General features: G+C 59.1%; 206 protein-coding genes, 2 pseudogenes and 1 riboswitch. Of the genes and pseudogenes, 86 read left to right on the top strand and 122 right to left on the bottom strand.

Annotated features, from left to right (window positions below):
* Nucleotides 1–47: 47 nt before the first annotated feature.
* Entirely contained in the window at nt 48–488 is a 441-nt protein-coding gene (locus CLM71_RS17090; RefSeq protein WP_105232046.1) for a FlxA-like family protein, read from the top strand.
* A gap of 1 nt (nt 489) precedes the next feature.
* On the opposite strand, the gene CLM71_RS17095 is transcribed toward CLM71_RS17090, so the two are convergent.
* A complete protein-coding gene (locus CLM71_RS17095; RefSeq protein WP_105232047.1) occupies nt 490–1,410 on the bottom strand; it encodes a LysR family transcriptional regulator in 921 nt (306 codons plus the stop codon).
* A 96-nt stretch (nt 1,411–1,506) separates the two neighbouring features.
* Between CLM71_RS17095 and CLM71_RS17100 the strand changes: the two genes are divergently transcribed.
* Nucleotides 1,507–2,493 carry a bile acid:sodium symporter family protein gene (locus CLM71_RS17100; RefSeq protein ID WP_105232048.1) on the top strand — a complete coding sequence of 329 codons (987 nt, stop codon included), beginning with the start codon at nt 1,507–1,509 and terminating at the stop codon, nt 2,491–2,493.
* A 37-nt stretch (nt 2,494–2,530) separates the two neighbouring features.
* Here the strand turns inward: CLM71_RS17100 and CLM71_RS17105 are convergent, their stop codons facing one another.
* The 3 genes from CLM71_RS17105 to zipA form a co-directional block, all read right to left on the bottom strand.
* The gene (locus CLM71_RS17105) at nt 2,531–2,746 is read right to left on the bottom strand and encodes a DUF3820 family protein (RefSeq protein ID WP_015673278.1); all 216 of its coding nucleotides are present in this window, start codon (nt 2,744–2,746) and stop codon (nt 2,531–2,533) included.
* Nucleotides 2,746–4,767 carry an NAD-dependent DNA ligase LigA gene (gene ligA, locus CLM71_RS17110; protein ID WP_105232049.1) on the bottom strand — a complete coding sequence of 674 codons (2,022 nt, stop codon included), beginning with the start codon at nt 4,765–4,767 and terminating at the stop codon, nt 2,746–2,748. The genes CLM71_RS17105 and ligA overlap by 1 nt, the downstream gene beginning before the upstream one ends.
* A 77-nt stretch (nt 4,768–4,844) precedes the next feature.
* Nucleotides 4,845–5,846 carry a cell division protein ZipA gene (zipA, locus tag CLM71_RS17115; protein WP_105232050.1) on the bottom strand — a complete coding sequence of 334 codons (1,002 nt, stop codon included), beginning with the start codon at nt 5,844–5,846 and terminating at the stop codon, nt 4,845–4,847.
* A 223-nt stretch (nt 5,847–6,069) separates the two neighbouring features.
* Here zipA and cysZ point away from each other — a divergent pair, with 223 nt between their 5' ends.
* The 5 genes from cysZ (at nt 6,070) to crr (ending at nt 11,085) form a co-directional block, all read left to right on the top strand.
* Nucleotides 6,070–6,831, top strand: coding sequence for a sulfate transporter CysZ (cysZ, locus tag CLM71_RS17120; protein WP_105232051.1), 762 nt, complete (start codon nt 6,070–6,072; stop codon nt 6,829–6,831).
* Nucleotides 6,832–7,123: 292 nt separating this feature from the next.
* Nucleotides 7,124–8,092 carry a cysteine synthase A gene (gene cysK / locus CLM71_RS17125; RefSeq protein ID WP_105232052.1) on the top strand — a complete coding sequence of 323 codons (969 nt, stop codon included), beginning with the start codon at nt 7,124–7,126 and terminating at the stop codon, nt 8,090–8,092.
* Between the two features lie 402 nt (nt 8,093–8,494).
* Entirely contained in the window at nt 8,495–8,752 is a 258-nt protein-coding gene (gene ptsH / locus CLM71_RS17130) for a phosphocarrier protein Hpr (protein WP_000487600.1), read from the top strand.
* 46 nt (nt 8,753–8,798) lie between these two features.
* Nucleotides 8,799–10,526 carry a phosphoenolpyruvate-protein phosphotransferase PtsI gene (gene ptsI / locus CLM71_RS17135; RefSeq protein ID WP_105232053.1) on the top strand — a complete coding sequence of 576 codons (1,728 nt, stop codon included), beginning with the start codon at nt 8,799–8,801 and terminating at the stop codon, nt 10,524–10,526.
* Nucleotides 10,527–10,575: 49 nt separating this feature from the next.
* On the top strand, nt 10,576–11,085 hold the full coding sequence (crr, locus tag CLM71_RS17140) for a PTS glucose transporter subunit IIA (protein ID WP_004936467.1): 510 nt from the start codon (nt 10,576–10,578) through the stop codon (nt 11,083–11,085).
* Nucleotides 11,086–11,126: 41 nt separating this feature from the next.
* Here crr and CLM71_RS17145 read toward each other — a convergent pair whose 3' ends face one another.
* From CLM71_RS17145 to CLM71_RS17190, 10 genes are all read right to left on the bottom strand, one after another.
* The gene (locus CLM71_RS17145) at nt 11,127–12,446 is read right to left on the bottom strand and encodes an ATP-binding protein (RefSeq protein ID WP_105233465.1); all 1,320 of its coding nucleotides are present in this window, start codon (nt 12,444–12,446) and stop codon (nt 11,127–11,129) included.
* Between the two features lie 5 nt (nt 12,447–12,451).
* Nucleotides 12,452–13,132, bottom strand: a complete 681-nt coding sequence (locus CLM71_RS17150; RefSeq protein ID WP_105232054.1) for a response regulator transcription factor — start codon at nt 13,130–13,132, stop codon at nt 12,452–12,454.
* Nucleotides 13,133–13,339: 207 nt separating this feature from the next.
* Entirely contained in the window at nt 13,340–14,221 is an 882-nt protein-coding gene (gene cysM, locus CLM71_RS17155; RefSeq protein ID WP_105232055.1) for a cysteine synthase CysM, read from the bottom strand.
* 77 nt (nt 14,222–14,298) lie between these two features.
* Entirely contained in the window at nt 14,299–15,387 is a 1,089-nt protein-coding gene (cysA, locus tag CLM71_RS17160) for a sulfate/thiosulfate ABC transporter ATP-binding protein CysA (RefSeq protein WP_105232056.1), read from the bottom strand.
* On the bottom strand, nt 15,384–16,253 hold the full coding sequence (gene cysW / locus CLM71_RS17165; RefSeq protein WP_105232057.1) for a sulfate/thiosulfate ABC transporter permease CysW: 870 nt from the start codon (nt 16,251–16,253) through the stop codon (nt 15,384–15,386). The genes cysA and cysW overlap by 4 nt, the downstream gene beginning before the upstream one ends.
* Entirely contained in the window at nt 16,253–17,092 is an 840-nt protein-coding gene (cysT, locus tag CLM71_RS17170) for a sulfate/thiosulfate ABC transporter permease CysT (RefSeq protein ID WP_105232058.1), read from the bottom strand. The genes cysW and cysT overlap by 1 nt, the downstream gene beginning before the upstream one ends.
* Nucleotides 17,092–18,114 (bottom strand): sulfate ABC transporter substrate-binding protein, encoded by a 1,023-nt coding sequence (locus tag CLM71_RS17175; RefSeq protein WP_105232059.1) that lies wholly within the window; start codon nt 18,112–18,114, stop codon nt 17,092–17,094. The genes cysT and CLM71_RS17175 overlap by 1 nt, the downstream gene beginning before the upstream one ends.
* Before the next feature lie 204 nt (nt 18,115–18,318).
* Nucleotides 18,319–19,221: a Dyp-type peroxidase gene (locus tag CLM71_RS17180; RefSeq protein ID WP_105232060.1), complete on the bottom strand. Its 903-nt coding sequence runs from the start codon at nt 19,219–19,221 to the stop codon at nt 18,319–18,321.
* A gap of 136 nt (nt 19,222–19,357) precedes the next feature.
* Nucleotides 19,358–19,942: an RpoE-regulated lipoprotein gene (locus CLM71_RS17185; protein WP_105232061.1), complete on the bottom strand. Its 585-nt coding sequence runs from the start codon at nt 19,940–19,942 to the stop codon at nt 19,358–19,360.
* Between the two features lie 152 nt (nt 19,943–20,094).
* A complete protein-coding gene (locus CLM71_RS17190) occupies nt 20,095–20,553 on the bottom strand; it encodes a DUF2919 domain-containing protein (RefSeq protein WP_105232062.1) in 459 nt (152 codons plus the stop codon).
* Nucleotides 20,554–20,749: 196 nt separating this feature from the next.
* On the opposite strand from CLM71_RS17190, the gene CLM71_RS17195 reads away from it, so the two are divergent.
* Entirely contained in the window at nt 20,750–21,142 is a 393-nt protein-coding gene (locus CLM71_RS17195) for a YgiW/YdeI family stress tolerance OB fold protein (protein ID WP_105232063.1), read from the top strand.
* 37 nt (nt 21,143–21,179) lie between these two features.
* Here CLM71_RS17195 and CLM71_RS17200 read toward each other — a convergent pair whose 3' ends face one another.
* Entirely contained in the window at nt 21,180–21,605 is a 426-nt protein-coding gene (locus CLM71_RS17200; protein ID WP_105232064.1) for a GNAT family acetyltransferase, read from the bottom strand.
* Between the two features lie 203 nt (nt 21,606–21,808).
* Here CLM71_RS17200 and amiA point away from each other — a divergent pair, with 203 nt between their 5' ends.
* The 3 genes from amiA (at nt 21,809) to CLM71_RS17215 (ending at nt 24,132) form a co-directional block, all read left to right on the top strand.
* Nucleotides 21,809–22,696: an N-acetylmuramoyl-L-alanine amidase AmiA gene (gene amiA, locus CLM71_RS17205; RefSeq protein WP_105232065.1), complete on the top strand. Its 888-nt coding sequence runs from the start codon at nt 21,809–21,811 to the stop codon at nt 22,694–22,696.
* Nucleotides 22,697–22,762: 66 nt separating this feature from the next.
* Nucleotides 22,763–23,683: an oxygen-dependent coproporphyrinogen oxidase gene (gene hemF / locus CLM71_RS17210; protein ID WP_105232066.1), complete on the top strand. Its 921-nt coding sequence runs from the start codon at nt 22,763–22,765 to the stop codon at nt 23,681–23,683.
* Nucleotides 23,683–24,132: a YaiI/YqxD family protein gene (locus CLM71_RS17215; protein ID WP_105232067.1), complete on the top strand. Its 450-nt coding sequence runs from the start codon at nt 23,683–23,685 to the stop codon at nt 24,130–24,132. Before hemF ends, CLM71_RS17215 begins: the two co-directional genes overlap by 1 nt.
* Here the strand turns inward: CLM71_RS17215 and CLM71_RS17220 are convergent.
* On the bottom strand, nt 24,129–24,971 hold the full coding sequence (locus tag CLM71_RS17220; RefSeq protein ID WP_105232068.1) for a ChaN family lipoprotein: 843 nt from the start codon (nt 24,969–24,971) through the stop codon (nt 24,129–24,131). The two genes, CLM71_RS17215 and CLM71_RS17220, sit on opposite strands and share 4 nt — an antisense overlap.
* A 157-nt stretch (nt 24,972–25,128) precedes the next feature.
* Between CLM71_RS17220 and mmuP the strand changes: the two genes are divergently transcribed.
* Together mmuP and mmuM are read left to right on the top strand one after the other, a co-directional pair.
* Nucleotides 25,129–26,550, top strand: coding sequence for an S-methylmethionine permease (gene mmuP / locus CLM71_RS17225; protein ID WP_105232069.1), 1,422 nt, complete (start codon nt 25,129–25,131; stop codon nt 26,548–26,550).
* Nucleotides 26,540–27,481 carry a homocysteine S-methyltransferase gene (mmuM, locus tag CLM71_RS17230; RefSeq protein ID WP_105232070.1) on the top strand — a complete coding sequence of 314 codons (942 nt, stop codon included), beginning with the start codon at nt 26,540–26,542 and terminating at the stop codon, nt 27,479–27,481. The genes mmuP and mmuM overlap by 11 nt, the downstream gene beginning before the upstream one ends.
* Before the next feature lie 57 nt (nt 27,482–27,538).
* Here mmuM and maeB read toward each other — a convergent pair whose 3' ends face one another.
* The 7 genes from maeB to CLM71_RS17265 form a co-directional block, all read right to left on the bottom strand.
* Nucleotides 27,539–29,818: an NADP-dependent oxaloacetate-decarboxylating malate dehydrogenase gene (gene maeB, locus CLM71_RS17235; protein ID WP_105232071.1), complete on the bottom strand. Its 2,280-nt coding sequence runs from the start codon at nt 29,816–29,818 to the stop codon at nt 27,539–27,541.
* Nucleotides 29,819–30,222: 404 nt separating this feature from the next.
* Complete coding sequence (locus CLM71_RS17240) at nt 30,223–31,185, bottom strand: sugar-binding transcriptional regulator (protein ID WP_015673306.1); 963 nt, start codon at nt 31,183–31,185, stop codon at nt 30,223–30,225.
* A gap of 163 nt (nt 31,186–31,348) precedes the next feature.
* Complete coding sequence (gene dhaL, locus CLM71_RS17245) at nt 31,349–31,969, bottom strand: dihydroxyacetone kinase subunit DhaL (protein WP_370447009.1); 621 nt, start codon at nt 31,967–31,969, stop codon at nt 31,349–31,351.
* Nucleotides 31,970–32,009: 40 nt separating this feature from the next.
* A complete protein-coding gene (locus CLM71_RS17250) occupies nt 32,010–33,011 on the bottom strand; it encodes a dihydroxyacetone kinase subunit DhaK (protein ID WP_105232073.1) in 1,002 nt (333 codons plus the stop codon).
* A gap of 26 nt (nt 33,012–33,037) precedes the next feature.
* Nucleotides 33,038–33,808, bottom strand: a complete 771-nt coding sequence (locus tag CLM71_RS17255; protein ID WP_105232074.1) for a GolD/DthD family dehydrogenase — start codon at nt 33,806–33,808, stop codon at nt 33,038–33,040.
* Between the two features lie 34 nt (nt 33,809–33,842).
* Nucleotides 33,843–35,111 (bottom strand): MFS transporter, encoded by a 1,269-nt coding sequence (locus CLM71_RS17260; RefSeq protein WP_105232075.1) that lies wholly within the window; start codon nt 35,109–35,111, stop codon nt 33,843–33,845.
* 65 nt (nt 35,112–35,176) lie between these two features.
* A complete protein-coding gene (locus CLM71_RS17265) occupies nt 35,177–36,289 on the bottom strand; it encodes an alcohol dehydrogenase catalytic domain-containing protein (RefSeq protein WP_105232076.1) in 1,113 nt (370 codons plus the stop codon).
* Nucleotides 36,290–36,606: 317 nt separating this feature from the next.
* On the opposite strand from CLM71_RS17265, the gene rpiB reads away from it, so the two are divergent.
* The 3 genes from rpiB (at nt 36,607) to tkt (ending at nt 40,256) form a co-directional block, all read left to right on the top strand.
* Nucleotides 36,607–37,065, top strand: coding sequence for a ribose 5-phosphate isomerase B (rpiB, locus tag CLM71_RS17270; protein ID WP_105232077.1), 459 nt, complete (start codon nt 36,607–36,609; stop codon nt 37,063–37,065).
* Between the two features lie 228 nt (nt 37,066–37,293).
* Nucleotides 37,294–38,244, top strand: coding sequence for a transaldolase (tal, locus tag CLM71_RS17275; protein WP_105232078.1), 951 nt, complete (start codon nt 37,294–37,296; stop codon nt 38,242–38,244).
* Between the two features lie 17 nt (nt 38,245–38,261).
* Nucleotides 38,262–40,256 (top strand): transketolase, encoded by a 1,995-nt coding sequence (tkt, locus tag CLM71_RS17280; RefSeq protein ID WP_105232079.1) that lies wholly within the window; start codon nt 38,262–38,264, stop codon nt 40,254–40,256.
* 66 nt (nt 40,257–40,322) lie between these two features.
* Here the strand turns inward: tkt and nudK are convergent, their stop codons facing one another.
* From nudK to napF, 8 genes are all read right to left on the bottom strand, one after another.
* The gene (nudK, locus tag CLM71_RS17285) at nt 40,323–40,895 is read right to left on the bottom strand and encodes a GDP-mannose pyrophosphatase NudK (RefSeq protein WP_105232080.1); all 573 of its coding nucleotides are present in this window, start codon (nt 40,893–40,895) and stop codon (nt 40,323–40,325) included.
* A 99-nt stretch (nt 40,896–40,994) separates the two neighbouring features.
* Nucleotides 40,995–41,603, bottom strand: coding sequence for a cytochrome c-type protein NapC (gene napC, locus CLM71_RS17290; protein WP_105232081.1), 609 nt, complete (start codon nt 41,601–41,603; stop codon nt 40,995–40,997).
* 11 nt (nt 41,604–41,614) lie between these two features.
* Nucleotides 41,615–42,064, bottom strand: coding sequence for a nitrate reductase cytochrome c-type subunit (gene napB / locus CLM71_RS17295; RefSeq protein ID WP_105232082.1), 450 nt, complete (start codon nt 42,062–42,064; stop codon nt 41,615–41,617).
* Entirely contained in the window at nt 42,061–42,969 is a 909-nt protein-coding gene (gene napH, locus CLM71_RS17300) for a quinol dehydrogenase ferredoxin subunit NapH (RefSeq protein ID WP_105232083.1), read from the bottom strand. The genes napB and napH overlap by 4 nt, the downstream gene beginning before the upstream one ends.
* Complete coding sequence (napG, locus tag CLM71_RS17305) at nt 42,969–43,721, bottom strand: ferredoxin-type protein NapG (RefSeq protein ID WP_015673319.1); 753 nt, start codon at nt 43,719–43,721, stop codon at nt 42,969–42,971. The genes napH and napG overlap by 1 nt, the downstream gene beginning before the upstream one ends.
* A gap of 9 nt (nt 43,722–43,730) precedes the next feature.
* Entirely contained in the window at nt 43,731–46,217 is a 2,487-nt protein-coding gene (gene napA, locus CLM71_RS17310; RefSeq protein ID WP_105232084.1) for a nitrate reductase catalytic subunit NapA, read from the bottom strand.
* Nucleotides 46,214–46,477 (bottom strand): chaperone NapD, encoded by a 264-nt coding sequence (napD, locus tag CLM71_RS17315; RefSeq protein ID WP_105232085.1) that lies wholly within the window; start codon nt 46,475–46,477, stop codon nt 46,214–46,216. The genes napA and napD overlap by 4 nt, the downstream gene beginning before the upstream one ends.
* A complete protein-coding gene (napF, locus tag CLM71_RS17320; RefSeq protein ID WP_105232086.1) occupies nt 46,470–46,964 on the bottom strand; it encodes a ferredoxin-type protein NapF in 495 nt (164 codons plus the stop codon). The genes napD and napF overlap by 8 nt, the downstream gene beginning before the upstream one ends.
* 356 nt (nt 46,965–47,320) lie before the next feature.
* On the opposite strand from napF, the gene narQ reads away from it, so the two are divergent.
* A complete protein-coding gene (gene narQ / locus CLM71_RS17325; RefSeq protein ID WP_105232087.1) occupies nt 47,321–49,003 on the top strand; it encodes a nitrate/nitrite two-component system sensor histidine kinase NarQ in 1,683 nt (560 codons plus the stop codon).
* 120 nt (nt 49,004–49,123) lie between these two features.
* Nucleotides 49,124–49,756, top strand: a complete 633-nt coding sequence (gene narL, locus CLM71_RS17330) for a two-component system response regulator NarL (RefSeq protein WP_105232088.1) — start codon at nt 49,124–49,126, stop codon at nt 49,754–49,756.
* A 19-nt stretch (nt 49,757–49,775) separates the two neighbouring features.
* Here the strand turns inward: narL and CLM71_RS17335 are convergent, their stop codons facing one another.
* Nucleotides 49,776–50,054 (bottom strand): helix-turn-helix domain-containing protein, encoded by a 279-nt coding sequence (locus tag CLM71_RS17335; RefSeq protein ID WP_105232089.1) that lies wholly within the window; start codon nt 50,052–50,054, stop codon nt 49,776–49,778.
* 228 nt (nt 50,055–50,282) lie between these two features.
* On the opposite strand from CLM71_RS17335, the gene acrD reads away from it, so the two are divergent.
* The 6 genes from acrD to CLM71_RS17365 all read left to right on the top strand — a co-directional run bounded on the left by acrD (nt 50,283) and on the right by CLM71_RS17365 (nt 56,540).
* Nucleotides 50,283–53,417 (top strand): multidrug efflux RND transporter permease AcrD, encoded by a 3,135-nt coding sequence (gene acrD, locus CLM71_RS17340; RefSeq protein ID WP_105232090.1) that lies wholly within the window; start codon nt 50,283–50,285, stop codon nt 53,415–53,417.
* A gap of 118 nt (nt 53,418–53,535) precedes the next feature.
* Nucleotides 53,536–53,967: a GNAT family N-acetyltransferase gene (locus tag CLM71_RS17345; RefSeq protein ID WP_105232091.1), complete on the top strand. Its 432-nt coding sequence runs from the start codon at nt 53,536–53,538 to the stop codon at nt 53,965–53,967.
* 224 nt (nt 53,968–54,191) lie between these two features.
* A complete protein-coding gene (locus CLM71_RS17350) occupies nt 54,192–54,557 on the top strand; it encodes an ArsC family reductase (RefSeq protein ID WP_105232092.1) in 366 nt (121 codons plus the stop codon).
* Nucleotides 54,554–55,681, top strand: coding sequence for a succinyl-diaminopimelate desuccinylase (gene dapE, locus CLM71_RS17355; RefSeq protein ID WP_105232093.1), 1,128 nt, complete (start codon nt 54,554–54,556; stop codon nt 55,679–55,681). The genes CLM71_RS17350 and dapE overlap by 4 nt, the downstream gene beginning before the upstream one ends.
* Nucleotides 55,678–56,352 carry a M15 family metallopeptidase gene (locus tag CLM71_RS17360; RefSeq protein ID WP_105232094.1) on the top strand — a complete coding sequence of 225 codons (675 nt, stop codon included), beginning with the start codon at nt 55,678–55,680 and terminating at the stop codon, nt 56,350–56,352. Before dapE ends, CLM71_RS17360 begins: the two co-directional genes overlap by 4 nt.
* A gap of 2 nt (nt 56,353–56,354) precedes the next feature.
* On the top strand, nt 56,355–56,540 hold the full coding sequence (locus CLM71_RS17365; protein ID WP_105232095.1) for a YpfN family protein: 186 nt from the start codon (nt 56,355–56,357) through the stop codon (nt 56,538–56,540).
* A gap of 31 nt (nt 56,541–56,571) precedes the next feature.
* Here CLM71_RS17365 and CLM71_RS17370 read toward each other — a convergent pair whose 3' ends face one another.
* From CLM71_RS17370 to dapA, 5 genes are all read right to left on the bottom strand, one after another.
* A complete protein-coding gene (locus CLM71_RS17370; RefSeq protein ID WP_105232096.1) occupies nt 56,572–58,587 on the bottom strand; it encodes a tRNA(Met) cytidine acetyltransferase TmcA in 2,016 nt (671 codons plus the stop codon).
* Nucleotides 58,588–58,661: 74 nt separating this feature from the next.
* Entirely contained in the window at nt 58,662–59,525 is an 864-nt protein-coding gene (locus CLM71_RS17375) for a neutral zinc metallopeptidase (RefSeq protein WP_105232097.1), read from the bottom strand.
* A gap of 190 nt (nt 59,526–59,715) precedes the next feature.
* Nucleotides 59,716–60,429 (bottom strand): phosphoribosylaminoimidazolesuccinocarboxamide synthase, encoded by a 714-nt coding sequence (gene purC, locus CLM71_RS17380; RefSeq protein WP_105232098.1) that lies wholly within the window; start codon nt 60,427–60,429, stop codon nt 59,716–59,718.
* A gap of 126 nt (nt 60,430–60,555) precedes the next feature.
* Nucleotides 60,556–61,608 carry an outer membrane protein assembly factor BamC gene (bamC, locus tag CLM71_RS17385; protein WP_105232099.1) on the bottom strand — a complete coding sequence of 351 codons (1,053 nt, stop codon included), beginning with the start codon at nt 61,606–61,608 and terminating at the stop codon, nt 60,556–60,558.
* Between the two features lie 67 nt (nt 61,609–61,675).
* Nucleotides 61,676–62,563 (bottom strand): 4-hydroxy-tetrahydrodipicolinate synthase, encoded by an 888-nt coding sequence (gene dapA, locus CLM71_RS17390; RefSeq protein ID WP_105232100.1) that lies wholly within the window; start codon nt 62,561–62,563, stop codon nt 61,676–61,678.
* Nucleotides 62,564–62,744: 181 nt separating this feature from the next.
* Here dapA and CLM71_RS17395 point away from each other — a divergent pair, with 181 nt between their 5' ends.
* On the top strand, nt 62,745–63,317 hold the full coding sequence (locus tag CLM71_RS17395) for a glycine cleavage system transcriptional repressor (RefSeq protein WP_105232101.1): 573 nt from the start codon (nt 62,745–62,747) through the stop codon (nt 63,315–63,317).
* Nucleotides 63,318–63,319: 2 nt separating this feature from the next.
* On the top strand, nt 63,320–63,787 hold the full coding sequence (gene bcp / locus CLM71_RS17400) for a thioredoxin-dependent thiol peroxidase (protein ID WP_105232102.1): 468 nt from the start codon (nt 63,320–63,322) through the stop codon (nt 63,785–63,787).
* Nucleotides 63,788–63,898: 111 nt separating this feature from the next.
* On the opposite strand, the gene CLM71_RS17405 is transcribed toward bcp, so the two are convergent.
* Nucleotides 63,899–64,969, bottom strand: a complete 1,071-nt coding sequence (locus CLM71_RS17405; protein WP_105232103.1) for an AI-2E family transporter — start codon at nt 64,967–64,969, stop codon at nt 63,899–63,901.
* A 354-nt stretch (nt 64,970–65,323) separates the two neighbouring features.
* Here CLM71_RS17405 and CLM71_RS17410 point away from each other — a divergent pair, with 354 nt between their 5' ends.
* Together CLM71_RS17410 and arsC are read left to right on the top strand one after the other, a co-directional pair.
* Complete coding sequence (locus tag CLM71_RS17410; RefSeq protein WP_232251691.1) at nt 65,324–66,760, top strand: M48 family metallopeptidase; 1,437 nt, start codon at nt 65,324–65,326, stop codon at nt 66,758–66,760.
* Between the two features lie 18 nt (nt 66,761–66,778).
* On the top strand, nt 66,779–67,132 hold the full coding sequence (gene arsC / locus CLM71_RS17415) for an arsenate reductase (glutaredoxin) (protein ID WP_105232105.1): 354 nt from the start codon (nt 66,779–66,781) through the stop codon (nt 67,130–67,132).
* Nucleotides 67,133–67,159: 27 nt separating this feature from the next.
* Here the strand turns inward: arsC and hda are convergent, their stop codons facing one another.
* Entirely contained in the window at nt 67,160–67,867 is a 708-nt protein-coding gene (gene hda / locus CLM71_RS17420; RefSeq protein ID WP_105233467.1) for a DnaA inactivator Hda, read from the bottom strand.
* A 209-nt stretch (nt 67,868–68,076) separates the two neighbouring features.
* On the opposite strand from hda, the gene CLM71_RS17425 reads away from it, so the two are divergent.
* A complete protein-coding gene (locus CLM71_RS17425; RefSeq protein WP_105232106.1) occupies nt 68,077–68,595 on the top strand; it encodes an E3 ubiquitin--protein ligase in 519 nt (172 codons plus the stop codon).
* An 85-nt stretch (nt 68,596–68,680) separates the two neighbouring features.
* Here the strand turns inward: CLM71_RS17425 and uraA are convergent, their stop codons facing one another.
* Entirely contained in the window at nt 68,681–69,967 is a 1,287-nt protein-coding gene (gene uraA, locus CLM71_RS17430) for a uracil permease (RefSeq protein ID WP_105232107.1), read from the bottom strand.
* A gap of 78 nt (nt 69,968–70,045) precedes the next feature.
* On the bottom strand, nt 70,046–70,672 hold the full coding sequence (gene upp, locus CLM71_RS17435) for a uracil phosphoribosyltransferase (RefSeq protein WP_105232108.1): 627 nt from the start codon (nt 70,670–70,672) through the stop codon (nt 70,046–70,048).
* A gap of 257 nt (nt 70,673–70,929) precedes the next feature.
* On the opposite strand from upp, the gene purM reads away from it, so the two are divergent.
* The 4 genes from purM (at nt 70,930) to CLM71_RS17455 (ending at nt 74,241) form a co-directional block, all read left to right on the top strand.
* Entirely contained in the window at nt 70,930–71,967 is a 1,038-nt protein-coding gene (gene purM / locus CLM71_RS17440; RefSeq protein ID WP_105232109.1) for a phosphoribosylformylglycinamidine cyclo-ligase, read from the top strand.
* A complete protein-coding gene (purN, locus tag CLM71_RS17445; RefSeq protein ID WP_105232110.1) occupies nt 71,967–72,605 on the top strand; it encodes a phosphoribosylglycinamide formyltransferase in 639 nt (212 codons plus the stop codon). The genes purM and purN overlap by 1 nt, the downstream gene beginning before the upstream one ends.
* A 112-nt stretch (nt 72,606–72,717) precedes the next feature.
* Nucleotides 72,718–73,272 carry a spermidine N1-acetyltransferase gene (speG, locus tag CLM71_RS17450; RefSeq protein WP_105232111.1) on the top strand — a complete coding sequence of 185 codons (555 nt, stop codon included), beginning with the start codon at nt 72,718–72,720 and terminating at the stop codon, nt 73,270–73,272.
* 396 nt (nt 73,273–73,668) lie between these two features.
* Nucleotides 73,669–74,241 carry a polymer-forming cytoskeletal protein gene (locus CLM71_RS17455; RefSeq protein ID WP_158684830.1) on the top strand — a complete coding sequence of 191 codons (573 nt, stop codon included), beginning with the start codon at nt 73,669–73,671 and terminating at the stop codon, nt 74,239–74,241.
* A gap of 2 nt (nt 74,242–74,243) precedes the next feature.
* Here the strand turns inward: CLM71_RS17455 and pstB are convergent, their stop codons facing one another.
* Genes pstB through CLM71_RS17470 form a run of 3 tightly spaced genes read right to left on the bottom strand, consistent with a single transcriptional unit; the run spans nt 74,244 to nt 78,908 of the window.
* Nucleotides 74,244–75,056, bottom strand: a complete 813-nt coding sequence (gene pstB, locus CLM71_RS17460; RefSeq protein ID WP_105232113.1) for a phosphate ABC transporter ATP-binding protein PstB — start codon at nt 75,054–75,056, stop codon at nt 74,244–74,246.
* Nucleotides 75,057–75,084: 28 nt separating this feature from the next.
* Nucleotides 75,085–76,734: a phosphate ABC transporter permease PstA gene (gene pstA / locus CLM71_RS17465; RefSeq protein ID WP_105232114.1), complete on the bottom strand. Its 1,650-nt coding sequence runs from the start codon at nt 76,732–76,734 to the stop codon at nt 75,085–75,087.
* Nucleotides 76,731–78,908 (bottom strand): ABC transporter permease subunit, encoded by a 2,178-nt coding sequence (locus CLM71_RS17470; protein ID WP_105232115.1) that lies wholly within the window; start codon nt 78,906–78,908, stop codon nt 76,731–76,733. The genes pstA and CLM71_RS17470 overlap by 4 nt, the downstream gene beginning before the upstream one ends.
* Before the next feature lie 280 nt (nt 78,909–79,188).
* Between CLM71_RS17470 and ppk1 the strand changes: the two genes are divergently transcribed.
* Both ppk1 and ppx read left to right on the top strand, forming a co-directional pair.
* Entirely contained in the window at nt 79,189–81,252 is a 2,064-nt protein-coding gene (gene ppk1, locus CLM71_RS17475) for a polyphosphate kinase 1 (RefSeq protein ID WP_105232116.1), read from the top strand.
* A gap of 10 nt (nt 81,253–81,262) precedes the next feature.
* Nucleotides 81,263–82,816: an exopolyphosphatase gene (ppx, locus tag CLM71_RS17480; protein ID WP_105232117.1), complete on the top strand. Its 1,554-nt coding sequence runs from the start codon at nt 81,263–81,265 to the stop codon at nt 82,814–82,816.
* 45 nt (nt 82,817–82,861) lie between these two features.
* Here ppx and CLM71_RS17485 read toward each other — a convergent pair whose 3' ends face one another.
* Nucleotides 82,862–85,093: an EAL domain-containing protein gene (locus CLM71_RS17485; RefSeq protein ID WP_105232118.1), complete on the bottom strand. Its 2,232-nt coding sequence runs from the start codon at nt 85,091–85,093 to the stop codon at nt 82,862–82,864.
* 270 nt (nt 85,094–85,363) lie between these two features.
* The gene (locus tag CLM71_RS24475; RefSeq protein WP_187044291.1) at nt 85,364–85,657 is read right to left on the bottom strand and encodes a hypothetical protein; all 294 of its coding nucleotides are present in this window, start codon (nt 85,655–85,657) and stop codon (nt 85,364–85,366) included.
* A gap of 216 nt (nt 85,658–85,873) precedes the next feature.
* Between CLM71_RS24475 and mgtE the strand changes: the two genes are divergently transcribed.
* Complete coding sequence (gene mgtE, locus CLM71_RS17495) at nt 85,874–87,307, top strand: magnesium transporter (RefSeq protein WP_105232119.1); 1,434 nt, start codon at nt 85,874–85,876, stop codon at nt 87,305–87,307.
* Nucleotides 87,308–87,339: 32 nt separating this feature from the next.
* Here mgtE and alkA read toward each other — a convergent pair whose 3' ends face one another.
* Nucleotides 87,340–88,818, bottom strand: coding sequence for a DNA-3-methyladenine glycosylase 2 (gene alkA, locus CLM71_RS17500; RefSeq protein ID WP_105233471.1), 1,479 nt, complete (start codon nt 88,816–88,818; stop codon nt 87,340–87,342).
* 170 nt (nt 88,819–88,988) lie between these two features.
* On the opposite strand from alkA, the gene yegD reads away from it, so the two are divergent.
* Both yegD and CLM71_RS17510 read left to right on the top strand, forming a co-directional pair.
* Nucleotides 88,989–90,341: a molecular chaperone gene (gene yegD, locus CLM71_RS17505; protein WP_105232120.1), complete on the top strand. Its 1,353-nt coding sequence runs from the start codon at nt 88,989–88,991 to the stop codon at nt 90,339–90,341.
* Between the two features lie 64 nt (nt 90,342–90,405).
* Nucleotides 90,406–90,966 carry a GNAT family N-acetyltransferase gene (locus tag CLM71_RS17510; RefSeq protein WP_105232121.1) on the top strand — a complete coding sequence of 187 codons (561 nt, stop codon included), beginning with the start codon at nt 90,406–90,408 and terminating at the stop codon, nt 90,964–90,966.
* A gap of 10 nt (nt 90,967–90,976) precedes the next feature.
* Here the strand turns inward: CLM71_RS17510 and CLM71_RS17515 are convergent, their stop codons facing one another.
* Nucleotides 90,977–91,933 (bottom strand): aldo/keto reductase, encoded by a 957-nt coding sequence (locus CLM71_RS17515; RefSeq protein ID WP_105232122.1) that lies wholly within the window; start codon nt 91,931–91,933, stop codon nt 90,977–90,979.
* Between the two features lie 224 nt (nt 91,934–92,157).
* Between CLM71_RS17515 and CLM71_RS17520 the strand changes: the two genes are divergently transcribed.
* The 15 genes from CLM71_RS17520 to gutQ all read left to right on the top strand — a co-directional run bounded on the left by CLM71_RS17520 (nt 92,158) and on the right by gutQ (nt 113,559).
* Nucleotides 92,158–93,399 (top strand): MdtA/MuxA family multidrug efflux RND transporter periplasmic adaptor subunit, encoded by a 1,242-nt coding sequence (locus CLM71_RS17520; protein WP_105232123.1) that lies wholly within the window; start codon nt 92,158–92,160, stop codon nt 93,397–93,399.
* Nucleotides 93,399–96,518 carry an MdtB/MuxB family multidrug efflux RND transporter permease subunit gene (locus tag CLM71_RS17525; RefSeq protein WP_105232124.1) on the top strand — a complete coding sequence of 1,040 codons (3,120 nt, stop codon included), beginning with the start codon at nt 93,399–93,401 and terminating at the stop codon, nt 96,516–96,518. The genes CLM71_RS17520 and CLM71_RS17525 overlap by 1 nt, the downstream gene beginning before the upstream one ends.
* Nucleotides 96,515–99,595 carry a multidrug efflux RND transporter permease subunit MdtC gene (mdtC, locus tag CLM71_RS17530; protein ID WP_105232125.1) on the top strand — a complete coding sequence of 1,027 codons (3,081 nt, stop codon included), beginning with the start codon at nt 96,515–96,517 and terminating at the stop codon, nt 99,593–99,595. Before CLM71_RS17525 ends, mdtC begins: the two co-directional genes overlap by 4 nt.
* A gap of 54 nt (nt 99,596–99,649) precedes the next feature.
* The gene (baeS, locus tag CLM71_RS17535) at nt 99,650–101,041 is read left to right on the top strand and encodes a two-component system sensor histidine kinase BaeS (RefSeq protein WP_105232126.1); all 1,392 of its coding nucleotides are present in this window, start codon (nt 99,650–99,652) and stop codon (nt 101,039–101,041) included.
* Nucleotides 101,041–101,760, top strand: a complete 720-nt coding sequence (gene baeR / locus CLM71_RS17540) for a two-component system response regulator BaeR (RefSeq protein ID WP_105232127.1) — start codon at nt 101,041–101,043, stop codon at nt 101,758–101,760. Before baeS ends, baeR begins: the two co-directional genes overlap by 1 nt.
* A gap of 168 nt (nt 101,761–101,928) precedes the next feature.
* Entirely contained in the window at nt 101,929–102,273 is a 345-nt protein-coding gene (locus CLM71_RS17545) for a YegP family protein (RefSeq protein WP_105232128.1), read from the top strand.
* Between the two features lie 169 nt (nt 102,274–102,442).
* Complete coding sequence (yegQ, locus tag CLM71_RS17550; RefSeq protein WP_105232129.1) at nt 102,443–103,798, top strand: tRNA 5-hydroxyuridine modification protein YegQ; 1,356 nt, start codon at nt 102,443–102,445, stop codon at nt 103,796–103,798.
* 520 nt (nt 103,799–104,318) lie between these two features.
* Nucleotides 104,319–105,218, top strand: coding sequence for a lipid kinase YegS (gene yegS, locus CLM71_RS17555; protein WP_105232130.1), 900 nt, complete (start codon nt 104,319–104,321; stop codon nt 105,216–105,218).
* A gap of 180 nt (nt 105,219–105,398) precedes the next feature.
* The gene (manD, locus tag CLM71_RS17560; RefSeq protein WP_105232131.1) at nt 105,399–106,613 is read left to right on the top strand and encodes a D-mannonate dehydratase ManD; all 1,215 of its coding nucleotides are present in this window, start codon (nt 105,399–105,401) and stop codon (nt 106,611–106,613) included.
* Between the two features lie 14 nt (nt 106,614–106,627).
* On the top strand, nt 106,628–107,644 hold the full coding sequence (locus CLM71_RS17565) for a Zn-dependent oxidoreductase (RefSeq protein WP_105233473.1): 1,017 nt from the start codon (nt 106,628–106,630) through the stop codon (nt 107,642–107,644).
* Between the two features lie 68 nt (nt 107,645–107,712).
* Complete coding sequence (locus tag CLM71_RS17570) at nt 107,713–109,002, top strand: MFS transporter (RefSeq protein WP_105232132.1); 1,290 nt, start codon at nt 107,713–107,715, stop codon at nt 109,000–109,002.
* 69 nt (nt 109,003–109,071) lie between these two features.
* Nucleotides 109,072–110,403, top strand: coding sequence for an MFS transporter (locus CLM71_RS17575; protein WP_105232133.1), 1,332 nt, complete (start codon nt 109,072–109,074; stop codon nt 110,401–110,403).
* Between the two features lie 96 nt (nt 110,404–110,499).
* The gene (locus CLM71_RS17580) at nt 110,500–111,186 is read left to right on the top strand and encodes a GntR family transcriptional regulator (RefSeq protein WP_105232134.1); all 687 of its coding nucleotides are present in this window, start codon (nt 110,500–110,502) and stop codon (nt 111,184–111,186) included.
* A gap of 190 nt (nt 111,187–111,376) precedes the next feature.
* Complete coding sequence (gene fbaB, locus CLM71_RS17585) at nt 111,377–112,426, top strand: class I fructose-bisphosphate aldolase (protein ID WP_105232135.1); 1,050 nt, start codon at nt 111,377–111,379, stop codon at nt 112,424–112,426.
* Between the two features lie 161 nt (nt 112,427–112,587).
* Entirely contained in the window at nt 112,588–113,559 is a 972-nt protein-coding gene (gene gutQ, locus CLM71_RS17590) for an arabinose-5-phosphate isomerase GutQ (protein ID WP_105232136.1), read from the top strand.
* A gap of 39 nt (nt 113,560–113,598) precedes the next feature.
* Here the strand turns inward: gutQ and CLM71_RS17595 are convergent, their stop codons facing one another.
* The 3 genes from CLM71_RS17595 to thiM all read right to left on the bottom strand — a co-directional run bounded on the left by CLM71_RS17595 (nt 113,599) and on the right by thiM (nt 115,720).
* A complete protein-coding gene (locus CLM71_RS17595) occupies nt 113,599–114,057 on the bottom strand; it encodes an inhibitor of vertebrate lysozyme family protein (protein ID WP_105232137.1) in 459 nt (152 codons plus the stop codon).
* Nucleotides 114,058–114,128: 71 nt separating this feature from the next.
* Nucleotides 114,129–114,929: a bifunctional hydroxymethylpyrimidine kinase/phosphomethylpyrimidine kinase gene (gene thiD / locus CLM71_RS17600; RefSeq protein WP_105232138.1), complete on the bottom strand. Its 801-nt coding sequence runs from the start codon at nt 114,927–114,929 to the stop codon at nt 114,129–114,131.
* 2 nt (nt 114,930–114,931) lie between these two features.
* Nucleotides 114,932–115,720 carry a hydroxyethylthiazole kinase gene (gene thiM / locus CLM71_RS17605; protein WP_105232139.1) on the bottom strand — a complete coding sequence of 263 codons (789 nt, stop codon included), beginning with the start codon at nt 115,718–115,720 and terminating at the stop codon, nt 114,932–114,934.
* A 36-nt stretch (nt 115,721–115,756) separates the two neighbouring features.
* Nucleotides 115,757–115,856: riboswitch (TPP riboswitch) on the bottom strand.
* A gap of 363 nt (nt 115,857–116,219) precedes the next feature.
* On the opposite strand from thiM, the gene CLM71_RS17610 reads away from it, so the two are divergent.
* The 4 genes from CLM71_RS17610 (at nt 116,220) to CLM71_RS17620 (ending at nt 117,597) form a co-directional block, all read left to right on the top strand.
* Nucleotides 116,220–116,474, top strand: coding sequence for a hypothetical protein (locus CLM71_RS17610; RefSeq protein ID WP_105232140.1), 255 nt, complete (start codon nt 116,220–116,222; stop codon nt 116,472–116,474).
* Nucleotides 116,475–116,539: 65 nt separating this feature from the next.
* Complete coding sequence (locus CLM71_RS24035; protein WP_145961107.1) at nt 116,540–116,740, top strand: DUF4762 family protein; 201 nt, start codon at nt 116,540–116,542, stop codon at nt 116,738–116,740.
* A 47-nt stretch (nt 116,741–116,787) separates the two neighbouring features.
* Nucleotides 116,788–116,994 carry a hypothetical protein gene (locus tag CLM71_RS17615; protein WP_105232141.1) on the top strand — a complete coding sequence of 69 codons (207 nt, stop codon included), beginning with the start codon at nt 116,788–116,790 and terminating at the stop codon, nt 116,992–116,994.
* Between the two features lie 177 nt (nt 116,995–117,171).
* The gene (locus CLM71_RS17620) at nt 117,172–117,597 is read left to right on the top strand and encodes a GNAT family N-acetyltransferase (protein WP_105232142.1); all 426 of its coding nucleotides are present in this window, start codon (nt 117,172–117,174) and stop codon (nt 117,595–117,597) included.
* Between the two features lie 9 nt (nt 117,598–117,606).
* Here the strand turns inward: CLM71_RS17620 and CLM71_RS17625 are convergent, their stop codons facing one another.
* Entirely contained in the window at nt 117,607–118,032 is a 426-nt protein-coding gene (locus tag CLM71_RS17625; protein ID WP_199776387.1) for a VOC family protein, read from the bottom strand.
* Between the two features lie 80 nt (nt 118,033–118,112).
* Here CLM71_RS17625 and CLM71_RS17630 point away from each other — a divergent pair, with 80 nt between their 5' ends.
* Nucleotides 118,113–120,245 carry a PipA/GogA/GtgA family type III secretion system effector gene (locus CLM71_RS17630; protein WP_158684831.1) on the top strand — a complete coding sequence of 711 codons (2,133 nt, stop codon included), beginning with the start codon at nt 118,113–118,115 and terminating at the stop codon, nt 120,243–120,245.
* 9 nt (nt 120,246–120,254) lie between these two features.
* Here the strand turns inward: CLM71_RS17630 and CLM71_RS17635 are convergent, their stop codons facing one another.
* The 3 genes from CLM71_RS17635 to CLM71_RS17645 all read right to left on the bottom strand — a co-directional run bounded on the left by CLM71_RS17635 (nt 120,255) and on the right by CLM71_RS17645 (nt 122,739).
* Nucleotides 120,255–121,001: a sulfite exporter TauE/SafE family protein gene (locus tag CLM71_RS17635; RefSeq protein ID WP_105232144.1), complete on the bottom strand. Its 747-nt coding sequence runs from the start codon at nt 120,999–121,001 to the stop codon at nt 120,255–120,257.
* A 475-nt stretch (nt 121,002–121,476) separates the two neighbouring features.
* Nucleotides 121,477–122,181, bottom strand: a complete 705-nt coding sequence (locus tag CLM71_RS17640) for a DUF943 family protein (RefSeq protein ID WP_105232145.1) — start codon at nt 122,179–122,181, stop codon at nt 121,477–121,479.
* Between the two features lie 207 nt (nt 122,182–122,388).
* Nucleotides 122,389–122,739 (bottom strand): helix-turn-helix domain-containing protein, encoded by a 351-nt coding sequence (locus tag CLM71_RS17645; RefSeq protein WP_105232146.1) that lies wholly within the window; start codon nt 122,737–122,739, stop codon nt 122,389–122,391.
* 108 nt (nt 122,740–122,847) lie between these two features.
* Here CLM71_RS17645 and CLM71_RS17650 point away from each other — a divergent pair, with 108 nt between their 5' ends.
* Together CLM71_RS17650 and CLM71_RS17655 are read left to right on the top strand one after the other, a co-directional pair.
* Entirely contained in the window at nt 122,848–123,555 is a 708-nt protein-coding gene (locus CLM71_RS17650) for a glutathione S-transferase family protein (RefSeq protein WP_105232147.1), read from the top strand.
* A gap of 205 nt (nt 123,556–123,760) precedes the next feature.
* Nucleotides 123,761–124,513, top strand: a complete 753-nt coding sequence (locus CLM71_RS17655; RefSeq protein WP_105232148.1) for an SDR family oxidoreductase — start codon at nt 123,761–123,763, stop codon at nt 124,511–124,513.
* An 86-nt stretch (nt 124,514–124,599) separates the two neighbouring features.
* Here CLM71_RS17655 and CLM71_RS17660 read toward each other — a convergent pair whose 3' ends face one another.
* Both CLM71_RS17660 and CLM71_RS17665 read right to left on the bottom strand, forming a co-directional pair.
* Nucleotides 124,600–125,865 carry an MFS transporter gene (locus CLM71_RS17660; RefSeq protein WP_234008594.1) on the bottom strand — a complete coding sequence of 422 codons (1,266 nt, stop codon included), beginning with the start codon at nt 125,863–125,865 and terminating at the stop codon, nt 124,600–124,602.
* Nucleotides 125,866–126,212: 347 nt separating this feature from the next.
* Complete coding sequence (locus CLM71_RS17665) at nt 126,213–127,376, bottom strand: mandelate racemase/muconate lactonizing enzyme family protein (protein WP_105232150.1); 1,164 nt, start codon at nt 127,374–127,376, stop codon at nt 126,213–126,215.
* Between the two features lie 182 nt (nt 127,377–127,558).
* Between CLM71_RS17665 and CLM71_RS17670 the strand changes: the two genes are divergently transcribed.
* From CLM71_RS17670 to CLM71_RS17690, 5 genes are all read left to right on the top strand, one after another.
* Nucleotides 127,559–128,485 (top strand): LysR family transcriptional regulator, encoded by a 927-nt coding sequence (locus CLM71_RS17670; RefSeq protein ID WP_105232151.1) that lies wholly within the window; start codon nt 127,559–127,561, stop codon nt 128,483–128,485.
* A 136-nt stretch (nt 128,486–128,621) separates the two neighbouring features.
* Complete coding sequence (locus CLM71_RS17675) at nt 128,622–129,494, top strand: alpha/beta fold hydrolase (RefSeq protein ID WP_105232152.1); 873 nt, start codon at nt 128,622–128,624, stop codon at nt 129,492–129,494.
* Nucleotides 129,487–129,924, top strand: a complete 438-nt coding sequence (locus CLM71_RS17680) for a MarR family winged helix-turn-helix transcriptional regulator (protein WP_105232153.1) — start codon at nt 129,487–129,489, stop codon at nt 129,922–129,924. Before CLM71_RS17675 ends, CLM71_RS17680 begins: the two co-directional genes overlap by 8 nt.
* A 191-nt stretch (nt 129,925–130,115) precedes the next feature.
* Nucleotides 130,116–130,895, top strand: coding sequence for an MBL fold metallo-hydrolase (locus tag CLM71_RS17685; protein WP_105232154.1), 780 nt, complete (start codon nt 130,116–130,118; stop codon nt 130,893–130,895).
* A 103-nt stretch (nt 130,896–130,998) separates the two neighbouring features.
* Nucleotides 130,999–131,967, top strand: a complete 969-nt coding sequence (locus tag CLM71_RS17690; RefSeq protein WP_105232155.1) for a GlxA family transcriptional regulator — start codon at nt 130,999–131,001, stop codon at nt 131,965–131,967.
* A gap of 18 nt (nt 131,968–131,985) precedes the next feature.
* Here the strand turns inward: CLM71_RS17690 and CLM71_RS17695 are convergent, their stop codons facing one another.
* On the bottom strand, nt 131,986–132,432 hold the full coding sequence (locus tag CLM71_RS17695) for a helix-turn-helix domain-containing protein (RefSeq protein WP_105232156.1): 447 nt from the start codon (nt 132,430–132,432) through the stop codon (nt 131,986–131,988).
* Between the two features lie 104 nt (nt 132,433–132,536).
* Between CLM71_RS17695 and CLM71_RS17700 the strand changes: the two genes are divergently transcribed.
* Entirely contained in the window at nt 132,537–133,775 is a 1,239-nt protein-coding gene (locus CLM71_RS17700; protein WP_105232157.1) for an MFS transporter, read from the top strand.
* A 75-nt stretch (nt 133,776–133,850) separates the two neighbouring features.
* Here the strand turns inward: CLM71_RS17700 and CLM71_RS17705 are convergent, their stop codons facing one another.
* On the bottom strand, nt 133,851–134,741 hold the full coding sequence (locus CLM71_RS17705) for a LysR family transcriptional regulator (protein WP_105232158.1): 891 nt from the start codon (nt 134,739–134,741) through the stop codon (nt 133,851–133,853).
* 175 nt (nt 134,742–134,916) lie between these two features.
* On the opposite strand from CLM71_RS17705, the gene CLM71_RS17710 reads away from it, so the two are divergent.
* The gene (locus CLM71_RS17710) at nt 134,917–136,116 is read left to right on the top strand and encodes an MFS transporter (protein WP_105232159.1); all 1,200 of its coding nucleotides are present in this window, start codon (nt 134,917–134,919) and stop codon (nt 136,114–136,116) included.
* Nucleotides 136,117–136,283: 167 nt separating this feature from the next.
* Here CLM71_RS17710 and CLM71_RS17715 read toward each other — a convergent pair whose 3' ends face one another.
* Together CLM71_RS17715 and CLM71_RS17720 are read right to left on the bottom strand one after the other, a co-directional pair.
* The gene (locus CLM71_RS17715; RefSeq protein ID WP_105232160.1) at nt 136,284–137,255 is read right to left on the bottom strand and encodes an alpha/beta hydrolase; all 972 of its coding nucleotides are present in this window, start codon (nt 137,253–137,255) and stop codon (nt 136,284–136,286) included.
* 13 nt (nt 137,256–137,268) lie between these two features.
* The gene (locus CLM71_RS17720) at nt 137,269–138,153 is read right to left on the bottom strand and encodes an MBL fold metallo-hydrolase (protein ID WP_105233477.1); all 885 of its coding nucleotides are present in this window, start codon (nt 138,151–138,153) and stop codon (nt 137,269–137,271) included.
* Nucleotides 138,154–138,295: 142 nt separating this feature from the next.
* On the opposite strand from CLM71_RS17720, the gene CLM71_RS17725 reads away from it, so the two are divergent.
* Complete coding sequence (locus CLM71_RS17725; protein ID WP_105232161.1) at nt 138,296–139,180, top strand: LysR family transcriptional regulator; 885 nt, start codon at nt 138,296–138,298, stop codon at nt 139,178–139,180.
* A gap of 277 nt (nt 139,181–139,457) precedes the next feature.
* On the opposite strand, the gene CLM71_RS17735 is transcribed toward CLM71_RS17725, so the two are convergent.
* Nucleotides 139,458–140,372, bottom strand: a complete 915-nt coding sequence (locus CLM71_RS17735) for a LysR family transcriptional regulator (RefSeq protein ID WP_105232162.1) — start codon at nt 140,370–140,372, stop codon at nt 139,458–139,460.
* Between the two features lie 149 nt (nt 140,373–140,521).
* On the opposite strand from CLM71_RS17735, the gene CLM71_RS17740 reads away from it, so the two are divergent.
* The 3 genes from CLM71_RS17740 (at nt 140,522) to CLM71_RS17750 (ending at nt 143,391) form a co-directional block, all read left to right on the top strand.
* On the top strand, nt 140,522–141,919 hold the full coding sequence (locus CLM71_RS17740) for an amidohydrolase family protein (protein ID WP_105233479.1): 1,398 nt from the start codon (nt 140,522–140,524) through the stop codon (nt 141,917–141,919).
* Between the two features lie 10 nt (nt 141,920–141,929).
* Nucleotides 141,930–142,403 (top strand): DMT family transporter, encoded by a 474-nt coding sequence (locus CLM71_RS17745; RefSeq protein WP_105232163.1) that lies wholly within the window; start codon nt 141,930–141,932, stop codon nt 142,401–142,403.
* A gap of 124 nt (nt 142,404–142,527) precedes the next feature.
* Nucleotides 142,528–143,391: an SMP-30/gluconolactonase/LRE family protein gene (locus CLM71_RS17750; RefSeq protein WP_105232164.1), complete on the top strand. Its 864-nt coding sequence runs from the start codon at nt 142,528–142,530 to the stop codon at nt 143,389–143,391.
* A gap of 160 nt (nt 143,392–143,551) precedes the next feature.
* Here the strand turns inward: CLM71_RS17750 and CLM71_RS17755 are convergent, their stop codons facing one another.
* The 10 genes and pseudogenes from CLM71_RS17755 to guaB all read right to left on the bottom strand — a co-directional run bounded on the left by CLM71_RS17755 (nt 143,552) and on the right by guaB (nt 159,061).
* The gene (locus CLM71_RS17755; protein WP_105232165.1) at nt 143,552–144,931 is read right to left on the bottom strand and encodes a carbohydrate porin; all 1,380 of its coding nucleotides are present in this window, start codon (nt 144,929–144,931) and stop codon (nt 143,552–143,554) included.
* A 337-nt stretch (nt 144,932–145,268) separates the two neighbouring features.
* A complete protein-coding gene (locus CLM71_RS17760) occupies nt 145,269–146,948 on the bottom strand; it encodes a glycoside hydrolase family 43 protein (protein ID WP_105232166.1) in 1,680 nt (559 codons plus the stop codon).
* Nucleotides 146,949–147,002: 54 nt separating this feature from the next.
* On the bottom strand, nt 147,003–148,442 hold the full coding sequence (locus CLM71_RS17765; protein ID WP_172606266.1) for an MFS transporter: 1,440 nt from the start codon (nt 148,440–148,442) through the stop codon (nt 147,003–147,005).
* An 877-nt stretch (nt 148,443–149,319) separates the two neighbouring features.
* On the bottom strand, nt 149,320–149,622 hold the full coding sequence (locus CLM71_RS17770; protein WP_105232168.1) for a hypothetical protein: 303 nt from the start codon (nt 149,620–149,622) through the stop codon (nt 149,320–149,322).
* 12 nt (nt 149,623–149,634) lie between these two features.
* Nucleotides 149,635–150,552: pseudogene (locus CLM71_RS17775) on the bottom strand (RHS repeat-associated core domain-containing protein); the annotation flags it as partial.
* Nucleotides 150,525–150,794: pseudogene (locus tag CLM71_RS17780) on the bottom strand (DUF1525 domain-containing protein); the annotation flags it as partial. The pseudogenes CLM71_RS17775 and CLM71_RS17780, both read right to left, overlap by 28 nt.
* Before the next feature lie 92 nt (nt 150,795–150,886).
* Complete coding sequence (locus CLM71_RS17785) at nt 150,887–151,243, bottom strand: hypothetical protein (RefSeq protein WP_105232169.1); 357 nt, start codon at nt 151,241–151,243, stop codon at nt 150,887–150,889.
* Nucleotides 151,243–155,544: an RHS repeat-associated core domain-containing protein gene (locus CLM71_RS17790; protein WP_105232170.1), complete on the bottom strand. Its 4,302-nt coding sequence runs from the start codon at nt 155,542–155,544 to the stop codon at nt 151,243–151,245. Before CLM71_RS17790 ends, CLM71_RS17785 begins: the two co-directional genes overlap by 1 nt.
* A 351-nt stretch (nt 155,545–155,895) precedes the next feature.
* Nucleotides 155,896–157,473 carry a glutamine-hydrolyzing GMP synthase gene (gene guaA / locus CLM71_RS17795; RefSeq protein ID WP_105232171.1) on the bottom strand — a complete coding sequence of 526 codons (1,578 nt, stop codon included), beginning with the start codon at nt 157,471–157,473 and terminating at the stop codon, nt 155,896–155,898.
* Nucleotides 157,474–157,597: 124 nt separating this feature from the next.
* Nucleotides 157,598–159,061 carry an IMP dehydrogenase gene (gene guaB, locus CLM71_RS17800; protein WP_145961106.1) on the bottom strand — a complete coding sequence of 488 codons (1,464 nt, stop codon included), beginning with the start codon at nt 159,059–159,061 and terminating at the stop codon, nt 157,598–157,600.
* Nucleotides 159,062–159,230: 169 nt separating this feature from the next.
* On the opposite strand from guaB, the gene xseA reads away from it, so the two are divergent.
* Complete coding sequence (gene xseA / locus CLM71_RS17805; RefSeq protein ID WP_105233483.1) at nt 159,231–160,607, top strand: exodeoxyribonuclease VII large subunit; 1,377 nt, start codon at nt 159,231–159,233, stop codon at nt 160,605–160,607.
* A gap of 33 nt (nt 160,608–160,640) precedes the next feature.
* On the opposite strand, the gene CLM71_RS17810 is transcribed toward xseA, so the two are convergent.
* Both CLM71_RS17810 and CLM71_RS17815 read right to left on the bottom strand, forming a co-directional pair.
* Nucleotides 160,641–163,004: a glycoside hydrolase family 31 protein gene (locus CLM71_RS17810; RefSeq protein ID WP_105232173.1), complete on the bottom strand. Its 2,364-nt coding sequence runs from the start codon at nt 163,002–163,004 to the stop codon at nt 160,641–160,643.
* Between the two features lie 12 nt (nt 163,005–163,016).
* Nucleotides 163,017–164,324: an MFS transporter gene (locus CLM71_RS17815; protein WP_105232174.1), complete on the bottom strand. Its 1,308-nt coding sequence runs from the start codon at nt 164,322–164,324 to the stop codon at nt 163,017–163,019.
* 320 nt (nt 164,325–164,644) lie between these two features.
* On the opposite strand from CLM71_RS17815, the gene CLM71_RS17820 reads away from it, so the two are divergent.
* The 3 genes from CLM71_RS17820 (at nt 164,645) to CLM71_RS17830 (ending at nt 167,156) form a co-directional block, all read left to right on the top strand.
* The gene (locus CLM71_RS17820; RefSeq protein ID WP_105232175.1) at nt 164,645–165,727 is read left to right on the top strand and encodes a LacI family DNA-binding transcriptional regulator; all 1,083 of its coding nucleotides are present in this window, start codon (nt 164,645–164,647) and stop codon (nt 165,725–165,727) included.
* A 62-nt stretch (nt 165,728–165,789) separates the two neighbouring features.
* Nucleotides 165,790–166,815, top strand: coding sequence for a M4 family metallopeptidase (locus CLM71_RS17825; protein WP_105232176.1), 1,026 nt, complete (start codon nt 165,790–165,792; stop codon nt 166,813–166,815).
* Nucleotides 166,815–167,156, top strand: coding sequence for a protealysin inhibitor emfourin (locus tag CLM71_RS17830; RefSeq protein WP_105232177.1), 342 nt, complete (start codon nt 166,815–166,817; stop codon nt 167,154–167,156). Before CLM71_RS17825 ends, CLM71_RS17830 begins: the two co-directional genes overlap by 1 nt.
* A gap of 28 nt (nt 167,157–167,184) precedes the next feature.
* On the opposite strand, the gene CLM71_RS17835 is transcribed toward CLM71_RS17830, so the two are convergent.
* From CLM71_RS17835 to trmJ, 22 genes are all read right to left on the bottom strand, one after another.
* Nucleotides 167,185–167,409, bottom strand: coding sequence for a zinc ribbon domain-containing protein (locus CLM71_RS17835; protein ID WP_105232178.1), 225 nt, complete (start codon nt 167,407–167,409; stop codon nt 167,185–167,187).
* Nucleotides 167,410–167,422: 13 nt separating this feature from the next.
* Complete coding sequence (locus tag CLM71_RS17840) at nt 167,423–168,379, bottom strand: AEC family transporter (protein WP_105232179.1); 957 nt, start codon at nt 168,377–168,379, stop codon at nt 167,423–167,425.
* A gap of 209 nt (nt 168,380–168,588) precedes the next feature.
* Nucleotides 168,589–170,079, bottom strand: a complete 1,491-nt coding sequence (der, locus tag CLM71_RS17845) for a ribosome biogenesis GTPase Der (protein WP_105232180.1) — start codon at nt 170,077–170,079, stop codon at nt 168,589–168,591.
* Between the two features lie 175 nt (nt 170,080–170,254).
* Nucleotides 170,255–171,436 (bottom strand): outer membrane protein assembly factor BamB, encoded by a 1,182-nt coding sequence (gene bamB / locus CLM71_RS17850; protein WP_105232181.1) that lies wholly within the window; start codon nt 171,434–171,436, stop codon nt 170,255–170,257.
* Nucleotides 171,437–171,448: 12 nt separating this feature from the next.
* The gene (locus CLM71_RS17855) at nt 171,449–172,069 is read right to left on the bottom strand and encodes a YfgM family protein (RefSeq protein ID WP_105232182.1); all 621 of its coding nucleotides are present in this window, start codon (nt 172,067–172,069) and stop codon (nt 171,449–171,451) included.
* Between the two features lie 13 nt (nt 172,070–172,082).
* Entirely contained in the window at nt 172,083–173,357 is a 1,275-nt protein-coding gene (gene hisS, locus CLM71_RS17860) for a histidine--tRNA ligase (RefSeq protein ID WP_105232183.1), read from the bottom strand.
* 127 nt (nt 173,358–173,484) lie between these two features.
* Nucleotides 173,485–174,606 carry a flavodoxin-dependent (E)-4-hydroxy-3-methylbut-2-enyl-diphosphate synthase gene (ispG, locus tag CLM71_RS17865; RefSeq protein ID WP_105232184.1) on the bottom strand — a complete coding sequence of 374 codons (1,122 nt, stop codon included), beginning with the start codon at nt 174,604–174,606 and terminating at the stop codon, nt 173,485–173,487.
* A 50-nt stretch (nt 174,607–174,656) separates the two neighbouring features.
* Nucleotides 174,657–175,637 (bottom strand): cytoskeleton protein RodZ, encoded by a 981-nt coding sequence (rodZ, locus tag CLM71_RS17870; protein WP_105232185.1) that lies wholly within the window; start codon nt 175,635–175,637, stop codon nt 174,657–174,659.
* Entirely contained in the window at nt 175,627–176,364 is a 738-nt protein-coding gene (gene pilW, locus CLM71_RS17875; protein ID WP_105232186.1) for a type IV pilus biogenesis/stability protein PilW, read from the bottom strand. Before pilW ends, rodZ begins: the two co-directional genes overlap by 11 nt.
* Before the next feature lie 94 nt (nt 176,365–176,458).
* Complete coding sequence (locus CLM71_RS17880; RefSeq protein WP_105232187.1) at nt 176,459–177,655, bottom strand: bifunctional tRNA (adenosine(37)-C2)-methyltransferase TrmG/ribosomal RNA large subunit methyltransferase RlmN; 1,197 nt, start codon at nt 177,653–177,655, stop codon at nt 176,459–176,461.
* 260 nt (nt 177,656–177,915) lie between these two features.
* Nucleotides 177,916–178,341 carry a nucleoside-diphosphate kinase gene (ndk, locus tag CLM71_RS17890; protein WP_015673416.1) on the bottom strand — a complete coding sequence of 142 codons (426 nt, stop codon included), beginning with the start codon at nt 178,339–178,341 and terminating at the stop codon, nt 177,916–177,918.
* Between the two features lie 188 nt (nt 178,342–178,529).
* The gene (sseB, locus tag CLM71_RS17895; protein ID WP_105232189.1) at nt 178,530–179,363 is read right to left on the bottom strand and encodes an enhanced serine sensitivity protein SseB; all 834 of its coding nucleotides are present in this window, start codon (nt 179,361–179,363) and stop codon (nt 178,530–178,532) included.
* A gap of 67 nt (nt 179,364–179,430) precedes the next feature.
* A complete protein-coding gene (pepB, locus tag CLM71_RS17900) occupies nt 179,431–180,726 on the bottom strand; it encodes an aminopeptidase PepB (protein ID WP_105232190.1) in 1,296 nt (431 codons plus the stop codon).
* A gap of 213 nt (nt 180,727–180,939) precedes the next feature.
* Nucleotides 180,940–181,140, bottom strand: coding sequence for a Fe-S cluster assembly protein IscX (gene iscX / locus CLM71_RS17905; protein ID WP_015673419.1), 201 nt, complete (start codon nt 181,138–181,140; stop codon nt 180,940–180,942).
* A 32-nt stretch (nt 181,141–181,172) separates the two neighbouring features.
* The gene (fdx, locus tag CLM71_RS17910) at nt 181,173–181,508 is read right to left on the bottom strand and encodes an ISC system 2Fe-2S type ferredoxin (RefSeq protein WP_105232191.1); all 336 of its coding nucleotides are present in this window, start codon (nt 181,506–181,508) and stop codon (nt 181,173–181,175) included.
* 2 nt (nt 181,509–181,510) lie between these two features.
* On the bottom strand, nt 181,511–183,361 hold the full coding sequence (gene hscA, locus CLM71_RS17915; protein ID WP_105232192.1) for a Fe-S protein assembly chaperone HscA: 1,851 nt from the start codon (nt 183,359–183,361) through the stop codon (nt 181,511–181,513).
* 24 nt (nt 183,362–183,385) lie between these two features.
* Nucleotides 183,386–183,904 carry a co-chaperone HscB gene (gene hscB, locus CLM71_RS17920; protein WP_105232193.1) on the bottom strand — a complete coding sequence of 173 codons (519 nt, stop codon included), beginning with the start codon at nt 183,902–183,904 and terminating at the stop codon, nt 183,386–183,388.
* A gap of 101 nt (nt 183,905–184,005) precedes the next feature.
* Nucleotides 184,006–184,329, bottom strand: coding sequence for an iron-sulfur cluster assembly protein IscA (gene iscA / locus CLM71_RS17925; RefSeq protein WP_105232194.1), 324 nt, complete (start codon nt 184,327–184,329; stop codon nt 184,006–184,008).
* Between the two features lie 129 nt (nt 184,330–184,458).
* Nucleotides 184,459–184,845, bottom strand: a complete 387-nt coding sequence (gene iscU, locus CLM71_RS17930) for a Fe-S cluster assembly scaffold IscU (RefSeq protein WP_105232195.1) — start codon at nt 184,843–184,845, stop codon at nt 184,459–184,461.
* Between the two features lie 24 nt (nt 184,846–184,869).
* Nucleotides 184,870–186,084, bottom strand: coding sequence for a cysteine desulfurase (gene iscS, locus CLM71_RS17935; protein WP_105232196.1), 1,215 nt, complete (start codon nt 186,082–186,084; stop codon nt 184,870–184,872).
* A gap of 59 nt (nt 186,085–186,143) precedes the next feature.
* Nucleotides 186,144–186,638, bottom strand: coding sequence for a Fe-S cluster assembly transcriptional regulator IscR (gene iscR / locus CLM71_RS17940; protein ID WP_105232197.1), 495 nt, complete (start codon nt 186,636–186,638; stop codon nt 186,144–186,146).
* Nucleotides 186,639–186,774: 136 nt separating this feature from the next.
* The gene (gene trmJ, locus CLM71_RS17945; protein ID WP_105232198.1) at nt 186,775–187,500 is read right to left on the bottom strand and encodes a tRNA (cytosine(32)/uridine(32)-2'-O)-methyltransferase TrmJ; all 726 of its coding nucleotides are present in this window, start codon (nt 187,498–187,500) and stop codon (nt 186,775–186,777) included.
* 171 nt (nt 187,501–187,671) lie between these two features.
* On the opposite strand from trmJ, the gene suhB reads away from it, so the two are divergent.
* Nucleotides 187,672–188,475, top strand: a complete 804-nt coding sequence (suhB, locus tag CLM71_RS17950) for an inositol-1-monophosphatase (RefSeq protein ID WP_105232199.1) — start codon at nt 187,672–187,674, stop codon at nt 188,473–188,475.
* Nucleotides 188,476–188,536: 61 nt separating this feature from the next.
* Here suhB and CLM71_RS17955 read toward each other — a convergent pair whose 3' ends face one another.
* Nucleotides 188,537–189,559 (bottom strand): nickel/cobalt transporter, encoded by a 1,023-nt coding sequence (locus tag CLM71_RS17955; protein ID WP_105232200.1) that lies wholly within the window; start codon nt 189,557–189,559, stop codon nt 188,537–188,539.
* Nucleotides 189,550–190,185: a DUF1007 family protein gene (locus CLM71_RS17960; protein ID WP_105232201.1), complete on the bottom strand. Its 636-nt coding sequence runs from the start codon at nt 190,183–190,185 to the stop codon at nt 189,550–189,552. Before CLM71_RS17960 ends, CLM71_RS17955 begins: the two co-directional genes overlap by 10 nt.
* A gap of 176 nt (nt 190,186–190,361) precedes the next feature.
* Here CLM71_RS17960 and csiE point away from each other — a divergent pair, with 176 nt between their 5' ends.
* The gene (gene csiE / locus CLM71_RS17965; RefSeq protein WP_105232202.1) at nt 190,362–191,627 is read left to right on the top strand and encodes a stationary phase inducible protein CsiE; all 1,266 of its coding nucleotides are present in this window, start codon (nt 190,362–190,364) and stop codon (nt 191,625–191,627) included.
* Here the strand turns inward: csiE and CLM71_RS17970 are convergent.
* Nucleotides 191,624–192,769, bottom strand: a complete 1,146-nt coding sequence (locus CLM71_RS17970; protein WP_105232203.1) for a 3-phenylpropionate MFS transporter — start codon at nt 192,767–192,769, stop codon at nt 191,624–191,626. The genes csiE and CLM71_RS17970 overlap by 4 nt on opposite strands.
* Before the next feature lie 161 nt (nt 192,770–192,930).
* Nucleotides 192,931–194,184, bottom strand: a complete 1,254-nt coding sequence (glyA, locus tag CLM71_RS17975; protein WP_105232204.1) for a serine hydroxymethyltransferase — start codon at nt 194,182–194,184, stop codon at nt 192,931–192,933.
* Between the two features lie 421 nt (nt 194,185–194,605).
* Here glyA and hmpA point away from each other — a divergent pair, with 421 nt between their 5' ends.
* On the top strand, nt 194,606–195,796 hold the full coding sequence (gene hmpA, locus CLM71_RS17980; RefSeq protein WP_105232205.1) for an NO-inducible flavohemoprotein: 1,191 nt from the start codon (nt 194,606–194,608) through the stop codon (nt 195,794–195,796).
* Between the two features lie 40 nt (nt 195,797–195,836).
* Here the strand turns inward: hmpA and glnB are convergent, their stop codons facing one another.
* From glnB to purL, 6 genes are all read right to left on the bottom strand, one after another.
* On the bottom strand, nt 195,837–196,175 hold the full coding sequence (gene glnB, locus CLM71_RS17985; protein ID WP_004847623.1) for a nitrogen regulatory protein P-II: 339 nt from the start codon (nt 196,173–196,175) through the stop codon (nt 195,837–195,839).
* 13 nt (nt 196,176–196,188) lie between these two features.
* The gene (locus tag CLM71_RS17990) at nt 196,189–197,811 is read right to left on the bottom strand and encodes an NAD+ synthase (protein WP_105233484.1); all 1,623 of its coding nucleotides are present in this window, start codon (nt 197,809–197,811) and stop codon (nt 196,189–196,191) included.
* A gap of 106 nt (nt 197,812–197,917) precedes the next feature.
* Complete coding sequence (gene glrR / locus CLM71_RS17995) at nt 197,918–199,255, bottom strand: two-component system response regulator GlrR (protein ID WP_105232206.1); 1,338 nt, start codon at nt 199,253–199,255, stop codon at nt 197,918–197,920.
* Nucleotides 199,252–200,115, bottom strand: a complete 864-nt coding sequence (gene qseG, locus CLM71_RS18000) for a two-component system QseEF-associated lipoprotein QseG (protein ID WP_105232207.1) — start codon at nt 200,113–200,115, stop codon at nt 199,252–199,254. Before qseG ends, glrR begins: the two co-directional genes overlap by 4 nt.
* 3 nt (nt 200,116–200,118) lie before the next feature.
* A complete protein-coding gene (locus CLM71_RS18005; protein ID WP_105232208.1) occupies nt 200,119–201,555 on the bottom strand; it encodes a HAMP domain-containing sensor histidine kinase in 1,437 nt (478 codons plus the stop codon).
* Between the two features lie 824 nt (nt 201,556–202,379).
* Complete coding sequence (purL, locus tag CLM71_RS18015) at nt 202,380–206,270, bottom strand: phosphoribosylformylglycinamidine synthase (protein ID WP_105232210.1); 3,891 nt, start codon at nt 206,268–206,270, stop codon at nt 202,380–202,382.
* 279 nt (nt 206,271–206,549) lie between these two features.
* Between purL and mltF the strand changes: the two genes are divergently transcribed.
* Nucleotides 206,550–208,013, top strand: a complete 1,464-nt coding sequence (gene mltF / locus CLM71_RS18020; protein WP_105232211.1) for a membrane-bound lytic murein transglycosylase MltF — start codon at nt 206,550–206,552, stop codon at nt 208,011–208,013.
* On the opposite strand, the gene tadA is transcribed toward mltF, so the two are convergent.
* Nucleotides 208,010–208,516 carry a tRNA adenosine(34) deaminase TadA gene (gene tadA / locus CLM71_RS18025; protein ID WP_105232212.1) on the bottom strand — a complete coding sequence of 169 codons (507 nt, stop codon included), beginning with the start codon at nt 208,514–208,516 and terminating at the stop codon, nt 208,010–208,012. The two genes, mltF and tadA, sit on opposite strands and share 4 nt — an antisense overlap.
* Nucleotides 208,517–208,756: 240 nt before the next feature.
* On the opposite strand from tadA, the gene yiaY reads away from it, so the two are divergent.
* Complete coding sequence (gene yiaY / locus CLM71_RS18030) at nt 208,757–209,908, top strand: L-threonine dehydrogenase (RefSeq protein WP_105232213.1); 1,152 nt, start codon at nt 208,757–208,759, stop codon at nt 209,906–209,908.
* 56 nt (nt 209,909–209,964) lie between these two features.
* Here the strand turns inward: yiaY and yfhb are convergent, their stop codons facing one another.
* The 3 genes from yfhb to murQ are packed head-to-tail and all read right to left on the bottom strand — an operon-like array spanning nt 209,965 to nt 212,905.
* Nucleotides 209,965–210,621 (bottom strand): phosphatidylglycerophosphatase C, encoded by a 657-nt coding sequence (gene yfhb / locus CLM71_RS18035; protein WP_105232214.1) that lies wholly within the window; start codon nt 210,619–210,621, stop codon nt 209,965–209,967.
* A 3-nt stretch (nt 210,622–210,624) separates the two neighbouring features.
* Nucleotides 210,625–211,992, bottom strand: coding sequence for a PTS transporter subunit EIIC (locus CLM71_RS18040; RefSeq protein ID WP_105232215.1), 1,368 nt, complete (start codon nt 211,990–211,992; stop codon nt 210,625–210,627).
* Nucleotides 211,993–212,011: 19 nt separating this feature from the next.
* Nucleotides 212,012–212,905, bottom strand: coding sequence for an N-acetylmuramic acid 6-phosphate etherase (gene murQ, locus CLM71_RS18045; protein WP_105232216.1), 894 nt, complete (start codon nt 212,903–212,905; stop codon nt 212,012–212,014).
* Between the two features lie 173 nt (nt 212,906–213,078).
* Between murQ and CLM71_RS18050 the strand changes: the two genes are divergently transcribed.
* From CLM71_RS18050 to CLM71_RS18060, 3 genes are all read left to right on the top strand, one after another.
* Complete coding sequence (locus tag CLM71_RS18050; protein ID WP_105232217.1) at nt 213,079–213,927, top strand: MurR/RpiR family transcriptional regulator; 849 nt, start codon at nt 213,079–213,081, stop codon at nt 213,925–213,927.
* A gap of 135 nt (nt 213,928–214,062) precedes the next feature.
* A complete protein-coding gene (locus CLM71_RS18055; RefSeq protein WP_234008596.1) occupies nt 214,063–215,613 on the top strand; it encodes a phosphoethanolamine transferase in 1,551 nt (516 codons plus the stop codon).
* A 97-nt stretch (nt 215,614–215,710) separates the two neighbouring features.
* A complete protein-coding gene (locus CLM71_RS18060) occupies nt 215,711–215,971 on the top strand; it encodes a YfhL family 4Fe-4S dicluster ferredoxin (protein WP_054306838.1) in 261 nt (86 codons plus the stop codon).
* A 37-nt stretch (nt 215,972–216,008) separates the two neighbouring features.
* On the opposite strand, the gene acpS is transcribed toward CLM71_RS18060, so the two are convergent.
* The 7 genes from acpS to lepA form a co-directional block, all read right to left on the bottom strand.
* Nucleotides 216,009–216,389 carry a holo-ACP synthase gene (gene acpS / locus CLM71_RS18065; protein ID WP_015673449.1) on the bottom strand — a complete coding sequence of 127 codons (381 nt, stop codon included), beginning with the start codon at nt 216,387–216,389 and terminating at the stop codon, nt 216,009–216,011.
* Nucleotides 216,389–217,120: a pyridoxine 5'-phosphate synthase gene (pdxJ, locus tag CLM71_RS18070; protein ID WP_105232219.1), complete on the bottom strand. Its 732-nt coding sequence runs from the start codon at nt 217,118–217,120 to the stop codon at nt 216,389–216,391. Before pdxJ ends, acpS begins: the two co-directional genes overlap by 1 nt.
* Before the next feature lie 74 nt (nt 217,121–217,194).
* Complete coding sequence (recO, locus tag CLM71_RS18075) at nt 217,195–217,926, bottom strand: DNA repair protein RecO (RefSeq protein WP_105232220.1); 732 nt, start codon at nt 217,924–217,926, stop codon at nt 217,195–217,197.
* 6 nt (nt 217,927–217,932) lie between these two features.
* Nucleotides 217,933–218,841 carry a GTPase Era gene (gene era / locus CLM71_RS18080; RefSeq protein WP_015673452.1) on the bottom strand — a complete coding sequence of 303 codons (909 nt, stop codon included), beginning with the start codon at nt 218,839–218,841 and terminating at the stop codon, nt 217,933–217,935.
* Nucleotides 218,838–219,518 carry a ribonuclease III gene (gene rnc / locus CLM71_RS18085; RefSeq protein WP_004929158.1) on the bottom strand — a complete coding sequence of 227 codons (681 nt, stop codon included), beginning with the start codon at nt 219,516–219,518 and terminating at the stop codon, nt 218,838–218,840. Before rnc ends, era begins: the two co-directional genes overlap by 4 nt.
* Before the next feature lie 219 nt (nt 219,519–219,737).
* Nucleotides 219,738–220,715: a signal peptidase I gene (lepB, locus tag CLM71_RS18095; RefSeq protein ID WP_105232222.1), complete on the bottom strand. Its 978-nt coding sequence runs from the start codon at nt 220,713–220,715 to the stop codon at nt 219,738–219,740.
* A gap of 30 nt (nt 220,716–220,745) precedes the next feature.
* The gene (lepA, locus tag CLM71_RS18100) at nt 220,746–222,545 is read right to left on the bottom strand and encodes a translation elongation factor 4 (protein WP_105232223.1); all 1,800 of its coding nucleotides are present in this window, start codon (nt 222,543–222,545) and stop codon (nt 220,746–220,748) included.
* 510 nt (nt 222,546–223,055) lie between these two features.
* On the opposite strand from lepA, the gene CLM71_RS18105 reads away from it, so the two are divergent.
* The gene (locus CLM71_RS18105; protein ID WP_105232224.1) at nt 223,056–223,907 is read left to right on the top strand and encodes a hypothetical protein; all 852 of its coding nucleotides are present in this window, start codon (nt 223,056–223,058) and stop codon (nt 223,905–223,907) included.
* Here CLM71_RS18105 and rseC read toward each other — a convergent pair.
* The 4 genes from rseC to rpoE are packed head-to-tail and all read right to left on the bottom strand — an operon-like array spanning nt 223,904 to nt 226,595.
* A complete protein-coding gene (gene rseC, locus CLM71_RS18110; protein ID WP_105232225.1) occupies nt 223,904–224,380 on the bottom strand; it encodes a SoxR-reducing system protein RseC in 477 nt (158 codons plus the stop codon). The two genes, CLM71_RS18105 and rseC, sit on opposite strands and share 4 nt — an antisense overlap.
* Nucleotides 224,377–225,333 carry a sigma-E factor regulatory protein RseB gene (rseB, locus tag CLM71_RS18115; protein ID WP_105232226.1) on the bottom strand — a complete coding sequence of 319 codons (957 nt, stop codon included), beginning with the start codon at nt 225,331–225,333 and terminating at the stop codon, nt 224,377–224,379. The genes rseC and rseB overlap by 4 nt, the downstream gene beginning before the upstream one ends.
* Nucleotides 225,333–225,989, bottom strand: coding sequence for an anti-sigma-E factor RseA (rseA, locus tag CLM71_RS18120; RefSeq protein ID WP_054306833.1), 657 nt, complete (start codon nt 225,987–225,989; stop codon nt 225,333–225,335). The genes rseB and rseA overlap by 1 nt, the downstream gene beginning before the upstream one ends.
* A gap of 30 nt (nt 225,990–226,019) precedes the next feature.
* Entirely contained in the window at nt 226,020–226,595 is a 576-nt protein-coding gene (gene rpoE / locus CLM71_RS18125) for an RNA polymerase sigma factor RpoE (RefSeq protein ID WP_105232227.1), read from the bottom strand.
* 212 nt (nt 226,596–226,807) lie between these two features.
* On the opposite strand from rpoE, the gene nadB reads away from it, so the two are divergent.
* The gene (nadB, locus tag CLM71_RS18130) at nt 226,808–228,409 is read left to right on the top strand and encodes an L-aspartate oxidase (RefSeq protein WP_172606263.1); all 1,602 of its coding nucleotides are present in this window, start codon (nt 226,808–226,810) and stop codon (nt 228,407–228,409) included.
* 27 nt (nt 228,410–228,436) lie between these two features.
* On the opposite strand, the gene CLM71_RS18135 is transcribed toward nadB, so the two are convergent.
* Entirely contained in the window at nt 228,437–229,183 is a 747-nt protein-coding gene (locus tag CLM71_RS18135; RefSeq protein WP_370446956.1) for a tRNA1(Val) (adenine(37)-N6)-methyltransferase, read from the bottom strand.
* A gap of 130 nt (nt 229,184–229,313) precedes the next feature.
* Between CLM71_RS18135 and srmB the strand changes: the two genes are divergently transcribed.
* The gene (srmB, locus tag CLM71_RS18140; RefSeq protein WP_105232230.1) at nt 229,314–230,642 is read left to right on the top strand and encodes an ATP-dependent RNA helicase SrmB; all 1,329 of its coding nucleotides are present in this window, start codon (nt 229,314–229,316) and stop codon (nt 230,640–230,642) included.
* The last annotated feature ends 44 nt before the right edge of the window (nt 230,643–230,686 follow it).

The raw sequence follows: 230,686 nt of genomic DNA on the forward strand, positions 1-230,686 counted from the left end.
CACCCTGCCGATAAGAGTGAGAGATCACCCGACTCAGGAACCGCGATATGATAAACAGCATCATCACGTCCGCAGTACTCAAACCGGCCCTGCCGGCGGTCGGCCGCCTCGCCAGCGCACCGGGCAACGCCGGCCAGCTGCTGATGGCCACGCCGCTGGACACCCATCCCAACGCCGGCAAAGCGAAGAAGAACGATGGCAACCAGCCCGCAGCGCCCGTTGAGCACGGCGCGCCGGCGCGTATCAAGGCGTTGCAGCAGCAAATTCAGGATTTACAGCAACAGCTGCTGGAGCTGAAAGACTCAGACGGCGATGCTAAACAGATCGAACAGCAAAAACAGCTGCTCCAGGCGCGTATCACCATGCTGCAGGCCGAGATCGCGCGCATCCGCAAAGAAGAGATGGAAAAACAGCAGTTAGAACACGCGAAAACGGCCGACGGCGTCAACCGCCCTACGCCGTACAACGCGTTGGACGTCTATATCTGAGTCAGCCGGCCGGCCGTTGTTGACGCTGCTGTTGCAACAGCGCCGCCTGTTCCCGCACGACCTGCCAGACCGCCTCCGCCGCCGGCGACAGCGAACGGTTCTTGCGCCGCACCAGCATCAGGGCGCGGTGGATCTCCGGCTGCAGCCGCTTCACCCGCAGCTGACCGCCCTCCGGCAGCGGCAACGCCAGCGCCGGGAAGATGCTGATGCCGATGCCCGCGGCCACCATCGGAAACAGCGTGGCCGGATGGCCGATCTCCTGCACCACCTCCGCTTCCACGCCCTGCTGACGCAGCGCGCTGTCGATCAACTGCCGGCTGCCGGAGGCATAATCCTGCAACACCAGCCGGCTGCCGCTCAGCGCCGACCAATGCACCTGCGGCAGATCGGCAAACGGATGATCGTCCCGGCACAGCAGTAAAAACGGCTCATGCAGGATCGGCTCGCAATCCAGATCGATCGCCTGCACCGGATCGACCACGATGCCGAAGTCCACCTCGGCGTTGCGGATGCTGTTCAGCACCCACTGCTGCGCCTGATCGCGCAGCAGGATACGGATGTCCGGATACTGCCGCTCGCCGGCGGCGATGCACTGCGGCATCAGGTGTGCCGAAATGGTCTGGCTGGAAGCCACCCGCACGGTGCCGCTGCGCTGCACGCCAAAGCTGCGCGCGTCCAACAGCGACGCCTGCAGCTCATCCAGCAAACGTTCGACGCGGTTAGCCAGCCGGCGCCCCGCGTCGGTCAACAACACTTCGCGGGTGGTGCGGTCCAGCAGGCGCACGCCGATTTCCGCCTCCAGCTCTTTAACGCTGTGGCTGACCGCCGACTGCGTCAGCCCTATCGCTTCGCCGGCGCGGCTAAAACTGCCGTGGCGCGCAATGGCAACAAATACGCGCAGTTGCTTCAGGGAGTAGTTCATGATTTTTATTCATATATAAATTAAATAAATCAATTTTATTATTATATTCCGGCGCGCCACACTATTCCTATTATTTTCCCGTACGAGTTTAGCCATATGAAATTTCTCCCCGACCGTTTTACCCTGACGCTGCTCGCCACCGTGCTGTTAGCTTCGTTTTTGCCGGCGCGCGGCGTGGCGGTCGGCTGGCTGAATACCCTGACCGTCGCCGCCATCGCCCTGCTGTTTTTTATGCACGGCGCCAAACTGTCGCGCGAGGCGATTCTCGCCGGCAGCAATAACTGGCGGCTGCATCTGTGGGTGATGTTCAGCACCTTTATCATTTTCCCGCTGCTCGGCGTGCTGTTTAAGTGGTGGTCGCCAGTGGCCGTCAGTCCGGAACTGTATAACGGCTTTATCTACCTGTGCATTTTGCCCGCGACGGTGCAGTCCGCCATCGCCTTTACCTCGCTGGCCGGCGGCAATGTGGCGGCGGCGGTATGCAGCGCCTCAGCCTCCAGCCTGCTGGGCATCTTCGTTTCGCCGCTGCTGGTCGGCCTGCTGTTGAACGTGCATGGCGAAACCGGCGGCCTGCAGCAGGTCGGCAGTATCGTGCTGCAACTGCTGGTGCCGTTTATCGCCGGCCACCTGGCGCGGCCGCTGATCGGCAAATGGATTGACCGCCACCGGAAATGGATTGGCAAAACCGACCAGACATCAATTCTGCTGGTGGTATACGCCGCCTTCAGCGAAGCGGTGACCCACGGCATCTGGCATCAGGTGGGATGGAAGGCGCTGCTGTTTATTCTGCTCGTCAGCCTGGCGCTGCTGGCCGTTGTGCTGTTGATCAATATTCAGATGGCGCGCTGGCTGGGGTTCAATAAAGCGGATGAGATCACTATCGTGTTCTGCGGCTCGAAAAAGAGCCTGGCGAACGGCATCCCGATGGCCAATATTCTGTTTCCGGCCGCCAGCGTCGGGGTGATGGTGCTGCCGTTAATGGTGTTCCATCAGGTGCAGCTGATGACCTGCGCGATGCTGGCGCGGCGCTATCAGCAAAAACAGCTGCGGCAGCAGCAGGCATCGCAGGTGAAAGCCCTCTGAAAAAGCAACGGGGACGCATCTGCGTCCCCGTCGTCAGTCAACCGCGTTTCAGCGGCTTCACCAGCGCGTCCAATCCTTCAATTTTCAGCGCCAGCGTCATCTCCATCAGCATGCCCAGTTTGCCTTTGGGAAATTCGCCCTTACGGGCAAACCACAGCAGATACTCTTCCGGCAAATCAATCAGCACCCGCCCCTGGTATTTGCCAAAAGGCATCACCGTATTGGCGATTTCAATCAGGTTTTCCTTTTCCATCAGTCACCCAGCAGGCGGATCATTTCCGCTTCGTCGATCACTTCGATGCCCAGCTCCTGTGCTTTAACCAGCTTGGAGCCGGCGGCTTCGCCGGCGATCACCAGATCGGTTTTCTTCGATACGCTGCCGCTTACTTTAGCCCCCAGCGCCGTCAGGCGATCTTTGGCTTCATCACGCGACAGCTGACTCAGCGAACCGGTCAGCACCACGGTTTTACCGGCAAACGGGCTGTCTATCTCTTCTGCCGCCACCACCACCGGCGCCGGCCAGTTAATGCCGATTTCCGGGCTGACCAGTTCATCAATCACCCGCTGATTCAGCGCTTCGGCAAAGAAGTTGACCACGTGCTTCGCCACCACTTCGCCCACGTCCGGCACCAGTTTTAACGCTTCGACGTCCGCCGCTCGTAGCGCGTCCAGCGAGCCGAAATGCGCCGCCAGGTTGGCCGCCGTGGCTTCGCCGACCTCACGGATGCCCAGCGCATACAGGAAACGGGCAAAGGTGGTCTGTTTGGATTTCTCCAGCGCATTGACCAGATTCTGCGCCGACTTCGGCCCCATGCGATCCAGCCCGGTCAGCAGACCGGCAGACAGGCGGAACAGATCGGCGGGATCCTTGACGTACTCTTTTTCCACCAGCTGTTCGATGATCTTGTCGCCCATGCCGTCAACGTCCAGCGCACGGCGGGAGACAAAGTGCTTCAGCGCCTCTTTCCGCTGCGCCGCGCAAATTAAGCCGCCGGTGCAGCGCGCGACCGCTTCGCCTTCCACCCGTTCAACGTCGGAGCCGCATACCGGACAGTGCTGCGGGAACACCACCTCGCGCGCATCGAGGGGACGGCGCTCTTCCACCACGCCCACCACCTGCGGTATTACATCGCCGGCGCGGCGAACGATCACCGTATCGCCGATGCGCAGCCCGAGCCGTTCAATTTCATCGGCGTTGTGCAGCGTAGCGTTGCTGACGGTGACGCCGGCCACCAGCACCGGCTCCAGACGCGCCACCGGCGTAATCGCCCCGGTGCGACCGACCTGAAACTCAACCTCGCGCACCTGGGTAATCTGCTCCTGCGCCGGGAATTTAAAGGCGGTAGCCCAGCGCGGCGCGCGGGCGACAAACCCCAACTGTTCCTGCAGATCGATATCGTCAATCTTCACCACCACGCCGTCGATATCAAACCCGAGCCCGCCGCGGTCCTGTTCAACCTGGCGGTAAAAGGCCAGCACCTCGTCGCTGCCGCTGCACACTCTGGCGCGATCGCTGACTGGCAGCCCCCAGGCTTTAAACTGCATCAGGCGCTGCCAGTGGCTGCGCGGCAGTTCGCCGCCTTCCAGCAGGCCGACGCCGTAGCAGAAGAAGGTCAGCGGACGTTTGGCGGTAATGCGCGGGTCCAGCTGACGCAGCGAGCCGGCGGCGGCGTTACGCGGGTTGGCGAACACCTTGCCGTCCTTACGGCGCGCCTCTTCATTCATTTTTTCAAAGCCGGCCTGCGGCATAAACACTTCGCCACGCACTTCCAGCCGGCGCGGAATATTGTCGCCGGTCAGACGCAGCGGAATGGCGCGGATGGTGCGCACGTTGGCGGTGATGTTCTCGCCGGTGGTGCCGTCGCCGCGCGTGGCGGCGCGCACCAGCTCGCCGTCTTCATACAGCAGGCTGACCGCCAGCCCGTCCAGCTTCAGCTCGCAGCAGAAGCTCAGCGCCTCGCTGCTTTTCAGCCGATCCTGCACCCGCTTATAAAACGCCAGGAAACTCTCATCGTCGAATACGTTGTCCAGCGACAGCATCGGTACTTCATGGCGCACCTGCTCAAACGCCGACAGCGGCGCGGCGCCAACGCGCTGGGTCGGCGAGTCGGCGGTGACCAGCTCAGGGTGCGCCTCTTCCAGCTCGCGCAGCTCGCGCATCAGGCGGTCATATTCCGCATCGGGAATTTCCGGCGCATCCAGCACGTGGTACTGGTATTCATGATGGCGCAGTTGGGTTCGCAGTTGATTGATTGTTTCGATTGTTGTGGCCATAGCTCACCATCAGAGATAAAAAACCCCCAGCGAGTGGGGGTTTCAGGAGACGTAATGTTCAGTGCGCATTGCAACCGTCAGGCGTTGTTTTCCAACACTTCACGGATGCGCGCTTTATAGCTTTCCAGCTTTTGCGGCGTCATCATGCGACGCTCGTCATCCAGCACCACGCCGCCAACGTCGTCAGCGATGCGCTGCGCCGACTGCAGCATCAGCTTGAAGTTCTGATTGGCGTCGCCGTAGGACGGCACCATCATAAACATGGACACGCCCGGCGTAGAGAAGTCGGACATTGAATCCGGATCGAAAGAACCCGGTTTCACCATATTCGCCAGGCTGAACAGCACCGGGCCGCTGCCGGCCGGACTGATATGGCGATGGAAAATGCCCATCTCGCCGAACTGGAAGCCGGACTGCAGCACGCTCTGCAGCAAGACTTCGCCGCCGATAATGCCGCCTTGGTGCGCCGCAACGTGCAGCACCAGTACGGTTTCCTTGCGCTTGGCCGGCTCCGGGGCCGGCTGTGCCGGCGCAGGTTCCGCTACAGGCTCAGGCTCGGCCGGTTTGCTTTCAGGCTGCGGCGCAGGCGCTGCTTCCTGTTCAAACGCAGGCTCTGCTTCTGCCGGCGGCAGGTCGTCGACGCGCGGCTCACGCCGCGGCGCTGGCTGCTGTTCTTCGGCAGGTTTCGCTTCCGGTTCGTAGTCGTCCAGCAGCACATCATCGTAGTCCGGCCGCTGAGACAGCGGCGCAGGCTGATGGGCAGCCGGCTGCACCTCGCGCGGCGCCGGCTCGGCCGCCGGAGCGGGCTTCGGCGCAGCTACCGGTTCTTCGCGAGCGGCATCGAAATCACCGAACGACGGCTCCTCTTGCGGATGGGCGGAGCGCACACGCACTTCTCCCACGCCGTCATCGAAGTCGTCGTCAGAAGTTGGTTCACGTTCTTTTTTAGAACGCTTGGCTGGGCGATCGCGGAAAAGGGACGAGCGTTCCTTACGGCTGGTCCACAGACCATGTAATAACAACGCTATTATGGCGATCGCGCCAACAACGATTAATATCAGACGCAAATCCTGCATCATTGCTATCTCTGTTGTTCCAATACATTGCCACCGCGGCAAACATTCACTCTTTAACTCTATTTGCCTGTGCAGACAAGTGCAAGTCCGTGCTGAACTTTATGCTAATAAAGATGATAATTCTGCCTTTTTTGCTTTTTTTTCAGCCAACAACACGCTAGTCAGCAGAAAATCATCCCTATATGATAGCCAGCTTGCCCGTTCTGTTAACGAGATGACTTAAGATATGTCTTATTCGCAGCAAACTTCTTCCTCCGCCAGCGGCGTGCATTACTTTGCCGAAGGCTGGCGCCTGATTACACGCCCCGGCATTAAACGCTACGTGGTGCTGCCGTTACTGGTCAACGTGCTGCTGATGGGTTCTGCCTTCTGGTGGCTCTTCAGCAAACTCGGCGGCTGGATCCCGCAGATGATGGCGCACGTGCCAGACTGGCTGCAATGGCTCAGCTACCTGCTGTGGCCGATCACCGTCATCTCCGTGGTGCTGGTGGCCGGCTATCTGTTCAGCACCATCACCAATCTGATCGCCGCACCGTTCTGCGGCCTGCTGGCCGAGCAACTGGAAGGCCAGCTGACCGGTAAACCGCTGCCGGACAGCGGCATGGTCGGCCTGGTCAAAGACGTGCCGCGCATTATGGCGCGTGAGTGGCGCAAGCTGGCGTACTACCTGCCGCGCGCGCTGGTGCTGTTTCTGTTGTACTTTGTGCCGGTCGTCGGCCAAACGGTAGCGCCGGTGCTGTGGTTCCTGTTCAGCGCCTGGATGCTGGCGATTCAGTACTGCGACTACCCGTTCGACAACCATAAGGTCAGCTTTGCCGATATGCGCCGCGCCCTGCGGCAGAATAAGGTGCATAACCTGCAGTTCGGCGCGCTGGTCAGCCTGTTTACCCTGATCCCGATCCTTAACCTGGTGATCCTGCCGGTGGCGGTATGCGGCGCCACGGCGATGTGGGTTGACCGCTATCGCCGTCAGTTCGTCGCACATTAATCCCCCCTCCCCTGACCAACGGCCCTGCTTGCAGAGCTGTTGGTCATCGTTTCCCGCCGCCGCAATCGCGCCTTATAACCACATAGCGGCATCGGTACTGACAAATGCCCCGCCGGATAAACGCGTCAAACACCAATAATTACTTGAATTTACATATAATTTGAAAAAATAACCCTTCTAGCACATATTCTCTAATAACATATCAATATACCAATTCCTTACTTCCCTGCCGGGAGCGTTAGCGTATGCTTTCGACGTTCCCTACATTATTCATAGAGTTAAAGGACGGGCTATGAGCAAGATATATGAAGACAACTCATTAACAATCGGCCATACGCCGCTGGTTCGTCTGAACCGCATCGGTAACGGGCGCATCCTCGCCAAGGTCGAATCCCGCAACCCAAGCTTTAGCGTTAAGTGCCGCATCGGCGCCAATATGATTTGGGACGCGGAAAAACGCGGCATCCTGACGCCGGGCAAAGAGCTTGTTGAACCGACCAGCGGCAACACCGGCATCGCGCTGGCCTACGTGGCAGCGGCGCGTGGTTATAAACTGACGCTGACCATGCCGGAAACCATGAGCATCGAACGCCGCAAGCTGCTGAAAGCGCTGGGCGCCAATCTGGTGCTGACCGAAGGCGCCAAAGGTATGAAGGGCGCCATCGCCAAAGCGGAAGAGATCGTCGCCACCGATCCGGATCGCTATATTATTCTGCAGCAGTTCAGCAACCCGGCGAACCCGGAAATTCACGAAAAGACCACCGGCCCGGAAATCTGGGAAGACACCGATGGCGACGTGGATGTGTTTATCTCCGGCGTCGGTACCGGCGGCACTCTGACCGGCGTCAGCCGTTATCTGAAAAACACCAAGGGCAAGGCCGTTACCACCGTGGCCGTTGAACCGACCGACTCGCCGGTGATCTCCCAGGCGCTGGCGGGCGAAGAGCTCAAGCCCGGCCCACACAAGATCCAGGGCATCGGCGCCGGCTTTATTCCGGGTAACCTCGATTTGGATCAGGTCGATCGCGTGGTGCAAATTACCAATGACGAAGCCATCAGCATGGCGCGCCGTCTGATGGAAGAAGAAGGCATTCTGGCCGGCATCTCCTCCGGCGCCGCGGTGGAAGCCGCCGTCAAACTGACTCAGGAACCTGAGTTCGCCGACAAAACCATCGTAGTGATTCTGCCCTCTTCCGGCGAGCGCTACCTGAGCACCGCGCTGTTTGCCGATCTGTTCACCGAGCAGGAATTACAGCAATAATTCAGGCAGTGCACGAAAAGCTAAAAAAGCACCTCACGGGGTGCTTTTTTGTGGGCTGGATCAAAGTTTATACCCGCCGAAGATTGATTTTACCCGTTGGCTCTAGTATTTAACCCTTCCATTATTTCGGTGCACAAAATTAATCGTCCCCCGCCTCTGATTTGCGCTGAATCGATTTACGCGTTTGTCGCCGCGGCGTAAAACACGGCATAATGGGGAGCGGATTGAAACGACGGCCCGCCGGTACGGTTTTTTTGATCTGGACGGGGTAAAGCGTCGTTTTCTGTTGCATCAAGCCTCGCCCCTGTACCATAGTCAGGCGCTAAACGGACAAGCTAAAGTCGCCCCGCTAGGCTAAACTTTAGCTCCACAATATTAATCCAATAAGTTGGGGAAACATCAATGTTCCAGCAAGAAGTTACTATTACCGCTCCGAATGGTCTGCATACCCGCCCAGCCGCTCAGTTCGTTAAAGAAGCTAAAGGCTTCACGTCTGAAATCACCGTGACCTCCAACGGCAAAAGCGCCAGCGCCAAAAGCCTGTTCAAGCTGCAAACTCTGGGCCTGACCCAAGGGACCGTAGTAACCATTTCTGCTGAAGGCGAAGACGAGCAGAAAGCCGTTGAGCACTTGGTTAAACTGATGGCAGAGCTTGAGTAATCGGCCCGTCTTTTTAGTTAACACCAGTCAAGAGTAAGGTAGGGTTATGATTTCAGGCATTTTAGTATCACCGGGCATCGCTTTTGGTAAGGCTCTCCTGCTGAAAGAAGATGAAATTGTCGTCAACCGGAAGAAAATCTCCGCAGATCTTGTGGAGCAGGAAGTTGCACGTTTCCTGGCAGGCCGCGCCAAAGCATCGGAGCAGTTGGAAGCCATCAAGACCAAAGCCGGCGAAACCTTCGGTGAAGAGAAAGAAGCCATCTTCGAAGGCCACATCATGTTGCTGGAAGATGAAGAGCTTGAGCAGGAAATCATAGCCCTAATCAAAGACGAACTGGCTTCCGCCGACGCCGCTGCCTATACCGTGATCGAAGGTCAGGCGAAGGCGCTGGAAGAGCTGGACGACGAATACCTGAAAGAACGCGCCGCCGACGTGCGCGACATCGGCAAACGTCTGCTGAAAAACATTCTGGGAATGCCGATCGTAGATCTGGGCTCCATTCAGGATGAAGTGATTCTGGTCGCCGCCGACCTGACGCCTTCCGAGACCGCGCAGCTGAACCTGGACAAGGTGCTGGGCTTTATTACCGATCTTGGCGGCCGTACCTCTCACACCTCGATTATGGCGCGCTCGCTGGAGCTGCCGGCCATCGTCGGCACCACCGACGTGACCAAGCAGGTGAAAAACGGCGACTACCTGATTCTGGACGCGGTCAACAACAAGATTTACGTCAACCCGACCGCAGACGTGATCGACGAGCTGAAAGCCGCACAGAACCTGTACATCACCGAGAAAAACGATCTGGCCAAACTGAAGGACCTGCCGGCGATCACGCTGGACGGCCATCAGGTTGAAGTCTGCGCCAACATCGGCACCGTGCGCGACGTCGCCGGCGCTGAACGTAACGGCGCGGAAGGCGTAGGCCTGTACCGTACCGAATTCCTGTTCATGGACCGCGACGCGCTGCCGACCGAAGAAGAGCAGTTCCAGGCGTATAAAGCCGTTGCGGAAGCCATGGGCGCACAGGCGGTCATCGTCCGCACCATGGACATCGGCGGCGATAAAGACCTGCCGTACATGAACCTGCCGAAAGAAGAAAACCCGTTCCTCGGCTGGCGCGCGATCCGCATCGCGATGGACCGCCGGGAAATCCTGCACGCACAGCTGCGCGCCATTCTGCGCGCCTCCGCCTTCGGCAAACTGCGCATCATGTTCCCGATGATTATCTCCGTGGAAGAAGTGCGCGATCTGAAGGGCGAACTGGAGACGCTGAAGGCTCAGCTGCGTGAAGAGGGCAAAGCGTTCGACGAAACCATCGAGGTCGGCGTAATGGTCGAAACCCCGGCTGCGGCGGTGATTGCTCACCACCTGGCAAAAGAAGTCGACTTCTTTAGTATTGGGACAAACGATCTAACCCAGTATACTCTGGCGGTAGATCGCGGCAACGAGCTGATTTCTCATCTCTATAACCCGATGTCCCCATCAGTGCTTGGCCTGATCAAACAGGTTATTGACGCATCTCACGCAGAAGGCAAGTGGACCGGCATGTGCGGTGAACTGGCTGGCGATGAACGTGCTACACTGTTGTTATTGGGCATGGGGCTGGATGAGTTCAGTATGAGTGCGATTTCAATCCCGCGCATCAAGAAAATTATTCGTAATACCAATTTCGAAGATGTGAAGGCGTTGGCAGCGCAGGCGTTGGCACAGCCAACGGCGCAAGATCTGATGAACTGCGTGAATAAGTTCATCGAAGAGAAGACACTCTGCTAAACTTCCACGACACTGGAACGCCGCCCAATTAAATGCTTAGGAGAAGATCATGGGTTTGTTCGATAAGTTGAAATCTCTGGTTTCAGATGACAAGAAAGACACGGGCACTATCGAGATCGTCGCTCCGCTTTCTGGCGAAATCGTCAACATCGAAGATGTGCCTGATGTAGTATTCGCTGAAAAGATCGTCGGCGACGGTATTGCCATCAAACCTGCCGGCAACAAAATGGTTGCTCCGGTTGACGGTACTATCGGTAAAATTTTCGAAACCAACCACGCTTTCTCTATCGAATCCGACAGCGGCATTGAGCTGTTCGTGCACTTCGGCATCGATACCGTAGAACTGAAAGGCGAAGGTTTCAAACGCATTGCCGAAGAAGGCCAGCGCGTCAAGAAAGGCGATGTGGTTATCGAGTTCAACCTGCCTCTGCTGGAAGAGAAAGCCAAGTCTACCCTGACGCCGGTGGTTATCTCCAACATGGACGAGATCAAAGAGCTGATCAAACTGTCCGGCAGCGTCACCGTGGGCGAGACCCCGATCATCCGCATCAAGAAGTAATTGCGAATGAGATAAAAACGGCGCCTATCGGCGCCGTTTTTTTATGCCTGCCAACCGGGCACCTTCAGGGTGATCACCAGCCCGCCCTGCTCGCCGTTGCGCGCCTCGGCCTGACCGCCGTGCGCCAGCAACACCTTGCGGGTAATCGCCAGACCCAAACCGTAGCCCTTGCCCGATTTAGGCGAGTTTACCCGCACAAAGGGGTCAAAAATGCTGGACAGTTTGGATTCCTCCACGCCCGGCCCCTGATCGCTCACCACAATATGGAACTGCTGCTCCGCACGCTTTAACACCACCGTCACCCGCTGTCCGCTGCCGGAAAAACGCAGCGCATTGCGCACCACGTTGTCGAGCGCCCGGCGCATCAGCTCGGCGTTGCCCTTCACCGTATACTCATCGTCAGCATTAGCCTGCAGAGCAATCTCCACGCCCGGCACCTGCGCTTCATAGCGCGCATCGTTCACTACCGCCGTCACCAGGCCGTACAGGTCGAAGTACTCCTCACCCGCCTGGTTACTGTTTTCGGCGCGCGACAGCGCCAGCAGTTCGCCGATCATTTTATCCAGCCGCCCGGTTTCGTGCTCAATGCGCTGCAGAGAATTCTCTACGTTATCCGGATTCTGCCGCGCCAGACCGATAGCCAGCTGCAGCCTGGCCAGCGGCGAACGCAGCTCGTGCGACACATCGTGCAGCAGTTCTTCACGCGCGCTGACCAGTACTTCCAACCGTTCCGCCATCGAATCAAAGTCGCGCGCCACCTCCGACAGCTCATCGTGACGCCGCCGCATCGAAGGGAACAGGCGGATCGCCAAATCGCCCTGCGCCAGACGGTCAAACCCGCCGCGCAGTTGACGCATCGGCCGCGTCAGGTTCCAGGCCAACAGTGCGCTAAACAGCAAACCGCCAACCCCGCCGATCCACAGCATCGGCTCCGGGATATGGAACAGATGCCAGCGCCGGTTCATCCGGTATTGGGCGCGCAGGCTTTCCACGTCATAACTCAGCAGATAGCCCTGCCGATCGGCCCCGCGCACCCACTCCACGATTTTTTTCGGCATCCGCCCCGACTCTACCGGCGGTGATAGCTGGCCAACCGGCGGCTGCGACGCCGGCGTCACGCGCAGAAAGCGCCGATCCTCCGCCGGCCAGTCGGCGATCATCGCGTTCAGCGCCGGCATGCCGCCGCTTTGCAGCATCGACACCGCCGAAGTAATCTGCATATTGACCAAACGGCGGGCCAATGCATTCTCCGGCGGCTCCCGGTTGCCGTAAACGGCAAAAGAGATCCACAGTACCTGCATCATGATGATAAAAATCAACCAGTAACCCAGCAGGATTTTCCAGAACAGTCTGCCGCGCATCATGCTTACCTGACGCGATAGCCGATGCTGCGCACCGTTTCAATGCCGAGCGTACAGCCCGGCAGCGCGGCCAGCTTCTGGCGGATATTGCTGATATGCACATCAACGCTGCGGTCGTAGGCCTCCCGAGGTCGTCCCAGGCCTTTCTCCGACAGCTCATCCTTGGACACCACGCGCTCCGGCGAACGCAGCAGCAGCTCCAACAGGTTAAATTCCGAGGCGGTCAGGTCGAAGCTCTGCCCGCGCCATTCGCTGCTGCGGGTCGAAGGGTTCAGGATTAAGTCCCCCTGCACAATTTCAGCGTCGCCGTCCTGCACCTCCGGCTGCTCCTCAAAACGGCGCAGCACGGCGCGCAGCCGCGCCACCAGCTCACGCGGATAGCACGGCTTCGGCATATAGTCGTCGGCGCCCATCTCCAGCCCGATTACCCGGTCAATATTGTCGCCTTTCGCCGTCAGCATAATCACCGGCAGGCGGCTCTTCTTGCGCACTTCACGCAGCACATCGATGCCGCTCATATCCGGCAGCATAATATCGAGGATCATGGCGGTATAATCACCGGACAGCGCCCCTTCAACGCCGGCTTTGCCGGTCAGCACCAGGCTGGCGTTGAAGCCTTCCGCCGTCAGATATTCACTCAGCATGGTGCCCAATTCGAGGTCATCATCGACCAGTAAGATTTTCATGGTTGCTCCTTCACTTATTTGCGCTATCTTCCCGCCAAATCGCTTACTGCGCAGCCGATTTTACGCAATCCTTACAGTTCAGCCGCCCCGACTAAAGCATAGCCGGCGTGCTAAAAGGCGGAAAAAAACATTGCTGCGGGAAAACGTTCGCCCGGAAAATTCCGGGCGAAGCAAAGGGAGAGAGAAGATAAACGCCGAGGGACAGTCTTAGGAAAACACCCCGGTGGACAGATAGCGATCGCCGCGATCGCAGATAATCGCCACGATCACGCTGCCGGGGTTGGCGGCGGCTATCTGTAACGCCCCCGCTACCGCGCCGCCGGAGCTGACGCCGCAGAAGATGCCCTCACGCTGCGCCAGCTGGCGCATGGTGGTTTCGGCAGCGTCCTGGCTGATATCCAGCACCTGGTCCACCAGCTCCGGGCGGAAAATACCCGGCAGGTAAGCCGGCGACCAGCGGCGGATGCCGGGAATACTGCTGCCTTCCGCCGGCTGCAGGCCGACGATCTGCACCGCCGCGTTCTGCTTCTTCAGGTACTCGCCGACGCCGGTAATGGTGCCGGTGGTGCCCATACTGGAGACAAAGTGCGTCACGCGCCCTTCGCTCTGGCGCCAAATCTCCGGCCCGGTGGTGGTGAAGTGCGCATAAGGGTTATCCGGGTTATTAAACTGGTCCAGCACCTTGCCCTGCCCCTGACGCTCCATCTCCAGCGCCAGATCGCGCGCGCCTTCCATCCCCTGTTCGCGGCTGACCAGAATCAGTTCGGCGCCGTAGGCACGCATCGCCGCCTGACGCTCCATGCTCATATTTTCCGGCATCAGCAGCTTCAGCCGGTAGCCCTTCATCGCGGCAATCATCGCCAGCGCGATACCGGTATTGCCGCTGGTGGCCTCAATCAGCACATCGCCGGGGGCAATTTCGCCGCGCTGCTCAGCCTGCTGGATCATCGCCAGCGCCGCGCGGTCCTTGACCGAGCCGGCCGGGTTGTTGCCTTCCAGTTTGACCCACACTTCGCTGCCCGTCTCCGTGGCCAGACGTTGTAATTTGATCAGCGGCGTATTGCCGATGTGTTGTTCCAGCGTTGTCACAATCGTTGCCTGTGCATAATGTAATAGGGTCCGGCACTGCCGGACCCTGCTATTTTTCTGATGGGAATTAAAAACTATCAGGCGCTTTTGGCGAGCGCAACCGGTTGTAGCAATTGTTCGCCGGCGTACAGGCGCGCATTCAGGCCGCCGACAAAGTAGCGGCCGCCGCGCACCGGGGTTTCATGGCCTTCCGCCAGCACCACCGTAATCGGCTCCTGATGCCAGCCGAGCGGCTGCACCGTCAACTGCCAGAAATGGCCGCGCGGGCTGACTTCCAGCACCTGGACCGGCAACGGGCAGCGGGCGCTGCTCTCGCTGCTGACTTCCATTTCCCACGGACGCAGGAACAGTTCAACGCTGCCCTGATGCATCGGCTGGAACGCCAGCGGCCATTGGTGCGCGCCGACGAACAGCTGCGAACCACGTATTTCGCCGTTCAGACGGTTCACTTCGCCCATAAACTCCAGCACGAAACGGCTGGCCGGCTCACGCATAATCTCAACCGGCGAGCCGACCTGTTCAATATTGCCCTGGCTCATCACCACAATGCTGTCCGCCACTTCCATCGCCTCTTCCTGATCGTGGGTGACGAATACGCTGGTGAACTTCAGTTCTTCGTGCAATTGGCGCAGCCAACGGCGCAGCTCTTTGCGCACCTGCGCGTCCAGCGCGCCGAAAGGCTCATCCAGCAGCAGGATCTGCGGCTCTACCGCCAGCGCGCGCGCCAGCGCCACACGCTGCTTCTGCCCGCCAGACAGCTGCGAAGGATAGCGGTTGGCCAGGTGCGCCAACTGCACCATCTCCAGCAGCCGCTCAACTTTCTGTTTAATCGCCTGCGCGTTGGGACGTTCGCGACGCGGCAGCACCGTCAGGCCAAAGGCGATATTATCGAATACCGTCATATGGCGGAACAGCGCATAATGCTGGAACACAAACCCCACGCGGCGATCGCGCGCGTGCATCCGGCTGACGTCGGTGCCGTGGAAGCCCAGCTTGCCGCCGCTCTGGCTTTCCAGGCCGGCGATAATACGCAGCAGGGTGGTTTTGCCGGAGCCGGACGGCCCGAGCAGCGCTACCATCTCGCCGGAAGGAATATCGAGCGAGATGTCGTTCAATACTTTGGTGCGACCGAAATATTTGCTGATGTTGTTAATCTCAATGCTCATTGGTTTTCCTCCCGCTCGCGGCGTACGTTCTGTCGTTCCAGACGCCATTGCAGAGCGCTTTTCAAAAATAGGGTCACTATCGCCATAATGGTCAGCAACGCGGCGGCGGTAAACGAGCCGACGGTGTTGTAATCCTGTTGCAGCAGCTCAACCTGCAGCGGCAGGCTGTAGGTTTCCCCGCGAATTGAGCCGGAAACCACCGATACGGCGCCGAACTCGCCGATGGCGCGGGCGTTGGTCAGCACCACGCCGTACAGCAGCGCCCAGCGAATATTGGGCAGCGTCACCCGGCGGAACATCTGCCAGCCGGAAGCGCCCAGCAAAATGGCGGCTTCATCTTCCTGGCTGCCCTGGCTGAGCATCATCGGCACCAGCTCACGCACCACAAACGGACAGGTGACAAATACCGTCACCAGCACCATACCCGGCCAGGAGAACATCAGCTGGATGTTATGCGCATCCAGCCAGCCGCCCAGCAGGCCGTTGCTGCCGTAAAACAGCAGATAAATCAGGCCCGCCACCACCGGCGATACGGCAAACGGAATGTCGATCAGCGTCAGCAGCAACTGGCGGCCCGGGAAGGTAAAGCGCGTTACCAGCCAGGCCAGCAGAGTGCCGAAAATCAGGTTAACCGGCACGGTGATCAACGCGATCAGCACCGTCAGCCAGATGGCGTGCAGCATGTCCGCATCCATCAGGTTGCGCCACATTTCGCCGCTACCCTTGGAAAAGGCCTCGGCGAAAATGGAAATCATCGGGATCACCAGCAACAGCAGTGAAAACAGCACGCCAATGGCGATCAGCGCCCATTTACCCCAGTTGATGCGCTGCCGCTGAGCGCCGTTGAAGGCAGAGATATCAGCCATTAGTGCCCCCCAATACGCTTGCCGAAGCGGCTTTGCAGCAGGTTGATGCTAAATAACAGCAGCAGCGACGCCGCCAGAATCACGGAGGCAATGGCGCTGGCCGCCGGGTAATCAAACTCTTGCAGGCGCACAAAAATCATCAGCGAGGTCACTTCGGTCTTCCAGGCGATGTTGCCGGCGATAAAAATCACGGCGCCGAACTCGCCTAGGCTGCGGGTGAAAGAAATTGCGGTGCCGGCCAGCAGCGCCGGCGACACCTCCGGCAGCACCACGCGGCGAAAGCTCTGCCAGCGGGTAGCGCCCAGCGTTTCCGCCGCCTCTTCATACTCCGGCCCCAGCTCTTCCAGCACCGGCTGTACGGTACGCACCACAAACGGCAGGCTGGTAAACGCCATCGCCACCGCAATGCCAATCCAGGTAAAGGTGACTTTGATATCAAAGTGCGCCAACCACTGGCCGTACCAACCGGTGGTGGAAAACAGCCCGGCCAGCGTCAGGCCGGCAACGGCGGTCGGCAGCGCGAACGGCAAATCAATCAGGCCGTCCAGCAGCGAGCGGCCGGGGAACCGGTAGCGGGTCAGGATCCACGCCATCAGCATGCCGAACAGCGCGTTGAACAGGCTGGCCACGCCCGCCGCCAGCAGCGTGACCTTATAGGCTGCCACCACCTGCGGGTTGGAAATCACTTCCCAATACTGCGCCAGCGTCATCTGCGACAACTGCATTACCAGCGCACTCAGCGGCAGCAGCAGAATCAGACAGGTATAAAACAGGCTGCTGCCCAGGCTCAGGCCGAATCCGGGCAGTACGCGTTTACTGGAACGGGTTAACGACAACATTACTTACGCCCTGCTGCTAATAACCGATCCAGCTCGCCGCCGCTGGCGAAGTGGGTTTTCATCACGTGCGGCCAGTCGCCGAACTGATCTTCAACCCGGAACAGTTTGGTCTGCGGGAACTTATCTTTCGCCGCCGCCATCGCCTGCTCATTGTTAACGCGGTAGTAATAGCCGGTGATAATCTGCTGTGCCGCCGGGCTGTACAGGTAGTTCAGGTAAGCCTTCGCCGCCTGTTCGCTGCCGTTACGCTCAACGTTTTTATCCACCCAGGCCACTGGGAACTCGGCCAGAATATCGACCGGCGGTACGATCACCTGGTATTTGTCTTCGCCGTACTGCTTGCGGATGTTGTTAACTTCCGACTCAAAGCTGATCAGCACGTCGCCGAGACCGCGTTCAACAAAGGTCGTGGTTGCACCGCGGCCGCCGGTGTCGAACACCGCCACGTTTTTCAAAAAGCGAGTCATAAAGGCGCGCGTTTTCTCTGCGTCATTGCCGTCGGCCTGACTGGCCGCGCCCCAGGCCGCCAGATAGGTGTAGCGGCCGTTGCCCGAAGTTTTAGGGTTCGGGAACACCAGCTTCACATCGTCACGCACCAGATCGCTCCAGTCGTGAATGCCTTTCGGGTTGTCCTTGCGCACCAGGAACGCCATGGTGGAATAAAATGGCGAACTGTTGTTCGGCAGGCGCATCTGCCAGTCGGCGGCGATCAGCTTGCCGCGATCGTGCAGAATCTGTACGTCGGTGACCTGGTTGTAAGTCACTACGTCGGCGCGCAGCCCTTGCAGAATCGCCAGCGCCTGCTTGGAAGAGCCGGCGTGCGATTGTTTGATGGTCAGCTTGTCATCCGGATGCTGCTGGTTCCACTGCTGGATAAAGCCCGGATTCAGCGCGGTAAACAGTTCGCGGGAAACATCATAGGAACTGTTTAATAATTCGGTAGCCGAAACGGTGCCGCTGACCAGCAACGCCGCTGCCAGCCACCCTTTCAGCATCATATGTTTAACCCGCGTCTGTTTCATTTTGCACCTTAATTACTCGATCAATCTGTCGGGTAGCATCCCCGTGCGATCAGTGTATTTATAACTCGGTGCAGATCTGTAACGCTTTTATATACCGTTTGGTGATTTGCAAGCATCAAATGCTATAAGGCAAGAGCGGAGCGGCATGGGGGGCGGGGCTAAAGAGAGGTAACGGGGCCGGCGCTGCGGCCCCGCGGCGGCGCGTTACAGCGCCAGCAAACGCGTCAGCGACGGTGCAAAGTAATAGCTGCCGCTCACCGCGCGGGTGAAACGCAGCATGGCGTCATGCTTGCCGTCCGTCTCGCCGAACATGCTCAGCAGCTGCTGTTCGATATTATGTAAACGCGCGCAGTAGGCGATAAAGAACAGACCGTGTTTACCGCTGGCGGTGCCGTAAGGCAGGCTCTGGCGCAGAATTTTCAGCCCTTTGCCGTCCTCTTTCAGATCGACGCGGCTCACGTGAGAAGTGTTCGGCCGCGCCTCAGGCGGCAGCTCTTCACTGTCTTGCTTGGTACGGCCGATAATCTGTTCCTGTTGCTCGGTGCTAAAGCGTGACCACTGGCGCAGGTTATGCTCATAGCGCTGTACGAACACGTAGCTGCCGCCGGCGTCCTGCGCGTCGTCTTCACCAATCACCGCCACCTCCGCGCGCTGCTCGCCCTGCGGGTTTTCGGTGCCGTCGATAAAGCCGCTCAGGTCACGCTCCTCCACCCAGCGGAAGCCGTGAGTCTCTTCTTCCACCTTGATGGTGTTGCCGAAGGCCGCCAGCGCCGCCTGAGCCAGGGAAAAGTTAACATCATGACGTAAAGACTGGATATGAATCAGCAGATCGCGCTGCGTTGCCGGCGCCAGACCTTTGCCAAGCGGCGTGAACGGCTTGAGTTCTGACGCGCCCTGACCGTTGGAAAGATCGTGCCAGACGTCGTAACCAAAGGCGACCACCGCCCCCAGTTTGGCGTCAGGGAATTGTTGCTGCAGTTCGCTCAACGTCTGGCAAAACTGCTTGCAGCCCTGACGCAAATCGGCAAACTCCCCCTGAACCATGGCTTCCATAAAAATGGCGAAACGGCAGTGCTCCAGCAGAATACCGCTCTGAACCTGTGTCATGTAGTTACCTCGTTCCTTATTCGCTCACCGCACAGGCGCTGCCCGCGGCGGTTAAAACCAGCCATAATCATACCGCAAGCCGGCAAGATTACCTTGCCTGAACGCAAAGAAAATCGCTCATTCCGCCGCAGAATATTTACTGCGGTTTGGCATGCCAGACAATTTTGCTGACCGTCCAGCTCTGCAGCGTATCATCCGGCGGCATAATATCTTTCGGCCCGGCCCACTGGCCGCTGAACAGATAGGTGACGTAGCGGCTCTGGCCGGCGACGCACTCCACCTTGCCGACGTCTTCGCCCTCGCCCGGCTTACAGGCGCCGAAGGCCTTGCTGTACAGCTCGCTGAACGGCGTGCCGAGCTTGCTGCCCCACGCGGTCACCACGTCCTGATCCATCACGTCGACCCGCTGCACGCTGCCTTTCGGCTCGCCGCTGATCACCAGCTTGATGTCATCGCCGTCCATCGCCTGATAAAAGGCGACGATCTGGCCGTTATTAGTGCCCATGCCGCTGCGCAGACGATAATTGCCGTCCAGGCCCTCGTCGATCGCGTGCTCCAGCATTGGCGTGCCGCCGTTAATGCCGCCGACGCCCTTGCCGCTGACTTCCAGACTGCTGCCGAACCAGTTGAACGGCGACAGGCTCGACCAGGAAAAATTGGACATCGTCGAACAGCCGGTCAGCAACAGCGGCAGCCCTAACAACAGCGGGCGAATATTCATTTCGTAGCTCCTTAACATCGGTCGCGAAGGCGCACAGCGCCTCCGGGGTTTATCGCGTTATCTGAACGCCAGCCTCTCACAATGGCTGGCGCTTCACCATCGGTTGCCTGCTTGGAGTGCAGAAAATGCGAAAAGTGCCGCAAACTGATGCGCTACAGCTGCGCGGAATCCGAGAAACAGGCGCGGACGCGACGATTAAACAGAAGATAGCCCAGCGCCAGCGCATCCAGCAGCGCCAGCACCCCGTCAAACAGCGGCGCGCCGTCTTCCTGCCGCCATACGCCCGCCAGCGAACCGCCCAGCGCCGCCAGCAGCGAAAACAGCAGCACCCAACGCCAGGCGCGCCACAGACGCGGCCATTGCGCCCGGCGTCCGCTGAGCAAAAACGCCAGCGCCGCCGGCAAGCCTAGCGCGATACCGTACCAAAAACGCTGGGTATCAGGGTAAAACAGCGCCAGCATGCTTTCCCCCTGCTGGCGAGAGGCGCCGGCCATCACAAACAGCAGCCAGGTGCGCGCCTGCAAAATTAATACGCCCCAAAACCACAGCGGCAGGCGCAATACGCCGTGGCTGTCGTAATCATCCGGGGAAAAGACGGGTGAAGGCTTCACGGCCGTTTCCTTATTATCCGTTATCGTGCAGACACAGATGGGAGCCCGCACCGGAAATTTCAATCCTGCCCGGCATAAATTCCTGCGCTGGCTTAAGAACCTCTTAAGATTGATGTGCTTTACTTATCGCTATCAACTGAGCGACGCCGCATCCCGGCGCGCAAGATTCACTGCAAAACGAAAAGGAAGCTTAACGATGAAAAAACTGACTCTGGCAGCATTAATCGCTCTGTGCAGCACCCCGGTTCTGGCGCAACAGGGCGGTTTCAACGGCCCTGGTTCACAGAACGTTCAGCAGACTCAGCAGGGCGGCTTTTCCGGCCCCAGCGCCTCGCTGACCACGGTCGATAAGGTGAAATCGATGAGCGACGACGCCTGGGTGATGCTGCAAGGCAATATTGAACAGCGCGTCGGCGACGATACTTATACCTTCCGCGACGCCACCGGCACGCTGACGGTGGAAATTGACCACAAACGCTGGAACGGCCAGACCATCACGCCGAAAGACAAGGTGCAGTTGGAAGGTAAAGTCGATAAAGACTGGAGCAACCTGGAACTGGATGTGAAAAACATCAAGAAAATCCAGTAACCGCTGACGGGGCGGCCGGCAGGGCCGCCCTCTCGGTTCAGTATTCCTGATCCTCGATTAACCGTTTCCCCAGGCTGGTAATGCCCTGGATCTCATAGCCGAGTTTTTCATACATTTCGACCACGGTGTCGTTATCTTCGCGCACCATCAGATTGATTTTCGGACAGCCGCGCGCCATCAGCTTCTTCTCCAGCCGGTTAATCAGCGCGTTGGCGATACCGCGACCGCGATAATCCGGATGTACGCCAAGATAGTACGCCGAACCGCGGTGGCCGTCATAACCGCCCATCACCGATCCCACCACCTCGCCGCCAACCTCTGCCACCAGGAATAGATCGGCATCGTGATGCAGTTTACGTTCAATATCCATTTCCGGATCGTTCCACGGGCGCAACAGATCGCACCTTTCCCAGAGCGTGATGACCTCTTCAAAGTCGTCTTGCCGAAATACGCGAATTTCCATCGTTGTTCGCCGCTGTTCATGAGTTATTTCTCTGATTATATCCCAAATCAGCGGCGTTGCCGCAAGGACGCTGAAAGAGAAGGTCTTTTTCCGCTATCGGAAACGGTAACCATGTTAATAAATGGAAATAGTTATCACCTCGATCGACACCGTTCAATACGATATAACATTGCAAACGGTTTGCAGCGACGGAGCACAACGGCATGAAAAAACAGGCAAAATATTTTCTTAACTTCACCCCGCTGAACACCTCCTCCTCACGTCGCCACCTGTTGCTGTCGGGCCTGGCGTTTGCCCTGCTCGGCGGCAAAGCCGGCGCGGCGCAGGCGCGGGAGTCCGGCGGCATGCTGCGCAGCGCACACGCCAAACCGGCCGCCAAGCCGGCGGGCGCCAAACGGCTGGTGATGCTCGACCCCGGCCATGGCGGCATCGACTCCGGCGCGGTAGGTCACGAAGGGTCGCAGGAAAAACACGTGGTGCTGGAAATTGCCAATCACGTGCGCCGCTTTCTGCACCAGCACGATCACGTCGAGGCGCGGCTGACGCGTGAAGAAGACCACTTTATTCCGCTGTTCCAGCGGGTGGAAATCGCCCATCAGCATCAGGCCGATCTGTTTATTTCCATCCACGCCGATGGCTTCACCAATCCGTCGGCCTCCGGCGCATCGGTCTTCGCCCTGTCCAACCGCGGCGCCAGCAGCGCCATGGCGCGCTATCTGTCAAAACGTGAAAATGCCGCCGATGAGGTTGCCGGCGCCAAATACAAACAGCAGGATAATTATCTGCAGCAGGCGCTGTTCGATCTGGTGCAGACCAATACTATCAACAACAGCCTGACCCTCGGCCGCCACGTGCTGGGGCAGATCCGTCCGGTGCACCATCTGCACAGCCAAAGCACCGAGCAGGCGGCGTTTGCGGTGCTGAAATCCCCTTCCATTCCGTCGGTGCTGGTGGAGACCTCGTTTATCACCAATCCGCATGAAGAGCAGTTGCTCGGCACCACCGCCTTTCGCGAAAAAATCGCCCGCGCAATCGCCGACGGCATCCTTGCCTTCTTCCATGAGGCCGATCGCCGCCGGCGTACGGCCTGATCGCCCCGGACGGGCTTTTGGGTATATACTTGTCGGCTGATTAAGACTGACGTTGCGAAATACCCTATGAGTTCACCCGATATCGCTGAAGTAAAATCCTTCCTGCTGGCGCTGCAAGACCGCATCTGCGAGCAACTGGCGCAGGCCGACGGCGGCGGCGCCTTTGTCGAAGACAACTGGACGCGCGCAGAAGGCGGCGGCGGCCGTAGCCGGGTGCTGACCGAAGGCGCGGTATTCGAACAGGCCGGGGTCAACTTTTCGCACGTCTCCGGCGCCATGCTGCCGGCTTCCGCCACCGCGCACCGGCCCGAGCTGGCGGGCCGCAGTTTTCAGGCGATGGGCGTCTCCCTGGTGATCCACCCGCTGAATCCTTATATCCCCACCAGCCACGCCAACGTACGCTTCTTTATCGCCGAAAAGCCGGGCGAAGCGCCGGTATGGTGGTTCGGCGGCGGTTTCGATTTAACCCCCTATTACGGCTTCAAAGAGGACGCGGTGCACTGGCACCGTACCGCCCAGCAGCTGTGTGCGCCGTTCGGTGACGAGGTCTATCCCCGCTATAAGAAGTGGTGCGACGACTATTTCTTTATCAAACACCGCAATGAAGCGCGCGGCATCGGCGGGCTGTTCTTCGACGATCTGAACAGCCCGGACTTTGAGCACTGCTTTGCCTTTACCCGCGCGGTCGGCAACGGTTTCCTTGATGCCTATCTGCCAATCGTGGCGAAGCGCAAAACCCTGAGCTGGGGCGAGAAAGAGCGTGCGTTTCAGCTGTACCGCCGCGGCCGCTACGTCGAGTTCAATCTGGTGTGGGATCGCGGCACGCTGTTCGGCCTGCAGACCGGCGGGCGCACCGAGTCGATCCTGATGTCGATGCCGCCGCTGGTACGCTGGGAATACGGCTACCAGCCGGAAGAAGGCAGCCCGGAAGCGCTGCTGTACCGCGATTTCCTGCCGGTGCGCGACTGGCTGCAGGAGGAGGCGTAATGCAGATCTGGGTTGATGCGGACGCCTGTCCGAACGTGATTAAAGAGGTGCTGTACCGCGCCGCCGATCGCACCGCCACGCTGGTGACGCTGGTGGCCAATCAGCCGTTGCGCACGCCGCCGTCAAAGTATTTGCGCACGCTGCAGGTGGCAGCCGGTTTCGACGTGGCGGACAATGAGATCGTCCGCCGCTGCGAAGCGGGCGATCTGGTGATCACCGCCGATATTCCGCTGGCGGCGGAGGTGATAGAAAAAGGCGCGGCGGCGCTGAATCCGCGCGGCGAACGCTATACGCCGGCAACCATTCGCGAACGGCTCAACATGCGCGATTTTATGGATACGCTGCGCGCCAGCGGCATTCAGACCGGCGGCCCGAACGCCCTGAACCAGCGCGACCGTCAGCAGTTCGCCAACGAACTGGATAAATGGCTGCAGCAGAGCAAACGCTAATCCGTCGCCGGCGTCGCCCACAGATAGTCGGCCTGCTCCTTATCCACTTCGCTCCCCTGTTCCACCAGCATCAACACCGCCGGCTGCACGGCCGGCTGTAAATCCTGCATATGCAGCGGCACGCCCACCAACCGGGAGGCGTGATAACCGCCGGCGATCAGCAGGCTCGGCGTCGGCGCCGCCAGCAGCCGCTGCGCCATCCGGCGATCGCGCTGCTGTTGAATCGCAACCATCGCCGCCAGCTGCTGCTGCTCAATCTGGCCGCCGTGTGCCGCGCGAATGGTCTCTGTCAGCCCCTGTCGCACCGCGGCGCGGGTGGACTGCCTGCCCGGCGGCAGCTGCGGCCGTTGATAAATCGCCATAATCTCGCTGCGATCCAGATTGGCCGACCACAGCGGATACGGCGCCGCCAGCGCGGCAGTCACCAGATCGCCATACTGCGCCCACGGCCAGCTCTGCCGCCAGCCCAGTTCTGCCGGCAGTTCGCCCGGTGCGATCCGTTCGCCACGCCGCAGGCGCGCCTGCAGCGCATCAACCTGCGCCTGCCGATCGGGGTTGATCATCTCCAGCAGCACGCTGCCCTGCGGGCGCTGCTGCGGCAACTGCTGCAGCAGCCACAGCTCCGCACGATGATGGTAGGCGTTGTCGTGTTTTTCGCCGACGATCAGCCGCGGCGCCGCCGCCAGCCGCACCAACAGCTGTGACGGCGTCAGCGTTTCACCGCTGCGCAAATCGGTGATGGTTCCCGGCGGCGGCGCAACCGGCTCAGCGCGCTGAGCGGCAGGAAAATGCGCACAGGCGCTAAGCGCCAGCGCCGCGATGAAAACCAAAAATTTCATAATGTTGCCCCTCAGCCGATGGTGCGCCCATTATAGATAACAATTATCATTTCCAAATAACAAATTAGCGTCAAACCGCTTTGCGCATTGATTTCGCCGCACGGAGCAGGTATAACGATTAGCCATTTAGATATTTAGACGTCTATACGGACAACCAATGCAAACATCTTCTGTCACCCATGAAGGGCAGTTCAAACGCAGTATGAAGGCCCGCCATCTGGTGATGCTTTCCCTCGGCGGGGTTATCGGCACCGGCCTGTTCTTCAACACCGGCTATATTATCGCCACCACCGGCGCGCTCGGCACGCTGCTGGCCTACCTGATCGGCGCCCTGGTGGTCTATCTGGTGATGCTGTGCCTGGGCGAACTCTCCGTCGCCATGCCGGAAACCGGCGCGTTTCACGTTTACGCGTCGCGCTATCTCGGGCCGGCGACCGGCTACACCGTCGCCTGGCTGTACTGGCTGACCTGGACGGTGGCGCTCGGCTCCAGCCTGACCGCCGCCGGTTTCTGTATGCAGTACTGGTTCCCGCAGTCGCCGGTGTGGCTGTGGTGCCTGGTTTTCTGCGCGGCAATCTTCCTGCTGAACGTGGTCACCACCCGCTTTTTCGCCGAAAGCGAATTCTGGTTTTCGTTGATCAAGGTCGTCACCATTCTGGCGTTTATCATTCTGGGCGGCGCGGCGCTGTTCGGCATTATTCCGATGAAGGACGGCACGCCGGCGCCGTTCCTGCATAACCTGACCGCCTCCGGCTGGCTGCCGAACGGTACGCTGCCGATTCTGATGACCATGGTGGCGGTGAACTTCGCCTTTTCCGGCACGGAGCTGATCGGCATTGCCGCCGGAGAAACCGAAAACCCGGAAAAAGTGCTGCCCTGGGCGATTCGCACCACGGTGATCCGCCTGATGGTGTTCTTTATCGGCACCGTGTTCGTACTGGCGGCCCTGCTGCCGATGGAACAGGCCGGTGTGGTGAAAAGCCCGTTTGTGCTGGTGTTCGAGCGCATCGGCGTGCCCTATGCCGCCGATATCTTCAACTTCGTGATCCTGACCGCCATTCTGTCGGCCGCCAATTCTGGACTGTACGCCTCTGGCCGCATGCTGTGGTCGCTGGCTAATCAGCGCACGCTGCCGGCCTATTTCGCCCGGGTTAACCGTCGCGGCATTCCGTTTAACGCCCTGACCTTCAGTATGCTCGGCGGCGTGCTGGCGCTGCTGACCAGTGTGATTGCGCCGGATACGGTCTTTGTGGCGCTGTCGGCGATTTCCGGCTTTGCCGTGGTGGCGGTATGGCTGAGCATCTGCGCGGCCCACTATGCGTTTCGCCGCAGCTATCTGCGCAGCGGCCAGCCGCTGAGCGGCCTCAAATTCCGCGCGCCCGCCTACCCGCTGACGCCGATCGCCGGCTTCGCGCTCTGCCTGCTGGCCTGTATCGGCCTGGCCTTCGACGCCGAACAGCGTATTGCGCTCTATTGCGGCCTGCCGTTTGTCGCGCTGTGCTACGCCGCCTACTACTTCAGCCACGGCGCGGGCAAAAAAACCACCGAACTCAATGCAGGAGAAAAACATGTCGGTTAATAATCCTCTGGCCCCGCTGCTGGCCGACGGACGCTCGTTGATTCTCGACGGCGCGCTGGCCACCGAGCTGGAGGCGCGCGGCTGCGATCTGAGCGATCCGCTCTGGTCCGCCAAGGTGCTGCTGGAAAACCCCACGCTTATCTATCAGGTGCATCTGGATTATTTCCGCGCCGGCGCGCAGTGCGCCATCACCGCCAGCTACCAGGCCACGCCGCAGGGCTTTCTGCGCCGCGACCTGGATGAAAAACAGGCGTTGGCGCTGATTGCCAAAAGCGTGCAGCTGGCGCAGCAGGCGCGTACGGATTATCTGGCGCAGCAGCCGCAGGAAGCGCCGCTGCTGGTGGCCGGCTCCGTCGGCCCTTACGGCGCGTTTCTGGCCGACGGTTCCGAATACCGGGGTGATTATCACTTGCCGCAGGCAGAAATGATCGCCTTCCACCGCCCGCGCATCGACGCGCTGGCCGCCGCCGGCGTCGACCTGCTGGCCTGCGAAACCCTGCCCTCGTTCGCCGAGCTGCAGGCGCTGCTGACGCTGCTGGCGGACTACCCGACGCTGGGCGCCTGGTTCTCCTTTACGCTGCGCGACAGCGAGCACCTGAGCGACGGCACGCCGCTTGCCGAGGTCGCTGCCCTGCTGAACAACAGCCCGCAGGCGCTGGCCGTCGGCGTTAACTGCATCGCGCTGGAACAGGTTACCCCGGCGCTGCGCACGCTGGCCGCCCTGACCACGCTGCCGCTGCTGGCGTATCCGAACTCCGGCGAACACTACGACGCGGTCAGCAAAACCTGGCACGCCTGCGGCGGTGAGCACAGCAGCCTGAGCAGCCAGGCGGACGCCTGGCGACAGAGCGGCGCGCGCCTGATCGGCGGCTGCTGCCGCACCACGCCGCAGGATATCCGCGCTATTGCCGGACAGCTCGCCGGACGCTAAACGAAAAAAGGGCGCAGCAAATGCTGCGCCCTTCTCATATACGCCACCGTGCGACGATTACAGCGGCGCGGTCTGTGCCTCAACCACCGCCAGCGCCACCATATTGACGATGCGTCGCACCGAGGCGATCGGCGTCAGGATATGCACCGGCTTCGACACCCCCATCAATACCGGCCCGACGGTCACCCCTTCCGAGGAAGAGACGCGCAGCAGGTTATAGCTGATACGCGCGGCCTCCATGTTCGGCATGATCAGCAGGTTGGCCGAGCCTTTCAGCGGGCTGTCCGGCATCAGATCGTGACGAATGCTTTCCACCAGCGCGGCGTCGCCGTGCATTTCGCCGTCAATTTCCAACTCCGGCGCCATGCTGTTGACCAGCTCCAGCGTTTTACGCATTTTGCGCGCCGCCGGGCAGTCGGAAGAGCCGAAGCTGGAGTGCGACAGCAGCGCAACCTTCGGCTCAATACCAAAGCGCCGCACGGTTTCCGCCGCCATCAGGGTAATTTCCGCCAGCTGTTCCGGCGTCGGGTCGTCGTTGACATAGGTATCGGCGATAAAGGTGTTGCCGCTTGGCAGCAGCAAGGCATTCATCGCCCCGGCGACGTGCGTTCCTTCGCGGAAACCGAACACGTTTTTCACTACCTCGTAGTGCTCATGGTAGCTGCCGATGGTGCCGCAAATCATCGCGTCGGCCTCGCCGCGGTGCAGCATAATGGCGGCAATCAGCGACGGGTTGCCGATCACCGCACGGCGTGCCTGCTCCTGCGAGACGCCGCGGCGCTTCATGATCTGGTAATACTCGCCCCAGTATTCTTTAAAGCGCGGATCGGATTCGTTATTCACCACTTCGAAGTCTTTGCCCGGCGTCATCTGCAGGCCCAGCTTCTTCAGGCGCATCTCAATCACGCTCGGACGCCCCACCAGAATCGGGAACGCCAGTCCCTGCGACACCAGTTCCTGCGTGGCATGCAGCACCCGCTCTTCTTCGCCTTCGGCCAGCACCACGCGCTTCATCTCTTTGCGCGCCTGGGCGAAAATAGGCTTCATAAACAGGTTGGTTTTGTAAACGAACTCGGTCAGTTTCTCCACGTAGGCGTCGAAGTCTTCAATCGGCCGCATCGCCACGCCGGAATCCATCGCCGCCTTGGCCACCGCCGGCGCGATCTTGACGATCAGGCGCGGGTCAAACGGCTTGGGAATAATGTAGTCCGGGCCGAATGACAGATCCTGATCGTCATAGGCGGAAGCCACCACGTCGCTCTGCTCCGCCAGCGCCAGATCGGCAATCGCGTGTACGCAGGCCAGCTTCATCTCTTCGTTGATGGTGGTGGCGCCGACGTCCAGCGCGCCGCGGAAAATAAACGGGAAGCACAGTACGTTGTTGACCTGGTTCGGGTAGTCGGAACGACCGGTACAGATAATCGCGTCCGGGCGCACTTCCTTCGCCAGCGGCGGCAGAATTTCCGGTTCCGGGTTGGCCAGCGCCATGATCAGCGGATCCCGCGCCATGGTTTTCACCATCTCCTGCGTCAGGACACCCGGGCCGGAGCAGCCAAGGAAGATATCAGCGTTCGGAATCGCGTCGGCCAGCGTGCGCTGCCCGTTGTCCGCGATCGCATAGGCGGCCTTGGTTTCTTCCATTTTCTCGTCACGGCCTTTGTAGATCACCCCTTTGGAGTCACACACCGTGATGTTCTGCGGATGCAGCCCCAGCGCCACCAGCAGGTTAAGGCAGGCGATCGACGCCGCGCCGGCGCCGGACACCACCAGACGCACGTCGGAGATATTTTTCTTCACCACCCGCAGGCCGTTCAGCACCGCCGCCGTGGTGATGATCGCCGTGCCGTGCTGGTCATCGTGGAACACCGGAATTTTCATCCGCTCGCGCAGTTTCTTCTCGATATAGAAACACTCCGGCGCCTTGATATCCTCCAGGTTGATGCCGCCAAAGGTCGGCTCCAGCGCGGCGATTACGTCAATCAGCTTATCCGGGTCATTCTCATCCACTTCAATATCGAACACGTCGATGCCGGAAAACTTCTTGAACAGTACGCCCTTGCCTTCCATCACCGGCTTGCCGGCCAGCGCGCCGATATTGCCCAGCCCCAGCACCGCGGTGCCGTTGGAGATCACCGCCACCAGGTTGCCGCGGGCGGTATATTTGTAGGCCGCCAGCGGATCTTCGGCGATCTCCAGGCAAGGCGCAGCCACGCCCGGCGAGTAGGCCAGCGCCAGATCGCGCTGGGTAGCCAGCGGTTTGGTCGGGGAAACCTGGATTTTCCCTGGAACAGGATACTGATGGAAATCAAGGGCACTCTGTTTGAGCTGTTCGTCCATTATAGGGTCCTTTGTTTTTTACTTTTATCTGAGGTAAGGCTGTTTTGTTACACCAGTATAGTGAGAGAATCGCCGCAAACTTTGAAGCCTGCCATAACCCTGCGCGAAACTTTCAGATACCTGAAATAATTGAAGTTGCGGCAGTGCGAAGCCACATCCAGACGCTGCGACCGCCGGTTCAGGACAACTTCATGTATGAAAGGTATACATTAGGTTAAAAACAAGTAACACAGAATGAACAAGAAAAAAACCGCCGTCCCGGAGGCCCAACCAGCCCGGCGTCGATAGCGCCAACGCGTTTTATCCGGCGATTGACGCTGGCCTGAGCAATTAAGCGATAAATTGACGCCCAAGGGCCAGGCAGCGCTGACCCTTGGTTATTGCGAATAGGAGAGGATTGCCGCCTACTGCGACATATTCAGCAGGGTGCGGATATTCAGCGCGCTGGTGGCGATAATATCAATCGCGCCGGTGCGCAGCGCGCCGAGGATTGCCAGCGCCTTGGTGTTTTCCGACGCGATGGCGATGACGCAGGGAATTTTACGCAGCTCGTCGATGCTCAGCCCGATCACCCGATCGTTCATCACCGTATCCACATGCTGCCCCTGGGCGTTGAAAAAATCATAGCCGGCGATATCGCCGATCACGCCCTGATTCAGGCTGGCGTCGATAATCTCATGCGGCGTAAACCAGCCCAGTTTGACCATATAGCTGTTTTCGTTCATATCACCGATGCCCACCAGCGCCACATCGGCCTTGCGCGCCCGGTCCAGCGTCTCTTTGATGGTGCCGTTTTGCATAAAGGCCTGCTTCAGCGCGCGGTTCTCCACGTAGGCCGGCGCGTACAGCGTCTCACTGCTGCCGCCGAACTTTTTCGCCAGCCGGCGACTGATGTGGTCGGCGTTAATCGCATCGCCGGGCCGGTGGGTGCCGCCGATGCCGCTGATAAACCTGCAGTTGCGCTCCGGCACGCTGCCGACGTGATCGGCAATCGCCGCCACGTTGCGCCCCTGCCCGACCGCCAGCACCATATCATCCTTCAGCGACATCGACAGATAATTGGACACCAGCGCCGCCACCTGCCGCCGCTGCTCATCTTCATCCTGATGGTCGAGGGCGATCAGCGCGCGGCTGATGGGAAACCGCTCCAGCATCTGCTGTTCCAGCCGGGTGCTGAACACCGGGTGATAACGCACGGTAATCTCAACGATGCCCTCTTCTTTCGCGCGCTTGAGCAGACGCCCCACTTTAATGCGCGAGATGCCGAATTTTTTTGCAATCTCTTCCTGGGTGATTTCGTCCTGATAATACGCAACGGCAATTTCAGTCAGTAGTTCGTTATCCTGGGACACTGTTTGTTTTTCCATCCGCTACACGATTCCCCACGGCAGGTTTGGCCGGTTATCGACGGCAATGGGTTCAGAGGCTCTGAACCCATTGTGCGATAAAACTTAACTGTCGCCAGTATATACCCTAAATAATTAACGTTGCATCAAGGCGGCGCCGAAACGCCGCGGCAACTCCGCCGGCTCAGGCGGCAACGGTCTGCAAACGCCGTTCCGTCGCCTCCGCCAGCGTGGTCAGCAGCAGACAGCACGAGACCGCCCCCGCATCCAGCACGCCGCGCGACCTCTCGCCCAGCCGGCTGGCGCGGCCGATTTTCGCCACCAGATCGCGGGTAGAATCGCGCCCGTCCGCCGCCGCCTGCTTCATCTGCGCCAGCGCGCCGGAAAAGTCGTCGCCGCGCTGCAGCGCCTGCTCGAACGCCGCCAGCGCCGGGATCAGCGTATCCATCAGGCATTTATCACCGACGCCGGCGCTGCTGATGTCCTGCAGCTCGCTCAGCCCCTGCTGCAACATGGCGAGAAACGCCGGCGCATCCAGTTGCGCCTTGTCGCGCACGCTGTCCGCCATGCCCATAAACAGGCTGCCGTACAGCGGCCCCATTGAACCGCCGATGCCCTCCATCAGCGCATCGGACAGCGTATCGAACGCCTGCGCCAGCGACAGAGATTTGCCCTTCATCGCCTCGCCGCACAGGGTAAAGCCCTTGGCCATATTAATGCCGTGGTCGCCGTCGCCGATCGCGCCGTCGATCTCGCTCAGGACGTCGCGATGGCTGACGATCACCGACACCAGCCCTTCCACCATCTCATTACCGTACTGCGTTGAAATCTGTTCTGTCATCACATCACTCCACCTGGGTCAAGCCCAGCGACTGGCTCGGCATATCGATAAGGGTTTTCAGTTCATCATCCAGCTTCATGATTGTCAGCGTCACGCCCATCATCTCCAGCGAGGTGAAATAGTTGCCGACGTAGCGACGGTGCACATTGATGCCGCGCGCCGCCAAGCGTTGGGCGATTTCGCCATAATAGATGTACAGCTCCATCACCGGCGTGGCCCCCAGGCCGGAGATCAGCACCACCGCGTCGTCGCCCTGCGCCAGCGGCATATCGCCGAGGACGAAATCCAGCATGGTCGCCGCCATTTCCGACGCCGGCTGGATCGGCGACACCTCAATGCCCGGTTCCCCGTGGTGGCCGATGCCGATCTCCATTTTGCCGTCGTCGATATGGAAATTGGGCTTGCCCACCGCCGGAATGGTGCAGGAGCTCAGCCCCACGCCAATCGAACGGCAGTTGTCGATCGCCTTTTGCGCCGCGCCGATCACGCAGTCCAGGTCATAGCCTTTGGCGGCGGCGGCAGCGCCGACTTTCCACATCAGAATTTCCCCGGCCACGCCGCGGCGCTTGTCGATCTCACTGGCCGGCGCCGAAGCCACGTCGTCATTCGCCACCACGGTTTTCACCGCAATCCCGGCGGCGGCGGCCTTTTTCATCGCCATTTTGACGTTCATGTTATCGCCGGCATAGTTGCCGTACAGGCAGGCCACCCCGGCGCCGCCGTCGGCGGCTTTAAACGCGTCGAGAAACGCGCCGGCGGTCGGCGATGAAAAAATTTCACCAATCGCCACCGCATCCAGCATATTTTTGCCCACATAGCCCAGAAACGCCGGTTCATGACCGGAGCCGCCGCCGGTGACGATGCCCACCTTGCCGCTGACCGGCGCGGCAGGGTACTTCAGCACCCGGGCGTTATCGGTCGGGGTAAAATAGTCGGGATGCGCCTGCAGATAGCCCTGAATCGCATCTTCCACCACATGGTCGGGATCGTTGATAATTCTGTTCATTGCTGCCTCTCTCGCCTGAAGATGAATTATTGAATGGTGTATCCGCCGTCGATCACCAGATTCGCGCCGTTAATCATTGATGCACCGTCACCGGCCAGAAACAGCGCGCCGGCGGCGATATCCTGCGGTTCGGCAAAGCGCCGCAGCGGAATTTTGTCGAGCATCTGCCGCGCCGGCTCGCCGGACCACGCCTTGCGTCCCAGTTCGGTCAGCACCACGGTGGGCGAAATGGCGTTCACCCGCACGTTGTGCGGCCCCCACTCCAGCGCCAGCACCTGCGTCAGGCCAATCACGCCGGCCTTGCTGGCGCAATAGGCCAGATGATTGGGCAACGCCACCACGCCCGCCTGTGAAGCCAGGTTGATAATGCTGCCGCTGCGCTGGCGGATAAAATGCCGGCCGACCGTCTGGCTGGTGAGAAAGACCCCTTTCAGGTTCACCGCCAGCGTGGCGTCCCACTCCGCCTCCGTCACCTCCTCCGCCGGGTTCAGCGCCACAATGCCGGCGCTGTTGACCAGCACGTCCAGCCGGCCGAAATGCGCCAGGCTCTGGGCCACCGCCTGCTCCACCGATGCCTGTCCGGTTACGTCGGCAACCACGCCCAGCGCACGCTCGGCGTCGAGACGCTGCGCCGTTTCCGCCACGTCGGGGGCACGGTCCAGCAGCACCACGCGCGCGCCGTGTTGCACATACTGTTCGGCTATCGCGTAGCCGATGCCGGCACCGCCGCCGGTGATCAGCGCCACCTTGCCCTGCAAGGCCAGCGCGCCTTCGCCTGTTCGTTGCTGATTGTTCATCTTTCTCTCCCTAAACGGTGGATATCACGTTGCATCAGGATATTTTCGCCAAACTGGGGTTAGCGTCGTTGCTATCGCCGGGCGCTTCTTTCGGTAGCGTGACGAATTTCATCAGCACGCCGCTGAACAGATACAGACCGGTGAAGATCCAGATCACCCCGACCGCGCCGAGGCTGCCGATAAACAGCCCCACCACCGCCGGCCCGACGAAGGTGCTCAGGCCGGCGCCGAGGTTTAAAATCGACATGGCGGCGCCTTTATTCTCCGGCGCCAGCGACGGCATAATCGCCGACAGCGGCACAAAGGCGGCCAGACAGGCGCCGAACAGGCCGGCGGCGGCCACGGTGATCAGGTAATTGGCGCCGAAGAACTGCGGGGCGTAATAGAACATCAGCGTGGTGATCGCGCAGCCGACGCAGCCGAACCACATCACCACGTTACGCCAGCCCAGGCCGTCGCTGATCACGCCGAAAATCAGGTTGAAAATGATGTTCACCGTCCACAGCGCGGCGTACATCTGCAGCCAGTGGGTGCGGGTAAAGCCCATATCCATCATGTACATCGGCATAAACACCACAAAACCGTAAGCCGCCGAGGTATTGATGGTGCGTACGATGCCGCCCAGACCAATCTTCGGATTCTCAAAGGCGATGGTGATGCCCTTCAGCACATAGCTGAGCGACGCCTTCTCTTTATTGGCGCTTTGCCCGTCAGGCGTTCCACGGTTCAGCAACAGCGCGATCGCCGCCCCCAGCACCACAAAGATCAGCGCGCTCCACAAAGTATGTATCTCACCGAGATACGGCAGCATGATGCTGGAATAGAGCACGCCCAACACGCTCAGCCCGCCGCTGTATACGAACCAGAAAATGCCGACGGCGGAACCCAGCCTTTCCGGCGGCGCCTCATAGGCCACCCACACCAGAAAACCGTAGGCAAACAGCGGATAGCCCAGCCCGCGCAGGGCGTAGGTCGGCACCATAATCGTCAGATTGTTGCTGGGCAGGCCAAACACCAGAAAACACACCGAGCCAAACAGAAACAGCAGCAGGCCGGCCAGCATGACCCGACGGGCGGTAAAGATTTCCGCCAGCACGCCGGAGAACCAGGCGGCGATGGCGGCGGCAAAGCCATAAACGCTGAACAGCAGCGCCGACTCCTGAATGCTCAGCCCCTTGCCGATCAGGTAGGGCGACAGCCAGCCCTGCTCCAGCCCTTCCCCCATCATAAACACCAGCACGCCGGCATAGCCCAGCAGCAGTTTCGGTGAAAGACCAATGCGATGAATCAGTCCGTGCAACATAGAACACCCCAACACATGTCATTGTGGAGGCGCAGGCAGGCCTGCACCCGAGGAATGGCGCAGGTTTACAGATTTGGATTAAGCACCACTTTGATCGACCCGATGCCGCGTTTCATCAGCTCGAAGCCTTCGGCAAACTGCTCCAGCGGCAGGGTGTGGGTCACCACGCCTTCGGTCGGCAAATCGCCGTTGCCAATGCCCTCAATCACCAGCGGATAGCAGTACGGGCCAAGGTGTGAGCCGAGCACATCCAGCTCTTTGCGGTCGCTGATGATGCTCCAGTCGACGGTCACCGGATCCTTGAACACCGAGAACTCCACAAAGGTGCCGAGCTTGCGGATCAGCGTCAGCCCCTGCTCCACCGACTTCTGCGCACCGGTGGCTTCAATGTAGATATCGCAGCCGTAGCCGTCGGTCAGCTGCTTGATGACCGCCGGTACGTCGTCACGGGTAGGGTTGAGCGTCAGATCCGCGCCGAAGGTCTTCGCCAGCGCCAGCCGCTCATCCGACAGATCGAGCACGATCAGCTTCGACGGTCCGGATTTTTTGATCGCGCCGATCATCCCCAGCCCCAGCGTGCCGGCCCCGGCCAGCACCACCACGTCCCCCAGTTTGATATTGGCGCGCTGCACCGCATGGAACGAGCAGGCGTAAGGTTCGATCAGAATGGCTTTTTCAATCGGCAGATCCGCCGGCACGTGGTAGTTAATCGCCTCTTTGGTGAACTTCATGTACTCGGCCATGCCGCCGTTGACGTTCTTCTGAAAGCCGTACAGATCGTGTTTTTCACACATCCAGTACTGGCCTCGGTTGCAGAAACGGCACTGCCAGCAGGGCACGATCTGTTCCGAGATCACCCGGTCACCGATATCAAATCCTTCCACGCCCTCGCCGTAGCCAACCACATGGCCGATAAATTCATGGCCCGGGATCATCGGCGCCTTGATATAGGCCGGCTGCGTCTCATCGCCCCAGAAGCTCGGCGCCCCTTCAAACGCCTTGATATCGCCGGCGCAGATGCCGCAGGCCTCGATCTTCACCAGGATCTCTTTCGGGCCGATCTTCGGCACCGCTACCTCTTCCAGACGGTAATCCTTGGGCGCGTAGGCAACGATCGCCTTCATGGTTTCTGGGATGCCGTCCGCCATTTTTGCCGCTGTTACACAGGTCTGACACATAGTTTTGTCCTCTGGCTGGGTCATTAACATGAACATTAATACAAAATAAGAACAAATGAACACTAAACTCAGCCGGCGAATTTGCCCACCATGATCTTTTCAAACTGTGATTACGCTCAAAAACTCGCCTATAGAAGCTATTTAAGTGCTAACAACCGTTAAATATGTGATTAGCATCACTTTAAACGTGAGCTTAATGACTAAAACAGATAAAACAAAAGAACATCTATTGAACATTTGTAATTGTACCGATATCTTAAACAGCAGACGCACCAGCGAGGATCGTCAGTCTTTCCGCTATCAACCAGGAGATCGTTATGTTGCCTATTGCCATCGGCGCCGATGATGCCGCCATTGAACTGAAGAATGTGATCGTTGCCTATCTGCAGCAACGCGATATCGCCGTAACCGATTACACCCGGGATCGCGGCGACGATAACGGGATCTACCCCGATATCGCCTTTCAGGTGGCGCAGGCCATCAGGAATGAGCGGCATCAACGTGGTATTCTGTTATGCGGCACCGGCATTGGCATGAGCATCGTCGCCAATAAAGTGCCGGGGATACGCGCTGCCCAGTGCCACGATACCTATTCGGCACAGCGGGCACGCAAGAGCAATGACGCCCAGATCATCACGCTGGGCGCGCGGGTGATCGGTGCAGAGCTGGCGAAAACCATCGTCGACGCCTGGCTGGCTTCCGAGTTTGAAGGCGGCGGTTCGGCGCCCAAAGTGGCGAAAATCAGCCACTATGAACAGGCGCTCCAACCACGCTGAAACCGCTTTCCGGCCAGAGGCAGGCGCGCGCCAACGCGCGTCCTGCCTGCGTTTACTCGGGATTCATTGTTCTTATCCATCGCAACAATCAGAAAAAGCGCATTTTATTTGGCACACCTATGATGCAGTGTGTTCACCCTATTAAATAGACGTTTAACCTGATGGCGCAAAAGCGCGGTTCTGCGCTGTTGCCCCCTTAGAGATGAAGGGTAAATCAAGGAGCTATACATGAACCAATTAGACGCACTCAAGCAGTTGACCGTAGTGGTTGCCGACAGCGGCGACATTGAGTCTATCCGCCAGTTCGAACCGGAAGATGCAACCACCAACCCTTCACTGATCCTGAAAGCCGCCGCGCTGCCGCAGTACAAAGCGCTGATTACCGAGGCGCTGTCCTATGCGCGCCAACAGGGCGGCAATAAAGAAACCCAGCTGATCAACGCCTGTGACAAACTGGCGGTCAATATCGGCGTCGAGATTCTGAAAAGCGTGCCGGGCCGCATCTCCACCGAAGTGGACGCTCGCCTCTCCTTCGACCGTGGCATGTGCGTAGCCAAAGCGCGCAAACTGATCGCCATGTATCAGGAACAAGGGATCGACAAGTCACGCATCCTGATCAAACTGGCTTCCACCTGGGAAGGCATCAAGGCGGCGGAAGAGCTGGAAAAAGAAGGCATCAATACCAACCTGACGCTGCTGTTCTCCTTCGCCCAGGCCCGCGCCTGCGCCGAAGCGGGCGTGTACCTGATCTCACCGTTCGTCGGCCGTATCTACGACTGGTATCAGGCGAAACAGCCGAGCGCCGACTACGACGTCGAACAGGATCCGGGCGTGAAATCCGTGCGTGACATCTATGAATACTATAAACAGCACCGCTATCAGACCGTGATCATGGGCGCCAGCTTCCGTAAGGTTGAGCAGATCCTGGCGCTGGCCGGCTGCGACCGCCTGACGATCGCGCCAAACCTGCTGGAACAGCTGAAGCAAAGCGAACAGCCGGTTGAGCGCAAACTGACGCCGTCTACCGAAGGTTTCCATCAGCCGGCGCCGCTGGCCGAAGCAGAATTCCGCTGGTTGCATAATCAGGACGCGATGGCGGTAGAAAAACTGGCCGAGGGCATCCGCCTGTTCGCCGTTGACCAGCAGAAGCTGGAAGACATGCTGGCCGCTGAACTGTAATTACCCGGAGCTTTACTATGTCTTCACGCAAAGAATTAGCCAACGCCATCCGCGCACTCAGCATGGACGCCGTACAAAAAGCAAAATCCGGTCACCCGGGCGCCCCTATGGGCATGGCCGATATCGCCGAAGTCCTGTGGCGCGACTACCTCAGCCACAACCCGACCAACCCGCACTGGGCCGACCGTGACCGCTTCGTCCTCTCCAACGGCCATGGCTCCATGTTGATTTACAGCCTCCTGCACCTCACCGGCTACGACCTGCCGATGCGCGAGCTGGAAAACTTCCGTCAGCTGCATTCCAAAACACCGGGACACCCTGAATACGGCTACACCCCGGGCGTCGAGACCACCACCGGCCCGCTCGGGCAGGGTATCGCCAACGCCGTCGGCTTCGCCATCGCCGAACGCACCCTGGCCGCACAGTTCAACCGTCCGGGCCATGACATCGTCGACCACAACACCTACGCCTTTATGGGCGACGGCTGCATGATGGAAGGTATCTCCCACGAAGTCTGCTCCCTGGCCGGCACCCTCAAGCTCGGCAAGCTGACCGCCTTCTACGATGACAACGGCATCTCCATCGACGGCCACGTCGACGGCTGGTTCACCGACGACACCGCCAAGCGTTTCGAAGCCTACGGCTGGCACGTGGTACGCGGCGTGGACGGCCACGACGCCGACGCCATCAAGGCGGCGATTGAGGAAGCCCGCAAGGTTACCGACAAGCCGTCCCTGCTGATGTGCAAGACCGTTATCGGCTTCGGCTCGCCGAACAAGGCCGGCACCCACGATTCCCACGGCGCGCCGCTGGGCGATGCCGAAGTGGCCGCCACCCGCGAGCAGCTGGGCTGGCACTACCCGCCGTTTGAAATCCCGCAGGACATCTATGCCCAGTGGGACGCCAAGGAAGCCGGTCAGGCGCGTGAAGCGGCCTGGAACGACAAGTTCGCCGCCTACGCCGCCGCCTTCCCGGAGCTGGCCGCCGAGTTCACCCGCCGCATGAGCGGCGAGCTGCCGGCCGACTGGCAGGCGCAGGCCAAGGCCTACGTCGAGCAGCTGCAGGCCAACCCGGCCAACATCGCCAGCCGCAAGGCGTCGCAGAACGCGCTGGAAGCCTACGGTAAACTGCTGCCGGAATTCCTCGGCGGCTCCGCCGACCTGGCGCCGAGCAACCTGACCATGTGGTCCGGCTCCAAGGCGCTGAACGAAGACCCGGCGGGCAACTACATCCACTACGGCGTGCGCGAGTTCGGCATGAGCGCCATCACCAACGGCATCGCGCTGCACGGCGGCTTCCTGCCGTACTCGGCGACCTTCCTGATGTTTGTGGAATACGCGCGTAACGCGGTGCGCATGGCGGCGCTGATGAAGCAGCGCAACGTGTTCGTCTACACCCACGACTCCATCGGTCTGGGTGAAGACGGCCCGACCCACCAGCCGGTGGAGCAGCTGGCCAGCCTGCGGGTCACGCCGAACATGAGCACCTGGCGTCCGTGCGACCAGGTGGAGTCGGCGATTGCCTGGCAGTACGCCATCGAGCGCAACGACGGCCCGACGGCGCTGATTTTCTCGCGTCAGAACCTGGCGCAGCAGCCGCGTACGGCGGAGCAGCTGGCGAACGTGTATCGCGGCGCCTACGTGCTGCAGGACTGCGACGGCACGCCGGACGTTATCCTGATTGCCACCGGCTCGGAAGTGGAGCTGGCGGTCGAGGCGGCGGGTCAGCTGACGGCGGCGGGCCGTAAGGCGCGCGTGGTGTCGATGCCGTCGACCGACGCGTTCGACAAGCAGGATGCGGCCTACCGCGAGTCGGTGCTGCCGGCGGCGGTCACGGCGCGGGTGGCGATTGAAGCGGGCATTGCAGACTACTGGCTGAAGTACACCGGGCTGAACGGCGCGGTGGTGGGCATGACCACCTTCGGTGAGTCGGCGCCGGCGGACCAGCTGTTCAAGGAGTTCGGCTTCACCGTGGAAAACGTGGTGGCGCAGGCTCAGGCACTGCTGAAGTAAGCGGCTGAAAGCAGCCATCAATAAAGGCGCCCTTGCGGCGCCTTTTTCGTTACCGGCAAACCAGCCTTACATCAGATTATGCAACTGCAGATACTGCAGCAGCATAATGGTCTTGCCGTCCTTGATGCGGCCGTCGGCGATCATGGCGATGGCTTCGCTAAACGGCAACTCGACCACCTCAATATCCTCATCCTCAATGCCGCCCCCGGCCGCGCGGCGCTGTTCATCCTGATACTCGGCAATAAAGAAGTGGATAAGCTCGGTGACGCCCCCCGGCGACATGTAGGCCTCAAACACCTTTTGCACCTTATCCACCTGAAAACCGGTTTCTTCTTCCGCTTCGCGGCGGGCGCACAGCTCCGGCGCATCACCATCCAGCAGCCCGGCACAGGCCTCCAACAGCATGCCGCTTTCATTACCGTTGACGTAGGTCGGCATACGAAACTGATTGGTCAGCACCACGCTGCCCTTGGCGCGGTTATACAGCAAGATGGTGGCGCCGTTACCACGGTCATACACCTCCCGCACCTGCTGCACGCTTCCGCCGTTTTTACGTTTCAGATCAAAGGAATATTTATTGAGCACATACCAATTGTCAGATAGCAGCTCTTTTTTCACATTGTCGATTTTTGCGGACATACACCCTTCTTTCACCACTGTCGGAGTCAGCCCACTACGGTAGCAAAAAACGCGCAATAAAAAACCCCGCGCAAGGCGGGGTCTGGGCAGGCTGAACGGTTAAAAACCGTTTGGCACCTCGCGCATATCCGGCAGTTTATGGGCGATGCCTTTATGGCAGTCGATACAGGTTTTCCCTTCGCTAATCGCCTTGTCATGCATTTTAGCCGCCACGGTTTTTTGCGCGGTGAAATCCATATACTCGAAGTTATGGCAGTTACGGCACTCCTGCGAATTATTCGCTTTCATACGCGCCCATTCGTTACTCGCCATCGTCAGACGGTGGCTTTCAAACTTCTGCGGCGTGTCGATCAGACCGAAAATCTTGGCATACAGTTCCTTGCTGGCCTTCAGCTTACGCAGCATTTTCGGCCCCCACTCATGCGGCACATGGCAATCCGGGCAGGTGGCGCGCACCCCGCTGCGGTTGTTGTAGTGCACGGTCTCCATATACTCTTCGTACACGTTTTCACGCATTTCATGGCAGCTGATACAGAACTGCTCGGTGTTCGCCACCTCCATCCCGGTGTTGAAACCGCCCCAGAACAGGATCCCGGCGACAAACCCCAGCAGCAGCAAGGTGCCCAGCGCCAGCCGGCTTGGCCTGCGCCACCATTGCCACAAACGGCGGATCGGCCCCGGTTTTTTATCAGTATTACGTTCAGCCATAGCTCCTCCGATTATTTGCCAAAGCCTGGCAACGGCTCAAAATTATTGCCGACAATCGGCGCCGCGTCGGTTTGCGGTACGTGGCATTGCAGACAGAAATAACGACGCGGCGCGACGTCGCCGCGCACCCTGCCGTCGCTGTCGATAAAGTGCGTCGGACTGATACGCGGCGCACCGGTGGTGCGGTAGTGCTCAACGCCATGGCACTGCAGACAGCGGTTGGTGTTTTTACTCACCTGATAGCCATCAATGCTGTGCGGAATCATCGGCGGCTGATTGACGTAGTTAAGCGCCATGCGCTCTTGCTGCTTAGGCATTTTGATCTGCCCTTCGGCAGTGCCGGATACCTCCGGCGACTGACTGAGGTCGACATCGGTGGCGGCAAAGGCGAAACCTGCCACGGCCAGAGACATCAGCGCCGCCCACAGGGCCCCGCGCTTTTTCAGTACGGTGCTTTTCATTTTTTGGCTCCCGAAGAATGAAATTTGCTTGTTATTGTGAATACGTTTTCCGCACAGACATCGATGCAGCGCCCGCAAGCAATGCAGGCATCGCTGGCCACCTGCGGCGGGGCGTCTGGTGACAACAGCGGTTCGCGCAGTATCTGCGCCTCAGGACAGACGTGGAAACAGTCCATACAGCGGGTGCATTGCTCCCGCCGCTGCGCGCTGATCTGCATCACGCCCTGGCTGCCAATCACGCCATACATGGCGCCGACCGGACACAGGTGGCCGCACCAGCCGTGCTCCACCACCAGCAGGTCGAACAGAAACAGCGCCAGCAGCAGCCAGACGCCGGCGCCAAACGCCGCTGCCAACCCACGCAGCCAACCGGCGGCATCGCCGGCAGCGCCGTGGATCAGGCCGCGTCCGGTGAGCGCCACCGGGTTGACCCACTCCCACAGCAGGCTGCCGCTGAACGCGCTGCCCGCCAGCACCATCAGCAAGATGCCGTAACGCAGCCGGCGTGACAGCGTGGCGGACTGGCGCAGCCCCAGTCGTCGCCGCAGCCAGGCTGCCAGATCGGTCAGCGGATTCAGCGGACAGACCCAGCCGCAGAACACCCGGTTGCCGATCAGCCCGTACGTCAACACCACCGCCGCGCCGACCCAGGCCAGCCAGGCCGGCCACTGCCCGGCCAGCAGGCTTTCCAGCAGCATCAGCGGATCGGTGAGCGGCACGGTGTCAAGCAGCAGGCTGGCGCTGTAGTTGCCGCGCAGGATCCACACGCCCCACAGCGGGCCGGACAGAAACATCAGCAAAATCAACAGCTGGCTGCAGCGCCGCAGGATCAAAAAGCGGTGACTGCGCCACCAGCCGTGACGCAGACGCGCATCACGGCCGGCCTGAGCAACCGGATTTGCCATTATTTCCCCTCCCCGACGCCGTGCGCCGGCAACTGTCCGCCTTCCGGCACCAGCGCCTGACCGGCGCGCTGTTTCTCCTGCCAGCCCCAGCGGTAATGACCGCCCAGCTGGCCGCGCGCCAGCGACAGCGGCAGCACTTTTATCGCCGCTTCCTCCAGTACGCAGGCCTGTTCGCACTTGCCGCAGCCGGTACAGGCATCACTGTGTACCGTGGGTAAAAACAGCGCGTGCTTGCCGGTACGCGGGTTGCGCTGCAGCTCCAGCGTGATGGCGGCGTCAATCTGCGGGCAGACGCGGTAGCAGACATCGCAGCGCAGCCCCTGCCAGTTGAGGCAGTTTTCATGATCCAGCAGCACCGCCAGCCCCATCCGCGCCTGGTCAATATCGCTCAGCTGTGGGTCGAGTGCGCCGCTCGGGCAGGCCGCTACGCAGGGAATGTCCTCGCACATCTCACAGGGCACATCGCGTGCGACAAAATACGGCGTGCCCGCCGCCAGCGGCGACAGCAAGGTCGCCAGCTTCAGCGTCTGATACGGGCAGGCCTGCACGCACTGGCCGCAGCGGATGCAGGCGTTGACAAAATCCCCTTCCGCCAGCGCCCCCGGCGGACGCAACGCCAGACCGTCGCGCGCCTGCGACTGACGCTGCTGCAATCCCAGCAGCGCCGCGATCCCTGCCAGCCCGGCGGCACTGCGCGCCGCATCCCGCAGGAAGCGGCGACGCGCCGGGGCCTTGTCTCGTTGCCGGCTCATAGGCAGCCCTTACACCTTCTCCAGCTTGACCGCGCACTTCTTGAAGTCGGTTTCTTTGGATAACGGATCGGTGGCGTCCAGCGTCAGGTTGTTCACCAGCTGCGCCGCATCGAAGAACGGCATATACACCAGCCCTTGCGGCGGGCGGTTGCGCCCGCGGGTTTCCACCATGCTCACCACTTCACCACGGCGCGACAGCACTTTAACCTTGTCGCCGCGCCGCAGATTGCGACGCTTGGCATCCAGCGGGTGAATAAACAGCACCGCCTCCGGGAAGGCGCGGTGCAGCTCCGGCACGCGGCGGGTCATTGAACCGGTATGCCAGTGCTCCAGCACGCGGCCGGTCGACAGCCACAGATCGTATTCTTCATCCGGGCTTTCCGCCGCCGGCTCGTACGGCAGCGCGAAGATCACCGCCTTACCGTCCGGTTTGCCGTAGAAACGCACCGACTCGCCCGCTTTCACGTAAGGGTCCGTGCCTTCACGGTAACGCCACAGGGTTTCCTTACCGTCAACCACCGGCCAGCGCAGACCGCGCGCCTGGTGATACATATCGAACGCCGCCAGATCGTGGCCGTGGCCGCGGCCGAAGCTGGCGTACTCTTCAAACAGCCCTTTCTGAATATAAAAACCGCAGGCGCGCGCCTCGTCGTTCAGTTGATCGTCCGGGATCTCATCCAGTTTGAACCGATCGACGCTGCCGTTGGCGTACAGCACGTCGAACAGCGTTTTCCCGCGCAGCTGCGGGCTTTGCGCCAGCAGCGTCTCCGGCCAGACTTCCTCCACCTTGAAACGTCTGGAGAACTCCACCAGCTGCCACAGGTCGGACTTGGCCTCGCCCGGCGCGCGTACCTGCTGGCGCCAGAACTGCGTGCGCCGCTCGGCGTTGCCGTAGGCGCCCTCTTTCTCGACCCACATCGCGGTCGGCAAGATCAGGTCTGCCGCCAGCGCGCTGACCGTCGGATATGGATCGGACACCACCACAAAGTTGCGCGCATCGCGCCAGCCCGGCATCCGCTCTTCATTGATGTTCGGCCCGGCCTGCATGTTGTTGTTGCACATCACCCAATAGGCATTGAGCGTGCCGTCTTTCAGCGCCCGGTCCTGCGCCACCGCGTGCAGCCCCACTTTGGCCGGAATGGTGCCGGCCGGCAGCCGCCATTTTTCCTCGGCAATCTTGCGGTGCGCGTCGTTGGTCACCACCATATCGGCCGGCAGACGGTGGGCAAAAGTGCCGACCTCGCGGGCGGTGCCGCAGGCGGAAGGCTGGCCGGTCAGGGAGAATGGCCCGCTGCCGGGCTTGGAGATCTTGCCGGTCAGCAGGTGCAGGTTGTAACACAGGTTATTGGCCCATACGCCGCGCGTATGCTGGTTAAAGCCCATCGTCCAGTAGGAGACCACCTTAACGTTCGGGTCGGCATACAGCTTCGCCAGCGCTTCCAGCTGATCCTGCGGCACGCCGCTCAGCTCGGCGGTTTTCTCCAGCGTATAGTCGGCAACGAATGCCTTAAACGCCTCAAAGCTCATCGGCTCCGACGCGTCACTGCCCGGGTTTTTGGCGGCCTTTTCCAGCGGATGCGTCGGACGCAGGCCGTAGCCGATATCGGTCGCCCCCTGGCGGATATTGACGTGACGCGCCAGGAAGTCACGGTCGACGGCGTCATGTTGAATAATGTAGTTGGCGATGTAGTTCATGATCGCCAGATCGGTCTGCGGCGTGAACACCATGGCGTTATCCGCCAGTTCGAAGCTGCGGTGTTCGAAGGTGGAGAGCACCGAGACGTTGACCTGCTCGCTGCTCAGGCGGCGGTTGGTAATGCGCGACCACAGAATCGGGTGCATCTCCGCCATATTGGAGCCCCACAGCACGAAGGCGTCGGCCTGTTCGATATCGTCGTAGCAGCCCATCGGCTCATCCATGCCGAAGGTGCGCATAAAGCCCACCACGGCGGAAGCCATGCAGTGACGCGCGTTCGGATCGAGGTTGTTGGTGCGCAGCCCCGCCTTGAACAGTTTGGCGGCGGCGTAGCCTTCCCAGATGGTCCACTGACCGGAGCCGAACATCCCCACCGCATCCGGCCCTTTTTCCCGCAGCGCATCTTTGAACTTCTCCGCCATGACATCAAAGGCGCGGTCCCAACTGACCGGCGTAAACTCGCCCTGTTTATCGTACTGCCCGTTCTTCATACGCAGCAGCGGCTGCGTCAGACGATCTTTGCCGTACATGATTTTGGGCAGGAAGTAGCCTTTGATGCAGTTCAGACCGCGGTTGACCGGCGCATCCGGGTCGCCCTGCGAGGCGACGATGCGGCCGTTCTGCGTGCCGACCAGTACCCCGCAGCCCGTGCCACAGAAGCGGCAGGGCGCCTTGTCCCATTTAATCTCTTCCGTACCGCCAACCACCGCCTGCGCCACCGTCGGAATGGTCAACCCGGCCGCCGCGGCGGCTGCCGCTGCGGCATTGGCTTTCATGAAGTCTCGACGACTGAGTTTCATGGCATTACCTCACCTTGCTCATCCTGCTGGTGATAAACCAGCGACACCGCCAGCACGCCTTCCAGATTGCGCGCCGACTCAATTTTTTCCAGCAGCGCATGCGAGTGCGCCGCCTGCATCACCACCGCCAGCTTGCCCTGTGCGCAATCCTGCGCCGGTATTTCGGTGTCCGGGATCGCCAGCAGCGCGGGAACCAACTGCTGAAAAGCCTCCGGGCGGGCCTGCACCAGCAGACCGCTGACGTGCCATTCGTTATTCATTGTTTTCACTCCGGGTTAGCGCGATGGCGTCGGTCGGACAAGGCGCAACACAGGCGCCGCAGCCGCTGCAGGCCGCCGCCGTCAGCACAGGCTGCGCAATACCGCCCAGGCGTGGCCGAAAGCGGATAGCCCCGGTATCGCAGCCGTCCTGACAGCTGCGGCACTCCACGCCCTGCAGCGCCAGGCAGCGCGTCGAGACACTCGGCTGCAGCCGCCATGGCCTGTCCGCCTCCGCGTCAAATACGCCCGCGTCACAGGCGCTGACGCAGCGGCGACAAAAGCTGCACTCCGCACGGGAAAAATCGATTTCCGGGTAACCGCCGCCACCGGCGATCAGCACGCCGGTTTCACAGGCGTCGATACAGGCGCGGCAGCGGCTGCAGCCGGAGATAAACAGGGCTTCCTCACGCGCCCAGGGCGGACGCTGTACGTTGGAAGGTCGACGCCATTGTCCGCTGAACAGTTTGCGCCGCGACAATTCGGCCATGCTGTTTATCCTTATAATCACTGTGTTTTTTGGCAGGGTAAAAATAGGGCTAATCATAGGGGGTTATAATCACCCGAAAGGGGTAAACAGCGGGGTTCGTTGCGCCAGGTCAAATAAGTGCGGAATATTGTTTATCAACCGCCTGGCGGGCTGTTAGCGTATGCGCGTTTGTTAATACCGAAGGGGTGGCGCTGATGTCTGCAGTCCCTGATAAAAGCGAAAACGCATCTGGCCATGGGGGAACAATCCGGCAATCCGGGGCTTTTTATCGACTAGGCCAATACATAGGCTTTAATATAAATAAAATATATCTACTTCAATAACCCCCACTGCGCTTAGCCGAAAAGGATCCGTGTTTGCTTGTTAAACGCTCCGTCACCCGCAGCCTGGCCAAGGCCCTGATCGCCATCGTCGCCCTGTCGGTGCTGTCCACCGGCCTGGCGCTGACCACCGTCGCCGACAGCCTGCGCGACGCCGAAGCGGTGAATATCGCCGGTTCGCTGCGTATGCAGAGCTACCGTCTGGCGTATGACCTGACGCAAAACAACGCGGCGCTGCCGCAGCACCTGCGCCACTACCGCCAATCGCTGCAGGCGCCGGCGCTGCAAAAGCTCAGTCGTTTCTACGTGCCGGCCGACGTGCGCGACAAATACCGGGCGCTGCAGCAGGCCTGGCAGCCGCTGGAACAGCATATCCGCGCCGGCCGCGTGCAGGCGTATCAGGCCAGCGTGGTCAGTTACGTCAACCAGATCGACCATTTTGTGCTGGCGCTGCAGCGCTATTCGGAGATCAAACTGGCAATCGTCGCCGCCTTCAGCGTGCTCGGCTACGTCGTGATTATCGCGCTGGTGCTGTTCTGTATCCGCCTGATGCGCAAGCAGGTGGTGGCGCCGCTCAGGCAGTTGGTGGACGCCAGCCAACAGATCCAGCGCCGCGACTTCAACCACACGCCGCTGGACGTTACGCTGCCGAACGAACTGGGCGTGCTGTCGCAGGCCTTCACCGCTATGTCCGGCGAACTTTCGCGCCTGTATCACTCGCTGGAGCACAAGGTGCAGGAGAAAACCGAGCGCCTGCAACAGGCCAATAAAACGCTGGAGGTCATGTATAGCTGTTCGCAGGCGCTGAGCAGCGGGCAAATCGATCGCCACGCCTTTGAAAAGGTACTGCATATCGTGCGCCAGAGCGAACAGCTGCAGTGCCTGCAGCTTGGCGTGCAGGACGGACAGCATCGCTGGCAGCTGTGCAGCGGCAGCCCGCAGGAAGGCGCCGAGTGGCAGCGGCTGACCATCATGCAGGAACAGCATTCGCTGGGTCAGCTCTGCTGGCAGGCCCGGCAGCAGGCGGCCAACCCGCACCTGATGCAAAGCGTGGCGAACATGCTGGGCCGCGGCCTCTACTTCAACCGTACGCAAAAGCAGCATATGCAGTTTTTGTTGATGGAGGAGCGCGCCACCATCGCCCGCGAGCTGCACGACTCGCTGGCGCAGGCGCTGGCATTTTTGCGCATTCAGATGACGCTGCTGAAACGCACGCTGGCCGACAGCCCGCCGCAGACGCAGACGATTATCGACGACTTCGATCGGGCGCTGGCCGACGCCAACCGTCAGCTGCGCGAACTGCTGGCCACGTTCCGTCTGAGCATTCAGGACGCCGACCTGAACACCGCGCTGCAGCAGCTGCTGGCGCCATTAAAAGTTCTAACCCAGGCGCGGATTCAGTTACACTGTGAGCTGCCTTCGCAGGCGTTAAATGCGCAGCAGCAGGTGCACGCGCTGCAGATCGTGCGCGAAGCGGTGCTCAACGCGATCAAACACGCCAACGCGCAGGATATCGTCATTCGCTGCGGCAAAACCGCAGGCGGCGATAACCAAATCACCATTACCGACAACGGCTGCGGCATTGCCAGCCTGAATGAGCCGGAAGGCCATTACGGACTGAATATAATGAATGAACGCGCCGCCCGCCTTGGCGGAACATTACGCATTGCCCGTGGTCAACAGAGCGGTACGGAAGTCAGCTTGTCTTTTCCGGCATAATTAACCGCCTGACGGTAAAACGGCGCGCCAGGCGCCAAAAACTTCTATTTTTATAAGATTCAGCCCCATCGTGCCGATACTCATAGTGGCTCGGCTTGATACCTGACAGGGAGCCATTTCATGGTGATGCAAAATTATAAGGTAATGATCGTCGATGACCATCCGCTGATGCGGCGCGGCATCAAACAGCTGCTGGGGCTGGATCCGCAGTTCAGCACTATCGCCGAAGCCAGTAATGGCAACGAGGCCATTGCGCTGGCGGCACAGAAACAGCCGGATATCATTCTGCTGGACTTAAACATGAAGGGGCTTTCCGGGCTGGATACGCTGAAGGCGCTGCGTGACGACGGCGTCGATGCGCGCATCGTGGTGCTGACCGTCTCGGACGCGCGCAGCGACGTGTACGCCCTGATCGACGCCGGCGCGGACGGCTATCTGCTTAAAGACAGCGAGCCGGAACAGCTGCTGGAAGATATCCGCGCGGCGGCGGAAGGCAACAATGTGATCAGCGAAGCGATCGCCGGCTACCTCGCCTCCCGCAGCGAGCAGCACGATCCTTTCGCCGAACTGACCGAGCGCGAGCTGGACGTACTGCAGGAAGTGGCGCGCGGCATGTCAAACAAAGAGGTCGCCGCGCAGCTGCATATTTCCGAAGAAACGGTGAAGGTGCATATCCGCAATATGCTGCGCAAGCTGGATGTCCGCTCGCGCGTCGCCGCCACGGTGATGTATCTGGAACACAAAAGCCAGTAACTCTGCGGGCCGCAGCCCATCAGGCGATAGCGTCAAGCAGGGTCTGATGGTGCTGATGGACCCAGCTTTTATTCAACGGCCCCCAGCTTTCCAGCTGATAATAACCATCGTTATTGCGTACGCCCTGCTGCACAAACTGCAGCTCCACGCCCAGCCCGGGCAAGGCTTTCAGCACATCCTGCAGCGTGCGGCGCGGCCAGCCGGTCAGTTCCATCAGTTTGGGAACATTGGGACGTTCGCTGTGGCTAATCAGCCAGCATAAATACAAGCGGCGGGCGAATACCGGGTTTAATTCCATGGTTTGCTCCAGCGTCGGGGGAATTTTTCCGCATCCGGCCTCAAACAGTCTGCGTTCTGATGCGGAACGTGCTAACTACCGTTTTTTACACTATCTCCTTTTTTTCTCCACGCTTTCCCTGCCCATCCCGAGTAAAGTGCAATAGCCTCGGGATCCTTCCCAGGCTCTGAAAAACGCAACGTTGGTGCGTAATAAAGATAGAACAAGTCATAACGAGGTTCGCGCTGCATGGCCAATTTTTTTATTGATCGCCCGATTTTCGCCTGGGTGCTGGCAATTATTCTTTGCCTCACGGGCGCCTTGGCGATTTATTCATTGCCGGTGGAACAGTACCCTAACCTGGCGCCGCCTAACGTGCGCATCAGTGCGAATTACCCCGGCGCCTCCGCCCAGACGCTGGAAAATACCGTCACGCAGATCATCGAACAGAATATGACCGGCCTCGACAATATGATGTATATGTCGTCGCAGAGCACCAACACCGGGCGCGCCACGGTAACCCTGACCTTTGAGGCCGGCACCGACCCCAACGAGGCGATGCAGCAGGTGCAGAACCAGCTGCAGGCCGCGGTCAAGCGGCTGCCGCAGGCGGTGCAGCAGCAGGGGGTGACGGTTTCCAAATCCGGCGACACCACGCTGATGATGGTGGCCTTCGTCTCCACCGACGGCAGTATGGATAAACAGGACATCGCCGACTATATCGTCTCCAACCTGCAGGATCCGCTCAGCCGCATCAACGGCGTCGGCAGTATGGACGTGTACGGCTCGCAGTACGCCATGCGTATCTGGCTCGATCCCGACAAGCTTAACAGCTACGCCCTGACCACCACCGACGTGGTCAACGCCATCCAATCACAGAATGCCCAGGTGGCCGTCGGCCAGGTCGGCGGCACGCCGTCGGTCGATAAGCAGGCGCTGAACGCCACCATCAACGCCCAGTCGCAGTTGCAGACGCCGCAGCAGTTCCGCGATATCACCCTGCGCGTCAATCAGGACGGTTCGCTGGTCACCCTCGGCAACGTCGCCACCATTGAGTTAGGCGGCGAAAACTACGACTACCTCAGCCGCTACAACGGCATGCCGGCGGCAGGGATGAATATCAAGCTCGCCTCCGGCGCCAACGAACTACAAACCGACGAGCTGGTAAAAGCCAAAATCGACGAACTGTCGCAGTATTTCCCGCGCGGGCTGGAGGCCAAGGTCGCCTACGAAACCACTCCGTTCGTCAAAGCCTCGATCAAAGACGTGGTGAAAACCCTGCTGGAAGCGGTACTGCTGGTGTTCCTGGTGATGTATCTGTTTATGCAGAACTTCCGCGCGACGCTGATCCCGACCATCGCCGTGCCGGTGGTGCTGCTCGGCACCTTTGCCATCCTCTCCGCCTTCGGCTTCAGCATCAATACCCTCACCATGTTCGCCATGGTGCTGGCGATCGGCCTGCTGGTGGATGACGCCATCGTGGTGGTGGAGAACGTCGAGCGCGTGATGAGCGAAGAAGGCCTGCCGCCGCGCGAGGCCACGCGCAAATCGATGGGGCAGATCCAGAGTGCGCTGGTCGGCATTGCGCTGGTGCTGTCGGCGGTATTTATCCCGATGGCGTTCTTCGGCGGCACCACCGGCGCCATCTACCGCCAGTTCTCCATCACCATCGTCTCTTCCATGGTGCTGTCGGTACTGGTGGCGATGATTCTGACCCCGGCGCTGTGCGCCACGATGCTCAAACCGATCGCCAAAGGGCATCATCATGGCAAACGCGGTTTCTTCGGCTGGTTCAACCGCATGTTCAACCGCAACACGATGCGCTATGAGCGCGGCGTGGCGCGCGTGCTGCATCACGGCGTGCGTTACCTGCTGATTTATCTGCTGCTGCTTGGCGGCCTGGCGCTGCTGTTTATCAAACTGCCGACCTCCTTCCTGCCGCTGGAGGACCGTGGCGTCTTCACCGTGCAGGTTCAGCTGCCGACCGGCTCTACCCAGCAACAAACCAGCAAAGTGGTGGAGAAAGTGGAAAACTATCTGCTGACGGCGGAGAAAAACGACGTGCTGTCGGTGTTCGCCATCATCGGCGCCGGTCCCGGCGGCAACGGCCAGAACGTGGCGCGGCTGTTTGTGCGCCTGAAAGACTGGGAGCAGCGCGGCGCCGGCGAATCGGCCTTCGATATCATCGCCCGCGCCGGCGAAGCCTTCAAAAACATCAAAGAAGCGCGGGTGATCGCCAGCAGTCCGCCGGCTATTAGCGGCATGGGCAGCTCATCCGGCTTTGATATGCAGCTGGAAGATCACGGCGGCCTCGGGCACGTCAAGCTGATGGCCGCCCGCGACCAGCTGCTGCAGCTGACGGGGGAAAGCCCGCTGCTGTCGCGCGTGCGTCACAACGGCCTGGACGACAGCCCGCAGTTGCAGATTGACATCGACCAGCGTAAGGCGCAGGCGCTGGGGGTTAACGTAGATGATATCAACAATACGCTCTCCACCGCCTGGGGCTCCACCTACGTCAATGACTTCGTTGACCGCGGCCGGGTGAAAAGAGTGTATGTGCAGGCCGCTGCGAAATTCCGCATGCTGCCGGAAGACATCAACAAATGGTATGTCCGCAACAGCAGCGGCGGCATGGTGCCCTTCTCGGCCTTCGCCACCAGCCGCTGGGAATACGGTTCGCCGCGCCTGGAACGCTATAACGGCAGCGCGTCGGTAGAAATCGTCGGCGAAGCCGCCGACGGCATCAGCAGCGGCACCGCGATGGATGAAATGGAGCGGCTGGTCAAACAGCTGCCGAACGGCTTCGGCCTGGAATGGACCGCCATGTCCTATCAGGAACGCCTGTCCGGCGCGCAGGCGCCGGCGCTGTACGCCATCTCGCTGCTGGTGGTGTTCCTGTGTCTGGCGGCGCTGTATGAAAGCTGGTCGATTCCGTTCTCCGTGATGCTGGTGGTGCCGCTGGGGGTGATCGGCGCCGTGGCCGCCACCTGGCTGCGCGGGCTGGAGAACGACGTTTATTTCCAGGTCGGTCTGCTGACGATTATCGGGCTGTCCGCCAAGAACGCGATTCTGATTGTCGAATTCGCCAATGAGCTGCACCAGCAGGGCAAAGAGCTGACCGCCGCCACGCTGGAGGCCGCGCGCATGCGCCTGCGTCCGATTCTGATGACCTCGCTGGCCTTTATCTTCGGCGTGCTGCCGATGGCCACCAGCCAGGGCGCCGGCTCCAGCAGCCAGCATGCGGTCGGCACCGGGGTGATGGGCGGGATGATCTCCGCCACCCTGCTGGCGATTTACTTTGTGCCGCTGTTCTTCGTGCTGGTGCGCCGCCGCTTCCCCGGCCGGCAAAAAATCCTGCCGCCGGCGGAGCATAGCGACGGCTAATTCTTAAAAAACGGCAGCGGTTTTCGCTGCCGTTTTATTTTCCGGCGTGCATACTGAACAGCATCAATCTGAACCGGGTAATCCGTTGCCCCCTATTGCCGTAAATCAAGGAGCATCCATGGAAATCGTCACCGACCAACGGCGCTACCGCGTTGACTGGACGCGTCTGGCTGAACTGCTGGAAGCCGCCGGGCTGGGCAAACGCGACCCGCAGCTGACCGAGCAGATCTACCACAACAATGCATTTTGCTACTGGGGCTACCTGGACGGCGAGCTGATCGCCACCGCCCACGCCATCAGCGACCGCATTTCGGTGGCCTATCTGGCCGACGTGGCGATTCACCCGGACTATCAGGGCCGCGGCTACGGCCGGCAGCTGATGGATCGCATCATGGAAGACCTGGCGCCGCTCGGTAAAATATTTATCTACGCCGTTCCCGATAAGCTGGCTTTCTATAAAAAATACGGCTTCCACGATCTGACCACCGGCATGGTGTTTGCCGAAGGCGCGGCGCTCAGCCGGCTGCAGGATAATGGCTATGTGCGCTAAGCCGTTTTATTCATCTTTTTAATCGCTCCGCCGGCAGAATTAGCAAAATTTTAGCAGCCGGCGCCCACGGCGAATTTTTCACGTTTTCTCTGCCTTTCAGAGCATTGCACGGTGGAACTCACCGCCTTTTTTCGGCATGCTGAACGCTAATTTTCGTTTTACCGCCGACGGCGGTTTTTTCACCGGTAATTCCGGTATTTCGTGGCAAAAAAGGGCACAACACCATGACGTTGACCATGTACGGCATCAAAAACTGCGACACCATTAAAAAAGCACGCCGCTGGCTGGAAGAACAGGGCGTGGCGTACCAATTTCACGACTATCGCGCGGACGGGCTGAGCGAACAGCAGCTGCGCGGCTTTGTCGAGCTGCTGGGCTGGCAACCGCTGCTGAACACCCGCGGCACCACCTGGCGCAAGCTGGATGAAGCGCAGCGCAACGCCTGCGACAACGCCGAGGCGGCCATCGCCCTGATGCTGGCGCAGCCGGCCATCATCAAGCGTCCGCTGCTGGACGACGGCAACGGCCATGCGCTGCTGGGCTTCAAAGCTGAGAACTACCAACAATTTATTGCCGAGGTAACCGCATGATTTGCCCCGTGATCGATCTGGCGCAACAGTTAATCCGCCGCCCTTCCCTCAGCCCGCACGATGAAGGCTGCCAGGCGATGCTGATTGAGCGCCTGACGGCTATCGGCTTTACCGTCGAGCAGATGGATTTCGAAGATACGCAGAATTTTTGGGCCTGGCGCGGCGAAGGCGAGACGCTGGCGTTCGCCGGCCATACCGACGTGGTGCCGAGCGGCGATGAAAGCCACTGGGACAATCCGCCGTTTGAACCGACCATCCGCGGCGGCATGCTGTACGGCCGCGGCGCGGCCGATATGAAAGGCTCACTGGCGGCGATGGTGGTCGCGGCAGAACGCTTCGTCGCCGCCAACCCCAACCATCGGGGACGGCTGGCGTTTCTCATCACCTCCGATGAAGAGGCCAGCGCCACCCACGGCACGGTGAAAGTGGTCGAGACGCTGATGGCGCGCAACGAGCGGCTGGACTACTGCCTGGTCGGCGAACCGTCCAGCACCGACCGCGTCGGCGACGTGGTGAAAAACGGCCGCCGCGGCTCCATCACCGCCAACCTGCGTATCCACGGCGTACAGGGCCACGTCGCCTATCCGCACCTGGCGGATAACCCGGTGCACCGCGCCATGCCGGCGCTGAATGAACTGGTAAGCATCGAATGGGATCGCGGCAACGACTATTTCCCGCCGACCAGCATGCAGATCGCCAATATCCAGGCCGGCACCGGCAGCAATAACGTCATCCCCGGTGAACTGTTTGTCCAGTTTAATTTCCGCTTCAGCACCGAACTGACCGACGCCATCATCAAACAGCGGGTCGAAGAGCTGCTGGAACGCCATCAGCTAAACTACAGTATCGAATGGCGTCTTTCCGGCCAGCCATTCCTCACCCCGCGCGGCGCGCTGGTGGATGCGGTGGTTAACGCCGTTGAGTATTATACTGAGCTGACGCCGCAGCTGCTGACCACCGGCGGCACCTCCGACGGGCGCTTTATCGCCCAGATGGGCGCGCAGGTGGTGGAACTGGGGCCGGTCAACGCCACTATCCACAAAATCAACGAATGCGTGAACGCCGCCGATCTGCAGCAGCTCAGCCGGATGTATCAACGCATTATGGAGCAACTGATCGCATGATCACCCCGGAAATGCTAACCGGACGTTCAACCGAACATCTGGTGCCGCTGGTCGGCAACCACCGCCTGCAGCCGCAGGCGGTGCAGGCCTTTCTCGCCATGCAGCAGGCTGCCGCACAGGCAGGTTTTGACCTGCAGCCCGCCAGCACCTTCCGCGATTTCGACCGGCAGTTGGCGATCTGGAATGGCAAATTCTGCGGCGAGCGGCCAGTATTAGACAAAGAGAGCCGCCCGATGGATATCGGGCCGCTGTCGGCGGAAGAACGCTGCACCGCGATTCTGCGCTGGTCGGCGCTGCCGGGCGCCAGCCGCCACCACTGGGGCAGCGATTTGGATATCTACGATCCCACGCTGCTGCCGGCAGGCCAGAAACTGCAGCTGGAGCCGTGGGAGTATGAGGAAGGCGGCTACTTCGCGCCGCTCAACCGGTGGCTGACGGCGCATATGGCCGAATTCGGCTTTTATCGCCCGTTTACCGAAGACGGCGACGGCGTGGCGGTTGAACCCTGGCACCTGAGCTACCGCCCGCTGGCGCAGCAGGCGGAGCATCTGCTGACGCCGGCGCTGCTGCTGGCAGCCTGGCAGGATAAGGACGTGGCCGGTAGCGAATGGCTGGCACAGCATTTGCCGGCGATTTTTTCGCGTTTTATACGCGCTGAAGGAAAGGTGTAAATATGCATTGGTTAGCAGATTACTGGTGGGTAATCCTCCTGGTACTGGTCGGGATGGTCATCAGCGGCATTAAGGAATTGCGCCGCGTCGACGTCAAAAAGTACCTGGCCGATAAGCCCGAACTGCCGCCACACCGTGATAACAACGCACAGTGGGACGACGAAGACGACTGGCCGAAAAAGAAATAATCTCGGGACGCCCATACGGCGCCCTGTTTATTTATGGCCGGGCGGCGCTCCACTCACGCCAGCGGCGACAGTGCTGTTCATCCATCTGCGCCAACGCCTGAGCGGCTTCCTGCCGCCACTGGCGCAGCAACGCCTTCTGGCCGTTCACACGGCACTGCGTCACGCACTGCTCCACGGACAGCTGCTGCTGTAAGTGCGCACGCAACGCCGGCAACGGCAACGTGCTGTGCAGCAGCAGACGCTGCAGCGCGCCAAGGCTGGCCTCCAGCGGTCGGTGGGCAAAGGCAAAGCCCGCCAGCTCACGCCAGTCATCTTCATTGAGCTGCGGATCGCCATCGTCGCCGGGGATCGCCAGCGTCAGCGCAATGCGCTGCTGCAGCCAGCGCCAGTCGCGCGCCAGGTGCTTACGCGCCGCCTGGCACAGCATTTCGCCCTGCTCGCTGAGCGGCAACAGCGCCATCACGCTGTAGCAGCCGCTGCTGGCCTCCGGCCGGCTGCCGATGCGCACCAACTCAAAGCCGCAGCCCTGCCAGAAGCGCCACAGCGGCTCGGTGTAGCCAAAGCTGACGGACAGGTAATCCAGCCCCTGCGCCTGCCGGCGCTGCTGCTCAATCAGCCGGCGGGCAATGCCCTGCCGGCGCAGCGCCGGCAGCACCGCCACGCGGGTAATACGGCGCGACCGCAGGGTCGGCGCCCACCACTGGCCGCCGTGCGCCGCCAGCGACTGCGCCACCAGACTGCCGCGCGGACGCCGCCGTCCGGCCCACACCTCGTGAGCCAGCGCCGCGGGCAACCCGCCCTCTTCCGTCAGCCACAGCGCGCCCGCCACTTCGCCGTCCGCCTGCACGGCGGCGGCAAACTGCATACCCGGCGCATCCATCAGCCGCCGCAGATCAAGCGGCGAGGTACGGTAATGGGCGCTGGTGAGCAAGGCGTAAAAGCGCTGCAGCAGCGCGTCATCGCCACACAGCTGCGGCTGCGTCAGCGGGCGATAGCCGATCGTCTGGCCGGCCGTCTGCCAGGGCGGCAGTTCGTTAAACAGCAGTGCGTCATCAATAATCCGCTCCAGCGCGTCACCGGCCGCCCAGCGCATCGGCTGTTGCAGACTCAGACCCTGCCACTGCGGCAGCGAGGCGCAAAATTTCAGCAGAAAACCTCGGCCGGTGCCTTCATAGCCCTGCACCGTGGTGGTCAGCAGAACCCGAGGGAAATAGGCAATCAGCTGTTGCAACAGCGGCGCGGGGATCGCCGCCGCCTCGTCAACCAGCAGCCAGTCGGCAACTGCGCTTCCCGGCTGCCGACAGTGCGCCAGCAGCGCGTCCGGCGCCCAGAACTGCGCGTTTCCCTGCGCCCACTGGCTGGCGACCTCGGTGGCCGCACGGCTGGGGCCGGTGATCCAACAGCTCTGCGCCGAACGCTGCACCAGCATGCCCGCCAGCGTCGATTTACCCCGGCCACGCGGTGCGGTCAGCACCCAGATGCCGCGCTCGCTCGCCAGCAGCCGCGTCAGCAAAGCCTGCTGTTCAGCGGTGGGTTCACCGTTCGGCGCCTGCCAGTCCGGCCTTGCCGGCAGCGGCGCCAGTTGCAACGGCTGGCCCTGCCGCCAGATGCTCACTTCGGCGTCCGCCGTCAGTCGCTGCTGTAAGTGCGTGATAAAATTCGGCGTGGCGATGGGCTGCGGGCTGTCGCTCCAGCGCAGGCTGTCGGCATCCGCGCGCTGCGGCCAGCTTTGCCACGGCGGCGTCAGCAACAGCAGCCAACTGCCGGCGCGCAGTACGCCGGCCAGTTGGGCCAGCGCCTCGACGTCCAGCCCGTCGCCGGCGTCAAATACCGCATGCAGCCGCTCCTGCCCCAGCATAGTACGCACTTCGCCGTGGTTCAGCGCCTGTGCGCCGTGCGGCGCCTCCCCGCCGCACCACGGCCAGTCGCCGGGCATGGTGGCCATCAGCCGTTGTGCCTGCTGGCGACACCAGTCGGCATCGCCGCTTAATACCAACAGCCGGCGGATGCCCTGCCGCTGCATACGCTGTTGCATAGTCGGTAACATAAGTGTTCAGCCCGGAGATAAAAAATGCCGGCGCGTTTGCGCCGGCATGTCGGTCAATATTAAAAACGGCGTGCTCAACGGCTGGAGAAGGTGTTGCAGCTGTTCGGATCGCCGCTGTCGAAGCCCTGTTTAAACCAGGTGTAACGCTGTTCGGAAGTGCCGTGGGTGAAGCTGTCCGGTACTACGCGCCCCTGGCTCTGCTGCTGCAGACGGTCATCGCCGATCGCCTGCGCCGCATTCAGCGCCGCCTGCAGATCGCCCTCTTCCAGCATCTGCTGTTTCTCGGCGTACTTGCCCCACACGCCGGCGAAGCAGTCAGCCTGCAGCTCCATTTTCACCGACAGGCGGTTAACCTCGGCCTGGCTGGCACCCTGCTGCATCTGCCGCACCTTCGGCTCAATGCCCAGCAGGTTCTGCACGTGGTGGCCCACTTCATGCGCTACCACATACGCCTGGGCGAAGTCACCGCCGGCGCCCAGCTTATCTTTCATATCCTGATAGAACGACAGGTCGATATACACCGCTCTGTCGCCCGGACAGTAAAACGGCCCCATCGCCGACTGGCCGGTGCCGCAGCGGGTAGACGTCACGCCGCGGTACATCACCAGCTTGGGCGGTTCATAGGTTTTGCCCATCCGCTGGAACACTTCTTTCCAGTTATCTTCGGTAGAAGCCAGCACCACCGAGGTAAATTTCGCCAGTTCGTCATCTTTCGGACTGATGTTGGCGCTCTGCTGCTGCGTTTGCGGCGTCACATCGCCGCCGGTCAGCAGCGGCGACAGGTCAATACCGTAATAACCGGCGACCAACACCACCACCAGCAGCACAATGCCGCCCTTGCCGCGGATCGGCGGACGGAAACCGCCGCCGCCCTGGCCTGAAGATTGCCCGCGACGATCCTCAACATTGTCACTTTCCCGACGCCCTTGCCAACGCATAAGTAAACTCCAGATGAATTTTTTAATAATCGTAGGTAATTAGACGGCCGCCCGCAATAGCGAGTACGGTTTCGCCTGTCCTGCCAGTGACTACAGTATAAAGGTTTGCAACGGGGGGAAATGCAGAATTTTTCCGGAAATGGTGCTGAAATGACGGGACGCGCTTATCGCGTCCCGTTAGCGCGCGTAATTAATCCAGCGTTACGCCGATGCGGCGCGCCACTTCTTCATAGGCTTCGATCACGCCGCCCAGGCTCTGGCGGAAGCGATCTTTATCCATTTTATCCAGAGTGTTTTTGTCCCACAGACGGCTGCCGTCCGGTGAGAACTCGTCGCCCAGCACCACTTCGCCGTTGAACAGGCCAAACTCCAGCTTGAAGTCCACCAGGATCAGGCCGGCGTCGTCAAACAGCTTGCTCAGTACCTCGTTGGCGCGGTAGCTCAGCTCACGCATACGCGCCAGGTGCTCTTTGCCGACCCAGCCGAAGGTTTCGCAGTAGGATTCGTTGACCATCGGGTCGTGCATCGCATCGTTTTTCAGGAATAGATCGAACAGCGGCGGGTTCAACTCCAGGCCTTCTTCAATGCCCAGACGCTTCACCAGCGAGCCGGCGGCGCGGTTGCGGATAACGCATTCGACCGGCACCATATCCAGCTTTTTCACCAGCACTTCGTTATCCGACAGCAGGCGTTCCATCTGCGTCGGGATGCCGGCTTCTTCCAGCTTGCTCATGATAAAGTGGTTGAACTTGTTGTTCACCATCCCTTTGCGATCGAATTGCTCAATGCGCTGACCATCCAGTGCTGACGTATCGTTACGGAATTCCAGCACCAACAGATCCGGATTTTCAGTGGTGTAGACCGTTTTTGCCTTGCCGCGATACAACTCAGCTAGCTTTTGCATCTTACTTACTCCAATAAAGAATAGTTCTAAAAAAATGCCTCAACGCACGGGCCTCTATTGTGCCAAAACTGCGACGCAAACGATACCGTATCAACAAAACAAAAAGGGGCCGTAGCCCCTTTTCGATTATTTTGCGCTGGTTTGACTAAACGCAGACTGGAATACCGACACCAGCGCGTCGTTCTGCGACTGGGTCAGCGGTTTCCCTTTGGTAGCAATAAACTGCAGGCTGGTGCGGTTGTTCAGATCCCCGACCTGCAGCTTGTAATCGCCTTCGGTCAGTTCTGGATCCTTCACGCCCAGCGCATCCCAGTCGCTGCTGCTCAGGGATTTGTAGGTCACGGCCACGGTGCCCTGCGGACGGCTGCGGTCGCCCACGCTCATGCCGACTTTTTCCAGCGCCGGCGGCAGACGGTCCCACACCACGGTGTACGGCGCACGCACGATCAGCACCGGCAGGCCGGTATCATCAGCGCCGCTCTGTACGTCCAGCGCGCCTGCTCGATTGGCGGTCTGGGCGTTAGCCAGGTTGTCCTGCTTGTCCAGCCCTTCCACCAGGGTGTTCATCATCATGCCGTTATAGCGCTGCACGTCAGACGGGTCGGTAACCTGTTCGGTTTTCCCCTGCTGCTGCAGGCCGACGCTTTTCACCACCAGCGCCTGCTGGTAACCCTGCTGCTGCACGCTGATCTGATAGCGGCCTTCGTACTGGTTGTCTTCATCCAGGCGGTTCCACTTCACCCAGTCGGTGGTCAACGTCTGAGCGGCGTCCTGACGGGAAGCGATGCTGATGTTTTTCGCCTGCAGTTGGCTGACCACGCGCGACCACAGATTCTGGTTTTGCGGGCTGTTCTCCAGCAGCAGCGTGCCGCTGTCGCCGGCGTACTGCGCGCGTGAACCGCTCAACAGGGCCAGAGGCTGCACCGGCGGACGAATGTCCAGCTGCTTGCCGACCAGGCCTTTGGCGGCGGTCTGCGGTACATCGTAGTTGCCATTTTGCACCGGCAGAATCATGCCGGCAGGCGCGCTCAGCGCTTTGAGCGGTGCCGAGTCGAGATAAGCCTCGTCGCCGCTAACCTGACGTTTGTAACGCTGATCGCTGGAACAGGCCGCCAGCATCATCACCAGGGAGATGCCGACAACTTTTGCCACCGTCGACTTTTGCAATGAATAAGCCATCAAATTTCCTTTAAGAGTTTCATCCCGTGCACCCTCGGCCGCAGCGTTTTACCGCGGCATCACGCACTCAGGGTTCAAGCAAACCGGCGCTTTTCAGCGCACGCTCAACAATCGGGCGGGCGGCGTCAGCCAGCGGCGTCATCGGCAGACGCATGGTGTCGTTGGCAATCAGGCCAAGCGCCTTGCAGGCCCACTTCACCGGAATCGGGTTCGCTTCGACAAACAGGTCCTGATGCAGCGGCATCAGGCGCTGGTTCAAACGGCGCGCGGCGGCGAAATCGCCCTGCGCGGCCAGCTGACAAAGCTGCGCCATGTCACGCGCGGCGATGTTGGCCGTCACGGATATTACCCCTTTACCGCCCAGTTGCATAAAGTCCAGACCGCTGGCGTCGTCGCCGCTCAGCAGAATGAAATCTTCATCATCAACCAGCAGTTGGATCTGACTAACACGGCTTAAGTTCCCCGTCGCCTCTTTAATTGCGACAATATTTTTAATTTTGGCCAGCCGCGCCACGGTCGCCGGCAGCATATCGCAGCCGGTACGAGACGGTACGTTATACAGGATTTGCGGCAGATCGGTGCTGTCGGCAATCGCCTTGAAGTGCTGGAACAGCCCTTCCTGCGTCGGTTTGTTGTAATAAGGCGTCACCGTCAGGCAACCTGCCACACCGCTGCCGTTGAAACGCTGGGTCAGGGCGATCGCCTCGGCGGTGGCGTTGGCGCCGGTGCCGGCGATCACCGGAATGCGGCCGTCGGCCAGTTCCAACGTCTGCAGGACCACGTCCACATGCTCATCATGGGCAAGCGTTGCCGACTCGCCAGTCGTCCCGACGGAAACAATTGCCGACGTCCCGGCGGCAACATGGTAATCAATCAGTTTTTTTAGGCTCGCACGATCGACGGCGCCCGCGTCGTCCATCGGCGTAACCAGCGCAACTATACTTCCCGTAAACATTGGCCGTCCCCTCCACAAACAAGTCACCCATGGTACTTTTGCTGCCTAACCAAAAGCAAGCAAACAACGGCGTTGTAAGCGCTTGGCAGGCGGTTTTTTTTATGTTTACCATGGTATACCCAAAATACGCGGCGTTGTATCCGCCGGCACGCGTATTCCATTGAGCACAACAGGAAGCCCCATGTCGCCACAGTCCGCTGAACACTATCTGGTGATTACCGCTCTCGGCGCCGACCGACCCGGTATCGTCAACACCATCACCCGCCACGTCAGTAGCTGCGGGTGCAATATCGAAGATAGCCGTCTGGCCATGTTGGGCGAAGAATTCACCTTTATTATGCTGCTGTCCGGCAGTTGGAACGCCATTACGCTGATCGAGTCGACCCTGCCGCAGAAAGGCGCCGAGCTTGAGCTGCTGATTGTGATGAAACGCACAAATTCGCACGAACGCCCGCCGATGCCGGCCACGGTCTGGGTGCAGGTGGAGGTGCAGGACTCGCCGCATATCATCGAGCGCTTTACCGACCTGTTCGACTCCAGCCAGATGAATATCGCCGAGCTGGTGTCGCGCACCCAGCCCGCCGAAGGCGATCGGCCGCCGCAGCTGTATATTCAGATTACCGCGCACAGCCCCGGCAAGGCGGATGCGTTAAATATTGAGCAAGCCTTCCATCGCCTATGTACAGAATTGAATGCGCAAGGCAGTATTAACGTCGTGAACTATCCACAGCATGATGAGAGAGATGGAGAGTAGTGATGAGCCCATTGAAAGCCGGTGATACAGCGCCGAAATTTAGTTTGCCTGACCAGGACGGTGAGGAAATTAGTTTGGCCGACTTCCAGGGACAGAAGGTTTTGGTTTATTTCTACCCGAAGGCCATGACGCCCGGTTGTACCGTGCAGGCCTGCGGTCTGCGCGACAACATGGATCAGCTGAAGCAGGTCGGCGTTGAAGTGCTGGGCATCAGCACCGACAAGCCGGAGAAGCTGTCCCGCTTTGCCGAGAAAGAGCTGCTGAACTTTACGCTGCTGTCTGATGAAAACCATCAGGTTGCCGAGCAGTTCGGCGTGTGGGGAGAGAAAACCTTTATGGGTAAAACCTATGACGGCATCCACCGCATCAGCTTCTTGATCGGCGCGGACGGCAAGGTGGAGAAAGTGTTCGACAGCTTTAAGACCACCAACCACCACGATATCGTGCTGGAGTATCTGCAGGCGCACTGAGTCTCACCGCCCTGATAACGCCAAAGGCCCCGGTTTCCGGGGCCTTTGCTTTATGGCAACGTCGTCTGACGGCCCGAGATAGCCGGGCCTGGCGTAACGAGGAGCGCAAGATTATTCGCTGTCGCGCTCGACCAGCATTTCATCCGGCCAGGCGTGGATCACCGCTTTTACCAGGGTAGCCAGCGGGATGGCGAAGAACACGCCCCAGAATCCCCACAGCCCGCCGAAAATAATCACCGCCAAAATAATCAGCAGCGGGTGCAGGTTGACCGCCTCCGAGAACAAAATCGGCACCAGCAGGTTGCCGTCCAGCCCCTGCACCACCAGATAGGCGATAATCAGCGTCCAGAAATCCGCGCCGACGCCCCATTGGAACATCGCCACCACCACCACCGGAATGGTGACCAGCACCGCGCCGATGTAGGGGATCAGCACCGAGAAACCGACCAGAACCGCCAGCAGCAGCGAGTAGCGCATGCCCAGCACCAGGAACACCAGATAGGTCGCCACGCCGACGATAACCATCTCCAGCACCTTGCCGCGGATATAGTTGGTGATCTGCTGATTCATCTCCGCCCACACCTGGCCTGCCAGCCCGCGATCGCGCGGCAGAATGCGGCGCACGCCGTTCAGCAGCTGCTCTTTGTCCTTCAGCAGGAAGAACATCATCATCGGCACCAGAATCAGATAGATCGCCAGCGTCAGCAGCCCTACCAGCGACGCCAGCGAGAACTTGACCACCGACTCGCCGACGCCGGACAGGCGGCTGCGCAGGTTCTCCGCCATCATATCGATGATGCCGGCGTCCACCAGCGCCGGGTAGCGCTTCGGCAGCGTCGCGGCAAAATTGTAGAACTGATTCACCATGCCCGGCAGGTCGGTCATCAGGTTCATGCCCTGCTGCCAGGCGGTCGGAGCCACCACAAACACCAGCAGCATGGCGATGCCGGCGAACACCAGCAGCATAAGGCTCGCCGCCCAGCTGCGGGAGCAGCCGATACGCTGCAGACGCGCGGTCGGCCACTCCAGCAGATAAGCCAGCACGATCGCCACCAGCAGCGGCGTCAGAATGCCATGCAGAAAATAGAGAATGCAGAATCCGGCGACCAGTATCACCAGCAGGGCGATCGCCTGCGGGTCGGTGAAACGACGTCGGTACCACTGTAATAACATCTCCAACATCAGAGATTGCTCCTTGGGTCCATAACAGAGGAATCGTTGGCTGCCGTTCCGTAGCAGCGCAGCGGGAAAACAGAGTTCTTGTTGTAACACAATCTTCGCCCTGATTTCCTCGGGCAAAGGTTTCATTACGGCCTGCGGCTGTCTATGATGTGATGGGTCGGCGCCGCGTGCTCTGCCGCCATTTTTGTGAGTTGGCTCACTTGCGCGCTGATTGTACTGGAGAGTTCGCCACGGAAGAAGAACTCTTGTGCGCGAGCAGCAGAACTCTTGCGCCTGATAAACGTCCTAGTTAATACGATATGACGAGGGATACCCCTGACTATGACCACCCGGTTGACCAAACAAGCAATCGCCATGCTGCTGCTTGGCACGCTCAATGCGAGCGCCATTGCCCCCGCCATGGCGGCCAATCAGGACCAACTGCCGGATATGGGCACCACCGCCGGCGGCACGCTGAGCATCGGTCAGGAAATGGCGATGGGCGACTTCTACGTCCGTCAGTTGCGCGCCAGCGCGCCGCTGGTCAATGACCCGCTGTTAAGCACCTACATCAACCAACTGGGCAACCGGCTGGTGGCCAACGCCTATTCGGTGCGTACGCCGTTCCATTTCTTCCTGGTGCGCAACGACGAAATCAACGCCTTCGCCTTCTTCGGCGGCAACGTGGTGCTGCACACGGCGCTATTCCGTGAAACCGACAATGAGAGCCAGCTCGCCTCGGTGCTGGCGCACGAAATTTCGCACGTCACGCAGCGCCACCTGGCGCGCGCGATGGAAGACCAGCAGCGCAACGCCCCGCTGACCTGGGTCGGCGCGCTGGGCTCCATTTTGCTGGCGATGGCCAACCCGACCATGGGCATGGCGGCGCTGAGCGGCACCATGGCCGGCACCCAGCAGGGGATGATCAGCTTTACCCAATCCAACGAGCAAGAGGCCGACCGCATCGGTATTCAGGTGCTGCAGCGCGCCGGTTTCGATCCGGAAGCGATGCCTAACTTCCTGCAGAAACTGGCCGATCAGTCGCGCTATGCCTCTAAACCGCCGGAAATGCTGCTGACGCACCCGCTGCCGGACAGCCGCCTTTCCGACGCCCGCAACCGCGCCAACCAGATGGCGCGGCGCATTACCCAGTCCACTCAGGACTACTATATGGCCAAGGTGCGCGCACTCGGCATGTACAGTTCCACCGGCTACGGCCTGACGGAGGACGTGCTCGGCGCCTACGAAAAAGGCAATGTCCGCCAGCAGACCGCCGCCAAGTACGGCCGCGCCATCCTGTTCTACGAAGCGAAAAAGTACGATGCCGCACGCCGGCTGATCCAGCCGCTGCTGGACAAAGAGCGCGACAACGTGTGGTTCCTGGATCTGATGACCGATATCGATCTGGGGCAAAAGCGCGCCGCCCAGGCGATTACCCGTCTGCAGGCCGCCAACGCGGCGCAGAGCAACAATCCGGTGCTGCAGCTTAACCTGGCTAACGCCTATGTCGAAGGCAACCAGCCGGCGCAGGCGTCGAAAATTCTCAACCGCTATACCTTCGCCCACCCCGACGATCCCAACGGCTGGGATCTGCTGGCGCAGGCCAGCGCGGCGCAAGGGCTGCGAGATGAAGAGCTGTCCGCCCGCGCCGAAAGTCTGGCGCTGGGCGGGCGTCTCGATCAGGCTATCGGCCTGCTGAGCAACGCCAGCGCCCTGCAAAAACTCGGCAGCCTGAAACAGGCGCGCTATGATGCGCGCATCGATCAACTCCGTCAGCTGCAGCAACGTTTCCGTCAATACCAGCGCAGCTGATTTTTAAGGAAGAAACAGATGAAAAACGTCACCATTTACCACAACCCGCGCTGCTCCAAAAGCCGTGAAACGCTGGCCCTGCTGGAGCAGCACGGCGTCCAGCCCGACGTGGTGCTGTATCTGGAGACCCCGCCCTCGGTCACGCAGTTAACCACGCTGCTGCAACAGCTGGGGTTCAGCTCCGCCCGCGAGCTGATGCGTAAGAAGGAAGATCTCTACAAATCGCTTAATCTGGCGGATGACAGCCTGAGCGAACAGCAACTGCTGCAGGCAATGGTGGAAAACCCGAAACTGATCGAACGTCCGATCGTGGTTAAAGGCAAGCAGGCGCGCATCGGCCGGCCGCCGGAGCAGGTGCTGGACATTCTGTAAGGGATGCGGGGCCGGCGCACGGCCCCGCTATAGACTGAGGATCTCTTTGACGAACGGAATGGTCAGCTTACGCTGGGCGGTGATCGACGCGCGATCGAGCTGATCCAGCGTCATAAACAGCGTGCGCATCTCGCGATCCAGCCGCTTCAGCAGGAAACGGCCCACGTCTTCCGGTAGCTCAAAGCCGCGCAGTTTGGCGCGCAGCTGCAGGGCCTGCAATTTCTCATCATCCGACAGCGGCTGCAGTTTATAGATCTGCCCCCAATCCAGACGCGACGCCAGATCCGGCAGCTGCAGGTTCAGCTGGCGCGGCGGACGGTCGCCGGTAATAAACAGCCGGGTGCGCCCGGTTTCCAGAATGCGGTTATAGAGATTGAAGATCGCCATTTCCCACTCTTCGTCGCCGGCGATGCATTCGATGTTGTCGATGCAGACCAGCGCCAGCTGCTCCATACCGTCCAGCACTTCCGGCACGAAATAGGCGCGCTTGTCGAGCGGCACATAGCCCGCAGCTTCCCCGCGCTGTGAAAGCTCAGCGCAGGCCGCATGCAGCAGATGGCTGCGTCCGCCGCCTTCGCGCGACCAGAAATAGATATAGCTGCCGTGTTCCTGACGAACGGCAGACTGGATCGCAGCTAATAGGGACGGATTCTCCCCCGGATAAAAACTGGCGAACGTTTCATCATCGGGAAGATAAAGTGGCAGTGAAAGCTGTGCCGGCGTATTCAGAAGCACCTCAACCAAAACTGGCAGGAAAACGGCGTCAGTTTAACATAGAAAACGCACACTGTTGAACCAGTAGGATCTTATGCCGTAATAGTAGGCAACATGCTGCAACAATCGCCGTTCCATACGGGCGGCTTGCACTTTTCGGATAAGCTGTCCTAGTATAAAAATGCAAAACCGCACTACCATCACAACGGCTTATCACAAGGATTTAAACGATGAAATCATGGAATAAAATTTTACTGGCTTCACTGATCGGTTTGGCGCTGGCGGGCTGTGATGACGCCTCCAAGGTTGACAACAACCTGGATAAAGCCAAGGACAGCGCAGAACAGATGAAAGACGCCGCGGACAAAAAGGCCGAGCAGTTGACCGACAGCGCCAAAGCCAAGGCACAAGAGCTCAAACAGGCCGCAGCAGAGCAGGCCGATCAGCTGAAAGATCAGGCCTCCTCGCTGAAAAACGACGCCGGCAAACAGGCCGAAGCCATCACTAACGATGCCCAGGCCAAGGCGGAAGCCATTAAACAGCAAGCAGACCAGCAGAGTCAGCACCTGGTTGAACAGGCGAAAACGATCAAAAATGACGCCATCAGCGGCGCGAACCAGCTCACCGAAGAGGCGAAGGCGAAAACCTCGGAAATTCAGCAGAGCATCGATAATAAACAGCAAGAGGCGCAAAAACAGGCCGAAGCTGCCGACGCACCGGCGGAACAGCCACAGCCCGCAAATCAGTAATCCTCACATTACGGCGCGCCAGCGCGCCGTAAACCTCAGGGATGAACCCGCGTCATCCCTGACTGCCCGGTGCGGACGCCCCGCACTATTTCTGCTCCAACCCCTCGTCGGCGTCAATCACCTCTTCTTCTTTGCGCAGCAGGCTAATCAGCTTGAACAGCAGGCTCAGAGCGATGCCGACGATGGTCGCCAGCGCCATGCCCTTCAGTTCCGCCGCGCCGATATGCACCTTGGCGCCGCTGACGCCGATAATCAGGATCACTGCGGTCAGGATCAGGTTCTGCGCCTTGTTGTAATCCACCTTCGAGTCAATCAGTACGCGGATGCCCGACGCGCCGATCACGCCGTACAGCAGCAGTGAGACGCCGCCCATCACCGGCACAGGCACCGCCTGGATCGCCGCCGCCAGCTTGCCGACGCAGGAGAGCAAAATCGCCAGAATCGCCGCGCCGCCGATCACCCAGGTGCTGTAAACCTTGGTAATCGCCATCACGCCGATGTTCTCACCGTAGGTCGTATTCGGCGTCGAGCCGAATAAGCCGGAAATCACCGTGGAAATACCGTTGGCGAACATCGAACGATGCAGGCCCGGCTCGCGGATCAGATCCTTTTTAACAATATTGGCGGTCACCACCAGATGCCCGACGTGTTCGGCGATCACCACCAGCGCCGCCGGCAGAATGGTGAAAATAGCGAACCACTCAAAACGCGGCGTATAGAAGGTTGGCAGCGCAAACCAGTGCGCTTCGCGAATCGGCGTCAGATCGACCACGCCCATAAAGAACGACAGCGCATACCCCGCCAGCACGCCGATCAGAATCGGGATAATCGCCAAAAATCCACGGAACAGCACCGAACCGAGAATGGTGACACCCAGCGTCACCAGCGAAATGGTGATGGTGGTGCCGTCCGCTGCTGCGCCGTCCGCCGGCAGCAGCCCTGCCATATTGGCCGCCACACCCGCCAGTTCAAGACCGATAACCGCAACAATCGCCCCCATCGCCGCCGGCGGGAACATCACGTCGAGCCAGCCGGTGCCGGCTTTCTTGACGATCAGCGCCACCAGACAAAACAGCAGGCCGCAGACGATAAAGCCGCCGAGCGCCAGTTCATAACCCAGCGGCAACAGCAGCAGCACCGGTGAAATAAAGGCAAAGCTGGATCCCAGATAGGCCGGAATCTTGCCTTTACAGATAAACAGATACAGCAACGTGCCGACGCCGTTAAACAGCAGCACCGTGGCCGGGTTAATCTTGAACAGGATCGGCACCAGCACGGTGGCGCCAAACATGGCGAACAGATGCTGAAGGCTGAGCGGGATGGTCTGCAGCAGCGGCGGTCGCTCGCTAACGCCAATGGCGCGACGGGTCATGAGTGTTTTTCCTCGTGCTTATTGATTTTATAAGTTGTAAGCCAAAAAAAAGCCGACTCGTTAAGTCGGCTAATTATCTTATTTGGTACCAAATATCTTGTCGCCGGCATCGCCCAGCCCCGGCACGATGTAGCCGTGCTCATTCAGGCACTGATCGATGGACGCGGTATACAGCTCAACGTCAGGGTGCGCTTTTTCCAGCGCTTTGATCCCTTCCGGCGCCGCCACCAATACCAGCACCTTAATGCTGGTGCAGCCGGCTTTCTTCAACAGGTCGATCGTGGCGATCATCGAGCCGCCGGTCGCCAGCATCGGGTCTACCACCAGCGCCATACGCTCTTCAATATTGGATACCAGCTTCTGGAAATACGGCACCGGTTCCAGGGTTGTTTCATCGCGATAAACGCCGACTACGCTGATGCGCGCGCTAGGCACGTGTTCCAGCACCCCTTCCATCATGCCGAGACCCGCACGCAGGATCGGCACCACGGTAATTTTTTTCCCTTTAATCTGTTCAACTTCAACCGGCCCGCACCAGCCTTCAATCGTGACCGTTTCGGTAGCCAGATCGGCGGTCGCTTCATAGGTCAACAAACTCCCCACTTCAGAAGCCAGCTCACGAAAGCGTTTGGTGCTGATTTCGTGGTCGCGCATCAGGCCAAGCTTGTGTTTTACCAGCGGGTGTTTCACCTCAACGATCTTCATCATTTTTCTCCTATTAAGGTGGTTGACGGCCAAAAAAATCGCGGGATTATACCGCCTTTTTCCCGCCACGCCACCCACAATAGCCCGATCGGGATCAACAAAAGTATGATTATCAGTATAGGGGATGAAAATGTAGATCGGCCTCACAAGCCGCTCGCAAACGTTTGCCTGCACTGTTAGAATTGCCGCGCCGGGTTCCGGAAGCAAAGGCCGGAAGCCCCGTTTTTCAATCCGCAAACCGTCGTGGGGATCGCGCAGTGACCGACAAAACCTCTCTCAGCTATAAAGACGCAGGTGTCGATATCGATGCTGGCAATGCATTGGTAGACCGTATCAAAGGTGTAGTAAAACAGACCCGTCGCCCGGAAGTGATGGGAGGGTTGGGCGGTTTTGGCGCGCTGTGCGCGTTGCCGCAGAAATACCGCGAACCGGTGCTGGTTTCCGGCACTGACGGCGTGGGCACCAAACTGCGTCTGGCCATGGATCTGAAGCGTCACGACACCATCGGCATCGACCTGGTGGCCATGTGCGTCAACGACCTGGTGGTACAGGGCGCAGAGCCGCTGTTCTTCCTGGACTACTACGCCACCGGCAAGCTGGACGTCGACACCGCCGCCAGCGTTATTACCGGCATTGCCGAAGGCTGTAAACAGTCCGGCTGCGCGCTGGTAGGCGGCGAAACCGCTGAAATGCCGGGCATGTACCACGGCGACGACTATGACGTGGCCGGCTTCTGCGTCGGCGTGGTCGAAAAGTCTGAAATCATCGACGGCAGCAAGGTGCAGGCCGGCGACGCGCTGATCGCGCTGGGCGCTTCCGGCCCGCACTCCAACGGCTACTCGCTGGTGCGTAAAATCCTCGAGGTCAGCAATACCGACCCGACCACCACTCAGCTGGACGGCAAACCGCTGGCCGACCACCTGCTGGCGCCGACTAAAATCTACGTGAAATCGGTACTGGAACTGATCGCCAACCGCGAGGTGCACGCCATCGCCCACCTGACCGGCGGCGGCTTCTGGGAAAATATCCCGCGCGTACTGCCGGAAGGCATGCAGGCGGTGATCGATGAATCCAGCTGGCAGTGGCCGGCGGTGTTCAACTGGCTGCAGCAGGCGGGTAACGTCAGCCGTCACGAAATGTACCGCACCTTTAACTGCGGCGTCGGGATGCTGATTGCCCTGCCGGAAAGCGAAGTAGAGGCCGCCATCGCCCTGCTGAACGCGGCAGGTGAAAAAGCCTGGAAAATCGGTAAACTCACTGCATCTTCCGACGAACAGCAAGTGGTCATTCAGTGATGAAAAAGATTGTGGTGTTGATCTCCGGCCAGGGGAGTAATCTCCAGGCGCTGATCGACGCCTGCCAGCAGGGGCGGATCGCCGCCGAGATCGTCGCAGTATTCAGCAACAAGGCGCAGGCCTATGGTCTGCAACGTGCCGAGGCGGCAGGCATTGCCGCCCACGCGCTGGATGCCAAAACCTTTGCCGACCGCCAGGCGTTTGACGACGCGCTGGCGGACGCCATCGACCAGTACCAGCCGGATCTGGTGGTGCTGGCCGGCTATATGCGTATTCTCAGCGCGCCGTTCGTCCAGCGCTATGCCGGCCGGATGCTGAATATCCACCCTTCTCTGCTGCCGAAATATCCGGGTCTGCATACCCATCGCCAGGCGATCGACAACGGCGATGACGAGCACGGCACTTCGGTACACTTCGTCACCGAGCAGCTCGACGGCGGGCCGGTTATTCTGCAGGCCAAAGTGCCGATCTTCCCCGGCGACGAAGAAGATGAGGTGGTTGAGCGGGTACAGGTGCAGGAGCATACCCTCTATCCGCTGGTGGTCGGCTGGTTCGTCGATGGCCGTCTGGCGATGCGCGACAACGCCGCCTGGCTGGACGGCGAACGCCTGCCCGAACAGGGGCACGCCGCCGACTGAGCGCGCTTTCTAAACCAATCCTCAACGGCGCCCTCCGGCGCCGTTTTTTTTACCTCTTCTGGCCGACTCAACGCTATACTTCCCCGTATGTCAGTCACATAGGAGAATACACATGCCTGGTTCCGCCAGCGTCCGCCTACGCCCACTGGAGCGGGATGATTTAACCTTTGTCCATCAGATGGACAATAACGCCAGCGTCATGCGCTACTGGTTCGAAGAGCCTTATGAAGCCTTTGTCGAACTGTCCGACCTGTACGATAAACATATCCACGATCAGAGCGAACGTCGCTTTATCATTGAGCACGAAGGGGCTAAGGTCGGCCTGGTCGAGCTGGTGGAGATCGATCATATTCACCGTCGGGCGGAGTTCCAGATTATTATCGACCCGACGCATCAGGGTAAAGGCTACGCCAGCACCGCCGCCAAACTGGCGATGGACTACGGCTTCTCCGTTCTGAACCTGTATAAGCTGTACCTGATTGTCGACAAAGAAAACCCCAAAGCGATCCATATCTACAGCAAACTGGGTTTTGAAGTGGAGGGGGAACTGATTAACGAATTCTTCGTTAACGGCGAATACCGCACCGTATTGCGCATGTGCATTTTCCAGCCGCAATACCTGGCAAAGTTCAAAGCCGCGCCCAAGAGTGAAAAATTAGCTAAATAAAATGTAAACATTGCCGATAATCTAAATTTAATGTAAATAGATTTCGGCAATAAATCACCAGACATAATAACAGCCGTCAGATCCGTGAATAATCCGCTGGCATCAGGCGTTATTCATTATTGACCGTCATCAATTATAATGACAACATCGATATTACAGTTCGTCGTTGCCGATTATTAATAAACGTTACTTAAGAATGGATTATCTTAATCAGGAAAGATGCGAAAATACAATATACTTTGGTATGTCTGGATTTTATGGGCACTGCTAATCATTATCTGGTTATCTTGGGATACTCTATTAAATAACAAGATGAATCCGATAATGGTAGCTATTGCCGTCTTTTGTTCATTACTTATTATTCAAGCAATATATAGCATATACAGGAAGGACCCCATGCAGCTATTTAATAAATCCAAGAAAAATCCCACAGAGAAGTCCGGTAAAAAAACGGACGACGCCAAGCCACCGCACAATGATATGAAAGAACCGGTCAAGACGGCCCCCGCACCGCCGCCATTAGCGGAACTACTGGAAAGCAGCAAACCGGTTAAGGCCATCAAGGACACCTTTGTCTCACAGGGCACCCAGCTGACCGGCACCATTGAAGGCCAGGGCAACATTATTGTCGAAGGCGTGATTGAAGGCAGCCTGACCTGCTCCCACCAGGTGCGCATCGAACCGACCGGCCATGTGAAAGGTGAAATCCACGCCCAGCATATTATGATCAACGGCTCCGTCGAAGGCAGCTGTCACGCCGACAGCCTGACCATCCAGCCGAAAGGCCATATGCGCGGCGATATTTTTACCGACGAGTTTTCTATTGAGAAAGGCGGCGTGTTTGTCGGGCAGTCCCAGCTGATGCCGCAAACGGCCGCCGGCGCCGGCAAGGTCACGGCGCTAAAAACGGCGCGCCCCGCCCCTGCCGATGCAGCCCCGCAGCTGCAGGAACCGCAGCAGGTCAAATAGCCTCAGCCATAGCGGCCCGTGATGTAATCCTCCGTTCGCCGCTGGCGGGGAGAGGTAAAAATGGCGTCGGTATCGTTATATTCCACCAGGCGCCCCTGGTGGATAAACGCCGTATAGTCCGAAACGCGCGCCGCCTGCTGCATATTGTGCGTCACCAGCACCACCGTGTAGCGCTGTTTCAACGTCGAAATCAGCTCTTCGATGGTCAGGGTAGAGATCGGATCCAACGCCGACGTCGGCTCATCGAGCAGCAGCACTTCAGGCTCAATGGCGATGGCGCGGGCAATCACCAGCCGCTGCTGCTGGCCGCTGGACAGCCGCAGGGCGTTTTCCCGCAGCCGGTCCTTCACCTCATGCCACAGCGCCGCCGCGCGCAGCGAACGCTCCACCGCCTCATCCAGCACCCGCCGCTCGCGAATGCCCTGCAGACGCAGGCCGTACACCACGTTTTCGTAAATCGATTTCGGGAACGGATTCGGCCGTTGGAACACCATCCCCACCCGCCGGCGCAGCGCCGCTACGTCAATGTCCGCACCGGAAATCAGCTCGCCGTTCAGCTGCAGATCGCCGTCAATACGGCAGTTGTCCGCCAGATCGTTCATGCGGTTAAAACAGCGCAGCAGCGTGGATTTACCGCAGCCGGAGGGGCCGATCAGCGCCGTAGCCCGGTGCTTCGGAATCCGCAGCGAAATATCATGCAGCACCTGTTTGTCACCGTAAAACAGCTGCAGCCCGTCAGCCGCCAGCGCCGTATTCTGGTCATCCAGCTGCTGCACATCCAGCCTGGGCAAACTGCCCGGCGTTTTTAATCCCATGAAGCGATCCCCAAACTCGTTATCACCGTTACTGCTCCCATACCCGGTAACGCTCCCTGAGCGAATGACGGATGCCCATCGCTGCCAGATTCAGCCCGACGACGATCGCCACCAGCAGGAAAGCGGTGGCGAACACCAGCGGCCTGGCCGCTTCGACGCTGGGACTTTGGAACGCCATATCGTAAATCTGGAAGCTCAGGTGCATAAACTTACGTTCCAGATGTAAATACGGAAAAATATCGTCCACCGGCAACACCGGCGCCGACTTCACCACGCCGACCAGCATCAGCGGCGCGGTCTCACCCGCCGCCCGTGCAATCGCCAAAATCAGGCCGGTCATCATGGCCGGCGCCGCCATCGGCAACACAATGCGCCATAAGGTCTCCGCCCGGCTGGCGCCCAGCGCCAGCGACCCCTGACGCAGCGAAACAGGTATCCGCGACAGCCCCTCTTCGGTCGACACGATCACCACCGGCAGCGTCAGCAGCGCCAGCGTCAGCGCGGCCCACAGCACGCCGGGCGTGCCGAAGGTCGGGTTGGGCAGGGACTCGGCATAAAACAACCGATCGATGCTGCCGCCGATCAGATAGACAAAAAAGCCCAGGCCAAATACGCCGTAGACGATAGAAGGCACCCCGGCCAGATTGACCACCGCGATGCGAATCAGCCGCGTCAGCAGGTTCTTGCCGGCATACTCATGCAGATAAACGGCGGCAATCACCCCGAACGGCATCACCACGATCGACATCAGCACCACCATCAGCACGGTGCCAAAAATCGCCGGGAAGACGCCGCCTTCGGTATTGGCCTCGCGCGGGCTGTCGCTCAGAAACTTCTTCACCTGCTCGCCCCAGTGCGCCATTTTCTGGCCGAATGTCATCGCATTGGGGTACCAGGCATCGCGTATCTGGCTCAGGGGAATGGTATGCACCTGGCCGCGCATATCCCGCAGCAGCAGCGCGTCGCGCTGGCGATCCCGGTTCAGCCCGTCCAGCCGATCCGCCAATTGACGATACTGACGCTGCAGTTCCAGCCGCTCGGCTTTCATCTGCGCCTGGGCGCGGGCATCAAACCTGTCGTCACGCCGGAGCTTTTTCTCACGCAGGTTGAGCGCGGCAAACTGCTCATTAATCCGCGCCATCTCATGAATCTGAATATCATGCGCCTGGCGCGACAGCGCCGCAATTTGCGGCAGGCGCTGCTGCAGCGCCTGGCTAAGATCGCGGCCGGTCAGCGGCTGGCCGTCCTCCAGCAGGCCGGCCAGAAAACCATAGGCGGTGCCGTTGCTGTTGCGCTCCAGCACCATCAGGTCGCGCGGCGTGCTCTGACGGCGAATATCGCTGGCCAGCAGCGTACGGAAATCCTGCCCCTCACTTTCGCGGTTACCGACCTTGATCAGATAGCGGGTGACCTGCTCCGCCTCACCCGGTGGCGTCACGCCCGCTTCCTGTAACTGCCGGCGCGAAATCGTCTGCTGCTGATACAGTTCGCCGATCAGCGTTACCGGCCCGGCCGCCGCCTGATTCAGCTCAAACTGATACACCGGGCTGGGCCAAAAATAGCGCATGCCCTGCCCCGCCAGCAGCAGCAAAATGCCGAGCAGCGCCAACAGGCTGACGCTGACCGATCCGGCGGTCAGCCATACCCAAGGGGAACCCGACTTTAGCCAGGATCTCATGGCGCCTCCTGATTCTGGCTATAGCGCTCGCGCAGCCGCTGGCGAATCGCCTCAGCCAGCGTGTTGAAAATAAAGGTAAACACAAACAGCACCAGCGCGGTCAGGAACAGCACCCGGTAGTGGCTGCTGGCGAACACCGCCTCCGGCATTTCAATGGCGATATTCGCCGCCAGCGCGCGCAGCCCCTGGAACAGACTGCCATCGATAATCGGCGTATTGCCGGTAGCCATCAGCACGATCATGGTTTCCCCTACCGCCCGTCCGAAACCGATCATCAGCGCCGAGAAAATGCCGGCGCTGGCGGCGGGCAACGTTACCCTCACCACCGTCTGCCAAGCCGTGGCGCCCAGCGCCAGCGATCCCTGAGTGAGCGACGTCGGCACGCTGAACAGCGCATCCTCCGCCAGAGAGAAAATAATCGGCACCAGCGCAAAACCCATCGCCACGCCGACCACCAGCGTATTACGCTGATCAAAGTCATCGCCCAGCCAGACGTGCATCGGCTGGCCGAACAGCAGCGTCTCCAGCCAGGGGCCGAGGATCATCGCCAGCCAGACGGTCAGCGCCATCACCGGCAACAGCAGCAGTAAATCGGCGCCGGGACGCAGCCGGCCCGGCCACCAGCGCTGCTGCGCCAGGCCGCATCCTATCACCGCGCCGGCCAACAGCAGCGGCAACGCCAGTATCACCAGCAAATGGCGCTCGATCACCGGCGCCAGCCAGATGCCCGCCACCAGCCCGATGACTACCGTCGGCAATGCCCCCATCACTTCGATCGCCGGTTTCACCAGCCGCCGCAGCGCCGGCGACATAAAACAGGCCGTATAGACAGCGCCGCCCAGCGCCAGCGGAATCGCGAACAGCATCGCATAGACGGCGGCTTTCAGGGTGCCGAAAATCACCGGCGCCAGGCTGAACTTGGCCTGATAGCTGTCCTCCCCGGAGGTAGACTGCCAGACCAGCGCCGGCTGCGGATAGTTCTCATACCAGATCTTCTGCCACAGCGAGCGCCAGGTTACGTCAGGGTAATCATTATTCAGGCGATAGCGCTGCCAGCCCTGTGCGGTCTCCAGCAACAGACCGTCGCCGCGCGGCGCAAACGCCGCCTGCTGCACGCCGGCGGCCAGCCGGGCGCTCAGCAAAGGTCGGGACTGAATGCTGGCGTAGAGCGCAAACGCACCGTCCGGCTGTACGGCGGCGAACACCCGGCGGAACGGTTCGGCAATCACCGTAGCGTCCGCAGCCGGCTGCGGCGCGAACTGCTGCGCCGCGGTCAGGCGCCAGCGCTGGTTTTTCTCCACGTCGAACCACTCCTGCAGCGTGCCGTCGGCGGCATGCACGATCAGCGCGCTGCCGCCCGGCAGCGCCGTCAGACGGTAAGGCGTCTGTTCTCCGAGCGTTTGCGTCTCCTGCAGCCGCAGCTGTGTCCCGTCGATCTGGTAACGCGCCAGCCGGTTGCCGCTCAGCAGATAGAGCTGGCGGCCATCCGGCGCCAGCACCAGTTGCTGGACGTCAGCATCCAGCGCGACGCGACTTACCGCCGCCGGCTGCTGTGCGGCAACGCGGGCAAACAACAGCTGACGCCGTTCGGTCACCGCCGCCACCAGATACTCACCGGCCTCGCGCGCCGGCGCCAGCGCCAGCTGTGTCAGCGCGCCGCCATGGGGCAGCAGAGCCCGTGGCCGCTCGCCCAGCGGCAGAGTCCAGCGCGGTTTTTCCTGCGGCGCCGCGGCAAAATCGGCCTGCGCAATCATAAAGCGCCCGTCGGCCTGCGCCAGCGCAAACAGGTCGCGCGCGCCCACCGCCCGGGCCAACAGCGTCGGCGCCGGCAGCAGCCGCTGGCTGGCCAGCAGCGTGCCGGCCGCCTGCCCCTGCCGCGCCGTCAGACGGTAAAACTGCCCTTCTCCCCGATGGTCGATGCGATAGCCCACCCGTTGCTGAACATCCATCCCGAGCGCCATGGCCGGCGACGCGTGGTTCAGCGTCAGCGCCGGTGACGTCTCGATGGACGCCGATTTAAACAGTGGCAGCACGGCAAACAGCAGGTAGACGAAGATTAACATCAGCATCATCAGCACCAGCAGGCCGCTGACGGTCACCATGGCCCGTACGCCGCTATCAATGCGCGCGCGCCGCCGATCGCGGGGAAGTTGATTTGCCGTTGTCTGTACCATCACTCTCTGTCTTTGTTGCTGGTCCGGCTTACGCCAAAAGATAACCGGGCATCTTATGTCAGATTAATGTCGTTTGCATGACAAAGTTTACCGCCGCCGGCCGGCAGATCTGTTGGACATTACTGTCAATCTCTCGCAATAATGTTGTAGGACATTAGAGCGGCATCCAGGCAGCGTGAACGATGGGCTACGGCGCCACTCACCCGCCTGCGCGGCAGGCGGCCTGGGCCGGCATAGGGGAATGCCATTCGATTTTTCCCATGATTTAACCGGAGTAATAATGGGTCAGGAAAAGCTCTACATCGAGAAAGAACTAAGCTGGTTATCCTTTAATGAACGCGTGTTGCAGGAAGCCGCAGATAAGAGCAATCCCCTGATTGAACGCATGCGCTTTCTGGGCATTTACTCCAATAACCTCGACGAGTTTTACCAAGTCCGCTTTGCCGATCTGAAACGTCGGATACTGATCAGCGAAGAACAGGGCTCCGCCGGGTCATCACGCCATTTGCTGAAGAAAATCCAGGCCAAGGTGTTAAAAACCGACCAGGAGTTCGACACCCTGTATAACGATTTGCTGCTGGAAATGGCGCGCAATCAAATCTTTCTGATCAATGAGCGTCAGGTCTCCGAGAACCAGCAAGTCTGGCTACGCCAGTACTTCAAGCAGCATCTGCGCCAGCATATTACGCCGATTCTGATCAATCACGACACCAATCTGGTGCAGTTTCTGAAGGACGACTACACCTATCTGGCGGTGGAGATCATCCGCGGTACCCATATCGACTATGCGCTGCTGGAAATTCCGTCTGATAAGGTGCCGCGCTTCGTCAATCTGCCGCCGGAGGCGCCGCGCCGGCGCAAACCGATGATCCTGCTGGACAATATTCTGCGCTACTGCCTGGATGATATTTTTAAGGGCTTCTTCGACTACGACGCGCTCAACGCCTATTCAATGAAGATGACGCGCGATGCGGAATACGATCTGGTGACGGAAATGGAGTCCAGCCTGCTGGAACTGATGTCCTCCAGCCTGAAACAGCGCCTGACCGCCGAGCCGGTGCGCTTTGTGTACCAGCGCGATATGCCGAACAAAATGGTGGAGCTGCTGCGCGAAAAGCTGGGCATCTCCAACTACGACTCGGTGATCGCCGGCGGCCGCTACCACAACTTCAAGGACTTTATCGGCTTCCCCAACGTCGGCAAAAGCAACCTGGTCAACCGGCCGCTGCCGCGCCTGCGTCATACCTGGTTCGACAAGTTCCGCAACGGCTTTGACGCCATCCGGGAAAAAGACGTGCTGCTGTACTATCCGTACCACACCTTCGAGCACGTGCTGGAATGGCTGCGGCAGGCGTCGTTCGACCCCAGCGTGCTGGCGATAAAAATCAATATTTACCGCGTAGCGAAAGATTCACGCATTATCGAATCGATGATCCACGCGGCGCATAACGGCAAAAAAGTGACGGTGGTGGTCGAGCTGCAGGCACGCTTTGACGAAGAGGCCAACATTCACTGGGCCAAACGCCTGACGGAAGCCGGCGTACACGTGATCTTCTCGGCCCCCGGTCTGAAAATTCACGCCAAGCTGTTTTTGATTTCGCGCCGCGAAGGCGACGCCATTGTGCGCTACGCCCATATCGGCACCGGCAACTTCAACGAAAAAACCGCGCGCGTTTACACCGACTACTCTCTGCTGACCGCCGATGCGCGCATTACCAACGAAGTGCGCCGGGTGTTCAACTTTATTGAAAACCCCTACCGCCCGGTGCATTTCGACTACCTGATGGTGTCGCCGCAGAACTCGCGCCGCATGCTGTACGATCTGATCGACCATGAGATCGCCAGCGCGTTGGCGGGCAAACCGGCCGGCATTACGCTGAAATTGAATAATCTGGTGGATAAAGGGCTGGTGGATCGGTTATATACCGCTTCCGGCGCCGGCGTAAAGGTACGCCTGCTGGTGCGCGGTATGTGTTCGCTGATTCCCAATCTGCCGGGGATCAGCGACAATATTCAGGCCATCAGCATTGTTGACCGCTATCTGGAGCATGACCGCGTTTACGTTTTCGAAAATCAAGGTGACACCAAGGTCTATCTGTCGTCCGCCGACTGGATGACCCGTAATATAGATTACCGTATCGAAGTGGCGGCGCCGCTGCTGGATCCGGCGCTGAAACAGCGCGTGCTGGATATTCTGGCGATCCAATTCAGCGACACCGTCAAAGCCCGTTATATTGATAAAGAGCTGAGCAATCAGTACGTGCCGCGCGGCAACCGCCGCAAGGTCCGTTCGCAAATTGCCATTTACGACTATTTAAAAGCTCTGGAACAACCAGGAAATTAGGCCAGTAACTATGCCGCTAAACAGCACTGCTACTCATAAACCATTGGAAATCGCCGCCATCGATCTGGGCTCGAACAGCTTCCATATGGTTATTGCCCGCGTCGTAAACGGCGCCCTTCAGGTATTGGGCCGCTTAAAACAGCGGGTACACCTTGCCGATGGCCTGGACGCCAATAATGTGCTCAGTGAAGAAGCAATAGAACGCGGTCTGGCCTGCCTGGCCCTGTTTGCCGAACGGCTGCAGGGCTTCCCGGCGGAAAACGTCACCATCGTCGGTACGCATACGCTGCGTCAGGCGGTGAATGCCGAAGCCTTCCTGAAACGCGCCGCCGACGTGATCCCCTACCCGATCGAGATTATCTCCGGGCAGGAAGAGGCGCGCCTGATCTTTATGGGTGTGGAACACACCCAGCCGGAAAAGGGCCGCAAGCTGGTGATCGATATCGGCGGCGGTTCAACGGAACTGGTGATCGGCGAAGATTTCGAACCGCTGCTGGCGGAAAGCCGCCGCATGGGCTGCGTCAGCTTCGCCCACATTTTCTTCCCTGAAGGCGAAATCAACCGCACCAACTTCCGCCGCGCCCGGCTGGCGGCGGCACAAAAGCTGGAAACCCTGGCCTGGCAATACCGCATCCAGGGCTGGCAATACGCTCTTGGCGCCTCCGGCTCGATCAAGGCGGCGCACGAAGTGCTGGTTGCGATGGGTGAAAAAGACGGCCTGATCACCCAGGAGCGGCTGGAAATGCTGAGCGAGCAGGTGCTGCAGTTCAAGAACTTCAGCGCCCTCAGCCTGCCGGGGCTGTCGGAAGAGCGCCAAGCGGTGTTTGTACCGGGGCTGGCCATTTTATGCGGCGTGTTCGACGCGCTGGCGATCCGCGATTTGCGTCTGTCTGACGGCGCGCTGCGCGAAGGCGTGCTGTATGAAATGGAAGGCCGTTTCCGCCATCAGGATATTCGCAGCCGCACCGCCAAAAGCCTGGCCGAGCACTACAATATCGATCGCGACCAGGCCGGCCGGGTGCTGGCGACCACCGAGCTGCTGTACGCCCAGTGGATGGCGCAAAATACCAAGCTGGTCAACCCGCAGCTGGAGGCGCTGCTGAAGTGGGCCGCCATGCTGCACGAGGTCGGGCTGAGCATCAATCACAGCGCCATGCACCGGCACTCCGCCTATATTTTGCAAAACACCAATCTGCCGGGCTTTAATCAGGAACAGCAGCTGCTGCTGGCGGCGCTGGTGCGCTTCCACCGTAAAGCCATCAAACTGGAAGAGCTGCCGCGCCTGAACCTGTTCAAGAAGAAGCACTATCTGCCGCTGATTCAGCTGCTGCGCCTGAGCGCGCTGCTGAATAACCAGCGTCAGTCCACCACCACGCCGGAAACCCTGCGTCTGTCCACCGATGACAATCACTGGACGCTGCGCTTCCCGGCCGGCTATCTGGCGCAAAATACGCTGGTGCAGCTGGATCTGGAGCGCGAGCAGGAATACTGGAACGACGTCGTCGGCTGGAAGCTGCTGATTGAAGAAGAAGACGCGCAGCAGGACGAGCAGCGCCTCGCCTGATTGCCTACTCTGCGGCCCTCTGCCCCGGCAAAGGGCCGCAGAGCGTTACGCCGGCGGCTCCTGCGCCGGTGTCACCAGCGACGTCAGCGGCACCGGCCGGCCGATATGGTAGCCTTGCATATAATCGACCCCCAACGCCCGCAGCGCCATCTGCTGCTCTTCGCTTTCGACATATTCCGCCACGATATGTAGCCGCTTCATTAACGCCACCTTGCAGATAGAGGCGATAATTTGGTGATCCACCGGGTCATTCAGCATATCGCGCACAAAGCTGCCGTCGATTTTCAGCGTATCCACCTCCAGCATCCGCAGACGATTGTAGCTGGCATAGCCGGTGCCAAAATCGTCAATCGCGATGCGGCAGCCCAGTTCGCGCAGCTCCCGCAGGGTGGTGGCCGCATAGTGGATATCCTGCATCAGGTGTGATTCGGTGATTTCCAGAATCAGCTGGTACGGCTCAATGTCATACTGCTGCAGCGCCTGGCGTACATCGCGGCTCAGCGTCGGGCGGCACAGCGTCGGCGGCGAGATGTTCACCGCAAAACGCGCGCTCGGCAGCGTATTGCGGTGGCTATCCATAAACTTCAGCGTGTTGTTCAGCACCCACAGGTCCAGCTGATACGCCAGACCAAACTCATGCACCACCGGCAAAAACTCGCTCGGCGGCAGCGTACCGCCTTTATCATCGGGCAGGCGCAGCAGAATTTCATGGTAGCTGTCGCCGCGCACCCCGGATATCGGCTGCGCCATCAGGATAAACCCGTCGCCATCCAGCGCCCGCTGCACCCGGTGCAGCAAACGCACCTTGTGCTTCAGCTCATTCTGCACGTCCTGATGATCGCTGCGGATACTCTCCGGCTCGCCGCTGGTCAGTGAAAGTTCAGCCAGCGAACTCAGCTCCCCCAGCAGCAGATGCAGGTGCTCCACTTCTCCGGCGATGCCGCAGTAGCTGACACCCAGCGGCGGATGGATCGGCAACCCGTTCCAGACCAGGCGGAAGTTCTCCAGCGTGGCGTGCACCTCCGCCACTTTGGCTTCGGCGTCATAGCCGTTAAGCCGCAGCACCAGATCGTAGCCCGGCAGCTGATAGACCTCTTCGTCCGCCGCCATCACTTTACGCAGAGTACTGGCCAGGTGCTGTTTAAAACGGATACGCAGCTGCATGCCGTAATGGCGGCTCAGCAGATCCAGTTCGGCAATGCGTAAAAAGCACAGCGTCGAGCGCGGCGCCTGCGCTAAGTCCCGCTTCAGGGCGCGCAGGTTGGGCAGGCCGACCATCGGATCCTGCAGCGAGGCGCGTCGCATTTTGGCGAACAGCACCAGCTGGCGGGAGTTAATCGCCGACAGCAGGAATACGCTGAGGGTGAATACCAGCATCATCGAGGAGACCACGGCCAGATCGTGCAGGCGCCCGTCCACCCGCACATAGCTGCGATAGTTGAAGAACAGCGCCAGCAGCGCGATCGACCAGGCGATGCAGTTCAGGTGATAGCCGAAGCGCATGGCGCCGTACAGCATCAGCGGCAGCAACAGCGTCAGGCTGTAGTCGACCCAAAACTCCTTGTGCCCGACGCCGGTGGGGTAACACAGCGCAAACACCATGCCGGCCAGCAGCAACAGCCAGAGCTGCGGCTCGCCGGTTTTGACGCCCGGCGCGACTTCCAGCCGGAAACGGCGCCGCAGCGTCCGCATAAAGCGCGGGTTATTCAGCATGCGCAGTACAAAATAGAACAGCGGCGTGGAAGAGAGGCCGGCGATCAGCAACGCATGGAAATTCACCAGCGTATGCATCAGATTGGCTCTGCCGAACACCATGCCCATCTCGTCCGGCAAAAGTCCCATACCGGTCATCAGCTGCAGGCTGAGGATAAACAGCAGCGGCGGAAACGTCAGCAGCCAGATCAGGCGCGGTGGCGTAAATCCCAGCACGTTAATGCGGGCGCACCAGCTGCGCTGCGTCTGGCAGCGGTAGCCCAACCAGCAGACGCCGAGGCAGAACAGATACAGCAACGTCATGATAATGCCGATTTCCGGCCCCAGCCGGGCGCTGTAGCGGACCATGATAGCAATGGCAATGCCGGGAATCGCCATCCAGTCATACACCATCAATAGCGAAATGCACACCGCCAGCGGCAGATAGACCAGGTACACCTTCCCCTCCGGCAACATAATGCGCGGAGACAGCCAGCCGGCCAGAGGGATAAACACCAGGCTCCAGATTAAGGGCTGGCCCCACCAACGGTGGCGTAAATCATTCCAGAGTTTCAATTTAACCATTATGAAGTGAATATCTCCGCTGACGCGCGAAGCAATTTATCGTCCAGACCTTGGTAACCTGTCAGTAAGCGGCGTCCGCCCGTCGCCGAGATCGGGGTAGCAGTGGTGAAAAATTCAGCAAAATTTACAGCTGGTCACGAATTCTATGCGCAACGGTGGGTTAAAAATTGATTTAGATCAATTAATAGATAATTGTTGGTTAAAAACCGGAATAACATTACCGCGATAAAAAAAAGCGCTCCACGCCGCCGGATAAAATCAAACCAACACTCAACGAACGGCAGGATTGTTTTTGCTTCCCGGTGAAATACATAGACAAATTTTGCCAGCCGCCACTAAAATTACGCCACTCATGGAAAAATGACGGGCATAACCAACAACTGCGCCACAAGGACCGATACTTCCGGAAAAATCATGCGTAAAAGAACCACCGGACAAATGACCAAAATAGTGTTGCTGGTAAGCTTTATCATTTTGATAGGCCGGCTTCTGTATACCACTCTCGCCGCCATTCCCCATCATCAGGAAAAAAATGTTTCCGCCCAGGAACAGCACATCAGTCAACCACTCAATCCGCCACGGGACAACGCCTCTGAAACGCAGTGAACGCGCGTGCCTGTCCGCGCGCCGCCGAATGGGTAAGCCGCCTGTCAACAGACGCTTTACCCATTCTTTGGCTGCGTATCGTCCCGATCATAAAAATGACGCCATACTCTGAGATGTTCTATCTTGTACAAGTTATGACTCAGGAGCTCCGCGTGCCAAGCGTTAAGGAATACCATGTCTGCCGCAACACATAATGTCAAAAAGGTGGCTGAACACCGTCAGCACATCCTGTCCCTGTTACTGAACAACAAAGCGCTGGTCGACGGCATCCTCGGCCGACCGGACGAAGAGCAGCAGCTCAGCCGCCAGGCGCTGATGGACCAGACCGCCGAAATTCGCGCGCTGGTGGAAGAGATGCACGCCGCCGACCTCGCCGACCTGCTGGAAGCGCTGCCGCAGGATGAACGCCTGGCGCTGTGGCGGCTGGTGGATCCGCCGCGCCGCGGCCAAACGCTGGTGGAAGTCGCTGAACCGGTGTGGGACAGCCTGATCGAAGAGATGAGCGATAAAGACCTGCTCAAGGCGATCAAAACGCTGGATATCGATGAACAGGCCTATCTGGCGCAGTTCCTGCCGCGTAACCTGATGGGCCGCCTGCTGACCTCGCTGGAGCCGGGGCAGCGCGCACAGGTGCGCGAGATGATGCACTACGGCAAAGAGACCGTCGGCTGGATGATGGACTTCGAGCTGGTCACGGTGCGGCCCGATGTTACGCTGGGCGCGGTGCACCGCTTTTTGCGCCAGCGCAAAACCATTCCGGACGCCACCGATAAAATCTTTGTCACCGATCGTAAGAACACTCTGCTCGGCGAACTGCCGCTGACGGCGGTGCTGCTGAACGACCCGCAAACACAGGTCGCCAGCGTGATGGACAGCGAACCCACCAGCTTCCAGCCGGAAGATAAGGCCGAAGCGGCGGCCGGCGCGTTTGAACGTTATGACCTGATCAGCGCCCCGGTGATCGACGCGCAGGGCAAACTGATGGGGCGTCTGACCATCGAAGAGATCGTCGACGTGGTGAATGAAGAGAGCGAAAGCAACCTGCGCCGCATGGGGGGCTTAAGCCCGGAAGAGGACGTATTCGCGCCGGTCAGCAAGGCGGTAAAAACCCGCTGGGCCTGGCTGGCTATCAACCTGTGCACCGCCTTTATCGCCTCGCGGGTGATTGGCCTGTTCGAGCACACCATTTCGCAGCTGGTGGCGCTGGCCGCGCTGATGCCGATCGTCGCCGGCATCGGCGGCAATACCGGCAACCAGACTATCACCATGATCGTCCGCGCGCTGGCGCTGCACCAGATTGAAGAAGGCAATATTTCCCGTCTGCTGCTCAGAGAGCTGGGCGTTGCGATCATCAACGGCCTGGTGTGGGGCGGCATTATGGGCGTGGTCACCTATTTACTGTACGACGACTGGGCGCTGGGTGGCGTGATGACGCTGGCCATGATCCTCAACCTGCTGGTCGCCGCGCTGATGGGCGTAGTGATCCCGATGGTGATGCTGAAGATGGGACGCGACCCGGCGGTCGGCTCCAGCGTGCTGATCACCGCCCTGACCGATACCGGCGGCTTTTTCATCTTCCTCGGCCTGGCCAGCCTGTTCCTGCTTTGACCTTCCGGGCCGGCCTGCGCCGGCCCGTTTTTCTATCGCTCAGGCTGCCAGCCGTCGTGATGCCACAGATGCAAAGTGGCGTAAGAGCGCCACGGCCGCCAACGTTCGGCATAGCGCTCAATCTGGCGCGGCGTCATGCCGGGAAAGCGCTGTTTAATCAGATAATCGCCGCTCAGAAATACGTCCGGCCATGACCAGGCGCGCATCGCAATATAGCTCGCCGTCCAGTCGCCGATGCCCGGCAGCGCGGTCAGCGCCTTGATGCCCTGCTCAATATCCAGCACGTTATCCAGCGCCAGCCGCCCCTCTTCCAGCGCACGCGCCAGCGCGATCAACGCTGCTGCGCGTTTGAGCTGAATACCGAGCGGCCGCAGCATCTCCGGCTGCAGCGCGGCTATCTGCCCGGCCAGCGGAAACACATGAGTAATGCCGGCGTGCGGCTGCGCCAGCGGTGTTCCCCAACGCTCCGCCATCCGTCCGGCAAACACGGCGGCCATCTTCACGCTGACCAGTTGCCCCAGCACCGCGCGCGTCGCCTGTTCGAAGCCATTGACACAGCCGGGCAGGCGCAGGCCGGGGTCGGTCACCAGCGGCCCCAGCGCGGCGGCGATGACGTCCGGCGCCGCATCCAGATCGAACAGCTGGCGCACGCGCCGCAGCACGTCGGTCGTCACCCGGCTCAGCGACGGCGCAATCTCCACCCGCACCCGATCGCGCGCCGTTTCCGGCTGCACGCTGACCCAGCCCTGATACGACTCTCCGCCGAGCGTCACCGCGATGGAGCGGTAATAACGCCCGTCCTGCACGCACTCCACGCTGCTGACCGCACGCGCCTGTAAAAAATTCAGCATGCGCGGCCAGTCGTACGGCGGGCGATAGCCCAGATGAAACACCAGCCCGCTGTCGGCGGCGCGTGTCTGCCGGCCGCTGCTTTCACGCAGCGCCGACGGACTCAGGCGGTAGCGCTGTTTAAACAGTTCATTAAAGCGCCGCAGGCTGCCAAACCCCGCGGCGAACGCCACCTCGCTGAGCGGCATATCGGTATCCGCCAGCAGGCGCTTGGCCTGCAGCAGCCGGTGCGACTGCGCATAATCGATGGGCGAAGCGCCGAACTGCTCGGCGAAGATGCGCCGCAGATGGCGATCGGAAATCCCCAGCCGCGCCGCCAGCGCCTCACAGCTGTGTTCAGACAGGTAGCCCTGCTCAATCAGCTGCACCGCAACCTGCGCATAGCGGTTGCCCAGGTCGATCAGCGCCAGGCCCGGTGCCAGTTCCGGCCGGCACTTCAGGCAGGGGCGAAAGCCCGCCAGTTCAGCGGCGGCGGCGCTGGGGTAGAAGCTGCAGTTCTCGCTTTTCGGCGTGCGGGCGCTGCACACCGGCCGGCAGTAGATGCCGGTCGACGACACGCCGACAAAGAAACGGCCGTCAAATTTGCGATCCCGCGCGCGCAGCGCGGCATATAACGCCTGGTGTTCACTCATGGCAACGCTCGGTGTCGGTTTTTTCATCATTATGGCGCTCAGACTGCGGGCTGACGTGCGGAATTCGGACATCAAGATAGGCTTAGTTAAGCATCTCCTTAACGCTGCCGCTAAAATTTTCGCCGTCCGGCACGCGCTGCATTGCCCAGACGCCCGCTCTCGGGTAAAGTCGCCCCCCTTCATTGGCATGGGGATAGAAAATGTTTATAGGATTCGACTACGGAACGGCCAACTGTTCCGTTGCGGTGATGCGGGAAAACGGCCCGGAGCTGCTGGCGTTGGAAAACAATGAACCGTATCTGCCGTCGATGCTGTGCGCGCCGAGCCGCGAAGCGGTCAGCGAATGTCTGCACCGCCACTGGCAGGTGCCGACCGGCAGCGAGGAAAACCAGCAGCTGCTGCGGCGCGCCGTCAGCTACAACCGCGAAGAGGATATTCCGGTCAACGCCGACAGCCTGCACTTTGGTCTGCAGGCGCTGGCGCACTATGTTGAAGACCCGGAAGAGGTGTACTTCGTCCGCTCGCCGAAATCATTCCTCGGCGCCAACGGGCTGAAGGCGCAGCAAATCGCGCTGTTTGAAGACCTGGTCTGCGCGATGATGTTCCATATCAAGCGCCAGGCGGAAGGCGTGCTGCAGCAGCAGATCGAGCAGACGGTGATCGGCCGGCCGATCAACTTCCAGGGCACCGGCGGCGAAGAGGCCAACAGCCAGGCGCAGGGCATTCTGCTGCGCGCCGCCCAGCGCGCCGGATTTAAGCAGATCGAATTCCAGTTTGAGCCGGTGGCCGCCGGGCTGGATTTCGAAGCCACGCTGCAGGAAGAGAAAACCGTGCTGGTGGTCGATATCGGCGGCGGCACCACCGACTGCTCGGTGCTGTTGATGGGGCCGCAGTGGCGCGACAGCGCCGATCGCCAGCAGAGCCTGATCGGCCACAGCGGCTGCCGCGTCGGCGGTAACGACCTCGATATCATGCTGGCATTCAAGCAACTGATGCCGCTGTTCGGCATGGGCGGTGAAACCGCAAAAGGCATCGCCCTGCCGGCGCTGCCGTACTGGAACGCGGTCGCCACCAACGACGTGCCGGCGCAGAATGAGTTTTACAGCAGCGCCAATGCCAGACTGCTGAACGATCTGATCCGCGACGCGGCGGAGCCGGAAAAAGTGCGTCGGCTGCTGCAGGTGTATCGGCAACGTCTGAGCTACCGGCTGGTGCGCGCGGCGGAAGAGAGTAAAATCGCCCTCTCCGGCGAGGAAACCACCCGCGTACCGCTGGCGTTTGTCCAGCCGGAACTGGCAGAACTCATCAGTCAGGGACAGCTGGCGGATGCCATTTCCCAGCCGCTGCAGCGCATCCAGGAGCAGGTCACCGCCGCGCTGGCCACCAGCCAGACGCAGCCGGACGTGATCTACCTGACCGGCGGCAGCGCCCGTTCGCCGCTGCTGCGCGCGGCGCTGCAACAGCAGCTGCCCGGCATTCCGATCGTCGGCGGCAATGACTTCGGCTCGGTCACCGCCGGGCTGGCGCGCTGGGCGCAGACGCTGTTCCGTTAACCCCGCCACGGGGCATCGGGCGCGACGTCAAGGTCGCGCCCCGTTACAGAACGAGGTGAAAACCATGCCTATCGCCACGCTGAATACCGAACGTTTACGCCTGCGCGCCTGGCAAGACAGCGATCTGGCCGCTTTCGCCGCGCTGAACGCCGATCCGCAGGTGATGCGTTACTTCCCCGCCCCGCTGTCCGCCGCCGCCAGCGAAACGCAGGCCGCCGCGATCCGCCAGTTTATGCAGCAGCACGGCTGGGGATTATGGGCCGTCGAACTGCCGGGCCATGTTCCCTTTATCGGTTTTGTCGGCCTGGCCCAGGTCGGCGACGATCTGCCGCTGTCGCCCTGCGTGGAGATCGGCTGGCGGCTGGCCGCCGCCCACTGGGGCCACGGCTACGCCAGCGAGGCCGCACGGGCAGCGCTGAACCATGCGTTTTCACAGCTGCAACTGCCGGAAGTGGTGTCGTTTACCGCCGTCGTCAACCATCCCTCACGCCGGGTGATGGAACGCATCGGCATGCGCTGCGCTGAGGAGTATTTTGACCATCCGCGCCTGCCGCCGGGCCACCGCCTGCGCCGCCATGTGGTGTACCGGCTGAACCGGCAGCAATGGCGGGAGCAGGCTGACTGACGCCCGCACCTTATTCCTCGCTGGCCCGATCCAGCTGGCGAATATCTTCTGCGTTCAGCGACAGTTGCGTAGCGCCGATCAGCTCATCCAACTGGGCCAGCGAGGTGGCGCTGGCAATCGGCGAGGTAATGCTCGGCCGCGCCATCAGCCAGGCCAGCGAGACCTGAGTCGGCGTCGTCGCATGCCGCTGCGCCACGCTATCCAGCGCCTCCAGAATGCGTAAACCGCGCGCGTTCAAATAGCGCGCCACGATGGTGTCGCCACGCTGACTCTTGCCGATATCATCGGCGCTGCGGTACTTGCCGGTAAGAAAACCGCTGGCCAGCGCCCAGAAGTTGATCACCCCCAGCCCGTGCCTGACGGCAACCCCTTCCAGCGCCTGTTCATAGCCTTGTCGGGCATAGAGGTTATATTCCGGCTGCAGGGTCTCATAGCGCGCCAGCCCGTGCTGCTCGCTGACCCGCAGCGCCTCTTCCAGCCGATCGGCCTGATAGTTGGACGCGCCGATCGCCCGTACCTTGCCCTCTTTGATCAACGCGTCAAAGGTCGCCAGGGTTTCCGCCAGCGGGGTGTCGCGGTCGTCGTCATGAGATTGGTATAAATCGATATAGTCCGTCTGCAGACGGCGCAGCGAATTCTCCACCGCCTGGCGGATATAGCCGGCCGACAGCTGCGGTTTGCCGGCTGCATCGTTCATTTTCCCCACTTTGGTGGCGATAATCACCCGATCGCGCTTGCCGCTCTGTTTCAGCCATTCGCCGATCACCGTTTCCGACTCGCCGCCCTGATTGCCCGGCGCCCAGTAGGAATACACATCGGCGGTATCGATAAAATTCAGTTGGTTGTCCACCAGCGCGTCCAGCAGGCTGAAAGACGTCGCCCGATCCGCCGTCCAGCCGAACACATTGCCGCCGAACGTCAGTTTCGGCACCCTGATTCCGCTACGTCCCAATTCACGCTTGCTCATCTCACCCTCTATCAGCCAAATGGTTTGAGTAATTATTATTAGCCTGAAATATAATCAAACGCCAAAAACGCGACGCTTATCGGTAAACCCTCTTTCTCTTCATGGAAAACTGACGATTCCTCCATTTTTCCTCCATTTTTATCCCGGTAACGGCCGGTAAACTAGTATCCTATAAGAAGTTGGCCTTTCGGCTTGTTGCCCGCCTTTGGAGTATTTTCATCGTCATGAATGCAAAACCTCAACGCCGCCCCTTGATCCTGCGCCTTGTCGTTCTCGCGCTGTTGGTTATCGCCGCCGTGTTGATTTGGCGACATTTTTTCGCCGCCGCACCCGTCGAACCGCTGCCGTCCGCCCGCCAGGCGGCGGGCAAACAGGCGAATAATGGCGGACGGCGCAAGATGCCGATGTCGCCGGTACAGGCGGCAACCGCCATGCAGCAGACCGTGCCGCGTTATCTGTCCGGGCTGGGCACCGCCAGCGCGGCGAATACCGTCACCGTCACCAGCCGGGTCGACGGGCAGCTGATGGCCATTCACTTTACCGAAGGGCAACAGGTCAAGGCCGGCGATCTGCTGGCGGAGATTGACCCGCGTCCGTTCCAGGTGCAGCTGACGCAGGCCGAAGGCCAGCTGGCGAAAGACCAGGCGACGCTGGCCAACGCCAGACAGGATTTGGCGCGCTATCAGCAACTGGTGAAAACCAATCTGATCTCTCGCCAGGATCTGGATGCGCAGCGGGCGCTGGTGCGCCAGACCGAAGGAGCGATCAAGGCCGATCAGGGCGCGGTGGACAGCGCCAAACTGCAAATCACCTACAGCCGCATCACCGCGCCGATTGACGGCCGCGTCGGGCTGAAGCAGGTCGACGTCGGCAACTACATCACCAGCGGCAGCAGCACGCCGCTGGTGGTGATCACCCAAACCCGGCCGATCGACGTGGTGTTTACCCTGCCGGAAGGCAATATCGCCGATCTGCTTAAGGCGCAGAAGGCCGGTGCGGTGGCGGTCGAAGCCTGGGACCGCACCAATTCGCAGCGGCTGGCGACCGGCAGCCTGCTGAGCCTGGATAACCAGATAGATACCGCCACCGGCACCATCAAGCTCAAAGCGCGCTTTAGCAATCAGGACGATGAGCTGTTCCCCAACCAGTTTGTCAACGCGCGCCTGAAAGTGGATACCCTGCACAACGCGGTAGTGATCCCGACGGCGGCGCTGCAGATGGACAACGAGGGCAACTTCGTCTGGACGCTGGGGGATGACAATACCGTCAGTAAACACCGCGTCACCACCGGCGTGCAGGACAGCCAACAGGTGGTGATCAGCGCCGGCCTGAGCGCCGGTGACCGGGTGGTCACCGACGGCATCGACCGTCTGACCGACGGCATTCAGGTCGAGGTGCTGACGCCGCAGGAAACGCCGGCAGCCGCCACGCCGCGCCGCCAGCCGCAAGTGCAGGGGAAATCCTGATGCAGCCGACGCCGCATAAGGCTAACGGCGGGCCGTCCCGCCTGTTTATCCTGCGTCCGGTCGCCACCACGCTGCTGATGGTGGCCATCCTGCTGGCGGGCATTATCGGCTACCGCGCGCTGCCGGTGTCCGCCCTGCCGGAAGTGGATTACCCCACCATTCAGGTAGTGACGCTGTACCCCGGCGCCAGCCCTGACGTGGTGACCTCGGCGATCACCGCGCCGCTGGAACGGCAGTTCGGCCAGATGTCCGGGCTGAAACAGATGTCGTCGCAAAGCTCCGGCGGCGCGTCGGTGGTGACGCTGCAGTTCCAGCTCGAACTGCCGCTGGACGTCGCCGAGCAGGAAGTGCAGGCGGCCATCAACTCGGCCACCAATCTACTGCCGAATGACCTGCCCTACCCGCCGATTTACAGCAAGGTCAACCCGGCCGACCCGCCGATTATGACGCTGGCGGTCACCTCCAGCGCCATGCCGATGACGCAGGTGGAAGATATGGTGGAAACCCGCGTCGCACAGAAAATCTCGCAGGTCACCGGCGTCGGGCTGGTGACGCTGTCCGGCGGGCAGCGCCCGGCGGTGCGCGTCAGGCTGAACGCCGCAGCGGTGGCGGCTTACGGGCTGGACAGCGAAACGGTGCGCAGCGCCATCAGCAACGCCAACGTCAACTCCGCCAAGGGCAGCCTGGACGGCCCCACCCGCTCGGTAACGCTGTCGGCCAACGACCAGATGAAGTCCGCCGACGATTACCGCCAGCTGATTGTCGCCTACAAAGACGGCGCGGCGATCCGTCTGCGGGATATCGCCACCGTCGAACAGGGCGCCGAGAACACCAAACTGGCGGCCTGGGCCAATAAAGATCAGGCGATCGTGCTGAATATTCAGCGCCAGCCGGGGGTTAACGTCATCACCACCGCCGACAGCATCCGCGAGATGCTGCCGACGCTGGTGAAAAGCCTGCCGAAATCGGTGGATGTGAAAGTGCTGACCGACCGCACCACCACCATCCGCGCCTCGGTCAGCGACGTGCAGTCCGAGCTGTTGCTGGCGATCGCCCTGGTGGTGATGGTGATTTACGTCTTCCTGCGCAACGTTCCGGCCACCATTATTCCCAGCGTGGCGGTGCCGCTGTCGCTGGTCGGCACCTTCGCCGCCATGTATTTCCTCGGCTTTTCCGTCAACAACCTGACGCTGATGGCGCTGACCATCGCCACCGGTTTCGTGGTCGATGACGCTATCGTGGTGATAGAGAATATCTCGCGCTATATCGAAAAGGGCGAAAAGCCGCTGGACGCCGCGCTGAAAGGCGCCGGTGAGATCGGCTTTACCATTATCTCCCTCACCTTCTCGCTGGTGGCGGTGCTGATTCCGCTGCTGTTTATGGGCGATATCGTCGGTCGCCTGTTCCGCGAATTCGCCGTCACGCTGGCGGTGGCGATTCTGATCTCCGCCGTGGTGTCGCTGACGCTGACGCCGATGATGTGCGCGCGCATGCTGAGCCACGAATCGCTGCGTAAACAGAACCGCTTTTCCGCCGCCAGCGAACGCTTTTTCGAGCGGGTGATCGCCCGCTACGGCGTGTGGTTGAAAAGCGTGCTTAATCACCCGTGGCTGACGCTGGGCGTGGCTTTCGCCACGCTGGCGCTGACGGTGCTGCTGTACCTGCTGATCCCGAAAGGCTTCTTCCCGGTACAGGACAACGGCATTATTCAGGGCACGCTGGAAGCGCCGCAGAGCGTCTCCTTCAGCAATATGGCCGAGCGTCAGCAGCAGGTCGCCGCGCAAATCCTGAAAGATCCGGCGGTCGAAAGCCTGACTTCCTTCGTCGGCATCGACGGCAGCAACGCCACGCTCAACAGCGGCCGGCTGCAGATCAACCTGAAGCCGCTCAGCGAACGCAGCGAACGTATTCCGGCGATCATCAGCCGTCTGCAGCAGCAAACGGCCAACATTCCCGGGGTGAAGCTCTATCTGCAGCCGGTGCAGGATCTGACCATCGATACCCAGGTGAGCCGCACCCAGTATCAGGTCACGCTGCAGGCGATGTCGCTGGATGAGCTGAGCCTGTGGGTGCCGCAGCTGATGAATGAACTGAAGCAGGCGCCGCAGCTGGCCGACGTCACCAGCGACTGGCTCGACCGCGGGCTGGTGGCCTACGTCAACGTCGACCGCGACTCGGCCACGCGCCTCGGCGTCAGCATGAGCGATGTCGATAACGCGCTGTATAACGCCTTCGGCCAGCGGCTGATCTCCACCATCTATACCCAGGCCAACCAGTACCGCGTGGTGCTGGAGCATGACGTCAGCCAGACCCCCGGCCTGGCGGCGCTGGATGATATCCGCCTCGCGGGCAGCGACGGCGCCATGGTGCCGCTGCGCAGCATTGCCAAGGTTGAAGAACGCTTCGGCCCGCTGTCGATCAACCATCTCGATCAGTTCCCGTCGGCGACGGTGTCGTTCAACGTTAACGACGGTTACTCGCTCGGCGAGGCGGTGGACGCCATTACCCAGGCGGAGGAACGCCTCAATCTGCCGAAGGATATCAGCACCCGCTTCCAGGGCGCGACGCTGGCGTTCCAGGCGGCGCTCGGCAGCACGCTGTGGCTGATTCTGGCGGCGGTCGTGGCGATGTATATCGTGCTCGGCGTGCTGTATGAAAGCTTTATCCACCCGGTGACCATTCTGTCGACGCTGCCGACAGCCGGCGTCGGCGCGCTGCTGGCGCTGATGATGGCGGGCAACGATCTGGACGTGATCGCCATCATCGGCATCATCTTGCTGATCGGCATCGTGAAGAAAAACGCCATCATGATGATCGACTTTGCGCTGGCGGCGGAGCGCGAACAGGGCATGACGCCGTACGACGCCATTTATCAGGCCTGTCTGCTGCGCTTTCGGCCGATCCTGATGACCACGCTGGCGGCGCTGCTCGGCGCGCTGCCGCTGATGCTCAGCACCGGCGTCGGCGCGGAGCTGCGCCAGCCGCTGGGGGTCTGTATGGTGGGCGGCCTGATCATGAGCCAGATCCTGACGCTGTTCACCACGCCGGTGATTTATCTGCTGTTTGACAAACTGGCGCGCAACACCCGCCGCCGGCCGGACGCGCAGGAGCTGCCGTGAGATTCTTTGCGCTATTTATCCACCGCCCGGTAGCCACCACGCTGCTGACACTGGCGATCGCCATTGCCGGCGTGATGGGCTTTCGCCTGCTGCCGGTCTCACCGCTGCCGCAGGTGGATTTCCCGGTGATCGTGGTCAGCGCCTCGCTGCCCGGCGCCTCGCCGGAAACCATGGCCTCGTCGGTGGCGACGCCGCTGGAGCGCGCGCTGGGACGCATCGCCGGGATCAATGAAATGACCTCGATGAGCTCACTCGGCAGCAGCCGCGTGATTTTGCAGTTCGATCTGGATCGCGATATCAACGGCGCGGCGCGCGACGTGCAGGCGGCGATTAACGCGGCGCAGAGCCTGCTGCCCAGCGGCATGCCGAACCGCCCCAGCTACCGCAAGGTCAACCCGTCCGATGCGCCGATCATGATCCTGACGCTGACCTCCGACACTTACAGTCAGGGGCAGCTGTATGATTTCGCCTCCACCCAGCTGGCGCAGCGCATCGCCCAGACTGAAGGGGTCGGCGACGTGTCGGTGGGCGGCAGCTCGCTGCCGGCGGTGCGGGTGGAGCTCAACCCCGGCGCGCTGTTTAATCAGGGCGTATCGCTCGACAGCGTGCGCCAGGCCATCAGCAGCGCCAACGTGCGCAAACCGCAGGGCGCGCTGGAAAATCCGCAGCAGCGCTGGCAGCTGCAGACCAACGACGAGCTGAAAACCGCCGCCGACTATCAGCCGCTGATCATTCATTACAACAACGGTTCGGCGGTGCGCCTCGGCGACGTAGCCGAGGTGAAAGACTCGGTGCAGAACGTGCGCAACGCCGGCATGACCAACGCCAAACCGGCGATCATTATGACCGTCAGCCGCGCGCCGGACGCCAATATTATCGCCACCATCGACCGCATCCGCGCCGAGCTGCCGGACCTGCAGGAGAATATCCCGGCGTCTATCCAGCTGAATATCGCGCAGGATCGCTCGCCGACCATCCGCGCCTCGCTGGCGGAGGTGGAGCAGTCGCTGGCGATCGCCATCGCGCTGGTGATTCTGGTGGTGTTTATCTTCCTGCGTTCCGGCCGCGCCACGCTGATCCCGGCGGTGGCGGTGCCGGTGTCGCTGATCGGCACCTTCGCCGCCATGTACCTGTGCGGCTTCAGCCTGAACAACCTGTCGCTGATGGCGCTGACCATCGCCACCGGCTTTGTGGTGGATGACGCCATCGTGGTGCTGGAGAATATCTCGCGCCACGTTGAAGCCGGCGTCAAGCCGATCAACGCCGCGCAGCAGGGGGTGCGCGAGGTCGGCTTTACCGTGCTGTCGATGAGCGTCTCGCTGGTGGCGGTGTTTATTCCGCTGCTGCTGATGGAGGGGCTGCCCGGCCGGCTGTTCCGCGAGTTCGCCGTCACGCTGTCGGTCTCCATCGGCCTGTCGCTGATTATCTCGCTGACGCTGACGCCGATGATGTGCGCCTATCTGCTGCGCCATCAGCCGGCGCGCGCCCAGCGCCGCACCCGCGGTTTCGGCCGGCTGCTTAACGCGCTGCAGCAGGGCTACGGCCGCTCGCTCAACTGGGTGCTGGGCCATGCCCGCTGGGTGCTGGCGCTGTTTCTCGCCACCATCGCCCTCAACGTCTGGCTGTACGTCAGCATCCCGAAGACCTTCTTCCCGGAGCAGGACACCGGCCGGCTGATGGGCTTTATTCAGGCGGACCAGAGCATCTCCTTCCAGGCAATGCGCAGTAAGCTGGAAGACTTTATGAAAATCGTGCGGGAAGACCCGGACGTGGATAACGTCACCGGCTTTACCGGCGGGTCGCGCACCAACTCCGGTTCGATGTTTATCTCGCTGAAGCCGCTGTCCGAACGCAGCAGCAGCGCCCAGCAGGTGATCGCCCGCCTGCGCGGCAAACTGGCGAAAGAGCCGGGCGCCAACCTGTTCCTGATGGCGGTGCAGGATATCCGCGCCGGCGGCCGTCAGGCCAACGCCAGCTACCAGTACACGCTGCTGGCGGACGACCTCGGCGCGCTGCGCGAATGGGAGCCGAAGATCCGCGACGCGCTGGCGAAACTGCCGGCGCTGACGGACGTTAACTCCGATCAGCAGGACAAAGGCTCCGAACTGGATCTGGTCTACGACCGCGAAACCATGGCGCGCCTCGGCATTTCCGTCAGCGACGCCAATAACCTGCTGAATAACGCCTTCGGCCAGCGCCAGATCTCAACCATCTATCAGCCGCTCAATCAGTACAAGGTAGTGATGGAAGTGGCGCCGCCGTATACCCAGGACGTCAGTGCGCTGGAAAAGATGTTCGTCATCAATAACGAAGGGAAAGCCATTCCGCTCTCCTACTTCGCCAGCTGGCGGCCGGCCAACGCGCCGCTGTCGGTGAACCATCAGGGGCTGACGGCGGCGTCGACCATTTCGTTCAACCTGCCGGACGGCGGCAGCCTGTCCGACGCTACCGCAGCCATCGAGCGCACCATGACCGCGCTCAGCGTGCCGCCGACGGTGCGCGGCGCCTTTGCCGGCACCGCGCAGGTTTATCAGGATACGCTGCGCTCGCAGCTGTTCCTGATTCTGGCGGCGATCGCCACGGTGTATATCGTGCTCGGCGTGCTGTATGAAAGCTATATTCACCCACTGACCATTCTCTCCACCCTGCCCTCCGCCGGGGTCGGCGCGCTGCTGGCGCTGGAGCTGTTCGGCGCGGCCTTTAGCCTGATTGCGCTGATCGGTATCATGCTGCTGATCGGCATCGTGAAAAAGAACGCCATCATGATGGTCGACTTTGCGCTCGACGCGCAGCGCCGCGGCGGCATCAGCGCGCGCGAGGCGATTTTCCAAGCCAGCCTGCTGCGCTTCCGGCCGATTATGATGACCACGCTGGCGGCGCTGTTCGGCGCGCTGCCGCTGGTGCTGACCAGCGGCGACGGCGCGGAGCTGCGTCAGCCGCTGGGGGTCACCATCGCCGGCGGGCTGCTGATGAGCCAGCTGCTGACGCTGTACACCACGCCGGTGGTGTACCTCTATTTCGACCGATTGCAGACGCGCCTGCGGCGCGGTAAAAAGCTGCAGCCGCTGCCGGAGTAGCGCGATGCGGCTGCAACCCAGAGCAACGCGCCAGACAAGCGCAACGAGGACTGAATGAAAATAGGCATTACCGGCAAGCTGTTTCTGGCCATCTTCGCCACCTGTATGCTGGTGCTGATCACCATGCACTGGGGCGTGCGCCTCAGCTTTGAACGCGGTTTTATCGACTACATCAAGCACAGCAACGAGCAGCGTATCGCCATGCTGAGCGATGCGCTGGAAGATCAGTACAGCCGTCACGGCAACTGGGCGTTTCTGCGCAACAACGATCGGGTGGTGTATCAGATTATGCGTTCATTTGAGCAGAGCAGCGACAGCAGCCATAACCTGCCGCCGAAGGGCTGGCGTACGCAGTTCTGGGTGGTCGACAGCCGGTTCCGGCGTCTGGTGGGCCACTCCGGCCCGTTCCCCAAAGAGGGCACCCGGCAGCCGATCCGCTATAACAACCAGATCGTCGGCTGGGTGATCGCCACGCCGCCGGAGCGGCTGACGCGCAACGCCGATATCAACTTCGACCGCCAGCAAAAACGCACCAGCTGGCTGATTGCCGCACTGTCGGCGCTGCTGGCCGCCGCCGCCACCCTGCTGATGTCGCGCGGCCTGCTGGCGCCGGTCAAACGTCTAGTGGCCGGCACCCACCGGCTGGCGGCCGGCGACTTCAGCGCCCGCGTCGCGGTCAGCAGCCAGGATGAGCTGGGACGGCTGGCGCAGGACTTTAACCAGCTCGCCACCTCACTGGAAAAAAATGAACGCATGCGCCGGGCGTTTATGGCCGACGTCTCCCATGAGCTGCGCACCCCGCTGGCGGTGCTGCGCGGCGAACTGGAGGCGCTGCAGGACGGCGTGCGCCAGCCGACGCCGGATTCGCTCGGCTCACTGCAGGCGGAAGTCGCCACGCTGACCAAGCTGGTGGATGATTTGCACCAGCTGTCGCTGTCCGACCTCGGCGCGCTGGCCTATCGCAAGTCGCAGGTAGACTGCGTCCATCTGCTGCAGGTGTCGGTCGCCGCCTTCCGCGAGCGCTTCCACGCCAAGGGGCTGAACATCGTCACCCGCCTGCCGGAGCGCGCGCCGCTGTTCGGCGACCCGGATCGTCTCCACCAGCTGTTTAACAATCTGCTGGAAAACAGCCTGCGCTATACCGACGCCGGCGGCACGCTGGAGATCGGCGCCGAGGTGAAGCCCGGCAGCCTGCTGCTGTACTGGCAGGACAGCGCTCCCGGCGTGCATGACGACCAGTTGCCGCGCATCCTTGAGCGTTTCTACCGCACCGAAGGCTCGCGCAACCGCGCCAGCGGCGGCTCCGGGCTTGGGCTGTCAATCTGCCAGAATATCGCCGAAGCCCACGGCGGGCGTATTTACGCGCAGCACTCACCTTTGGGCGGGGTGCGCATTGCGCTAGAATTCCCCTATCCCAGCTCCCCAGTAAAGAACAAGGCATCCTGATGGAAACGCTCAACCAACCGTTACAGATCATGATCGTGGAAGATGAACCCAAACTGGGCCAGCTGCTGGTGGATTATCTGCAGGCCGCCGGTTACGCCACCCGCTGGCTGACCAACGGCAGCGACGTGGTGCCGGCGGTGCAGCAACAGCCGCCGGCGCTGATCCTGCTGGATTTGATGCTGCCGGGCAGCGACGGTCTGACGGTCTGCCGCGAACTGCGCCGCTTCAGCGATATTCCCATCATGATGGTGACGGCGAAAATCGAAGAGATTGACCGTCTGCTGGGGCTGGAAATCGGTGCGGACGACTATATCTGCAAGCCGTACAGCCCGCGGGAAGTGGTGGCGCGGGTAAAAACCATTCTGCGGCGCTGTTACCGCCCCGGCGATGCGCAGGGGCAGGAAGATGCGCTGCTGCATATCGACGAACCGCGCTTTCAGGCCAGCTATCAGGGCCAGATACTGGATCTGACCCCGGCGGAGTTCCGCCTGCTGAAAACCCTGGCCAGCCAGCCGGGCAATGTGTTCTCACGCGAGCAGTTGCTGAACAACCTCTACGATGATTACCGGGTGGTGACCGACCGCACCATCGACAGCCACATAAAAAACCTGCGCCGCAAGCTGGAACTGCTCGACGGCGACAAGGCGTTCATCCGCTCCGTCTACGGCGTCGGCTACCGCTGGGAAGCCGAACCCTGCCGGCTGGTCAACGGTCTCTGATCCCCGCTGCGGCGGGCTTTTGTCGCCGCACTGCGCCTTTTACGCGATTTCAACGCTCCGAAATTCAAGGCATTGGCTACACTTAGTAGCAGCATATTTCAGCGGCGCGCCTGCGGCCGCTGAAAGACGGCGGCTCATCGTATGTCTGAACCTACAGGAGAAGGACCCATGGCAAACGGCCACTATGAACTAAAAAAATCCGGCAGCAACGGACAGTTTCACTTCACGTTAAAAGCCAGCAACGGCGAGATCATTCTTTCCAGCGAAATGTATACCAGCAAGGCGTCGGCGGAAAACGGCATCGCCTCGGTGCAGACCAACTCCCCGCACGAAGCGCAGTATGAAAGCAAAGTCAGCAGCAGCGGCAAGCCCTACTTTGTGCTGAAGGCCAAAAACCACCAGGTAATCGGCACCAGCCAGATGTACAGCTCAGACAGCGCCGCGAAAAACGGCATCCAGTCGGTGATCAAAAACGGCCCGACCACCGATGTGCGCGACCTCAGCGCCGGCTAATTTCCCCCGCGCAGCGTCCGCGCTGCGCGTCTCACTATGATATAAATCAATTCCCACTAAGAAACTCCGGTTACTTGCTGATTTCCGCGCGCGCTGCCGCTACAATTCCTCGCTTTCGCCGCGCCATCAGGTGGCGCGACGCTGACTTGAAATCAGACTGAGAATCACTATGTTTACACCGGAACTCCTCTCCCCGGCCGGCACGCTGAAGAACATGCGTTACGCCTTCGCCTACGGCGCCGATGCGGTTTACGCCGGCCAGCCACGCTACAGCCTGCGGGTACGCAACAACGAATTCAATCACGAGAACCTGGCGCAGGGCATCAACGAAGCCCACGCGCTGGGCAAAAAATTCTATGTGGTGGTCAATATCGCACCGCACAACGCCAAGCTGAAGACCTTTCTGCGCGATCTGAAGCCGGTGGTGGATATGGGACTGGACGCGCTGATCATGTCCGATCCCGGCCTGATTATGCTGGTGCGCGAAGCCTTCCCGCAGATGGCGATCCACCTGTCGGTGCAGGCCAATGCGGTGAACTGGGCCACGGTGAAGTTCTGGCATCAGATGGGGCTGACGCGCGTCATTTTGTCCCGTGAGCTGTCGCTGGAGGAGATCGCCGAGATCCGCAGCCAGGTGCCGGAGATGGAGCTGGAAGTCTTCGTACACGGCGCTCTGTGCATGGCCTACTCCGGCCGCTGCCTGCTGTCCGGCTATATCAACAAACGCGATCCGAATCAGGGCACCTGCACCAACGCCTGCCGCTGGCAGTACAAGGCCGAGGAAGGCAAAGAAGACGACGCCGGCAACATCGTGCACCTGCATGAACCGATCGCGGTGCAAACCGTTGAGCCAACGCTCGGCATCGGCGCGCCGACCGATAAGGTCTTTATGCTGTCCGAAGCGCAGAAGCCGGGCGAATATATGAGCGCGTTCGAAGACGAACACGGCACCTACATCATGAACTCCAAGGATCTGCGCGCCATTCAGCACGTGGAGCGCCTGACGCAGCTTGGCGTGCATTCACTGAAAATCGAAGGCCGCACCAAGTCCTTCTACTACTGCGCCCGCACCGCGCAGGTCTACCGCCGCGCCATCGATGATGCCGCCGCCGGCAAACCGTTCGACGCCAGCCTGCTCACCACGCTGGAAGGCCTGGCGCACCGCGGCTATACCGAAGGTTTCCTGCGCCGCCACACCCACGACGCGCATCAGAACTACGACTACGGCTCCTCCGTTTCCGAGCGGCAGCAGTTCGTCGGCGAGTTCACCGGCGTACGCCGTGACGGCTGGGCCGAGGTGGATGTAAAAAACAAATTCTCCTGCGGCGATAGCGTGGAGCTGATGACGCCGGGCGGCAACATCCAGTTTACGCTGGACAGCATGCGCAATAAAAAAGATGAGGCGATAACGGTGGCGCCGGGCAACGGCCATCTGGTGTATTTGCCGATCCCGCAGGACGTCGACCTCAGCTACGCCCTGCTGATTCGTAATTTACCGCAGGCCAACGGCGCGGCGGAAAAATAACACGCGCCGCACACGAGATTTGAATGGCAATCCCCCCTCAATTTACGAGAAAAGTCCTAAATATGAGGGGAGTTCACAGAAATAAAACACAGAGAAGTGCAAATATTAGAATTGGATCACACCAATCTGCGGGAAAAGTCGTTACTATCAAACCGCTAAAATAAAGAACGAGAATATTTGCATAGCAATACTAGGAACCACCTCCTTGGCCAGCCCAATCTCCCTTGGGCTGGCTTTTTCTTTTTCACTCCCCGACACCGGTTAATACCGTTCCCCATTCATTCACCTTATATATTTACAGGAAATCCCTCGTCCAATATAAATATATAACAGCGATTTTAATTAATATATTCCCAACACTTTTCACTACAACAAAAAAACAATATTCCAGCCGTGCACGATAAATCCGGAAAATGCGTTTCACTATGCGATATCCTTAACTGAATATTCTTATGGCTTCCGAATTGACAGTGGTCTATCGTTGATAACCAACGGATTTTAGCAAGGCAGGACAACAGACATGGGTCAACACGCGCCAACATTACTTATCATTAACGGTAAAGGCGCCGGCGATGAGCTGGTGCGCGCTGCGGTGCAAAAGCTGCGGGCGGCCGGCGACATTCTGCACGTGCGCGTTACCTGGGAGGGCGGCGATGCCGCCCGCTACGTAGAAGAAGCGCGGCAGCTCGGCGTCGGCACGCTGATCGCCGGCGGCGGCGACGGCACCATCAACGAAGTGGCCGCCGCGCTGGCGCTGATACCGGCCGGGCAGCGCCCGGTGCTGGGCATCCTGCCGCTCGGCACCGCCAACGACTTTGCCACCGCCTGTAATATTCCGCTGGTGCCGGAACAGGCGCTGAACCTGGCGATTAAAGGCCGTGCGGTGCCGATCGACCTGGCCTGCGTCAACGGTGAACGCTACTTTATCAATATGGCCACCGGCGGCTTCGGCACGCGTATCACCACCGAAACGCCGGAAAAGCTCAAGGCGGCGCTGGGCGGCGTCTCCTACTTTATTCACGGCCTGCTGCGCATGGAGAGCCTGAAGGCCGACCGCTGTGAAATCCGCGGGCCGGATTTCGCCTGGCGCGGCGAAGCACTGGTGATCGGCATCGGTAACGGCAAGCAGGCCGGCGGCGGCCAGCAACTGTGCCCGGATGCGCTGATCAACGACGGCCTGCTGCAGCTGCGGTTGCTGATCGCCGGCGAACTGCTGCCAGCCCTGGTCGCCAGCCTGTTTAATGAAGACGACAACAAGAATATCGTCAGCGCCGCGCTGCCCTGGCTGGAGATCGACGCGCCGCACGAGATGACGTTTAACCTCGACGGCGAACCGCTGAAGGGCAAACATTTCCGCATTGAGGTGCTGCCGAACGCCATTTTGTGCCGCCTGCCGCCTAACTGTCAGCTGCTCGGTTAACTCCCCCGCCTCACCGCCTGAAGGGCGATTTACGTCGCCCTCTTTCCGTTTTCCCCGTCCGTCTTAACACGGGCGAAATGTGATCGCCGCCCGCAAAATGCGCAAATCATACTTGTATGGTAGTTAGGTCATGGCATATGTTCGCCCATCATACAGCCTGAACAACGGAAAGCGCACGCGATGAAAATTATCAATGCAGAAGTGTTTGTCACCTGCCCCGGTAGGAATTTCGTCACCCTGAAAATCACCACCGACGAAGGGATTACCGGGCTGGGCGACGCCACGCTCAACGGCCGCGAACTGTCAGTCGCCTCCTACCTGCGCGACCACCTGTGCCCGCAGTTGATCGGCCGCGATGCGCACCGGATCGAAGATATCTGGCAGTTCTTTTACAAGGGCGCCTACTGGCGCCGCGGCCCGGTGACCATGTCCGCCATTTCCGCCATCGATATGGCGCTGTGGGATATCAAGGCCAAGGCGGCCAATATGCCGCTGTACCAGCTGCTTGGCGGCGCTTCGCGCAGCGGCGTGATGGTCTATTGCCACACCACCGGCCACAGCATCGACGAGGTACTGGACGATTACGCCCGCCACCAGGAAATGGGCTTTAAGGCGATCCGCGTGCAGTGCGGCGTACCGGGGATGAAAACCACCTACGGCATGGCGAAAGGCAAAGGCCAGGCCTATGAGCCGGCGACCAAAGGCCACTGGCCGGAAGAGCAGCTGTGGTCGACGGAGAAATACCTCGACTTCACCCCGAAGCTGTTTGAGGCGGTGCGCGACAGGTTCGGTTTCGACCAGCATCTGCTGCACGATATGCACCACCGGCTGACGCCTATCGAGGCCGCCCGCTTCGGTAAAAGCGTCGAACCTTACCGCCTGTTCTGGATGGAAGACCCGACGCCGGCGGAAAACCAGGCCTGTTTCCGCCTGATCCGCCAGCACACCGTCACGCCGATCGCCGTCGGCGAAGTGTTCAACAGCATCTGGGACTGCAAGCAACTGATCGAAGAGCAGCTGATCGACTATATCCGCACCACGCTCACCCACGCCGGCGGCATCACCGGTATGCGGCGCATCGCCGATTTCGCCTCGCTGTATCAGGTGCGCACCGGCTCGCACGGCCCTTCCGATCTGTCGCCGGTCTGCATGGCGGCAGCGCTGCACTTCGACCTGTGGGTGCCGAACTTCGGCGTGCAGGAGTATATGGGCTATTCGGAACAGATGCTGGAGGTGTTCCCCCACAGCTGGACCTTCGATAACGGCTATATGCATCCGGGCGACAAGCCGGGCATCGGCATCGAGTTCGACGAAAAGCTGGCGGCCAAATACCCCTACGACCCGGCCTATCTGCCGGTCGCGCGCCTGGAAGACGGCACCCTGTGGAACTGGTAACGGAGAATATCAGCATGAAAAGCGTAGTGATTGAACAGCCGGGCCAGCTGACGATAGCCCAACGCCCGCTGCCGGAACCCGCCGCCGACGAAGTGCGGGTCAAGGTCAAACTCGCCGGCATCTGCGGTTCCGACGTGCATATCTACCACGGCCATAACCCGTTCGCCCGCTATCCGCGGGTGATCGGCCACGAGTTCTGCGGCGTGATTGACGCCGTCGGCGCACACGTCGACGCCGCCCGGCTCGGCGAGCGCGTGGCCGTCGACCCGGTGGTCAGCTGCGGCCACTGCTACCCTTGCTCGGTCGGCCGGCCGAACGTCTGCCACCAGCTGCAGGTGATCGGCGTCCACCGCGACGGCGGCTTCAGCGATTTTAGCTGCGTGCCGGCCGCCAACGCCTACCGCATCCCCGATGCGCTCAGCGATCGGCAGGCGGCAATGGTGGAGCCGTTCACCATCGCCGCCAATATCACCGCCCACCTGCAGCCGACCGCACGCGACGTGGCGCTGATCTACGGCGCGGGGCCGATGGGGCTGACGGCGATCCAGGTGCTGAAAGGCGTGTACGGCGTACGTCAGGTGATCGTCGCCGACCGTATCGCCGCGCGGCTGGAAATGGCGTTCGCCAACGGCGCCGATGAGGTGGTCAATAACCAGCAGACGTCGCTGCCGGAAGCGCTGGCGCAGCGCGATATCCGCCCGACGCTGATTATCGACGCCGCCTGCCACCCCGATATTCTGCCGCAGGCCATTCAGCTGGCATCGCCGGCGGCGCGCATCGGCATCATGGGCTTTTCCGCCGAGCCGTGTGTGATCAACCAACAGAGCATCACCAGTAAAGAGCTGTCGATTTTCTCCTCACGCCTCAACAGCGCCCGCTTCCCGCAGGTGATTGACTGGATGGCCGAGGGACTGATCGCACCGGAACGGCTGATTACCCACAGCGTGGCGGCGGACGACGTTGAAGCGGCGCTGCATCTGTTTGAACACGATCGCCAGACCTGCTGCAAGGTACTGCTGCAGTTCGGCTGATAATGCCTGACACACCGAAATGGACAACAACGCACACGATTAAAACGACACCAAGTGGAGTGTTTGCCATGGTTAAGAACTTACGCTGGACCCTCGTATTCCTGCTGTTCCTGGTCTACATGATCAACTATCTCGATCGGGTGGCGCTGTCGATCACCGTGCCGATGATCGAACAGGATCTGCTGCTCAACGCCGAACAATTCGGCATCATCTTCGGCAGCTTCTTCTTCGGCTACGCGATCTTCAACTTTATCGGCGGCCTGGCGGTGGACCGGTTCGGTCCGACGCTGGTGATGGGGCTGGCGGTGGGGCTGTGGTCGATCTTCTGCGGCATGACCGCGCTCGCCAGCGGCTTTTACTCCATGCTGATCCTGCGCGTACTGTTCGGCATGGCGGAAGGCCCGATCTGCGCCTCCGCCAACAAAATGATCAACGGCTGGTTCCCGAAGAAACAGGCGGCCACCGCCATGGGGCTGCTCAGCGCCGGCTCGCCGCTTGGCGGCGCGGTGGCGGGGCCGATCGTCGGCTATCTGGCGCTGGCGTTCGGCTGGCGACCGGCCTTTATGATTATCTGTTCGGTCGGCATCGTCTGGATGCTGGTCTGGTTCTTTATCGCGGCGGACAACCCGGAGAAAAGCAAGCGCGTCAGCGAGGAAGAGCGGGCGCTGGTCAATGCGCAGAAGGCCGAAGGCCACCACCCGGAAGAGGCGCTCAGCGGCAGCGCGCACGGGCTGGGCTACTACCTGAAACAGCCGATCATTCTGGCGACCGCCTTCGCCTTCTTCTGTTACAACTACATCCTGTTCTTCTTCCTCAGCTGGTTCCCCGCCTATCTGGTACAGGCGCACAACCTGAACATCAAAGAGATGAGCCTGACGACGGTGATCCCGTGGATCGTCGGTTTTGTCGGCCTGGCGCTCGGCGGCTATATTTCCGATAAGATCTTCAACATCACCGGCAAACTGCTGCTATCGCGCAAGATTGTGCTGGTGGTCAGCCTGCTGGCCGCCGCCGCGTGCGTAGCGCTGGCGGGCACCGTCAGCAGCGTGATGCCGGCGGTGCTGCTGATGTCGGTATCCATCTTCTTCCTGTATATCACCGGCGCGATCTACTGGGCGATTATTCAGGACGTGGTGCATAAATCCCGCGTCGGCGGCGCCAGCGGCTTTATTCACCTGGTCGGCAGCGTATCCGGTATTGTCGGCCCGGTGGTTACCGGCTACATCGTGCAGCATACCGGCAAGTTCGACAGCGCCTTTATCCTGGCCGGCGGCATCGCCGCGCTCGGCGCGCTGCTGGTACTGCTGGTTGTGCGTGCGCCGCGTCCGCTGGCGCAGCCGCAAACCTTAAAACCCTAAACAGAACGGCGCGGGCGGCAACGCCCGCAACGCCGTCAGCCCACTGACCCTACCCTCCCGGAGCACCTGATGACCACCACCACGCACGACGCCGACGCCGGCGACCATCAGCCGCTGTTAAAGCGCGTCGCCAGCGCCTCCGCCATCGGCACGGCGGCGGAATACTACGACTTTTTCGCCTACGGCACCGCGGCGGTGCTGTTTTTCGGCCAGCTGTTCTTCCCCAGCGCCGATCCGCTGGTCGGCACGCTGGCGGCCTTCGCCACCTACGCGGTCGGCTTTCTGGCGCGCCCGCTGGGCGGCATTGTCTTCGGCCATATCGGCGATAAGGTCGGCCGCAAAAAGGCGCTGGTGATCACCATTCTGATCGTCGGCCTCGGCACCTTCTGCATCGGCCTGCTGCCCACCTACGACAAGATCGGCATCTGGGCGCCGATCGCCCTGATCCTGATCCGCGTGCTGCAGGGCTTCGGCGTCGGCGGCGAACAGGCCGGCGCAGTGCTGATGACCGCCGAATACGCGCCTCCCCGGCGGCGCGGTTTCTACGCCAGCTGGGTGCAGATCGGCGCGCCGGCCGGCTTTTTACTGCCCTCCGCCCTGTTCGCCCTGCTGACCGCCCTGCTGTCGCCGGCGCAGATGCTCGAGTGGGGCTGGCGCATTCCGTTCCTGCTCAGCCTGCTGCTGGTGATCGTCGGGCTGTTTATCCGCCTGAAGATCGACGAGTCGCCGGTGTTTGCCCAGATCCGCGCCACCAAGGCGGTGGAAAGCCGGCCGGTGGTGGAAGTGGCGCGCACCTATCCGGGCCTGATCGGCAAAGGCGTGTGCGCCAAACTGATCGAAGCCTGCGCGTTCGCCATGTTCACGGTGATCGTGCTGGCCTACGGCAAGGCCAACCAGCTGAGCGAAAGCATTCTGCTGGAGACGATGATCGTGGCGGTGGTGCTGGAGATTTTCGCCATCCCGCTGATGGGGCACCTTTCCGACCGGCTGGGGCGCAAACCGGTCTACATCGCCGGCGCGCTGCTGCAGGTGGTCTGCATCGTACCGTTCTTTATGCTGCTGAATACTGATAACTTCTGGCTGACCCAGCTGGCGATGATCGTGGTGCTGACCCTCGGCCACAGCATGTGTTACGCCCCGCAGGCATCGTACTTCCCGGAGCTGTTTCCGACCCGCGTGCGCTGCAGCGGCATCGCGCTGATCTGGCAGATCGGCTCGCTGGTCGGCAGCGGTATTCTCGGCCTGCTGGCGGTGAAAATTCTGCAGATGACCGGCGGCCACTATTACGGCCTGGCGGGCTATATGATCGTGCTGGGGGTGATTTCCGCCGTCGGCCTGTGGCTGATGCCGGAAACCGCCCCGCTGCGGCGACAGCAGGAGTATCAGGACTGGCACCACTGATGACCGCTCTTGGCGAGGGGATTTATCCCCCCGCCATTGAACAATAATCTGCTAGTATGGTGGCATTTGAATCATTGCCAGATAACCAATCGCGCCATGTCTGAAAATTACAGCCTTACCAACACCTTGCCGGTGAATCAGCAAATCTACCGCTTTTTACGGCAGGATATCGTCGACTGCACCATTGCGCCGGGGACGCTGCTGTCGGAAAAGGAGATTTCCAGCCGTTTCAGCGTGTCGCGCCAGCCGGTGCGTGAGGCCTTTATCAAACTGGCCGAGGCGGGGCTGGTGCAGATACTGCCGCAGCGCGGCACCTTCGTGATGAAAATTTCCGCCAAACGCGTCGCGGACGGCCGCTTTATCCGTCAGGCGGTGGAGTGCGCCATCGTCCGCCGGGCCGCCACCGGCATTACCCCGCCGCAGCTGGCGCTGCTGGAGCATAACCTGCAGCGTCAGGCGCTGGCGGCCAACGGCCAGCAAATACGGGAATTCCTGTTGCTGGACGATGAGTTCCACCGCCTGCTGACGCAGATCGCCAACTGTCCGCTGGCCTGGGAAACCATCGAAACCATCAAGGCCACCATGGATCGGGTACGTTTTCTCAGCCTGAGCGAAGTCTCGCCGCCGGAAACGCTGATCCAACAGCACTACCGCATTTTCGACGCGCTGAAGGCGCACGACCCGGACGCCGCCGAGCGGGCCGTTCACGACCATCTGCAGGAGATGATTTACTCCATCACGCCGATCGCCCTGCAAAACAGCAGCTGGTTCGAGGTCGAATAACTCGGGGGCGCCCGCCCCCGCCGCTTTACAAGACGTAAATGGCATTTCCCCGCAATCGCATCTATTGTTTCTCCCTGACGATGCAACTTCAGTAGTATCGTGCTTACGGCTTCAATCACCGCTTTTCGCGACGCCGGTGACCATCAGTATGACTTTCCGGCCTAGGGATTAGCTTTAACGGGAGTTCACCATGACTGATATTGCGCAGTTGTTAGGTAAGGAAGCGGAAGACCTGTTGCAACACCGCTGTACCACCATCCCCGCAGAGAATCTGTACCTGCCCGGCGACGATTTTGTCGATCGGGTGATGATCGATAATAACCGCCCCAACAGCGTGCTGCGCTCGATGCAGACCCTGTTCAACCACGGCCGGTTGGCCGGCACCGGCTATCTGTCCATTCTGCCGGTGGACCAGGGCATTGAGCACTCGGCCGGCGCCTCGTTCGCCGCCAACCCGCTCTATTTTGACCCGAAAAACATCGTCGAACTGGCGATCGAAGCCGGCTGCAACTGCGTCGCCTCCACCTACGGCGTGCTGGCGGCGGTATCACGTCGCTATGCGCACAAGATCCCGTTCCTGGTCAAACTGAACCACAACGAAACCCTCAGCTACCCGACCCAGTACGACCAGACCCTGTACGCCAGCGTTGAGCAGGCGTTCGATATGGGCGCGGTGGCGGTCGGCGCCACCATCTATTTCGGTTCCGAGCAGTCGCGCCGCCAGATTGAAGAGATTTCCGCCGCCTTCGAGCGCGCGCACGAACTGGGCATGGTGACCGTGCTGTGGGCCTATCTGCGTAACCCGGCATTCAAGAAAGACGGCGTCGACTACCACTCCAGCGCCGATCTCACCGGCCAGGCCAACCATATCGCCGCCACCATCGGCGCCGATATCGTCAAACAGAAAATGGCGGAAAACAACGGCGGCTACCGCGCCGTGAACTTCGGCTACACCGACGACCGGGTATACGACAAACTGACCAGCGATCACCCGATCGATCTGGTGCGCTATCAGCTGGCCAACTGCTATATGGGACGCGCCGGCCTGATTAACTCCGGCGGCGCCGCCGGGGAAAACGATCTACAGGAGTCGGTGCGCACCGCGGTGATCAACAAACGCGCCGGCGGCATGGGGCTGATTCTGGGGCGTAAGGCCTTCAAAAAATCGATGAAGGACGGCGTGGCGCTGATTAACGCCGTGCAGGATACCTATCTCGACAGCAGCGTCACCATCGCCTGACGCCGCCGCAGAAGCCGGGCTTTTCGCCCGGCTTCTCGTCCGCACGCCTTCCCGGCTGATTCCTCAAACTGTGATCCGTTTAAAAAAAACCGGCGTGTCGCGTGTTTCATCCGGCAAATAACACTATATTTCCGCCTTGATTCATTCCGCAGGAGAGACTGATGGATAACGCGAGCACCCTGCTCACCTTCGCCCGCGAAACGCTGGAGATTGAACTGGCCGAAGCGCAGCGCCTGCTGGCGCGGCTGGACGACAACTTTGTCCGCGCCTGCGAGCTGCTGCTGAACTGCCGCGGCAAGGCGGTGATTTCCGGCATCGGCAAATCCGGCCATATCGGCAAGAAAATCGCCGCCTCGCTGGCCAGCACCGGGACGCCCGCCTTCTTCCTGCATCCGGCGGAAGCGCTGCACGGCGATCTCGGCATGATCGGCCCGGACGACGTGATGATCTTTATTTCATACTCCGGCCGCGCCAAAGAGCTGGATCTGATCCTGCCGCTGCTGGCCGAGAGCCGGATCCCGGTGATCGCCATTACCGGCGGCACCGCCTCACCGCTGGCGCAGGGCGCCGCCTGCGTGCTGGATATCAGCGTCGAGCGCGAAGCCTGCCCGATGGGGCTGGCGCCGACCTCCAGCGCGGTCAACACTCTGATGATCGGCGATGCGCTGGCGATGGCGCTGATGCGTCAGCGTGGCTTCAACGCCGAAGACTTCGCCCGTTCACACCCGGGCGGCAGCCTCGGTGCGCGTCTGCTTAACCGCGTGCATCACCTGATGCGCACCGGCGATCGTCTGCCGAAGGTGCAGGAAAGCGCCGACGTGATGGCGGCGATGCTGGAGCTGAGCCGCACCGGCCTGGGACTGGTGGCGGTGTGCGACGAGCAGCAAAAAGTGGTGGGCGTCTTCACCGACGGCGATCTGCGCCGCTGGCTGGTGCAGGGCCACAAGCTGGAGGATCCGCTCAGCCCGGCGATTACCCGCCCCGGCTATCGCCTGCCGGAACAGTGGCGTGCGGGAGAAGCGCTGGAGGCGCTGCACGAGCAGCATATCAGCGCCGCGCCGGTGGTCAACGTTGAGGGGGAACTGGTCGGCGCGCTGAACCTGCACGACCTGCATCAGGCCGGCATCGGCTGACCATCAGGGACGGGCGCGCCCGTCCCTGCAAACATCGGTTTACTTCCAGTCCGGGCTGTTTTCAAACTGCTGACGCAGCAACGCCTGCATATTGCTGTCCGGCTTGCCGAGCCACTGATATTTGGCGTACTTTTTGGGGTGCGCCACCGCTTCTGGCCGGTCTTCCACCTCAACCCGCACGCCCCAGGCCTGCGACTTGTCCGCCTTGAAGGCGACGATCAAAAAGTTGTTGCCGCAATCGTGAGGTTTGCAGATATTGCCAACCTGATACTGCTGCCCCTGCCAGCCGATCGTCTCCGCCGGCGTCGAAGTGCCGCTGCCCTTACGCGCCCAGCCCGGCAGCCGGGCCTGACCTTTCATCATCTGCTGCCAGCTGCTCTGATAACCCGGCTGCTGAACCAGATCCGCCGTGGTCACCACCTGCTGGGCAAAGCTGCCGGCGCTGACGGCCAGCAACGCGCCCAGCAGCATATAACGACGTTTATGCATTCCTGTCATGGTGATTCTCCCTCCGAAAATAGACAAAGACATTGCATCTACTCAGACCATCGCCGCGCGAAAAAGTTGGCTCACCACCAGGCATGGAAATGGTGCACCGGGCCGATGCCCTGACCGACTTCCAGGCTATCCGCCTGCTGCAGCGCACGCTGCAGGTAATCCTTCGCCGCCGCCACCGTCTGCGGCCAGTCGTCATAACGCGGACGCAGGGCGGCCAGTGCCGCAGACAGGGTGCAGCCGGTGCCGTGCGTATGGCGCGTGGCGACGCGCGGCGCGCTGAAGCGCTGCTCCGTACCGCGGCTGAACAGCCAGTCCGGGCTTTCTTCTTCACTGAGATGGCCACCCTTCATCAGCACCGCCTGGCAGCCCATCGCCAGCAGCGCCCGCCCCTGCTCGCGCATCTGCTGCTCATTATCCGCCGGCGGACACGCCAGTAGCGCCGCCGCTTCCGGCAGGTTAGGCGTAATCAGCGACACCTGCGGCAACAGTTCACGCCGGATCGACGCCACCGCCTCCGGCGCCAGCAGCGGATCGCCGCTTTTCGCCAGCATCACCGTATCCAGCACCACAAACGGCGGCTGATAATGCCGCAAGCGCTCGGCCACTGCCTGCACGATGTCGGCGTTGGCCAACATGCCGATTTTCACGCTGTCGATGCGCACGTCGCTCAGCACGGAATCCAGCTGCGCGGCAACGAACGCCGGCTCAATATGGTACACCGACTGCACGCCGCGCGTGTTTTGCGCCACCAGCGCGGTGATCACGCTGGCGCCATAGGCGCCGAGCGCCGAGAAGGCTTTCAGATCCGCCTGAATGCCGGCGCCGCCGCTCGGATCGGTACCGGCGATGGTTAATGCATTGATGCGTTTCATGATTATTCTTCTCCCTGCCAGTGGTACAGCGCGTCGAGAAATGCAGGGGTAAAGCTGCCGGGGCCGCCGGCCTGTTTGCTGGCCGCCTCGCCGCAGTGCGCCATCACCCGGCAGGCGGCGGCGATGTGGTCCAGCCGCTCGCCCGGCAGGCTGCAAAACGCCGCCACCACCGCCGATAAAGCACAGCCGGTGCCCACCACCCGCGTCATCAGCGGATCGCCGCCGCCGACCGCCCAGCTACGCTGCCCGTCGGTAATGTAGTCAGTGGCGCCGGTGACCGCGACAATCGCGCCGCTGCGCTGCGCCAGCTGCTGCGCCGCCGGCAGCGCGGCCAGAGAATCCGCCGTGCTGTCGACGCCGCGCCCCGAGGCCTGCAGCCCACTCAGCGCCATAATTTCCGACGCGTTGCCGCGAATGGCCGCCGGCTGCAGCGTCAGCAGCCGGTTGGCAAACTCGGTACGAAAGGTCAGTCCGCCGACCGCCACCGGGTCCAGCACCCACGGTGTCGCGGCCTGATTGGCCGCCTCCACCGCCACCAGCATCGATTCCGCGCGGGCGGCGGTCAGCGTGCCGATATTGATCAGCACGCCATCGGCCAGGCGGCTAAACTGCGCCGCTTCGGACGGTTCGATCACCATCGCCGGCGAAGCGCCCAGCGCCAGCAAAACGTTGGCCGTCAGCGTTTGCACCACGTCGTTGGTCAGGCAGTGAATCAGTGGGGAATGTTGTTTAAGCAGCTGTAAGCTGGCCGCGGCCGTTGCGCCGGGCAATTCATCAGGTCGAGCGATCATAGTTCTCCCAACCGGCGTTAAAGAAGGCGGGCGCCGGTCAGGACGCCAAGACTTCCCTACGCTGGTATTATCCAGATCAGGTAATACGGGTATTTCTCAGCCTTCACATACATGAAGGGCACCCCGAGTCTTCGCAGCACATCCCGCAGGGATGGCGACTGCGGCCACATCATACTCCGCCCCCGGCGGGATTCAAATCTTTCATCGTCATGTTTATGATTTATGTATGGCGTCCTGCGGCCGGAAACATTAAAAAAATCAGAAAATAAAATTTCAATTATCACCCATTAAAATATAAATTCGGTGAATTTAGGATAAAGCCAGACGGCCTATTTTAAGCCAACAAGAATTATCCTTAAAACGAACGAAATTCTGCAAACAGTATTTATAAGATAAGAAAAGAGGGTAATATTAAATAACACCTTGGCTTTCCATGCCAAGGTGTCACCATTGTATTCAACCCCATACTCTTTTATTTTTAATAAAAAAGGAATTTATCATGAGAGAATTATCTAACGTTGAAGTTGAAACAGTTTCCGGCGGCATTTTCGGTGGCATTATCGGCAATATCATCAACGCTGGCGTTGATACCCTGACCGGCATCGCGGGCAACATCGTCGGCAATATCGCCAACTCTATCGGCAACACCATTGGCCTGGGCATGGGCTTCCTGGACAGACTCGTCAATGCTTTCCGTCCAAGCCGACCAAACCAGCCAGCGCCAGATGCCCCAAGCGAAGCCGCTCGCCGCTAATCATTAACTGTCTGATGCGGATCACGTTAAGTCATCCGTAAAAACAAAAAGGATAATTAATAGTTATGCAAAAATTAGCGCAAGGCGAAGCAATGAATATTATTGGTGGCGCTTGGGGATGTAAAGTAAGCCACAGCTTATCTCCATCATCCTCAGGGCTGGCTTGCTACCGGACCGTGGGCTGCGTTGACAAGTTTGGCAACGTGACCTCCTCCAGCAAGCCCGTTGAGCTGAATGAGTGCGCCGCAGCCATTCCCACGCCGTAATTATCCAGCCCTTATTATCGACCTCATTTAATGTTTAAGGAAAAACCATGAGAGAATTATCTAACGTTGAAGTCAGCGAAGTATCAGGCGGTATCTTCGGTGGTATCTTGGGTGGTGTTGTTGGTTCTATCACCCAGGGCGCCGAATCCATCCTCGGCAGCTTTACCAACGCAGCCAGAGGCGTAGGCAAGATCTTCACCGACGGCGTATTTAACCTTGTCCGTGGTTTCTGGGAAGGTCGTTACACCAAGTAACGTCGCCAATATCTACCGGGCCGGCAGCGCTTTGCGCTCCGCCCGGTAACGCGTCATATTCAAGAGCAAATAATGATATTTGCTCTTTTTTCTATCTCTCGCCAACGGCATGATATTCCGACATACTCAGGTGTCGACACCACTGGGTTTCCACGCGTCCGCCACCGAGGGAGCATGATGCAAATACGGCTATACCAAAAATCCGATCGCCCCTTTCTGCGCCGCTTGTATTTGGCCGCGCGTAAAACCGCCTTTCACTGGCGGGATACCAGCCACTACCAACCGAAAGATTTCGATCGCGCTACGCTGGGGGAAGAGATCTGGGTGGCTGAAGAAAACGGCATACCGCTGGGTTTTGTTTCCATTCACCGGGCCGAAGATTTTATCCATAACCTGTATGTCGACCCCGCTCAACAAACTCGCGGCATAGGCAGCACCCTGCTCAAACAGGCAGAATCCACCTTCCGCACCACCGGCGCGTTGAAATGTCTGGTCAGGAACGAACCGGCTTTGGTGTTTTATCAGCGGCACGGCTGGCGAATTATCAGCCAGGGAGGCGAAGGTGACGACGCCTATTACCTGCTGCACAGCGCCGCCAGATAATCCGCGCCGTTAACGCCCTTCTCGCAGCACCGCTTCAATATTATTACCATCCGGATCCAACACAAACGCCGCGTAATATCCCGATGAAAAATCATCCGTCCGCAGACCTGGCACGCCGTTATCGACACCGCCCGCCGCCAGACCGGCCCGATAAAATGCCCGCACCTGTTCACGGCTCACGGCGCGAAAGGCAACGTGCTGCCGCTGACTGTGCGGATGAAAAATATCGAGCCAAAACACCGGGTAATCAATACCGAACGCCACGCCGGCCAAATCAGCATCGTCCGCCTGCGCCGGCTCAAAACGGCGTGAAATACGCATCACCACGCCGACGTTCAGCGGCGCCAACAGCGCCTGATAGAATGCCGCCGAGCGGTAAATATCAGCCACTCCGATACCGGAATGATCGAGCAGCCAGTTATAAATGTTCGCCATCGAGGGAACCCTCTGCGCGCAATAACCACTCACTATGATAGCAATGATGAGACGCTGGCGGAGCGAACGGAGGGTAATTTATGGTCGGGTTAAATCCTGCGCTGCTTGGCGCGGCGGTAAGAGGCATCAGTCAGAGTTTGCACCACCAGCGCCATGGCTTTGCCGCCCTGCCCCAGATGGCGGGACGCGCACACGACCAGTTGCTGAGTGCGCATTCCCCGGTGCTGATGCGGCAATTTACCCAACCAAGTCCGTTGCGCCACGCATTTTCGGCCAAACTCAACGACGCCACGCACAAGTTCCGCCCCGGCGAACTGCCGGAGATGTTTCTCTCCGCCATCAAACAGGGTAATAACGCGCTGCGCGCACTGCACCATACGGTAACCAGCGGCCTGCAGGAAGCCTACGCCCACAGCGCCACCTTCCGCGCGGCGTTTAATCACGCCTACCGTGACGAGGTCAGATTCGGTGGCCATGCTCCTCACTGGCAGCTCGATCCGCTGGCGGCATCGAGTACGCCGGCGCATCAGCCATCCGCCAAGACGCTGGGGTTGAAGCTGCTGCTCGAGGTGTTAAACGGCAAACCGCCCGGCTATACCACCGAACAGGGGCAGCAGCCGTTAAGTCAACGGCGCGCCCTGCTCCATGCGCTGCTCGAAGGGCTGACCGGATTGCCACAGCATGAAAGCCTGCATGGCAAACCCCACCCGCGCGGGCCGCTGATTGAACTGCTGAATATTGTGGTGGATGAGGTTGTGCGTCAGCTCGGTACACAAGATCCCGCCTGCGTCAGTCATCCTACGCCGGCCGGAAAAACTGAGCCGCAGCGGCCGACAGACGCCAAGGCAACGCCGCCGTCTGCGCAAAGGAACACGCCCCCGGCAGCGCATGTCGATACACCTGCGGCGACAGTCAAAGCGCCAGCACCTTCGGCGGCGCACGCGCCATCACCACCGCAGCAAGCCGAGATAACGGCAAACCACGCCACGCTCCGGCGTCCGACCGGTACGGCTCCCGCTTCACGCTCGGAAATCGCCGAAGATAACGGCCCGATAGAAGAGTTGGAACGGCCGGATCCGACAGTGGCCGCCACCCGGGAGGCATTTGGCCGCAAGCTGTTTGACGGATTGATGAAGGAAGGCAGCGCCGCCTGCCCACACGACGCCGCCAGCGCGAAAAGAATGGGCCAGACCTTTCAGCGCAACATGGGGCCACTGTTCAACAATGTGACGGGTCAGGAAAAAAGCGCCGCAGAGCTGCTGCAGAAACTCCATGCGGAAGACAAAAAAACTGCAGCTTTCCGGTTCGATCCCGCTTTTCCGGGCAGCCAGCTGGCCGCCATGCAGGAAAAACGCGGCGATGCGAAGGCAGCCTGCCGTTTCTATCTGGTGATGGCGCAGGCGGCAGGCTTCAAGGCGCAGACGCATGCCTTTTCCGTCGCCGGCAACCTCAGCGTAGCGGTGGCCAACCGGCCTGGCGAACATCATCCGCTAAGCGAACACGCAGTGTTAAAAATCAGCGACGAGAACGGCAACAGCTGCTATTTCGACCCGTTGCTGGGCCGTGCGGTTAATCCTTTTCGCAGCGACAGCATGGAAAACTATCTGAATACCGCCGGTCTCGCCGGCGATGAAACCGCCTATATCCGCGAGCGCCACCCACAGGAAACCGCCGTGTATGGCAGAGGCATTATGGATGCGCTGATGAGAGCGGGCATCAACACCTTCCCTGAACCGGGGCTGAAAACGAAACGGCACGAGGCAGGCCAGCACATCCAGCGGGCATTTGCCCCGCTATTCAAACATACCCATAGCAAAGAAAGCACCCTGAGCCTGCTGCAGAAGCTGGCGGACGAAAATAAGCGCAGCCAGACAATAAAATTCAACCCGACGGAAAGCCAGCGCGATATCTATGACATCGCGCTCGAACAACAGGCCGACGCAGATTCCATCAACAAACTGTTTCAGGCGCTGGCGAAAAGCGCCGGCCACCATCAGGTTGAGCTGCATACCATTGATACGCCGCTGTCCATCGCCATGGGCGACAGCCCGGAGATTCCCGGCGTAAAGCCTAACGCCAGGTTCGAACTGAAAAACCATACCGTGCTGAAATTCAGCGATCCGCAGGGCAACACGCTGTTTTTCGACCCGGTACTGGCACGCAGGGTCAACCCTGACGATACCCGTAGTCTGGAGGGCTATCTGCGGGTATAAACGCTGGATTCAGATCGCACGCAGCGCCATCTCTACGCCCAGAACAATCAGGCAGAGCAGAAAACAGCGACGAAACAGCAGCGGTGAGATCACGCGGCGCAGCTTCTGCCCGACAAACAATCCTGCTAATGCAGGCAGCACCGCCAGCGCCGACATGTTTAACGATCCGACCTGAAAGGCGCCGTGCCACCATAGCCCCGCCGCCAGCGCCAACGTTGAGCAGGTGAAGGAAATGCCCAAAGCCTGTACCAGCTCATCCTTTTCCAGCCCCAGCGCCTGCAGCCAGGGCACCGCCGGCATCACAAAAACCCCGGTTCCGCCGGTCAGCATGCCGGTGACCAGCCCGATAAGCGGGGAACCATATTTTTCAGCCCGGGTGGAGACGGCGTAAATGCGCCCTGACAGGGTCCACAGCCCGTAGATAATCAGCGCCACGCCCAACGCCAGCTGCGTGCGGCTGCTGTCGCCCGCCGCTATCCAGCCGCTGGTACCAAGTGTGGCAACCGATACCATCAGCAACATCGGCCACAGCCGGCGCAGCAGCACCGCCGTGTTGGCACCGCCTGCCAGTTGAAAGATATTGGTAACCAATGAGGGCAGCAGCAGCATGCCTGCCGCTGCCACCGGGGAGATCAGCGCGCCCAGCAGCCCCATCGCCACGGTCGGCAGCCCCATACCGGTTACGCCTTTCACCAGCCCGGCCAGCAGAAAAACCACGCCGCTCAGCAGCAGCGTAGCGGTGTCAAAATCCGTCATGACGTTACTCTCCCGACGACAATAACCAGCCGGCATGACAACGCCGCAGGTATGATGGTTTTGGTGGCAATGGCAAACATAACAGGCTCCTTTTTCATTGGGATACACATCATGGAACGAAGAACCCGGCCATACTTCGCTGCCGGACGAAATATGGCTGACTTGTCACCACTTGTTTACCAGTATTACGTGGTGCGACGGGAATTACAGACAAAGCGTTTCTGAAAGGGGTCAACGATGAGTATCTATCGTTCTTATCTACGTCAGATCGGGACGCCAAGGTAGAGATTGAAGGCGGCACTATCCGGCTGTCTGTGCGGGGCAGTGTCTACAAGTTCCATAACGGCGCCAGCTACGCCACGACCATCTACCTGAACGCCGCGCCATATTGAAACGGGATGGGGGACGAGAGTACCTTTTCGTATCAGATAAATTATTTTTATAATGCCCCCACAATTAAAAGATAATTATTAAATTAAGACTTACTCAATAGTGCTACTTTACCATTAGGTAACTGGACATATGTTTTTCCATCAACGCTAATAAAAACTTTATTATCCAGATTGCCACTAACAACCATTGATATATCATTATAAATACATTTATTATCATTCTTTATATCATTAAAACAGTGATAATCATCGATACTGCCATCATTACTACCCGTTGGAGGTGATACATAGCCACCAAAATTCATAATAACAATGGTAAAATGACTTGGATTTCTAATAATGGAATATTTATCCCTTAACAGCCTCTTGTTTTCATTCCACCAAGAAATTTTACCTTCAGTGGTTAATGGCAGGTTATGAACATAAACAGCACCACCATCAACTCTAACAATACTCACCGGCCTAACGACCATCCAGACCAGAAAAATAGCAACAAGCAATGCGACAAATGCCCCCACAAATGAAAAAAACCTTGATGACGTTCTCAATTCATCAAACAGCATTGAAACCACCTTTTCTTTACTCCTTGGTGGAATATTTCTCGTTGCCGAATGAAAATAAGGTGATTTATAGGTACTCCAGTCAACGTGTGTTGACACCTGATCTAAAGCATAATGTTTTTTTAAGGTCAATTCATTCATATCACCAAATTGCATATCATCAGCAAAACGGTCATCAAAAGATTTTTTGCTCGTAAAAATCGTTAACGGCCTTGTTAATCCACGCATAGTAAACTACTCCCTTAGCTGCTATTTTCAATCCATCTATCGTACAAGTTATGTTATCAACGTAATATCCAAAAAATACCAAAATTGGTAAATATATTCAGCATTGTACAATTTAAAAATACTTTTCTTAAATTCTAGCTTGCCAGAATGATGAAACTTCCTAACCACACCGACATATTGTTTCATAATGTTTAAAATGGCACTCCTCTACACCATGGAGAAAGAGCCATCCAAGGTTTCTTTACCCTGGCTATCCGTCTCCACCCACCACTCCCCCAGCGCATCAATCAGCGGCACCAGCCTTTCTCCTGCCGGCGTCAGCGCATAGTCGACGCGCCGCGGGTAACCCTCAAACTCCGTGCGCTGCACGATGCCGGCCTCCTCCAGCTTGCGCAGCTCCAGCGTCAGCATCTTGTGTGAGATCGTCGGATTATCGCGGCGCAGCTGGTTAAAACGTTTGACGCCGTCCTGCAGGTAGTAGATCAGCAACGTCGGCCAGCGGCCGCTGAGAACCTGCATCACTTCTTCTATCGGGCAACGAGAAATCAGATCTTTCATATCAGGCTCGTGGTAACAAAAAAGTGCGTAATTTACTTGGCGGAATCGACTGTTACAGTAACACATCGCTGCGCAGCGCCATCCACTCAATCCTGGAGAACCTAAAGTATGGAACCTATTTTGCTATACGGCTTCCCGGCGGGAAGCTCCATGGGGCTCGTTGCCGCACTTGAATGGCTGGGGCAGCCGTACAAGCTGTGCCGCGTCGATATGTTAGGCGAGATGCGCACCCCCGCTTATAAACGCATCAACCCTCGGGTGGAAACGCCCGTGCTGATCACCGACCGGGGGGAGGTGCTGACGGAAAACCTGGCAATCGCCGCGTGGCTGGAAGCGCGGGACACAACGCGCCGGATCAGCGCCGACCCGCTGTCGCGCAACGCCGACCGCATGCACCAGCTGATGGCGTTTATCAACACCGGCTTTACCGGCGCTTTTACCCCACTCTGGGTGGCGATGGAGATGGCATCATCCAATCCGGCAATGAAAGAAGCGTTGCAGACATGGGGGCGCGAAGCCGTGATCCAACGCCACGATCGGCTCGAAGCAATGATCGGCGAGACGCCTTTTCTGATCGCTGACCAGCCCACGCTGGCGGACGCGATTTTGATCGGCGTCGCCCGTTGGCTCGACGTTCATCAGGTAGCTGAAACCGCGCGCTGGCCGAAGCTGGCCGCACTGAGAAAGCGCCTTGAAGCCGATCCGGCGGTTATTTACGCAACGGCGCTGGAAAACGGCGAGACGCAGCGCGGCAACGGCGCCTGCCGCGGCCATATTATGCTGTCTGAAGTAATCGAACGGTTTGGTTCAGCGTAATAACCCGGCACCGTTCGTGCGGGCTGAAACTTGCCGGCTATCTGCCAAGTCCCGTCGATGTCGGGGCGGTATCATCTGCCCCGGCAGCGGATAAAGTTCGATTTACTCAATAAATCCGACTATATATTAACAGCGAGCGAATTTTCTTATTTATTTGCGATTAACTCTCTATTTTTATTTTCAATGTAAGGCGCAATACAGGATTATGACAAACGATAAAGTATTATTGGTGACGGGTTCAGGACGCGGTATTGGCGCAGCGACAGTATTACTGGCGGCAGAACGCGGCTATTCGATCTGTTTGAACTATTTAAACGATGAAAAATCCGCATTTAACGTTCGCGATCAAATTTTAAGCCGGGGTGGGAAATGCATCGCCATTCGCGCCGATGTCGCCGATGAGCAGCAGGTCATCAAGATGTTTGACGATATCGATCGCCAGCTGGGCACCATTACCCACCTGGTCAATAATGTCGGCATCCTGAAGCAAAAAATGGCGATGATTGATATGGATGGCGAGCGTTTCCGGCAAGTGCTGCTGACCAATGTCATGAGCCACTTTTATTGCTCACGCGAGGCGATCAAACGCATGTCGCTTTCCCGCGGGGGGCGCGGAGGTGCCATCGTCAACGTCTCATCCGGCGCAGCGAAAAGCGGCTCCCCGTTCGAATACGTCGATTATGCCGCGTCGAAAGGCGCCGTTGACACCTTTACCACCGGCCTGTCGAAAGAGGTCGCCGCTGACGGCATCCGGGTCAACTGCGTTCGCCCGGGCGGTATTTACACCGATATCCATGCCGACGGCGGCGAGGCGTTGCGGGTGGATCGGATTGCCAAAAACTTTCCGATGCAACGAGGCGGCACGCCTGAAGAAGTTGCCTATGCCATTCTTTGGCTGCTGAGCGATGAAGCGTCGTTTGTGACCGGCAGTTTTACCGACCTGTGCGGCGGGGTATAGCACTGCATCGTCGGAGCGTGATGCTGCCATGCGAACAGATTCGCCCCCTCACCAGGGGGCGTTACTTTCACCGGAATATAAACGCGCTATTCTCTGGCAGGCATAGGCCGGCGTGAAGCCTGCCTGAATGCCGGTTTGATGTCCCAGATGCGCTCTTCACGCCCCACCGCCAGTGCAAACAGCACGCCGCCAATGATAGAGAACAGACCGAGAACGCCCCAGGCCAGCGTCATATCGTTGCCGCCGCCCAGATGCTTCAGGTATCCGGCGACCAGCGGCCCGCCAAACTGCCCGATAAAATTGCTGCATGCGCCGACAAATGCCACGGCAGGAACCGCTTTCTTTGTCGGCAGAATCTCTGTCAGCCGGACATACACCAGCGGCACCAGCATCTTCATCGTCAGGCCGACGAACATGAACAGGGCAATCTGCATCCAGTAAAAAGAAAGCGGGACAAAGGCTGCCGCCGACAGGGCAATACCGCACAAGACGGTAGGGATGGCCGCATGCAGCCTTCGCTCCTGGTTGTACTTATCTGAACGTCTGGTGATGTACCAAATACCGACCATGGTCATCAGGAACGGCATGCCGCTGATTAAGCCGACGGTGAATTCGCTCAGCATGCCGTAACCTTTGAGAGCCGTCGGCAGCCAGAGCGTGAAGCCATACGCCAGCATGCTGTGTAGCGAATAGCCGATGAGCATCAGCCACAGCGCCGGTATTTTCAGGATTGTCCACCAGGGGTCCGATTTTTCCTTTATGTAGTTCGACTGCTCTGTCGCAAGCTCCTGTTGTATCTGTTCCCTGTCTTCGGTGCTCAGCCAGCGCGCGGCCTGAATACTCTTCGGCACCAGATAAAACCAGATGATGCAGAAAATCCACGCTGGCGCGCCCTCGATAACCATCATCATTCGCCAGTTATGATGCGCCAGGATCCAGCCCGAAATCGGCCCGGCAAGAAACGCCCCGGCGCCCAGGCTTAGGTTCCAGATGCCAAAAGCACGCCCGCGCTCCGACGTCATAAACCATTGCGCCAGAAACATCGCCGTCGCAGCCTGAATAGGGCCTTCGGCCAACCCGAGGAAAAAGCGGATCGCAACCAGTTCGCTGAAGTTGCGCGTTAGCCCGGTCAGCATGGCGCAGGCGCCGAACAGAAACAGGCTGATGCCGATGATTCTTCTGGAGCCAAAGCGCAGGGCCAGCCAGCCTGCGGTGAATTGCGTAGCCACATAGCCCCAGGCAAATGCGCCGCCAAGCCAGCCGGCCTCAACGGCACTGAGCCTCATTTCCGCCGTAATATGGGGCAGCGCCATGCCTATATTGACCCGATCGAAAAAAGAAATTGTATACATAATAAAAACGGCGGGTAATATTATCGTCCAGCGTTTTTTCCCGATAAGGGCATTACCTTTTAGAGCATTATTACTCATGATAACTTCCTCGCTTGGCACAAATGTAGGGTGAGGAAAGGCTGATTCAAATTCCTTTTTATCGATCAGTTGGATTTAATATTTTATTGATTAATATCTGGCGGAGACGGCATATATTGAGGAGCTTCTGCGGCAATAAGGATCACCATACCGCAGTGTTATATTCTTCCGGCGTCATATAACGTTATCGATTCATTGACCGTTCCCGCTACGCCCCGTATACAGCGGGGCGCAATATAAACGCGCAACGTAATGTGCAGACCGGATTTTTATTCAGCCAGCGCACGCATTTGTTTAATGAGATCAGATTTACCTTCGAAGCCAATGCCCGGCAGTTCCGGCATGATAATGTGACCATCTTCGACCGTCACCGAGTCTGGGAAGCCGCCATAGGGCTGGAACAGATCCGGATAACTTTCGTTACCGCCCAGGCCGAGACCTGCCGCGATGTTCAGAGACATCTGGTGACCGCCGTGAGGGATGCAGCGTGACGGTGACCAGCCAAACTGCTCCAGTACGTCCAGCGTGCGCAGGTATTCAACCAGACCATAAGAGAGCGCACAGTCAAACTGCAGGTAGTCGCGATCCGGACGCATGCCGCCATAGCGCAGCAGGTTACGCGCATCCTGATGAGAAAAGAGGTTTTCACCGGTCGCCATCGGGCCAGGATAGAACTCTGCCAGCGCCGCCTGCAGGGAATAATCCAGCGGATCGCCCACTTCTTCATACCAGAACAGCGGGTATTCACGCAGCATTTTGGCGTAGGCAATACCGGTTTCCAGATTGAAGCGGCCGTTGGCGTCAACGGCAAGACGCGCTTCAGCGCCTATTTCATCGAGAACAGCTTCAATGCGGCGACGATCCTCTTCCAGAGACGCCCCGCCAATTTTCATTTTAACTACGTTATAGCCGCGGTTCAGATAGCCGCGCATCTCCTGACGCAAGGCGCTCAGGTCTTTGCCCGGGTAGTAGTAACCGCCAGCCGCGTAAACGAAGACGCGTGGATTGGCCGCTACGCCCTTTCTCTCTGCCAGCAGGCGAAATAGCGGTTGGTTGGCGATTTTTGCGGTGGCATCCCAGATGGCCATATCCAGCGTCCCGACCGCAACTGAGCGTTCACCGTGCCCGCCCGGTTTTTCATTGCTCATCATAACGTCCCAGATTTTATGCGGATCCAGGTTATCGCCCTGTGCGTTCAGCAGGCTTTCAGGCTCGGCCTCCAGAATACGGTTGCGGAAACGCTCGCGGATCAGGCCACCCTGACCGTAGCGGCCGTTAGAGTTAAAGCCGTACCCCACCACACGGCGTCCGTCCACCTCAACGTCAGTCACGACGGCAACCAGGCTGGTCGTCATTTTGCTGAAATCGATATACGCGTTGCGGATGGGGGAAGCGATGGGCTTGGTCATTTCTACAACGTCTAGAATACGCATGTTCTCTCCGGCAGTTTTTCGTCAAATGCAAACAAACTTGAGCGCCTACGAAAAGTGTTAGCTCATGCCAATTTATTATTGGCATAATGCACTCACGTAGAGTTAACGGACCTCGGTGTCCTGTCTTGTTTCATCATAGGCAGTTTATAAAACGCGAACTAATGCCAAAGAGGCAGCCTGTAATGCAAAATCGGCATCACCTGGAACTAACATGGCTTGAAGACTGTGTTGCGCTGGCTCAGTCACTCAATTTTTCCCGCGCGGCGGCTTCCCGATATGTGACACAGCCGGCATTCAGCCGGCGGATTATCTCGCTGGAAGAGTGGCTGGGGACTCCGCTTTTTGAAAGAAACCGACGCGGCGTCAGCCTGACGCGCGCCGGGGAGATCTTTGTCGCTCAGATTCCGGAGCTGATTCGCGCGCTCTATACCCTGCGCAGTGAAGCCATCGAAGCGGCGGGTGATGCCAAACCGGACGTTATTTTCTCCGCGACGCACTCACTGTCGTTCTCCTTTTTTCCGGCGCTGATGCGTAACAACGAGAAAATTGCCCGCTTCGGTTCATTCCGCCTGTTATCAGATACGCTCAGCGCCTGTGAGCGGATGATTGACAAAGGCGACGCGCAGTTTCTGCTGTGTTACTACCACCCTCACATGCATATCAACCTCGATCAGACCAAATACCTCAGCGTCCGACTCGGGCATGAAACATTACAGCCCTATTCAAAGTGCGATCCCGTCAATCGTCAGCCGCTCTGGCAGGCTGAGGGCGGAAAAAAATTTCCCTTTCTCTCGTTTTCCGCAGAATCCGGTCTGGGCAGGATCCTCTCCAACACCTCGCAGGTGAACCGCGCCAGACGTGGCATGGATACCGCCTTCACCGCCGATCTGGCGGCAACGTTATTAGCTATGGTCAAGGCCGGAGACGGTATTGCCTGGCTGCCGGAAAGCCTGGCGGCACCGGACGTCGCAGCCGGCACGATCGCCGTCGCGGCACCACAGAAGAGCGCATTATGGCTCCCGATTGACATCAGGCTGTTCCGACCCGCCGCCCGAATGTCCAGAGCGGTGGAGGAGTTATGGGCGATCTTCGTGGACGAACAGATTTAGCATCACGCACTGGCCGGACAAGATACGGATAAACGTCAGCCATCACCTTCCTTCAGGGCAAAGCGCGTAGCAAATTGACGCTTTTATCAGCGTGGTCTAATTTATTTAACACGTTAAATAAAATGGGCGTCGGGCAATGGAACAGATCTCTATCCCGCTATCTGCGGTTGAAACGATAAGTGCAACGCTGTGGGAAGTCGCGCAGGCAAAAGCCATTGTTATCCTCCACCCGGCGACGGCCGTGGTGCAGACGTTTTACTATGATTTTGCCCGCTACCTGAATGAACGCGGTTTTAACGTCATGACCTACGATTACCGGGGAACCGGCCGCTCGCGTGGCAACCTCCGCGAGTGTAAGGTTTCTATGGCGGACTGGATGGAAGAGGATGTCGGCCGCGTTACCGACTGGGCGGCATCGCGCTTTCCCGGCATGCCGCTGCTGGCCATCGGACACAGCGTCGGCGGCCACGCCATCGTCTTATCCTCCGCAACGCGCGCGTTACAGGCGGCGGTGCTTATCGCCTCGCACGCCGGCGTGACCCGCACCATACAGGCCACGGCGGAAAAAATCCGCGTCTGGTGCATGTTGCGCCTGCTGGCTCCGGTGCTATGCCGCCTGTTTGGCTATATGCCCGCCCGGCGATTGGGCATCGGAGAAGATCTTCCCGGCCCCGTGATGCTGCAATGGAGCTACTGGAGCAGTCTGCCCGGTTATTTTTATGACGACCCGGCGATGAATGCCGGCCAGCGCGCCGCGCGGGTGGATATTCCGCTGCTGGTGCTGGGGTTTGATGACGATCCCTGGGCGAATCCGGGGGCGATAACGCGGCTGATTGCCCCGCTTAAACATGCCATTATTGAGAGGCGCAGTTTCAAACCTGCCGACGCCGGCGTTGCCGCTATCGGCCATATGGGGTTCTTCCGCCAGCGCTGCGCCAAAACGCTGTGGCCTGTTGTCGGTGACTGGCTGTCAGAGAACATCACCTTACCCGGAAGCGAACATGAGTAAAACACAACCGCCGCGCTTCGTTTTCCTGCTCGGCCACGCACACAGGGCGCTTCAGCGCTGGATCGAGGCCAGGCCGGAAGCATGGGAAGATATCAGTTCCGCCCAGGTCGGGCTGCTGTTTTTCCTGCGCTCCGCCGGCATGGCAACCGTTGGCGAGGCGTCAACGGCATTGCGGGTGGCGCCTGCGGCCATCACCCGTTTATCCAAACGCATGCAGGCAACGGGATTGATCGACCGTATGGTTGACGAACAGGATTCACGGAAAATGCGCCTGACGCTGACAGACGCCGGGGAAGCCGCCGGCCTGCAGGCGCACGCCGCGCTGCAACAGTTGAATACGCTGTTATCCGCACAGTTTAGCGAGGCCGAACTGATGGTAGTGGCGCGCTGGTTAAAGCAGGTCAGCACGTTGGACCCCAAGCCTGATTGATTCAGCCCGTGGCAAACTTCCCTCTTGTCATCATGCTACGCCGATTGACCCGATTACATCGCTTTATGTCCTGTGGACATATCACACTCCGGCATCCCCTCCCCGTAAAGTAAAACACCTCGCAGCCGCTGCCGGAACAACACGCTATCGCGGCGGCCGCACCTGTTAACAAGATGACCCCCGGAGCAAACATGAAACTGACTCAAATCCGCAATGCCACGCTGGTGCTGGAATACGCCGGTAAAAAATTCCTGATTGACCCGATGCTCGCGGAAAAGGATGCCTGGGACGGCTTTGCCGGCAGCGCGCGCTCGCATCTGCGCAATCCGATGGTAGCCTTGCCCGTCGCCATTGAAGAACTGCTGGACGTTGATGCGGTGATTATCACCCATACCCATACCGACCACTGGGATGAGGCGGCGCAGCAGTTAGTGCCGAAAGACATGCTGATTTATACCCAGAACGAGAGCGATGCCGCCCTGATCCGTTCTCAGGGGTTCCTCAACGTCCGGGCGCTTGAAAGCGAAAACCGCTTCGTTGACGGACTGACCATTTTCACCACCGACGGCCAACACGGCAGCAACGATCTGTATGCCGATAGCGTTATGGCTGATTTGCTAGGTGACGCATGCGGCCTGGTATTTACCCATCACGATGAAAAAACGCTTTATATTGCCGGCGATACCATTTGGGTAAAACCGTATGTCAGAAGCCTGCAGCGCTTCCAGCCGGATGTTGTGGTGCTGAATACCGGGGATGCCGTTATCAATGACTACGGTTCGATCATTATGGGTAAAGAGGATACGCTGCGCACGCTGCAGATACTGCCTGAAACAACCGTCGTGGCCTCCCATATGGAGTCCATTAACCACTGCCTGCTGACCCGCGCGGAGTTACGCGAATATACGCTTGAACACGGTATTGAAGATAAGGTGCTGATTCCGGCCGATGGCGAAACCCTGGCGTTCTAATTCAGCCACCCTGTCGATTCTGCGGTAAAATATCATGCTGACAGGCTGCGGGTATGCCGCAGCCTGCCGAAAACGATCGGTCACAACAACTGTGAGGTTCACGATGTCTGCGCTGAAAGTAGCGGTGATTGTCACCAATGGGTTCAGTCCGTTTCATTTTTCGGTGCCCTGTATTCTGTTTGGCACGGCGATGCCGGAACCGGATCTCTTTCAGGTAGATATCTGCGCGGAAACGCCAGGTGTCGTCCTGTCGGATATTGGCCTGTCCATCAATGTGGAACATGGACTGGAGCGACTCGACAGCGCGGATATTGTTATTGTGCCCTTCTGGCACGATCCGGATGAAAAGCCCTCGCAGTTACTACTTGATAAACTGGTCAGCACCTGGCAGCGCGGCGCAGAAGTGGTCGGCCTGTGTCTTGGCACTTACGTGCTGGCCTACAGCGGCTTGCTTGATCGGCACCGCGCGGCAACGCATTGGGAATATGAAAGCGACTTCACGCAGCGCTTCCCGGAGGTTCATCTGGACAGCAACTCGCTGTACACCACCGATGAACGTCTGATTACCTCTGCCGGTACGGCGGCCGGTATCGATTGCTGCCTCAATATTGTCCGCGACCATTACGGCACCGCCATTGCCAACCGGGTCGCCAGAAGAATGGTGGTCCCCCCATACCGGGAGGGCGGACAGGCTCAGTTTATTGAACGCCCCATTCCGGTAAACACCCGCGACGGCAAAATCAACGAGCTTATCGATTATCTGCGGCGTAACCTGGCTAAGCCGCACGATCTCGACTCGCTGGCCCGCTTTGTCAATATGAGCAGGCGCACGCTGACGCGCCACTTTGTGAAAGCCACCGGCATCCCGCTGGGCGAGTGGCTCAATGCCGAACGCCTGCAACGAAGCCAGGAGTTGCTGGAAACGACCAATAACAGCATTGAAAGCGTGGCGGATGAGGCAGGGTTTCAGTCCCCCGTGTCTTTCAGGCAAAGTTTCAAGACCCGGTTTGGCGTCAGCCCCAGTGAATGGCGCCGGGCCTTTCGCGGCCCCGCTGCCATTGATGCCGGCTGAACACGCCCGGCATCATCTTTACTTTATCTTGCGCACCTCGGCCTCGCTTGCCGCCAGCACGCTGCCGTCCTGCGCTGTCGGGGCCATAAAAGGCACCGGTTCGCCGCTACGCTTATCAATGAGCAGCGAATGCCGTTCACCCTGCGCGAACAGGTGCCGTTCTCCCCATTGCCGTAGCGCCACCACCACGGGAAACAGGCTCTCCCCCCTGTCCGTCAGCACATATTCCTGATACGCCGAACCATCTGACGCGCCCTGCATCTCGAGTACGCCGGCCTCAACCAGCTTACGTAACCGGTCGGCAAGAATATTGCGCGCCATCCCCAGGCTGCGCTGAAAATCCCCGAAGCGGCGCATGCCATCAAAGGCATCGCGAACGATCAGCAGCGACCAGCGGTCGCCAATCAGATCGACGCCGCGCGCTACCGGGCAGGGTTCATCGTTCATCGGTTTACGGGGCGGCATGGCATCTCCTCAATATCCGGCCGGATTCTGGTTGCATTTTAAAACTTCATGACCTAGCATTCAATTGGTTTCATTTTGAAACCAAACTGAAAGGACGTTGGAGTATGAAGACTTCCCTGGCATCGCCATTACCCTCCCCCCCAAACGATATGCAGGCTCAGCCGGTAAAGATGCCCGGTAGCCTGGTGTGGCTGTTCGCCGTCGCCAGCGGGCTGAGCGTGGCGAACGTCTATTACGCGCAACCTCTGCTTGATGCGCTGGCGCTGGACTTCGGCATCATCCATGCGGCCGTCGGCGGCGTGATCACCGCCACGCAGCTCGGCTGCGCCCTGGCCCTGCTGTTGCTGGTACCGCTGGGCGACCGGCTAGATCGCCGCCGCCTTATCACGCTACAGCTGTTTGCTCTCGCGGCCGCGCTTGTCGCGGTGGGGTTGGCGCGCTCCGCGCCCGCCCTGCTGACGGGCATGCTCGCCGTAGGCCTGCTGGGTACCGCGATGACGCAAGGGTTGATCGCCTATGCCGCAAGCGCCGCTGCACCGCATGAGCAAGGGCGCGTCGTGGGGACGGCGCAAAGCGGCGTGTTTATCGGCCTGCTGCTGGCGCGGGTGTTTGCCGGAGGCATCAGCGATCTGGCGGGCTGGCGCGGCGTCTACCTGTGCGCCGCCGTGCTGATGCTGGCGATCGCGCTGCCGCTTTGGCGAAGGCTGCCACGCCTTCCGGCCACGCAGCCCAAGATGCGCTACCTAAGCCTGATCGTCTCAATGCTGACGCTGCTGCGGGAGGAAAAAGTACTGCAAGTGCGCGGCATGCTGGCGCTGCTGATGTTTGCCGCGTTCAATATCTTCTGGAGCGCGCTGGTATTGCCGTTGAGCGCGCCGCCTTACGGCTTCTCGCACACCGCCATCGGCGCTTTTGGCCTGGTCGGCGCGATTGGCGCGCTGGCTGCCGTGCGAGCCGGCCACTGGGCCGACCGGGGATATGCCCAACGCACCAGCGCGGCGGCGCTGGCGGCACTGCTGCTGGCCTGGTGGCCGCTGTCGCTGATGGCCTGGTCGCTGGGCGCACTGATGATCGGCATCGTACTGCTTGACTTGGGGGGACAGGCGCTGCACGTCACCAATCAGAGCATGATTTTCCGCGCGCGCCCTGAAGCCCAGAGCCGGCTGGTCGGCCTTTACATGCTGTTCTACGCGCTCGGCAGCGGCCTGGGCGCCATCAGCACCACGGCGACCTACGCCTACGCCGGCTGGCGGGGCGTGTGCCTGCTCGGCGCTGCGGTCAGCCTGCTGGCGCTGGTATTCTGGTGGCTTACACGACATTACGGGACGAAAGCCACCGCATAATATCAGGGTCACAAAGCCCGCAAGAGTGCAGGTTGGTGCCGCTTAATAGCGGACAACGTTGCAGTAGGCCAAGGGTCAGTCATTGCCCCCGCCAAACAGACCGAGGATAAAATCACGTACGTGCACAATGCGCGGATTACGCATTGATGCTTTATTCCACACCAGATACAGATTGTTGGTTGGCGCATCTTCAGCCGGGGTGAGGGACACCAACGTTCCCGATGCCAGCGCATCGACGCACTGATAGTCAGGCAGCACGCTCCAGCCCTGCCCTTTAATCACCAGATCCTGAATGATGCGCAGATCGGGAATGGTTAACGCCGCCTGCAGGGTTGGCGCCAATTGAAACAGCGCGGTCCAGACAGGCCGAATCAGAGGCAGATCCTCGTCAAACGCAATCAGCGGGAGGCCGGCAAACTGTTCTGCGGTAGGGTGCGGCCCCAGCTGTTCAGCCATCTCTGGCGCCGACACCAGCAGAAAGCGCTCTGTCAGCAGCCGGGCAAAGCCATGTGAACGCTCATCCGGCATCGAGGCGGTAATCGCCAGATCGGCCGTGGCATTATTTAACAGTGCGTAGATACGTTCCCGGTTGCCGGTATGAACCCGGATACGAAACCCTTGTCCCAACAGCGGGGCCAGTCCCGCCGCGATTCTGGAATAGATGAAATCAGACGGCCCGGCAATATGCACCGTTCCCCCCAGTTCGCCGCCGCTGCGGTAAGAGGCCATCCTGGTTTCCAACCCATCAATCATCGGGCCAATCGCCCGCGCCAGCTCATCGGCCGCTTCCGTTGCGGTAACGCCGCGTGCGCGCCGTACAAACAGCGGCTTACCGACAAAGGCTTCCAACGCCTGAATGTGCAGCGATGCCGCAGGCTGCGTCATGCCCAGGGACTCGGCCGCCCGCGAGAACGATTGTAACCGGTAGGCCTCGATAAAGGTGCGCAGATGGTCGAGATGGCTCATGTATCGTCTTCCTTTCAGCCGCGCCGGTGCATCGTCAGGCCTCGGCGCGCCAAGACATAAAAATATTTATCACTGATAGATTAAATAATAATTTCTCATATTTCACAACGCTCTCTACTCTGCTGGCCAACGGCGGCCAATGGCCGTTTACCCTGATTCATCAAGAGAGATTGTCATGCCGCTCATCGTCTATATTTTTACGCTCAGCGCCTTTGCGCTGGGCCTGGCTGAATTCGTTCCTATCGGCCTGACTGACGTTATTGCCCAAAACCTGAACGTCAGCGTCGAACACGTCGGCCGCGCAGTGACCTGGTATGCCTTGGGCGCAACCTTTGCCGCACCGGTGCTGACCGCCTTAACGGCCAACTGGTCCCGCAAGCGGACCATGCTGACGACGATGCTGGTCTTCACCATTGGCAGTCTGGCCGCGGCGCTTGCCACCAGCATCTCGATGATGCTGATTGCGCGCTTTATTGCCGGGCTCGGACACGGTCTGTTCCTCGCGGTCGCCTCCAGCACGGCAGCGCGCCTCGTCGGCGCAAAGAAAGCCGGCAGCGCCGTCGCGGTGGTATTCGGCGGCTTCACGATAGCCATGGCGATCGGCGTCCCCATCAGTACTTATCTGGGCGGTATAAATACCTGGCGACCGGTACTCGGCGCGATTGCCGCATTCGGCGCCTTGGGTTTTCTGGGCCTGCTGCTGGGGATGAAGGAGCCACCCAGAAATGGGGAACATGCAGGTAGTGAGTCCGTTGCGCAGGCCCTGAAGGCTATCTTCCACCCGACCCTGTTGCTGGCTGCCTTGGTCACCGTCCTGGGCTATGCCGGTTCATTCACGGCCTACACCTTTATCGCGCCGCTGCTGACCGACGTGACGCAGGTTAGCGCCGCCACCGTCAGCCTGTTTATGCTGGCCTACGGCGTGTTGGCGGCCATCGGCAACGTCATCGGCGGCAAAATAACCGACCGGATGGGCGTCAACCGCGCCAGCGTGATTGTTATCTCCGCCATTGCCCTAGTCGTGCTGGGAATGTGGCTCTTTACCTCCTCGGCCGTAGCCATGGGCATACTAGTTGCCTTGCTGGGCCTGTTTAGCTTCGCTTCCGTACCGGCCCTGCAGGCCCGCCTTATCACTATCGCCGAACGGCATGCGCCGCACGCCCACGGCGTCGCTGCAGGTCTGAACATCGCGGGTTTCAACTCTGGCATCGCCCTGGGCTCAGTGCTGGGCGGCGTGACGATCGGTACCGTCGGCATCGGCTATACGGGCGTCACCGGCGCCATCGTCTCGACGCTGGGTCTGGCGCTGCTGCTGGCCCTGATCGCTCGCAGTCGCGCCGCTGACTCTCGGACCGTTGCGGAGACAAGAGGCTGATTCCACGGCCGCTGCGGCACGCTCCGATGCCGGCTTCAGCAGCGGGCATAATGTCAGCAACCTGTGATGGTAGGGTGTGCCCCCTGCGCGGATGGAATCCACGCCGGGGGCAACGAGTTCCTGTCTGTTCTGAATAAGTTGACGGAGGCAAGCCTTCTCCCCGTCGCTCACAAACGGGGCGCAGAAATAAAATCCGTTAGGGCGTGTGTTGCCGACAACCGATTTTTTTCCAATATCAGCATGTGCGTCGCTTCACCAATTTCAACCCATCTTTTTTCTGGTGAACCGGTTGCTCTCAGGAACCAGTCTTGTGCTAAATCAATGGGCACATCAATATCCCATTCACCGTGAATCAGAATGACGGGGACGTCGATATCTTTCGGATCGTAGTAAGGTTTATTTGCTGTCCAATATTCCCGTATATCCTGAATAGGGCCATTGCCTGATTTAAATGAGGCATGCGCACGTAATTCTGCGTCAGGTTCATCAGGTAAGGTACGCTCGACCCAGGCGTCAAAGGTTCCTGCGGGGATCAGGCTATCACGCTTGTCGGCAGGCGCCCCGCTCAGCCAGTGCTGCTTCGCCGCATGCATATTAACGATACGCCAGGCTCCCAATGCGTCCCCGGAATCAATGGGAACCGGTTTATGGCTGAGCCATTGAGGCGCAAGCAGGCCGAGACGGCGCACTTTTTCGTTATTTTTCGTTGTATAGGTTGCAGCGATAGTGCCTCCCCAGGACATACCAAAAATATTAAGTTGTTTCAGTTGTCTTGTGTTCAGCAGAAAGTTCGCTGCGCAGGTAAAATCACGCACCGCGGTCTCCGTACGACCCAGCGGCAGGCCAGAGCGTGTCGGCTGTGTCATCGCCTGTGGGCGGGTCGATCCACCATACCCCCGCACATCTACGGCGTACACATCAAACCCCGCGTAGGCCAGATGATCCATAAAAGAGACGCCCGCAACCGGCGTATCATAAAGACTGCCGGACGAATACGTTGCGCCGTGTACCATCAATAAGGTTTTTGATTCATCATAGGTCTGGTTTTTATCCAGACATTTTCTGATAACGTTCAATTCAATACCGTGGGTATCAGAAGGGATCAAAAAACTTTCGCTAAAAATTTGCTGCTCAGACATGTTGGCTCCTCATCTATAACGATAACCACCGTAATTTGCCTTCAGCATTGGCTTCGATTTTCCCTGCCGAGGCGCCGGGGAAATGGGTGGTGAATACGGTTGCGCCCGTCTCTACGGCGAATTCCAGCGCTTGGCGGCGCGAATGCAGAGACCGTTCGGGAAACTCACAAAACACCGAATTCCACTGAGGGAGCGCTATTTGTAGCGGATGATGCATAACATCTCCCCAGAAAAAGGCCGTTTCACCTTCTGACGTAAAACTCAACGACAGGTGGTCATAGCTGTGTCCTGGCGTGGAATGGAGCCGGAAGCCTGCCAATGGAAAATCGTCATCGCTGCGTATACGCATATCCACGCCGGCAGCGATAACCGGGGCGACGCTGTCTTCATAGACGAATTCGCTCGGCTGCCGTACGTTTTGAGGATCTGCATAAAACACACTCTCTTTCTGCGAAAAGAGATAGCGTGCGTTAGGAAAGGTAGGTACCCAGCGACCTTCACGCAGCACGGTATTCCAGCCAACATGATCGACATGCAGGTGGGTATTAAAGACATAATCTACCTGCTCCGGCTCCACGCCGGCCTCACGAAGCCGGGCGAGATACGGCACATCCAGTTGATGGAACAGCGGGTTGTGAGGTCGTGATTTCCCATTCCCGGACGCCGTATCAATCAGCAAGGTCAGGCCGTCGACCTGCAATAACCAGCTATGGGTACTTTGCGCCAGAGAGGTAAATCCATCGGAGAAAAAATCGTCAGGCAATGCCTTTGCTGCGTCTTGCGCGATCTCGTCCTGCCATTGCGGATAGAGAAACGATCCCGGTATGTTTTCCAACGCCAGCTCCGGGATTTTGCTTATCCGTGCACGGCCGATTTTATGCGTAGTAATAACAGACATAACTTTACTCACCTTCATGTTCACCCTATAACAGGTTTCATACTTACCGGTTTACCCCGCGAGAACAAGATAGGCGGCGGGGATGGATGGTTGCAGATTTCGCAACGATAGGCTGAGGTAAACAAGATTGGATAGGCTTACAATGATGCGCTCTTTTGTCCGGGTGGTGGATTCCGGCTCTTTTGTCAGCGCTGCCGGGCGGCTCAATATCCCCAAATCCACCATCACCAGGCATATCCAGGCACTGGAGCATGAGCTGGGCGTGAAGCTGCTTAACCGTACTTCGCGTACGCTAAACCTGACCGAGCAGGGGCGGATTTACTATCAGGGGACGTTACGGTTGCTGGAAAGCCTCGACATTCTGGATAGCAACGTGCAGATGTCAGCAATGCAACCGCGGGGGAAAATACGCGTAGAGATACCGAACGCCCTCGCCTATTGCCTGGTGATACCGGCGTTGCCCGATTTTCTGGCCCGCTATCCCGATATCCAGATCGAGGTCAGCGTCGGCAACCGAACGGTCAATCTGATCGAACAGAATATTGATTGTGTCATACGGATTGGTGAGCTGTATAACGACTCGCTGATTGCCCGCTCTTTAGGGGAGCTGGCGCAGGTCACCTGCGCCAGCCGCCAATATATTGAGCGCACCGGACTGCCGGTGCATCCTGCCGACCTGGCTCTGGGGCATACGCTGGTGCAGATTGTTTCGCCCCGCACCGGACAAATGGTGGTTAATGAGCTTTATCGTGACGGTCAGACAGAAAGAGTCAGCGCGCAGTGGCAGTTTGCGGTGAATGATTCCATGGGCGCGCGTACAGCCGCGCTTAATGGCTTGGGCGTAGTGACGACATACCGGTTTCTGGTGGAGGAATATCTGTCAAACGGGCAAATGGTCGAGCTGTTCCCTGACTGGCACAACACGCCGATACCGATACATATCGCCTGGCCGGAAAATCGTCAGTTGCCCTCTAAAGTGCGTATTTTTATTGAATGGGCCAGAAGCGTGTTTAACGCAGGCGAGTGACTCCGGCCCGGGGGAGATGGCGGTAAATCCCCTTCCCTGCTTTATGTAGCCGTTGCCCTTCTTAACGTAGCGAAGCAAAATATTGCGTTGGCGATTACCCAGCGATTTTTTGAACATCGTGATGAATGCATTAACAGAGTCATACCCCAGAATGCCAGCCGTACACACGACCGGGTAAAATTGTCCACGCCGAAAAAATCAGCAACCGTGGCCGTCTGGCGGTCACCGCTGACATGGCAGGCCACACTGTTCATGGGCCTGAATGCGATGACGCCCACTATCCGCCCTCAATTGCCGAATGGCCGTCGCGGACAAGCTCGGTTATCCAGTCAGCAAATGCGCGCACGGCCGGGGAGAGAAAACGCTGATGCGGATAAAGTAAGGTCACCGGTACGGCCGCAGACTGCCAGTCCACCAGAACTTCTATCAGCCGACCTTCCTGCAAATGTTCCGAAACCACGCGTTCGGCAAGTTGCGCCAGCCCAAATCCTTCAAGACACATTTTGATGTAAAGCCCGGTCTCATTAACGGCAACAGCGCCACTGACCGGAACCGACACTTTTTCACTGCCGCTGGCAAAACACATTTCCCCCGGGCGCCGGGTATGGCCTGAAAAATAATGGATGGCCCGATGCTGAGACAACTCTCCAGGCGTCTGCGGAGTACCGTGCTCTCTGAGATAGGCCGGAGAGGCACACGTCACCCAGCGAAACCGGCCGAGCGGGCGCGCAACGAGCGTGGAGTCATTCAGCTCTCCTGTCCGAATGACGCAATCCACCCCCTCCTGAACGAGATCGACCTGCCGATCGTTGACGCCTATCATCAGGTAGATATCCGGGTAGCGTCTGTAAAAGTCTTTCAGATTCGGCATAACGATGAAATGGGCGATGCCTCCGGGCATATCAACCCGTAAACGTCCCTGCGGCCGTTTTGCCGAATCCGTCAGGCTGGACTCCGTATGATCAATCAGCGCGAGTATTTCCCGACATTGCGCCAGATACTGTGCGCCTTCGCTCGTCAGGCTGACCCGCCGCGTTGTTCTGTTCAGCAGGCGCACCTGCAGATGTTTTTCAAGATTTTTAATCGTGCTGCTTACCGTTGAAGCCGGTAGGGAAAGGGTTTCCGCCGCGAGAATAAAGCTCCCGGCTTCCGCCACACGGACAAAAACATGCATTGCCTGGATACGATCCATATTCTTTTTCCATGAGCCACAATGAAGAAGCAACAGAAGCCCATTATTGTTCGTGATTATTGAATAATGAAAACAGTTTAGCTGCCTTTTTCGGAAGTATCGCTTTACGTACCTTTTACGTCACAACATTTAAAAAAGGTGAACTGAAGATGACTGATTATACCCGAAATATAGTGCAGACCGCTGACTCGCAGGCCCCCCGGACGCTGATCCGCGGAGCCACGGTTCTCAGCATGGACGACGATGTAGGTAATTTGGTTAGCGGCGATATTCTTATCGAAGGCAGCGCCATCACGGCCATAAATGAAAACATTGATGCCGGTGATGCCGTCGTTATCGACGCCCCCGGCATGATTGCCATGCCGGGAATGGTCGATACCCATCGCCACTCATGGGAGGGGCAGCTACGCCGGCTTAACCCGAATGCCGCAACGCTTGAAGACTACTGCAACGCAACGCACTACTCTTTTGCCAAATACTATCGCCCGGCAGACATGTATATCGGCAACCTGCTTACCGCTCTGGGCTGCATCGACGCCGGCATCACCACCGTTATTGATAATTCGCACAACAGCCGCAGCGCCGCACACTCCGATGCTGCCGTCGAGGCGTTGCTTGACGCCGGTATTCGGTCCGTACACGCTTCCGGCGCGCCCGTATCCGGGGAGTGGGACAAGGCCCACTGGCCCGGCAATCTGGAGCGCCTGCAGGAAAAGTATTTTAAAAACGAGGATAACAGCCTGGTCTCGCTGGCCGTGATGGCACAGCTGGAACCTGAACTGTGGGCGGAAGCCCGACGACTGGGCCTGCCGATTATCACCGAGTTTTTCGGCGGAGATATGGCGGATGAACTGGAAGAACTGCACCAGAAAGGGCTGCTGGGACCCGATAACATCTTTAACCACTGCACCGCGCTACCGGACGCCGGATGGAAAATCCTGCGTGAGGCCGGCGTACGGGTAAACGTATGCCCGCGCTCAGATGCGCACTATGGCATCGAGGACGGCATGTTCGCCATGCAGTCAGCATTACGTCACGGCATCAGCCCGGGGCTGAGCGTGGATAACGAAACGTCCTACAGCGGCGACATGTTTATGGAGATGCGGGTGGCATTCTACCTGCAGCGCGTTATGGGCATGCTACAGCAGCAGTGCTGCGGAAACAAACACCATCCGGTGACCCTACAGGCTCATAACCTGTTGAAAGCCGCCACCGCAGACGGTGCTGCCTGTGCAGGTTTGCAGCACAAAATCGGCAGCCTGACGCCCGGAAAACAGGCGGACCTGATCCTTATCCGCGCTGAAGACATAAATCTTTACCCGTCAGGTAACGCATTCGGCACCGTGGTGCACGCGGCCGAACGCAGCAATATTGATACGGTCATGATTGGCGGGCGCGTCGTTAAACGCGACGGCAAAGTCTTGGACGTGGACAGCAAACAACTCCGTGCGGCGATCGACGAGTCCCGCCAGCATCTGTTTGCTGCCGCAGGCTACCAGCCTGACATTTTTGCTGAGGCCTTCCTGCCGCTCGAATCGGCCCGATAGGCGGTGCGAAATGAGTGCAGTCTATTATCTGCTGGCCATCGGCGCGGGACTGGGCATTACTTTGCAGACCACGCTGAACGGTCAGTTGGCTAAAGGCATCGGCGGGGATTCTGTCGCTGCGGCGCTGTTTTCTTTTACCGCCGGCGCGCTGTGCCTTGGCCTCTTTGCATTGATGCGGGGCGGGATAGCCGCTTCGTTGACAGCGATTCCTGCCCAGCCCTGGTGGAGCCTGCTGGGCGGCCTGCTTGGCGCCAGTGCGCTGCTGAGTTATGTCATACTTGCCCCCAGAGTCGGGCTGTCAGCTCTGCTGGGGCTCGCCATCGCCGGGCAGATTACCTCGTCGCTGGCCATCGATCATTTTGGACTGATGGGGTCCGTTGAACGCCCGGTTTCTCTTATCAAGCTGTGCGGGTCGGTGATTATGCTGGCTGGCCTGGCCATCGCCCTGTTCGGTGACCGATGGTCAGCGCTTTTCTCCGGCTGACTGCCGCGAACCAACGAATCCGATGCCTTAGACTGGCGCTTACCCAAGCGCCGCATTCCTGGCAAAGTTCAAGGAGCTTACGTGTGATGTGTTCACCGCACTCCATGCCACTTAGGACACGAATATGTTTAAAACCATAACCGGCACCACGAGTCTTCTAGGCGAGTGTCCAGTCTGGTGCGAAAAAACGAATCGCCTGTTTTGGACCGACATCCAGGGCTGCGAATTGTGTGCTCTTAACCTCGAAAGCGGTGATATTCACCGCAGGCCACTACCGGAGCCGCTGGGGTCATTTGCCCTTACGGCAGATAAAGACACGCTGCTGATGGGGCTGGCATCCTGTCTGGGATACTATAGCCTGACTACCGGTCATTTCACCAAAATGACAGACACGCCCGGCGTAGCAGGAACCCGGATCAATGACGGCCGCTGCGACCGTATGGGCAACTTTGTTTTCAGCACAATGTCCGCAGGAGAGCCAGTGCAACCTGTAGGCAGGTTTCACCGAGTCAACGCGACAACGCTTGAGACAGAAACGCTGGCTCTTCCTGACGTGGCGATCCCAAACAGTATCTGTTTCAGTCCGGACGGCGCTACCATGTACTACGCGGATTCCCTGCAAGGCTGCATTTTCTGCTGCGATTACCCTTCACTGGAAAATCAGCGGGTGTTCACAAAAATCAACGGTCCAGGCGCACCAGATGGCTCTTGCATTGATGCTGAAGGTTTTCTCTGGAATGCGGAATGGGGCGGTCGCCGAGTGGTGCGTTACACGGATGACGGAAACATTGACTGCGTGATCGAATCACCCTGTGTTCAGACCACTTGCCCGGTGTTCGCGGGGCCCAACTATGCAACGCTTTACTGCACAAGCGCCCAAACAGGGCTGGATAAACCGGCAGTCAGTGATGGTGCGCTGATAAAAACCGCAGCAGTTATTTCTGCGGGAATGCCTGAAGTCAGGTTTGCCGGGTTAATGGCACGATGAAGTCTCTTCTGTTTAGTTGGCGAAATCAGTCGATCACCCTTCATCGTGCTTTTCATTTTTCTACGGGTTCCTCTGTCCCTGGGTCAGGATAACGTACGTTGGCTTGAAGTAAAAACCGCCCCCTTTTCCCCGTAAGGCGTGAGGGGGTTATCACCCCAACTTAGAACCACGCCTCAAACATGCCGCCGATATTCAGCGAATCCAGCCGCTCATTGCTGGTGCCCTCGACGCTGGCGGTATGCTGGTTATCCACCTGGCCACCGGTCACGTAGAAGCGCAGCATCGGACGGAACTCCGGCCCCATGCCGATGGCGATGTTCTGCGACAACGTCAGCTTCCAGCCCTTGTTATCGCCGCCCCGATCATAATCCACGCGCTGGTAGCCAGCTTCCAGCCAGGTGGAGTGCACATCGTTCCAGAAATACATCGGCCGCACGATGGCGCCGTAGTTTTTACGGTTGTCGGTGTTGTCCTTGCCGTTGTCGTAATCATGGAAGGCCAGCAGATATTCGATCTGCGCCTGCTGGGTGAATTTATGGCTGCCCTCGAAGCTGGCGTAGACCGTGGTCAGGTCGTCGGTTTTGTTGTAGACGCTGTTATCCGCGTTGTCGGAGTAGCGCAGGATGAGCTTGTTCACCCCGCTGTCGTTGGTGTGGCTCAGCACCAGTCCGCCCTGCCAGGCATCGAGCCGCTCGTCGCTATCCACCGCTTTCGAGTCAAAGCCGTAGTTGGCGTACACTTCAACGTCGATCGGCCCGGCCTTGATGCCGTGGGTTTTGGTGGTCAGCGCGTAGTGGCCGTTGTCGCCGGTATCGGAGCTGCCCGTGCAGGTGATGCGTGACGGGTTCGTCTCATCGGCCATCACTTCCGGGCTGCAGGATTCCACCTGCGACACCGCCGCCACGTCAAACAGTACGCCGCCAATATCAAAGTTCTTCACCCCGGCTCCCTGGCCGTCGTGGTTCATCCAGAAGTAGTCGTTGATTCCCTGCTGCGGACGTTGGTGGAAGTCGCGGCCAGCCCAGATATAGGCATTCGGGTTTGATTCGAGGACGTTAGTGACGCCGACGTAGGCTTTTTTCAGGTTCACTTCGTCGCTCCAGTGGTCGAACATCACGTTAAGGTCCCAGATCGCCCCTTGGGCGCTTTTGAAAGCTTTGCTGATCTGGAATTCGCCGCCGTTGCTTTCGTTACCCAGACGGCCGATCGCCGAGGCGCCGTTATAGGAACCGTCGACGCCGACATATTTCTGATCGCCGCTCTGGAAGTGGGCGCCATAACGGGCGTAGCCGCTGAACTTGAGGCCGAATGGAATCGCCAAATCCGGTGAGGACGCGGTGGTTTGCGGGTTGGTAAGGACATCAATCTTTTTATCGGCTGCAGCGTCAATTTTCACCTGCCGTTCAGCCAGCGCTTTATCGACCGCTTTAGCAACGATGGCGTCAATCTGTTCCTGAGTGAATTCCTGCGCCAGTACGGAAACCGGGCACAGCACGGCGATAGCCGCCATAGCTAAAGGGATTTTATTTACAGTTTTCATGGCTATCTCAAATTCATTATATTTTCAGAAAATAACCATCCCGTCCTGGTGTGAATACAAACAATGCCACCAAAACAAGTTGATTTTATTTTTATGTCGCAGAGGTACAGTTAAATGATTAGCGTCACAAGGTCCTCCCTAGTCAGAATAATTAGGTGTTAATATTGATAGGAGTGATTGAAGCATTACGATAAGCCACACGTCTGCACGGTGCTTATCGGATGCTCTTGAGCGTGCACCGTAATTAATTCACAGGTTGCGCGCACAATCAGCCAGGGACAGATTTAGTTCCCCTGGCTAATGTTGCATTGATTACCTTGGTTATAACTTTCAGCCCTTAATTAAAGCGTGACTCACTGGCCTCCCAGCTATACGTATCATCCGCCATTAATAAATCACCAAGTTCCTGATATTCGAAGTTATAAAATTCCGCGCTGGCGGCATAGCCGGAGTAGTCTACGACCGCAAGGCCAACGAACGCCCCGGTAAAGAACCCGCCATAACTTTGCAGTACATAGTCGTCTGAAAGAATTGCGGCATCTAGTTTGACCGGAATCTCCGTGAAGTTAATCCCATCAAAACTATACTCATACGTATAACTTTCCTTTCTCACCTTGGTGCGGAACCAGACATATTCGCTATCTGTTGGAATCTTGATCGCATTATCTTTCAAGTATGAGGTGTATTTACCACGATTATTCTCCCCGACTTCGATAACTGGCCCGTTAATTTCATTCCAGGTAATAAAAATAAAGCTCCAGTGACGATCGTTATAGTAATTCGTCAAGCCCGCCATTTGCTGATAATTAGATGGTTTGAATTTAACTTTAACCTGCGCATCAAAATAAAATGCCTGCCAGCGCCGGGCAATAAGCGATAGATCATGAGTATTCGCTAAAGAGCCCTGCCCAATTAACGTCAGTTTGCCATCGCCTGTGGTACCCATTTTTTCCGTGAACGGGACACGGAGCGTATTCCAGTTGGGATCGAGTGTCGCCGTATTAAACTCATCTTGCTGACTATGATCTGGTGCACTTTGAGTGTAAATAGCGTCGCTTGGCCCTTCGACAAACGTTTTTCCTCCGTGGCCGCCTTCAATACGTGGCCAGCCATCTTCATCCCAAAAAACTTTTTGGATAGACGTTTCCCTGCCAAGCGTTGACCAACCACGGGGATCATAGACAGACTCACCGGCATGATTCCAGGGACGCGCACAGAGCGAGGCGTAATACCATTCGCCTTTCGGGGTTGATACCAAACTGCCGTGCCCCTGTTTTTGGATGTAGCTGTCTGGCGTATCTACGTTGGTTAAGAACACCTCCCCTGGCGCGGTGGCAAAACTGTCGGCGTCCAGATTTTTTGAACGAGCAACAACTTCCTGATGGGTAAATACGGTTCCCCCTTGGGCGGCAAAAAGATAATAATATCCGTTCAGTTTGTAGAGATGCGGCCCTTCGACAAGTGCAACGGCAGTGCCGCGATAAATGGTGCGCGCCGTTTCTGGTTTGAGTTTCAGCGTGTTGGCATCAAACTCGGTCAACGTAATGCCATTAAAAGGGTGACGGTACTCGCGATGGTCCCAGGTTTGTTGTACTAAATATTTACGGCCATCATCGTCATGGAAAAGTGAAGCATCAAAGCCGACGCCATTAAGTTTGATGGGATCGGTCCATGGGCCACGAATATCGGTTGCGGTGGTCAGGTAGTTGGTCATGTCTTTAAAGGCACCCTCGGTGACTTTCACATCCGTATAAACCAACCAGAATTTTCCATCGGCATAAGAGAGAGCCGGAGCCCAAATCCCCCCTGATGACGGATTCCCTTTCATATCTAAAAGCGCGGTTGTTGACAATGGACTCGGGAGAAGATTCCAGTGCTCCAGGTCTTTTGACTCATGTAAACGCACGCCGGGAAACCACTCAAAGGTAGAGTTTGCGATATAGTAAGTGTCCTCTACACGGATAATACTTGGGTCTGCATTGAATCCAGGTAAGATAGGGTTTTTAATCAGTGACATAGGGCTTTACCTTTTTCAAAGAGTTTATTTTCTATATTTATAAAATGTTTATAACTATATCCGTATTTCATCAAGCCGACGGTTGATATCCGTGATGTTTTTATCTGAGATGGGATATAGCTGAATGATAATCATCGACACAAAGGCTAACGCGATGGGGATCCAAATCGCGGTCATATTTATTCCGGCGATCGCATTGGCATCCTGTTGTGCGCCTGTTTCGTTAAAACCATAAGCGGCCAGCAGCCAAAGCGGAACGGCGCCGCCGAGAGTAAAACCAATCTTGAAAAACAGCCCCATAATGGCATTAATAATTGCGGCATTTCGCTTACCTGATTTCAATTCACCATAAGCGATAACCTCAGGGACAAGCGCCCACATGAAACCGGTAGCTGACGTTAAACCCCACTGTTTAATAAATGTAGCGATATAAGCAAGCCAGAGCGCATCGTGCATACCATCGAGTGACCAGATGTATGTCAAAAACTCACCGACAATAAACATGCCGAGAAAAAGATGGAAGAACCCTTTTTTGCCAAATACTTTCTTTAGTCTCGGCCAAAAAACCGGGAATAAAATACCCGGAATCGAGGCTACGAGGCCAACGGCCCCCATCCATTCTGAATGGCCGACAACAAACTGATTGAAAAAACCATTAACCGTGTTCATGAAAAACATAAATGTAAAAGCCAACATAAAGAAAATGCCAAGAATGACAAGCGGTCGATTATTTTTGAGTTCGAGGAATAAATCCGTCGCTTTTACATTGGCAGACTGTTCCGCTGTAGCAACAACACGTTCTTTAGTTAATTTATAACAGAGAAAAAGCGCAACCGCCCCGACAATCATATAAACGGAGTAAACGCCAAACCACGCGTAGCTGGCTGATGGATCGGTATAGTTCCCCAGTTCAAGCTCAAGTCCGAAAAATCCGGTATCCTTGATGCTGCGATCTTTGGGAGCGGCCATTTGTACAAACATTGGAAACAAGGTATAGACAAGAAGATTGGCGCTGTTGGCCAGCATCATTCGCGTACTGGTCAGTTTATCAATAGAGCCTGGATCCCTTGTTAGTGAGGCATTAAGAGAGCCATAAGGGATATTAACAACCGAATAAAGCAGATCCAGTGCAAGGTAGACGACAAAGGCAAAAGGAACGGAACCACTCACTTCGGGAATAGGCGCAAAAAGCAAAGCGGAGAGAATAACGAGTGGAATGCCTGCCCTTAAAAGCCAAGGTCGATATTTCCCGGCCTTTGAACTCCTTTTGTCAACAAACGTTCCCACCATGGGATCCCAAAATACATTAATAATCCTGACAAAAAGAAATATAAACCCTGCCGCTGCAGTGCTGATTGCATTTACCGTCAACATGTGAAGAGCAAGAAAACCGCCTATTGTCCCAAAAACAAGGTTTTGGGCAAAGTCACCCAGTCCATAACCAATGCGTTCTCCACGCGTTAGTTTATGGTACTCATCGTGCCGACTTTGCATTATGTTTCCACTCATTTTAATCACATCTCCTGCCTGTTTTGTGAATGCGGAATACTTTCTGACACAGATTACAGCCGGGGATCTATTACGTTTTTATATTTATCAGTTATGTTTTTTTATTTCCGTGAGCCTTGTGACAAAGGTCTATATAGACAACCTCCTCAACGTGCTGATTGCAGCACACTCGCAACTTCCACAGTAGCTTAACGTATCAAGTAAAATCTATATTTTTCTAACCTCTTGCCGTTTACAGCGGAAAAACGAATTCCCTGCATGGCAATTAGCACGTTAATTATATAAGCGTGTTTTTTGAGAGGTAGTTCACATTTGAGCATTATCTTAATCACAGAGTGAAATAACATAATTGAGCAACCGGTCAGGAAAGTACAGGATAATAATTCCCTCCACCAACCGGGTGGCGAAAATCATGTTCTGTAGGCAGCCGCGAAGGTGATGGCTTGCTGCTTAATGCTGATTTACGCCAGCAGCACCGAGCGCTTTTGATGCCAACGTACGTCGTCAGAACACCGATGCCGGCATCAGTAGAGGGAACAACGTCAGCAATGTGCTGATTTTCATGGTGTGCACGCCTGCATGGATAGATGATCCTACCCACGTAATGTGGACACAACCCCAAGCGAGGTTCTGGTTTTCAAATTGTTCCGGGCTGAGACCGCCGCACGCACTGTGCCTGACCCTGACCCAAAATCCTGCTCCATTCAGAAACAGAATTCCGGCATCAGCAGAGGGAACAACGTCAGCAACGTGCTGATTTTCATGGCGTGCACGCCTGCATGGATAGAATCCACACAGGGTGCTACGACATGGTCAGAAAGGCAGCAAAGAAGTCTTTATTCGATTACAAAAGTTTTTTGTTTTAGTCCTGAAAATCATCGTTTTCAAGGTAATAAACGACCGCTTGTAACAACTCTTTTTCCCCAACAGCAGGGTTATGGTCGATTTTATTCTCAATAATCGCCCTGAATGTAGGGTATTCGAGCCATGTTTTGTACTCATCTTCCATGTCATCATCTTCGTCAGGTGTTTCAGCAAGATAATAACGTGCAGCCTCGATATGCTCTGCTCTATTAACAAAGTCTTCATCAACAAAGAAGCCACCGACTTTAGGCAGGTCCTTATAAATAGATAGTAGCCCTTTGAAACCATCAATTGTTTTCATATCATCATCCTATTAACGACAATCTGTACCACCGCCCCATTTTTTCCGTCCCCCTGACCCATCAGGGTGATAGATTTTGTGGTATGACCGGTGGTCATTATAGTCAACCAAGCTTAACCCACCTGGTCTGTTTTCATGGTGCCAGGTCATGTCAGGTGGAGAATACTTACTAAACTTTCCTTTGGCATTTGGTTGCACATGCTCAACCAAATCAGGATACTTCGTTTGCATTTCTCTTTTAAAATCAGGGTCTACCTGCAGCCGATTATATACTGATTCGTTCGCGCGTCTGAAATGCTCCGCGTCTGATAACTGGTACTCTGATGGCTGCAATGTATGGTCATGGAACACATGGTATTTCCCTAAGCCACGTTCCCCCTCGCCACGGTAAAGCCCTAACGGGTCAATCCATCCATACGGATTCGGCGCATACTGATACAGGTTCAGCCCGCCGCGCAGCCCGATCGGATCCTGCGTGGTAAAGCGCCCCACCTCCGGCTCATAGTAGCGGAACAGATTATAATGCAGCCCGCTTTCGTCATCCTGATACTGCCCGGCATAGCGCAGCGGTTGGTCAACGAGCGCGCCCTTACGCCGTTCGGCGCCGGCGACCGTCTGCCCCTGCAGTTTGCCGAAGGTGTCGTAGTTGCCGGACCAGCGCAGGTTGCCCTCGCTATCCGTAACCTCCAGCGGCGCGCTGTTAAGATCGGTGTGTAGCCAGTAGATATCCGCCTGCTGGCCGTCGCCCGCCTGCTCGAGGGCCGCCAGCGGCGTCCAGGCGTTGGCCGGGTCATAGCTCCAGGTGCGGCGCGTGCCGTTGTCCCGCTGCGCCTGCAGCAGTCGGTAGCCCTCCCACAAGAAGCGCGTGGTTTCCGGCGCATTCCCTTTGTAGGTTACCGTCTTGCGCGTGCGTCGCCCCGGTACATCGTACTGCCGCTGCTGACGTTAGAGTTACTGCCTTCCTTACGCCTGTCCTCGGCTTCATCCGGGTTTGACGACAGCTCGCCGAACATTTGCTTCTGCAGCTGTTCCGGGCCGTCAAGATAAATCACGGATACCGACGCATCGATGTTGGTCGGGGGATGGTGAGAATCGGTATAGAGTACCGTGCCGGCAAGCACCGATGCCGGCATCAGCAGAGGGAACAACGTCAGCAACGTGCTGATTTTCATGGCGTGCACTCCTGCATGGATAGAATCCACACAGGGTGCTACGACATGGTCAGAAAGGCAGCAAAGAAGTCTTTATTGAATTATGAAAATTTTTATGCCTGTGAAAATGTGATAAAAGCGTCATTCTCCAGATAATAGTTCAACCCAGATATAAGCTCATCCACAGTTGCATTAGGCTTTTGATTCAGCGCACTTCTTAAAACATCCATGAATTGGTCACCATAAAAAAATAGCTCCAACTCATTTTGCTCTACATAGTCAGGATACACTTCATCATCATCATCACTAACTTCCGGATAACATTCAAGATAGCATGTCAGACTAGGAGTAGCTGTTGTCTCGTACTCTTTGGTATAAAGGCAGAAGTTATCCTTTGTATAACCCTCTTGAACGATTTTAGTAATCAAATTGTCTAGGCTGTAAGGCGTCATATATTCTAACTCTTTCATTAACATCCTCCTCCTGTTCTTCTCCTGATTCTAGCTGGTTTCGGATTGCCTGTAGCCCCATCCAACTTACCTCGCCTTCCTAGCTCTCCACCACCCCACATTTCGCGACCGCCTTTCCCGGTAGGATGGTAAAGCGCATGATTATCAGCATGATCTAAGCGATCAACCAATACTAAACGCCCAACATCCTCATGATGATGCCAAGTTAATGTTGGTGGACTTGAAGCTTTATTCGGGTTCTTCATCCATTCTCCCAGCTCCGGGTATCGACCCAACATATCCCTCCGGAAAGAAGGATCAGCATCCATCCTTCCAATAAACTCTGTATTTGCACGGTTAAACTGAACCGCATCACTGGAATAAATATTCCCAGAAGCAATAGTGTGCTCTTGGAATATATGGTATTTCCCGTTATTTGGTCGGTTGGCCAGACCAAGTGGATCCACCCATCCCAGTGGGTTCGGCGCATACTGGTACAGGTTCAGCCCGCCGCGCAACCCTATCGGATCCTGCGTGGTAAAGCGTCCTACTTCCGGCTCATAGTAGCGGAACAGATTATAATGCAGCCCGCTTTCGTTATCCTGGTACTGGCCGGCATAACGCAGCGGCTGGTCAACGAGCGCGCCCTTGCGCCGTTCGGCGCCGGCGACCGTCTGCCCCTGCAGTTTGCCGAAGGTGTCGTAGTTGCCGGACCAGCGCAGGTTACCCTCGGCATCGGTCACCTCCAGCGGCGCGCTGTTAAGGTCGGTGTGCAGCCAGTAGATATCCGCCTGCAGGCCGTCGCCCGCCTGCTCAAGAGCCGCCATCGGCGTCCAGACGCTGTCCGGGTCATAGCTCCAGGTGCGGCGCGTGCCGTTGTCCCGCTGCTCCTGCAGCAGCCGGTAGCCCTCCCACACGAAGCGCGTGGTTTCCGGCGCTTTCCCCTTGAGAGTCACTGTCTTGCGTGTGCGTCGTCCCAGCGCGTCATAGTGATACTGCGCCTCAAAATCACCCTGCGGGCCGCGGCCGTGCGCCTTTATCAGCCGGTTGTCGGCATCATAGACGTAATGCTGTTGGTAGACCCCGTTACGCCGGCTGGTCAGGTTGCCCCAGCCGTCATAGCGGTAAAACATCCGCTGCCAGTATTCGAGCCGGTTATTGACCACCGGCGCCGGCGGTAGGTCGGCATCCGGGTCTCGGCTGACGCGCTGCTCCCCGGTCAGGTTATCCGCCAGGTCGTAGCGCAGCCGGTGGCCCGGCCTGCCCTGCTGCGCCTCGCGGTGCTGCAGCAAACGTCCTTCCGCATCGTAGCCATAATGAATCTCACCGCGCAGCGCGTCACCGACACCTTCCAGTTCGCCGCGCCCGGTATAGCGGAACGTGCGCCACAGCACGCCCTCTTCCGGTTTGGTTATCTGCCCGAATGCACTGCCCTGCCAACTGCGTCGCCCCAGCGCATCATATTGGCGCTGTTGATGCAGCGCGCCCTGGGTGCGCCCAGTCTCCCGGTGCAGCCGGTCACGGCTGAATTCGCTCACCAGTTGCTGGTTGAACCTGATGGCGCTGGCGTGGCCGGAGCCGTAATGGAGCCACTGCAACCGGTCGCCCTGCGGCAGCGTCAGCACCTGCAGGTTGGACAAGGCATCCCATTGGTACTGCAGCTCGCCGTTGACGCCCTGCTCGCTCAGCAGGTTGCCGGCCTTGTCGTAGCGCAGCTGCACGCTGTCCGGCTCGATACCCAGTTCGCTGCCGGCGGCGGTCGGGGTGCGCGTCAGGCGCTTCATGCGCCCGGCCGCATCATAGTGGTAATGCCACTCGGCGCTGTCGTTGGCACGCCAGACCAGCTGGCCGGCGTCGTCATAACGGAATTGGTGCAGCCGCGGGGACGGCTGTGGCTCCACGTCCGGCGGTGCGACTTCCCGGTATTCGGTAAGTTGCCCGTCAAGCCCATAACGATATAAACGGTCGATGCTGTCCGGCCGCCGTTCAATCATCAGCCGGCCAACCGCATCGTGGCTGAACTGGTAATCAGCACCGTTGCCATTTTCCAGTCTCGTCAGCCAGCCACGGCAGTTGTAGTGGTAGCGGCGCGTGCGATTGATGCGGTCGGTGATGCTGACCGGCTGCCCCAGCAGGTTGTACTGCCAGCGCGTCTCACTGCCGAGCGGGTCCTGGTGCCGGGCCAGCTGGCCGTTCTCGTTCCAGTCGAAACGTTCTTCACTGCCGTCGGGATGCAGCAACTGCTGCAGCCGGCCGACATCATCCCAGCGGTAGCGGCTCAGGTTGCCTTCCGCGTCGGTGCGGTGCGTCAGCTGGCCCAGCGCATCATAGGCGTAGGCGGTGACGCTGCCGGAACAGTCGGTATAGCGCGTCAGCAATCCCTGTGCGTTCCAGGCCAGTTTCACCTCGCCGCCCAGCGTATCGATGACGCTCGCCGGCAAGCTCTCCTCCTCATCGGGATAGTGGTAACGGGTAACATTGCCCAGCGCATCAATCTGCTGTGTCGGACGCCCTTGAGTGTCCCAGTGCTGAAACGCCTGACTGCCGTCCGGGTAGGTGACCGAGAACAGACGGCCGCTGTTACGGGAATACTGGTAAGTGGTGGTGCGGCCCAGCGGGTCGGTCTCGCTCAGCAGGCGGCCGTAACGGTCCCACTCGCTCTGACGCTGCGCACCGCCTGGCAGCACCACGCCGCACAGCTCGCCGCGCGCATAGATGAAGGCCGACTGCCGGTTGTCAAAGTCGGTGAACTGCGCCACGTTGTCGTCATCGTCCAACTGCCACAGCGCCCGTGTGCCGTCGTCGCGCACCGCCCACCGTGTGCCGTTGGCAAAATCATAATAGAGCGCCAGCTGCTCGCCGGCGCTGTTGTGGTAGGCCGCCACGCGCGGCAGGCCGTCAATTTCCTGCCAGCGGTACTCGTTCAGCAGGCCGTTCTGGTCCTGATGGCTGACCATCAGTCCGTCCTGCCAGCCAAAGCGCCGGGTGACTTCGCCGGCGCGGTTGCGGACGGTAACCAGCTGCCCCTCGTCATCGTACCCGTAGTGCACCAGCGGCAGCTCGCCGTCCGGGGTAAACAGCAGCACCGAGCTCAGGCGGGACAGCCCGTTGGCGGTGGTCAGGTAGCGGCATGCCAGCCGCTGGCCGGCGCTGTCGACCAGTTCGGTCAGTCGGCCGTGGTCGTCGTGGAACAGGGAAATCGTGTTGCCGGTGAGGTCAGTCAGCATCTGCAGCCGGCTCGGCGCATCACTCAACGCCGGGTAGTGCCAGGCCTGCTCGCTGACGTCGAACACCTGCCAGCTGCCATCGCTGTTGTGCATCAGCCAGCACTTTTCCGCTTCGCAGTAGGTTTTATGGCCTCTGGGCACCATCGGGAAGGAGACGTAGTCGCCGGAGGGCGCACGCCACACCAGACCATCCTGGTAGCGCTTAAGGCTGCTTTCCCAGAACAGGCTCCAACCGCGCCCCAGCACGCTCTGTGCCGGGTTGCCGCTGCGCCAGTAGCGCTGCCACTCAACCGGCAGCCGCGACGGCAGCACAAAGTCCAGCTCGTCGTCGCCGGACAGGAATTTCTGGCCGCTGATGATATCAACCGGCCGGGCAATAATGCCGGCGGCGGTCGTGGCGGTCATTAGCGTGCCGAACCGGCAGGCCGTCCGCCCCAGTTTATTGATGCCGGGCGCCTTGCTCAGCATTTTCCCCAGTGCACCCAGCTTGCTGGCCGCCCCGCCGACGCCGCCCACCAAACCGGCAAACAGCAGCGTCAGGTCGGAGATTTTATACAACCAGTCCGGCACTTCCGGTTTTATCGGCAAGGTGGTGATGGTGCCGCCGCCGATGCGCACGTTGGGCGAGCCTTCCATCACCTGGGCGTCGCAGTTGGTTTTATCCCCCACACGCGCCGCCGGCTGGCCGTTGATAGATACCTTGTCCGAGCCCTGCGCCATCTGCATGCTGGGGCCGTCCTGGTCACAGGCGACCTGACTGACGGTAGCGATGGCCGCCGGCTTGCCATTGATGCGCACGTCCGGTGAGCCGGTCACTATCTTGCCGGCCGGCGTCAGGCTCCCTGCGCCGGCCTCCGCAATGCCGTCTCGCGCCTTGGTCGCCAGCTCCCCGGTGAGATAGCCCACCGCCAGGCTGGCGCCCACCAGTAATACGCCGACGCCCACGCAGGACGCCGCCAGACCGGCGACAAACAGTGCGCCCGCCGCCACCGCGCCGGCGGCGGCAATCAGACCGCCGACCAACGTGCCGCCAATCATCCCCGCCAGTGCATGGGAGTGGCCAATCGCATCGCCGACGCGTGCCGCTTCGCTCATAGCACGCACCTTATTGGGTCGGACACACGGGTAGGATTCAAGGAAAGAAGAGCGGTATTGCCCGTCAACCGTACGCTGGCAACGCGGGCGCTATATTCAACCAGCGGGGTAAAACAGACTTCAGAAGAGCCGCCTCGGGAAAAAACAGGCATCGTACAAGTTCCTTTTGCTAAATAATGACTCAGGCATCGAGTTGTTCCATCACATCGAGCCTTGATAATACCATCGGCGATACCATAAAAAATTACCGGTTTCTGAGATAAAAACTACCGGGAAGCAAACAAAAAAAGCCCGCGGTTACGCGGGCTTAGTCGATGTTTTACTGCTTTATGTGCTGGCTATGACGTTAAATCATTCCCACTCAATCGTCGCCGGCGGCTTGCCGCTGATGTCGTACACCACGCGGGAGATGCCGTCTACTTCGTTGATGATGCGGTTGGAAACGCGGCCGAGAAACTCATACGGCAGGTGCGCCCAGTGCGCGGTCATAAAGTCGATGGTTTCCACCGCACGCAGCGAAACAACCCAGTCGTATTTACGGCCGTCGCCCATCACGCCGACGGAGCGCACAGGCAGGAACACGGTGAACGCCTGGCTGACCTTGTTGTACAGGTCGGCTTTATGCAGCTCTTCGATGAAGATGGCGTCGGCACGGCGCAGCAGGTCGCAGTACTCTTTCTTCACTTCGCCCAGCACGCGCACGCCCAGACCCGGCCCCGGGAACGGGTGACGGTACAGCATGTCGTAAGGCAGGCCCAGCTCCAGACCGATCTTGCGTACTTCGTCTTTGAACAGCTCTTTCAGCGGCTCGACCAGGCCCAGCTTCATCTCTTTCGGCAGGCCGCCCACGTTGTGGTGCGACTTGATCACGTGCGCTTTACCGGTGGCGGAAGCGGCAGATTCGATCACGTCAGGATAGATGGTGCCCTGCGCCAGCCATTTCACCTGCTCTTGCTTGCAGGCTTCTTCGTCAAACACTTCAACGAACACGCGGCCGATGATTTTACGCTTGGCTTCCGGCTCGTCCACGCCCGCCAGCGCGCTCAGGAAGCGCTCTTCCGCCGGCACGTGCACGATGTTCAGGCCGAAGTGGTCGCCGAACATTTCCATCACCTGGTTGGCTTCATTCAGGCGCAGCAGGCCGTTGTCGACGAAGACGCAGGTCAGGCGCTTGCCAATGGCGCGGTGCAGCAGCATCGCGGTAACGGAAGAGTCCACGCCGCCGGACAGGCCGAGGATCACGTGGTCTTCACCCACCTGCTCGCGAATGCGTTCAACCGCATCTTCGATGATGGTGGCCGGCGTCCACAGCGCTTCACACTGGCAGATATCCAGCACAAAACGCTCCAGCATGCGCTGGCCCTGACGGGTATGGGTCACTTCCGGGTGGAACTGCACGCCGTAGAAGCGTTTTTCTTCGTTGGCCATAATGGCGAACGGGCAGGTGTCGGTGCTGGCAACGGTCACAAAGTCGGACGGGATGGCGGTGACTTTGTCGCCGTGGCTCATCCATACGTCCAGCAGCGGTTTGCCTGCCGGGCTGATGGCGTCTTCGATGTCGCGGATCAGCGCGCTTTCGGTGGTCACTTCCACCTGCGCATAGCCGAACTCACGCTCGTTGGAGCCTTGTACGTGGCCGCCCAGCTGCATCGCCATGGTCTGCATGCCGTAGCACACGCCCAGCACCGGTACGCCGGCGTTGAAGACGTATTCCGGCGCGCGCGGGCTGTTATGTTCGGTGGTGCTTTCCGGGCCGCCGGAAAGGATGATGCCGCTCGGGTTGAATTCGCGGATCTGCTCTTCGCTGACGTCCCAGGCCCACAGCTCGCAGTAAACGCCGATTTCGCGCACGCGACGGGCAACCAGTTGGGTGTACTGCGAACCGAAGTCCAGAATAAGAATGCGATGCTTATGAATATTTTGTGTCATGTGAGGCGAATTCCAGCAACAAAAGGAGAAAAAACAACAATAAGCGCGTGGTGACGGCCCCGCTCTCTGCGGGGCCAGCGGCGTGATATGCCACGCCGCTACGCATAAACATCTCTGCCGTGGGTTAGCCCATACGGTAGTTTGGTGACTCTTTAGTGATGGTCACATCGTGCACGTGGCTTTCCTGGATGCCGGCGCCGCTGATGCGTACGAATTCCGCCTTGGTGCGCAGTTCGTCGATGGTGCCGCAGCCGGTCAGGCCCATGCAGGAGCGCAGGCCGCCCATCTGCTGGTGTACGATGGCCTTCAGCATGCCTTTGTACGCCACGCGGCCTTCGATGCCTTCCGGCACCAGTTTGTCCGCCGCGTTGTCGGTCTGGAAGTAACGATCAGAAGAGCCTTTGGACATCGCGCCCAGCGAGCCCATACCGCGGTAGGACTTGAACGAACGGCCCTGATACAGCTCGATTTCGCCCGGAGATTCTTCGGTGCCCGCCAGCATGGAGCCGACCATCACGCAGGATGCGCCCGCGGCGATCGCCTTGGCGATATCGCCGGAGAAGCGGATGCCGCCGTCGGCGATGACCGGAATACCGGTGCCTTCCAGCGCTGCAACCGCATCGGAGATAGCGGTAATCTGCGGTACGCCGACGCCGGTCACGATACGGGTAGTACAGATGGAGCCAGGGCCGATGCCCACTTTCACCGCGCTGACGCCGGCTTCAACCAGCGCTTTGGCGCCGGCTGCGGTCGCGACGTTGCCGCCGACGATTTGCAGATCCGGGTATTTGGCGCGGGTTTCACGGATGCGCTGCAGCACGCCTTCGGAGTGGCCGTGTGAGGAGTCAATCAGCAGCACGTCAACGCCTGCCGCGACCAGCGCGTCGATGCGCTCTTCGTTGCCGGCGCCGGCGCCGACCGCCGCGCCAACGCGCAGGCGACCCTGCTCATCTTTACAGGCGTTAGGCTTACGTTCTGCTTTCTGGAAATCTTTTACGGTGATCATGCCGAGCAGGTGGAAACTTTCGTCAACCACCAGCGCTTTCTCAACGCGCTTCTCGTGCATTTTTTGCAGCACCACTTCACGCGCCTCGCCCTCTTTCACCGTCACCAGACGATCTTTCGGCGTCATGACCGCGGTCACCGCCTGGTTCAGGTCGGTCACAAAGCGCACGTCGCGGCCGGTGATGATGCCTACCAGCTCGTTGTCTTCGGTCACCACCGGGTAGCCGGCAAAGCCGTTACGTTCGGTCAGTTCTTTGACTTCTTTCAGCGTGGTGGACGGGGTAACGGTCTGCGGGTCGGTAACTACGCCGCTTTCATGTTTCTTCACGCGGCTGACTTCTTCAGCCTGACGCTCAATAGACATGTTTTTGTGGATGAAGCCGAGGCCGCCTTCCTGCGCCAGCGCGATAGCCAGGCCGGATTCGGTAACGGTATCCATTGCTGCGGACAGCATAGGGATATTCAGGCGGATGGTTTTGGTCAGCTGAGTGCCTAATTCTGCGGTGTTCGGCAGAACGGTGGAGTGGGCTGGAACCAGGAGAACGTCGTCAAACGTTAGAGCTTCTTTAGCGATACGTAGCATGGGCAATATCTCACCAGGGTGGATGCGGAAAAGATAAAATATTGCCGCGGCATTATACAGAGCGGAATCGGTTGCCTCCAGCACTTTCTTACAAAAACTCTTGATTAGCTGTTTGAGGCATGTAGTATCAGTCAATTAAGTGGTTGTTTTGAAATTTGATCTGGGTCACATGTCGCTACCTACCGCACCATCCATTTTTACCGTAAGCCGCCTGAATCAGACGGTTAAACAGCTCCTGGAAATGGAGATGGGGCAGATTTGGCTCTCCGCCGAGATCTCAAACTTCTCCCAGCCCGCTTCCGGCCACTGGTATTTCACGCTGAAAGACGACCGCGCTCAGGTACGCTGCGCGATGTTCCGCAACAGCAACCGCCGCGTCAACTTCCGTCCGCAAAACGGCCAGCAGGTGCTGGTGCGCGCCAGCATCACGCTGTATGAGCCGCGCGGCGATTATCAGTTGATCGCCGAAAGCATGCAGCCGGCGGGCGACGGCCTGCTGCAGCAGCAGTTCGAACAGTTGAAGCAGCAGCTGGCGGCCGAAGGGCTGTTCGACCCGCAGTTTAAACAGCCGCTGCCCAGCCCGGCCAAACGCCTCGGCGTGATCACCTCCGCCAGCGGCGCCGCGCTGCACGATATTCTGCAGGTGCTGCAGCGGCGCGATCCGTCGCTGCCGATCGTCATCTACCCCACCGCGGTACAGGGCGCGGACGCGCCGCTGCAAATCGTCCGGGCGATTGAAACCGCCAACCGGCGCGATGAGTGCGACGTGCTGATCGTCGGCCGCGGCGGTGGTTCGCTGGAAGATCTGTGGAGCTTTAACGACGAACGCGTGGCGCGGGCGATTTTCGCCAGCCATATCCCGGTGGTCAGCGCCGTCGGCCATGAAACCGACGTCACCATCGCCGATTTCGTCGCCGATCTGCGCGCCCCCACGCCTTCCGCCGCCGCCGAACTGGTCAGCCGCAATCAGCTGGAGCTGCTGCGTCAGCTGCAGTCGCAGCAGCAGCGGCTGGAAATGGCGATGGACTACTACCTGGCGCAGCGTCAGCAGCAGTTCAGCCGCCTGCATCACCGCCTGCAGCAACAGCACCCGCACCTGCGGCTGGCGCGTCAGCAGACGCTGCTGTTCAAACTGCAGCGCCGGCTGGAAGAAGGCATGCAGCATCAGCTGCGTCTGACGTCACGCCGCAGCGAGCGCCTGCAGCAGCGCCTGAATCAGGTGCAGCCGCTGGGGCGCATTCACCGCTGTCAGCAGCGTATTCAACAGCAGGAGTACCGGCTGCAGCAGGCGCTGGAACGTCAGCTGAGCGGCTACCGCCAGCGCTTCGGCGTGGCCTGCAGCCAGCTTGAGGCGGTCAGCCCGCTGGCAACGCTGGCGCGCGGCTACAGCGTGACGCAAACCCCGCGCGGCGAGGTGCTGAAAACCACCAAACAGGCGCAGGTGGGCGAAATCCTGAAAACCCGTCTGCAGGACGGCTGGCTGGAAAGCGAAGTGAAAACCATCAAAAAAGTGAGCAAGCCGCGCAAGAAGCGCGCGGCGGAATAGTCTTCAGCGGGCGCCATGACGGCGCCCGTTTGTTTAGCTCAGCGAATAGCCGTCCGCCCGTTCCCCGTTGATCCACAGCTCGCGCGTTTCCGCCGCCGGCAGCGTCACCGCCAGCCGCCGCCACGCCGGACGGAAATCCCCTTCATGGCTAAACGTCAGCGCAATACGCTCTGCGTCGCACTGCATCCGCCAGCGCAGCCACAGCGCGCCGCCCTGCCGCCAGGCGTCGCTCTCGCCGTCGTCTTCAAACAGCAGCCCTGAGCGCTCGCCCTGCTGCAGCGGGAACAGTTTAAGTTCACGCTGGTCATCCGCCGCCACGTCAACGTGCGCCAGACGGCGCGAAAGCGGCAAGGCGGCGCCGGCCCGCACCAGCAGCGGCAAACGCTCCAGCGGCGCCGGCAGCGTCACGCTCTGCCCGCCGCTGAACCACTGGCCGCTGTAGAAGCAGTACCAGCCCGCCTGGTTATCCGGCAGATATACCGTACGCTCACGCTGCTCCGGCTCCACCACGCTGGCCACCAACAGATCGCGCCCCAGCATAAAGTCGTCGTTTTCGCACCAGACGCGGCTGTCCTGCTCGTGATCGAGGAATGTCGGCCGCAGCATCGGCTCATCCTCGGCGCAGGCCTGCCACAACAGCGTATACAGATACGGCATCAGCTGATAACGCAGGTTGATCGCCTGACGGATCATCGGCGTCGCTGCCGGGTACATCCATGGCTCGTTCACCGTGGCGTCGTCGTTCCAGGAGTGAATGGTAAAACGCGGATGCATCACGCCGTTTTGCACCCAGCGCACCAGCAGCTCGGCGTCCGGCTTATCACCGGAGAAGCCGCCGACGTCATGACCGACGTTATACAGCCCGGACAGGCTCATCCCCAGCCCCATGCGGATGTTGTAACGCAGCGTCTGCCAGCTGGTGCGGTTATCGCCGCTCCAGGTCTGTACATAGCGCTGCATGCCGGCGCAGCCGGAACGGGAAATCAGGTACGGCCGCAGGCCGGGGGCAAAGCGCTGCTGGGCCTCCATCGAGGCGCGCATCATCAGCAACGGCATCACCGGGCGGATATGCTTGATGGCGATCGGCCGGCCAAAACCGTGGCAGCGCGCTTCGCCATCCCACACTTCGTATTCATTGTTGTCGTTCCAGGTGGAATCGATGCCCATCTCCAGCAGCTGCTGCGTGACGCCCTGCTGCCACCAGCGCACCGTCGCCGGGTTGGTGAAGTCGAGGTGTGACCCTTCGTCATCCCAGAAGCTCGAGCGCTCAGGCGCGTCGCTTTGCGAGTCGCGGATAAACAGCCCCTGCTCCGCCACCGCTGCGTACTGCGGGTGGTCCTGCAACAGACAGGGTTTGATATTCGCCGCCAGCTTCAGCCCGGCCTGGTGGAACGCCGCGCTCAGCGCCTTCGGCTGCGGCACCTTGTCGTAGTTCCAGTTGAACACGTAGCGTTTATCGTTAATCGAGGTATAGCCGGAGGAGAGCTGGAACGAATCGCAGGGAATCTCATGCTGCCGGCACAGGGCGATAAACTGCTGCAGCTGCTGCTGCGCATCCGGCGCGTCGGTATAGTGCATGGTGGAGCCGCTGTAACCCAGGCTCCACTTCGGACCGAAGTGCGTTTTCCCGGTCAGACGCAGCAGCGCTTTGGTCACGTCCAGCACCTGCGGCCCGAGGAACAGGTAATAATCCAGATCCCCCGCCTCCGCCTGATAGCGGCGGTAGGCCGGATGGTAGTTGTCCAGCTCATTGCCCAGATCCAGCCAGCAGCTGCTCAGGTTATCGTAAAACAGGCCGAAGCTGACGTCCTCGCGCCGGGTGATGGTAAACGGAATATGCTTATACAGCGGATCGGTGCTGGCCGCGTTGTAGCCCATGGCGTCCAGGTTGCGCATCTCAAAGCGGCGACCGCTGCGCTCCAGATCGCCGGATTTTTCCCCCAGCCCGTAATAGTGCTCGCCGCCGAAGCGGCGCTGATAGTGCGCCACGCCGTCGCCGTGCGCGTTCAGCAGATAGGCGCTGGTCGGCCGGTCGGCCGCCAGCGGACGCCACTGCCCGTCGGCGGTGCAATACTCCCACTCCAGCCACAGGGGCTGATGCACCGTCACCCGCAGCGCGGCGCTGGTCACCACCAGCCGATCGTCATGCTGCTCCAGGCGGTAGCCCGGCAGGCTGAAGCCCGCCACGCTGAGCCGGTCGCGCCCTTCCCACGGCACGTCCTGCTGCGGCGCAATGCTCCAGGTGCGGTCCAGCGCCAGCTCGCCGTTGCGTTTCAGCAACACGCGGAACAGATCCTCCTCCAGCACGTAGAGGCAAAACAGATGCTGATCATCCACCAGCAGTTCGATGCGGTCGTCATATTGGCCGGCGAGGCTCCAGTTCTTTAGCGTTTTCATAGGGCATCCATCTTACGGGTTAAGGTTTTTTTTCTTGCCGCGCTCGGCAATCAGGGCAATCAGGAACAGCGCGCCGATCAGGTCAAAGAAGCCCATCGCCACAAATAGCGGGCCGAAGCCGACGGTATCGGACACCGCGCCGATCAGCAGCGTGAACAGGAAGCTGGCGATCCAGGCGCTGGAACCGCGCATGCCGTTGACCGTCGCCACCTGATTTTTATCGAACGACTCCACCACCAGCGCGCTCAACATGCAGGAGATCACCTGGTGGCCGAAACCGCCGATCGAAATCAGCAGGATCGCCAGATAGGGATCTTTGGTGATCGCCACAAACGCCAGCGACACCATCAGGAAAGCGCCGGTCACCGAGCTGGCGACCACCGAGTTCACGCGCGTGCAGCCAAACCATTTACGGTACAGCGTGGTGAGGTAGCCGCTGGCGACGCTGCCGATATCCGCCGCCAAGAACGGCAGCCAGGCGAACATGGCGATCTGCTTCAGGTCCATACCGCGTTCGCTGGCCAGGTACAGCGGCACCCAGAAGCTGAAGACCGCCCAGGCCGGTTCGGCGAGGAAGGCCGGAATGGCGATACCGTAGAATTTTTTGTTTTTGGCCAGCAGTTTGAGGGATTTAAAAAACGGCAGACGCGCCAGTTCTGGCTCATTGTCCGCACCGATCAGCGCCAGCTCCTGTTGGCTCAGATTCGGGTGCTGCTGCGGCGCATGATAGAAGCGCCACCACAGCAGCACCCAAACCATCGCCAGCGCGCCGGAGAACAAAAATGCGCCCTGCCAGCCAAAGGAGACGTGAGCAACCACGATAATCGGCGGCGCCAGCATCGCGCCGACGGAAAAGCCCACCCCGGCCCAGCCGGCGGCAATCGGCCGCTCTTTTTTCGGGAACCAGTCGGAAATCGCCTTGGCGTTGGCCGGCGTGGCGGCGGCTTCCGATGCGCCCATAAAGAAACGCAGGATCGCCAGTTGCAGCCAGCTGCCCGCGCCGGCGTGCAGCATACAGACCAACGCCCAGACGCTGGCGCAAATCAGGAAGCCCATTTTCAGGCCGATCACGTCAATCAGCCAGCCGCACAGCGGCTGGAACAGGGTGTACGCCAGCTGGAAAGCGGCGACGACCCAGGAATACTGTTCGGTGGTCATATTCAGGCTGGTTTTCAGCTCCGGCGCCAAAATGCCCAGCGAGTTGCGGGTAATGTAGTTGACCGTCACCCCCAGCAGAAACAGCGCCAGCATCCACCAGCGTAACGATTTGAACTTACGCCGTCCGCCGTGCACGGCTTCCTGGTTTATCTCAACACTCATCTTCTCTGCTCCGCGGCGTCGGCGTCTGTCGCTTCGGCCTTTTTATGGGTACATGTGTTATTCGGAGGGATTAACAGCGGCGCAAACCTCGCCCTGTTACGACAATCCGGTGCAGTAAAACCGCCAAATTGGCCTGATAACTCGGGCAAATTGGTGAACCAGATCAGACTATCGGCCAGCGATGAACAGAGAAACGTGGTTTTTTGCAAAAATTTTCATACATTAAATAACCACGGCGCGACAAGGCGGCAACGCCAGTAAATACGCAGAACCGGCGCTATGAAAAAATTTTCATCACGCGATTTGAACGAGATCACAAAATGAACGGAAAGCTGAAAGTGCAGGAAATTGCCCGCCAAACCGGCCTGTCAATCAGTACGGTTTCCCGGGTTCTGGCGGGCAAGGCCAACACCAGCAGCGCCGCACGGCAAAAGGTGCTGGAGTGCGCGCAGCGCAACGGCATTTTGCACGCCATTTCCAGCGGGCGCCTGATGCTCAACAGCGTGATGGTGTTTGCGCCACAGCGCGCGTTTGACGTGCGCACCGATATTTTTTACTACCGGGTGATTCAGGGGATTATCGCTGCGCTGGCGCAGCATGAGGTCAGGATCCGCTATTGCGCGCTGGAAGAAACGCACAGCGACGGGGCGCTGTTCCTGGCCAAAATGAATGAGCCGCAAACCCAGGCGGCGCTGATTATCGGCATCGATGACGAGCATATCCACGCGCTGGCCGCCGATCTCAATAAACCCTGCGTGCTGATCAACTGCAGCGACCGCAGCATGCGGCTCGACAGCATCTCCCCCGACCATCAGCGCATCGGCGAATTTTCCGCCGACTATCTGCTGCAGCAGGGCCACCAGCGTATTCTGCACCTACAGTGCCTGCGCCGCCGCACCATGGAGCTGCGGCTGGCCGGCATACGCCAGGCGTATATGCAGCAGCACATGCCGTTTGATGAAAGCCGGCAGCTGATCACCACCTCCGGCTTCGGCAGCGCGGAGGCGGAGCAGGCGCTCGCGACCTTTATCGGCCAGCTCGCTGACCGCAACGCATTGCCGACGGCGGTGCTTGCCGGCGGCGACTATATGGCGGTCGGCGCGGTTAACGCCCTACAACGGCTCGGCTTCAGCGTACCCAACGATATGTCGGTGATGAGTATGGACGGTTTCAACCTGGCGGAAATCCACGACGTGCCGCTGACCTCGCTGCACGTGCCGCGCGACGAACTGGGCGCGGAAGCCATCCAACTGCTGCAACGGCGGATGCTGCGGCCGGACGCCCCGGTCTGCAACCTGCTGCTGCAGGGGCGGCTGGCGATCCGTGAATCGGTCAAGCGTCTGAACGCGCAGCAGGCGACGCCGGCGGTGAGCACTTACCACCACAAGCTGTATGACGTGTGAACTACACTTAAGCGGAGTGCATCTGATGCGTTAACCGGCGTGGCAGCCTAAGGAGAGTCATCATGTCTAACCTGCTTGCTCGTTCCGTTATTCCGCCTTATATCCTGCGACGAATCGTCGAACACGGCAGCGTACCGCAGCGCGATTGCGCCCAGCATACCCTGAACCATGTACAGAGCCTGCTCGGCAATATGCCGCTGCGCGCCGCCGGCACGCAAACCGCCGCCGCCGGCAGCGTGGAGCGCGATATCTATGACGCGCAAAACGGCACCCAACTGCCGGGCAAGGCGGTGCGCAAAGAGGGCCAGCCCAGCAACGGTGACGTGGCGGTGGACGAAGCTTACGACTACCTCGGCGTTACCTACGACTTCTTCTGGCAGGCCTTTAAACGCAACTCGCTGGACAACCAGGGGCTGGTGCTGACAGGCAGCGTACATTACGGCCACGAATACCAGAACGCCTTCTGGAATGGCCAGCAGATGGTGTTTGGCGACGGCGACGGCGAAATCTTCAACCGCTTTACCATCGCCATCGACGTCGTCGGCCACGAGCTGGCGCACGGCGTTACCGAAAGCGAAGCCGGGCTGGTCTATTTTCAGCAGGCCGGCGCGCTGAATGAGTCGCTGTCCGACGTCTTTGGCGCGATGGTCAAACAGTTCCACCTGAAGCAAACCGCCGAGCAGGCCGACTGGCTGATCGGTGAAGGCCTGCTGGCCGAGGGCATCAACGGCAAGGGGCTGCGTTCGATGTCCGCCCCCGGCACCGCCTATGACGACCCGCTGCTGGGCAAAGACCCGCAGCCCGCCAGCATGCAGGATTATATTGATACCAAAGAGGATAACGGCGGCGTCCATCTCAATTCCGGCATTCCTAACCGCGCGTTTTATCTGGCGGCCAGCGCCCTGGGCGGCTATGCCTGGGAACAGGCCGGCGTAGTGTGGTACGACACGCTGTGCGACAAGGCGCTGCCGCAGGATGCCGACTTCGCCACCTTTGCCGCGCTGACCGTTAAGCACGCCGGGCAACGTTTCAGCCAACAGGTGGCGGATAAAGTTCAGGCGGCCTGGCGGCAAGTGGGGGTGGAATAATGCGTCCGCTGCCATCGTTCAGCCAGATAACGGTGATTGAACTGGCCCGGGAAGGCGGCTTCGCCTTTATTCCCAAACTGGCCGGACTGCGGCGCATCGTCGTCGCCGATATTTCGCCGGATGAATGCCAACGTCTGGAACAGTTGCTCAATCAGTCGCTGCCCTACGCCCGCGAGGAGGGGCAGCCCGACTCCCCCGGCCGCGGCGACCAGCGTTATTTTCGCGTACAGATTGATTACTACGGCCAGGACGGCAGCAGCCAAATCGTGCTGCTGATCCCGGAAAGCGAGGCGCCGCAGGCGCTGGTCGATCTGTGGCAGACCGGCCAGGTGGATAAATAGCGCGCTACGCCGCCGGTACGGCGGCGTATCAGGTCAGCGGCAGATAGCGAAAGCGCACGCGCTTTTTGCTGATTAACCCGTGGCCGTGCTGGCACAGGTAATCTACCGCGCCGCAGGCCTTCAGTTCCTGCAGCGGCTGCCCGCACTCCGGGCAGTCGGCCAGCTGTCGGTAGTCGCGCTGGCAGCCCTGACAGTGAAAGTGACCCTTCTCCCACGCCAGCGGCTGACCGCAGTCGGGACACAGTGCGTCCATCCGTTTTCTCCTGTTAGATTGCGCCCCAGGAACGTAAGAAATAAATTCCCAGCGCGGTGGTGAAGAAAGAGCCGACGGTGGTGATGGCGATAATATTGGCCGCCAGCGTCGCGTTGCCGCCCATCGCCCGCGTCATGACATAGCTGCCGGAGGCGGTCGGCGTGGCGGAAAACAGGAAAATAATGCCCAGCGCCGCGCCCTCAAAGCCGCACAGCCAGCCGCCCATCGTCATCAGCACCGGCACCACAAACAGCTTGGCCGCCGAGGAGAGCGCCGCCACGTTGGAGGAACGGAACATCGCCCGCAGGTCGAGGCTGGCGCCGGTGCACAGCAGCGCCAGCGGCAGCGACAGGCCGGAGATATAGCTGCCGGTCTGCACAATCACCTGCGGAATGCCCAGCCCGGTCTGGGCATACGCCAGCCCGCACACCAGGCCGATAATCAGCGGATTGGTGACGATGCCGCGCAGCAGCGACAGGCGGCTGATTTTCTTGTCCGGCCCGCCCTGCAGACTGCGCGTCAGGGTGATCACCGACAGCACGTTGAACAAAATCACGGTGACCGTCAGATACAACGACCCCAGCGCCACGCCCTCATCGCCGTAGGCGGTCATCGCATAGGCCAGGCCGACGATGGCGGTATTGGCGCGAAAGCCCCCCTGCACGAAGACGCCGCGCTCGCGCGGCTCTTTCACCAGCCACAGCGCGGCGATCTCCAGCATCAGAAAGGTGGCGACGGTGCCCAGCGCGCCGTACATCACCAGCGGCAGATTAGCCAGGATATGCGGATGGTTGGTGGCAATGCTGAAAAACAGCAGGCAAGGCAGCGCCAGGTTGAACACCAGCTTGCTGGTGCCGTCGATAAAGCGATCGTCCATCAGACGCCGATAGCGCAGGAACACGCCCAGCAACATCATCAATAAATTCGGTACGGTAACGCTGAATGCAAAATTCCAGGTTTCCCAGGACATGGTGTTCCTTCAGACTCAAGTGCGGCAACAATAATACTCAGATAATAAAACGATTTCGGACAAATAAAAAAGGGCGCGGTCAACGCCGCGCCCTGTTATACCCGTCATACTCCAAGTTTCAGGTGTGTTGGCGGCGCTCAGTCACCCGAATCGCTTACCTGTGTAAGCTCATCGGGATGCCTTCCCTTGCCGCCTTCCTGCCACTCGAATTATTTGCCTTTCTTCAGATGGCTCATCAAGCGTTTGCGCTTACGCATCTGGGTCGGCGTCAGCGTATTGCGCTTGCCGGCAAACGGGTTCTCACCCTCTTTGAATTGGATACGGATCGGCGTCCCCATCACCTTCAGCGAACGGCGGAAGTAGTTCATCAGATAACGCTTGTAGGAATCCGACAGGTCGGTCACCTGGTTGCCGTGGATCACCACGATCGGCGGGTTGTAACCACCGGCGTGGGCGTACTTCAGCTTCACGCGACGCCCGCGCACCAAAGGCGGCTGGTGGTCGTCCGCCGCCATGTTCATGATCTTGGTCAGCAGCGAGGTGTTAACACGGCGCGTGGCGCATTCGTAGGCTTCCTGCACCGACTCGAACAGGTTGCCGACGCCGCTGCCGTGCAGTGCGGAAATAAAGTGCACGCGGGCAAAATCAACGAAGCCCAGACGCAGGTCGAGCATCTCTTTGACGTGATCGCGGTCTTCCTCGCTCATGCCGTCCCACTTGTTGACCGCAATCACCAGCGAGCGCCCGCTGTTGAGGATAAAGCCGAGCAGCGACAGATCCTGATCGGAGATGCCTTCGCGCGCATCGATCACCAGCAGCACCACGTTGGCGTCTTCGATCGCCTGCAGCGTTTTGATCACCGAGAATTTCTCTACGGTTTCCGTTACTTTGCCGCGCTTACGCACGCCGGCGGTATCGATCAGCACATATTCCCGCTCATCGCGCACCATCGGAATGTAGATGCTGTCGCGGGTGGTGCCCGGCATGTCGTACACCACCACGCGCTCTTCGCCGAGGATGCGGTTGGTCAGCGTGGATTTGCCAACGTTCGGCCGGCCGACAATCGCCAGTTTGATCGGCAGATCCTGCGGGTTGAAGTCATCTTCCTCATCCGCCGGGATGCCCTCTTCTTCCAGCTCGCCGTTCTGCTCCGCCCAGTAAGCGGCGTTGGCCTCTGCTTCGGTGAGCTCGACTTCCTGCTCTTTTTCCGGCACAAACGGCACCAGCACGTGTTCAATCAGCTGCGTCACGCCACGGCCGTGAGAGGCGGCGATAGGATGCACATCACCCAGCCCCAGCGCGTAGAAATCGGCGCTGGCCATATCCGGGTCGATACCGTCAGTTTTGTTGGCCACCAGAAAGGTCGCCTTCTGACGGCTGCGCAGATGCTGGGCAATGCCCTGATCGGCAGGCATCAGCCCGGCGCGCGCATCGACCATAAACAGCACGATATCGGCTTCTTCAATCGCCAGCAGCGACTGGCCGGCCATATGGGTTTCGACGCCATCCTCGGTACCGTCGATGCCGCCGGTATCGATGATGATAAATTCGTTGCCCTCTACTTCGGCACGACCATACTTGCGGTCACGCGTGAGCCCGGGGAAATCCGCCACCAGCGCATCGCGCGTACGTGTCAAACGGTTAAACAAGGTGGATTTACCCACATTCGGGCGCCCGACCAGCGCGACGACAGGTATCATTGTTGAAGCCTCTATTACTTAATTATCAATGCGTTACCACGCTACGGATGGACACCGGCAGCGCAGCTTATAAAAATACGAAACGGCCCCTGAACGTTTCAGGAGCCGTTGTGCCCGCATCACCTCTAGACGGTTATGTCCTGGCCTGCGGGTCTCGGTGCTTGAGCGGCCGGGCTCAGCGGGTAAATGCGTAAACCTCGCCGCCCTTGGCCTGCACCACCAGCTTCTCGCCCGCTACCATCGGCGCAGACAGGAAGCCGGAGCTGTCCACTTTCTGCTGAGCAACGAAACGGCCGTCGGTGGTGTTGATCCAGTGCAGGTAGCCTTCGGAATCGCCAACCACCAGGTAACCATTATACATCGCCGGCGGCGTCAGGTTACGGTGCAGCAGTTCGCTCTGCGTCCAGACGGTCACGCCGCCTTCGGTGCTCAGGGCAATCACGCGGTCGTTTTGGTCAACCATATAGATACGGCCGGCATCAACGATAAAGTCGCTCACGGAACCCAGCTCGCGCTTCCACATAATCTGGCCGGAGCGCAGATCCAGCGCCGCCAGGTTGCCATTATACCCCAATGCGTAGACTACGCCGTCAACAATCACCGGCGTGGTGTCAACGTCATTCAGACGGTCGATTTCCGTGGCGCCGCTCGGCTGGGAAATGCGCTGCTGCCAGATCAGCTGGCCCTGCTGCATCAGCACGGCGTTAACGCGGCCGTTATCACCGCCGACAATCGCTGCGCCGTAAGCGGTGGACGGCGCGGATTCGCCGCGCAGAGACAGCGCCGGCATATCCAGGTTAACGGTCCACTTCACCGCGCCGTCGGCCTCATTAAACGCCTGCAGCTGGCCGTTGCTGGTATGCACCAGCACCATGCCGTCGCTCACCACCGGACGGGACAACACTTCACCGGCGGCCTTGGCCTGCCAGGCCAGCGTGCCGTCAGAGGTGTTAAGTGCGTAAACCACCGCCTTCTCGCTGCCCACATAGGCATTGGAGCCGGCAACCGTCACGCCGCCGGATAACAAGGCTGAACGGTTACTCGAGAAGAAGCCGGTTTTCTCAGACAGATCGGCCTTCCACTTTTCTTTACCGCTTTCGGCGTCCAGCGCCTTCACAATGCCATGACGGTCGGCAGCATACACGGTGCCGTCCTGGTAGGCCGGACGCAGGTGCGAATAATATTCGCCGATGCCGTCGCCGACCGAGGTGCTCCAGGTTTTGCTCGGAGTAAACTGATTTTCAACTTTTGGCAGCGGAGACATGGTGACCACGTCTTCTTCGCTGTTGAACAGCGAACAACCGCTCAGCAGGGCGGCGGAAACCAGCCCGACCAAGAGTGTTTTACGCAATTGCATTGGGAATTCCCCTTAGCTGGACAAGTTATTCAATTTCATGCGCAGCAGCGCCTGCTGAGCCTGAGAAGGATTGGATTCAAGACCTTTGCTGTAGGCTTCACGCGCGCCCTTGGCGTCGCCTTTCGCCAGCAGTACGTCGCCGCGGATGTCCGCCTGCATCGCCGCCCAGCCTTCGCCTTTGACGCCATCCAGCGTTTTCAGTGCTTCATCCAGCTTTTTTTCCTGCAGTTGGACGCGCGCCAAACGCAGGTTAACGATTGACAGCAGGTTATCTTCTTTCGCTTTCCCCTGCGCCAACACCAGTTGCTGTTCCGCTTTTGCAAAATCTTTTTGTTCAACGAAATGCTTCGCCAGCTCCATCGCCGTCATCACGCCATAGCTGTTGCCATTCGCCTGAATGAACTGCTCCGCAGCGGCGACGTCGCCCGATTTGCCGGCAGCCAGCGCTTCGCTGGTCTGCTGATAAGACTGGGAGGCAGCCAGCATATTGGAGTCCTGATGACTCTGCCAGATACGCCAGCCAACCAGGGCACCAATGCCAAGCACCACGCCGACCGCCAGCGCCTTGCCGTTTTCGGCAAAGAAGCGACGGAGAGCGTCAACCTGTTCGTTTTCGGTGGTATAGACTTCCACGGTGTCCTTCTCCTTAACCTAACATCAAAGCCAGCTTCGCCGCGAGTTCGCTTTGCGCCAGCGTTTCTTGTTCACCACTACGCAGGTCTTTTACCACCACCTGCTGCTGCGCCACTTCATCTTCACCCAGGATCAGCGCCACGCGAGCGCCCCATTTATCCGCGCGGGTGATTTGCTTCTTGAAGTTGCCGCCGCCGTAGTTGGTCATTAATTTCAGCTGCGGCGCAGCGTCGCGCACCTGCTCCGCCAGACGCATCGCCGCGCTCTGCGCCCCTGCACCGGAGGAGATGACATAAATATCCACCGCCGGATCGGGCTGGAACTCCGGGTTCACCGCCTGCACCAGCAGCACCAGACGCTCCAGCCCCATGGCGAAGCCTACCGCCGGCGTGGCGCGGCCGCCCAGTTGCTCGACCAGACCGTCGTAACGACCGCCGGCGCACACGGTACCCTGCGCGCCCAGGCTGGTGGTGACCCACTCAAACACCGTGCGGTTGTAATAATCCAGGCCGCGCACCAGACGCTCATTAACGGTATATGGGATGCCGGAGGCGGTTAAAAGTTCACACAGGCCGTCGAAATGCGCTCTGGACTCGTCGTCCAGATACTCGGACAGGCGCGGCGCATCATTCAGCAGCGCCTGTACGTCCGGGTTCTTCGAATCCAGCACCCGCAGCGGGTTGCTGTACATGCGACGCTTGCAGTCTTCATCCAACACCTCGACGTGCTGCTCCAGGAACGCCACCAGCGCATCGCGGTAGTTGGCGCGCGCCTCCAGCGAACCGATGGAGTTCAGCTCCAGCTTGACGTGATCGGCGATGCCCAGCGCTTTCCACCAGCGCGCGGTCAGCAGGATCAGTTCAGCATCGATATCCGGCCCCTGCAGGCCGAATACTTCGGCGCCCAGCTGATGGAACTGGCGATAGCGGCCTTTCTGCGGACGTTCATAACGGAACATCGGGCCGATATACCACAGACGCTGTTCCTGATTGTACAGCAGACCATGTTGGATACCGGCGCGTACGCAACCCGCCGTACCTTCAGGACGCAGCGTCAGGCTCTCGCCGTTGCGGTCGTCGAAGGTATACATCTCTTTTTCCACGACGTCGGTCACTTCACCGATGGCGCGTTTAAACAACGGGGTCTGCTCTACAATCGGCAACCGGATTTCGCTGTAACCATAGCTGCCCAGCACCTGCTTCAGGGTGCCCTCAATACGCTGCCATAATGCCGTTTCTGCCGGCAGGTAATCGTTCATGCCGCGAATGGCTTGAATGTTTTTTGCCACGTGAGTTCTCTGTTCGTTTTATATAAAAATGAACCCGATTATAGGGACTTTCGCCTGCGTGATTCAATGCGCAAGCGCCCCCGGGTTCATCTGGGGGGCAGACATCAGGCCTGCCCGGCAATAGTGCTTACTTTTCCAGCATGTTGACCGTAATGCGGTTGCTTTCATCCATCATCGCCGCTTTGGCGCGGATCTTGGCTTCCAGCTGGTCAATCATCTGTTCGTTATCAAAGCGCTCTTTCTGACGCACGCCGTCTTCATAGAAGCCGCTTTTCTTATGGCCGCCGGTCACGCCCATCGTCGAGACCAGCGCCTCGCCCGGGCCATTGACCACGCAGCCGATAATCGATACATCCATCGGCGTGATGATGTCTTCCAGGCGCTGCTCCAGCGCATTGACCGTGCCGATCACGTCGAACTCCTGACGCGAGCAGGTCGGGCAGGCGATAAAGTTGATACCGCGCGAACGGATACGCAATGACTTCAGAATATCGAAGCCGACCTTCACCTCTTCCACCGGATCCGCCGCCAGCGAGATGCGCAGCGTATCACCGATGCCTTCCGACAGCAGCAGGCCCAGACCAATGGCCGACTTCACCGACCCGCTGCGTGCGCCGCCGGCTTCGGTAATCCCCAGGTGCAAAGGCTGATCGATGCGCGCGGCCAGCAGGCGATAGGACTGCACCGCCAGGAATACGTCGGAGGCTTTCACGCTGACCTTGAACTGGTCGAAGTTGAGACGGTCGAGAATATCGACGTGGCGCATCGCGGATTCCAGCAGCGCTTCCGGCGTTGGTTCGCCGTACTTTTCCTGCAGGTCTTTTTCCAGCGAACCGCCGTTGACGCCGATACGAATCGGGATGTTCTTATCGCGCGCGCAGTCAACCACTGAGCGAATGCGCGATTCGTTGCCGATATTGCCGGGGTTGATACGCAGGCAATCGACGCCGTATTCGGCCACCTGCAGGGCGATGCGGTAATCGAAGTGGATATCCGCCACCAGAGGTACGTTGACCCGCTGCTTGATCTGCTTGAACGCCTCGGCGGCGTCCATGGTCGGTACGGAAACGCGGACGATATCAACGCCGACGCGCTCCAGCGATTTGATCTGGTTAACCGTGGCTTCAACATCGGTAGTACGGGTATTGGTCATGGACTGCACCGCAATCGGCGCGCCATCGCCAATGGGCACCTTGCCGACGTAAATGCGTGTTGATTTGCGACGGTTAATGGGTGCTTGGTTATGCATCACTTACTCTTCTCCATTGCTGCTCATCACTCAAGACGCCAGCCGCGCAATCACTGCGCGGCAACGGTCAGACGGGCAACACGGTTTGACTTAACAAACCGGCTTAAATCTACCGGTTTACCTTGATATTGAATCTGCACTGCCGCCGGCGCACCGATGGTCAGCTTGTAAGGCGCGGAGCCGGTCAGGTTCAGCTTACCGCCGCTTTTCTGCATGCCGCTGAACAGCGTTTTACCGCTGGCGTCGGTGACCTGCAACCAGCAATCGGCGGAAAAATCCATCACCAGCGCATTCGGGTCGACCGCCGGCGCGGCCATGGCGGCATCACCGGTCGGCAATGACGCGGCGTTATCGGCAGGCGCGGCATCAGGAATGCTGGCCTGGCTTGGCGCCACCACCGCTGGCTGCTGCGCGGCGTCGCTGCCGCTGGCGACCGATGGTGTGGACGGCGCAGGCGCTGCCGGCGCACTGTCGGCCGGCGCAGGCGTTGGAGCGGCATCCGCTGCCGGCGTCTGCGTATCGGCATTATTGTCCGTCAGCGGTACCGACTGGCCTTCGCTCTGCTGCGACAGCTGCGCCGATGACTGGTTGGCCATGTTGGCAATCTCATCCTGCTGCGCCTTGTGATTTTGCCACCACCAGGCGCCGGTCAGGCCGATCACCACAAACAGGATCAGCCAGGTAAAGCTCATCAGCCAGCCGTCGCGCTTCTTGCGCCGTTTGCCCAATGAAAAGCTTTGCATCGGCGCCACTTTGGCCATCTTCACCGGCGTCTGCTTGGCCATCGCCGGCAGCAGTTCATCCTCCGGCACATGCACCAGCTTGGCGTAAGAGCGGATATAACCGCGCACAAAGGTCGAAGCCAGATCGTCCGACAGGTTGTCCGCTTCGATGTCGCGTACGGTAGACATTTTGAGGCACAGGCGTTCCGCAACGGCCTGCTGACTCAGCCCGAGCTGCTCTCGGGCCTGACGCAGGCGCTCGCCTGTCGTCATGGATACGGTTTTGTCTTGGGAGGCTTCAGTATTCATCGGCTAAGAACTGCTGGTACTGTTTGGATTGTGGAAAACTTCGCGCTAACTGCCTTCCATAGCGCTGAACGCTATCCTGACGGCCGGCTAACGCGGCGAAACGAATCTGTAACCATAAACTGTCGGCGCTGGCCGGCAGAACGTGCTGATAAACATCCAATAGAAACTGCGACTGCGCACGTTTCCCTGCACCAAATTGCTTTTCAGCCTCAACCAACAGCGGTGAGCCTTTATCCGGGTCGATCTTTAACGCCTTCATCAGCAGCGGCCGCGCCCGATCGTATTGATCAGCCTGTAAAAAACAGTAACCCGCGTTTTCCAGACTGTCGGCGATCTGGCCGTAATCGGCGGCTGACGCCGCGGCGCTAAACTGCTGTTGCGCCTCTACATACTGCCCTAAACTGCAAAGAAACGCACCGTAATTATTCAATACGCTACCATTGCCCGGCGCCAGTTTCAGCGCCTGCTGATAACGCTGCCGCGCAGCATCGGACGCGCCGATGCGCTGCTGATACAGCGCCATCCCCAGCTGGGTGCGGTAATCCTGCGGCGCGGCGTCCGCCGCCTTCGCCAGATTTTTACGCGCCGCCTCCAGGTTGCCCTGCTGCAGATACGCCAAACCCAGCTGCAGACGCGTCTGCGCCGCCGCCGGGTTATCCGGCACCGAACCGGAACAGCCGGCCAACAGGCCTGCCGTCAACAGCCATCCCCAGGATTTCAGCTTCATGCCGTTTGAACTCCTTGTACGATGTTACCCGATCGCCTGAGGGATTGCTGCTTACATAACAGGCTGTTAGATAACTAAAATCTTCCTATAGACTTCAGACCGTCTGCACCTTGATAGGTTCCCCGGCTATTTTCTTTTTCAGCGTGCGCTTGGTGCGGTCGATTACCTCGCCCGCCAGCTGCCCGCAGGCCGCGTCGATATCATCGCCGCGGGTTTTACGAACAATAGTCGTAAAGCCGTATTCCATCAACACTTTGGAGAAACGATCGACCCGGCTGTTGGAGCTGCGGCCATACGGCGCGCCCGGGAACGGGTTCCATGGGATCAGGTTAATCTTGCACGGCGTATCCTTCAGCACTTCCGCCAGCTGATGCGCATCGTCGGTGCTGTCGTTAACGTGATCCAGCATCACATACTCCACCGTCACCCGCCCCTGGTTGGCGTTGGATTTCGCCAGATAGCGGCGCACCCCGGCCAGGAAGGCTTCGATATTGTATTTGCGGTTAATCGGCACGATTTCATCGCGCACCGCGTCATTCGGTGCATGCAGCGAGATCGCCAGCGCTACGTCGATCATGTCGCCCAGTTTATCCAGGGCCGGCACCACGCCCGAGGTCGACAGCGTTACGCGGCGCTTCGACAGGCCGAAGCCGAAGTCGTCGAGCATGATTTCCATCGCCGGCACCACGTTGGTCAGGTTGAGCAGCGGCTCGCCCATGCCCATCATCACCACGTTGGTGATCGGACGCTGGCCGGTCACCTTCTGCGCGCCGATGATTTTCGCCGCACGCCACACCTGGCCGATGATTTCCGACACGCGCAGGTTGCGGTTAAAGCCCTGCTGCGCGGTGGAGCAGAATTTACACTCCAGGGCGCAGCCTACCTGTGAAGAGACGCACAGCGTCGCACGGTCGGCCTCCGGGATATAGACGGTTTCAACCTGCTGGTCGCCGACTTTGATCGCCCACTTGATGGTGCCATCGCTCGAACGTTGCTCTTCGGCCACTTCCGGCGCGCGAATTTCGGCAATCTGCTGCAGTTTGCCACGCAGCACCTTGTTGATATCGGTCATCTGCTCGAAGTCATCGCAGCAGTAGTGATAGATCCACTTCATGACCTGGTCGGCGCGGAACGGCTTTTCGCCCAGCGAGGCGAAAAACTCACGCATTTGCTGGCGGTTCAGATCCAGCAGGTTAATTTTGGCGGCAGCCGGTTGCTCCGTTTTAACGGATTGATCTTGCATAGAATTATTTTCAGACACGGTGTGCTCGGACGCGATGGGTTCTAACATAATGATCTTTAGCCTCGTTATTACACGTTATGGCTGGCTCCCTTTCGGGAACAAGAATGGGCGAAGTGTGTTGTTATCCCTGCCGTCGCTTTCAGGCGGCGGACAGTGCCGGGATAAAACACGCCCTGGACAAGCTGACTCATCCAGGGCGCGGCATTGTACAAATTTTAGTAGCGAGTTTCCACGACGGGAAAGCATTCAGGGCATTTTTATTGTTTCAGCCGGTGAATATTACCCCTTGTCGGTAGAAACCAACGCTATCAACGCGGGCAGATTTCGCTGTCGTTGAAGAAGTAAGCGATTTCACGCGCAGCGGATTCCGGGGAGTCGGAACCGTGCACCGCGTTAGCGGTGAAGCTGTCCGCGAAGTCAGCACGCAGAGTGCCGGCCAGCGCGTTGTCCGGGTTGGTTGCACCCATGATGTCGCGGTTACGCTGGATCGCGTTTTCTGCTTCCAGAACCTGCACCATGATCGGGCCAGAGGTCATGAACTCAACCAGACCATCGAAGAATGGACGGCCTTTGTGCTCAGCGTAGAAGCCTTCAGCTTGCTCACGGCTCAGCTTCAGCATTTTAGCAGCGATGATTTTGAAACCCGCACGCTCGAAACGCGCATAGATAGCGCCGATGTCGTTGTTGGCTACGGAGTTTGGTTTAACGATGGAAAAGGTACGTTCTACGGTCATAATGGCCTCAGTCTAACTTCCTAATACGGGCCGGACTCAGAAAAAATCCGCCGGCCTTGTTCAAGTGGCGCAAATTATATGTGCGCTGTTAACGCTTGCCTACGGGAAAACCAACATTTCTTTAAAAAAATATTAGCGCCGGCGACGATTTTGCCGCCAACGCCCCGCCGGCGTACAACAATGCGCCGCTATTGGGTGGTATCCGTGGAAGGAATGATGTTGCGCAGCCAGCTGCCCCAGCGACGCTGATAGAACGGCTGGGTATGGGCGATCAGGTAGTGACTGACGCCGCGCTCTTTTTCCGACACCAGGCAGAAGTCCACCGGCTCATCGTCCGGCAGCGCTTCGCTGGCGACGCTGCCCGCTTCCTGAATCAGCGCATCGATCTCCGCCGCATCGCCGTCCACTTCCACGCCGACCAGCAGATTGGGTTTCTCATCCAGCGCACGGTCATGCATCAGGGCCAGGAATGCCCGGCGTACCGGCTTGCGCTGGCTGAACAGCGTGGTCAGCGCATCCACCATCGCCGCCGGATACACCTCCGGCTGGCCAAGCAGGATTTGCGATTCTTTATCGATATAGTGTTCAACCGGCTTGCTCACCCCGCCGTTCGCCAGCAGCATCGCCACTTCTTCCGGATAAAACTCTTTGCCGTATTCCGCCTTCGGGTTCAGGAACAGTTCAGCGCCCTGGGTAATTTCAAACAGTACCCGCGCCGGCATGGCGATAAACGGCTGTTCGTCCTCTACCGCCTGCTGCAGCAGACGCAGGGAAGAAAAGAACGGCACGACGCTGCTGCCGTCCTGCTTTTCCCAATGCTGAATGTTCACCGGCGTATCCGCATTCAGGACGATTTCGCCCTGCTGCTGCACCTGCTCGCCGTCGCCTAGGATATAGACGGTCGACTCCAGCAGCTCGCGGAAAAACGCCGGCCGGTGCGCCGCTTCGCTGACCGCCAGCTTCAGCAGGCGCTCCAGTTCATTGTCGTCAGCGGCGACATTATCGTGGTGGTGGGAACTCATGACCAACTCCAATCATTAAGGGGCCAGCACGCTGGCCCCTTACGGTCTGTTAACGATCTCTTCAGCTTTATTTTGCTTTGTTCAGCAGCAGGTTGGCAACGGCGCGCACGCCCAGCCCGGTAGCGCCGGCGGACCACTGATCCACCGCGCCTTTACGGTAGGTGGCGGAGCAGTCGATATGCAGCCAGCCCTGCTGATACTGGGTAACAAAGTGCGACAGGAAGGCCGCCGCGGTGCTGGCGCCGGCGCTGTAGGCCGGGCCGGCGATATTATTCAGCTCGGCGAAGTTGGACGGCAGTTGGCTGCGGTGGAACTCGGCCAGCGGCAGACGCCAGAACGGCTCGTGCTCTTCCTGTGCGCTGCTGAGCAGCTCCTGCGCCAGTGCATCGTCAAAGCTGAACAGCGCATGGTAGTCATTGCCCAGCGCAGTTTTCGCCGCGCCGGTCAGGGTGGCGCAGTCGATAATCAGTTCCGGCTGCTGGGCGGAGGCGTCGATCAGGCCGTCGGCCAGCACCAGGCGCCCTTCGGCGTCGGTATTCATCACTTCGACGGTTTTACCGTTGCGATAGCGGATAATATCACCCAGTTTAAAGGCATTGCCGCTGACCATGTTGTCCGCGCAGCACAGGTAGAGCTTCACCCGCTTGTCGAGACCGCGCGCCGCCGCCAGCGCCAGCGCGCCGGTCGCCGTGGCCGCGCCGCCCATATCGGCCTTCATCGAATCCATAAAGGCGCTTTGCTTCAGACTGTAGCCGCCGGTATCAAAAGTGATACCTTTGCCGACCAGGCAGGCGAACACCGGCGCCTCCGGGTTGCCGCTCGGGTTGTAGTCCAGCGTCAGCAGCACCGGCGGACGCGAGGAACCGCGGCCAACGGTATGAATGCCGGCATAATTCTGCTCGCGCAGATCTTCGCCTTTGATGATGCGGTAGCTGACCGCATCGCAGCCGACGTCACACATCAGGTCGACGGCGCGGGTTGCCAGCTGCTCTGGCCCCAGCTCTTCTGCCGGCATGTTGATGGTGTCACGCACCCAGTCAACGATCTTCAGGCGCCGATCCAGTTCCTGGCGCTCCTCGGCGGACAGCTGCGGCCATTCAACGCTGCGCGTGCCCTTCGGCCCGCGGAACCCCTGCCAGAACGCCCAGCTTTGCTCCAGGCCCCAGCCTTCGCCGGCCAGCGTGACCTGACGGATACCCTGACCGTCGATTTTACGCGCCGCGCGTTGAATTGCGCCCAGCTTGCCGCCGCCGGTCAGATGGATGGTGATGCCGTCATTGTTGGTGCTCAGCAGGGCTTTTTCACCCCAGCGCGCATCTGCGGGCTGGTGGGACAGGGTAATCTGCATGGTTTCAGTCGTCATAGCCTACTCCGTATATGCTTTATACCCGTCATACTTCACGTGACAGGTGTGTTGGCTGCGCTCAGTCACCCGCATCACTTACCGGTGTAAGTGATTCGGAATGCCTTCTCTTGCCGCCTTCCCGCCACTCGAATGATTTAGGGTATATACGTTTTTATCGGTCGGATACAAAATAAACGGGCCGCCCATGGCAGCCCGTTACGCTATTAGTCGCTAGTCTGCTTCATCTAACCAGACCAGCAAAATCGCTTCCAGTATTTTCTCGTTGGAAGCCTGCGGATCGTCATCAAACTCTTCCAGCTCGCAGATCCACTGATGCATATCGGTAAAACGCACGGTTTTCGGATCGGTGTCCGGATAGGCATCGTACAGGGCTTCGCCGATCTCGCGGCTGTCGGTCCACTTGAGTCCCATTATGATCTCCCGTTCAGGATGGCGGCTAACAATTAGTGCTCGCGCGCGTGGTTAACGGTATAGCGCGGCATCTCCACCACCAGATCGTCGTCCGCGACGCGCGCCTGGCAGCTCAGACGGCTTTCCGGCTCCAGCCCCCAGGCTTTGTCCAGCATATCGTCTTCCAGCTCGCTGCTTTCATCCAGAGAGTCAAAACCTTCACGCACGATGCAGTGGCAGGTGGTGCAGGCGCAGGATTTTTCACAGGCGTGCTCGATATCGATACCGTTACGCAGCGCAACATCGAGGATGGTTTCCCCTTGTTCCGCGTCCAATACCGCCCCTTCCGGGCATAAGTCCTGATGGGGCAGGAAAACAACTTTAGGCATGGTTAAACCTCATCCACAGAATGGCCAGCCAGCGCCCGTCGGATGGAAGCATCCATACGGCGCGCGGCAAAATCTTGCGTAGTCGCATCTAATGTTTTTATTGCGGCTTCAATGGCCGCCGGCCGATCGCCCTGTACCGCCTGTTGCAAGGCGGCCATGGCAGCGTCAATCGCCTGGCGCTCTTCTTCGCTCAGCAACGCCGCATCGCTCGCCAGCGCGCCCTGCAGGCTTTCCAGCACGCGCGCGGCTTCCACCCGCTGCTCTGCCAGCATGCGCGCACCGACATCGCTCTGCGCATGGGCCATCGAATCTTTGATCATCCCGGCGATCTCGTCATCCGACAGACCGTAGGACGGCTTCACCTGAATCGACGCCTCAACGCCGGTGGATTTCTCCATTGCGGTCACGCTCAGCAGGCCGTCCGCATCCACCTGGAAGGTGACGCGGATATGCGCCCCGCCCGCCGGCAGCGGCGGCAGGCCGCGCAGCGTAAAGCGGGCCAGCGAACGGCAGTCCTGCACCAGTTCGCGCTCACCCTGCAGCACGTGAATCATCATCGCGCTCTGGCCGTCTTTAAAGGTGGTGAACTCCTGCGCGCGCGCCACCGGAATGGTGGTGTTGCGCGGAATCACCTTCTCCACCAGACCGCCCATGGTTTCCAACCCCAGCGACAGCGGGATCACGTCCAGCAGCAGCATTTCGCTGTCGGGCTTGTTGCCCACCAGGATGTCAGCCTGCACGGCGGCGCCGATGGCGACTACTTTATCCGGGTCGATCGACGTCAGCGGCGTGCGGCCAAAGAAGGCGCCGACCTGCTCACGCACCAGCGGCACGCGGGTCGAACCGCCCACCATCACCACTTCCAGCACCTCTTCCGCGCTGACGCCGGCGTCTTTCAGCGCGCGGCGGCAGGCCATCAGCGTGCGTTTGACCAGCGTGGCAATCAGGCTGTTGAACTGTTCACGCGTGACTTCACCCTGCCAGCCGGCAACCTCCACCGTCACGGACTCGGCGTCGCTCAGCGCGATTTTGGCCTGGATGGCGGCGTCCAGCAGCTGACGCTGCAGGCCGTGATCGCTACGGTCGGCCACGCCGGCCTGCTCGCGCAGCCAGTCGGCCAGCAGGTGGTCGAAGTCATCGCCGCCCAGTGCAGAGTCACCGCCGGTGGCCAGCACTTCGAAGACGCCGCGGCTGAGGCGCAAAATAGAGATATCAAAGGTACCGCCGCCCAGGTCGTACACGGCAATGGTGCCTTCCTGCCCGGAATCCAGCCCGTAGGCGATGGCCGCGGCGGTCGGTTCGTTCAGCAGACGCAGCACGTGCAGGCCCGCCAGACGCGCGGCGTCTTTGGTGCCCTGACGCTGCGCGTCATCAAAATAAGCGGGAACGGTGATCACCACACCGTCCAGTTCACCCTCCAGCGCCTGCTGCGCCCGGGCAGACAGAGTCTTGAGGATATCGGCGGACACGCTGACCGGGTTAAGCAGCCCGGCGGAGGTGGCAATCATCGGCAGGCCGTTGTCGCTGGCCTGGAATTGGTAAGGCAGGTTCGGATAGCGTTGCTGTACGTCAGCCAGGGAGCGGCCCATCATGCGTTTGACCGAGCTGATGGTGTTGGCCGGATCCTGCGCAGCCTGCGCGCGCGCGGCGGCGCCGACCTGCACGGCCTGCTCGCCATAGTGCACCACCGACGGCAGCAGGTGACGCCCTTCGGCATCGGGCAGCGTTTCAGCCTGCCCGCTGCGCACCGTGGCGACCAGCGAGTTGGTGGTGCCCAGATCGATGCCGGCCGCCAGACGGCGCTGATGTGGCGCGGCGCTTAACCCGGGCTCACTGATTTGTAATAAGGCCATGTTGAGCTTCCAGAATTAAAAAAATCACTCAAAACCCAGCAGTTTTTCTTCGAGTTGTTCAACCTGTTGCTGGAGTTTGTCCAAAAAGCGCAGTTTGCGCACGGTATCGGCGGCGTCGGTCCACTGTTCGCTGTCCAACTGCTGCACCATCTGGGCGCTGCGCTGTCTGACGGCGGCGGCGAGGCGTTCGCCAAAGGCGGCCAGCGCGGCGTCATCCGCTTTGCGTTCAATGCCGTCAAGCTCTTCACGCAGCTCCAGCTGTTCCATCAGGAACGCCGTATCGCGCAGGGTATGTTGTTCATTACCCAGATCAAAACCGTGCAACGATAGCATATACTCGGCGCGTTTTAACGGGTGCTTCAGGGTCTGGTAGGCTTCGTTAATGGTCGCCGCCTGCTGCAGCGCCATCAGGCGTTCGCGTTCCGGCTGGCTGGCAAAACGGTCGGGATGGAATTGACGTTGCAGATCCTGAAAGCGGGATGCAAGCAGGCTGCCGTCCACGGGATAGCGAACTGGCAGCCCGAATAAAGTAAAGTAATCCATAGCGTGCTCTGGGCGTTATCGTGAGGGTTTCGGGTCCCCCCGCGCCGTGCGGGGGCATCTCATCCCTCCGCAAAGCCTCTGCGGAGGAACACGACGGGCTATCAGACGTTGAAACTTTCGCCGCAGCCGCACTCGCTTGAGACATTCGGGTTGTTGAACTTGAAGCCTTCGTTCAGGCCTTCCTTAACGAAATCAAGTTCGGTGCCGTCAAGGTAGACCAGGCTTTTGCCGTCAATGATCACCTTAACGCCTTTGTCTTCGAAGATCATGTCGTCGTCATTGACTTCGTCAACAAATTCCAACACGTACGCCATCCCGGAACAGCCGGAGGTGCGAACCCCAAGACGCAGGCCGAGACCTTTACCGCGGTTATTCAGGAACGCCTGAACGCGTTGCGCAGCGCTGTCGCTCATAGTAATCGACATAACAACCTCACACTCAATATCCCCTGCATCTTGCAAACCGGCGTCGGGGAGCGAACCGGCCCCGGGACAACAGACATCGTCCCAATAAACGCGGGCGCAGCATGCAACATGCTACGCCCTACACTGAACTTACTTGGCGTCGTGCTTGCTTTTATAATCAGCAATCGCCGCTTTGATCGCGTCTTCCGCCAGGATAGAGCAGTGGATTTTTACCGGCGGCAGTTCCAGCTCTTCAGCAATTTGGGTGTTTTTAATCGCTTCCGCCTGATCCAGCGACTTGCCCTTCATCCATTCGGTCACCAGCGAACTGGAAGCGATGGCGGAGCCGCAGCCGTAGGTTTTGAAACGCGCATCTTCGATGATACCGGCGTCGTTCACCTTGATCTGCAGCTTCATCACGTCGCCGCAGGCCGGTGCGCCGACCATGCCGCTGCCGATGCTTGGGTCTTCATTGTCGAAGGAACCCACGTTACGCGGGTTTTCGTAGTGATCGATTACTTTTTCGCTGTAAGCCATGACCTTGCTCCTGAATCCTGAGAATTAATGATGTGCCCATTCGATGCTGTTGATATCCACGCCCTGCTTGAACATTTCCCACAGCGGAGAAAGGTCGCGCAGACGGCCGATAGACTTGCGAACCAGCTCGATGGTGTAGTCGATCTCTTCTTCGGTGGTGAAACGCCCCAGCGAGAAACGGATCGAACTGTGCGCCAATTCATCGCTCATTCCCAGCGCACGCAGCACGTAGGATGGCTCCAGGCTGGCGGAGGTACAGGCTGAGCCAGAAGATACGGCCAGGTCTTTCAGCGCCATAATCAGCGATTCGCCTTCAACATAGTTGAAGCTGACGTTCAGGATGTTCGGCGCGCCCTGCTCCAGGTCGCCGTTCAGGTATACTTCTTCCATATCCTTCACGCCGTTCCACAGACGGTCGCGCAGCGTGCGCAGGCGCGCCATCTCGCTGTCCATCTCTTCTTTGGCGATGCGGTACGCTTCGCCCATGCCGACGATCTGGTGCACAGGCAGGGTGCCGGAACGCATGCCGCGCTCGTGGCCGCCGCCGTGGATCTGCGCTTCGATACGGATGCGCGGCTTACGGCGTACGTACAGCGCGCCGATGCCTTTCGGCCCGTAGATTTTGTGACCGGAGAAGGACATCAGGTCCACTTTCAGCTGGCTCAGATCGATAGGCAGTTTGCCCACGCTCTGGGTCGCGTCCACGTGGTAGATGATGCCGCGCGCGCGGCACATTTCGCCGATGGTGGCGATATCCTGCACCACGCCGATTTCGTTGTTCACGTGCATGATGGACACCAGAATGGTGTCATCGCGCATCGCCGCCTCAAGCTCTTTGAGGTCGATGATGCCGTTGCTCTGCGGCGCCAGGTAGGTGACTTCAAACCCTTCGCGCTCCAGCTGACGGCAGGTGTCCAGCACGGCTTTGTGTTCGGTTTTGCTGGTGATGATGTGCTTGCCTTTTTTCTGATAGAAATTGGCAGCGCCTTTAATCGCCAGGTTGTCGGATTCGGTCGCCCCGGAAGTAAACACGATTTCACGCGGATCGGCGCCCACCAGTTCAGCAATCTGATTGCGGGCGATATCCACCGCTTCCTCAGCCTGCCAACCGAAACGGTGGGAACGGGAAGCCGGGTTACCGAAGGTGCCGTCCAGGGTCAAAAACTGCATCATTTTTTCAGCAACGCGCGGATCAACCGGCGTCGTTGCTGAATAATCCAGATAAATCGGTAATTTCATTGCTCTTGTGCTCCGTACATCACTTCCAAAAACAAAATGCTCAAGTATTCGTCAGCTGCTTATGCGCGCAGATTAACGTTGATCGTCTCTTCCTGGCGGCCGTTGGCGGAACGGCGCGTGTCATTATTCTGACGGTCGGCAACATCCAGTACTTCCTGATTATTGACCAATTCAGCCAGCGTAATGCTGTTCAGGAAACCGCTGATACGCTCGCTCAGGTCACGCCACAGGGTGTGCGTCAGGCAGCGATCGCCGCCCTGGCAGCCTTCTTTCCCCTGACAGCGGGTCGCGTCGACCGATTCATCAACGGCGGTAATCACCGCGCCGACGGCAATCTCGCCGGCGTCTTTGCCCAGCAGATAACCGCCACCCGGGCCGCGCACGCTGGCTACCAAACCGTTCTTACGCAGACGGGAAAATAATTGCTCCAGATAAGAGAGCGAAATTCCTTGCCGCTCTGAAATATCAGCCAATGGTACGGGCCCTTCCTGGGAGTGCAATGCCACGTCAAGCATAGCGGTTACGGCATAACGGCCTTTGGATGTCAGTCTCATAGTCAATGGTTACCTGTTGGTCAAACATGGCGGAAAGTCTGACATTCCCGAGTAATTCAGTCAACTATTTAACCGAGTAATTCACTCAGGTATTAGCACGTTTTGTAATAAAGCATAACGAATACTTATTTTTCAATTATTTGCCTAGCTTATCTATCGACGTCAGCATGCCGCGCAGAATATTCAGCTCCTGCGCTTCCGGGCGCGCGCGGGTAAACAGACGACGCAGGCGGCTCATCACCTGTCCCGGATGCGTCGGGCGAATAAACCCGCTGCGCTGCAGCGTCTGTTCCAGATGCTGATAGAAACGCTCAAGGTCATCCACCAGCGGGTAAGCTTCTTCTTCCTGCTGCGCCGGCGCTTCCGCCTGCTGGCGGTCGAGGTAGGCAACGCGCACCTCATAGGCCAGGATCTGCACCGCCATCGCCAGGTTCAGCGAGCTGTAATCCGGGTTGGCCGGGATCGCCACGTGGTAATGGCACTTTTGCAGTTCATCGTTGGTCAGGCCGACACGTTCACGGCCAAACACCAGCGCTACCGGCGCCTGCTCGCCCTCTTTCACCGCCTGCACGCCGCATTCGCGCGGTTCAAGCATCGGCCAGGGCAAGGTGCGGGAGCGTGCGCTGGTGCCTACTACCAGACCACAGCCGGCGATCGCTTCGTCAAAGGTGTCAACAATGGTGGCGTTGCCGATAACATCGCTGGCGCCGGCGGCCAGCGCGATGGCCTGAGAATCAGGTTTTACCAGCGGATTGACCAGATAAAGGTTGGTTAAACCCATGGTTTTCATGGCCCGGGCCGTTGAGCCCATATTGCCGGTATGAGAGGTTTCAACCAGAACAATGCGGATATTGTGCAGCATACAAACTCTGAGCGTGTCGGAAATCGCAGTATCCTATCACAGGAGACGACTTAATGGCATGCGCGTTACGCCTGCCTGCAATTTAACCGGTGAAGAGGTTAGGCATTTCACAGAACACCTGCTATACTCCGCGCCGTTTCCTGTTCTTTAACATCCTAGTGGAAGATACCCATGCATCCGATGCTGACTATCGCCGTGCGCGCTGCGCGTAAGGCCGGTAACCTGATTGCCAAAAACTACGAAACTCCGGACGCTGTTGAAGCGAGCCAAAAAGGGAGTAACGATTTCGTCACTAACGTCGATCGCGATGCAGAGCATCTGATCATCGACGTCATCCGCAAGTCTTACCCGCAACACACTATCATCAGTGAAGAACGCGGCGAGCTGATTGGCGAAGATCGCGATGTACAATGGGTGATCGATCCACTGGATGGCACCGCCAACTTTATTAAACGCTTCCCACACTTCTCCGTTTCTATCGCCGTGCGCATCAAAGGCCGCACCGAAGTGGCGGTGGTTTACGATCCAATGCGCAACGAACTGTTCACCGCAACCCGCGGCCAGGGCGCACAGCTCAACGGTTACCGTCTGCGCGGCACCAGCGCCAAAGACCTCGACGGCACCATTCTGGCCACCGGTTTCCCGTTCAAGGCGAAACAGCACGCGCCGGCTTACATCAATCTGATCGGTAAACTGTTCACCCAGTGCGCCGACTTCCGCCGTACCGGTTCCGCCGCGCTGGATCTGGCCTATGTTGCCGCCGGCCGCGTTGACGGTTTCTTCGAGATCGGCCTCAAGCCGTGGGATTTCGCCGCAGGCGAGCTGCTGGTGCGTGAAGCCGGCGGCGTGGTCACCGACTTCGTCGGCGGTCATAACTCCTTCAGCTCCGGCAATGTGGTCGCCGGCAACCCACGCGTCGTCAAAGCGCTGCTGGGCACCATGCGTGAAGAACTGAGCGAAGCGCTGAAGCGTTAATCAGACCCGCCAGCAAACAAAGGCGAGGCTTAGGCCTCGCCTTTGTCGTATCTATTCCGCCTTAACGCGAGAAAGGCCGCACCCCGCCGCTGAACTCCGGCTGCGCGCTGGCGTAAAGCAATACCCCGGCAAACAGCAACAACAACCCGCCCAGCAACGCCAGCGATCCCCACGCCACCGCCTGCCAGTTTGCCGACGCGCGCGACACGCTGATGCGTTCCGCCAGCCGGCGACCGTAATGTACAAACAGCGCCAGCAGCGAAATGGTCAGCGATGTGCCCAGCGCCATCGCCAGCGCCGACGCCACGCCCCAGGCAAACACGCCCAGCACCTTGGAAAACAGCAGCACCAGAATCGCGCCAGAACAGGGTCGGATGCCCATCGCCAGAACAATCGCCGCCCGCGTGCGCCAGTCGCTGCCGGCCTGCAGTTCGCTGTCGCTGGGTAAATGACGGTGCCCGCAGCCGCAATGCGCGCTGTGCACGTGATCGTCGGCCAGCGGCTGCAGACGCTGGATACGCAACGCCGGCGCCGGCTTCAGCGCCTTCAGCGCGGCGGCCAGACGGCGCAGCGCCCGCCAGCTCAGCAGTGCGCCCAGCAGCACAACCAGCAGGTAACTGCCCTGCTCCAGCCAGAAGCTGCTTTGGTGCAGTTGACGCGATGACAGCTGCAGCACCCCCAGCAGCAGCGCCACCAACGCCACCGCCACCAACCCCTGCAGCAAAGAAGCGGCAAAGGTCAGTTTCAGGCTGCTTTTCAGCCGCGTCGGATGCGTCGCCAGATAGGTCGAAATCACCACTTTACCGTGGCCCGGCCCCAGCGCGTGCAATACACCGTAGCTCAGGCTGAACAGCATCAGCGTGATTCCGGCGCGCTGCGGATCGGCTTTCACCTGCTGCAACAACGCCGCCAGCTGCTGGTTCAGCGTTTTCTGCCACGCCACGCTCTGCAGCATAATTTGCGGCCAATAGTGCCACACCAGCTGCGCACCGGCCGCCAGCGCCAGCAGCAGCAACAGTAATGGCCACAGGCTGGCGGCCCAATGACGGCGACGAAGCGGCGAGCTGCCGAGATTTAGTGACATTGTAAAGTAATCCGTTGGGCGAATTGTTGGCCAAGCTGCAGGTCCTCTCCCGGCGAATCGTTTTTATCCAGCGACAGCGCATACGCCTGCAGCGAGGCGTCCGGTGTGGGCGTGAACAGCTCGAAGCGACACTGCTGCGCCATCTCGGCCGGCAGATGGATCGCCGATGAAGCCTGATAGCTCATATCGACAAAGTAGGTGGGATCATAGGTGGAGATACTAAAAGGTTTCCCCGCCAGCGGCTGCGGATGCGCCAGCGGCAGGACAAACTCCAGCACCGCCTTGTGCCCCTGACGGGAAAGCCGGTATTCCGGCGGCAAATTGGTATATTTCACCGGTTTGCCGTCGCGGTAGATATCGGTAAAGTAGTGCTGCCCCAACACGTTGGCCATCACCTGCGCCGCCAGTTTTTTCCAGGTTTCCGAGTCGCTTTTGGCATTCTGCGCATCGTACAACAGGTCCGCCGACGTCATTTCGTCCATCACCCACACCATTCTCAAACCAACCAGTTGCTGTTCCTGCACCACAAAGGTGGTGTTCATATCGATGAAACTGTGCGGATGCGCCACTGCATCCACGCTATACCACGCCGCCAATCCGACCAGCAAACCTCTTAGCTTCATCATATCAACCTGTACTTTTGTTATAACATAACATAATGTATTGATAAACCGGCATCATACCACGCCAGAATTGTGACGAAAGTTATAAGCCGAAGCAAAACCCGGCGCCAGAACCGCGCCGGCTCAATACCGTTTGCTATGCTTAAACATAATTTCAATGTTACCTGCTGGATACACCCATGAGCCTGGACACTTCCCCCGTGCCTGAGCTCTCCAGTCAACAGCGGCGCTGCCGCCTGCTGTTGCTGCTGTTTACTCCGCCGCCTACGGTAAAACTGGAGACTATCAGCCACATCAACGGCGTCGACCTCCCCACCACCCGGCAAGATATCGCCGAGGTGAGCAGTGAAATCCGGCGATTCCATCACCTGGAGATCGCGGGAACCCCCGAAGAGGGCTACCAACTGACCGGGAGCACGCTGAATCAACGCCTCTGTCTGATCCATTGGCTACGACGGGCGCTGCGCTGCTGCCCGCAGTTTGTTGAAGACACCTTCAGCCCGCAGCTGCACCGGGCGTTGACCCTCGACAGCGCCCAGGCGGCCCGCTTGCAGCAGGCGTTGGAAAACTGTGCCGCCACCCTGAAACAGCCGCTTGAGGAGCGCATCCGCCTGTTCCTGCCGCCCTATCTTTGCTACTGCCTGTGGGAAATCCGCCAACAGCGCCACCCGTCGTTCACCGACGCCCAGCGCGCCTGGCTGCATCAGAAGCCGGAGCAACAGGCCGCCGCCAGGCTTTATCCGCTGCTGCTGGCGCTGTCCCGTCGCCCCCCTCAGGCCGATGAACAAGACTTTCTGGTGCTGATGTTCACCCTGTTAAAAAACCACAGCTATGAGAGCGATCACTCTGACGAAGATTTACGCCTGATGGCGGCGATCGAACGGATGGTTGAACATTTCCAGCAGCTTTCCGGCATGAGTTTCAGCAGCAGAGCGGACCTGATTACCCATCTGTTCGCCCATCTGGCGCCGGCGGTAGAGCGCTGCCACTTTGATATCGGTATTGATAATATGCTGCTAGAAGAAGTGGTGCGTAAATACCCGCGGCTGATGCGCACCACGCAGCAGGCGCTGGAGCCGTTTGAGCAGGAATATGGTATTCGTTTTTCGCGCGAGGAGGCCGGCCTGGTGGCGATAAGCTTCGGCGCCTGGCTGATGCAGGGCAACGCCCTGCAGGAAAAACAGGTACTGCTGCTGACGCTGGATAACCCGCAGCTGGAGGAAGAGCTGGAGTATCAGCTGCGTGAACTGACGCTGCTGCCACTCAATATCAAATATCAGCCGCTGCGCGACTTTCTGCGTTCCGGCGCGCCGCATGACGTCACGCTGGTGATCACCCCTTACGCCGCACCGCCGCAGGCAACGCAGCCGCCTTTGATCTACACCGAACTGCCGCTGGCGCGCGGGCAACGCAAGACCCTGCGCGCCCTGCTGGAAACTCCTTAACGCGCGACGCTGACCGCCGGCGGCCGGATAAACAGCGCCGGCAGCACAAGCGCCGCCATCACCCAGAACACGCCGCCCTGCCAGTGTTCAAACAGGAAGCCGGCGATCACCGTCATCACCGCGATGCCGCCGCCCAGCGCCAGGCCGGAATAAACCGCCTGCAGACGAATAACGTCCGGCCCGCTGCGTGCGCTGATAAAGCGCATCGCCGCTAGGTGGCAGACGGTAAAGGTGCCGCAGTGCAGTATCTGCACCAGCAGCAGCCAGCCCAAATCGGTGGTGGCCCCCATCAGTCCCCAGCGCGCCACGCCGCAGCAGGCCGACAGCAGCAGCAGATTGCGTGCGTTCCAGCGCCGGAACAGGAGGCTGCTGCTGGCGAAAATAATCACCTCGGCCACTACGCCCAACGACCAGAAATAGCCGATGGCAGCGGCCGAATAGCCGGCCTCCTGCCAGTAAATCGAGGCAAAGCTGTAATAACCGGCATGCGCGCCCTGCAGCAGCGTCACGCACAGCAGAAAACGCCAGACCGGCCCTTCCGTCAGCAGTTCACGCCACGAGCGTTGCGGCTGGTTCTGTACGCGCGTCTCTCCCTGCGGCATCACCGTCGGCTTCAGCAGCATGCCGAGCAACATCGCCAGCAGGCTGGCAAGCAGACAGTATAAGATGGCGTGATGTCCCCAGACCGCAACCAGTTGGCCGGTCAGCGCGGAGCCAATCACAAACGCCAGCGATCCCCACAGCCGCACCCGGCCGTAGTCCAGCGTAATTTGCTTTTGCCAGGTGCCGGCCAGCGCGTCGGTCAGCGGCACCAGCGGTGAAAAGAACAGGTTAAAACCGGCGATGACCAGCATCAGCCAGCCCCAGGCGTTGCCAAAACAGAAGCCGACGGCGAAAGCCAGCGTCAACAGCGCCAGAATGCGCAACGCCGTCACCAGATTGGCGGGATCTTTCACCCGAGGGGCAATCAGCAGGCTGCCGAGAAAGCGCGCCACCAGTCCGGCGCCCAGTAGAATACCGATGACATCAGGCTCCAGCCCTTCGCCCTTGAGCCAAACGCTCCAGAACGGGAGATAAATACCGTAAGAAAAGAAGTAGGTGAAATAGCTGAGCGCCAGCCAACGTGTTGATTGCAGAACCATGTTCCCTCCGGTGTGTGGGCGATACTTTGACAGAGCTCACACCGGCCCGCAATAACGCTTACGACCTATAGGATGATAGTGCCAAACACCTCACACTTTGCCCGGTAACAGACGCAAAAAAACCCGCCGCAGCGGGTTTTTTCAGGGTGCGGAAACGCGGATTACGCGTAAACCGGCAGACGGGCGCAGATATCCAGCACTTTCTGTTTAGTGCGTTCGATAACGGCTTCGTCATGGATGTTGTCCAGCACGTCGCAGATCCAGCCGGCCAGTTCGCGCACTTCCGCTTCCTTGAAGCCGCGACGGGTAACAGCCGGGGTGCCGATACGGATGCCGGAGGTGACGAACGGGCTCTTCGGATCGTTCGGCACGCTATTTTTGTTGACGGTGATGTTGGCGCGGCCCAGTGCAGCGTCAGCTTCTTTACCGGTCAGGTTTTTATCGACCAGATCCAGCAGGAACAGGTGGTTATGCGTACCGCCGGAAACCACGTTGTAGCCGCGCTCCAGCACCACTTCCACCATCGCTTTGGCGTTTTTCGCGACCTGCTGCTGATAGGTTTTGAACTCTGGCTCCATCGCTTCTTTCAGCGCCACCGCTTTACCGGCGATCACGTGCATCAGCGGGCCGCCCTGCCCGCCCGGGAACACGGCGGAGTTCAGTTTCTTATACAGATCTTCGTCGCCGCCCTTCGCCAGGATCAGGCCGCCGCGCGGACCGGCCAGCGTTTTGTGGGTGGTGGTGGTTACGATGTGCGCGTGAGGCACCGGGTTCGGGTAGACGCCTGCGGCAATCAGACCAGCGACGTGCGCCATGTCGACGAACAGGTAAGCGCCGATGCTGTCGGCGATTTCACGCATTTTGGCCCAGTCGACTACGCCGGAGTATGCGGAGAAGCCGCCGATGATCATTTTCGGCTTGTGAGCCTGCGCCTGCTTGGCCAGGTCGTCATAGTCGATTTGGCCTTGTTCGTCGATGCCGTAAGGCACCACGTTGTACAGTTTGCCGGACAGGTTAACCGGAGAGCCGTGAGTCAGGTGGCCGCCGTGCGCCAGGTTCATCCCCAGGATGGTGTCGCCCGGCTGCAGCAGCGCGGTGTACACCGCGAAGTTGGCCTGGGAGCCGGAGTGCGGCTGCACGTTGGCGTAATCGGCGCCGAACAGCGCCTTCGCGCGGTCAATCGCCAGTTGCTCGACGATATCCACATATTCGCAGCCGCCGTAATAACGCTTGCCCGGATAACCTTCTGCGTATTTGTTGGTCAACTGAGAACCCTGAGCCTGCATCACGCGCGGGCTGGTGTAGTTTTCAGAGGCAATCAGTTCGATGTGCTCTTCCTGACGAACGACTTCCTGTTCCATTGCGCGCCACAGTTCGGCATCGTAATCTGCAATGTTCATTTCACGCTTTAACATCCGGCATCTCCTGACTCAATCAGCTAACTTAAAATCACCCGTTTTGGGTTGTGGGCCACAGTGTAAACTGTTTTCCCCCATTGAGGATAGGCCTTGACAGAGGTTTTTACGCAAACGATTGGCTTGAGGCTGCGCAAGGCTTTAATCCATTTAAGCTTCCCGTATTTCAACGGATATTTTCTCATCGGCCCGATGCGTTTTTTTCATGTTCTGTGAGGCGGATCGTCAGTTAACAAATACGCAACAAAAAAGCGGGTATTTACAACCTGTTAAGAAGCTTATAAGATGCATTTAAAATACAATATTAAAACTTCACCATAAGGCTGCCCCACAATCCATCAAAAAACATGGGAAACCGTGGGGATAAACTGATGACCCGCCTGATACCTGAAGCAGGCCGGACATATACAGGAGTATGACCATGCTGGATCAACAAACCATCGCCACCGTCCAATCAACCATTCCTCTGCTGGCGGCGACCGGCCCCAAACTGACTGCCCATTTCTACGACCGCATGTTTACCCACAATCCAGAGCTGAAAGATATTTTCAACATGAGCAACCAGCGTAACGGCGACCAGCGGCAGGCGCTGTTCGACGCCATCTGCGCCTACGCCGGTAATCTGGAAAACCTGGCGGCGCTGTTGCCGGCAGTGGAACGCATCGCGCAAAAACATACCAGCTTCAATATCCAGCCGGAGCAGTATCAGATCGTCGGCACCCACCTACTGGCGACGCTGGACGAAATGTTCAGCCCGGGCCAGGAAGTGCTGGATGCCTGGGGCAAAGCCTACGGCGTACTGGCCGACGTGTTTATCCAGCGCGAGGGGCAGATTTATCAGGAAAGCGCCACCGGCGACGGCGGCTGGCGCGATCGCCGCGCGTTCCGCATTGTGAAGAAACAGCCGCAGAGCGACATTATCAGCAGCTTTATTCTGGCGCCGGTGGACGGCGGTAAGGTGGTTGACTTTAAACCGGGGCAGTATCTGGCGGTATATATCAAGGACGATGGCCTGGAACATCAGGAAATCCGCCAATATTCCCTGACCGCCGCCCCTAACGGCGAATACTACCGCATTGCGGTCAAACGCGAGGATCGCGGGCTGGTATCCAATTATCTGCATCAGAAAGCACAGGAAGGCGATGTCATCGATATCGCGCCGCCGCACGGCGACTTCTTCCTCGACGTGGCGCCGACCGCGCCGGTGGCGCTGATCTCCGCCGGCGTTGGTCAGACGCCGATGCTGGGCATGCTCAATACGCTGCACGCCAAACGGCATCAGGCCGAGGTGCACTGGCTGCACGCGGCGGAAAACGGCCAGGTGCATGCTTTTGCCGATGAAGTGGCGGCTATCGCCGCAGAAATGCCGAACCTCAGCCGTCACGTCTGGTACCGCGAACCGGGCAAGGATGATGTGGCTGGACGTGACTATCAGTCACAGGGTCTGATGGATCTTGGCGCGCTGCGCGCGACGCTGGTGAATCCGCAGATGCACTACTACTTCTGCGGCCCGGTCGGCTTTATGCAGTTTGTCGCCAAACAGCTGCTGGAGATGGGCGTCGACGCCGAACGCATGCATTACGAATGCTTCGGCCCGCATAAGGTGCTGTAAGGTTCGCCGCCGGGCAGGGCTACCCTGCCCGGCGCATCGCTTAAATCGCCTCTTCGTCCTGCTCGCCGGTGCGGATACGCACCACGCGCGCCACGTCGAAAACGAAGATCTTGCCGTCGCCAATCTTGCCGGTCTGCGCGGTCTGCATAATGGTTTCCACGCAGGTGTCGACGATATCATCGGCCACCACAATCTCAATCTTCACCTTCGGCAGAAAGTCGACCATATACTCCGCGCCACGGTACAGTTCGGTATGCCCTTTCTGGCGGCCAAAGCCTTTGACCTCGGTGACCGTCATCCCGGTGATGCCGACTTCCGCCAGCGCTTCACGCACGTCATCCAGTTTGAACGGCTTGATAATCGCGTCAATCTTCTTCATTTGTATTCCTTAATTACCAATTTTTGCGGCCAAAGCCGGATGTGATCGGATAGCGGCGGTCCTTGCCGAAGTTACGGGCGGTAATACGCGGCCCGACGGCGGCCTGACGCCGTTTATACTCATTAATATCCACCAGACGGATCACCTTGCGCACCACCGCCTCGTCAAAGCCGGCCGCCACCAGATCGGCCACCGACTTGTCGTGTTCGACATAGCCTTCCAGAATAGCATCCAGAATGTCATACGGCGGCAGGCTGTCCTGGTCGACCTGATCCGGCGCCAGCTCCGCCGACGGCGGACGGTCAATCACCCGCTGCGGGATGACGTAGGAGACGGTGTTACGGTACTCCGACAGTTTGAACACCAGCGTTTTCGGCACGTCCTTCAGCACGTCGAAACCGCCGGCCATATCGCCGTACAGCGTCGCGTAACCCACCGCCATCTCGCTCTTGTTGCCGGTGGTGAGCACGATGCTGCGGCGCTTGTTGGACAGCGCCATCAGCACCACGCCGCGACAGCGCGCCTGCAGGTTCTCTTCGGTGGTGTCTCGCTCGGTGCCGGCAAACATCGGCGCCAGCTGCCCCATAAAGGCGTCAAACATCGGCTCGATGGAGACCACGTCAAATTCCACCCCCAGAATCTCCGCCTCTTCTTTTGCATCGGCGATGCTGATATCGGCGGTATAGCGGAACGGCATCATCAGCGCCTGCACTTTTTCTTTGCCGAGCGCATCGACGGCGATCGCCAGCGTCAGCGCCGAGTCGATACCGCCGGACAGGCCAAGCACCGCGCCCTGGAAGCCATTCTTATTCACATAGTCGCGCACCGCCAGCACCAGCGCCTCGTAAATCTGCGCCAGCTGCGGCAGCTCGGCGGCCGGCGCGGTCATCGGCTCAACCTCCAGCTCGTTGAAGCGCAGCAGCGTGACCTGTTCGGCAAAGGCCGCCAGGCGGTGCGTCATATTGCCGGCGGCATCGAACACCTTCGAGCAGCCGTCGAAAATCAGCTCGTCCTGGCCGCCGATTTGGTTCAGGTACACCAGCGGCAGATCGGTGCGGCGACAGTGGCCGGCCATCAGCGTCTTGCGGATATACGGCTTCTCGCGGTTATACGGCGACGCGTTGATCGACAGCACGATCTCGGCGCCGGCCGCTTTCAGCGTATCGATCGGCTGCGGGAACCACAGATCCTCACAAATCAGCAGCCCCAGACGGTAGCCTTTCAGCTCGACGACGCAGCTGTCATCCCCTTCATGGAAGTAGCGTTTTTCATCAAACACGCCGTAGTTGGGCAGTTGCTGCTTGAAGTAGCGCGCCTGCAGTTTACCTTCGGCAAACAGCGACAGGGCATTATACAGTTTGCCCTCTTCACGCCACGGGTGACCAACCAGAATCGCCACCTCGCCGGACGCCTGCTGCAGGCGGCCCAGCTGCACGTCGCAGCGCTGGTAAAAATCATCGCGGTACAGGAGGTCTTCCGGCGGATAGCCGGACAGCGCCAGTTCGGTGAACATGACCAGATCGGCTCCCGCCTTCTGCTGCTCCTGCACGATTTGCAACATGCGTTCGCTGTTGCCTTCAATGTCGCCCACCAGCAAATTCAGCTGGGCCAACGCAATGGAAAGTGATCTGCTCATAACTTTATGCTCTGCCATGCATCACAAACATGGAGTGTATACCCTTCACCGCGCCGTTTACGCGTCGGCTGGGGGATATCCACACCCGCTTAGTGGGTTGAAAATATCATTCTTTAAAGTCGTTGGCGTCCAGTTCGTGGCGCGACAGCAACTTATAAAATTCGGTACGGTTACGGCCCGCCATACGCGCCGCCTGTGTCACATTGCCCTTGGTAATCTGCAGCAGTTTGCGCAGGTAATGCAGCTCAAACTGGTTGCGCGCCTCGGCAAAGGTCGGCAGCGCGGTGTTTTCGCCCTCCAGCGCCTGCTCAACCAGCGCCTCGCCGATCACCGGCGCCGAGGTCAGCGCCACGCACTGTTCGATCACGTTCACCAGCTGACGCACGTTGCCCGGCCAGCTGGCGGTCATCAGACGCTTCATCGCATCGGTGGAGAAACTGCGCACAAACGGTTTATGCCGTTTGGCCGATTCACGCAGCAGGTGATTGGCCAGCAACGGAATATCCTCGGCGCGCTCGTTCAGCGCCGGGATCTTCAGGTTCACCACGTTCAGGCGGTAGTACAAATCCTCACGGAATTCGTTTTTCGCCATCGCCTTCGGCAGGTCACGGTGGGTCGCCGAGATAATGCGCACGTCGATATCCAGATCGCGGTTGCTGCCCAGCGGACGCACCTTGCGCTCCTGCAGCACGCGCAGCAGTTTAACCTGCAGCGACAGCGGCATATCGCCGATTTCATCGAGGAACAGCGTGCCGCCCGCCGCCGCCTGGAACAACCCCTCGCGGTTGCTGACCGCGCCGGTAAAGGCGCCTTTGGCATGGCCGAACAGCTCAGACTCCAGCAGCTGTTCCGGCAGCGCGCCGCAGTTAATGGCGATAAAGGCTTTCTTGGCGCGCGGGCTGGCGCGGTGGATCGCCTGCGCTAGCACCTCTTTACCGGTGCCGCTTTGGCCGTTAATCAGTACGCTGACGTCCGACTGCGCCACCATGTTCGCCTGCTCCAGCAGACGCAGCATCGCCGGGCTGCGGGTGACGATATCCTCACGCCAGCTGTCATCGCCCGCCGGCGCCGACAGCGACAGCGCTTCGTCAATCGCCTTGTATAACGCATCGCGATCGACCGGTTTGGTCAGGAAGCTGAATACCCCCTGCTGGGTCGCCGCCACGGCGTCCGGAATGGAGCCGTGCGCGGTCAGAATAATCACCGGCATGCCGGGCTGACGCTTTTGGATTTCCGCAAACAGCGCCATGCCGTCCATCTCATCCATGCGCAGATCGCTGATCACCAGATCGATCTGCTCGCGCGCCAGCAGGCGCAGCGCTTCCTGTCCGCTTTCGGCGGTCGTAACGTGAAAACCTTCGCTGGTCAGGCGCATGCCCAGCAGCTTCAGCAGGCTGGGATCGTCATCAACCAGAAGTAAATTGGCCGCTTTACGTGCTGTCATTGCGCGTCGGACTCCTTGTTGGCCTCAGGTGGCGCGTAAGTATCTTCAGGCTCGACGGGAATGGCGGTGCCTTTTTCCGGTATGCTTTCCGGCTCAGCCGTCTTGCGCACCGAGGCGCCGTTACCGGCCTTGCCCTGCGGCGCGTTATTGTCCGGCAGCTCGCCCTGCAGCTGTTTGCGCGAGGAGAGACGCCGCTCAATGTCCGTCAGGTTCTCCAGTTTACGCGAGGTTTCCTGCAGCTGATTTTGCAACCGCGCCTGACTTTGGCGCAGAGCATCGACCTGGTTGTCGCTGTTTTCCTGCAGACGCTGGTAACGCAGTCGCTCTTCGGCCAACGCTACCTGCTGCTGCTGCTGCTGACGCCACAGCTGCAGCAATGGACGCAGAGAGCTGGGGAAATCCAGGCGATAGCCGTTAAGCCGATCGAGCATCTGACGCCGCTCCGCCTGGGTTGGCTCGGCGCTGCCGAGCAGAATGCTTTGCTTGAAAACGCCGTCCCAGCTGGCGGCCGGCAGCGCTCTCGCCTGCGCGCGCGCCTGCGTGGATCCGATACGTTCGGCACAGTCCATGGCACGCAGCCAGTACAGGGAATTCTCCAGCGCTTCTTTACCGTCCAACTGCCACAGGGTGTCGCAAGGCGCGATGTGGTAATCCACCACTTTGGCGTCAGGAATAGCCTCTTGGGGCTGCTGTCCCAAACCGCCGCTGACGGCGCGATCGGCGCAGCCTGCCAGCAACAGCGGGACAAAAAACAGCGTCCCCAATAAAGAGAGCGGACGTTTGCCGAGCAAAGCACGTTGCTGCGCGCGCGTTGAAGGTTCGGTCTTCGGTAGACGAGCGCGTTTAGACCATGTGTACATTATTTATTCGTTCTCGGCGGTTAGTGGCAATTCAATACGGAAACAGACATCGGCATCGTCGACGTCAACCAACTGCAGCTCCCCGCGCATGCGGCGGATGCAGTCATGAGCGATACTCAGCCCCAGTCCGCTTCCTTTTACCGCCCCTTTTCGCTGGTGACTACCCTGGAAAAAAGGCTCGAAAATCATGGCTCGTTCGGCTTCGGGGATTGGCGTGCCGGTGTTGGCGACGTCAATCTGCACCCGCTGCCCTGCCTGACGGCTGCGAATCCAAATGTTACCGGATTCCTTGCCATAGTGCACCGCATTGGAATAGAGATTATCCAGCACGCGCATTAATAGCGTAGGCTCTGCCCAACAGTTTTTCGCTTCCAGCGCGATATCGGTGCGAATCAGCTTGGCCCTTGCCGGCAGGCTGTGCGCGGCCACCACCTGCTCAACCATCTCCGTCAGCGCGACCGCCTCATGCTCCGACGGGCCGTCGGCCAGCTTACGGTTATAGTCCAGCAGTTGCTCAATCAGCTGCTGCAGATGGCGGCTGCTCTGGTCGAGAATCGTCACCACCTCTTTCTGGTCGGCGGTCAGCGGACCGGCCACCTCATCCGCCAGCAGCTCGGTGCCTTCGCGCATGCTGGCAAGCGGCGTTTTCAGCTCATGGGAAATATGGCGCAGGAACTCGTGACGCTGAGATTCCAGCCAGGCCAGCCGTTCGCTCAGCCAGATAATGCGCTGCGCCAAAGAGCGCAGCTCGCGCGGCCCTTTAAACGTCGCGGCGGAACCGAGCGCCCGCCCCTCGCCCAGCCGGTTAATCATCCGTTCGATCGCCTTGACCGGCCCGATAATCATCCGGGTAAACAGCACCACCAGCAGCACGCTGACCAAAAACAGCAGCAGCGCCTGCCAGCCGAAGTACTGGCCCCGCTCGGCAATTGCCTGCTGCAGCTGCTGGCCGCGGGAAAATACCACCGCCCGCGTCGCCTGCACCATTTCCGCATTGGAATTGGAGAAGGATTCAAGCAGGGTTGAGGCGTCTTTATCCGGACCGCTGCTCTGGCACTGGATGGTCGCCAGCTGCGTTAGCAGCTGACGCAATGTTTGATAATAGCGTTCATCGGGCAGGATTGGGGCATGCGCGTCGAGCATTTGCGAATATTGCTTACGCTGGTTCTGATACAGCCGCGCCAGCGTGGGATCGACCAGCACGCAATATTGCCGGTAGCTGCGTTCCATCTCCAGCGCCACGCTGGTCATCGCCTCACTGCGGCGCGCGTCCACCAGCGTCGTCCGGTTGATATTAGCCGCCTGCGCGCTGAGATGATCGAGGCTCTGGTAGGCCTGATAGGCCAGCACCAGCAACGGCAGCAGCACCAACAGAAACGCCATCAGCACCAGTTGGCGCAGCGAGCGGGGGAATAAACGCCATCTTTTCAACGAAATCATCTCATTGTCCCTTGTCTGCCCTGATGCTAACCGAGTCTTCAGCAAGAGAAAAGCCTGAACGGCGGGATCGGACAGTGAAGTTTCACCGGGTATGGCATCCAGGACGGCAATAGCACAGGAAAAAGGGAAAATCGCAGCGGGAACAAGGAAATTGACGTTGGGGCATCGCGCCCCAGCGCAAGGAAGATGTGGATGCCCGTTGGCCTCGTCCCCTGGGTGATGTAGCAAAATGCTGGCATCGAACAGGACGAATAGCATCCTAATGTATCCGGGATTGATGAAAAAGCTCATCACAGTTGGATACAGGCGGTGCCTCACTCCACGTGTCGCCCGATGCTTGATAAAGTCGCGTAAGCGGCAATTATCGGTTTAGTTGGACGATAGGCACCATTTCTTTGGCATCATTCGGAGGCTTATGAGGCAAGATGTCCGTCACAAGACGGCGCCGTCATAAAAAGTTGAATGAGCAACTGCAGTCATTAATGCACACAGCGTGCCAACTTTAAGATACACAGCATAATGTATTGATTTTATTTAGTTAAAATTTAATTATCCATTTTCAGTCCGCTTATGGTCATGCTGCCGGCGCTGCTTTCTTCGCCATGCCGTCGCCAAAACCCGACACCTTAAGTGAATTTTATTATCACTCTTATAAATCAATACGTTAAATGTCACCTTTTGACGACACCCTAAATAACCCTTGTCGCAAAATACCGACATTTTATATAAAAACATTTAAATACAATGCATTAAAAAAGGGAACGTCACCGTTCCCTTATTATCTCGTTGGCCGAGCCGAAGATGGCCCGGCCTCAAACCGCGATTTAGCCTAACTGCCGGCGGGCGTTGCGGAACATCCGCATCCACGGGCTGTCTTCGCCCCACTCTTCCGGATGCCAAGAGTTGCTGACGGTGCGGAATACGCGCTCAGGGTGCGGCATCATCACCGTCGCGCGCCCGCTGGCGCTGGTCACCGCAGTGATGCCGTTTGGTGAGCCGTTCGGGTTGGCCGGATAGTTCTCCGTCACCTGACCGGCGTTGTCCACAAAGCGCAACGCCACCAGGTTATGGCTCTCCAGCGCCGCCAGATGGGCCGCGTCACGCACCTCTACATGACCTTCGCCGTGCGAAACCGCAATCGGCATCCGAGAACCGGCCATATCCTGCATAAACAGCGACGGGCTGGCCGCCACTTCCACCAGGCTGAAGCGCGCTTCAAAACGGTCCGACAGGTTGCGTACGAAACGCGGCCAGTGCTCGGCGCCCGGGATCAGGTCGCGCAGGTTGGACAACATCTGGCAGCCGTTACATACGCCCAGCGCCAGCGTCTGCGGACGATGGAAGAACGAGGTGAATTCATCACGCACCCGCTCGTTAAACAGAATGGACTTCGCCCAGCCTTCTCCGGCGCCCAGCACGTCGCCGTACGAGAAGCCGCCACAGGCCACCAGCGTGTGGAAGTCCTGCAGGTCGCGGCGCCCGGACAGCAGGTCGCTCATATGCACGTCCACCGCGTCAAAACCGGCGCGGTGGAACGCTGCCGCCATCTCCACGTGCGAGTTGACGCCCTGCTCACGCAGCACCGCCACCTTCGGACGCGCGCCGCTGGCGATATAAGGCGCAGCGATGTCGTCATCCGGCGCAAAGGTCAGCTTGACGTTCAGCCCCGGATCGCTGTCATTCTGCTTGGCCTGGTGTTCCTGATCGGCACAGCTCGGATTATCGCGCAGGCGCTGCATCTGCCAGGTGGTTTCCGCCCACCAGGTGCGCAGGGTGCTGCGGCTTTCGCTGTATACCGGCTGCTCGCCACTCTTGATCACAAAGCGATCGTCCTGCTGCACGCGGCCGATGCGGTGCACATTGTCCACCAGACCGTGTTGGGCAAACGCCTGCAGTACCGCCTCGACCCGATCGGCGCTGACCTGAATCACCGCACCCAGTTCTTCGTTGAACAGCGCCGCCAGCGTATCCGCGCCCAGCGTCTGAATATCCGCCTCCACGCCGCAATGGCCGGCAAAGGCCATTTCCGCCAGCGTCACCAGCAGGCCGCCGTCGGAACGGTCGTGGTAAGCCAGCAGCGCACGATCGGCCACCAGCTGCTGCATGGCGTTAAAGAAGCCGGCTAACTGTTCGACATTACGCACATCCGCCGGCTTGTCGCCCAGTTGCCGATACACCTGCGCCAGCGCGGTAGCGCCCAGCGCATTATGGCCGTTGCCGAGGTCGATCAGCAGCAGTTCAGTGTCACCCTTGTCGGTGCGCAGCTGCGGCGTCACGGTGTGGCGCACGTCTTCCACGCGGGCAAAGGCGGTGATCACCAGCGACAGCGGTGACGTCATTTCGCGCTGTTCGTCACCTTCCTGCCAGCGGGTTTTCATCGACATCGAGTCTTTACCCACCGGGATGGTGATGCCCAGCGCCGGACACAGCTCTTCGCCCACCGCTTTTACCGCTTCATACAGGCCGGCATCTTCGCCCGGGTGGCCCGCAGCGGCCATCCAGTTAGCGGACAGCTTCACGCGTTTGAGCGAACCGATTTCCGTCGCCGCCATATTGGTCAGCGCTTCACCGACCGCCAGACGACCGGAAGCGGCAAAGTCCAGCAACGCCACCGGCGCGCGTTCGCCGATCGACATTGCTTCACCGTAGTAGCTGTCGAGGCTGGCGGTGGTCACCGCGCAGTCGGCCACCGGAATCTGCCACGGCCCCACCATCTGGTCGCGCGCCACCATACCGGTAACGGTACGGTCGCCGATGGTGATCAGGAACGTTTTTTCCGCCACGGTCGGCAGGTGCAGCACGCGCTTCACCGCGTCCGCCAGCGTAATCGCTTCGCGCGCCATCGGCTCGCCCTGCGCCTGCAGCCGGGTGACGTCGCGCGTCATTTTCGGCGTTTTGCCCAGCAGGACGTCCAGCGGCATATCGATTGGCTGGTTGTCGAAATGTGTATCGTTAAGCGTCAGATGCTGCTCTTCGGTCGCCTCGCCGATCACCGCGTACGGCGCGCGCTCGCGGCGGCAGATTTCGTCAAACTGCGCCAGTTGTTCCGGCGCCACCGCCAGCACGTAACGCTCCTGCGATTCGTTACACCACACTTCCAGCGGGCTCATGCCCGGCTCATCGTTCAGGATGTCGCGCAGTTCGAAACGCCCGCCGCGGCCGCCGTCGCTGACCAGCTCCGGCATGGCGTTGGACAGGCCGCCCGCGCCGACGTCGTGAATAAACAGAATCGGGTTTTCCGCACCGAGCTGCCAGCAGCGGTCGATCACTTCCTGACAGCGACGCTCCATTTCCGGGTTATCGCGCTGTACCGAGGCAAAATCCAGGTCAGCGTCAGACTGGCCGGAGGCCATGGAAGACGCCGCGCCGCCGCCCAGGCCGATATTCATCGCCGGGCCGCCCAGCACCACCAGCTTGGCGCCGATGGTGATTTCACCTTTTTGTACGTGGTCGGCGCGGATGTTGCCGATGCCGCCGGCCAGCATAATCGGCTTGTGATAGCCGCGCAGTTCGACGCCGTTGTGGCTGTTGACCTGCTCTTCATAAGTACGGAAGTAGCCCAGCAGCGCCGGACGGCCGAATTCGTTGTTAAACGCCGCGCCGCCCAGCGGGCCTTCGGTCATGATGTCCAGCGCGGTAACGATGCGCTCCGGCTTGCCGAAGTCCTGCTCCCACGGCTGTTCAAAGCCAGGGATACGCAGGTTGGACACCGAGAAGCCGACCAGGCCGGCCTTCGGCTTCGCCCCGCGCCCGGTGGCGCCCTCGTCGCGGATCTCGCCGCCGGAGCCGGTCGCGGCGCCCGGCCATGGCGAAATAGCGGTCGGGTGGTTGTGGGTTTCCACCTTCATCAGGATATGCGCATCTTCCTGATGGTAATCATACTGGTCGCTGCCCGGCGCGGCGAAAAAGCGGCCGACCTGAGAGCCTTCCATCACCGCGGCGTTGTCTTTATAGGCCGACAGCACGTGATCCGGCGTCTGCTCAAAGGTATTTTTGATCATTTTGAACAGCGACTTCGGTTGCTGTTCGCCGTCAATCACCCAGTCAGCGTTGAAAATTTTATGACGACAGTGCTCAGAGTTGGCCTGCGCGAACATATACAGTTCGATATCCGTCGGGTTGCGCCCCAAACCGGTAAAGGCATTCAGCAGGTAGTCAATTTCATCCTGCGCCAGCGCCAGGCCAAGCTTGAGGTTGGCCTGCTCCAGCGCGCCGCGCCCTTCGCCCAGCACATCCACCGTCTGGTAAGGGGCCGGCTGATGATGAGCAAACAGCTGTTGTGCCTGTTGCAGATCGTCAAATACCGTTTCCATCATGCGGTCATGCAGCAGCGCGGCCAGCCGCTGCCACTGCGCATCGTCCAGCGCCGGCGCGCTGATATAAAACGCCAGGCCGCGCTCCAGACGCACCACCTGCGTTAAACCGCAGTTATGGGCGATATCGGTCGCTTTGGAAGACCAGGGGGAAATCGTGCCCGGACGCGGCGTCACCAGCAGCAGGCGGCCTGCAGGGGCATGTTCGGCGAGAGAGGGACCATACTTAAGCAAGCGCTGAAGTTTGGCGTGTTCTTCGGCACTTAGCGGTGCGCTAACATCGGCAAAGTGGACGTACTCGGCATAGATATCACTGACCGGAAGTTGTGCGTCCTGGCAGCGGGACAGCAGTTTGGTAATACGAAAAGCCGACAAAGCGGGCGAACCACGCAGTATTTCCATAATCAAAGTTCTCTCGTCTTCGAAGCAGCTGATTTCAGCGCTTCATTGGGCGCAACAGGGGAAAACGCGCGCCATTATAGAGAATCCGCGCCGCAGACGAAACCGTTTGCGTGGTGATTATTGATAATTCCTAATTCTGCCGTCTGATTGTCATATTGTGTCAATAAAGTTGCACACTGGCGTTTTGTTACGCAAAATGCCCGCAAATACTGTCGATATCCCCATACTAATAAATGCTTTCCGGCCCGATGCAGACAGGCGTCGCCGCGAGATAACTATTTGAAACACCAAAAACTAAACTACATTCTCATCGGCGTTATCACCGTGCTTCTGGCTCTTGCGCTCTGGCCGAACATCCCCTGGCGCAGCGGTCAGGGCGGGCAACTCGAAGAGATCATATCCCGGGGAGAGCTGCGCATCAGTACGCTCAACTCGCCGTTAACCTATTTCACTACCCCCAAAGGCCCGAGCGGCCTGGACTATGAATTGGCGAAACGCTTCGCCAATTATCTGGGCGTGAAACTGGTCGTTTTGCCGCATCAAAACATCAACGATCTGTTTGACGATCTGGACGATAATGATGCTGATATTCTGGCCGCCGGCCTGATCTACAATCAGGAGCGCCTCAGCCGCGCCCGTACCGGCCCGGCCTACTACTCCGTCTCCCAGCAGCTGGTGTACCGGCTGGGCAATGCGCGGCCGAAAACCTTTGCCGACATTAAAGGCAAACTGGCGGTGGCCTCCGGCTCCGCCCACGTCAGCACGCTGAAACAGCTGAAACACGATAAATATCCTGACCTGCAGTGGGAGTCATCCAGCGACCGGACATCGCGCGAGCTGCTGGAGCAGGTGGCCGCCGGCAAACTGGACTACACCATCGGCGATTCAGTCAGCATCGCGCTGCTGCAGCGCATCCACCCGCAGCTGGCCGTCGCCTTCGACGTCGCCGACGAGGAGCCGGTCACCTGGTACCTGAAACGCAGCGGCGATGACAGCCTGTATGCCGCCATGCTGGACTTCTTCAGCCAAATGGTGGAAGACGGCACGCTGGCGCGGCTGGAAGAGAAATATCTCGGCCATGTCGGCAGCTTCGACTACGTGGACACCAAATCTTTCCTGTCGGCGATCGATTCGGTGCTGCCGACCTACCAGCCGCTGTTCCAGAAATATGCCACGGCGTTTGACTGGCGCCTGCTGGCGGCGATCGCCTACCAGGAGTCGCACTGGAATCCGCTGGCGACCTCACCAACCGGCGTGCGCGGCCTGATGATGCTGACCCGCGCTACCGCCGACGGACTCGGCGTGAACGACCGCCTCGACCCGGAAGAGAGTATTCAGGGCGGCGCACTCTATCTGCAGCGCCTGATGGCAAAAATACCGGAAACGGTGCCGGAAGATGAAAGGATCTGGTTTGCGCTGGCGGCCTATAACATCGGCTGGGGGCATATGCTCGACGCGCGCAAACTGACCAAAATGCAAAGCGGCAATCCAGACAGCTGGGTCGATGTGAAACAGCGCCTGCCAATGCTCAGCCAAAAGCGCTACTACCCGCAGCTGACCTACGGCTATGCGCGCGGCCGGGAAGCCTATAACTACGTAGAAAACATCCGCCGTTATCAGGTCAGCCTGGTGGGATACCTGCAGGAAAAAGAGAAAAAAGCCGCGCGGGAACGGCAGGAGCAGACCGCCATGATGCAGAGCTACCCGGCGGTGCCGGCCAAACTGGCGCTCAACCTCGATTAATCCGCAGCACCGGCCGCGCGCTGCGCCAGCTTCAGCGCCTTTTTCTGTTCGCGGCGCAGGCGGAAAAAGTTGCTCAGCGTCGCGGCGCACTCATCCGCCAGTACGCCAGCGGTAATCTCCACCTGATGATTCATGCCCGGATGTCGCAGAATATCCACCAGCGAGCCTGCCGCACCGGTCTTTTCGTCTGAGGCGCCATACACCAGACGCCGTATGCGGCTGTGCACCATCGCGCCCGCACACATCACGCAGGGTTCCAGCGTCACGTATAACGTCGCATTCAGCAGCCGGTAGTTCTGCAGCACCGCGCCGCCCTGCCGTAACGCCATAATTTCCGCATGGGCGGTCGGGTCATGGCGGCCAATCGGCCGGTTCCAGCCCTCGCCGATAACCTGATTGTCCAGCACCAGCAGCGCCCCCACCGGCACCTCGCCTTCTTCCTGCGCACGCAGGGCCAGTTTCAGCGCCTGGCGCATCCAGTAATCGTCATTATATTCGGTCATTATCTCGTTCCTCGTGCGCTTTGCGGCCGGCATTATACACAGTAGCCGATTCCCGCTCCTCTTTTGTCACCGGCAAAAGCACGCTCGCTCCCGAACAGCGGGTGCAGAATGGCGGCCTTTCCCCGGTGTACGCCCCTAATACGCTGAATATTCGCCAAATCATTGTGGTAGATCATGTCTCACCTCCCCCGAACGGAGTAACGTAGCAGCCATAAAATCAATGATTTCAAGGAGCGCACAATGGCTGCTGCAACATTCTATATTCCTTCCGTTAATATGATCGGCTCCGGCTGCCTGGAAGAGGCGGCGAAAACCATGCAAGAGCAAGGCCTGCGCCATGCGTTGATCGTCACCGACCGGGTACTGAACGACATCGGCGTGGTCGCCCAGGTGCAACAACTGCTCACCGCACAGGATATCCAGAGCTGCGTGTACGACGGCACTCACCCTAACCCAACCACCAGCAACGTTGAACAGGGGCTGGCGCTGCTGCGCGAACATCAGTGCGACTGCGTCATCTCTCTTGGCGGCGGCTCTCCGCACGACTGCGCCAAAGGCATCGCGCTGGTCGCCACCAACGGCGGCGATATCAAGGATTATGAGGGCGTTGACCGCTCCGCCAAACCGCAGCTGCCGATGGTGGCGATTAACACCACCGCCGGCACCGCGTCAGAAATGACCCGTTTCTGTATCATTACCGACGAAGTCCGCCATATCAAAATGGCTATTGTCGATAAACACGTCACGCCAATCCTGTCCGTTAACGATCCGCACCTGATGGCCGGCATGCCGAAAGGGCTGACGGCGGCCACCGGGATGGACGCGCTGACGCACGCCATCGAGGCCTACGTCTCCAGCGCCGCCAACCCGATCACCGACGCCTGTGCACTGAAGGCGGTAACCATGATTATGGCGTCGCTGCGCGATGCGGTGAACGACGGCAAGAACATGCAGGCGCGTGAAGATATGGCTTACGCCCAGTTCCTGGCCGGCATGGCGTTCAACAACGCCTCTCTGGGCTACGTGCATGCCATGGCCCACCAGTTGGGCGGCTTCTATAACCTGCCGCACGGCGTCTGCAACGCGGTGCTGCTGCCTCACGTACAGGAGTTCAACGCCTCCGTAGCGGCAGGCCGCCTGAAAGACGTCGCCGTTGCGATGGGGCTGAAAGTGAGCAACCTGAACGACAGTCAGGGCGCTGCGGCCTGTATCGCAGCTATCCGCAAGCTGGCGCAGGATGTCGGCATCCCGGCCGGGCTGCGCGATCTGCAGGTGAAAGAGGAAGACTTCGATACGCTGGCGGCTAACGCGCTGAAAGACGCCTGCGGCTTCACCAACCCGATTCAGGCCAGCCACGAGCAAATTGTCGCCATCTTTAAAGCGGCCATGTAAACCGCGCCGGCAAGTAAGCAGCAAAAAGGGCAGGATTCGCATCCTGCCCTTTTCTGTTATTCCAACTGCTGCAGCTCGCCTTCTTTACTTACCCGCCAGCGGTGTTCGCAGAAGAACAGCAGCGGATTGTCCTGTTTGCTGTCGCTGTAGCCGCTGTACAATTTTAACGGCGCGCCGATGCGCTGCTCCAACTGCGTTACTTTTTGTTCCCCCAGGCAACGCATCACCAGCACCCAGCCGCCATAGCGGCGCGTCATCCTGCTGCCGATCAAGCGCACCCGCGGTAAAAACCGCGAATCCTGATACACCTGCTCCACCAGCCTTTCCGGTGAACCGGTAATCAGCCACACCTGCGCATCATGCGCATCAAGATACTGGCGTAACCGCATCTGCACCACAGGAAATGCGGTCACCTTGGCGCGGAAGTAGGCGACAAAGCGCGCTTCCAGCGCCCGCAACCGCGCCTCCGAATGGCCAAAAGTGATTGCCCACAGCAGCAGGCTCATCGGCCAGCGCGCCGCGCGTCCGGCAATCAGCAGCGCCGCGCCCACCAACGGCAACAGGGGGATCACCAACACAAGATTCAGCGGCTGATGCCGCAATAAAAAGCGCAAGAAGCTGCCAAACATATCTTCCTGATGCAAAGTGCCATCCAGATCGAAGAACACGATGCGGCGCGACTCTTCGGCCTTCTGGCGTGACTGGTCACTCAAACGCTACTCCTCAGGATCGTTGAACCCCATGACCCAGGTGAAAATGAACCCTGCTACAATCGTAATCAGCATCCCGGCCAGATACAACATCACCTTGCCCGAGACGATAGTCAACGCCAAAGGCAGCCCGGAGAGGCCGAAGGTAATCACCGTCGCCACCTTCCAGTAGCTGATCAGCGCACCGCCGACCGCACCGCCGAGGCAGGCGCCAATAAATGGTTTGCCCAGCGGCAGCGTCACGCCAAAAATCAGCGGCTCGCCAATGCCCAGAATACCGACCGGCAGCGCGCCCTTAATCACTTTTTTCAGCCGCGCGTTACGAGTTTTCAACAGTACGGCGAGGGTTGCACCAACCTGCCCTACGCCCGCCATCGCCAAAATCGGCAGCAGCGGATTGGCACCATGCGCCTGCACCAGTTCAACGTGGATCGGCACCAACCCTTGATGCAGCCCGGACAACACCAGCGGCAGAAACAGGCCGGACAGTAGTGCGCCAACCAGCAGCCCGCCCTTGTCCAGCGCCAGGTTGGCACCGTGGGTAATCGCATCGGAAATATAACCGCCTAACGGCTGCAGGATCGCAATCGCCAGCGAAGCGGTAATCAACGTAGTCAGCAGCGGATTTAAAATCAGCTCCACCGATTCCGGCAGCAGCCTGCGCAGGCGCTTTTCCAGCCAGCACATCAGCGCCACCACCAGCAGCACAGCGATCACACCGCCGCGCCCCGGCTGCAGCGCTTCGCCAAACAGGGTTATTTGCGCCAGCTGCGGACTGGAAAGAATGCCGGCCATTACCCCGCCCATCGCCTGCGAACCGCCGAACACCCGCGCCGCGTTAACGCCGACCAAAATATTCATAATGGCGAACACCGCGCTGCCGAAGATCGCCAGCAGGCCAAGTATATTCGGGTAGCTCAGGGCGATATCGCCGGCGATATTCGGCCGCTTCAAAAGATTAATAATACCGGTAATCAGGCCGGAGGCGATAAATGCCGGTATCAGCGGTATAAAGATATTAGCCAGTTTTTTCAGCACCCCGCTCATCGGTGCGGCGTATTTAGCTTTGGCGGCGGCTTTATTTTCAGCAATGTTATCATCGGCATCGAGAGAGGCAGCAGGCTCACTCAGCAAGGCGCGCATCTCATCCACCACCTTGGCGGCGGCGCCCGGCCCAACGATAAACTGGTGCTGTTCACCCTGCTTTATATATCCCTTCACGCCGTCCAGCCGCTGCAGCAAAGGCAGCTCCAGGCGCCGCTCATCGCTGACTTCGACACGAACCCGCGTCATGCAATTTTCCAGCTTGAGGATGTTCCCCTCGCCGCCGACGCCCGCCAAAATCTGCCGGGCCAGTGCCGCCGTCTTATCCATTGATCACCTCAATGAGCCATTAATCCGCCAACGCCGCACGCAGGTAGCCGTGATGCGCCAGTAAACGCCGCTGCGCCTCTTCAGCGCTGATTCCGGCCAACAGCATCAGAATCGCCGGCTTCACCTCAAAATCAGTCTGCGCCAGCGCAGTTTCCGCCTGGCTGCGTTCGGCGCCGGTCGCCTCAACGACAATGCGGCAGGCACGATCCACCAGCTTTACGTTGGTCGCCTTCACGTCCACCATCAAGTTTTGGTACACCTTGCCCAGTTTGACCATCGCGCCGGTTGAGATCATGTTCAGCACCAGTTTTTGCGCAGTGCCGGACTTCATACGGGTCGAACCGGTCAACGCCTCCGGACCGACCAGCGGGGAAATTGCCACCAGTGCTTCCGCAGCGATCGGCGAGTCGGGATTACAGGAGATCGCCGCCGTCGGGCAACCTAACTGACGCGCATAGCGCAATGCGCCGATCACATAAGGCGTACGGCCGGAAGCCGCCAGCCCAACCACCATGTCAGTCGGTGTTAACGTCAGATCCTGCAGGTCACGCTCCCCCAGCGCTGCGTCATCCTCAGCGCCCTCTACCGCTTTTAACAGCGCGCCGGGGCCGCCGGCGATCAGACCCACGACCACACCGTGCGGCACGCCGAAGGTTGGCGGACATTCGGACGCGTCCAGCACGCCAAGGCGACCGCTGGTGCCCGCCCCCAGATAAATCAGGCGGCCGCCTGTCTGCAGCGCCGCCGCTGCCAAATCGACCGCCTGAGCGATCTCCGGTAGTACCGCCGCAATCGCCTGCGGCACTTTACGGTCTTCATGGTTAAAGCAGGTCACCATCTCCAGCGTCGACATTTCATCCAACGTCATCGTCTCTGGATTGCGGGTTTCGGATACGAGTGCGCCTAAATTCATTGGGTAACCTCTGGAATTTTTAATTCAAAAATACAAGGTAATATTTGAATATTTAATTCAACAAAGCGAGCACTATTTGCTAGTTTATACTGGCGCGCTCACAAAAATTTTTACTGCGCGCCAACGCGCCGTTATGGCAACATCTTCCCACTGGCACTATTAGGAATAACGGCATGAGTACCCTTCTTCGCATTCGTCAAATGTATCCCGCCCTGGCGCAGAACGATCGAAAACTGGCGGATTACCTGCTGCACAACGCCGAAGAGGCTCGCCATCTGAGTTCACAAAAACTGGCCCAGGTGGCCGGCGTCAGCCAGTCCAGCGTGGTCAAGTTTGCGCAGAAGATGGGTTATAAAGGTTTCCCGGCGCTGAAACTGGCGCTGAGCGAAACGCTGGCACAGCCGCAGTCGGAGCCGGTGGTGACCGTGCATAACCGGATTCTCAGCAGCGATACGCTCAAAATCGTCGGTGAGAAGCTCTTACTGGAGAAACAGGCGGCGTTGCGCGCCACGCTGGATATTAACAGTGAAGAACGCCTGTACCAGGCCTTAACCATGCTGCGCGGCGCGCGGCGAGTGTTTCTGATGGGGATTGGCGCCTCAGGTCTGGTCGCCAAAGACTTTTCCTACAAACTGCTGAAAATCGGCGTGATGGCGGTGGCCGAAGCCGATATGCATGCGCAACTGGCTGCGGTGCAGGCGCTGGACCCGCAAGACTTGCTGGTTGCCCTCTCCTTCAGCGGCGAGCGGCGCGAAATCAATCTGGCCGCCGACGAAGCCAAAGCGGCCGGCGCACAAGTTCTGGCGCTCACCTGCTTTTCCCCCAACAGCCTGCAGCAGCGTGCGGACCACTGCCTGTATACCATTGCCGAAGAACCCAGCACCCGCAGCGCCGCCATTTCCTCCAGCACTGCCCAATATGCCCTTACCGACCTGTTGTTTATGGCGTTAATCCAACATGATTTGGATCATGCGCGAGTACGTATTAAACATAGCGAACAGTTGATGAAAAAATTGGTGTAGGCATATAATAACCTACACCGCATATAAATTAAGATATTTCTTGCCATAGATTAATTCCATATATATTCCGCGGTCGCTAGGCGTATACCCCCTCAGGGGGTATTTTCTTATGGGTACAAATTATTTTTATTGACTATGCACACATTAATTGCTGAAAAAATACGCACGCGTGTTAGCCTCAACGCGATCTTGGTAAGTTCTTTATATATCATATCGTCCGTCGTGCTGACCTATTCTCTGGGTTACCATGGGGCAAAGGGCATTGATATTCTGCTAATGCTATTAATATTGCTCACACTTCCCTCCATTCTGCTACTGCGTTATCTGCTCGTTATTCCGCTATTTATCCTCAGCGCCATATACTTCCCTATCGGTTACATTTACGGCAAACCCTCTATTTCGGTGGTTTCAGCCTTACTGCAAACCAATAAACTCGAGGCCCATGAGTTTTTACTTTCAATGCCGACGGCATGTTATCTACTGCCAGTTTTAGTTATCGCATTATTAATTGCCCTTAATCATTATTCCTGGAAAAAATCTACATCCCTAAAGAAAAGGTTGCCATGCTGGTTATTATTAATCCTCATCGTCTTGGTTTACGGTACAACTAACAATCTGCATAAGTTAAAGCTTACGGATTACTTTATATCGATATTCACCGGTTACCGGGATTATCAAGAGCAAATCGCACAGCTGGATATGGCCCACGTCAGCGCCCCCGGTTGGCAGGTCACCCCAGCAGGCGATAAACAGGCTAATTATGTCATTATCATCGGGGAGAGTATGCGACGGGACTATATGTCGCTTTTTGGCTATCCCTTGCCAACCACACCGTTTCTCGATCAGGTAAACGGCGACTTTTACAGCAACTATATTTCTACCGCATCCAATACCTTTGAGTCCCTACCGCGTACGCTGGCGCTGAGCCAGGGCGAACAGGTCGATTATGCGAATAACATCATTACCCTGGCCAAAGCCGCCGGTATGAAAACCTACTGGTTTTCCAACCAGGGTTTCGTGGGCGATTATGATATTCCGGCCTCACGAATCGCCGCCTACAGCGATCGCCGCTATTTCCTCAAACATGGCGACTACCAATCACGAAACACTGATGATTATCAACTGCTGCCGCCTTTTGCCGATGCGCTTAAAGATAACCATAACGGGCTGTTTGTCTTGCATATCATGGGATCGCATTCGGATTTCTGTGAACGACTGAATGGCGCGCAACCGGCATTCAGCTTTAATAATCAGGATCTGTCCTGCTATCTCTCCACTTATCGCAAGACCGATGACTTTATCCAGCAAACCTACCATCTACTGCAGCAGACACAGCGCCCTTTCAAGCTGTTTTATTTCTCCGATCACGGCCTGGCCAAACATAATATCGGCGGTAAGTTCTATCTGCGCCATAGCGGGGAGTTCAAGCAGAATTACGAAGTGCCGTTGGTGATCTTGTCCGATAACGCTACGCGGCACCGCCGGGTAGATGCACCATACAGCGCGTTCAGTTTTATCCAACTCTTCGCCCGAAAAACCGGCATCACCATCACTCAGCCAAATATGGCCGTCTACATGACGCAGCAGGATCAGCGCCGCGTTTACGTCGGACAAAACATGGTGGACTTTGATGGATTAGAGGAAGACAAAGTTGATCTGCCTGATGAAAACCACCTTCATGGCTAAAAAACAACCAGTCATAATTCGGTTTTGTGGTAAAGTGCGCGGCGGCAGAAACTGCTTCTGCGCACCCCCCGGCATGTAAGATGGAATTGTTACTAATATGGCTCTGCTGATTACCAAAAAATGCATCAACTGCGATATGTGTGAACCCGAGTGCCCGAATCAGGCTATCTCAATGGGCGCGGACATTTACCAGATTGATACCGAACGCTGCACCGAATGCGTCGGTCATTATGATACACCGACCTGTCAGCAGGTATGCCCGATTGATAACACCATTGTGGTCGACCCGCAGCATACGGAAAGCCAGGAACAGCTGTGGGATAAATTTGTGGTGCTGCATCACGCCGACAGGCTGTAATTCACGGACGCCGCGCCCGGCGGCGTCCGTATCGTCATCAGCTTTCGATTATCACCGTCGCGCAGGCATAACGGCGCTCATCGGCCAGTGAAACGTGGATGTTCGTCACACCCATTTCCTGCGCCAGCTCCGCCGCCCGTTCATGCAGGCGAATATTCGGCTTGCCTAATCCGTCGTTAAACACTTCGAACTGATTAAACGCCAGGCCGTTGCGAATACCGGTGCCGAACGCCTTTGCCGCCGCCTCTTTGACGGCAAAACGCTTGGCCAGAAAACGCACCGGTTGCTGATGCTGCTGATAGAGCGCCCATTCGGCCGCATTCAACACGCGCCGCGCCAGCCGATCGCCGCTGCGTTCAACCACCGCTTCAATACGTGCAATTTCAACGATATCGGTGCCAAGCCCAAGTACCGCCATTAGCGACGCGCTTCCCGCATCAGCAGCTTCATCTCGGCAACCGCGTCTGCCAGGCCGCTCATCACCGCCTGCCCGATAATGGCGTGGCCGATATTCAGCTCATGCATTTCCGGCAACGCGGCAATCGGCTGCACGTTATGGTAGGTCAGACCGTGGCCGGCATTGACCTTCAGGCCCTTTTCCGCCGCATAGCGCGCCGCCTGCGCAATGCGCAGCAGTTCGGCCTCTACCGCCAGCTCGCCCTGCGCTTCGGCATAGGCGCCGGTGTGAATCTCAATGTACGGCGCGCCCACCGCCACCGCCGCATCAATCTGGCGATGATCCGGGTCGATAAAAAGCGAAACCTGAATGCCCGCCTGCGTCAGACGCTCAACCGCCAGCGTCATTTTGTCCAACTGGCCGGCGACGTCCAGCCCGCCCTCGGTGGTCACTTCCTCACGCTTTTCCGGCACCAAGCAGCAGAAGTGCGGCTGCAGTTCACAGGCTATGTCCAGCATCTCGTCGGTCACGGCCATTTCCAGATTCATCCGCGTCTGGATGGTCTGGCGCAAAATACGCACGTCGCGATCGGTGATGTGGCGGCGGTCCTCACGCAGATGAACCGTAATGCCGTCTGCACCGGCCTGTTCAGCGGTAAATGCCGCCTGTACCGGATCGGGATATTGGGTTCCGCGCGCGTTACGCAAGGTGGCGATATGATCGATATTAACGCCGAGCAGTAAATCAGCCATGACAACCTCTTAGATTGAAATTTTCGTTCCCGCAGTTTACACGCAGGCGGAAAGCGGCAAAAGCAGAAAGGGCGTCAGGCGTCATCAACCGGCGTATGCGGTTGCTTACGGACGAACTGACGAAACAGCTCGCGGCTTTTCAGCGGCTTGCCGCCAAGATAGGGTTTCAATGCGATACGGGTAAAACGTTTGGCGGCGCGCAGGGTATCGGCATCCGGGAACTGACGCTCGGCCAGCGCGCGCAGTTCGCGGCCGGTAAAGCTGTAATGATCCACTACCAGGCTGGCAATAAAGCCTTTTTCCTCACGATAGCGGTAGGTCATGCCGTCATCGACCGCCTCGCCGCTGCCGGCGCAGTGCAGAAAATCCACGCCGTAACCCAGATGATGCAACAGCGCCAGTTCAAACTGCCGCAGCGCATGTTCCGGCGAACCGTCTGCCGCCGCCAGCGCCTGCAGACACTGCAGGTAGTCAAAGAACAGTACCGAATAGTTGGCTTCCTGCTCCAGCACGCGCGACAGCAATTCGTTAACGTACAGGCCGCTGTACAGCATCATGCCGCTGAGAGGTAAACCGAGGGAGACTGCTTCGGCGTTGCGCAGCGTTTTTACTTCGCCACGCCCGCCCCAGCGGACTAACAGAGGGGTAAAGGGCTGCAGGCAGCCCTTCAGATTGGAACGGCGGCTACGCGCGCCTTTGGCCAGTAAACGCACCCGCCCGTGGCCTTCGGTAAACAGATCCAGCATCAGGCTGGTTTCACTGTACGGTCGCCCATGCAGGACGAAAGCGCGCTCCCAGCCGTCCATCGGCGGTTACTTCAGATCGTCGACATAGCCCAGGCTGCGCAGCGCACGTTCGTCGTCCGCCCAGCCGGATTTAACTTTCACCCACAGTTCCAGATGCACTTTGGCTTCAAACATCTGTTCCATGTCCTGACGGGCTTCAATACCGATGGTTTTAATCTTCGCGCCCTTGTTGCCGATAACCATTTTCTTCTGGCCTTCGCGCTCAACCAGGATCAGACCGTGCACGTCATAGCCGCCACGGTCGTTGGCGACGAACTGCTCAATCTCAACGGTCACCGAATAAGGCAGCTCTTCACCCAGGAAACGCATCAGTTTTTCACGGATGATTTCCGACGCCATAAAACGCTGCGAACGATCGGTGATGTAATCTTCCGGGAAATGGTGTTCCGCTTCCGGCAGCAGCTTGCGCACAATGCCGGCGATGGTGTCGACATTCATCCCTTTCTCGGCGGAGATTGGCACCACGTCGAGGAAGTTCATCTGCTGGCTGAGGAAAGCGATATGCGGCAGCAGTTTGGATTTGTCGGTTACGTTGTCGACCTTGTTGATCGCCAGCAGTACCGGGCACTTCAGGCTGCGCAGTTTGTTCAGCACCATCTCATCGTCGTCGGTCCAGTTGGTGCCTTCGACCACGAAGATCACCAGCTCCACATCGCCGATCGAGCTGCTGGCCGCACGGTTCATCAGGCGGTTGATGGCGCGTTTTTCTTCGATGTGCAGCCCCGGGGTATCCACGTAGATCGCCTGATAAGGCCCTTCAGTGTCGATACCCATAATGCGGTGACGCGTGGTCTGCGGCTTACGCGAGGTAATGGAGACTTTTTGCCCCAGCAGTTGGTTCAGCAACGTGGATTTGCCCACGTTGGGACGCCCAACGATCGCGATAAATCCGCAGTATTGTGTTTCTTCGCTCATTCAAGCTCCAGCTTTTTCAGCGCTTGTTCCGCTGCCGCCTGCTCGGCTTTACGGCGGCTTGAGCCGGTGCCTACCACCGGTTCGCTCAAACCACTCACCTGACAGTGGATGGTAAACTCCTGGTCGTGCGCTTCACCGCGAACCTGCACCACCAGATAAGAAGGCAACGGCAGATGACGCCCCTGCAGAAACTCCTGCAAACGGGTTTTTGGGTCTTTCTGCTTGTCGCCCGGGCTGATTTCATCCAACCGGCTACGATACCAGTCAAGAATCAAACGTTCGACGGTCTGAATATCGCTGTCCAGGAAGACGCCGCCAATCAAGGCTTCCACCGTATCCGCCAAAATCGACTCGCGACGGAAACCGCCGCTTTTCAGCTCGCCAGGGCCAAGGCGTAAACATTCGCCCAGGTCAAACTCACGAGCCATCTCCGCCAGCGTATTGCCGCGCACCAGCGTGGCGCGCATACGGCTCATATCGCCCTCGTCTACGCGAGGAAAGCGGTGGTAGAGCGCATTGGCGATGACAAAACTCAAAATAGAGTCGCCCAGGAACTCAAGACGTTCATTATGTTTGCTGCTGGCGCTGCGGTGAGTCAGCGCCTGCAGCAAAAGTTCTTGCTGTTGAAAAGTGTAGCCCAGCTTGCGCTGCAGCCTGTTAATTACGATGGGATTCATGAGTTACCAATAGATCAAGAATGCGTCAAAAACTTTACAGCATACGGAACAGACCTGCTTTCCAAAGCTGTTTCGTTTGCAGTGGCTCTAAATCGAACCAACTTTTATCGCCCGGTATTCTACAACGAGCAGCAACAGAATGCTGCGTTTATCTCCCCGCCCTGCTTCATGCCGCACTAAATTAATACGGCGCCGGGCAGAACGGGAAGACATGCGGAATTAGTGAATACCACCAATACGGCTTAATCTTACGCCGGTCGGCCACTCACCTTCCTGTTTTTCAAAGCTCATCCAGATTGCGGTCGCTTTACCCACCAGGTTCTTCTCCGGTACGAAGCCCCAATAACGGCTGTCGGCGCTGTTATCGCGGTTATCGCCCATCATAAAGTAATGACCGGCCGGCACTACCCACTCGGCCAGCTGATTACCCGGCTGCTGGTAATAGGCGCCAACCTGATCCTGCGTGCCCGGCACGGTCAGCACCCGGTGCGTCACGTCGCCCAGCGTTTCGTTGCGCTCACGCAGACGAATACCGCCTTGCGGCACGCTGTCGTTCAGCGGCACATTGTAGAAGCCGTTGCTGGCTTCGCCCATGCCGCTGCGGCTGAACATTTGTACGAAATCGCTCGGCGCCGCCTGATTATAGGTGACCGCCAGCGCCTTATCGCAGGACTGGCCGTTGTCACATGCCGGCTGTACCGTAACGCGCTTGTTCAGCGGATCGTAGCTGACCTTATCGCCCGGCAGGCCGACAACGCGCTTGATATAATCCAGCTTCGGATTCAGCGGGTATTTAAATACCGCGATATCGCCTCGTTTCGGGTGGCCGGTTTCAATCAGCGTGGTCTGGGTAATCGGATCTTTAATCCCGTAAGCGTACTTCTCCACCAGAATAAAATCGCCGATCAACAGCGTCGGCATCATCGAACCGGATGGAATCTGGAACGGCTCGTAAACAAACGAGCGCACCACGAAGACCAGCAGCAACACCGGGAAAACCGATGCGCCGGTTTCCACCCAGCCTGGCTGCTTGGCAACTTTCGCTAGCGTCTTGTCATCCAGCGTGCCGTCGGTCTGTTCGTTGACCGCCGCAATTTTCGCCCGGCGAGCCGGCGCCCACTTAAAGCGCTCCAGGCACCAGATGATCCCGGTCACCAACGTGGCAATCGCCAGGATCAAGGCAAACATATTCGCCATGCAAACTCCCTTGTTATCGAGCCTTCGCTCTTACTTACCGTCTTTACCCACGTGCAGAATGGCCAGGAACGCTTCCTGCGGCAGCTCAACGTTGCCGACCTGTTTCATGCGCTTCTTACCGTCTTTCTGTTTCTGCAGCAGCTTTTTCTTACGGCTGACGTCGCCGCCGTAGCACTTGGCCAGAACGTTCTTACGCAGCTGTTTCACCGTTGAGCGCGCAATGATATGCGTGCCGATGGCCGCCTGAATGGCAATATCGAACTGCTGACGCGGGATCAGATCTTTCATCTTTTCCACCAGCTCGCGGCCGCGGTATTGCGCGTTATCGCGGTGGGTGATCAGCGCCAGCGCATCCACGCGCTCGCTGTTGATCAGCACGTCGACGCGCACCATGTCGGAGGCCTGGAAGCGTTTGAAGTTGTAATCCAGCGACGCATAACCGCGCGAGGTGGACTTCAGGCGGTCGAAGAAGTCGAGCACCACTTCCGCCATCGGAATGTCATAGGTCAGTGCCACCTGATTGCCGTGATACACCATATTGGTCTGCACGCCGCGTTTTTCCACGCACAGCGTAATCACGTTGCCCAGGTACTCCTGCGGCATCAGCATATGACATTCGGCGATCGGCTCGCGCAGCTCGGCAATATTGTTGAGCGGCGGCAGTTTGGACGGGCTGTCGACATATACCGTTTCACCGCCGGTGGTCTCCACTTCGTAGACAACCGTCGGCGCGGTGGTGATCAGATCCAGACCGTATTCACGCTCCAGACGCTCCTGAATGATCTCCATATGCAACAGGCCGAGGAAGCCGCAGCGGAAACCAAAGCCCAGCGCGGTGGAACTTTCCGGCTCATAGAACAGCGAGGCATCGTTCAGGCTCAGTTTGCCCAGCGCATCGCGGAAGGCTTCATAATCGTCAGAGCTGATCGGGAACAGGCCGGCATACACCTGCGGCTTCACTTTTTTGAAGCCCGGCAGCGGTTTTTCCGCCGGCTGGCGCGCGGTGGTCAGGGTATCGCCCACCGGGGCGCCCAGAATGTCTTTAATCGCACAGACCAGCCAGCCTACCTCGCCGCAGTTCAGCACGTCGCGGTCGACGCGTTTCGGGGTGAAAATCCCCAGGCGATCGGCGTTATAAATCTGACCGGTGCTCATGACCTTGATCTTGTCGCCTTTACGCATGGTGCCGTTTTTAATCCGCACCAGCGATACCACGCCAAGATAGTTATCAAACCAGGAGTCGATGATCAGCGCCTGCAGCGGCGCATCAGGATCGCCCTCCGGCGGCGGAATGTCGCGCACCAGACGCTCCAGCACGTCCGGCACGCCGACGCCGGTCTTCGCGGAGCAACGCACCGCATCGGCAGCGTCGATGCCGACGATATCTTCAATCTCCTGCGCCGCGCGATCCGGATCGGCAGCCGGCAGGTCGATTTTGTTCAGTACCGGCACCACTTCCAGATCCATTTCAATGGCGGTATAGCAGTTAGCCAGCGTCTGCGCTTCTACGCCCTGCCCGGCGTCAACCACCAGCAGCGCACCTTCACAGGCCGCCAGCGAGCGAGAAACTTCATAAGAGAAGTCGACGTGGCCCGGGGTATCGATAAAGTTCAGCTGATAGGTTTCACCATCGGGCGCCTTATAATCCAGCGTGACGCTCTGCGCCTTGATGGTGATGCCGCGTTCGCGCTCCAGATCCATGGAGTCCAGCACCTGTGCGGCCATTTCACGGTCGGTCAGGCCGCCGCAAATCTGGATAATACGGTCCGACAGCGTCGATTTACCGTGGTCAATATGGGCAATAATGGAGAAATTTCGTATATGCTTCATTATAAAAGTTTTTCTGCCTTGGTATTTCTGAATTACTCGCCTATGGAAACCCGCATGGACCTAAAGCGACAGTGAGTTGGGTTAGGCCGTCTTTCGCCTGAATCGCTGCATTCTACATGCCGTAACAGCGAAAACCTAGCGATCGCTGCAGCGAAAACATTCTATTATGCGCTGTTTAATGGGGCCGGTGCCAGCCATGGATGAAAACAAATGTTAATCGGAAAAACATTTTGCCCGGACGGGAAAAGGTCGGTAAAAACGCATACCGCTCCCGCCCTTAATACATAATGCACCGCCGTGCAATCAACCCACTCTTAAACCCTCAAAAAAACAACCTTAATATCAGTTAATTATCCACTTTCGCGCTTTAGGAAAAAACCCATATACCTGACGTCCGCACCTCGATAGAAAGAGGGTGAGCTCCGTATAAAATGATGAAATCAGGGCACTACATCGGCAAGCCCGCCGGAGTTCACCAGCATATCTCTGTAGATTGATTGGAAGGTGCGTATGATCGATAAAGGGCAGATGCTGAGCCGGCACGATTTTTCAAAGGTCAACTGGGGCATTCTGGCAGCGGCGGCGCTGCTGTTAACCATCGGCGGCGCGCTGCTAATGCTGCCGCTGATGAGCAATATGGAAGAGCGCGGCATACTGACCTTGCTGCAAACCGGCGCGGTAACCATATTACTGGCGTGTATCCTGCTGGCGCTGCGTCATGTTCTGCGCCCGACGCAGACCTATCGCCTGTATGAACACGGCGTCAGAGTGTTCAATAGCCATAACCACCAGGAACGCTTTATCCCGTTTGAGAAGATCGTCGATATTTATCGCATCCGCAGCGTGCCGCTGCTGGGCAACCTGTGTGGCGGGCTGTGCGAAGCCATGGCGTTCCGTACCGCCGCCGATCAGCCCTGGTGTACGGTATTCAGCAATGTGTCACACGCCTGGGCGCTGCGTGACACCATCATCAACCAGCAGATCCTGTTGCGCGGCCCGGTGGCCCTCAATGCGTTATATCAGGGAGAAGAGCTGGCCTTTAACTATATTGCCGGCAGAACCCGCTGGCTAACCTGGCTTCTTGGCAGCAGATTACGGCACCTGCCGGGCCAGACGCTGCGGCTGAGCGCCAAAACGCTGGTTACGCCGCAGGGGGATATCGCCATCGAACAAATCCGCTCGCTGGACAGCCAGCCGCAGCACGGCGTTATCCATTTACTGGACAGCCAGGGTCAGACGCTGGCCACGCTGCGTTACTATTCACTGCTGAGCGCCGATCTGTTTATTGCATTGCTGGAGCATATGATTAACAACCGCATCCCCGCCTACCGCAACTCGGCGATGACGCGGCCGTTCATTTAGTCAGACAGAGGGGATTCCGGCTGCAGGCGCAGCGCGGTAGGAGGCAGGCCGATTTGCAACACCACCGGCTGGTAGGCGTCCTGTTCACCCAGACGGTGGGCCAGTTTACGCGCCAGCAAAAAGGCGCCCACGCCGCCAAACAGCGCGCCCAGTGCCGCAGCGCCGTCCGTCGCCAGCCACAGCTGCAGCGCGCCGCCGCCGAGCATCATACCCAGCAGCGGTGTCAGATAAACCAGCATCGCCGAGCGCAGCAGGCTGCCTTCGGTGATGCCCACCTCAACCCGTTGCCCCGGCTCCAGCGGCTGTTCAATCTGCACCTGCAGCTGATGCTCGGTTTCCGGCACCAGTTCATTCAGCGCACGCGCACCGCAGCCCGAACGGGCCTTGCAGCTGCCGCAGCCCGCTTTAGGCTCGCAACGCAACAGCGCCACGCCCTGTTGCCACGAGACTACCGTGGCCCACTCTTTCATCATTTCGACGATCCCCTGAAGGAAATACCGTCAGCAATACGCTTGGCGGTTGACGGCGGCAGTTCGCCGACGATGGTAATCTCTTTGCCGTTGCGTAATTCGGTCTGAATCGTCCGTCGCCCCTGGCGATAGAGCTGCGTGCCAACGCCACTGCCCGCCGGGCTGACATTGACCGAGAAACTGAACAGGCCGTCGCTGTACAGTCGCGTTTCAACCGGCACGGAAACGTTCGGCAACTTGCGGCGATTGCGCGCCACTTCGCTGACCCCGGCCGGTAACCAGGCCGTGTTCCAACCCAGTTTAACATTGTCCATCGCCGGCAGGGAAATCAGCGGCGGCAATGAGGCTTTCAGCAATCCGCTCAGCGCGTTTTGCACCTCTTCCCCCACCTCAAATGAGATCACCCGATATTGCTCCAGCGTTTCGCCGTTGCGGTCAAGCAGATCCACCCGCAGCGGCAGTTTGGTCTCTTCATCCATCCAGACAATATAGCTGTAGCGCGAACCATCGCGCGCCACCACGCGGATCACCTCGCAAGGACGATCGGAAATACGCGTCCGGCCGACGGAGATAAAATCATAGTATTTCGCCAGACGGGTAAAGTCGGCGTACACAATGGAAGGCAGCGCATCAACGATATGGTCGCCCGACAGGGTAAACGGCTCCAGGCCCGGTTCGAAATAGCTGATGCCGTCGCCGCGCTGCAGCACTTCACGCCGCGGACCGTCCATATGCAGTAACTGGCCGAGCGCCTGCTGCTCCACCAGGGCATGGCGATAGCGCAACGACTCTATCCCCTGCTTGGTGATGCTGATATAGGCAAGCTCGTAATTGAGTGAACGGCTGGCGCTGCTCATTTGTTGCAACAACGCCCCGGACGCGGTCTGCGCCGGGGCGATATTTGAGTAGAGCAGGCTGCCCGTCAATAGACAAACGGAGAACCAAAGTTGCTTCATTACTGCTGCTGCATTCCTAAAGACTGGGTGCCTGGAACCTGAACGGCGGCCTGCTGCGGCGTGCCTTGATCAAGTTGCAATTGGTTTGAATGCAAGCGGCGTTGCAGTTCGTAATCCTGCAGCATCGCATTGATACGTTTACGCTGTTCCTGCACCTGCTGCTGTTGACCGCTGCCGGTTGAGAAACTGTCTGCCGGCACGCCCAGGCTGACCGGCGATGGCTGCCCCATAATCGGCAGCGTGTTGAACACCGGCGCTTCCGAAGAACCCGGCTGCGTGGCATCAGGCTGATTATAGTGCTGGACGCCGACGATCACCGCCAGAGAGACGCAGGCGGCAACCCCGACCTGAGTCAGCTGGCTGGCCCATGGGCGCACTTTGTGCCAGAAAGGCATCTTCTGCCAGGTTTCCGGCTGCGGCTGAGATTCAGGCACCGCCGAAGGAACCAGACGAGCAGGCTCTTTCTCCAGTGCAGCGGCAACACGCTCGGCGATATCGAGATGAATTACTTGTCCTACATCACCCCGAAGCGTGTCACGTATCAGGTGATAGCTCTGCCAGCTTTGTTGAAGCGCCCGATCCTGCGACAAAGAGCTCAGCAGTTCGTTATCGAGCGATTCACCATCCATCAGAGCGGAAAGTTTTTCTTTCTGCATGCCTAAATACCCTTCCTGTATCCGCCATCGCTAACGCTGAATCAGCGGCTGAACTTTATTATCGATAGCTTCCCGAGCGCGGAAAATACGCGAGCGTACGGTCCCGACCGGGCAATCCATGATGGCGGCTATCTCTTCGTAGCTTAGGCCATCCAACTCCCGCAAGGTGATCGCCATACGCAGATCCTCAGGGAGCGACTCAATGGTACGGAAAACTATCTGTCTCAACTCTTCTGACAACATTAAGTTCTCAGGGTTCGAAATTTCTTTCAATGCGCCGGCGCTTTCATAGTTTTCAGCGTCGTTGGCGTCCACATCACTTGCCGGCGGACGCCGCCCCTGAGCAACCAGATAATTCTTTGCTGTATTCACAGCGATTCGATACAACCAGGTGTAAAAAGCGCTGTCGCCGCGGAAAGATTCCAGCGCGCGATAGGCTTTAATAAACGACTCCTGCACCACATCAGGCACATCGCCCTGCGGCACATAGCGGGAAACCAGACTCGCCACTTTATGCTGGTAGCGTACCACCAGTAAGTTAAACGACTTCTGATCGCCCTTTTGGACCCGTTCAACCAGCACCTGATCCGTTAACTGCTCGCTCATCCGAGGTAAATTCTCCCCAAATCTGTCTCCACGCGTGAAATTGTACTGCCAGCCATACATTTTTCCTGAGCAAGCACTCGCTTGGAGTTCATATGGAAATCAAAGTTCCATACGGCCATTGTTTTTTCTGTTGATGTCGCCCTATCCGTGGCATTTGCCCGGACAATTAGGCTAACATGATTTTCACTCTTCTTCTGCACACATCATACGTTATGCAACCATCTTCTGAATATGTTAGCGATGTACTGATCGTCGGCAGCGGTGCTGCAGGCCTGTCACTGGCTCTGCGGCTGGCACAACACGGCAAGGTGACCGTGCTGAGCAAAGGCCCGCTCAATGAAGGCGCCACCTTTTATGCCCAGGGCGGCATCGCCGCGGTATTTGATGAAACGGACAGCATTGCGTCGCACGTTGACGATACGCTGATTGCCGGCGCGGGGCTTTGTGATAAAGAGGCGGTCGAGTTTATCGCCGGCAATGCGCGCCATTGCGTCCAGTGGCTCATCGATCAGGGCGTGCTGTTTGATACCGAAACCAACGCCCAGGGCGAGGAACGCTATCACCTGACGCGTGAAGGCGGCCACAGCCACCGCCGTATTCTGCACGCCGCAGACGCCACCGGTAAGGAAGTAGAGACCACACTGGTGGGGAAAGCAAGCGCACATCCGAATATTTGCGTCATGGAGCGCCGCAACGCCGTCGACCTGATCACCTCCAGCAAAGTCGGCCTGCCCGGCACCCGCCGCGTGGTGGGCGCCTACGTCTGGAACCGCGAGCTGGAGCAGGTGGAGACGCACCGCGCCAAAACCGTGGTGCTGGCGACCGGCGGCGCCGCCAAAGTGTACCAGTACACCACCAACCCGGACATCTCCTCCGGCGACGGTATCGCCATGGCCTGGCGCGCCGGCTGCCGCGTCGCCAACCTGGAGTTTAACCAGTTTCACCCCACCTGCCTGTTCCATCCGCAGGCACGCAACTTTTTGCTGACCGAAGCGCTGCGCGGCGAAGGCGCGCATCTGCTGCGCCCGGACGGCAGCCGCTTTATGCCGGACTTCGACCCGCGAGGCGAACTGGCGCCGCGCGATATTGTCGCCCGCGCTATCGACCATGAAATGAAACGCCTCGGCGCCGACTGCATGTATCTGGATATCAGCCATAAACCCGCCGAGTTTATCATCCAGCACTTTCCGATGATCCATGACAAGCTGCTGACGCTGGGCTTTGACCTGACCAAACAGCCGATCCCGATCGTACCGGCGGCGCATTACACCTGCGGCGGTGTGATGGTAGACCAACATGGTCGTACCGACCTGGACGGACTGTACGCCATCGGTGAGGTGAGCTATACCGGGCTGCACGGCGCCAACCGCATGGCCTCTAATTCGCTGCTGGAGTGCCTGGTGTACGGCTGGTCGGCCGCCGAGGATATTGTGCGCCGCCTGCCGGCCATCAAGCTGGCCAAGGCACTGCCGCAATGGGACGAAAGCCGGGTGGATGACTCGGATGAACGCGTGGTGATCCAGCATAACTGGCACGAACTGCGGCTGTTTATGTGGGACTACGTCGGTATCGTCCGCACCACTAAACGCCTGGAGCGCGCTCTGCGCCGTATCAACACGCTGCAGCAGGAAATTGACGAGTACTACGCCAATTTCCGCATCTCCAATAACCTGCTGGAGCTGCGTAATCTGGTGCAGGTGGCGGAACTAATGGTGCGCAGCGCTATGGCGCGCAAAGAGAGCCGCGGCCTGCACTACACGCTGGACTATCCGGAGCCGCTGCCGCAAGCGCTTCCTACCATTCTGCAGCCGTAAGGCGCTCAGGGCGCGCCGGCGCCCTGCTCAATAAAACAGATAAAAATCGGTGATCAGGCGACGGAACGGTGCAGTGTAGTCACCCTCCGCCTGCTTGATGGCCAGATCGCTGTGCGCACACGTCTGCGCCGTGCGCGTCAGCGCCAGCAATATACGATGCCGTGGGGTATCCGCCCGGTCGCTGACGTTCACCCGCTGCGCCAAATGCCAGCCGCGCTGCAGCGCATCGGCGGCAAAGGCCTCGCCAATGTCATACGGCAGCACCACGCACAGCATACCGTCGGGCTGTAGCAGCCGTTCGGCGCAGGCCAGCAGTACATCATGAGTCAGCGTTTCGGTATAGCGCGCCGCATCGCGCGCCCGATCGCGGCAAGCTACCGCCGGCGCAAAATACGGCGGGTTGCTGACAATCAGATCGTAGCTGGCGGCCCGCTGCCCAGTAAACTGTTGAATATCCTGCTCATATATACGGATGCGCGACGCCCACGGCGATGCTTCTGCATTGTCATGCGCCTGCGCGGCGGCGGCGGCGTCCAGTTCTACCGCGTCGATCTGCACGTCATCCGCCGTACGCTGCGCCAGCATCAGCGCAATCAGCCCGCTGCCGCAGCCGATATCCAGCACCCGCCGGACCGCCGTCACCGGCGCCCAAGCGCCGAGCAGCACGCCGTCGGTGCCGACTTTCATGGCACAGCGATCGTGAGCGACAAAAAACTGTTTGAAGGTAAAACCGCCGCGACGCGGTTTGAAATTGGCTTTTGACTGACTGTCCACAATGAGTACCTGGCTGGAAAACCGGCGTAGCATAAGGCAATCTGCGGAGTGGTAAAAGAGTCCCGGCCTGAAAAAGGATGAACCCGGCGGCCAACCCGTCTATAATCGGCGCCCCAAGTAGAGGTAGACCATGACAGCAACCAATTTTTCCGAACTCGATCTCGATGAACGCCTGATCAACGCCCTGCGTGATAAAGGCTACGACCGCCCGACCGCTATTCAGGCCGAAGCCATCCCACCGGCAATGGACGGGCGCGACGTCTTGGGTTCGGCGCCGACCGGCACCGGTAAGACCGCCGCATTCTTGCTGCCTGTGCTGCAGCACCTGCTGGATTTCCCCCGCAAGAAGTCCGGCCCGCCGCGCGTATTAATCCTGACCCCGACGCGCGAACTGGCGATGCAGGTCGCCGATCAGGCGCGTGAGCTGGCGGCCCATACCTCACTGGATATTGCCACTATTACCGGCGGCGTAGCCTATATGAACCACGCGGAAGTATTCAGCGAAAACCAGGATCTGGTGGTCGCCACTACCGGCCGCCTGCTGCAGTATATTAAAGAAGAGAACTTCGACTGCCGCGCGGTGGAAACGCTGATCCTGGATGAAGCCGACCGCATGCTGGACATGGGCTTTGCCCAGGATATCGAAACTATTTCCGCCGAGACGCGCTGGCGCAACCAGACCCTGCTGTTTTCCGCCACGCTGGAAGGCGAAGCTATCCGCGAATTCGCAGAACGCATCCTGAACGAACCGGTGGAAGTGGAAGCCGATCCTTCCCGCCGCGAGCGTAAAAAAATCCTGCAGTGGTACTACCGTGCTGACGATGTGCAGCATAAAACCGCCCTGCTGATCAATCTGCTGCAGCAGCCGGATGTACAGAAATCAGTGGTCTTCGTACGCAAGCGCGAGCGTGTACATGAGCTGGCCACCTGGCTGCGGGAAGCAGGCATCAACACCTGCTATCTGGAAGGCGAGATGGTGCAGGCCAAACGCAACGAAGCGGTGAAACGCATGATGGACGGCCGCGTCAACGTGCTGATCGCCACCGACGTCGCCGCCCGCGGTCTGGACATTCTGGATATCACCCACGTGTTCAACTTTGATATGCCGCGCACCGCCGATACCTATCTGCACCGCATCGGCCGCACCGGCCGCGCCGGCCGCAAAGGCACCGCGATTTCGCTGGTCGAGGCTCACGATCACCTGCTGCTGGGCAAAGTCGGTCGCTACCTCAACGAACCGTTGAAAGCGCGCGTGATTGACGAACTGCGGCCGAAAACCCGCGTGCCGAGTGAAAAGAGCAACGGCAAGCCGTCCAAAAAAGTGCTGGCCAAGCGCGCGGCCGACAAGAACAAAGCCAAAAGCAAGGATAAAGCCAAGGTGAAAGTTCGCCATCGTGAGGCGAAAAACATCGGCAAACGCCGCCAGCCGAAAGGCGCACCGGCAACCAACGGCGAATAACGAACGCCACAGAAAAACCGCCTTCCGGCGGTTTTTTTATCTCC

This window comes from Serratia sp. MYb239, from assembly GCF_002966855.1.
Taxonomy (GTDB): Bacteria; Pseudomonadota; Gammaproteobacteria; order Enterobacterales; family Enterobacteriaceae; genus Serratia_B; species Serratia_B rhizosphaerae.

Coding starts and splice junctions, on each gene's coding strand:
- iscA (WP_105232194.1), bottom strand. CDS start 184,329: ATGTCGATTACTATGAGCGACAGCGCTGCGCAACGCGTTCAGGCGTTC.
- glrR (WP_105232206.1), bottom strand. CDS start 199,255: ATGACAGCACGTAAAGCGGCCAATTTACTTCTGGTTGATGACGATCCC.
- manD (WP_105232131.1), top strand. CDS start 105,399: ATGAAAATTATCAATGCAGAAGTGTTTGTCACCTGCCCCGGTAGGAAT.
- dapA (WP_105232100.1), bottom strand. CDS start 62,563: ATGTTTACGGGAAGTATAGTTGCGCTGGTTACGCCGATGGACGACGCG.
- rseA (WP_054306833.1), bottom strand. CDS start 225,989: ATGCAGAAAGAAAAACTTTCCGCTCTGATGGATGGTGAATCGCTCGAT.
- rseC (WP_105232225.1), bottom strand. CDS start 224,380: ATGATGAAAGAGTGGGCCACGGTAGTCTCGTGGCAACAGGGCGTGGCG.
- mmuP (WP_105232069.1), top strand. CDS start 25,129: ATGCAAACATCTTCTGTCACCCATGAAGGGCAGTTCAAACGCAGTATG.
- rpiB (WP_105232077.1), top strand. CDS start 36,607: ATGTTGCCTATTGCCATCGGCGCCGATGATGCCGCCATTGAACTGAAG.
- iscU (WP_105232195.1), bottom strand. CDS start 184,845: ATGGCTTACAGCGAAAAAGTAATCGATCACTACGAAAACCCGCGTAAC.
- CLM71_RS17425 (WP_105232106.1), top strand. CDS start 68,077: ATGAAATCATGGAATAAAATTTTACTGGCTTCACTGATCGGTTTGGCG.
- cysW (WP_105232057.1), bottom strand. CDS start 16,253: ATGGCTGATATCTCTGCCTTCAACGGCGCTCAGCGGCAGCGCATCAAC.
- pdxJ (WP_105232219.1), bottom strand. CDS start 217,120: ATGGCTGATTTACTGCTCGGCGTTAATATCGATCATATCGCCACCTTG.
- CLM71_RS17580 (WP_105232134.1), top strand. CDS start 110,500: ATGTCTGAAAATTACAGCCTTACCAACACCTTGCCGGTGAATCAGCAA.
- srmB (WP_105232230.1), top strand. CDS start 229,314: ATGACAGCAACCAATTTTTCCGAACTCGATCTCGATGAACGCCTGATC.
- CLM71_RS17810 (WP_105232173.1), bottom strand. CDS start 163,004: ATGAAAACGCTAAAGAACTGGAGCCTCGCCGGCCAATATGACGACCGC.
- CLM71_RS17525 (WP_105232124.1), top strand. CDS start 93,399: ATGCAGCCGACGCCGCATAAGGCTAACGGCGGGCCGTCCCGCCTGTTT.
- yegD (WP_105232120.1), top strand. CDS start 88,989: ATGTTTATAGGATTCGACTACGGAACGGCCAACTGTTCCGTTGCGGTG.
- CLM71_RS17635 (WP_105232144.1), bottom strand. CDS start 121,001: ATGACGGATTTTGACACCGCTACGCTGCTGCTGAGCGGCGTGGTTTTT.
- purL (WP_105232210.1), bottom strand. CDS start 206,270: ATGGAAATACTGCGTGGTTCGCCCGCTTTGTCGGCTTTTCGTATTACC.
- CLM71_RS17175 (WP_105232059.1), bottom strand. CDS start 18,114: ATGAAACAGACGCGGGTTAAACATATGATGCTGAAAGGGTGGCTGGCA.
- nudK (WP_105232080.1), bottom strand. CDS start 40,895: ATGTCCGCAAAAATCGACAATGTGAAAAAAGAGCTGCTATCTGACAAT.
- CLM71_RS17485 (WP_105232118.1), bottom strand. CDS start 85,093: ATGGTTAAATTGAAACTCTGGAATGATTTACGCCACCGTTGGTGGGGC.
- CLM71_RS17150 (WP_105232054.1), bottom strand. CDS start 13,132: ATGAAAATCTTACTGGTCGATGATGACCTCGAATTGGGCACCATGCTG.
- zipA (WP_105232050.1), bottom strand. CDS start 5,846: ATGATGCAGGATTTGCGTCTGATATTAATCGTTGTTGGCGCGATCGCC.
- CLM71_RS17200 (WP_105232064.1), bottom strand. CDS start 21,605: ATGGAAATTCGCGTATTTCGGCAAGACGACTTTGAAGAGGTCATCACG.
- fbaB (WP_105232135.1), top strand. CDS start 111,377: ATGACTGATATTGCGCAGTTGTTAGGTAAGGAAGCGGAAGACCTGTTG.
- CLM71_RS17100 (WP_105232048.1), top strand. CDS start 1,507: ATGAAATTTCTCCCCGACCGTTTTACCCTGACGCTGCTCGCCACCGTG.
- CLM71_RS17620 (WP_105232142.1), top strand. CDS start 117,172: ATGCAAATACGGCTATACCAAAAATCCGATCGCCCCTTTCTGCGCCGC.
- amiA (WP_105232065.1), top strand. CDS start 21,809: ATGAAAAAACAGGCAAAATATTTTCTTAACTTCACCCCGCTGAACACC.
- guaB (WP_145961106.1), bottom strand. CDS start 159,061: ATGCTACGTATCGCTAAAGAAGCTCTAACGTTTGACGACGTTCTCCTG.
- CLM71_RS17395 (WP_105232101.1), top strand. CDS start 62,745: ATGTCGCCACAGTCCGCTGAACACTATCTGGTGATTACCGCTCTCGGC.
- CLM71_RS17745 (WP_105232163.1), top strand. CDS start 141,930: ATGAGTGCAGTCTATTATCTGCTGGCCATCGGCGCGGGACTGGGCATT.
- CLM71_RS17335 (WP_105232089.1), bottom strand. CDS start 50,054: ATGGAATTAAACCCGGTATTCGCCCGCCGCTTGTATTTATGCTGGCTG.
- csiE (WP_105232202.1), top strand. CDS start 190,362: ATGAGCCTGGACACTTCCCCCGTGCCTGAGCTCTCCAGTCAACAGCGG.
- CLM71_RS18060 (WP_054306838.1), top strand. CDS start 215,711: ATGGCTCTGCTGATTACCAAAAAATGCATCAACTGCGATATGTGTGAA.
- baeS (WP_105232126.1), top strand. CDS start 99,650: ATGAAAATAGGCATTACCGGCAAGCTGTTTCTGGCCATCTTCGCCACC.
- CLM71_RS17835 (WP_105232178.1), bottom strand. CDS start 167,409: ATGGACGCACTGTGTCCCGACTGCGGTCAGCCGCTGGCGTGGGAGAAG.
- maeB (WP_105232071.1), bottom strand. CDS start 29,818: ATGGACGAACAGCTCAAACAGAGTGCCCTTGATTTCCATCAGTATCCT.
- thiD (WP_105232138.1), bottom strand. CDS start 114,929: ATGAAACGCATCAATGCATTAACCATCGCCGGTACCGATCCGAGCGGC.
- uraA (WP_105232107.1), bottom strand. CDS start 69,967: ATGACCCGTCGCGCCATTGGCGTTAGCGAGCGACCGCCGCTGCTGCAG.
- rodZ (WP_105232185.1), bottom strand. CDS start 175,637: ATGAATACTGAAGCCTCCCAAGACAAAACCGTATCCATGACGACAGGC.
- bcp (WP_105232102.1), top strand. CDS start 63,320: ATGAGCCCATTGAAAGCCGGTGATACAGCGCCGAAATTTAGTTTGCCT.
- CLM71_RS17260 (WP_105232075.1), bottom strand. CDS start 35,111: ATGTTGCACGGACTGATTCATCGCATTGGTCTTTCACCGAAACTGCTG.
- CLM71_RS17645 (WP_105232146.1), bottom strand. CDS start 122,739: ATGAAAGATCTGATTTCTCGTTGCCCGATAGAAGAAGTGATGCAGGTT.
- CLM71_RS17830 (WP_105232177.1), top strand. CDS start 166,815: ATGCGTCCGCTGCCATCGTTCAGCCAGATAACGGTGATTGAACTGGCC.
- ppk1 (WP_105232116.1), top strand. CDS start 79,189: ATGGGTCAGGAAAAGCTCTACATCGAGAAAGAACTAAGCTGGTTATCC.
- CLM71_RS17825 (WP_105232176.1), top strand. CDS start 165,790: ATGTCTAACCTGCTTGCTCGTTCCGTTATTCCGCCTTATATCCTGCGA.
- CLM71_RS17640 (WP_105232145.1), bottom strand. CDS start 122,181: ATGCGTGGATTAACAAGGCCGTTAACGATTTTTACGAGCAAAAAATCT.
- CLM71_RS17255 (WP_105232074.1), bottom strand. CDS start 33,808: ATGAACAATCAGCAACGAACAGGCGAAGGCGCGCTGGCCTTGCAGGGC.
- pilW (WP_105232186.1), bottom strand. CDS start 176,364: ATGAAGCTGAAATCCTGGGGATGGCTGTTGACGGCAGGCCTGTTGGCC.
- CLM71_RS17195 (WP_105232063.1), top strand. CDS start 20,750: ATGAAAAAACTGACTCTGGCAGCATTAATCGCTCTGTGCAGCACCCCG.
- purC (WP_105232098.1), bottom strand. CDS start 60,429: ATGCAAAAGCTAGCTGAGTTGTATCGCGGCAAGGCAAAAACGGTCTAC.
- CLM71_RS17990 (WP_105233484.1), bottom strand. CDS start 197,811: ATGAGCAGATCACTTTCCATTGCGTTGGCCCAGCTGAATTTGCTGGTG.
- CLM71_RS18050 (WP_105232217.1), top strand. CDS start 213,079: ATGAGTACCCTTCTTCGCATTCGTCAAATGTATCCCGCCCTGGCGCAG.
- CLM71_RS17185 (WP_105232061.1), bottom strand. CDS start 19,942: ATGAATATTCGCCCGCTGTTGTTAGGGCTGCCGCTGTTGCTGACCGGC.
- CLM71_RS17695 (WP_105232156.1), bottom strand. CDS start 132,432: ATGCCGCCCCGTAAACCGATGAACGATGAACCCTGCCCGGTAGCGCGC.
- CLM71_RS17090 (WP_105232046.1), top strand. CDS start 48: ATGATAAACAGCATCATCACGTCCGCAGTACTCAAACCGGCCCTGCCG.
- CLM71_RS17250 (WP_105232073.1), bottom strand. CDS start 33,011: ATGAACAGAATTATCAACGATCCCGACCATGTGGTGGAAGATGCGATT.
- CLM71_RS17565 (WP_105233473.1), top strand. CDS start 106,628: ATGAAAAGCGTAGTGATTGAACAGCCGGGCCAGCTGACGATAGCCCAA.
- CLM71_RS17345 (WP_105232091.1), top strand. CDS start 53,536: ATGGAAATCGTCACCGACCAACGGCGCTACCGCGTTGACTGGACGCGT.
- CLM71_RS17570 (WP_105232132.1), top strand. CDS start 107,713: ATGGTTAAGAACTTACGCTGGACCCTCGTATTCCTGCTGTTCCTGGTC.
- CLM71_RS17105 (WP_015673278.1), bottom strand. CDS start 2,746: ATGGAAAAGGAAAACCTGATTGAAATCGCCAATACGGTGATGCCTTTT.
- CLM71_RS17690 (WP_105232155.1), top strand. CDS start 130,999: ATGTCTGCGCTGAAAGTAGCGGTGATTGTCACCAATGGGTTCAGTCCG.
- narL (WP_105232088.1), top strand. CDS start 49,124: ATGGTGATGCAAAATTATAAGGTAATGATCGTCGATGACCATCCGCTG.
- lepB (WP_105232222.1), bottom strand. CDS start 220,715: ATGGCGAATATGTTTGCCTTGATCCTGGCGATTGCCACGTTGGTGACC.
- rnc (WP_004929158.1), bottom strand. CDS start 219,518: ATGAATCCCATCGTAATTAACAGGCTGCAGCGCAAGCTGGGCTACACT.
- CLM71_RS17265 (WP_105232076.1), bottom strand. CDS start 36,289: ATGTGTCAGACCTGTGTAACAGCGGCAAAAATGGCGGACGGCATCCCA.
- CLM71_RS24035 (WP_145961107.1), top strand. CDS start 116,540: ATGCAAAAATTAGCGCAAGGCGAAGCAATGAATATTATTGGTGGCGCT.
- bamB (WP_105232181.1), bottom strand. CDS start 171,436: ATGCAATTGCGTAAAACACTCTTGGTCGGGCTGGTTTCCGCCGCCCTG.
- CLM71_RS17520 (WP_105232123.1), top strand. CDS start 92,158: ATGAATGCAAAACCTCAACGCCGCCCCTTGATCCTGCGCCTTGTCGTT.
- CLM71_RS17770 (WP_105232168.1), bottom strand. CDS start 149,622: ATGAAAACAATTGATGGTTTCAAAGGGCTACTATCTATTTATAAGGAC.
- CLM71_RS17820 (WP_105232175.1), top strand. CDS start 164,645: ATGAACGGAAAGCTGAAAGTGCAGGAAATTGCCCGCCAAACCGGCCTG.
- lepA (WP_105232223.1), bottom strand. CDS start 222,545: ATGAAGCATATACGAAATTTCTCCATTATTGCCCATATTGACCACGGT.
- nadB (WP_172606263.1), top strand. CDS start 226,808: ATGCAACCATCTTCTGAATATGTTAGCGATGTACTGATCGTCGGCAGC.
- rpoE (WP_105232227.1), bottom strand. CDS start 226,595: ATGAGCGAGCAGTTAACGGATCAGGTGCTGGTTGAACGGGTCCAAAAG.
- hscA (WP_105232192.1), bottom strand. CDS start 183,361: ATGGCCTTATTACAAATCAGTGAGCCCGGGTTAAGCGCCGCGCCACAT.
- CLM71_RS17750 (WP_105232164.1), top strand. CDS start 142,528: ATGTTTAAAACCATAACCGGCACCACGAGTCTTCTAGGCGAGTGTCCA.
- hscB (WP_105232193.1), bottom strand. CDS start 183,904: ATGGATTACTTTACTTTATTCGGGCTGCCAGTTCGCTATCCCGTGGAC.
- CLM71_RS18055 (WP_234008596.1), top strand. CDS start 214,063: ATGCACACATTAATTGCTGAAAAAATACGCACGCGTGTTAGCCTCAAC.
- tadA (WP_105232212.1), bottom strand. CDS start 208,516: ATGACCGAATATAATGACGATTACTGGATGCGCCAGGCGCTGAAACTG.
- CLM71_RS17470 (WP_105232115.1), bottom strand. CDS start 78,908: ATGGTACAGACAACGGCAAATCAACTTCCCCGCGATCGGCGGCGCGCG.
- CLM71_RS17725 (WP_105232161.1), top strand. CDS start 138,296: ATGATGCGCTCTTTTGTCCGGGTGGTGGATTCCGGCTCTTTTGTCAGC.
- purN (WP_105232110.1), top strand. CDS start 71,967: ATGAAAAAGATTGTGGTGTTGATCTCCGGCCAGGGGAGTAATCTCCAG.
- upp (WP_105232108.1), bottom strand. CDS start 70,672: ATGAAGATCGTTGAGGTGAAACACCCGCTGGTAAAACACAAGCTTGGC.
- CLM71_RS17365 (WP_105232095.1), top strand. CDS start 56,355: ATGCATTGGTTAGCAGATTACTGGTGGGTAATCCTCCTGGTACTGGTC.
- dhaL (WP_370447009.1), bottom strand. CDS start 31,969: ATGGTGGAAGGGCTGGTGTCGGTGATCGTCAGCCATCGCGACGTCCTG.
- iscX (WP_015673419.1), bottom strand. CDS start 181,140: ATGGGACTCAAGTGGACCGACAGCCGCGAGATCGGCGAAGCCCTGTAC.
- CLM71_RS17360 (WP_105232094.1), top strand. CDS start 55,678: ATGATCACCCCGGAAATGCTAACCGGACGTTCAACCGAACATCTGGTG.
- CLM71_RS17705 (WP_105232158.1), bottom strand. CDS start 134,741: ATGAGCCATCTCGACCATCTGCGCACCTTTATCGAGGCCTACCGGTTA.
- napG (WP_015673319.1), bottom strand. CDS start 43,721: ATGAGCCGGCAACGAGACAAGGCCCCGGCGCGTCGCCGCTTCCTGCGG.
- napF (WP_105232086.1), bottom strand. CDS start 46,964: ATGGCCGAATTGTCGCGGCGCAAACTGTTCAGCGGACAATGGCGTCGA.
- bamC (WP_105232099.1), bottom strand. CDS start 61,608: ATGGCTTATTCATTGCAAAAGTCGACGGTGGCAAAAGTTGTCGGCATC.
- pepB (WP_105232190.1), bottom strand. CDS start 180,726: ATGACGACTGAAACCATGCAGATTACCCTGTCCCACCAGCCCGCAGAT.
- CLM71_RS17735 (WP_105232162.1), bottom strand. CDS start 140,372: ATGGATCGTATCCAGGCAATGCATGTTTTTGTCCGTGTGGCGGAAGCC.
- CLM71_RS17650 (WP_105232147.1), top strand. CDS start 122,848: ATGGAACCTATTTTGCTATACGGCTTCCCGGCGGGAAGCTCCATGGGG.
- hemF (WP_105232066.1), top strand. CDS start 22,763: ATGAGTTCACCCGATATCGCTGAAGTAAAATCCTTCCTGCTGGCGCTG.
- CLM71_RS17815 (WP_105232174.1), bottom strand. CDS start 164,324: ATGAGTGTTGAGATAAACCAGGAAGCCGTGCACGGCGGACGGCGTAAG.
- CLM71_RS17375 (WP_105232097.1), bottom strand. CDS start 59,525: ATGCGTTGGCAAGGGCGTCGGGAAAGTGACAATGTTGAGGATCGTCGC.
- ispG (WP_105232184.1), bottom strand. CDS start 174,606: ATGCATAACCAAGCACCCATTAACCGTCGCAAATCAACACGCATTTAC.
- CLM71_RS17595 (WP_105232137.1), bottom strand. CDS start 114,057: ATGACAGGAATGCATAAACGTCGTTATATGCTGCTGGGCGCGTTGCTG.
- gutQ (WP_105232136.1), top strand. CDS start 112,588: ATGGATAACGCGAGCACCCTGCTCACCTTCGCCCGCGAAACGCTGGAG.
- der (WP_105232180.1), bottom strand. CDS start 170,079: ATGATACCTGTCGTCGCGCTGGTCGGGCGCCCGAATGTGGGTAAATCC.
- CLM71_RS17670 (WP_105232151.1), top strand. CDS start 127,559: ATGCAAAATCGGCATCACCTGGAACTAACATGGCTTGAAGACTGTGTT.
- CLM71_RS17765 (WP_172606266.1), bottom strand. CDS start 148,442: ATGCAAAGTCGGCACGATGAGTACCATAAACTAACGCGTGGAGAACGC.
- CLM71_RS17220 (WP_105232068.1), bottom strand. CDS start 24,971: ATGAAATTTTTGGTTTTCATCGCGGCGCTGGCGCTTAGCGCCTGTGCG.
- ligA (WP_105232049.1), bottom strand. CDS start 4,767: ATGGCCACAACAATCGAAACAATCAATCAACTGCGAACCCAACTGCGC.
- iscS (WP_105232196.1), bottom strand. CDS start 186,084: ATGAAATTACCGATTTATCTGGATTATTCAGCAACGACGCCGGTTGAT.
- CLM71_RS17545 (WP_105232128.1), top strand. CDS start 101,929: ATGGCAAACGGCCACTATGAACTAAAAAAATCCGGCAGCAACGGACAG.
- napC (WP_105232081.1), bottom strand. CDS start 41,603: ATGGCTGAACGTAATACTGATAAAAAACCGGGGCCGATCCGCCGTTTG.
- CLM71_RS17685 (WP_105232154.1), top strand. CDS start 130,116: ATGAAACTGACTCAAATCCGCAATGCCACGCTGGTGCTGGAATACGCC.
- mmuM (WP_105232070.1), top strand. CDS start 26,540: ATGTCGGTTAATAATCCTCTGGCCCCGCTGCTGGCCGACGGACGCTCG.
- CLM71_RS17455 (WP_158684830.1), top strand. CDS start 73,669: ATGCAGCTATTTAATAAATCCAAGAAAAATCCCACAGAGAAGTCCGGT.
- napA (WP_105232084.1), bottom strand. CDS start 46,217: ATGAAACTCAGTCGTCGAGACTTCATGAAAGCCAATGCCGCAGCGGCA.
- trmJ (WP_105232198.1), bottom strand. CDS start 187,500: ATGCTGCACAATATCCGCATTGTTCTGGTTGAAACCTCTCATACCGGC.
- acpS (WP_015673449.1), bottom strand. CDS start 216,389: ATGGCGGTACTTGGGCTTGGCACCGATATCGTTGAAATTGCACGTATT.
- CLM71_RS17625 (WP_199776387.1), bottom strand. CDS start 118,032: ATGGCGAACATTTATAACTGGCTGCTCGATCATTCCGGTATCGGAGTG.
- sseB (WP_105232189.1), bottom strand. CDS start 179,363: ATGAGTTCCCACCACCACGATAATGTCGCCGCTGACGACAATGAACTG.
- CLM71_RS17510 (WP_105232121.1), top strand. CDS start 90,406: ATGCCTATCGCCACGCTGAATACCGAACGTTTACGCCTGCGCGCCTGG.
- baeR (WP_105232127.1), top strand. CDS start 101,041: ATGGAAACGCTCAACCAACCGTTACAGATCATGATCGTGGAAGATGAA.
- xseA (WP_105233483.1), top strand. CDS start 159,231: ATGTCGCTACCTACCGCACCATCCATTTTTACCGTAAGCCGCCTGAAT.
- rseB (WP_105232226.1), bottom strand. CDS start 225,333: ATGAAGCAACTTTGGTTCTCCGTTTGTCTATTGACGGGCAGCCTGCTC.
- CLM71_RS17660 (WP_234008594.1), bottom strand. CDS start 125,865: ATGTATACAATTTCTTTTTTCGATCGGGTCAATATAGGCATGGCGCTG.
- ptsH (WP_000487600.1), top strand. CDS start 8,495: ATGTTCCAGCAAGAAGTTACTATTACCGCTCCGAATGGTCTGCATACC.
- CLM71_RS17760 (WP_105232166.1), bottom strand. CDS start 146,948: ATGTCACTGATTAAAAACCCTATCTTACCTGGATTCAATGCAGACCCA.
- yiaY (WP_105232213.1), top strand. CDS start 208,757: ATGGCTGCTGCAACATTCTATATTCCTTCCGTTAATATGATCGGCTCC.
- CLM71_RS17720 (WP_105233477.1), bottom strand. CDS start 138,153: ATGTCTGTTATTACTACGCATAAAATCGGCCGTGCACGGATAAGCAAA.
- thiM (WP_105232139.1), bottom strand. CDS start 115,720: ATGATCGCTCGACCTGATGAATTGCCCGGCGCAACGGCCGCGGCCAGC.
- CLM71_RS17710 (WP_105232159.1), top strand. CDS start 134,917: ATGCCGCTCATCGTCTATATTTTTACGCTCAGCGCCTTTGCGCTGGGC.
- CLM71_RS18105 (WP_105232224.1), top strand. CDS start 223,056: ATGATCGATAAAGGGCAGATGCTGAGCCGGCACGATTTTTCAAAGGTC.
- pstA (WP_105232114.1), bottom strand. CDS start 76,734: ATGAGATCCTGGCTAAAGTCGGGTTCCCCTTGGGTATGGCTGACCGCC.
- CLM71_RS17610 (WP_105232140.1), top strand. CDS start 116,220: ATGAGAGAATTATCTAACGTTGAAGTTGAAACAGTTTCCGGCGGCATT.
- CLM71_RS17840 (WP_105232179.1), bottom strand. CDS start 168,379: ATGTCCTGGGAAACCTGGAATTTTGCATTCAGCGTTACCGTACCGAAT.
- glyA (WP_105232204.1), bottom strand. CDS start 194,184: ATGTTAAAGCGTGAAATGAACATTGCAGATTACGATGCCGAACTGTGG.
- yegS (WP_105232130.1), top strand. CDS start 104,319: ATGGGTCAACACGCGCCAACATTACTTATCATTAACGGTAAAGGCGCC.
- napB (WP_105232082.1), bottom strand. CDS start 42,064: ATGAAAAGCACCGTACTGAAAAAGCGCGGGGCCCTGTGGGCGGCGCTG.
- CLM71_RS17615 (WP_105232141.1), top strand. CDS start 116,788: ATGAGAGAATTATCTAACGTTGAAGTCAGCGAAGTATCAGGCGGTATC.
- fdx (WP_105232191.1), bottom strand. CDS start 181,508: ATGCCTAAAGTTGTTTTCCTGCCCCATCAGGACTTATGCCCGGAAGGG.
- yegQ (WP_105232129.1), top strand. CDS start 102,443: ATGTTTACACCGGAACTCCTCTCCCCGGCCGGCACGCTGAAGAACATG.
- CLM71_RS17350 (WP_105232092.1), top strand. CDS start 54,192: ATGACGTTGACCATGTACGGCATCAAAAACTGCGACACCATTAAAAAA.
- era (WP_015673452.1), bottom strand. CDS start 218,841: ATGAGCGAAGAAACACAATACTGCGGATTTATCGCGATCGTTGGGCGT.
- CLM71_RS17515 (WP_105232122.1), bottom strand. CDS start 91,933: ATGAGCAAGCGTGAATTGGGACGTAGCGGAATCAGGGTGCCGAAACTG.
- CLM71_RS17575 (WP_105232133.1), top strand. CDS start 109,072: ATGACCACCACCACGCACGACGCCGACGCCGGCGACCATCAGCCGCTG.
- CLM71_RS17655 (WP_105232148.1), top strand. CDS start 123,761: ATGACAAACGATAAAGTATTATTGGTGACGGGTTCAGGACGCGGTATT.
- CLM71_RS17145 (WP_105233465.1), bottom strand. CDS start 12,446: ATGCGCGGCAGACTGTTCTGGAAAATCCTGCTGGGTTACTGGTTGATT.
- mgtE (WP_105232119.1), top strand. CDS start 85,874: ATGTCTGCCGCAACACATAATGTCAAAAAGGTGGCTGAACACCGTCAG.
- CLM71_RS17715 (WP_105232160.1), bottom strand. CDS start 137,255: ATGTCTGAGCAGCAAATTTTTAGCGAAAGTTTTTTGATCCCTTCTGAT.
- CLM71_RS17680 (WP_105232153.1), top strand. CDS start 129,487: ATGAGTAAAACACAACCGCCGCGCTTCGTTTTCCTGCTCGGCCACGCA.
- hmpA (WP_105232205.1), top strand. CDS start 194,606: ATGCTGGATCAACAAACCATCGCCACCGTCCAATCAACCATTCCTCTG.
- pstB (WP_105232113.1), bottom strand. CDS start 75,056: ATGGGATTAAAAACGCCGGGCAGTTTGCCCAGGCTGGATGTGCAGCAG.
- napH (WP_105232083.1), bottom strand. CDS start 42,969: ATGGCAAATCCGGTTGCTCAGGCCGGCCGTGATGCGCGTCTGCGTCAC.
- glnB (WP_004847623.1), bottom strand. CDS start 196,175: ATGAAGAAGATTGACGCGATTATCAAGCCGTTCAAACTGGATGACGTG.
- CLM71_RS17405 (WP_105232103.1), bottom strand. CDS start 64,969: ATGTTGGAGATGTTATTACAGTGGTACCGACGTCGTTTCACCGACCCG.
- CLM71_RS17665 (WP_105232150.1), bottom strand. CDS start 127,376: ATGCGTATTCTAGACGTTGTAGAAATGACCAAGCCCATCGCTTCCCCC.
- ppx (WP_105232117.1), top strand. CDS start 81,263: ATGCCGCTAAACAGCACTGCTACTCATAAACCATTGGAAATCGCCGCC.
- alkA (WP_105233471.1), bottom strand. CDS start 88,818: ATGATGAAAAAACCGACACCGAGCGTTGCCATGAGTGAACACCAGGCG.
- CLM71_RS17700 (WP_105232157.1), top strand. CDS start 132,537: ATGAAGACTTCCCTGGCATCGCCATTACCCTCCCCCCCAAACGATATG.
- cysZ (WP_105232051.1), top strand. CDS start 6,070: ATGTCTTATTCGCAGCAAACTTCTTCCTCCGCCAGCGGCGTGCATTAC.
- iscR (WP_105232197.1), bottom strand. CDS start 186,638: ATGAGACTGACATCCAAAGGCCGTTATGCCGTAACCGCTATGCTTGAC.
- CLM71_RS17675 (WP_105232152.1), top strand. CDS start 128,622: ATGGAACAGATCTCTATCCCGCTATCTGCGGTTGAAACGATAAGTGCA.
- murQ (WP_105232216.1), bottom strand. CDS start 212,905: ATGAATTTAGGCGCACTCGTATCCGAAACCCGCAATCCAGAGACGATG.
- CLM71_RS17740 (WP_105233479.1), top strand. CDS start 140,522: ATGACTGATTATACCCGAAATATAGTGCAGACCGCTGACTCGCAGGCC.
- CLM71_RS17180 (WP_105232060.1), bottom strand. CDS start 19,221: ATGACACAGGTTCAGAGCGGTATTCTGCTGGAGCACTGCCGTTTCGCC.
- napD (WP_105232085.1), bottom strand. CDS start 46,477: ATGAATAACGAATGGCACGTCAGCGGTCTGCTGGTGCAGGCCCGCCCG.
- arsC (WP_105232105.1), top strand. CDS start 66,779: ATGAAAAACGTCACCATTTACCACAACCCGCGCTGCTCCAAAAGCCGT.
- CLM71_RS17755 (WP_105232165.1), bottom strand. CDS start 144,931: ATGAAAACTGTAAATAAAATCCCTTTAGCTATGGCGGCTATCGCCGTG.
- CLM71_RS17410 (WP_232251691.1), top strand. CDS start 65,324: ATGCTGCTGCTTGGCACGCTCAATGCGAGCGCCATTGCCCCCGCCATG.
- CLM71_RS17215 (WP_105232067.1), top strand. CDS start 23,683: ATGCAGATCTGGGTTGATGCGGACGCCTGTCCGAACGTGATTAAAGAG.
- CLM71_RS17960 (WP_105232201.1), bottom strand. CDS start 190,185: ATGATGAAGCTAAGAGGTTTGCTGGTCGGATTGGCGGCGTGGTATAGC.
- dapE (WP_105232093.1), top strand. CDS start 54,554: ATGATTTGCCCCGTGATCGATCTGGCGCAACAGTTAATCCGCCGCCCT.
- speG (WP_105232111.1), top strand. CDS start 72,718: ATGCCTGGTTCCGCCAGCGTCCGCCTACGCCCACTGGAGCGGGATGAT.
- CLM71_RS17790 (WP_105232170.1), bottom strand. CDS start 155,544: ATGAGCGAAGCGGCACGCGTCGGCGATGCGATTGGCCACTCCCATGCA.
- CLM71_RS17880 (WP_105232187.1), bottom strand. CDS start 177,655: ATGTTAGAACCCATCGCGTCCGAGCACACCGTGTCTGAAAATAATTCT.
- CLM71_RS17370 (WP_105232096.1), bottom strand. CDS start 58,587: ATGTTACCGACTATGCAACAGCGTATGCAGCGGCAGGGCATCCGCCGG.
- CLM71_RS17630 (WP_158684831.1), top strand. CDS start 118,113: ATGGTCGGGTTAAATCCTGCGCTGCTTGGCGCGGCGGTAAGAGGCATC.
- suhB (WP_105232199.1), top strand. CDS start 187,672: ATGCATCCGATGCTGACTATCGCCGTGCGCGCTGCGCGTAAGGCCGGT.
- CLM71_RS17095 (WP_105232047.1), bottom strand. CDS start 1,410: ATGAACTACTCCCTGAAGCAACTGCGCGTATTTGTTGCCATTGCGCGC.
- cysA (WP_105232056.1), bottom strand. CDS start 15,387: ATGAGCATTGAGATTAACAACATCAGCAAATATTTCGGTCGCACCAAA.
- CLM71_RS18005 (WP_105232208.1), bottom strand. CDS start 201,555: ATGATTTCGTTGAAAAGATGGCGTTTATTCCCCCGCTCGCTGCGCCAA.
- recO (WP_105232220.1), bottom strand. CDS start 217,926: ATGGACGGCTGGGAGCGCGCTTTCGTCCTGCATGGGCGACCGTACAGT.
- CLM71_RS18040 (WP_105232215.1), bottom strand. CDS start 211,992: ATGGATAAGACGGCGGCACTGGCCCGGCAGATTTTGGCGGGCGTCGGC.
- CLM71_RS17970 (WP_105232203.1), bottom strand. CDS start 192,769: ATGGTTCTGCAATCAACACGTTGGCTGGCGCTCAGCTATTTCACCTAC.
- tkt (WP_105232079.1), top strand. CDS start 38,262: ATGTCTTCACGCAAAGAATTAGCCAACGCCATCCGCGCACTCAGCATG.
- ndk (WP_015673416.1), bottom strand. CDS start 178,341: ATGACCGTAGAACGTACCTTTTCCATCGTTAAACCAAACTCCGTAGCC.
- crr (WP_004936467.1), top strand. CDS start 10,576: ATGGGTTTGTTCGATAAGTTGAAATCTCTGGTTTCAGATGACAAGAAA.
- cysK (WP_105232052.1), top strand. CDS start 7,124: ATGAGCAAGATATATGAAGACAACTCATTAACAATCGGCCATACGCCG.
- tal (WP_105232078.1), top strand. CDS start 37,294: ATGAACCAATTAGACGCACTCAAGCAGTTGACCGTAGTGGTTGCCGAC.
- CLM71_RS17240 (WP_015673306.1), bottom strand. CDS start 31,185: ATGGAAAAACAAACAGTGTCCCAGGATAACGAACTACTGACTGAAATT.
- cysT (WP_105232058.1), bottom strand. CDS start 17,092: ATGTTGTCGTTAACCCGTTCCAGTAAACGCGTACTGCCCGGATTCGGC.
- acrD (WP_105232090.1), top strand. CDS start 50,283: ATGGCCAATTTTTTTATTGATCGCCCGATTTTCGCCTGGGTGCTGGCA.
- qseG (WP_105232207.1), bottom strand. CDS start 200,115: ATGTACACATGGTCTAAACGCGCTCGTCTACCGAAGACCGAACCTTCA.
- CLM71_RS17955 (WP_105232200.1), bottom strand. CDS start 189,559: ATGTCACTAAATCTCGGCAGCTCGCCGCTTCGTCGCCGTCATTGGGCC.
- CLM71_RS17785 (WP_105232169.1), bottom strand. CDS start 151,243: ATGAAAGAGTTAGAATATATGACGCCTTACAGCCTAGACAATTTGATT.
- ptsI (WP_105232053.1), top strand. CDS start 8,799: ATGATTTCAGGCATTTTAGTATCACCGGGCATCGCTTTTGGTAAGGCT.
- guaA (WP_105232171.1), bottom strand. CDS start 157,473: ATGACACAAAATATTCATAAGCATCGCATTCTTATTCTGGACTTCGGT.